Genomic DNA, 224745 nt, shown 5'->3' with positions numbered 1-224745 from the left:
TCCAAGGTGATTTCCAGCGCGTACTTCAGGTCAGCACCGCGATACACCTGCGGGCCGCCGCGACGGCCACCGCCACCGCCACCGCCGAAGATCTCGCCAAAAATGTCGCCGAAGGCGTCGGCAAAGCCTCCGCCCATCCCCGCCCCGCCCATGCCGGCGGAATTGGGGTCCACGCCCGCATGGCCGTAGCGGTCATACGCGGCGCGCTTTTGTTCATCGCCCAGGACCTCGTAGGCTTCCTTGGCTTCCTTGAACTTCTCTTCGGCTTCTTTGCTGTCCGGATTGCGGTCCGGGTGGTACTTCATGGCCAGCTTTCGATAGGCCTTCTTGAGTTCGTCGTCCGAGGCGTTTTTTGCTACGCCCAGAACTTCGTAATAGTCGCGTTTTGCCATGATCCGTGGGCTCGACAAAGAGCCATCTTTTCAGTGCTACAGAATGAGTTCGCCCGGTAGGCGGATTTCTCCGGCTACCGGGCGGCAGAGGCTGGTCAGCGCCCGGCCATTATTGGTCGCGCTTGACTTCCTTGAAGTCGGCGTCGACGACGTTGTCGTCCACCGGCTTCGCGTTATCGGCCGCTTGCTGCTGGCCGGCGGCTTGTTGCGCCTGCATGTCGGCGTACATCTTCTCGCCCAGCTTCTGCGATGCGGTCGACAGGGCTTCCACCTTGGCGTCGATCGCGGCCTTGTCGCCTTCCTTCAGCGTGTCTTCCAGGTCCTTGATGGCGGCTTCGATGCTTTCCTTTTCGGAAGCTTCGAGCTTGTCGCCGTACTCGGTCAACGACTTGCGGGTGGCGTGCACCAACGCGTCGGCCTGGTTACGCGACTGCGCCAGCTCGGCAACGCGGTGATCTTCCTCGGCGTTGGCCTCGGCATCCTTGACCATGCGCTGGATCTCGTCTTCCGACAGACCCGAGTTGGCCTTGATGGTGATCTTGTTTTCCTTGCCGGTGCCCTTGTCCTTGGCGGACACGTGCAGGATGCCGTTGGCGTCGATGTCGAACGTGACTTCGATCTGCGGCATGCCACGCGGCGACGGCGGGATCCCTTCAAGGTTGAACTCGCCCAGCGCCTTGTTGCCTGCGGCAATTTCGCGCTCGCCCTGGAACACCTTGATCGTCACGGCCGGCTGATTGTCGTCAGCGGTCGAGAAGGTCTGCGAGAACCGGGTCGGGATCGTCGTGTTCTTCTGGATCATCTTCGTCATCACGCCGCCCAGGGTTTCGATACCCAGCGACAGAGGCGTCACGTCCAGCAGCAGCACGTCCTTGCGGTCGCCCGACAGCACGGAACCTTGAATGGCGGCGCCAGCGGCGACGGCTTCATCAGGGTTCACGTCCTTGCGCGGATCCTTGCCGAAGAATTCCTTCACCTTTTCCTGAACCTTGGGCATGCGGGTCATGCCGCCGACCAGGATCACGTCATCGATGTCGGAAACCTTCACGCCGGCGTCCTTGATGGCGACGCGGCAGGGTTCGATCGTGCGTTCGATCAGTTCTTCGACCAGCGCTTCCAGCTTGGCGCGCGTGATCTTCAGGTTCAAGTGCTTCGGACCCGAGGCATCCGCCGTGATGTACGGCAGGTTGATTTCGGTCTGCTGGGCCGAGGACAGTTCGATCTTGGCCTTTTCAGCCGCTTCCTTCAGGCGTTGCAGCGCCAGCACATCCTTGGACAGATCAACGCCTTGTTCTTTCTTGAACTCGGAGATGATGTAGTCAATGATGCGTTGGTCGAAGTCTTCGCCGCCCAGGAAGGTGTCGCCGTTGGTCGACAGCACTTCAAACTGCTTTTCGCCGTCGACGTCTGCGATTTCGATGATGGACACGTCGAACGTGCCGCCACCCAAGTCATAGACGGCGATCTTGCGGTCGCCCTTTTCGGTCTTGTCCAGGCCGAACGCCAACGCCGCCGCGGTGGGCTCGTTGATGATGCGCTTGACTTCCAGACCGGCGATGCGGCCAGCGTCCTTGGTGGCCTGGCGCTGGCTGTCGTTGAAGTAGGCGGGCACCGTGATGACGGCCTCGGTCACTTCTTCGCCCAGATAGTCTTCGGCGGTCTTCTTCATCTTGCGCAGCACGTCGGCCGACACTTGGGGAGGCGCCATCTTCTTGCCGCGCACTTCAACCCAGGCGTCGCCGTTGTCGGCGCGGACGATGGAATAGGGCATCAGGTTGATGTCCTTTTGAACCGCCTTTTCTTCGAACTTGCGGCCGATCAGGCGCTTCACCGCGTACAGGGTGTTGCGCGGGTTGGTGACGGCCTGACGCTTGGCGGGGGCGCCAACCAGGGTCTCGCCGTCGTCCATGTAGGCGACGATCGAGGGAGTGGTACGAGCGCCTTCCGCGTTTTCAATGATTTTGACCTGCCCGCCGTCCATGACAGCTACGCAGCTGTTGGTCGTGCCCAGGTCAATGCCAATAATCTTGCTCATGGTGGGTTACCTTGAATTGATCTATGAAAATAGAGGGAAACTTCTTGTCCCCACATAACTGGGGCTACTCGCAGGGTTTTCAAGACGCCTTGCTGGAATTTTCCGCATTCGGGTCTTGCAACCGCAGGATTGCCGCCGTGAACTGGGGCAATCCGGGCCAACCGGTGATACGACCGAGCCGTTTGCCGGCCCGATACAGCACAAAAGTGGGGACACCATGCAGCGAAAAGCGCCGGCCCAGGGGTTCGTCGGCGTAAACGTCGGCCTCGAACCACGTCAGGCCCAGGTTCAGCAACGTTTCCTGGTGCAGCAGCGCTGCCTGCTTGAAAAGATTGCAGTTATAGCAATCCTGTCCCCACAAAAATACACAGCGCAGATCTTCGCCCGGCGCCTGGACCACGGCGGCGTCGAATCCCTCGGTGTCGACATGACGCATGCCAAACACCTGGAAGACGGCTGCCGGATCGAAGCGGGGGTCGGTCATGACGCCTGGCCGGCAGTTCAGCCTTGGCCAGCCGATACGACTACCAGCGCCGGACGCAACGTGCGATCGGCAATGGCATAGCCCTTTTGCAGCAGCTGCACGACCGTATTGGCGGGCTGCTCGTGGGGAATCGACGAAATTGCCTGATGCAGGTGCGGGTCGAACTTGTCGCCCTGAGCCGGTGCGATGTCCTTGAGCATGTTGCGCTCGAACGCGGCGGACAACTGCTTCAACGTGACTTCCACGCCTTCGCGCAGGGTCTGGACGGTCTGGTCGGGTTGCGCCAGGGCGGCCTCAAGGCTGTCCTTGACCGGAACCAGGCTTTCGGCGAACGACTCGATGCCGAACTTGCGCGCCTTGGACACTTCTTCCTGGGCGCGGCGGCGCACGTTTTCGGCTTCTGCGTGGACACGCAGAAGCTGGTCGTGCTGCTCATTGACGGTAGCTTGGGCGGCGTCCAACTGGGCGCGCAACTCGTTCAGCTCGGCCTGAGCGGCGTCCTGGGCAGCGGGTGCCGTGTCGGCGTTCTGGCCGGCTTCGGGCGTCTTATCTACAGGCTCGTGGGGTGCCGTCATGGGGAATCCTCCAAAAAGAATGGCTTTCGCAGACATGAATGGGGGCCAATACCCCTATTTCAAGCCCGGGAAAGCGAAATATTCCCTGACGGCGCCCGCCCGGGCCTGGACGGGACTGACCGCTACGTACGGCGGCCTGCCCGCGCTACTTTTTGTGCGGCTGCGCCGGGGCGACCGGGTCGCTGGCCGGAAAGCTTTCCTTGAGCGCATGGTCCACATGCGCGTCATCGTCTTCCGGCTCGGGCCGGATGGCGATGGGATCACTGGCCGGGAAGGTGTCTGCCAGCGCTTCGTCCAGATCGTGTTCGACCTGATCCTCGTCCACCGGGGTGACAACCGTCCCCTTTTTCACATTCTTGCCGCTCTTGGGATCATGGTGCATGCGCCTTCTCCTTCAAGTCCGTAGGGGGCTGGACCTGCAAGGGCCAGCCCTGCAAGTTGCGTTCCACCAGGGTGGCCAAACCGGCGATCCATGCGGGATCATCGTTCAGCGCCGGGATGTAACGAAACTGCTTGCCGCCCGCCTCGATAAAGGCGTCCCGGCATTCCAGGCTGATCTCTTCCAGGGTTTCTAGACAGTCTGCCACAAATCCCGGACACACCACATCCACCTCAGTGACGCCCGAGGCGGCAAGGGCCTTGAGCGTGGGCTCGGTATACGGCTCCAGCCAGCGGGCGGTGCCAAAACGGCTTTGGAAGGTGACTTCGATCTGCTCGCGCGGCAGGGACAGCCGCTGGGACAACAAGCGCGCTGACTCCATGCAATCGCGGTAGTACGGATCGCCCAGTTCGATGGAATAACGCGGCAGCCCGTGAAAGCTCATGACCAGCTTTTGCGGCTTGCCGTGCTCGCGCCAGAACGCCTCGATACGAGCGGCCAGGGGATCCAGCCAGGCCGGGTCTTCGTGAAACCGCTTGGTAAAGCGCAGTTCGGGCTGATCTCGCAGGCGGGCGGCATGGCGGGTCACTGCGTCGACGACGGTGGCCGTGGTGCTGGCCGCGTACTGCGGATACAGGGGTACGGTCAGGATGCGTTCGCAGCCGGCCGCCCGCAAGCGCGTGATGGCGTCCGGGATCGACGGGTTGCCATAGCGCATGCCCAGTTCCACCACGGCGTCGATGCCGGCAGCCTCCAGCGCGGCGCGCACGCCGTCGGCCTGGCGCTGGCTGTAGACCATCAGGGGCGATCCCTCTTTGAGCCAGACACCCGCGTAGCGCGGCGCAAGCTTCTTGGGCCGCAGTGTCAGCACCAGTCCATGCAGGATGGGCTTCCAGAGATAACGCGGAATTTCGATGACGCGCGGATCGGACAGGAATTCGCCCAGGTATTTGCGTATGCCCTGCTTGTCCGGCGTATCCGGCGTACCCAGGTTGACCAGCAACACGCCAACCTTGCCGGGCGTGCGGGCCGGCGGGTCTTCGTTGAAGGGGTCGTCCTGCTCGATTTCCGGCAGGTAGCGTTCAGGCCACAAATACTTGAACAGGCGAAGAAACACAAAAACTCCCCTTCCTCCGCGAGGAGGATGCAGCTTTGAATGGAACTACTGATTGTGGCTGAGTGCGTTGGACAGCAGGCGCGCCGTGATGTCCACGATGGGAATCACGCGTTCGTAGGCCATGCGGGTCGGGCCGATCACCCCGAGGGTGCCGACCACCTTGCCGTCCACGCCATAGGGCGCGGTGATGACGGAGACTTCTTCCATGGGCACCAATTGCGAATCGCCGCCGATGTAGATCTGGACGCCTTGCGCGCGGCTGGACACGTCCAACAGTTGCAGCAGGTCGGTCTTTTTCTCGAACAGGGAAAACATCTTGCGCAGGCGGTCCATGTCGGACGCGATATCGGTCACGTCCAGCAGCTTGCGTTCGCCCGAAATGACCATGGCGTCGCCATCTTCGGCGGCTTCGGCGCTGGCTTCGACCGCTGCCTGCATCAACCGCGAGATGTCTTCGCGCAGCTGGGCCAGTTCGGTGGACAGGGTTTGGCGCACCGCATTGAACGATTTGCCCGCGAAGTGCATGTTGAAGAAATTGCCGGCTTCCAGCAATTCGGCTTCGGCGTAATCGCGCTGCACGAAGAGGATACGGTTCTGCACATCGCCATCCGGCGTGACGATGATGAGCAGCACGCGCTTGTCGGACAGCCGGATGAATTCGATCTGCCGGAACACCTGCGCCCGCTTGGGCGTCAGCACCACGCCCGCAAATTGCGTCAGGTTCGACAGCAGCGCGGCGGCGGCGTTGACGGCGCGCGTGGGCTCGGCGGCCGACAGCATTTCGCCCATGTTGTGCGGCTGTAGCTGATAGGACTGCACGGCCAGCAGGGAATCGACGAACATGCGATAGCCCCGCGGCGTCGGAACGCGGCCGGCGGAGGTGTGCGGGCTATGGATCAGCCCCAGCTCTTCCAGATCCGCCATGACGTTGCGGATGGTGGCGGGGGACAAGTCGAAGACTTTCGATAGCGTCCGCGAGCCGACGGGCTGGCCATCAGCGATGTAGCGTTCTATCAACGCTTTCAGTAGTGCGCGTGCGCGGTCATCCATAGCGGGCATTTTAAGGAATCTTTTAGGATAAAGGCGATTTTTGTCCCGCAAGCAGATATGCGGCCCCATATAATCGGCTAATCGGCCCATTCCGGGCAGGTTTTGGCCATCGCCTTTGCCCTTTTGATACGCCCGCATCCATGCACTTTCCTACCGTCGCCCTGATCGGCAGATACCAGGACACCGGCCTGGACACACCGCTGAGAGCCCTTGCGCACGCGCTGACGCAAGCGGGCAGGCACGTGCTCATCGATGCAGACACCGCGCGCAACACCGGCCTGACCGAATACCCCATTGCGACCCTTGAAGAGATCGGCCAGAACGCGTCGCTGGCCGTCGTCATGGGCGGCGACGGCACCGTGCTGGGCGCGGGTCGGCATCTGGCGCCCTATGGCGTGCCGCTGGTCGGCATCAACCACGGGCGCCTGGGCTTCATCACCGACATTCCTCTGCAAGACGCGCACGGCGCGCTGGCGCGCGTGCTGGAAGGCAGCTTCCAGATCGAAGAACGCATGCTGCTCGAAGGCAGCGTGTGGCGCGGCGACCAGAAAATGTATTCCGCGTCGGCGCTCAACGACGTCGTGCTGAACCGCGCCGGGCGCGGCGGCATGATCGAAGTCCGCGTCGAGCTGGACGGCGCGTTCATGTACACGCAGCGCGCCGACGGCCTGATCATCGCCACGCCCACCGGCTCGACCGCGTATGCGCTGTCCGCCAACGGCCCCATCCTGCACCCGGGCATGAACGCCATGGTGCTGGTGCCCGTCGCGCCGCAGACGCTGTCGAATCGCCCGATCGTCATTCCCGATACCGGCGTGCTGAACATGACGCTTACCGCGATGGGCCGTGTGGAAGTGGGCGCCAGCGTGCATTTCGACATGCAGACATGGTCCGACCTGCAACCGGGCGACCGTATCGTCGTGCAGCGCGCGCCATACACCATCCGCTTCGTGCACCCCGAGGGCTACAGCTTCTTTTCCACCCTGCGCCGCAAGCTGCATTGGAATCTGATGCCCCAGGCCACCGACAACGTAGAGTAGTAAGCGCCCCGACATGCTGCGCACCCTGCATATCCGCGACTTCGTCATCGTCGAGCAGACCGAAATTCATTTCGGCCCCGGCTTCACTGTCTTCTCCGGCGAAACCGGTGCCGGCAAATCCATCCTGGTGGACGCCTTGGCGCTTGCGCTGGGCGAACGTGGCGACGCGTCCATGCTGCGCGAAGGCGCGCCGCGCGCCGATATCACCGCCGTGTTCGACACCCCCAAGTCGCTGCACGCCTGGCTGGCCGAGCGCGAGATCGACGCCGAAGACGAACTGTCACTGCGCCGCGTCATCGACGCCCAGGGCCGCAGCCGGGCCTACATCAACGGCACGCCGGCAACAGTAGGCCAATTGCGCGAGCTGGGCGACAGCCTGGTGGACATCCACGGCCAACACGCCCATCAAAGCCTGATGCGGCCCGACGCCCAACGCGATCTTCTTGACGCGCACGGCGGCCATGGCGATCTGCGCCAGACGGTGGGCCAGGCGTGGAAACAATGGCGCGCGCTGGCGCGTCAACTTGAAGCCGCCGAAAAAGACGCGGCCAGCCTGGCCAATGAACGCGACCGCCTGCAATGGCAGGTAGACGAACTGGACCAGTTGGCCCTGGGGCCCGACGAGTGGGAATCGCTGCAATCCGAGCACACGCGGCTGTCGCACTCGCAGTCGCTGCTGGACGGTGCCTCGCAGATTCTTGAAGCGCTGGACGGCGACGGCGATTCCGCGCACCACCGCATCACGGCCGCCAATCACCGACTGTCCCAGATGCTGCGGCACGACCCCGGCTTGAAAGGGGTGGTCGACGAGCTGGAATCGGCGCGTATCGCCATCAGCGAAGCCGTGTCCGACCTGAACAACTACGTCAGCCGCGTGGACCTCGATCCCAAACGGCTGGCCGACGTCGAAGCGCGTCTGGGCCTGGTGTTTGAAACCGCACGCAAATTCCGTGTCGAACCCGACGCGCTATGCGAACTGCGCGATTCGCTGCATGCCGAGCTGGCCGCCCTGCAAGCGGCGGGCGACATCGATGCGCTGCGCGCCCAATCGCTTGCCGCGCAATCGCAATACGACGCAGCCGCCGCCAAGCTGACTACGGCCCGCCGCAAGATCGCCAAGGATCTGGGCAAGCAGGTCACCCAAGCGATGCAGACGCTGGCCATGCAAGGCGGCAAGTTCGAACCGACGCTTGCCGCCGCAGCACCCTCCGCGCACGGCAACGAGCAGGTGGAATTCCTGGTGGCCGGCCACGCCGGCACCACGCCGCGCCCGCTGGCCAAGGTGGCCTCGGGTGGCGAGCTGTCGCGAATTTCGCTGGCCTTGTCCGTCATCGCCAGCCGCGCGGCTCGCGTGCCCACGCTGATTTTCGATGAAGTCGACAGCGGCGTCGGCGGTGCGGTGGCCGAAGCCGTGGGCAAGCTGCTGCGCGAATTGGGCGAACGCCACCAAGTGCTGTGCGTAACGCACTTGCCGCAGGTGGCCGCGTGCGCGAACAACCAGTTCCTGGTCAGCAAGACCGAGACTCGCGGCACCACGCGCTCCAGCATCGAAGAGCTGGACGCCCCGGCCCGCGTCGAGGAAATCGCCCGCATGCTGGGCGGCATCAAACTGACCGCCACCACGCGCGAACACGCTCGCGAAATGCTGGAAGGCTTCGGCCAACCCGCTGGCTGAATTACGCCCCCCCCTGCTGCCGCAAGACGAAAAAAAGCCCCTTCCAAAAGAAGGGGCTTTTGATCTCACTGGCCCGCAGTGAGCGCGGCCACGGACCGTGGGAGGGGGCGCTAACGGATCAGCGGCCCTTCATGCAGCTGCTGCACACGCCGTACAACACCATCGCGTGGCTTTCCAGCGCGAAACCGTTGTCCTTGGCGATCTTCTGCTGGCGCTTTTCGATTTCCGGATCCGAAAATTCGACGACGGTGCCGCAATTGGTGCAGATCAGGTGATCGTGGTGGTCGCCGTCGTTCAGCTCGAACACGGCCTTGCCGCTATCGAACTGGCTACGGGCCAGGATGCCGGCCTGCTCAAACTGCGTCAGTACGCGATAGACGGTCGCCAGGCCGATTTCGACGTTTTCACCGATAAGGGCACGGTAGACGTCTTCGGCGCTCAAGTGGCGCAAGTCGGATTTGCGGAAAATATCAAGAATTTTCAGGCGCGGAAACGTCGCCTTCAAACCCATGTTCTTCAGTTCGCTTTGGTCGCTCATGGTGTAATCGCTCTCCGTCCGCGTAGGCATGGGCAAGTTCAAGGGTATACCGCGATCCGGCTCACCTGATTTCATGCCGCCTCGCGGAACTATCCTTATGAAACCTTTATGATAACGGTTTTGTCTGCTTCCAAATAATAGGGGCGCGTAGTGTCCATGATTGCACGAATTCCCTCCCGCTCGCTCAAGACCGGACTGGCCGTCGCCGCCCTGGCCATCGCCCTTGCCGGCTGCTCGGGGGACAAGTGGGGCTTCCCCTACAAGGCCGGCGTCCAGCAGGGCAACTGGATCACCCAGGAACAGGTCGCACTGCTACAGCCCGGCATGACCCGCGAGCAAGTGCGCTTCGCGCTCGGCAGCCCCACGCTGACCAGCGTGCTGCACGCCAACCGCTGGGACTACCCCTACTATTACAAGCCCGGCTACGGCGAGGCCCGTGAACGCAAATTCACCGTCTGGTTCGAAAACGACCGCCTGACCCGCTGGGAAGGCGACAAGCAGCCCGACCTGCAACCCTACCAGCTGAACACGCCCAGCAGCGTGGCCGACGAAAAGGCCGATGCGCGCCTGGACCAGGACATGGAACGGATCAAGCAAGAGGACGAGCTGCAAAAGCGTGACGCCGCCGCTCCCGTCAGCCCGCTGAACCAGTACCCCGGCCAACCCGGCATCACGCCCGAGCCGCTTCGGTAACCCCAAGGATTTTTTTTCATGCGTATTGCTATTGCCGGCGCCAGCGGCCGTATGGGCCAGATGCTGATCGACGCCATCCTCAAGTCCACCGACCTGCAACTGGCCGTAGCGCTGGACCGCAAAGGCTCCACGGCCTTGGGCCAGGACGCGGGCGCGCCCTTGGGCCAGCAGACCGGCGTTCTCATCACCGACGACCTGGACGCACTGGCCAACGCCGACTGCCTCATCGACTTCACGCGGCCCGAAGGCACGCTTGAACACCTGCACGCCTGCGTCAAGCACGGCACGCGCGCCGTCATCGGCACGACCGGCTTTGACGACAATGGCCGCGCCGCCATCGAAGTGGCCGCGCAGAAAATCGGCATTGTGTTCGCCCCCAACATGAGCGTGGGCGTGAACGCCACGCTCAAGCTGCTGGACATGGCTGCCCGCATCCTGAATTCGGGCTACGACGTCGAAGTCTTCGAAGCCCACCATCGCAACAAGGTCGATGCGCCTTCGGGCACGGCCTTGAAGATGGGCGAGACCATCGCTTCCGCCTGGGACGTCGCCTTGCCTGACGTCGCCACCTGGAGCCGCCACGGCGACACCGGCGTGCGCAAGCCGGGCACCATCGGCTTTTCGGTCCTGCGCGGCGGCGACATCGTGGGCGACCACACCGTGTCGTTCTGCGGCATCGGCGAACGCATCGAGATCACGCACCGTTCCGGCAGCCGGGCCACCTACGCGGAAGGCGCACTGCGCGCCGCGCGTTTCCTGGAAGACAAGCACAACGGCCTGTACGACATGCAATCGGTGCTGGGGCTGTAAGCGCGGCGCGTCGCCCAACAAAAAAGGATCCCTCGGGATCCTTTTTTCATGCGTCGAACCGACGGCCTACACCACCACCGGCTCGGGCTCCAGCCGCACCCCATAGCGCGCCTGCACCGATGCTTGAATCGCGCCTGCCAGGGCCATGATGTCGGCCGCCGTGGCGCCGCCGCGATTGACCAGCACCAGCGCCTGCCGGTCGTGCACGCCAGCCGCGCCCAGGCCCTGCCCCTTCCAGCCGCATTGATCGATCAGCCAACCGGCCGCCAGCTTGTAGCTGCCGTCCGGCTGCGCATACGAAACCAGGCCCGGGAAGCGCGCGGCCAGGTCGTCACGCACGTCGGCCGACACGATGGGGTTCTTGAAAAAGCTGCCCGCATTGCCAGTCACGGCGGGGTCCGGCAGCTTCGCGCGGCGGATATCGCAGACCGCGTCGAAAATGTCCCGCGCGCTGGGTGCGCCGTGCGCAAGCCGCTCATGGCGTTGCAGGTCCGGGTAGCCCAGCACCGGCCGCCAGGGTCGCGGCAAGGCAAAGCGCACGGAAACGATGATCCACCGCCCCGGGGCATCGTGCTTGAACACGCTGTCGCGATACGAGAAGCGGCAATCGGACGGACCCATTTCCACATACCGGCCGGCCTGCACATCCCACGCCGTCAGGCTATGGAAGCGCGCATCGAACTCCACGCCGTAGGCGCCGATGTTCTGCACCGGCGCGGCCCCCACAGTGCCCGGGATCAACGCCAAGTTTTCCAACCCGTCCCATCCCTGGGCGACGCAGTGCTCGACAAAGCCGTGCCAGTTTTCTCCACCCGCCGCCTCGACCAGCCAGGCCTGCGGTGTGGCCTGCAACAGGCGTACGCCCTTGAACCCAACCTTGGCCACCAGGCCAGGAACCCGCTGGGGCAACACCAGATTGCTGCCGCCCCCCAACACCAGCAGACGCTGCGCGTCTTGGGCCAGCGCCGTCAACGCCGGCAACTGCGCGACGTCATCCAGCGACACGAAGGCTTCAGCGCAGGATGCCAATCGCAGCGTATTGAGCCGGCTCAGGTCCTGGACAACGGGAGTCAACGCGGCTGGCGCCGCATCGATAGCAGAAGGATTTGACATGGGTGCTACGGGTTATGCTATAGTTTCTGTCTTCGCTCATATTACTTGATTGAGTGTTTTGGTTTGAGTTCACCGCGCTTTCAACAGCCGCTCTTTACAGAGACAGGCCGAAAAGCCTTACGGCGAAAATGCAAAAAACTCAGGCTGATGACAAGCTCGAAAAAATCATGTAAGATGCGCGCCTTCTGATCGATAACCAAGTTGATCAGAGTGAATAAGAAACAGGTTCTGACCGGCAACGAACGGAACCCATGCGGGAGTAGCTCAGTTGGTAGAGCGCAACCTTGCCAAGGTTGAGGTCGCGAGTTCGAGACTCGTCTCCCGCTCCAAATTTTGATTTGCAGCGTCTGATGTGCACCGTCCCATCATGCTGCAATCACCCAAAAGGGCCCGACATCATTGTCCGGGCCCTTTTTGGTTTTGGCGTCTTGGCGTTTTGTGGCCATGCGCTGCCTATCACCGCCCTTCCCGCTCCAATACCAGACTCATCTGATTGCTTCCTGCCAGCACAAGTGCTTTGCTCTTGCGTTTGATCGCGGCCGCATGTCGCGGCTGCGCGTTGCGGAGAGAGCTGGCCATGGCATTCACGCGCGCGGTGTTCATCCACCGCCTGAAAACCGCTACCTACACACTCGGGTCGGTCGTGCTGATCAGTTGGGTCACCGACGCCCTGAATGAAGGGCTGATGTTCAAGCCCTTGCTGCGGTACCTGTACCCCCGCACGGTCCAAGACTATCAACACCCGTTCTCGGACCACCCCAGCCTGATGATCTGGCTGATCCCGCTCCTGGCCGGACTGGCCATGGCGTTCGCTTCGTCGGCGCTGGCCGTGCATCATTTCAAGCGCCGCCATCGCTATCGCCCTGTCGCCGCCTCGACGGCTCCGACTCAATTGATCGGACGCGTGACAAGCCATCATCCTTTCCTCTTGCCTGACGCGTCCACGGATCCAGGCATCACTCGAACCTTTCACGCACTCTGCCGGGACACCGCCGAACTCGCCGCGCTGCCCGCCTCGTCCGTGCCGGGACAAGTGCGCGTGCAAGGCCATCTGATGCCTGATTCGGAAGACGTCCATCAGTCCTATCGCCACCTCCAGCACATCCTGGCAAAAATCAGGCATGACGCCGACCAGGACGCCGCTCTGGGCCTGGATCTGGGCGGCATGAACGCCGCGTTGGCCAGCGCCGCGACGCTCGCCTGCCAAGACCATGACGTCATGTTGTGCCAGGTTGACCCTCACGGCCATTTGCGCGCGTACCGCGTCATCACCGACATGCGCGACTGAAAAGCTCGACTAAGGTGCGCGACGGAACTGCTCGACTGAGATGCGCGAATAACGCCGCCCGGCGCACGCCTCACAAAAAAAAGCGGCCCCCACCCAGATCGGGCGGGGGCCGCAGCACGTCATACGCTCAGGGCCTGATGCGCAAGCCCCGAACGCGCTTCAGTTAACGCGCAATCCACGCATCGCGCCAATGCGAACCGGTACCCGGCGCATAGTGCGCGGGGGACTGGCTGCACCAGCCGGCGTACGGGAAGTTCTTGCACTCGAACGTCTTGCCGCCGTTCATCACCTTGTCGCCTGCACGGTAGATCGTGCCAGCCTGGTACTGCGGATAGCCGCCGCCCGTTTGCTGCGCCGTCACGGTCACGGTGTGGCTGGCCTGCGCTTCGCCGCGCGAATTGCTGACCGTCAACGTGAATCGGTAGGGCTTGTCCGTGGCGCTGACGGGTGCGACAAAGCTGATGTCGGCCTGGTCCAGCGCGCCAGCGGAGATACCGCTCGGCACGGCCCAGCGATAGCGCAGGTCCGTTCCGGTGGACGCCTTGCCCGACAGGACAACGCGCTCGCCGCTCTTGACCGTCGCCGGTCCGCTCAGCTTGGCCTGCGGCGCAATCACCTCGACGGGCTGCTCCTTGGCCTTGACCTTCACAACGTGAGTCGCCGTCGCCGTGCGGCCGCGCTCGTCAGTGACCGTCAGCTTGAACGAGAAGTTGCGGTCCTGGGCCAGCGGCGGTCCGTAGAACGTCGCCGTCGAACCGTTGACTTGCAGCGCAACGCCATCATCGTTCGACCACGCGTACTTCAGCCCTTGGCCCGTCGAACCGGTAGCCGACAAGGTGGCCGCCTGCAAGGCCATCACTTCGGCAGGTCCGCTGATCCGCGCAACCGGAGGCGCAACCGGCGCCGGCTCTTGCGCGCATTCCTCGGGCAGCTTCCACGGCTTGCCGTATTGGGCCGAGTTCCTGTCTGGCGGAGCATCCACGTTCCAGTAGTTCTGGCGATACAGCTTGCCGTTGTACGACACGGCCTCGTTATGCACGTTGTAGGTCTTGCGGGCATCCCAGGCCGGGGCGTTGGCGCACACGCCAGCAGCCTTGGCCTTGACCAGCACGCCGTGATGCGCGGTGGCGCTGCGGCCCTGCGCGTCCTTGACGGTCAGCGTGATGCGGTAGGCAACGTCCTTCGCGCTTTCGGGCGCGACGAACGAGGCCTTGTCGCCCTGCTCGACGAACTTCAGCGTCGGCTGGCTGCTCCAGGCGTAGGACAGGTCCTTGCCCTTGGAATCGGCGGCCGACAACGCAACGGTCTCGCCTGCGTTCGCGGTCGCGGCGCCCGAGACGTGAGCCTGCGGGCCCTGCACGACCGACGCATCGCCGCCCAGCAGTTCGGCCGCGCGCACCAGATCCGGCTGCACGCCGATGGGGCGCGCCGGATCGACGACTGGCAAGGGGTTGCCGCTATCGACCAGGATCTGCCGCATAACCTTGGGCGGAATATTGCCCAGGCCGCGCTCGCGCGCCAGGCTTTGCAGCCAAGCCACGCTGCCCGCGATGATCGGGTTGGCTGCCGACGTAGCGTTGTACGTGGTGCTGTACAGGTTGTGACGTCCAGGCGCCCAGGTCGTGGTCGTCACGTTGCTGCCCCAGCTGAACGTATCGACGCGGCTGCCGAATTCCGATGAAGGGCGGCGCGCGCCCGAGTTGGCGTTGGCTGAACCCACATAGATGGCGCCCGAGTCCCGCTTTGTGCGGTCATAGCGGCCACCGTGATAGGGATCGTCCAGATTGACCCCGCCGTTGGCGGCCGCCAGCACCACGTGCACGCCCTTTTCCTGCGTCAGATACGAGATGGCGTCAAACACGACATCCGAATATTCCACCGGCAACAGGCAATCGGCGGTCCACCCGCCGCAGCTACCGCTGAGTCCGTACTGCACGCCAATTTGCACCACGTCGCCGGCATTGAGCACGTTGCGCAGGTCCACCATGCCGGAGGCGCTGAACTTGGTGTAGCCGGCTTGCGCCTCGGGCACGATGCCCGTCACGCCAAAGCCGTTGTTCTGCCCGAACATGATGCCCGCCGTCATCGTGTCATGCGCATCGGGCGCTTCTACATATTCGCCATGGTGCAAGAAGGGCTTGGGCAGATCGATGTGATCGAAATCCCAATGCCCGATCTCGTTGGACACAACCCTGACGTTCGCGCCATAGTGGCCCGTCAGACGCTGCGCTTCGAACGCATTGACGCCGCCCAGCTTCCAGTAGTTGGGCGTGGGCGAGGTCATGTAGTTCTGGCAGTCGACGGCCAGACCACCTGTGCAGTTGGTGTAGTCGCGTATGCCGGAGGAACGGGTAATCTCCAGCAACGGTTCGCTCTCCGCACCTTCCAGCAGGGACACGGGCTTGGGCTCAATCTGCACGCTTTCCACAAGCGGGTTCTCAAGCAGCTGCTTGACCAGCGCCTGCGCGTCGCGGCCGCGCATCATCTCGGCCGAGATCTTGTAGTAGCGGGTCAGGTTATGGCGTTCGAGCGCAGCGATGTCTTCCATGTTGCGCGCCATCGGCGATATCGTCACCAGGGGCCGCATGCCATTGGCCAGGCGCGTCAGCGCGTCCATCGACTTCGCCACTTCCGGCGACGGCGCCATGCGCTGCGTCGGACTTGGCGCTTCGGCCTTGAGCCGGATGAAGACAGGCCGAGGTTCCTCGGTCTGCGCCGCCAGGGCGGGCGAGGCCAAGGCCGCGCCGATCATCATCGCCAATATCGATAATTGTGTTTTGTTTTTCATGTCAACTCTGAGGTTGCCGTTGCGGCGTCTATCCGCAACGCAAAAAAGCAAACGCCCTCCTCCCGATACCGCAGAGGAGGGCTGCCTTGAAACGTGGACCTGGGCAAATGCGCCCCAGGCCCACGTCATCAGCGGCGCGTTACTTCACCAGCGTCCATGCCTGGTTCCAGTACATGCCCTTGCCGGGCTCGTAATGGAAGGGCGACTGACCGCACCAGTTGGTGTAGGGCCATGCCTTGCACTCGTAGACCTTGCCCAGGTTCGTCACGCGCTCCAGCTCCTTGTAGGCAGTGCCCGGCTTGTAGGCGGGCGGCGCATCGCCATTACCACCGTTGCCGCCGTTGCCGCCGTCTTCAACGCCGACATCCGGCTTGCCCTTGACGGTGACCACGTGGGTCGCGTCCGAGCTGCCCTTGTCGTTGCGCGTGGTCAGCGTGAACGAGTACTTCTGGTCCTTCGTCAGCGTGGGCGCCGCGAAATTCAGCGTCGGCTGATCCTTCACCGAGGCGCTGATGCCGGCCGGCACAGTCCACGAGAACTTCAGGTCGGTACCGGTCGAACCCGAGCCCGACAGCGTCACGTTCTGACCTGCTTGCGCGGCGATCGGACCAGAGACGATGGACTTCGGCGGAATGATCACGGGATCCGGCGTCACCACGGCGGCTTCCTTGGTGATCACGAAGTGGTACTTGCTGCCGTCCATCGAGTAGACGTGCGACTTGTCCACGCCCACCACCGGGGTCACGGTCTTGCCGTCAGCGCCCAGTTGGCCCACGCGTACGCGTTGCGACATGCCGTTGACGGCGTTGCCCAGAGCCTGGGTCCAACGCTCGCCCTGCGCAGCGTTCTCGTCCAGCGGCACGCGCAACTGCTCAAGGTATTCGCCGTTGCGCTTCGGATCGGCCAGACGCCAGATCAGCGAGTCGCCCGCATTCGTTTCACCGATGGAGTACAGCGCGCCGATGTCGGACGGCTGGATCACGTTGGTGGAGCCTTCGATGTTCACGTCGCCGCACGCGCGATACGATTCGCCCGAGGTGACGCCGTCGCCCACGTGGTTGGTGTTCCACACGCTCATGATGAGGTGACGGCCCGTCTTGCCAGCCGGCAGCGTGCAGCTGTATTCCTGCTCGCGGCCTTCGCCTGCCGAAGCCGGCGTGAAGTCACGCACTTCGCAGAACTTTTCGAAGTCGGAGAATTGCACCGGCTTGGTCGAGTCGTACGGCATCTTCGTGATGTAGAACTGCAGCGACTTCGTGCGATGGGCCACCGTGTGGTTCCACTTCAGCGTGACCTTGCCGTTAGCGTCGGGCTTGAGCGTCGTGACGGGCCACTGGGCCAGCGCGTTCAGGCCGCGATGCGAGGGCTTCGTGCCGCCGTCGCACAGGCGATCGCCCGGCGTGGTGGCCACGGTGTTTTCGCCGCCCGGCTTCTGCCAGACTTCGCGCCAGTCATAAACGCTGCCGCCTTGCGCGCTGAACGCCTTGCAGCCTTCGCTCTGGCTACCGGCGTGGCAGTGCAGAATACGCGCCTTGGGATGCGACATGGTGCCGTGCGCCAGCACCGAGCCGGACACGGCCGCCAGCACGAGACCGCCCAATAGAGTTACTTTGAATTTAGCCATTGATATAACCACTTCACAATTAGTTGAACAAACCACCCGCCATCGCAAACCGCAGCGCATGGTGAATTCATTCTCAGTGCTTGGCGCATAGCGATCAAAGTTGCTGAATGATTTCTTAAAGCAGTTTTCCCACACTGTTTATCGACAAAGAAAATAAAAAAAAACCCGCACTTTCGTGCGGGCAAAAAGGGAGACTGCTTGAGCCGCCACGCCAGGCGTGGCGGCGTTTCCTGCATCTGATCAACAGACTGTTTTTCTTACGATGGGATTTACTTCACGAGATCCCAAGCTTGTTGCCAAGCCATGCCCTTGCCAGGCGCGTAGTAGGCGGGCGAGTGGCTGCACCATGCCGTGAACGGCCAGATCTTGCACTCGTAGACTTTGCCGCCGTTGGTCACACGCTCACCAGCTGCGTAGGTCGAACCTTCCTTGTACGCCGGGTACTGGCCGGTGCTGCCACCGTTGTCGCCGCCGGTGTTGCCGCCGTTGTCGCCACCAGTGTTGCCACCGTTGTCGCCGCCAGTGTTGCCACCGTCAGAGCCGCCGCCGGTTTGTTCCTGCTTCTTCACCAGGACCGAGTGCGTAGCGTTGGACGAGCCCTTTTCGTTCGTGACCTTGACGGTGAACGAGTAGGACTTGTCTTGAGCCAGCGCCGGAGCCGTGAAGCTCAGGCTAGCCTGGTTCAGCGCCGAAGCGGTGATGCCAGCCGGAGCGGTCCACTGATACTTCAGCGTGCCGCCACCGTTGTTCGAACCCTGGGCCGACAGCGAGACGCGCTCGCCAGCCTTGGCCGACGCCGGGCCGGTCAGTTCGGCCTTGGGCGGGTTCACCACGACGGGCGGGGGATCCACCGGCACGGGAACCTTCTGGTCAATTGCGAAACCGACCTTCTTGTTCAGGCCATAGACCTGGTTGGCGGAGTCGCTTTGCTGCGGGGCCACCTGGCCGTTGGCTTCCAGCTTGCCAACGCGGATCACGGAAGACTTGTTGTTCACTTCCTTGGCCAGCGCGTAAATCCACTGAGCAGCCTGTTCCTGGCCAGCCTTCACAACGATCGAATGGCTTTCCAGGTCGCCATGCTTACGCTGGTCGAACACGCGCAGGGTCATCGTCGAACCCGTGCTGACCTGGCTGCCTTGCAACGCGCCGCTGGCTTGCCACTGCACGTTGGCGGGCATCACTTCCACGTTCGAGCACGCGTAGAAGCCTTCGGGGTTCTCGGCCGGATCACGCTGCCACACGCTGTAAATGACGCGCTTGCCGGTGAAGTGAGCCGGGATCTTGACGTCCAGCGGGGTGATGGTGTTGTCGCCCGGCGACGGCAGAGCGCCGGTCTCGCCGATCAGCTCCAGGTCGTCCCAACGCAGGCCGCGCTTGGGATCGTAGCTGTCCTTGGTGATGTAGGTCTTGAAGTACGAGCTCTTATGCGAGGCGGTCTGCAGGTACTTGAACTGCACATTGCCATTCGCGTCAGGCGTGACCACGGAGGAGGGCCACTGGTGGTTGGCGTCGAGTTCCTTCCAGCCTTCCTTGCCGCCTGCGCAAAGCAGACCGTCGCGGATGAATTCCTTGTGGTTGCTGCGCACGCCCAGGATGGCGTTCGATTGCCAGCTTCCGACGAAGTCCTTGATGATGCCGCAGCCGTCGTGCTTGGGGTCGGCCCAAGGCGAATCGAGGTTACGGCAAGCGTATTCGCGGCTCGGAGGATCGACCATCGAACCGTGAGCCGTTGCGGTAGAAGGCGCCATGGTCAGCAAGACAGCCTGGGTCAATGCCGCAAGAGGCAAAGCCATCTTTCCGGCCGCGCCGCGCAAGGGATTTTTAATCATCAAATATCCTTTTATCAGTGGATTGTTTTTTGCATTCGCATGAACCGAACCCGCGCCGGAACTCGTGAAGCGACGCCATTATTCCAAGCGGCTTGCAGCGGCAAAACCTTTATCAATACAGTATTAAAGGCAGGTGTTGCGTTGTCGCCGCTGTGAAAAATCCAGCGCTGAATAAGGCGGTTTCAACGAAAAAAAAGCGCCACGAGGGCGCTATTTCATGAGGCGGCTTTAAGGCCCGCCCGATAACCGGACCGGGGCTTCTTGCGTTTTTTATCCGTACCCGGAAGCGGCATCAAAGGAAATATGAGTGAAAACTCGCTTCCTTCACCCGGACGAGAACTTACCGCCAGTTTTCCGCCATGCGCCTGCGCTACCGTAGCCACCAGCGCCAGCCCCATACCGACCCCATCGCGTCCGCTCGCGCTGCCCGGATCGACCTGGAAAAACGCTTCGCAAAGCTTGGGCATCACGGCCTGGTCGATGCCGATACCCTGGTCGATCACGCTGATGCGGGCGCTATCGCCCTGGCGCTTCACACACACCGTGACCCGAGTGGACGAGGCCGAGTATTTGATGGCGTTGTCCAACAGGTTCATGACGGCGCGTTGCAACATGCAGTAGTCGCCCGCCACCCACATTCTTTCGCCGCATTCGCGCACATCGATCTCGATGCCCTTGCGCTCGGCCAGCAGCAGCGACTGGTCGGCGGCTTCCTCCGCGATGTCCACCAGCGAGATCGGCAGAAACTTCGATTTATCCAGGCGCTCGGCGCGCGACAGATGCAGAAAATCTTGCGCGACGGTCAAGCTGTACTGCGTCAGATCGCGGACCGATTGCACAAATGCGGCCTGCTGCGGGTCATTGCCTTGCACGCCCTGCTTTTCAACCAGGACCAGAATCGATGACAAGGGGCTGCGCAAGTCGTGCATCATTTGCAGCATCACTTCCTTGTCGCGGGCGCCATCCGTCTGCGCATCCGGCGCGGCGGGACGAGGCAGCACGCGTTCACGGCGCATGCCGCGCCCGGCAACCATGCGCCACCTGAGTACGCAGACATACGCCAGCGCCAGCCCGACCACCGGCGCCACCATGGGCGCCCAACGCCGCGCCGTCACCACGACGAACGCCGCCAGCAGCCAAAAGCCGATCAACCACGCCAACGCGCGAAACTGCACTTTCGTCTGGCCCGCGATCACGCTGACCAGCGCCATGCCGGCCAAGATTCCGAAATCGGCCAGCACGCCGGGCGCCGCGGCCGTCAATGGCTGTCCGTCGCTGGGCAGCGCGAAGCACAGCAACAGAATGCCCAGGTTGCAGAACAGCAGCGCATCGTTTTTTCTGGCGCCCAGACGCGCGTATGGCCAAAGCAGAAATTTCATTATCAGGTTCGGAAGTTGTCGACGGCGCGTGCAGCGCGGGATCGGACCGGTGGCGCCTGCGGGCGCTCACGGCGATAGGGGGAACGGGATGGCGCCGCGCAAGAACGGACCGCCAGGCAAGCCGGGGCGAATGCCGCCGGCGTCAGTACATGCGTTCGAGGCGGTAGCCGTAGTTGTAGACCGTGGCGATCACATAGCCATTGCGCGCGCGCAGGCCCAGCGACGAGCGCAGGTTGCTGACGTAGGTCGCCAGGCTGGCGTCGTATTTGCGGTCAACGGTGCCCCAGATATGCTGGCACAGCGCATCTTTGGTGATGATGCGGCCGGGGCTTCTGAACAGCATCGTGGCCACGTCGAACTCGCGGGTCGGCAGGCTGACCGGGCGGCCATCCACCGTAAGGGTCTTGGCATCCAGATTGAACGCGAAGTGTCCGACCTGGAACTGCCCAGGATTGACGTCGCCGCGCTGCGACTTGCGCAACTGAGCGCTCATGCGCGCCAACAGCTCGCGTTCACGCACGGGCTTTTGCAGATAGTCGTCAGCGCCCGTGTTCAGGGCCTGCACGATGCTTTCTTCGTCGTCGCGCTGCGTGAGCATCAAGATGGGCAGGGTTGCCGCAAGATTGCAGCGCGCCCACTTGAGCACGGCCAGGCCGGAGGCGCCAGGCACTTCCCAGTCCAGCAGCACGACGTCTACGGTTTGTTGTTGCAAGAGTGCGATGAAGCCGTCGCCATCGCGACGGGTAAAGACCTGGTGGCCGTGGCTTTGCAGTAGTTTGGTGACCCACTCGACCTGAGTGGGCGAGTCTTCGAGAATGGCGACAAGCATTGAGTTCGATCTTGGTTAGGCGCAATTCCCGAAGATTTTTATTATTACGGCAATCACATTTGATACCCCGGAAGAATGATTTCATGCCGCTAATGACACAACAATGAGAAATTTCTCAAAGGAAAATCGGGAAAGCTAAATGTCAGGAAGTGACAAGAACCCGCGAATTCGTGAATATCGACGCGTCAAGCAATCGCGCTCGATGTTGCGGCCCTCCTCCGCCCGCGCGCCTCACTGCCTTGGATTGACTCCCATGAAGACGAACTTCCAATCCTGGTAGCTGGACTTTCCCGCCATATCGCCCAGCTCGGCATCAAACCCGTCCTGCTTGATCGGACGACGTTCTGACAAGCTGTAGACCCCCATGATTCCCCCATCAGGCGATTTCACGATGCCCCATTCGGTGCCGCCCGTTATCGGGTCGGCATACAGGCGGCGCAGATGGCGGCGAGTGAACGACACGCGATCATCCTTGAGCAGCGCGTCCATCGTCTTGGGATAGGCCGGCGCGGTGCCGGACAGGTAGTAAGACGCAAGCGCCCGCTGGAACTGCGTGCCGATGAACAGCAGCTCGGCCTCGTCATCGCGCTGCTTCTGCATGGACCAGGGCTGCGCCACGGCGGACAGGCCGGTCGCCACCGCCAGGACCAGCATCAGCACACTCAGGTAGCCAAAGCCCGCTTGCCGCGACGGGCGCGCCTGCTTACCAGCGCGCATAGTCCAGCCCATCCAGGCCTTTGCCCGGCGCGCCGCTCACGACGTCGTTCACGCCCGGCGCTTCGCCCGTCTGCGGCAGCCAGCTGTCACGGCGGCCCGTGACAGGGTCCATCGGCAACTCGCGCAGGTACTTGGCGGTGACCAGCGCGTCGAGCGAATCCGGATTGCCGCCCTGGTCGGCACGGTAGTCGTCAAGCGCGTGCCGGATGGCCTGCAAGTTGTGGCGCAGCACCGTTTCGCGGGCGCGGTCATTGCTCTTGAAGAACGACGGCGCGACCAGCGCCATCAGCGCGCCGATGATGGCCATGACCGCCATCAGCTCGATCAGCGTAAAGCCGGCGCAACCGCGCCTACCAGTCTTTGTACGGAACGCCATTGAGACCCTTTCGTTGACTTTTTGAACGCACGTCGAAAACATCCCGTCCCGACGAGAACGATTCGGCCGAGCTGTCGTAGCTGCGCGTATCCCAGGTGTCGGCCGGCGAACGGTTTTCACAGTTCTCGCACATGGGATCGGACGGCAAACGGCGCAGGAAATACAGCATGCCGCCGTTCGGATCCGTCTTGTTCTGCACACCCTTGACCAGCGCTTCCAGGTTCGGCGGATAACCGCTGCGATCCAGCGGCTTGTCGACCTTGCCCTCGCGGCTGGCCTGGTAATAGGCGTCGATCGCGTTGCGGATGACGTGCAGGCTTTGCCGCAGCTCGCGTTCGGCCGCGCGCTGCTTGACCAGCGCCGAGAACGGCAGCGCTATGCTCAACAGCAGCGCCAGCAACGTCATCGCCGCCATCATCTCGATCAGCGTGAAGCCGGATTGCTTGTGCATGGCCGTCCTTAGAAGGGCGGCTTGGCCAGGCCCGCATCCAGGCCCGGAACCACGACCGGGATGTCAGCCTCGATGGTCGCGGCGGACGGCGGCTGCGTGGTCATCGGCGAGACCGTGACGCGCGATTCGGTGCCCGACGGGAAGTAGCTGTCGGCGGCCGACGGCAGCGCCATCGAGCGTTCGATATGCGGCGTCAGGAGCAGGACGATTTCGGTGTTCTGATCCGTCTTCTTCTGGCCACCGAACAGGCTGCCCAGCCACCCCATCACGCTCAAGCCAGGCACGCCGCTGCTGCTGCGCGTCTGCTGTTGATTGACCAGGCCAGCCAGCACCTGGGTTTCGCCGTCGCGCGCCGTCATCACGGTTTCCGCGTTGCGCGTGCTCATCGGATAGACCACGCCGCCGCCCGCCGTCTTGACTTCACCCTTAAGGTTGCTGACTTCCATGCTGACCTTGACGCTGACTTCGTTGCTCAGGCTGATGCGCGGCTCCACTTGCAGGATCAGACCCACATCCTGGTAGTTCACCGATTCCGTCACGACGCCATTGGCGTTGGTCGTCGTCACGACCGGCACCTTTTCACCGATCTTGATGCTGGCCTTCTCCATGTTGCGCACGCGGATCTTCGGGTTCGCCAGCACCTTGGTCTTGCCGCGCTTTTGCAGCAGGTTCAAGGCCGCCGACAAGTCGTTGCGGCTGGTCACGCCGATCTTGCCCTGGTTCAGCCCCAGCAGATCGCCCACCGTTATGCGGCCGTTTTCGCCCTGCGGCAGCACCGAGAAGCGCAGGTCGCTGGGGTAATCCACGCCGACTTCCAGCTCGTCATTGGCGTTGACCTCCAGCACCTGCACGTCCATCGTCACTTCGGATTGCGCGATGTCCAGTGCGGCCACCACCCGTTCCACCACCGCCATCACTTCCGGCGTATCGCGCACCAGCACGGCGTTGGCGCGTTCGTCCAGATGCACGTTCTTGGGTGCGCTGATCTGGCGCAGCGCGGCCAGCACGTGCGTGGCGTCGGCGTGGTTCAGATAGAAGACGCGCACCATCAGCTCGCGATACTCCTTGTCCTTGTCGGGACGCGACGGATAGATCAGCAGGGTGTGCGCATCCAGCACCTTCTTTTCCAGCTGGTTGGTGCGCAGCAGCAGGTTTATGGCGTCTTCGGCGGTGGTCTGGCGCGCCATGATGCTGGCCGGCATGCTCGTCTGCACGTCGGGATCCAGCACGAAGTCGACCCCGGCCGCCAGCGAGATCGTGTCCAGGATCTGCACGATAGGCTGGGCCTTGAAGTTCAGCGACACGGGCTTGCGCAGCGCGTCAGCCAGCCTGGGCTTGACCGACTGGCGGCCCACGTCGCGGCGCTGCAACTGCGTGCGCAACGCCTCGGCCGCCGCAAAGCCCGGCTGCTCCTGCAAGATGCGATTGACCTTGTACAACGCCTCGCGCGGATGGTCGTGCTGCAAGCGCTCGGCTTCGGCCAGTTCCGAGTTCAGATGCACGCGCTGTTCCAGCTGCGCCTTCAGTTGCTGGGCGCGCATGTTGACCGGGTTGATCGTCAATAGCTCCAGCACGTCGGCCAGCGCCGCTTCGTCGTCGCCCGCGTCCATTTTGACGCGCACCCGTTGCAGGATCTCGCGCGAGAGCGCCACGCTGTCGCGCGCCACATCCTTGTTGGCTTCGATGTCACCGGGGTTCTTGGCCAGCTTTGCCTGGCCCGCCGCCAGGCGGTCGGCGGCCGTCGGGGGCTCGCCGCCCAACGCGCGCTTCAGGGATTCCGGCGCCGCGCATCCACTCAGCACCAGGCAGAGGAATGTCGTCAATACGATAGGTTTTGCATTCATGATGTCTCGTTCTTTCCATTAGATGGGTTCGCGTACTTCAGCGAGCGTTGCGTTCATTGCGCCAGCGGGCTCAGGTCCACCAGGACTTGCCGCCCCTGGGCGTCCACCAGCACGACGCGCTTCGGTTCCAGCGCCCTGAAGCGGTACTGCGGCGTCACGGCGCCGCCGGGCCGTACCGCGCCGTCCAGGTCGCATCGCTGGCAAAGCAGATGCGCTTCGCCCTGATGCGACAGCACGACGATGCGGCGTCCGGCGTCGATCCATTCGCCGATCGGCTCGAACACCGGCGTGCTGTCAACGCGGTTGGCGAGCGGCGCGGCGGCCAAGGCGTCTTCCAGTGACGGCACATCCGCCGACGGAGTCTGCGCGTCGCTCGCCTCGGCCAGCGGCTGCGCCGGGGCGCGGTCCTTCAAAGAGTTCCAGCTTTGCGACGGGAACAGGTCCACGTCGGGCGTAGGGGCAGGCTCGGCCATCAAGGCGGCGGCCGGCGCCAGGGCGGCAATTGCCGCGGTTATCCAGCGCTTCATCACACCACCCCCAACATGCTCAAGCGCATCTTCACGTTCACCAGCATGTTCTCGGGCCGCTGCCTGTCCAGCGCCAGGGACTCCAGGCGCAGCAGGGGTTCGTCGATCAAGCGGCGTAACCCCGCGGAGAGGTCCTGGTAGGACCCCACTGCAGTGATATCTACGGACGTGCGCCGCAAGCGCCCCTGGATGGTGTCTTCGCCCTGATACTGGATTTCGATCAACAACAGGCCGGACTTCTGCAACTGTTCCATCACGGCCAGCTTGCGCTGGTCGGGGTCCAGGCGCAGCTGCACGCGCAGCTCGTCCATGTCGTTGCCAGGCGGCGCCATGTAAGGACTGCACGAATGCAATTCGGCATTCAGCTCGATCGAGCGCAACCGCAATTCGCCCTTTTCCGGCCAAAGCACAAAGGCGCAATGCAGCACCAGGACGATCAGGGCGACCAGCGCCAGCAACCCGCCTCGCCCCAGCCGCTCTGCCCAGCATTGCCAATGCCAGCGCAGCGGCGATCCCGCCCGCCCCTGGCGCAGCGCCACCAGGCGTTGGCGTAGTTCGATCAACGATTTCATCGCAGCTCCACGCGCACGGCGGCCATCGTGGCCAGGTTGGGATCGCCCGATCTGATGCCGTGACGCATCACCGTGGCGCGCACGCCTTGCTCGGCGTTCAAGCGCGCCACGAATGCGAACACTTCGGCCAATTCCGCCGTCATCAATTCAAGCTGGGCGGACTTGCCAGCGCTTTCGATCTTCAGGTTCATCACGGCCACGGTGGGCGCCCAGGCCCCTTCGATGGATCGAAGCAAAAGCGGGCGCAGCCTGTCCTCGGCGCTTTGCGCGGAAAGCAGCAGGTCCACCTTCTTTTCTTCTGGCGATTGCGCCAGGGCACGGCGCGCTTCGCGCTCATGCTGCATGCGCCGCTCGACCAACTGGCTTTCGAACCGGGTGACTTCCACCCGCAAGGCCCACAGGTCCCATTGGCGCCAGGCGCTCAACAGGCCGACGGCCAGCAGCAGAAACACAATGATCGCGGCCAGCGGCGGCGTGGCGCTGCGCTTGGTGAAGTCAAGCCGTCTCATCTTCAGGCCGGGCATGAGCGTCCTCCCAACGAAGCGTGGGGAAAGCCCAGCCAGCGCGCCTCGGCGGGCAGCGCCAGATCGGCGGCGGACAGCGTGGACGTCCACGCGCATTCCGGCACGACAGGCCGATTGCATAGCGCCTGCGCGCATGCCACGGCGTCGGCGTGGGATTGCCCCGCCGCCAGTTGCAGCGTGATCATGTCTTCCCACCCGTGCGCCGAGGGCCACAGGCAGGTCACCGCGCCCGCTTCCGCCAGCACCAGGCACGCGCCTTCGGTCCTCGCCAGGCGGTGATACCGTTGCAGGCTCGCCGACAGCAGGTCGCTGCACGTCGCCATCGTCCACTTGTGCTCGGCCAGCTTGTCTTCCAGGGCTTGCAGCAGCGCCGCGTCGGCCGCGACGCCCAGCCGGGCGTGACCGTGCCGGGCCGGCCCCAGCCGTACCCGCATCTGCATCGTCACGCCGCGTTCGCGCAGCAGCGCCATCGCATATCCGGCCCAATGCGAATCACCGCCGGGCAAGCCCGGCTGCCAAGGCAACAGCGCGCATTGCGCCCACGGATAACCGAGCCAGACATGCACCCGGTTGCGAGCGCGCGGGCGCACCACGGCGCAGGCGTTGAGCAAGGCGGCGACGGCCTCTGCCGGCGCGCCGCCGTGGCCATACCTGAGCCGGTCCTCGATGACGGCGGTGGGCGACAACAGGCTGACGTGATCCGCGTCGATCAGAACGGCTTGATCATTCCATAGCGACTGCACGGCAAACCTCCTGATAAGTGGTCAGTCCGTGCGCGATGGCCTCATGGGCGGCATCGCGCATCGATTGATAGTCGGCGCATTGCGCCAGGGCTTCCTGCCGCCGCTCCGGGGAACGGTCCAGCAGCGCGGTCTTCATGCGGTTATCCAGGCGCAACACTTCGGCCAGGGCGATACGCCCCAGAAAGCCGGTGTGCCGGCAGGCCTCGCAGCCGGGACCCGCGCGCGCCTCGCCAGGTGGCGCGCAATGCGGGCACAGCCGCCGCACCAGCCTTTGCGACACCACGCCGTTGAGCGACTCCAGAAACGTGGCCGGCTCGACGTCCATGTACAGGAACCGGTCGATCACGCTGAACGCGTCATTGGCGTGCACCGACGAGAGCACGCGGTGGCCCGTCAATGCGGATTGCACGGCAATCGCCGCCGTCTCGGCGTCCCGGATTTCGCCGACCAGGATGGTGTCCGGATCGTGGCGCAGGATCGAACGCAGGCCGCGCGCGAAGGTCAGGCCTTTCTTCTCGTTCACCGGAATCTGGAGGATCCCGGCCATCTCGTATTCCACCGGGTCTTCGATGGTGATGAGCTTTTCGTCGCCGCTGTTCAGTTCGGACAGCGCGCCATACAGCGTGGTGGACTTGCCGCTGCCGGTAGGGCCGGTGATCAGCGTCAGCCCGTAAGGCAATTGCGCCAGCACGCGGATGCGGCGCGCGGTCTCGGCCGGAAATCCCAGCGTGTCCAGGCTGAGTTTGTCGCCGCGTTGCGAACGGTCCAACAGCCGCAAGACCGCGTTCTCGCCGTGATTTCCCGGCATTATCGACACCCGGAAGTCCACCTCGCGGCCCTGCAACACCACCTTGAAGCGGCCGTCCTGCGGCACGCGCTTCTCGGCGATGTCCAGGCTGGACAGCACTTTCAGCCGCGACATCACCTGATTGGCGGTGACCTGCCCCGGCACCTTGCGGATGTGCAGCATCACGCCGTCGATGCGATAGCGGATCAACAGCCCTTCCTCGTCCGACTCCAGATGGATGTCGCTGGCGCGGCTTTGCAGGCCGTCGTACAGCGTCATGTTCACCAGGCGGATGACCGGGCTTTCGTCCTTGGCCAGCGAGGCCAGCGAGATCGACTCGACCGCTTTGGCCAGCGAATCATCCGCCATGTCCACGGCCACGCCATCGAGCACGCGCTCGGTGGCTTCGGCCTGCTTGAGCCACGCGTCCACCGCTCCCGTCGGGCAAAGCGCAAAGCGCAGCACACGGCCGCACAGCATCGCTTGCAGCTTCAGGCGCGCGTCGCGCGAGAAGGGCGAGGCCATGGCCAACAGGCATTCGCCATCGACCTGCAAGGGCGCCATGCGGTAAGCCATGGCGTCGGCCAGCGGCAGCACGTCGAAACGCGCGGCGGCCTGACGGCATTCCTGGGCGCTCAACGGTTCCATGCCCAGCGCCTGCGCCAGCACGGGCAGCAACTGCGGACGGCGCGCCAGCTCTTCGTCCAGGTAATCGGCCAGGGACAGGCTCAGTTCCGCGGCGCGCTCGCGCCACAACCACCATGCCTCGTCGGCGACGGTTTCGGTTTGCATTGCTCCCTTCTCCTGACTGATTTCGTTTTCGTTGATTGCGTTCATCCCAGACTCCCGGCCATCTCGAAGATGGGCATGTACAGCAGGATCACGATGGCGCCGACCAGGCCGCCCACCACCAGCATCAGCAGCGGCTCGAACACCTTTCCGAACACCTCGATGGCGTGATCCAGCGTGCCGTCATGAAACTGGGCGATGCGTTCGCACATGCCGCCCAGATCCCCGCTTTGCTCGCCGACGCGCAACAGCCGTTCGGCCACGGCCGTCGTCAAGCCGTGCCGCGCCAGCGTCTCCGACACGCTGCGTCCGGCGCGCAGTTCCTGCAACGCCAGGTCCAGGCGTTCCGCATAGGCGGGCGGCAGGATGCGATCGGCCAGTTCGAACGCCTGCAACGCAGGCGTGCCGCCTTCGATCAGCAGCCCGACGGTGCGATAAAAGCGCGCCAGCACGAACAGGTTGCCGACGTCGCGCAGCTTGGGCAGGCGCCAGAACAGGTTCATCAGCGCCGCCCTCACCCGCTGCGTGCGCAGCGCCAGGGCGGTGACCAGCAGGCTGCCGCCGATACCCGCGCCCAGCAGTTCGCCGTCGGACTTGACCAGACGCGCCCACCACAACATGGCCTCGGCGGTGGCCGGCAAGGAGCGCATGCTTTCGAAGACGACCGCAAAGCGCGGCACGACGAAAAACAGCATGAACAGCAAAATGCCGAAGCCCACCGCGATCACGACCAGCGGGTACACCAGCGCGCCCACCACTTTCTTGCGGATGTTTTCAATCCGCGTTTCGTAGTACTGGTAGCGCCGCAGCACCACGGGCAATTGGCCACTGCCCTCGGCCGAGGCGACCGTGGCGACCAGCAGCGCGGGATACACCAGCGGTTGCGCCTCCATCGCCTTGGACAAGGGCTGGCCCTGGTACAAGGAACGCAGCAATTGGCCGAGCGACGCTTGCAGCGCCTTGTTGCCCGTGCCGGCCTTGTCGCTCAACGCTTCCAGCGCCTCGATCAGGGCCAGGCCCGCGTCCAGCAAGGTGGACAGCTCTTGCAGCAGCAGCCCAAGGGAAAAAGCTTTCTTACCGCGCGCCTTGATGCCACGACGCACGGCCGAACGTTGGATGTCCAGAACCATGCCGTCGGCATCGCTCAATTGCGCGCGCGCCTCGCCTTCGCTGGCGGCGCGCACGGTCTGCACACGCAACGCCCCCTGCTTGAGCAGGCGTATCCTGAACTCGTTCATATCAACGCTCCGCGTGTTGCGACTGGCGATAGCGGGCGTCGCGCGCCTGCGACAGTTGCAGATAGTGTTGCCAGACCCGGTTCACGTAACGCTGGCGGGCCGCTTCTCGGTTGGCCGCGCCACCCGCGTTGTAGGCGCCCACCGCGCGCCAGGTGTAGCCGTAGCGCTTGATGAAGCCCGCCAGAATCTCTGCGCCGGCATCTATCGAAAGACAAGGCTCATCCATCAGCCGCTGCCGCGTGATGCCGCGCTTGGCCAAGCCCGGCAGATGGATGCTGTTGATCTGCATCAGGCCGATGTCCTGCGTGCCATTGGTGTTGTTGTTGACGGCGCGTGGGTTCAACGAAGATTCCACCTTCGCGATCGAATACAGCAGCAATGGGTCGACGCCGTGGCGGTCGCCTGACTGCTGCCAGCAATTGGCGGCGGCGGCCGCTGAGAACGTCATGCCGGCGAATGCGGCCGCCGCCGTCTTAGAGGCCATAAACCAGCTCACCGCTGCCTCCCGCCCGGCCTTCCTCGCCGAAAGAGACCACTTCCGCATCCGAGCTGCGGCCCGGCACGTTCAGCAGGTAGGGACGTCCCCACGCATCGGCCGGCACGTCCTTGGCCAGATAGGGCCCGTGCCAGTTGGCCGCGCCCTGCGGCGCTTTCACCAGCGCTTCCAGGCCCTGCTCGGTGGTGGGATAGTTGCCGACGTCCAGGCGGTACTGCGTCAGCGCATCACCCAGCGTCTTCATTTGCGCCTGGGTGGCCCGGACCTTGGCACGGTCGACCTGGGAGAACAGCTTGGGACCGACGTAGCCGGCCAACAACGCGATGATCAACAGCACGACCAGCAACTCCAGCAAGGTGAAGCCTTGCTGCAGGCCCAGACGGCGTCGGAAGGTAAGAGTCTTCATGAGTCCACTTTTTCTGTTTGAGCGATCGCCGCGTGGCGGTGATCCAGGGTGAAGTGCGGGGAGAGCCCGACATCGTGAGGAACGATGCGGTCCGAGCGCCGGCGCAGCCGGTCGCATTCAAAGCGGAAAATCCCAACGCAGGCCGGCATATTTCCATGGGGGGGATGGGCCGCCAACGTTTCTAAAGAGAGCCTAAAGCGCCTGCTGGCGCGGCCCGGACGGGTTTAGGAAGCGTTGAGGAAGGTGGCGCGACACGGGGTGGCGGCGCTTCAATTTCGCCTCTCAGATCAGGCTGCGCCGCACGTGCGGGCAGGCTGGCCCCCGCTACAAGGAAGACCATGAGTTCCGCCCCCGCCGCCCCGGCCCCGCCCGCCTATACCCAGGCGCAGATCGCCTTGCACTGGCTCAGTGTCGGCTTGATGAGCACACTGGTGCTTGCCGGCGAATTGCGCCATCTGCTCACGGCGCAGACAGGCTTGACCATGCGATCGGTGATGATCGTGCACATCGGCTGCGGCATGGCCTTGCTGGCGGTCACGATCGTTCGCACGATGGTGCGCGTGACGCGGCGCAGGGTGCAGCGCGATGGCTTCTGCATGCAGGACGCCTGCGCCCATGCGGTGCACCTGTGCATCTACGCGTTCATCTTCGCGTCGTGCCTGGTGGGATGGGTCATCGTCAACGCGAAGGGCTTGGCAGTGCCGGTACCGTTTACCGACCTGGAGTTTCCCCGCCTGGTGTCGGCCGACCCCGCGCTGGTCGTAACCGCGGTGTGGGCGCACGACCTGCTGGCCTGGGGGCTGTACGGATTGCTGGCGATGCACATCGTGGCGGCGCTTGCCCACCACGTTATTGCGCGCGACGACACCTTGGCGCGCATGGCCTGGCGCCGCGAGCCGCGCATGCCGGCCGGCGCGCGGCGTTCAAGCTCGTCGACACCTCGTTCGACAAGCCGCGTGCATTTTTCAAAAAATTAGGTATACTTCCGCCTCGCTTGCCAAAAACGACTTAAAAAACGGTTCGGCAAAGCGAGTCAGAAGTGCATTCAGGGCAGCGTAGTTGGCTGGAATGCACTTGGCAGAAATGCCGCTGACAGCAGTACATTGCGGGAGTAGCTCAGTTGGTAGAGCGCAACCTTGCCAAGGTTGAGGTCGCGAGTTCGAGACTCGTCTCCCGCTCCACATTTTGATGGACAGACTTGCACTTACGTCTGTACGTCGTTGAAAAAAGGGCCTCACGGCCCTTTTTTCATTCCCGCTCGATGCGTTGATTGGGCGACATGAATTCCTGCGCCGCGTCCAGCAGCATGCGGCCTGCGTAGTCCGCGAAGCTGCGCCGCACCACGACTTCCACGCCGCCTGCGTCCAGCGCGCGCAACATCACCCCCGCCTTGAAGTAGTGGCTTTGCGCGCATTGTCCGGCGCCAAAGACCCGGGGGTGCAGATCCAGCGGGCAGCCCTTTGCCAGCACCTCGCGCGCATGCTCGCCCAGCAATTGCAGCACCGTGTACCCGCTGCTGACGTCGACCACGCAGGCGGACTCTGCCTGCAAGACCGGGCGCAGCGTGCCCTCTAGCGATGGCAACGAAGGTGCGAGCGACTGCACCCACCATTCATCGGGCCCCATCCAGGCCAGCAGATGCCGATGGCCATGCGCGACGGTATTCGGCGCCACCGGCGGCGCCGTTCCCAATGAACGTTCCAGCGCGCTGGCAAAGCCTGGCGAGCGCGCATTGCCGCGCAGCACGGCCAGATCCAGGAACGGCCTTTCGACGATGCGCAGACGCCGGGCGTCGCCGGCATGGGCCGGGGACTGAACGGGCTTGAGCCCCTTCAAGGGTGACTCCTGATACGTTTCAGTCCACATGTTGACGCCCTCCCTCGGGATCGTAGAAAACCGTGCTGTGTATCGTCGCCGGCATGAAGCCGCCTTCGGGTAACGCGACTTCGACCAGCTCTCCCATTTTCTGGTGGCCGTCCTTCACCCAACCCAGGGCGATCGAACGATTCAACGTGGGGCTCATGTAGCTAGACGTGACGTGGCCGATCATCGGTGCGATCGGCGCCCGGCTTTGCCGATGCATGATCTGGCTGCCTTCGGGCAGCACGACCGCAGGGTCGCGCGCCAGCAGGCCGACGAATTGCTTGCGGTTCGGCCCCGCTGTGTGGGCGCGTGACAGCGAACGCTTGCCCAGGCAGTCCTTGGACTTGGTCACCATGCCGCCCATGCCCAGGTCCTGCGGCGTCATGGAACCGTCCGTGTCCTGGCCGACGATGATGTAGCCCTTTTCCGCGCGCAACACGTGCATGGTTTCCGTGCCATAGGGCGTGATGCCGTATTGCTGGCCCGCCGCCATCAATGCGTTCCAGACACGCTGGCCCAGGTTGGCGGGCACGTTGACTTCGTAAGACAGTTCACCGGAAAAGCTGATGCGCATGATGCGCGTTGGGCTGGACCAGCCCGAGCCGGCTATCGTGCCTTCCCGGAAGCTCATGAAGGGGAACGCGTGGTTAGAAAAATCAATGTCGGGGCAAACCGTGCGCAACACCTTGCGCGCCAGCGGCCCCGCCACGGCGAATGTGGCGAAGTGGTCGGTCACTGTGGTCAGATGCACGTCCAGGTGCGGCCATTCCGTTTGCAGCCATCGTTCCATCCAGGCCAGCACGCGCGCCGCCCCGCCTGTGGTGGTACTCATCAGATAGTGCTGTTCGCCCAGGCGCATGGTGACGCCGTCATCGAACACCATGCCGTTCTCGTCCAGCATCAGGCCGTAGCGGCCCTTGCCCACTTCCAGCTTGCTCCACGCATTGGTGTAGACCCAGTTCAGCAACGTCGCCGCGTCCGGTCCCTGGATATCGATCTTGCCCAGCGTGGATGCGTCCAGCATGCCCACGCCATTGCGCACGGCCAGGCATTCGCGTGCGACAGCGGCCTCCATGCTCTCCCCGGACAGCGGAAAGTACCAAGGGCGTTTCCAGTTGCCGACGTCTTCGAACGCCGCGCCGCGCGACACATGCCATTCGTGCACGCTGGTCTTGCGGACCGGGTCGAAGAAGTCGCCCAGCTCGCGGCCCGCCAACACGCCGAAGGCTACGGGCGTGTAGTTCGGCCGATAGGTGGTGGTGCCGGTTTGTGCGATGGTCTTGCCCAGCGCGTCGGCCAGGACCGCCGCGCCATTGATGTTGCCCAGCTTGCCCTGGTCGGTACCGAAGCCCATGGCGGTATAGCGCTTCACGTGCTCGACCGAGTGATAGCCTTCGCGCACCGCCAGATGAATGTCCGCCACGGTGACGTCGTTCTGAAAGTCCACGAACTGCTTGGCGCCCCGGCCCGGACGGGCCCGCCCCGCCACATGCCAGAGCGGCAACATCGGATCCTGCGCGATGTTCGCCGTGCGCCACGCGAGCGCGCCCGCCGGGTTCAAGCCTGCCAGCATCGCCGCCTGACTGCCCGCCAACGCGCCGCCTTGCAGCGCTTCTGACAGCAGGAACTCTCCGTTGGCTGCGCCCACGCTGGCCTGCGCCTGCTTGGATCCCATCGGCACGAAGCAGGCATGGGTGTCATCCCACCGCGTCTGCCCGCCCGATTGCGCGTGCAGATGCAGCGCCGGGTTCCAGCCACCCGACACCGCCACCAGGTCGCACGGCAGCTTGGCATTGGCGGCGCCGGCCCGGCCGTCGGTGTAGGACGCCAGCACGACGCCATTCACATGCCGCCCTCCCCGCGCGCGCAGCACCACCGATTCGTTGCGCACCTCGATGCCGGCGCTACGCACCGCATCGGGCAACGCTCCCCGGCCGGGCGGACGCGGGTCGACGACAGTGACGTTGGCGCCATGCTCGCGCAAATCGAGCGCCGTACGATAAGCGCCGTCGTTGTTCGCATACAGCACCACGCGCCGTCCCGGCAGCACCGCGTAGCGCCGCACGTAGGTCGATACCGCCGAGGCCAGCATGATGCCCGGCAGGTCGTTATTACCGAACAGCAACGGCCGTTCGTGCGCGCCGGTGGCCAGCACGACCTGCTTGGCCCGTACCTTCCAAAGCCGTTGCCGCGCCCCGCGCCGCCGCGGCACCGGAAGGTGGTCGCTGAGCTGTTCGCACACGGTCACGAGGTTCTGGTCGTGATAGCCGAACGCCGTGCTGCGCGTCAGTATCCGGACCTCGTTCATGCCCAGCAGCGCCGTGTGCATCTGCCGGATCCAATCGCCGTTGGCCGCACCGTCGATCAGCGCCGGGCTGGACAAGAGGCTGCCGCCCAGTTCGGATTGGTTGTCGACGAGGATCACGCGCGCGCCCGCCATGCCCGCCGACATCGCGGCGGCCAGTCCGGCCGGACCGCCGCCCACGACCAGCACGTCGCAATGCGCATAGCGCTTGTCGTAGTGGTCGGGATCGGGCTGCGCTGGCGCGTGGCCCAGGCCGCCCGCCTTGCGGATAAACCGTTCGTAGGGCGGCCACCAGCGCTTGGGCCACATGAATGTCTTGTAGTAGAAGCCGGCAGGAATGAAGCGACCCAGCCGTTGCAGGATGGCCATGCGATCGCGATGCAGATCGGGCGCGGCATTGACGCTGGACGCGCGCAGGCCTTCATAGAGTTCGATGGTCGTGGCGCAGGGGTTGGGAACCGTGTGCCCCCCGTCTTCCAGCTGCACGAGCGCGTTGGGTTCTTCGACGCCCGCCGACATGACGCCCCGAGGCCGGTGGTACTTGAAGCTGCGTCCCACGAAATGTTCGCCATTGGCCAGCAGCGCGGACGCCAGCGTGTCGCCCTGGCACCCGTAGAACGTCTGGCCGTTGAACGTGAATTCGATGGACGTCGCCGTGTCGACGCGTCCGCCGTGCGCCAAGCGGTGCGGTTGCGTCATTTGCGTTCTCCTGCCGCGTGTTCGAACGTATGGAAGCCGTGGAATTCGTGGCTGACCGTGTCGCGCTCGGCCAGGAACCAGCGGCGGCAGCCGTGCGCGTGCTGCCATTGCTCGCGGTTGCGGCCGCGCGCATTGCGGCGCATGAACGCGTAGTCGGCCCATTGGGCGTCCGACAAAGAATCGCAATCGATGGGTCGGACAATGTCGGCTTCGCCGCCGCAGATGAATTCGGTTTCGGCGCGGGGGCCGCAGTAGGGACAGGTGAGCATCAGCATTTTCAACCTCTGCATTCAGTGCGCGACGGCGGCGGCGCCGTGCTCGTCGATCAAATGGCCGGTGTGGAAGCGGTTCAGCGAGAAAGGCGCGTTGAGCCGATGCGGCGCGTTGTTGGCGACGGTATAGGCAAAGACCCACCCCGAGCCCGGCGTGGCCTTGAAGCCGCCCGTGCCCCAACCGCAATTGAAGTACAGCCCCTTGATGGGCGTCGTGGAGATGACGGGGCAGGCATCGGGCGACACGTCGACGATCCCGCCCCACTGCCGGTTCATGCGCACGCGGCTGAACGCGGGGAACATTTCGACAATGGCCTGCAAGGTGCTTTCGATCAGGTGGAAGCTGCCGCGCTGCCCGTAACCGACGTATTGGTCGATGCCGGCGCCGATGACCAGGTCGCCCTTGTCGGATTGGCTGATGTAGGCGTGCACCGCGTTGGACATCACGACGGTGTCCAGCACGGGCTTGAGCGGCTCGGACACCAGCGCCTGCAACGGATGGCTTTCGAGCGGCAGGCGCAACCCAGCCATGTCGGCGATCACGCTGGAATGGCCGGCCGCGACGACCGCGACCTTTGGCGCGAGGATGAATCCCCGTTCGGTCTCCACCCCGCGCACTTCGCCATCTTCGCGCCGGATACCCGTGACCGCGCAATTCTCGATGATGTCCACGCCCAGCCGATCGGCCGCGCGCGCGTATCCCCACGCCACCGCGTCGTGCCGGGCAACGCCGCCACGCCGCTGGAACGAGGCCCCCAGCACCGGATAGCGGCAGTCCAGGTTGATGGCGGGCACGATCTCCTTGATCTGCGCCGGCGTCAGCCATTCGCCGTCGATGCCGTTGTACCGGTTGGCGGTGATGCGGCGCTTGGTGTCGCGCACGTCCTGCAACGTGTGCGCCAGGTTCATCACGCCGCGCTGGCTGAACATGACGTTGTAGTTCAGCTCCTGCGACAGCCCTTCCCATAGCTGCATCGACTTTTCGTACAGCTGGGACGATTCATCCCACAGGTAGTTGGACCGCACGATCGTGGTGTTGCGCGCCGTGTTGCCGCCACCCACCCAGCCTTTTTCCAGCACGGCGATGTTCTTCAAGCCATGTTCTTTGGCCAGGTAATACGCCGTCGCCAGGCCATGGCCGCCGCCGCCCACCACCACGATGTCGTAGGCGCGCCGGGGCTCGGGGCTGCGCCAGGCGCGCGGCCAGCGTTCGTGGTTGGAAAAGCCATGGCGGATCAGGCTGAACAGGGAATAGCGGCTCATCGTGGCTCCTAGACAGGGTTCCCATTTTTCTCCGAAGGCGCGCGCCGCGACTGGCTGGACCGGCCGGGAACTTGCCTGATTCCGACAAGCGCGACGCGCGGCCGCCCACTGGCGCATACCGGCTGGATCCTGTCGCGCGCGGCTGCGTGGTCTGCAAGGGGGATTGCCAAAATCGGCCGGTGGCGGGCGCGGGCCCGCACCAATCCGGCCCGGCCGGCAGGGAGACGCAGACATGGCAGCGAACAGAGGCGTGGTGTACGTGGGCGACGGACGGGTCGAAGTGCAGTCGATCAGCTTTCCGAAGCTGGAGGACCCGCGCGGCCGCAAGGTCGAACATGGCGTGATCTTGAAAGTGGTGACCACCAACATCTGCGGATCGGACCAGCACATGGTGCGCGGCCGCACGACGGCGCAGAAAGGCCTGGTGCTGGGCCACGAGATCACCGGCGAAGTCATCGAAGTGGGCCGCGACGTGGAAACGCTGAAGGCCGGCGATCTGGTGTCGGTGCCATTCAACGTGGCCTGTGGACGCTGCCGCACCTGCAAGGAGCAGGACACCGGCGTCTGTCTGACTGTCAATCCGGCGCGCGCAGGCGGCGCCTACGGCTATGTCGACATGGGCGACTGGATCGGCGGGCAAGCGGAATACGTCATGGTGCCGTACGCCGACTTCAACCTGCTGCGCTTTCCCGACCGCGACCAGGCGATGGCCAAGATACGCGACCTGACCTGCCTGTCCGACATTCTTCCCACCGGCTTTCATGGCGCGGTGAGCGCGGGCGTCGGCCCGGGCAGCACCGTGTACGTGGCGGGCGCGGGCCCGGTCGGCATGGCCGCCGCCGCGTCCGCGCGCCTGCTGGGCGCGGCGGTGGTCATCGTGGGCGACCTGAACCCCTTGCGGCTGGAGCACGCGCGCAAAGTCGGCTTTGAAACGGCCAACCTGTCGCTGGACGCCCCGCTGGGCCACCAGATTGCCGCCCTGCTGGGCACGCCCGAAGTCGATTGCGCCATCGATGCCGTGGGCTTCGAGGCACGCGGGCACGGCGCTGCCGGGTCGCAGGCGGAAGCGCCCGCCGCCGTGTTGAACGCCTTGATGGACATCACACGCGTGGCGGGCCGTATCGGCATTCCGGGGCTGTACGTCACCGACGACCCCGGCGCCAGCGACCCCGCCGCGCGCCGGGGCAGCCTGTCGGTGCGCTTCGGGCTGGGCTGGGCAAAGGCGCACAGCTTTCACACGGGGCAGACGCCCGTCCTGAAATACAACCGCGCGCTGATGCAGGCCATTCTTTGGGACCGCATCAACATCGCCGAGGTGGTGGGCGTAGAGGTCATCGCGCTGGACGCGGCGCCGGACGGCTACGCCGCCTTCGATGCCGGCGCGCCCAGGAAATTCGTGATCGACCCCCACGCGATGCTGGCCGCCTGAACGACCGGCCTAGCCGTGCACCTGCCTGCGCTCGCTGCTGGGCGAACGCCCGAAGCGGGCGCGGTACGCCTTGCTGAAATGGCAAGGCGACTGAAAGCCGCACGCCACGGTCACTCCCATGATGGTCATGCGCGTCTGCAACAACAGTTCGCGGGCGCGCAAAAGGCGCAACCACAGGTAGTAGCGCATGGGCGACATACCCAGGTAATACTTGAACATGCGCTGCAACTGGCGCTGCGACAAACCGATCTGAAGGGCAATCTGCCTGAACGACAAGGGGTCTTCGATATGCGCTTCCATCAACTGCGCCACGTTAAGCAGTTCCTGCCGGTTGAACCCCACCCGGGCCACCATCGGAATATGCTGCCGTTCCGATGGCGAGCGGATGCGCTCAAGCAGAAATTGCTCGGACACGCCCTGCGCCAACTCATCGCCGAAGCGCTCGGCGGTGATGCCCAGCATCAGATCGATCGGCGCAGTGCCGCCTGAGCTGGTCATGCGGTCGCGGTCGATCACGAACAGTTCCTCGGTCAGTTCGACGGAGGGGAATTCCTCGCGCACGGCAAAGAGGTTTTCCCAGTGCATCGCGCAGCGATACCCCGTCATCAGGCCGGCCTTCACCAGCGCGTAGCTGCCCGTGCAGATACCGCCCAACGCCACGCCCTGGCGGGCGAGGCTTTGCAGCAACTTGACGACGGGCTCGGTCACCTGATCCTGGACCTGCATGCCGCCGCAGACGATCAGCGCGTCCCAATCATCCACCAGCCCCCTTGACGCCAGCGGTTCGATCGGCAGCCGGTTGCTGGCCTGGACCGCCTCGCCGTCCAGGGTCATGACCGACCAGCGGTAAAGTTCGCGGCGGCTGACGGTGTTGGCCATGCGCAGCACTTCCACCGCCCCGGAAAACGCGATCATCGAAAAATTCGGCAATAGCAGGAAGCCGAAGTGCAACTGCCGGGAAGCCGCGGCAGGGGCTGGGGATACGGACCACGATTCGTTGGCAACGTGAGCTAAGGCTTGGTGCATAGGCATGGATCTCGACTGTTCCGTCATTTATCGATGAGTAGATTGCTCAAGGGCCGGCTGCAACACAGCAACATGAAACCTTGATCGATTTCGCGTTGCCGGATGCCGCCTTGATGCCGCATGTCCACGTTGCCCGACAGCAAGCGGACCTTGCAGGTGCCGCACAGGCCCTGGGTGCAGGACGCGGGCATGCGCAGGCCAGCCGCGCGCGCGGCGTCAAGCACAGGCTGATCGCCCGCGCAGGAGATGGTGCGCTGGCTTTGCTGAAACTGGACGCTGTACGTGGCGACGTCGGCCGAATCCGGCGGCGCGGCCACGGGCGCGGGGATCGCGCCCGCCGCGTCCTGCTCGGACAGCGTTTCAAAAGAGAAGCTTTCCTGGTGATGCCGCGCCATGTCGAAGCCGGCCGCGCGCAGCATGTCGCTGACCGCCTGCATATAAGGAGCGGGCCCGCAGACGAACACCTCGCGCTCCAGAAAGTCAGGCGCGATCAGCTTGAGCGAGGCGAGGCTCAGACGGCCGGTCAGCCCATGCCAGCCGGTATCTACGCCCAGCGTCTCGCAGATGAAATGCGTCCGAAAATGGCGCTGGCTGGCGGCGAACAATGCAAGCTCGCGTCCAAAGATGATGTCGTCCGGCGTGCGGGCGCTATGCACGAAGATCGTGTCGCGGTCGTCGCACAGGTCACGATGGGTGCGCGCCATGGACATCAGGGGCGTGATGCCGGAACCCGCGGACAGGAACAGATAGCGCGCGGCCGGATGCAGCGCGGACGAGAACACGCCCGCCGGCCCCAGCACGCGCAACTTGTCCCCGACTTCAAGGCAGTCATGCAGCCAGTTGGACGCCTTGCCACCCGGCACGCGCTTGACGGTGATCGACAGGGTGTGCGGCCGAGTGGGCGGCGAGGAGATCGTGTAGCAGCGGTTCAAGCGTTCGCCGTCGATATCCAGCTCCAGCGTCAGGAACTGGCCGGGCGCGAACTGAAAGGCATGCCCGGCGCGGGACCGGAAATAGAAGCTCTTGACGTCGGCCGTCTCCTGGCGCACCTGGCAGCACAACAGGGTTTCCTCGGTCTCGCTATCCCACGGAGAGGGCAGCCGCTGCCAGAACTCGGGTTGATGGATACGTAAAAGCTTGTGCGGCATGGCGGCCTCTTAATCCGGATAGCAGGCCGCCAGCCGGCCGACATACCAATTACAGAACTTGTCCACCAGGCTTTCGGTGAAGGGCGAATAGGGGCCGGGCTGATACGCGGGACTGCGCACGCCCTGCTGCGACATCTCGACCAGCGCGCGGTCCTGCGCGTTGGTGGCCCGCCAGACGGCGGTCAGGTTCTGGACGTCGTAATCCACGTTTTCCACCGCGTCCTTGCGCACCAGCCAACGGGTACGGACCAGCGTCTTTTCGGGCCCCAGCGGCAGCGCCGAGAAGGCGACGACGTGGTCGCTCATGAAGTGAAACCACGCGTTGGGCTGCGTCCATAACGACAGCCCGCCCAGATCGCGGCGCGTCAGCGCACCCAACAGCTTGTTGGAGGCGGCCCGGCCGTCCATCGTCTGCGACTCGCCCGCCTGGTCCAGCGGCATGCGCCGCACGCGATACCCCGTGATGCGGCTGTCCAGCGTTTCACATTCGGCGCTGGGCAGGCCTGCGGCTTCCCATTCCTCGCAACGCGCGGCCGACATCTGCTCGAACCGCTGCAATTGGTCGACGTTGGATGGCGACGGCTCATAGCCGTAGCCGAATTCAAACAGGGAGGCGGTCAGTTCAGGATGGTTGACGGCGCAGTGATAGCACTCGCGGTTGTTCTCCATCGTGAGCTTCCAGTTGCCCTCCTCGATGATGTCGATCTGCGCGGCGACCTTGCAGTCTTGAAGTTGGTGGGGCCGCAAATAAGGTTCCACCTGTTCGCGCATCGCCGCGAAGTCTTCGGGTGCATCGGCGGCGAGGCAGACGAAGATCAGTCCGCTCAGGGTCTCGACGCGCACGGGCTTCAGGCTGTAGAGGCTTTTGTCGAACCCTTCGCCCATGTGTTCCGCATAGGCCAGCTTGCCGTTCAGCGTGTAGGTCCATTGATGATAGGAACAGACCAGATTGCCGACCGAGCCTTGCGGCGTCACGCAGAGCCGCGCGCCACGATGCCGGCAGACGTTGTGATAGGCCCGCACCTGGCCGTCGTCATCGCGGACCAGCACCACCGACTGCTTGCCGATCTCGACCGTCACGTAGTCGCCGGGTTCCGGGATGTCGGGTTCGACCGCGACGAATATCCAATGCCGGCCGAAGATTGCCTCCATGTCCATCTCGTACACGGCCGGACTCAGATAGAAGGCAGCTTCCAGGCTGTGGCCGGGCCGGCGATTGGCGATCATCGCGCGGATCGATTCGTCGATGGGGGAGCGAACGGCGCAAATCCGCTGGGTGATGGTCATGTTCCACCTCAGTAATCAATCAGGCTGTGGGCGCGCAGGTAGTCGATGACCGCCTGCGCCTTTTCGGCGGGGGATCCTTCGGTGATAACCGTCCCGCCACGACTTTCCATCGTGATCGCGGCCAGCAGTCGCGCGCGCCCTGAGCGCGATTCGCGGGCCGCCAACTTGCGCGGGCTGCCGATGGCCGGTTCGATTCGCATCGTGGCCAACGGCGCGCCCGGCACGGCCGGCGCATGCGACGCCACCTGCCCCGCCCGTTCGCGCGCATACACATGGCGTACCTCGAACGCGGCCAGGGGATGCACCGCCAGCACGGCCGGCAGCGTGGCGGCGATTTCTCGCCGCCGGCCTTTCGGCAAGCATTGCTGCGTGACCGCGCTACCGTCGCTCACGGTTGCCGACAGGACGGCGGGCAGTAGTGGCATGTGCAACTTTTGGGCTAGCAGATAAGGCAGCAGGCCGCTGCCGTCGCCGCTTTCCGCGCGCGCGCCGCACACCACCAGGTCGTACCCGCGCACGTGCTCGGCCAGCGCATCCAGGATGTCGTACCCGGTGGGCACGTCGATCGCCTGGACCGTTTGCGCGCCCAGCGCCAGATAGTCGCGCAGCGCCGGCTCGGCCGGGTTGCCCGCATGGACGACGTCAACCTTGCCAGCGCCGAGCGACCATGCCAGCGCCAGCGCCTGCGCGTCGTTGCGGCTCCAGCGCGCCACGCCGCTGACGGGATGCACGCCCACCGAGACCAGGACGGCAATACGCAGATCAGCCATCGGCGGCCTCGCGGTTTCGGTGGACGGCGCGGGCCTGCTTGACCTGGGCAAGCAGCGCCTGGGCGACGCGTTGCGTGTCGTCGATGATGCTGAGGTCTGCGCGCCGGACCAGCGGCGCGGCGGCGTCCAGGTTGATGGCGATGACGTGCCGGCAATCCTTGATACCTTGCAGATGTTGCACCGCCCCGGATATGCCGAACGCCAGATAGGCGCTGGCGCTGACCGTCTTGCCGGTTGCGCCGATCTGCTGGGCGCGTGCAAAGCGCCCGTCGTCGACCGCCACGCGGCTGGCCCCGACCGCCGCGCCCAGCTCGTCGGCCAGGGCATGAAAGCCATCCAGGTCGCGCACGCCATTGCCCGCCGACACGATCAGGTCGGCCTCTTCCAGATCGACTTCCTGGGCGGCAAGCGTGCGCGTGCCCTGATCGCGATAGGCGGAGGCCATGGGCAGCGCCGCGCCTCTTGTGCACTCGCCGTGCCCGACGAAAGGCAGCCGGTCATCGACGGCGTCCGGCGCCAGCAGCACGATGCGCGGCAAGGGACGGCGCGCGCGCCGGGGGCCTGCCGGTTGCCGAGACAGAGTCGTTGGGTCGTGGTTGACGGGTCGGTAGAGACACGCCACGCCATCGCGGTTGATCTCCACCACGTGGCTGGCCACCGTTTCGCGCGTGGCGGCGGCCAGACGCCGGCCCAGGTCGCCGTCCGGCAGGCCGTTGTCGGGAAGGAAGACATGCAGCGGGCGATCCCGGTTCATCACCACCAACAGCGCCGCCAGTTCGGTGTCTGGCGCGTAGGCCGGCGAGGCGGCGATGACCGTCAAGCGGTCGACGCCCAAGGCCCCGGCATCGCCGTTGAATTCTCCGAAGACCAGCAGGTGCACCCAGGTGTCATGTGCGGCAAGCAGAGCCGCCGCCGCCACGGCCTGGCGCGCATGCGCGTCCAGCTCCCCGCGATCGCTGTGCGCCACGGCCAGCACGCAGCGCAACGCCTCGGTGGCGCGCAAGGGCTTGGGTGCGACGGCCCGCCGTGGATCCCGGCCGCCATTCTCCGTATCCGCGCCAAGCTCGATGCGTCGAACGCCCGCGTCCGACAAGGTATATGGCCTGCGTGGGTTGACTCTGCGGATCGGGTTCATGATGTCTCCAGCGCGTCGGCAACCAGTTCAGCGATATCGCGCACGTCTGGCCGGGGGCCCACGACGCCTTCGAGCATGGCCGTGCAATTGGGACAAGCGACCACCACCAGATTCGCGCCGGTGTCGCGTGCGTCCTGGATGCGGATGTCGGGGATGCGTCGTTCGCCGGGAATATCCGTCAGCGCCGCGCCGCCGCCTGCCCCACAACAACGCGAGTTCAGCCCGTGGCGGGCCATTTCGTTAATGCCCAGGCCAAGCTGGCCCAGCAGTTTGCGCGGCGCCTCGGTTTCGCCGTTGTAGCGGCCCAGATAGCAGGGATCGTGGTAGGTCAGCACGGGCGCGTTGTCAGCAGGCTTGAACCGCAATCGGCCAGCGTCCGCCAGCTCGGCAAGCAGGCCGGTGTGATGCATTACCTGATAGTGCCCGCCCAGCGCGGGATATTCATTGCGCAGGCTATGCAGGACGTGCGGGTCGGCCGTGACGATGCGCTTGAAGGACAGTTCGGACAGCGTCTGGATGAGCCGGCCGGCCAGCATCTGAAAGGTGGCTTCGTCACCCAGCCGCCGCGCGATGTCGCCGGTATCGGTTTCGCGGTCGCCCAGCACCGCGAAATTGACACCGCCCGCGTGCATGGCCTTGACCAGCGCGCGCAAGCTGCGTTGATACCGCAGCCCGAAGGCGCCCTCGCCCACGATCAACAGCACATCCACCGGTTGGCCCGGCTGGATCCAAGCCACATCCAGGTCAACCGCCCAATGATGGCGCGCGGCCAGCGCATAGCCGCCTGCCGTACCGGTCTCGCGCAAGTTTGCCAGCACGGCGGGGGCCGTCCCCGGCGCGGCGCCGTGCTCAAGCGTCTGTTGGCGGCGCATGTCGATGACGGCGTCGACGTGTTCGATCAGCATCGGGCATTCGTGCACGCAGGCCCGGCAGGTCGTGCAGGCCCATAGCGTCTCGGCCTGCACCAAGCCGGGGACCAGCGTCTTGTCGGCCCCGCCCTCGCGCCCGCCGACGGACAGGCCGGGCATGGGGCTGCCCGTATAGGCGGCGTCCGTGCCGCCCGCCATGCCGACCACCATGTCCTGGATCAGCTTCTTCGGGTTCAGCGGTTGCCCCGCAGCGAAGGCGGGACAGGCGGCTTCACACTTTCCGCACTGCACGCACGCGTCAAAACTCAGCAGCTGGTTCCACGCGAAGGTGGCCGGCTTGCCCACGCCCAGGGTCTCGCTCTTGGGTAAGCCGCCAAGCGCCAACGGACGCAATGCCGCCTTCTGCCCCGGCGATGCACGGCTAAAGCGTTCACGACGAGGATGGAACGCCAGGTGCAGCAGCCCAGCCAGCGCGTGCTTCATCGGCCCTCCGCGCGCGATGCCGACTGTCAGTTCCCACGCGCCGATGGCCAGCAGAGCCACGGTGCCCAGGCCCGCCGCGCCGGCCAACCAGGAGGTGGACACGCCGCCAAGCAAGAGCAGGCCGAACGCCAGCGCGCCCAGCATCCAGGGCAGGCGGTCCCACAAGCCGCGCGACAGACGCGCTGGCGGCTTGCGACGCCGGTGCCAGACGAAGAACAAACCGCTCAACATCACCAGCGCGGCCACGGCGATGGCCAGGTCCAACGCGGGCAGGTAGAGCGCCAGACCGTAGTTGACCGCCACCAGCGCCATGGCGGCCACTGCGCCTCCCGCCGTCGCCACGTGGGTCCGTGCAATGTAGGGGTCGCGCGCCACCACGCGATGCAGGTCGACGAAATAGCGCTTGGGCACCGCCAGCAGGTCCAGCCAGCGCACCGGCGCCGGGCGGCCAACCCGCCACAACGCGGCCCGGCGCAGGCCTCCCACGCACACGCCCAGCAGCGACAGCCAGAACAATCCAGTAATGACAGTGGTGAACGGCGCCATGATCAGAAGTCCTTGCACAGCCGCAGCGCATCGTAGATGGCCGCGTGGATGTTGTGCATCGACACGCAATCCCCGACGCGAAACAACAGGAAGCGGCCATCGCCCAGATGCTGGCCCAGCACCGGTTGCGGGTCGCCTGCATACAGGGCGTGCACGTCGGTCTGCCCCACGTTGGCCGATTTGCGCTTGAGCATGCCGTACAGCGCATCGTTGGGCGTGATGCCGTTTTCGATGACTACCTGGTCCACCACGCGCTCTTCTCGATCTTCCGTGTATTCGTTGCGCAGCAAGGCGACCTTCTTGTCGCCTTCGGCGCTGACGCGCTCAAGCCAATGGTTGGGCGTCAGGACGACCTGCTGCGCATACAGGCGGCGGTAGAAGATCGGGAAGGTGGTGCCGCCTACGTCTTCGGCCACCTTGGTGTCGGGCGTGACGATTTCGACCTGCGCGCCCCGGCTGGCGAGAAAATCAGCAACGCCCGCACCCGCATGCGTGCTGACGCCGTCATACACCAGGACGTTGCGGCCGGGCTCGACCTGGCCGGACAAGACATCCCACGAACTGACGGCCAGCCCGCGCGCAACGCCCCAGGCCTGCTGCTCGTGCACGTGGCTCAAGCCGCCCGTGGCCAGCACGACGATATCGGGCTGCTGCGCCAACACCATTTCCTCGGTGGCCAACGTGCCCAGCTGGCAATCAACACCCAGGCGCTTGAGCTCCAGCGCGAACCACCGCACGATGCCGTCCATCTGTTCGCGCTGGGGCGCCTTGGCGGCCAGGAGGATCTGGCCGCCAATGGCGGTGGCGCGCTCGAACAGCACCACCCGATGCCCGCGCTCGGCGCAGACCCGCGCTGCTTCCATGCCGGCCGGGCCGGCCCCGACCACCACGACTTTGCGCTGCGGTCCGCGAGAACGCGCGATCACGTGCGGCATGGTTTCTTCGCGGGCGGTCGCCGCATTCTGGATGCACAGCACGTCCAGGCCGTCGTACTGCCTGTCGATACAGTAGTTGGCGCCCACGCACTGCTTGATCTCGTCTTCGCGATCGTCGCGAATCTTCACGACTAGATGCGGGTCCGCGATGTGGGCACGCGTCATGCCGACCAGATCGGCATGGCCGGCCGCCAGCAGGCGCTCGGCCTGCACGGCGTCGCGGATGCTCTGTGCGTGCATCACCGGAATGCGCACCACCGACTTGATGCCCGCCGCCAGATGTGCGAAGGGTTCGGGCGGCAGCGCCATCGGCGGCATGCAGTTGGCCAGGGAGTTGTGCGTATCCGCGCCGGAACCGATCACGCCCAGGTAATCGATCAGGCCCGTGTCGGCCATGGCCTGCGCAATTTCGCGCAGGGCTTCGTGGTCGAGCCCGTCGTCGTGGAACTCGTCGCCGCACATCCGCAGCCCCACGCAGAAATCCGCGCCCACGGCCTCGCGCACGGCGTGCAGCACATCCAGCCCGAAGCGCAGCCGGTTACGCAGGCTGCCGCCGTAGGCATCGGTGCGGAAGTTGGTGCGCGGGCTCCAGAATTGATCGATCAGATGCTGGTGCGCGGCGGATATCTCGATGCCGTCCATGCCCGCCCGCTGCACGCGTTTGGCCGCGGCGGCGAAGTCGCTGATGATGCGTCCGATCTCTTCGACCTCGATGGTCTTCGCGTTGCCCCGATGCACCGGCTCGCGTACGCCGGAGGGCGACAGCAGATGCGGCCAATGCTCGCCGTGCCAGGCCGAGCGCCTGCCCATGTGCGTCGCCTGGATCATGACCTTGGCGCCGTGGCGGTGCATGGCTTCGCTGAGTTTGGCCAAGGGCTCGATCACGCGGTCGGTCGTCAGGTTGACCGACCGCCACCAGCCTTGCGGGCTGTCCATCGACACCGGGCTGGAGCCGCCACAGATGGCCAGCCCCAGGCCGCCCTTCGCCTTCTCTTCGTAGTAGGCGATGTAGCGATCGCCGGGCAGTCCGCCCGGTTCCGCGTGCACTTCAGCGTGCGCGGTGCTGACGATGCGATTGCGCAGCACCAGGCGATTGACCGTCAGCGGCGCAAACAGATGGGGATAACGCATGTCGGCCTCAGGCGATCGGGCTAACGATGAATTCGCAATGCGCGTGCCCTTCCGAGGCGCATTGGGTTTCCTCGCATTGCGCGCGCGTGACGCAGCCATGCTGATCGGCCAACCAGTCCATCGCCCCCGCGAACCATCCGGCAAACATATAGCAACGCTTGCCTGCCCCCTGCGGCTGGCCCAGCACGAACGCCGAATGGCGCAGCACGATGCGCGCGGTCATCGCGTTGGGGTCCGCGTCCGTCAGGCGGAACAGCCCCCAACCTCTTTGCGACAAGCGCTTCAGATAGTGTTCGAAAACTGCAAGACCGCTGAGGCGATGCTCGCGCGCTTCTTCGTTGCACCAGTGGTAGGCGGATCGGTGGCCCGCGTCGTACAGGATGCGCGCATAGGCATCGCGGCCCAGCGCGGCTTCGACAGCCGCGTGGTTACCCAGGAAGAAATGGCGCGGCACGTACAGCATCGGCATGCCGTCGGTGCTCCACACGCCCGTCTGCTCGTTGACGTCGATCGGAAGCTGGGGATTCATATTGACTGCTCCTTAAGCCGCCGGCGCGTCGGAGCGCCAGACCTCGCCAAAAACGCGCAACCAGTTTTCACCCAGGATCTTGCGGATGTGGATTTCGCTCCAGCCGGCGCGCTGCATCGCGGCGGTCAGGTTGGGAAATTCACCGATGGTCTGGATGCCCTCGGGGTTGCGGATGGCACCGAAGTCGGTCAGCCGGCGATACCGGCCCTTGTCGTGCGTCAACCAGTCGAAGAACGGCTGGCCGTAGCCTTGGGTGAAGTCGGTGCCGATGCCCACTGCGTCTTCGCCCACCAGATTCACGACATAGCCGATGGCCTCGACATAGTCGTCCACGGTGGATTGCACGCCGCGCTTGAGGAAAGGCGGGAACATCGTCACGCCGACGAATCCGCCGCGCTCGGCGATGGCCCGGAGCTGCGCATCGCTCTTGTTGCGCGGGTGGGCTTTCAAGCCGGCCGGCAGGCAGTGGGAATAACAGACGGGCCGGGTCGAGGCCAGGATGGCTTCTTCGGATGTCTTGGCGCCCACGTGCGACAGGTCCACCATGATGCCGACGCGATTCATCTCGGCCACCACTTCGTGGCCGTAGCCGGACAGGCCGCCGTCGCGCTCGTAGCAACCGGTGCCGATCAGGTTCTGCGTGTTGTAGCAAAGCTGCACGACCCGCACGCCCATGTCGGCGAAGGCTTCGATCGCGCCCAGGTCGTCCTGGAATGCGTGGCCGTTCTGGAAGCCCAGGATGATGCCCGTCTTGCCGTCGCGCTTGGCCTGGCGGATATCTTCCGTGGTGCGCACCAGTGTGACCAGATCCTGATTGGCGCGGATCAGCGCCTTCATGGCGGCGATGTTCGAGACGGTCTGCTCGAATCCTTCCCAGACCGAGACCGTACAGTTGGCGGCCGTCAAGCCGCCTTTTCTCATTTCTTCAAAAACGGACCGATCCCATTTCGAGATGATCAGACCGTCGATAACCATGCTTTTCTCATGCAGCGTAGCCATGGGATTCCCCCCCGATGTGATGCCGCTTAGTAGATGGGATGGCGCTGGCACAGCGCGTGGACTTCAGCTCGAATGCGTCGTTCGGTGGCTTCGTGTTCGTCGGGGCTGGTGACCAGCATGTCGACGACGTGAACGATCATCTCGCCGACGGCGCGAAATTCCTCTACGCCAAACCCCCGCGAGGTGGCAGCCGGCGTTCCAAGGCGGATGCCGGAAGTCACCGAGGGCTTTTGCGTGTCGTAGGGAATGCCGTTCTTGTTGCAGGTGATGCCGGCGCGTTCCAGCGTGCGCTCGACGTGCGCCCCGGTCAGCCCTTTGGAGCGCAGATCGAGCAGCAGCAGATGGTTGTCGGTACCGCCGGACACCAGATCGATGCCGCCCTCTCGCAGCGCATCGCCCAGCGCATCTGCGTTGGTGAGCACGCGGTCGATGTAGCGCTTGAATTCCGACTGCAGGGCCTCGCCGAAGGCCACTGCCTTGGCCGCGACGACGTGCATCAGCGGGCCGCCCTGCAAGCCGGGAAACACGGCGGAATTGATCTTCTTGGCGATGGCGCCGTCGTTGGTCAGGATGAAGCCGCCGCGCGGACCGCGCAGGGTCTTGTGCGTGGTCGACGTCACCACGTGGGCGTGCGGCACCGGGCTGGGATGCCTGCCCGCCGCCACCAGCCCGGCGATGTGGGCCATGTCTACCATGAGCATGGCGCCGGCCTCGTCGGCGATCTGGCGAAAGCGGGCGAAGTCCGGCTGCCGGGGGTAAGCCGAAAAGCCCGCGATGATGAGTTTGGGCCGATGCTCCAGCGCCAGGCGACGGACTTCGTCGTAGTCGATCAGACAGTCTTCGCGGCGCACGCCGTACTGCACGGAGTTGAACCACCGGCCCGACATCGCCGGCCGCGCGCCGTGGGTCAAGTGACCACCGGCATCGAGCGACATGCCCAGCACGGTGTCGCCAGGCTCAAGCAAGGCCAGCATCACCGCGCCGTTCGCCTGCGCGCCGGAATGGGGCTGGACGTTGGCGTAATCGGCGTGGAACAGTTCGCGCACACGCAGCAGCGCCAGCGACTCGACTTCGTCCACGTGATCGCAACCCCCGTAGTAGCGCCGCCCTACATAGCCTTCTGCGTACTTGTTGGTCAGCACGGAACCCTGCGCCTGCATCACCGCCCGCGACACCAAATTTTCCGACGCGATCAATTCGATCTGCGTCTGTTGGCGGCGCAGCTCGCGGTCCTGCATGGCCATCACGACGGGGTCGCGCTTGTCCAGCGGTGCAGTGAAGAACGGAGACGAGGACTGGAACATGTCGACCTGCCTGAGTGAGCAATGACGTTCGGGAATCCGGCGTGAGCGGGGCTGTGAAGCATTCTTTCCCAAAGGTCTCAGGCGCTGTTAGCTGAACCGGACCAGATCTTGTCCGATTGCGACAGGCGCATCCTACTGGCCAGCATGCGGCCTGTATCGATGCTGGGCAATTTTCGTATTCTTCCTAAGGGCAGACGCGCGTGGCTGGCCTACGATGCAACGGTCAATTGCCGGAAGGTTCCCGCCGGCATTCAGTCCGTGTATCCCTACCAAGGAGCCTCGCCATGACTGCCCGTCTGCCCAGCCGTGATCAGCATCTGCGCCACTTCGGCTTTCTGCCCTTGCCGCAGTTCACGATGCTGTCGTTCACGACCGCGATTGAAGTGCTGCGCATGGCTAATCACCTGTTGGGCCGACCGTATTACCGCTGGTCGGTTGTCGCGCCCAAAGGTGGGCCGATCACCGCCAGCAACGGGCTGCAAGTGCAGGCCACCGAGCTTGACGAAGACGCGCCTCCCGACGCCGTGTTTGTATGTGGCGGCAAGCGCAGCAATATGGATTGCGACCCCGTCACCGTGGAATGGCTGCGGCGGCTGGCCGCGCGCGATCTGACGCTGGGCAGCCTGTGCACCGGCGCGTACATGCTCATGCAGGCCGGCCTGCTGGATGGCTATACCTGCGCGATGCATTGGGAAGATCTGGTGGCGTTGCAGCGGCAGTTTCCGCATAGCCGGCTGTCGCACGATCTGTTCGTGATCGATCGGGATCGCATCACGTGCACGGGTGGCACCGCGCCGCTGGACATGATGCTGAATCTGGTGGGCGCGTCCGTCGGCCCCGCCATCGTTGCCTTGATCGCCAACCAGTTCACGATTGGGCATGTGCGCGATCACAAGGACAAGCAACGCATGCCGACGTCGATCCGCATGCCTGCGTCGCATCCTGCGCTGGCCGAGGTGATTGCGCTGATGGAGGTCAACCTGAAAGAGCCGCTGTCGCTCGATGAGCTTGCGCAGTTGTCGGGCGCCTCGCAGCGGCAGTTGCAACGCCTGTTTCGCGAGCATCTGGGCACCACGCCCAAGCAGCATTATCTGAGCCTGCGTCTGCGCCATGCGCGGGCGCTGTTGCGGCAGACGCCGATGTCGATCACGCACATCACGGCTGCCTGCGGGTTTCAATCGGCTTGTCATTTCAGCAAGACCTATCGCGCGCTTTACGGCGCGGCGCCCAGTTCGGAACGCCGCAATCCCCGGGCCTTCGACCACGACGCCATCAGGCCGGCGTTTGCCGCAGGAATCGCCGCCGAATCGGGCACCGAGGCTTTTTTTCTACGCCCCGACCGCCGCGCTACACAAGCCTGAAATTCTGTGTATAATCGCTGTCTTTGGTGGACACGGCCTTCAAGAAAACTTCTTGAATCTCACCAAAACCGGCAGTTGTTCCAACAGGAATTTCGGCCGAAGAAAGTAGTGAATAGGTCTTCAAACACGAAGACTTAAACACGCAGCAGTACCCCGCGGGAGTAGCTCAGTTGGTAGAGCGCAACCTTGCCAAGGTTGAGGTCGCGAGTTCGAGACTCGTCTCCCGCTCCAATTTATGATCTACAGACTTCCACTGACGTCTGTAAGTCATTGAAAAGAGGAGCTTCGGCTCCTTTTTTCATTCCAGCGAAAGCCACGGAAGTCCACTGACAGCCACCATTTTTGAGGCCAAAAACAAGGCCAAAGAATGCGGGTCGTGCCGGTTCCGGGTTGTTGCTGGGGTTGGATCGGGATGACAAGCAGCATCGGGCCTAAGTCCAAGACTTAGGAGCTTGATGATGACACTCTCTGATCTGACCGTGCGGCAAGCCAAGGCCGCCGAGAGAACCTACAGCATCCCCGACACCGATGGCCTCGGCCTGGTGGTCGCCCGCACCGGCGGCAAGTCGTGGCATTTGCGCTATTACTGGCTCGGCAAGCAAAAGCGCATCTCCCTGGGGAACTACCCCGAGATCGGTTTGCGCGAAGCGCGCACCTTGCGCGACGAAGCCCGGGCGCTTCTGGCAAAGGGCGTCAACCCCCATACCGATCGGAAACAGAAGCGACACGCGGTCAAGCTTGCGGCCGACTACACCTTCAAGGCCGTCTTCGATGCGTGGGTCGAGCATCGCCGCAAGGAAATCAAGGAGGGCAGGAACAGCACGCTGTCGCAGATCCTGCGGATCTTCAACAAGGACGTGCTGCCTAGCCTCAAGCAGATGTCGATCTACGACATTCGCCGGCCCCAACTCCTGGGCGTCCTGGCGAGGATCGAGGAGCGCAAGGCGTTCACCACTGCCGAGAAGGTCCGCACCTGGCTGGGGCAGTTGTTCCGCTATGCCCTCGTCATCGTGGAGGGGCTGGAAGCCAATCCGGCCTCCGACCTGGACGTGGTGGCCGAACCCAAGCCCCCGGTGAACCACAACCCCTACCTGCATCTTCCGGAGCTCCCCGAGTTCCTGCACAAGCTCAGGCTCTACAACCCTCGTGGTTGGCAGACCCAACTCGGCATCCGGCTGCTGTTCCTGACCGGCGTGCGTACCGGCGAGCTGCGGCTGGCGACCCCGGACCAGTTCGATCTCGACCGTGGCCTGTGGATCATCCCGCCGCAGATCGTCAAGCAACTCCAGGACGAGATGCGCAAGGCCGGCAAGCGCCCGCAGGACGTTCCGCCCTACATCGTGCCGTTGTCCGTGCAGGCCATCGAGATCGTGCGCTACCTGTTGGGTGTGATGAGGCCGGCTCAGGTCCATCTGCTCACGCACCGCAGCGAACTCAAGAAGCGCATCAGCGAGAACACCCTCAACGCGGCCTTGAAACGAATGGGCTACGAGGATCAACTGACCGGTCACGGCATCCGCGGAACCATCTCGACGGCGCTCAACGAGATCGGCTATCCCAAGATTTGGGTGGACGCGCAGCTTTCGCACTCGGACCCGAACAAGGTGAGTTCGGCCTACAACCACGCCAAGTATGTTGAGCCGCGCCGCCGGATGATGCAGGACTGGGCGGATCGTCTCGATCTGCTCGAACAGGGCCAAGTGGAAGCGGCCAGCGCGCACCTCACGATCCATATCGAGGGCGTGCCGGCCATGGCAGAGGAGGACAAGCCCAACACCATCGTCGCTGCTGCTTCTGCGGCATCCGTTCCGCCTGTGGTGGCCGAACCCATCGTCGTGACGCCAAACGACGGGGGAATCACCTTCCAGCGACTGTCGCAGGTACCACCGCCCCCGACGCATGCGCCAGAGCCGGAGGTGTCAGTCATCCAGCGCGAGCGCGAGGAAATGCTGGCCATCTACGAATCGCCGAGCAGTCTGCCGGTCCCGCTGTTCGGCAAGTTGGCCGGGAAGTCCAAGGACCAGATCAACCGCGAGCTGAAGGCGGGCAAGCTGCTGTCTATCAGCTTGGGCAACCGCGGGCAACGCGTGCCCGACTGGCAGCTGGTACCCCTCAAGCACAAGCTGGCACAGGTGCTCATGAACCAGTGCCCGCATGCGGATCCGTGGGACCTGTACCGGATGCTGACCCGCCCACATCCGGACCTGGGTGATCGCGCAGCCATCGACATCGTGACACCAGGAAATTTGGGCATGGTCGTGCGGGTCATCGCGGGCACCCAGCAGCAGCCAAACAGGCCCGGCCTGACTCGTCTGTGCAAGGTATTCCAGAGGAGACTCGCCAGCGCATTCAACGGTTGCTAAATGATGCGGCAATGCTCGAAAGTGCCTGACGCTGGCCGACGGCCAAAGATGGATGCTTTGGCCGTCGGAATTGAGCTACAGGATGCGGGCCTTTGCAGTCCACAGCGCATACGGCGCGGCGCGATGAGGCGTGCGGCCATCCTGAAGGCCACAGACTTCTGAGCGGCTACAACCGGACTGAGTCAGCCCCTACGTCGTCCCAGAATGTAGTGGTCGTATTAGTGAGCGCGCCGCAGTAATTAGCGAGATGTAATGGGGTCGTCATCTCACTGAAATGTCTGAATTCCTAGGATTAAATCTCCTACTGAGGGAGATTTAAAAAATGAAGTTATTCAGACATTACATCATCGCACTAGCAATTATCGCTCCTGCTCCCGCCTTTGCTGACGGCTCGACGGATCGACTGTATGGTGAAACGCTGCAAGCAAATGAAGCTTCCACACGTGCATATGCCTTGAACGCAGGAAAGAATCCTGCCTCCCGTCGTCCATTATCGCTACGGAATGACGCTTGATATCGCTAAGGTCATCGGGCTCACGCCCACCTATGGAAAGTGCGGAATAATTCCGGCGCAGATGTCTTATGTGGAATCGAAAGGAGAAATCAACATACTCGAATATCGCGCTTCGGGGAGCGACTGTCGAAACGAGAACTGACTGTACGAGATGCGATTTACAGTATTCAACTTGCCCTAGCAGGCTGCTGAAGAACCATCTGATGTGCGGAGCGGTAAGGCCGTTATTCCGTTCCGAGTGATTGCAATGGCCACAGATTGGGCATGAAGGTGCCGATTCAGGGCCTTGAGCGCCGGTTTCAACACGATTCCCGCCCTTTTCATGCCCTTATCCCGCCCTGCAGGCACAACTGTCCCAAGGTGCGCATGCGCACCAGGTTGTAGGCGGTCATGTTCAACATGAACATCTGATCCACCTTGGCCAGGCCCCGCACCATCACCTGCCGGATGTTGCCGATCAGCTTGGCCCAGCCAAAGCCCTGCTCGATCAGCTTCCGCTTGGTCTGCGAGATCGCGTAACCGGCGCTCGTGGCGATGGCATCAGGCACCGCCGAGCGGCGGTTGCTGGTGTTCTGCGCAATGTGCGCAGCAACCCCGATCTCCTGCAAAGCCTCGACGAACTCGGCTGCGTCGTAGCCCTTGTCCGCACCCAGCGTCAGCGCACCGTCGGGGTTGGCCTGGCGTGCATCGCCGATCATCGCCTTGGCCGCTTCACGCTCGGCGTAGCCGTCGGCATGAGTCACCCGCGCATTAGCGATCAGGCCGTGCCGGTTGTCTGCCAGCGTGTGGCCCATGTAGCGCAGTTCGCTCGCCGTCTTGCCCTTGCGGTACAACCGTGCATCTGGATCGGTCGTGGAGGCATGCGTGTCGTTGCCCCGTGACTTGCCCCGGAAGTCCGTCCCGTCGCCATCCTCACCGCCGTCCTTGCGCACGAAGCTCTTGTGACCGGCCCAAGCCTGGATCAGCGTCCCGTCCACGCTGAAGTGCTCGCCCGACAGCCAGCCACGGGCGTCGGCCATCGCCACGATCTCGTTGAACAAGGCCACCACCACGTCATGCTCGATCAGCCGTTCGCGGTTCTTGGTGAACACTGTCGGCACCCACACCGCATCGTCCATCGACAGCCCGATGAACCAGCGAAACAGCAGGTTGTACTGCACCTGCTCCATCAGCTGCCGCTCCGATCGGATGCTGTAGAACACCTGCAGCAGCATCGCCCGCGCCAGCTTCTCCGGCGCGATGCTCGGGCGGCCTCCCTTGTAGCTCGGCTCGTACATCCGCTCGAACAGCCCGTCCAGGCGCCGCAGCGCCTCGTTGACCATCTCCCGCACCGGACGCAACGGATGGCTGGCTGGGATGAACTCCTCCAGCCGCTTGACCGTGAATAACTGCTCGCTGAAGACGTCTACACCGCGCATGGCATTGAATGAAGTGACTATCCCAATAGTCTACGGATAGAGAGGTTCTTCAGCAGCCTGCTAGGTGTGATGTTTCAATAGGTTATTCACTTGGGGTGCCGATAGGCCGCACCGGAGACGGCAGGGCCTCGGTTATGAGACCCTGCCGCGTTGCAACGTTAGCGCGGCTTACGCATCAGCAGATAGGCAGCCGGAATCACGAACAGCGACAGCAACGGTGCGGTCACCATCCCGCCGAGCATCGGAGCTGCTATGCGGCTCATGACTTCAGAGCCCGTGCCGCTGCTCCAAACAATGGGTACCAGGCCCGCCAGGATGACCGCAACGGTCATCGCTTTTGGGCGCACGCGCAGCACCGCCCCTTCCCGGATCGCATCTAGCAGTTCTTCTCGCGTTGGGTTGCGCCCATCGGGGCAACGTTCCGCCAAGGCCTGCTTCAAATAGATGAGCATCACCACGCCGAACTCCGCCGCCACACCTGCCAGCGCAATGAATCCCACGCCGGTGGCGATGGACAGGTTGTAATTCAGCAGGTACAGGAACCAGATGCCCCCCGTGAGCGCGAAGGGCAAGGTCGCCATGATCAAGCCCGCTTCGTCCACACGCGCGAAGGTCAGGTACAACAGAACGAAGATGATCAACAGGGTGGCAGGCACCACAACCTTCAGGCGTGCATTGGCCCGCTCCATGTATTCGAACTGCCCGGAGTAGGTGATGCTCACACCCGGCTCCAGCTTGACCTGCTGCCCGATGGCATCGCGCAGTTCGTTGGCCACCGAGGCTAGATCACGGCCGCGCACATCGACATAGACCCAACCGGAGGGCCGTGCGTTCTCGCTCTTGAGCATGGGCGGTCCATCGGTGATCGCGATGCGTGCCACGGTCCCCAACGTGATCTGCTGACCCATCGGCGTGAAGATGGGTAGTTCTGCCAGCCGTTGTGGTGAATCACGCCATTCTCGCGCGTAGCGCAGATTGATCGGAAAGCGGGCAAGCCCCTCGACCGTTTCCGAGACGTTTTCGCCACCCACCGCGCCGGCGATGACCGCCTGGACATCGGCGATGTTCAGGCCGTAGCGACCGGCGGCTACGCGGTCGATCTGAACATCCACGTAGCGCCCGCCCGTCAAGCGCTCCGCGAGTGACGACGTCACGCCGGGAATGCCCTTGGCGACCTGCTCGACCTCTGCAGCGATGCGATCGATCACGCCCAGGTCGTTGCCGGTCACCTTCACCCCGATCGGGCTCTTGATGCCGGTAGCCAGCATATCGATGCGATTGCGGATAGGGGGAATCCAGATATTGGACAGGCCCGGGATCTTCACGGCACGATCCAGCTCTTCCACGAGCTTCTCGGGCGTCATGCCTGGACGCCATTGTTCCCTGGGCTTGAGCTTAACCGTGGTCTCGAACATCTCCAGGGGCGCCGGATCGGTCGCAGTTTCGGCCCGTCCTGCCTTGCCGAACACCTTGTCCACTTCAGGTACGGTCTTGATCATGCGGTTGCTCAGCTGCAGCAACTCCGTGGCGCGCTGCGCCGAGAGTCCCGGCAGGGCCGAGGGCATGTAGAGCAGGTCCCCTTCGTCCAACCTCGGCAGAAACTCACCGCCGAGCCGCGCCAAGGGCCAGGCCGTGGTCGCCAAGGCCAGCACGGCGATCAGCAGCGTCGCCTTGGGCCGGCGCAGTACCCACTCCAGTGCTGGCCGGTAGGCTGCAATCAGGATGCGGGTGATGGGGTTCTTCTGCTCATCCGGGATACGCCCGCGAATCCAGTAGCCCATGAGTACGGGAATCAGCGTCACTGACAGCCCTGCGGCCGCGGCCATCGCGTAGGTCTTGGTGAACGCCAGCGGGCCGAACAGCCGGCCTTCCTGCGCTTCTAGGGTGAAGACCGGGATGAACGAGAGCGTGATGATGAGCAGCGAGAAGAAGAGCGCAGGACCGACTTCCTCCGCGGCCTGTGTGATCACGTCCCACCGTTCCTTGCCCTGCAGCCGTTGATCTGGGTGCGCGTGCTGCCAAGCCTCCAGCTTCTTGTGGGCGTTCTCGATCATCACCACCGCTGCATCCACCATCGCCCCCACGGCGATGGCAATCCCCCCCAGCGACATGATGTTGGCGTTGATGCCCTGGTAGCGCATGACCAAGAACGCCGTCATCACGCCCAGAGGTAGCGAGATGATGGCCACCAGCGCAGAACGAAGATGCCAAAGGAACAGTGCGCAGACCAGCGCCACCACCAGAAACTCTTCGCCTAGCTTGGTCGTGAGATTGCGAATGGCCCGCTCGATCAGCGCGCTGCGGTCGTAGGTGGTGACGATCTCGACGCCCGGCGGCAGGCTGCCCTGCAGCTCCGCGAGCTTGGCCTTGACGGCAGCGATCGTCTCCTGGGCATTCTTGCCGGAGCGCAGCACCACCACGCCGCCGGCGACCTCGCCTTCTCCGTCGAGTTCGGCAATGCCACGCCGCATCTCCGGGCCTATCTGGAGCGTCGCAACATCCCCCAGCCGCACCGGCACACCGCCGCGTGCCGTCAAGGGGATCTCCCGGAACTCGTCCAGGGTCTTGAGGTAGCCGCTCGCGCGGACCATGTACTCCGCGCCTGACAATTCCAGGACGGAGCCGCCGGTCTCCTGGTTGGCCCCCATCAGGGCATCGCGGACTTGAGCCTGACTGAGGCCATAGGACGCCAACTTGATCGGGTCGAGCACGACCTGGTACTGCTTGACCATGCCCCCCACCGATGCCACCTCGGCCACGTTGGGCAGGCTCTTGAGTTCGAACTTCAGGAACCAGTCCTGCAACGCACGCAGTTGCGCCAGATCGTTCTTGCCCGTGCGATCCACGAGCGCGTACTGGAAGATCCAGCCGACGCCTGTGGCGTCCGGACCCAGGGCCGGCTTCGCCGTGGCGGGCAATCGGCCCTGGACCTGGTTCAGGTATTCCAGTACCCGTGAGCGGGCCCAGTACAGGTCGGTTCCGTCCTCGAACAAGACATAGACGAACGAGTCGCCAAAGAACGAGAAGCCGCGCACGGTCTTGGCCCCTGGCACCGACAGCATGGTGGTGGCCAACGGGTAGGTGACCTGGTTCTCGACGATCTGCGGCGCCTGTCCTGGGTAGTTGGTGCGAATGATGACCTGCACGTCTGACAAGTCCGGCAGCGCATCCACGGGCGTGCTGCGAACGCCCCACACGCCCCATGCCGTGAGCATGGCGGTGGCCAGCAGCACCAGGAAGCGATTGGCCACCGACCATCGAATCAGCTTGGCGATCATGGCTGCACCTTTTCGATGGCGGTGATCACGTAGCCCTCACCTTGCTTGGAGAAGGTGAATCGCACCTGCTGCCGAACCGAAAGACCCGCGGCGAGCTGCGGGCTGCTCAGCTTGAAGCCCATGGTCATGGCCGGCCATTGGAGGGCTGGCACGGCCTCGTGCGCCAGCGTCAGCTCGGTGGGCGACATCTCCTCGATCACGCCGCGCACCACGAAAGCGTTGGTGGCCGCGGCCGTTGGCGACGAGGTGCCGTGCCCGTTGTGCGGCGATGCAGGCGCGGACGCCGCGGCACCTGCAGGCAGCACGCCCCGCAGGCTGGCTTCCGAATCGATCAGGAACTGCGCCGAGGCCACCACCTGCTGTCCCGCCGCGAGCCCGCCGTTGACCACCAGTTGATCGCCTACCTCCGCGCCCACCTGGACCTCCACGGGATGGAACTTGCCGGGTCCATCGACCACATAGGCCAGTGCGCGCTTGCCGGTGCGGATGACCGCTTCGCTGGGAACAAGCAGCGCGGGCTGTTCGTTGCCTTTGAGCGCGATCTGGCCGGACATGCCGGCCTTCAGGCGCTGGCCGGGATTGGCCATTTCAAGCCGCACTCGCACCGTACGGGTGTCGCGGTTGGCTTCGGGCAGGATGCTCACGATGCGCGCCTGGAGCACTTCACCGGGAAACGCCGCCAGCCGGACCTGCGCCGTTTGGCCGACCTGCAATGGTCCGCTTTGTGCTTCGGGGACGGCCGCTTCGATCCACACCGAGGCCAAGCCATTCACCCTGGCCAGGCTTTCCCCGGCGGAAACCGTCATGCCCTGGCGCACCATCAGTTCGGCCACCAAGCCGCCTTGAGGTGTTGTGACCGTGTACAGCCCCTTGGGCTCGCCTGTGCGCTCCACCTGGGCGATCAGGGCTTGCGGCATGCCGAGCAGCAGCAGCCGTTGGCGGGCAGCTGCGGTCAACGGTGCGTCGCCCATCGCGCGAACCGAGAGAAACTCGCGCTGTGCGGCGATCCACTCCGGCAGCAATAGGTCAGCCAGCGGTGCCCCTGCTGCGATCACGTCGCCCGCAGCCCGTGCGTAGACACGCTCGACGAAGCCGGCGGTCCGCGCCTGCACGATGCTGACGTCGCGGTCGTTGAGCAGCACGGTGCCCACGACGTTCACATCTGCGCCGATCTTGCCTTGCAGGACTTCGGCTGTACGCAGCCCTAGGGCTTGCACCGCTTGCGCCGACACGCTGAGGCCCGTGCTGTCTTGCGTGTCTTCATCCGCGTACTTCGGCATCAACGGCATGTCCATGTAGGGCGACTTGCCGGGCTTGTCGAACTTCTGGGTCGGCACCATCGGGTCGTACCAATACAGCACCTTCCGCTCGGTCGGAGCGCTTGCAACGGTGACGTTGGCAGCGGGGGAGCCGCTGAGGTGGCCGGCGCGCCATTGGGCGACGCCCCATCCAACGGCAATACCGGCAGCAACCAGCGTCAAGCCGGCAAGGATGTTTCTCGAAGAGGTATTCATGGCGAGGGTCTCCACTCAGTCCGCGATCAGGCTGTTCAGTCGGGCGACGAGGCTGTCGCGCTGCGCTCCAAGGTCGATCAGACGCATGCGCGTCTCCAGCACCTGGGCGCGTGCACTGAGCACAGCGCTCAGGTCCCCCTTGGCGGATCGGTAGTTGCTCAATGCAAGTGCCGCTCGGTTCCGTACCAGTTGCAAGCCGGCGGTCTGCAGGCGGTCGATCTGGCTGTTCAACGCTTGGAGTTCGGCGGCGCTGTCGTCCAGCTCCTGCAAATGCCGCCGCGCCACGTCTTCGCGTTCGGCGTCCAGACGTTCCAACTCGTGCCGTTTTGCCTCGATCATGGGCACTTGGCGTCGATCCTTCTGCCAAGGCAGATCGAATGTCACCTGAAATGACACCATGTCGCCCCATCGGCGATCACGCCGGCTATAGGCTATCTCCCAGGCCCAATCGCCGCGGGTCTCTGATTGGGCTTCGCGGGACTCGGCCCGGGCCATGCTTTGCATCGCCGGATAGAGTTCAAGCTCCGCGTGATTCGCCAGTTCTGTGCGCAGTTGCGCGACGGGGCGAGTGAGCGGGCCTGGATCGCCTTGCAGTGCTTCGTCGGCCCTGGAGCCCACCCAGCGCCGCAACGCGGCCCTGGCCTTGGCCCGGTCCCGCTGTAGATCGTCACGGCGGTCCGTGAGTGTCAGCGCCTCCTGTTGCGCGACCAACAGATCGCCAGCCTGGGCGGTGCCGCCGGCGACGCGAGCGGGGAGACTGTCTTGCAGGCGCTGGTTCTCCGCGAGCAGTTCCGTCAGCAGTATCTCCCGTTGCTCCACCGCCTGCGCGGCGATCCACGCCAGGCTGAGTTCCTGGCGGATCTGCAATCGCTGCAAAACCAGCGCCGCGCGTTCTCGATCCACACGCGCCTGCGCGCTGGCGACCTGGGCGTCGCGCTTGGCCCTGTTGGGCACTTCCTGCATGAGCGCCAAGCGCTGCATCGTCATGGATTCGCGCGTCATGCTCCAGCGATCCATGCCGCTGATGGGGTAGTTTTCGATGCCGAGCGAGAGCTTGGGGTCGGGCAGCGAGCCTGCTGCCTTCTGCACGGATTCGGCGACGTTAACCTGCAACTGCTGCGCGCTTATGCGTGGGCTCTGCTGCTCCGCGATAAGGCGTGCCTCAGCAAAATCGAGGGCGTAGGCTACAGGCGAGACAAGCGCACTGCCCGCCAACGCGATGCTGATAGCTTTCAGACGATGCACTCGCATCGAGGCCGGCGTTGTGCCTCGGCCGTACGCCGACGGGCGCCCCTCGGGGGCGCCAAAAAAGGGAGTAAACATGGTTGTCCTCGGAATTGGTATTCACGAAATCACGTGGTCTGCCGCATCGGTGCGCGGCGAGCACGGACACATAAATCAATTCCGCAGGACTTGGAACGTGAGGTAGATCGGCGGAAAGCCCGCGCGGGGATTGGGAGGAATGTAGGTAACGTGCCGCCTGAGGGCTACCCGGTCGAGAACCAACCCGGGCAGCGAGTTGGCGAGCCACATCACGTGCGCCGCGAGAAACTGAATGTCCAGCCCCTGCCATGAAAGCGCCGACTCCCGATCGCCACTGCAATGAGCGTGGCACAACTGTGGCGCTTCGCTGTCCATGGAATCAGGCATGCCGGTGCAATCCGACATTGGCAACTTGTCAGCCTGCTGCATCGAGATCGTGGCACGCATTTGCGTGGTTTCCACAGATGCCCTCGGGTCTGGCTTGGGACAGACGTACATCGCCATCGCAACCTGCGAGAAAAGCAAGGTTACGACTAGGCCGCTGGTAATCCAGCGGCTCCATCTTGCGAGAAGGCGCCTTAAGCCGATCATGCGGACATACTATTGGAAGTTGTAGGGAGTTGAATTGATCAAGGTCAGTTTCCAGGATGAATTGATGCGTCTGGACGGCGCCTTGGCCCGAACCGGCACCCGCTGCAAATCCACCGGCAAGGGCGGGCACCGCACGTGGTTGTCATGCTTTACGCGCCTCGGCAACTCGCAAGGCTCTAAGCTCAAATCGATCAGCTACAAGATTCGTCTGTCCCGAGAGTCGCTGCAGGTGCGTAATGACCTCGTAGGGGCCATCGGCTATTGGGCGCGTGCAGATTCCGCACTGGCTAGCGGTTTCGATGCGTGATCGCGAGGAAATCCCTACGCCATATCCAGCTGCGACCCAGAGCAATAACATCTCAAAAGAACTGACATGCTGGACATTCGGCCTTTCCGTTGATGACATGGAGGACAGGTACTGGTCCAGCGAAGGAGAATATTCGGCCTTCCATCGAAACACGGAGTGCTCCTTAAGTTCGTCTATTCTGATTGACTGCTGCCGGAGCAGTGGGTATCGCAGCGGCGTGGCAAGAGCTGTCGCCTCGAACCAAATAGAAAGACTCTTCAGCGAAGAATCGCTCACCTGCTTCAGAGAAAGGCCGACGTCGAAGCGCCGTTTGTAGAGGCCCGTAATGAGATCGCTCGCCGTAACCTCATTAAATTCCATAGAAACTTCGGGCTCCTCCGCGCGCTGCAGGGCAAGCAATGCAGCTAGGTACGAAGAGGCCACACCAGGCGCTATGGCGAGCCTGAGCTGTGGGCGTGGGCTGGTGGCGTCGTGCATGAGAGGCCCCAAGAAGCGATAAGACAAGGATGGAAAGTCTTCATGATAGCTAGTTTGAGTTAAACTTAACGTGGTTAAATTGTTTGGACTGTTCGACGCTTCCAAGGATGGAGAAGCGAACTGTCCGACGAGGCCGTCCCCCAGGAACTACCACTTTCGACGCCGAGCCAGCGTTGGCATTCGGAGCGGCCGTTCGTGTCGCCCGCCTGACGCAAGGTGTTGCTCAGGAAGAACTGGCTGCGAAAGCAGGGATCGAGCGATCGCACATGGGCAAAATAGAGCGTGGGGAGCACATGCCCACTCTCGCTCTGATCTTAAGAATCGCCGCCGGACTCAAGCTCAGTGCTGCGGAACTCGTCAGCGCAGCCGAACGCAATCTTCGTGCCGCGGCGCACGATTCAGATAGGCATTGACGCTTTAGTCATCCGGAGGTCCTCGCAGACGTTCGATGAAGCGATCCAGCGAAACCGATGAGTTGCTGCTTTCTGGCCGAAGCAGATAGGTTGTGATTACCGCCGTGTCCTGCGCCAGAGGGCGAATCACCACGTCCGGCCTCTGGCTGATGGGAATCTTGGTCGCCGTCATGAAACCAATCCCATAGCCTGCGCCGACGAGCGTTAGCATCATGTCCAGCGACGACACTTCTTCGACAACGTTGAGTCTGTGTTCCAGAACCTGTAGCAGCCGATTTAGTTCTCGGCAGTAGCCTTCGCAGGCCAGTTTGTCGCACAGAACCAGTGGGTGACCCTGAAGTTCGTTCAGCGGAACTTGCTTGTGCGCAAGAAGCGAGTGCCGCGCTGGCACGGCGATCACAATCGGGTCTCGCCAGATCGGTTCAGCCACGATGCCTTCGCCAACATCCGCCGCGTGTGCAAATCCGATCGTGAAGTCGCCAGACCGTAGGCCCCGTATCTGCTCGGTCAGCGGTACCTCGGAGAGACGTATCTCGACCTCGGGCTCTTCCGCGCGGCAACGAGCTAGGAACGCCGATAGTCGTGGGTCCATCGCACCATCGGAAATTGCAATGCGCAGGCTGCCCCTCAGGCCCGCGGCAATGGCTCTGGCATTCTCACGCGCTTGCTCCAGGACAGTGAAGAGTCGGCGGGTGTCCTGCAAGAATGCCGCCCCCGCCACGGTCAGCCGTGTGCCTCTGCGGTCGCGGTCAAACAGCGTGACCCCAAGCTCATCTTCCAATTCCTTGATCGCGCGAGACAAGGGGGGTTGCTCTATATGCAGCCTCTCGGCCGCCCGCGTGAAATGCAACTCCTCTGCCAAGACGACAAAGCATCGTAGATGACGCAACTCCATAAATCGGGCTCCTCGCAAGTTCTCATTCGCGCCAGATGTCCCGTGGACGAATCACGGTGGACGGGGAGGCTGGATCCATTTCAGGGAAGTTGATGCGCTTGACATCGCAAAAACTGGCACCTTGAGCGCTCGTGGTTGCTCGTGACGCGTCCCAAGCGCGCGCGCGCCCAATCGGGGCGCGCGTCTCTGTCACACTGTGCAGAAGCTTTGATAAGCACCGCACATCCGCGGCGTCATCCGCCGTGCTCTTTTTGTAGCAGCGACCCGAGGCGAGCGACTTCATTGCTGGTGATCGCGATGTTGCGCCCATCCTTCGTCGACACCGAAGCTCCGACATTGAGATAGACGGCGCGCCCGAAGCGGCTTTCCTGTGCCATCTTTCCGTCCTTGAAGATGTACAGCGTTCCCCCGTCAGCCAAGGGAACCATTTCCTTGGCTGCTTGGGCTGCTGCATGACCGGCGAAGGCTGGCACGGAGAGAGCGCTCAACAGGGCGGCAATGACAATTTGCGATTTCATGATCGACTCCTTTGTAAAAACGACGACAACTTGCGCCGCGTCGTTAAATGTAGAAGCAGGCGGTCTACAGAGCGCTTACCCGTGCATTACATTCAGTTCATGTGCTGTCATCTGCCGCCCATGAAGGACTAGGTTCCAGTGGGAGACAAGATGCCAAGCCATGCAACGCTCGCCAGAACCAAAACGGCCAAGGTCGCCTCCGTGAACAGACTCTGCCTAAGCTTGATGACTGCCTGTGCGCGATTGCCTGCCTTCAAAGCTGCCTCCAGGCTCGGGCTCAACCGATACCGATTGGCAGCAGCCAACGCCAGCATGCCTGCGAAAAGCAAGAGCTTTACCATCAGCAGCCGGCCATACAGCGTCGAGATGAGCGGATCAAACGATGGTCCGGCGATCAACAGGTAATTGAGAATTCCACTCACGACGAGTGCAGCCACGATCGCTGTACCTATGCGAGCAAAGCCATTCGACGTCCGACTGAGGACCGCTACCGGGTCTTGCGCGACATCCTGCTTGTGGGATGCCAGCATCAAGAACGCCACCAATGCGCCCACCCAAGCGCCCGCTGCCCAGAGGTGCGTGATATCCGACGCAAGATGGATGTAGCCGCGAACGCCGTCGTCCATCGCGCCGTGGCCTGCCCACGCAAGGGTCGCCAGCGCCACGCCGGTGGAGAGCGCCATCACTGCAAATCGCAAGGTAGCGTTCAATTTCAACATTGCGACGAGCACACACACCAACAGCGCGAGGATGCGAATGCACCAGGCGATGCCCATGTGCGTGCCCGTAATGAGCATGTCGAAGACGTGCGTTGACAGCTCCGCGTAGCTCTGGGCACCGGACATGGCCTTGGCCATGACCGTCATGCCCCACATCGACAGGGCAATGCCGATGGCAGCGGATGCGCCAATGAGGACGCGATAGCGGCGCGAGATCGTCGAGGATCGCTCGTCGTTGCCCAAAGCATAGAGACCGAACATGGCGACGCCAAACGCCGCCGCCAGGTCCAGATACAGCGCCAGGCGCAGGACGATGGTCAACCAATCCCCGGCCATGGGCTTACTTCACCTTGAAGGTGACGTTACCCGTGATCGGATGCGTGTCCGAGGAGACGGCACGCCATTCGACGCGATAGTCACCGGGCTGGAGCGCCTGTGCCGGCGTGATGACCATGGTCTTGCCGTCGCCGGCAGCCGCGACGCTGGCGTTGATCTTCATCGGGCCATGGCTCGCCATTCCCGGCATGCCAGTCATGACAAGGCTCGCGGCGGAGAACTGCGGCACCAGCGTCTCGGAGAACTTCAGTTCGATGGTGGCTGGCGCAGAAACCTGCGACTTGTCGGCCGGCGTTGAAGACACCAGCGAAGGATGCGCGAATGCGGCGGTGGCGAACAGACCAGCAGCGATCGGCGCGACGAGCTTGGCGATGAAATGTGAACGGGTCATAGAAGTTTCTACCTGGATGTGTGAGGTGGGGTTTAAGAACGAAATGCCGAGATAAGGCTTGCACCTTTGCAACGGCGTGGAACGAAAGAAACGGTTTGCTGGGCGATAGCAGGCTCCTGTAGTTTCAGAAAGAAAATCCGGTCACAGTCGGCTCGCTTTCAGGCGCAAGGCGTTGCCAACGACCGACGCCGAACTCAGGCTCATCGCCAATGCTGCGATCAGCGGCGACAGCAGCCAGCCCGTGAGGGGATAGAGAACCCCGGCGGCGATGGGGATGCCCAGCGCGTTGTAGAGGAAGGCGAACATGAGGTTCTGCTTCATGTTGCGCACGGTACTCACCGAGAGCGTGCGAGCGACAGCGATGCCACGCAGGTCACCCTTGACCAGCGTGACCTGGGCGCTGTTCATCGCCACGTCGGTTCCCGTTCCCATGGCGATGCCCACGTCTGCCTTCGCCAAGGCCGGCGCGTCGTTGATGCCGTCTCCGGCCATGGCGACGATGCGTCCTTCTTTCTGCAGTCGCTCGATCAACATGAGCTTGTCCGCCGGCTTGACCTCACCATGCACCTCGTCGATGCCTAGGCGTGCACCGACGGCTTTGGCGGTGGTCTGCCCGTCCCCGGTGGCCATGATGACCCGCAGGCCCGCAGCCTTCAACGCGGCCAGGGCCTCGGGGGTGCTGCCCTTGACCGGATCGGATACGGCGAGCAAGCCCGCGAGCTGCCCGTCCACCGCCAGGTACATGACGCTGGCCCCTTCGCCGCGCAGAGCTTCGGCCTGGGGTACGAGCGGTTCCGCCGATACGCCAGACTGTTCCATCAGCACTGTGTTGCCCAACGCCAGTTGCCGGTGCTCAACCTTTCCGCGCACGCCGATGCCGGTTCCCGATTCAAAGCTCTGAGGCTTCACGAGTTGGAGGCCCTGGGCACGCGCGGCCTGCACGATGGCGTCGGCCAGGGGGTGTTCACTGCCCTGGTCCAGGCTGGCGGCAAGACGCAGCACCTCATCGTTCGTAAAGCCGGGAGCTGCGACGACCTGATCGAAAGCAGGTCGGCCTTCGGTCAGGGTTCCTGTCTTGTCGATGACGAGGGTATCGACCTTGCGAAGATTCTCGATCGCCGCGGCATCGCGGAACAGCACGCCCTGCGTGGCGCCACGGCCCGTTGCGACCATGATCGACATCGGCGTGGCCAGACCCAGCGCGCACGGGCAGGCGATGATCAGGACGGCCACCGCATTGATCAGTCCATAGACCCAGGTGGGCTGCGGCCCGAAGAATCCCCATACAAGGAGCGTCGTTACCGCAATGGCGACGACGGCCATCACGAAGTAGCCGGCAACGACATCGGCCATGCGTTGCATCGGTGCCTTGGAACGCTGCGCCTGGGCGACCATCTGGACGATCTGCGATAGAACGGTGTCCGAGCCGATCCGCTCCGAACGCATGATCAGCGCGCCGCTGGTGTTGAGTGTGGCCCCGATGACCTTGTCGCCCACGCGCTTGCTGACGGGCAGCGGTTCGCCGGTCAGCATGGATTCGTCAATCGAGCTGCTGCCCTCGTGCACGATGCCATCCACCGGCACCTTCTCGCCGGGTCGGATGCGCAGCAGGTCGCCGACGTGCACATGGCTGAGTGGCACGTCTTCCTCGCTGCCGTCCGCATTGATGCGCCGCGCCGTCTTGGGTGCCAGCCCCAGCAGCGACTTGATGGCTGCCGAAGTCTGGGAGCGGGCCTTGAGTTCCAGCACCTGGCCGAGCAGTGTCAGCGAGATGATGACGGCGGCGGCCTCGAAATACACGCCGACCCGTCCCATGGACATGAAGGAAGCTGGAAACACTTCCGGCGCAACGGTTGCCACAACGCTGTAGATGAATGCCGCACCCGTTCCCAGGCCGATCAGTGTCCACATGTTCGGGCTGCGGTTGACCACGGACAGCCAGCCGCGGGAGAAGAAGGGCCAGCCGGCCCACAGCACGATCGGCAACGACAGCACCAACTCGACCCAGCTCTGTGTAGCCATGTCCATCAGGTGCAGCCGCTCGCCCAGCATCGCCAGCGCCAGGACCACGAGCGTCAGCGGCAAGGTCCACCAGAAGCGACGCGAGAAGTCACGCAACTCCGGGTTGTCGTCATCGAGGTCGGGCAGCAGAGGCTCCAGCGTCATCCCGCACTTGGGGCAGGTTCCCGGATGATCCTGGCGGATCTCCGGGTGCATCGGGCAGGTGTAGATGGTTCCGGGCGCGGTTGGCGATGCCGCCGGGGCCGGTGAAACTGCGGTGTTGGCATGGTGATGCGGTGCATGGCCGCTGCCTGTGCCTATGCCCGCGTCACCGCTGGCATATCGCGCCGGATCGGCGTCGAATTTGGCCTTGCATCCGGTGCTGCAAAACAAGTACGTGTTCCCCAAGTGCGTGGAGCGGTGCTCCGACGCCGCCGTGACCGCCATGCCACACACCGGATCTCGCGTCGCGGCATCGGGCTGCGTGTGGCTTGAGGACCCGCCCGCGTCGTCACTTCCAGCATGGCTGGCGTGATGGTGGTGGGTATGCGGGCCGGACGTTGTGGCACCCGCCGCCATGCCTGCGTGCTCATGTCCTGAAGACTTGCTGGGTGAATTCATAGTGACAAGTGCCCTCCGCCGTTAACTGTTGGTGTCTGGTGATCGCAGCAGGCCGCAGGCGCGCAAGGAGACAAGCGCGGCGTCGCGTGCTCGCACGGTGCGAGTGCCTCGACTTATTGCTTCTGCTCCTTGGAGGCTGCGGCACCTTCCTTACCCTGACGCGCGGCATGATCGTGTCCGCCGTGGCTGTGACCACGGTGCATGAACAGGTGCATCAGCGGACAAGCCGCCAGCAGCAGGAAGGGGAGATAGCCGGCAACATGTGCCGTGTGCTCCTTGAGCAGGAAATACGCGGCGACAGCGGCGATGATGAGGAACGCCACGCCGTAGCGCGATCGCCAGAACCGGGGGCGATCGCTGGGGGTCTGTGTGTGCTGATGCTGCATGGCATATCTCCACGGAGAAGGGTTGATGGATGGTCAGCGATGCGACTGATAGACCGTGCTGCTACCGTTTTTCCCAACCAGCAGCACGTCGTAGGCGTCCTTGCGTCCACCATAGGCCGGACCATCCATGCCGGGCGAACCGACCGGCATGCCGGGCGCCGCGAGGCCGATGGCCTGCGGGGCTTCGCGCAGCAAGCGTTGAATGTCCGAGGCAGGCACATGACCCTCGATGGCATAGCCGCCGATCTGCGCCGTGTGGCAAGAACCGTACTTCTGCGGGATGCCCAGCCGCGTGCGCGCTGCGGTGTTCCCGGTGTCGAGAACCTGCACATCGAAGCCTGCGCCTTGCAGGTGTGAGACCCAGTCCTTGCAGCATCCGCAGCTCGGGTCCTTCCAGACCTTGGCAATCGGTCGGCTCTGCGCCAGGCTCGGTCCTGCGAGTGCCATCACCAACAAGCCAGCGATCAATGCCTGGCGTCTCGGCACTTTGCCCTGGCTTCTGTCGTAGTGCATGTTCATGGATCGCCTCTCATCAGATGATCAAACCCGCTAGGTTCTAGAACCAGAATCGCACGCCAGCCACCCAGCGCGTCTGCTGCGCACGGCCGCCTTGGGCACGCACATAGTCCGCGGTGCGTCCGAAGCTGCCCGCCCGTTCCACGCCGATATAGGGGGCGAACTGGCGACTGAATTCATAGCGCAGGCGCAAGCCAGCAGACGCTTCGGCCAGGCCCTTGCCGATAACGCGTTCCGGGTCGTCCTTGCCATAGAACTGCAACTCGGCGCGAGGCTCCAGAATCAGTCGCTGGGTCAGCAGCAGCTCGTAGCTGCCTTCGACACGCAGCGCCGTACGTCCACCACTTCCCACGTAGCCCGTCGCCTCCAGCTCGAACCAGTAGGGGGCGAGGCCCTGGATGCCGAAAGCCAACCATTGACGGCTCGGGCCTTCCCCGTTATCCACCCGAACGCCGAGCTGGGTGTCCCAGTACGGTGCGACGGCGTGCCCCCAGAGAAGCTCGGTACGCGATTCTTCGAGCTTTCCTTTGGCGATATCGCCTTCGGCCTTCACGACTGCCTTGTTGTAGGTCGTCCCATACCACGCCTGGAGGTCGTAGGCCGTGGAATCGTCTCCTTTGCGCGTGAAGCGGCGTTCCAGAGTTTCGCCGCGCAACGAAAAGAACCTGTGTTCGTCGGCCAGCATCAGCCGCGGCACACCGGGTACGGCGTAGTCGCCCGATCCCAATGTCAGGCCATTGGAGTAGCCATGCGGATCGCGGGCGTCAGGAGGCGCCGACCCGCCCTGCATCTGCATGTTGCCGTGATCCATGGCCGGGGCCGCGGTCGAGCCGCTCGCCGACGTCGCGTGACCCGCGTGCGGGTCGGCGGCAGGAGCCACGGTCTGAGTGGATGGCGCGGCCGTTTGAGCGTCGGCCTGGCCGTGCGCTGCATGGTCGTTCTGTGCTTGTGCCTGGGCGGCGACGCTTACCAGGGCCAGAAGCGTCGTGGCCAGTGCGCGAGTGGGGAGTGCTTTGGACATTCTTGGTCTTCCTTGTGCGCTGGGTTCAAGACACCACGACTTCGCGGAACATGCCGGCATCCATGTGGAACATCAGGTGGCAGTGCCACGCCCAGCGGCCGAGCGCGTCGGCTGTCACCAGGAAGCTGATGCGTTGTGCCGGCTGCACCGGCAGGGTGTGGCGGCGCGCAAGGAAGCGACCGTCGGGGCTTTCCAGCTCGCTCCACATGCCGTGCAGGTGCATGGGATGGGTCATCATGGTGTCGTTGTGCAGAATGACCCGCAGCCGCTCGCCGTGTTTGAAGTGCACCGGCGTGGACTTTCCGAACTCCAGCCCGTCCAGGGACCATGCGTAGCGTTCCATGTTGCCCGTGAGGTGCAGTTCGACCTCCCGGCCGGGGCCTCTCTTGTCCAGCGGCCCCGACGGGGTATGCAGATCCGCGAGGGTCAACACGCGCCGACCGTTGTTGCGCAGTCCGATGCCGGGGTCATCGAGGTTGGTGCGCGCCATGTCAACGCGCATGTCCGTGCTGGCACCATACTCGGTGCGAGCGTGGCGAGCAGTAGTGCTGGGCACGGCCAGTCCCCCCGCCGCCGCGGCGTGTTGGCTGTGATCCATCGCCATGCCACCGTGGTTCATGGCGCCGTGATTCATGCCTGCCATCGCCCCATGATCCATCCCGGACATCGAACCCGAGCCCATCCCGGTCATCCCGGTCATGCCCGTCATGCCCGTCATCCCGGTCATCCCGGTCATCCCGGTCATCTCCATGGCCTGGCCGGACCCGCCATGGTCCATGCCCCCCATCATGCCGCCCATCATGTCGTTCATGGTCAGCCATTCGACCGGATCGAGGGCAGGCACGGGAGCTTGAAGACCTTCACGCACGGCCAGCGTGGCACGCGCGTAGCCTGTCCGGTCCATCGCCTGGGCGAAGATCGTGTAAGCGTCATCCCGTGGCTGGACGATCACGTCGACGGTTTCGCCAGGACCGAATCGGAACTCATCGACGGTCACCGGCTCCACGTCAACACCATCGACGTGCACCACCGTGAGTTTCAGTCCTGGAATGCGTACGTCGTAGAAGGTGTTGCCCGCACCGTTGACCATGCGCAGCCGCACGCGCTCACCCGGTCGGAACAGCGCCGTCCAATTGCCGGCGGGGGTGACGCCGTTGGCCAGATAGGTCAGCGTGGCGGCAGACAGATCTGCGAGATCCGTCGGATTCATCCGCATCTCGTTCCACATCTTGCGCTTGTCGATCGCAGCGGCCGTGCCTTCGCGCGAGGCGTCCCGGAAGAAGTCGAAGACGGTAGGTCGGTTGTAGTTGTAATAGTCGCTTTGGGACTTGAGCTTGGTGAACACCCGCATCGGGTCTTCGTCGGTCCAATCCGAGAACAGCAGCACGTGGTCACGGTCGGCGTGGATGGTCTCGGCGCCAGCGGGGTCGATGATGATCGCCCCGTACATGCCCGTGAGTTCCTGGAAGCCGGAGTGCGAGTGGTACCAGTAGGAGCCGCTCTGCTGAACCTTGAAGCGGTACGTGAAGGTCTCGCCGGGAGCGATGCCATTGAAGCTGATGCCCGGTACGCCATCCATCTGATACGGCAGGATGATCCCGTGCCAGTGAATGGATGTGGCTTCACGCAGCTTGTTGGTTACACGGATTGTGACGGTGTCACCCTCGCGCCAACGCAATGTCGGTGCCGGCAGCGAGCCGTTGATGGTCGTAGCCACGCCTGGCTTGCCCGTGAAGTTCACGGGCGATTCGGCGATCACCAAGTCGAACTCGGTGCCCTTCAGCACAGGGGCGGCACCGCGCGTCGCGGAGCCTTGCTGGGCAAATGCCTTGAACGCCGGCGTGGACAGCCCAGCGAGAACGCCGCCGGCGGCTAACCCTTGGACGAAACGCCGACGAGAAAGGCCCTGTGTGGGCACGATAAAAAAGGGTGAACGAGGCGGCATGGCCTGAAATCCTCCATAGATGACTCGGAAGTCGTTCTAAACGCCACCCCATCCTGAGCGGCACAGTTCGACGCAATGCAGGTCATGCTATGGGTTGGGCACTTTCCATCGAATGACCCCTGAATTACATTCATGTAATGTTCGTGTCATGTTCGTGGAAGCTGGCAACCAGTAAATTGCTGATTGAAGGTGGATGAATGCGTACATCGTGAGCGGCTATTTTTCCGCGCCGTAGCGATTTCATGGGACATGCGATGAAACTGCTGGTCGTTGAAGACGAGAACAAGACGGCGGATTACGTCCGCCAAGGTCTCATGGAGGCGGGATTCGTCGTGGATCTGGCGCGCAACGGATTGGACGGACACCACCTGGCCATGGGCGAGACATACGATCTGGTGGTCTTGGATGTCATGCTGCCGGATGTCGATGGCTGGCGCATCGTGCGTGCCCTTCGAGATGCCGGTAAACAGGTCCCTGTGCTCTTTCTGACGGCGCGTGGCGGTGTAGACGACCGTGTCAAGGGATTGGAACTGGGAGCGGACGACTACCTCGTCAAGCCATTCGCGTTCTCTGAGTTGCTGGCGCGGGTGCGGACGCTGCTGCGACGCGGAAGCGCTCCGAGCCAGCCTGATCGCATCCAGGTTGCCGATTTGGTACTGGACTTGGCGCGCCGGCGCGCAACGCGCGCTGGCCAACGCATCAATCTCACCAGCAAGGAGTTCGCGTTGCTTGAGCTTCTGGCCCGTCGCCAGGGGGAGGTCCTTCCACGTTCTCTGATCGCGTCGCAGGTGTGGGACATGAATTTCGACAGCGACAGCAACGTCATCGATGTAGCCATCCGCCGTCTACGCGCGAAGATAGACGATGCGTTCAATCCGAAGCTCATCCACACCGTGCGTGGAATGGGATACACGCTCGATGCGCCCGATGATGCCCCTGCGCCATAAGCCGCGGCAAAGCCGTCCAGCGTCGCTTGCATTGAGGGTCACGGCCCTCGTTGGTATCGCCACGACCTTGGTGTTTCTTGTGTTCAATTGGGTCATTCTCCGGTCGTTGGAGCACCACTTTGCTCAACAGGATGCCCACGAACTGGAGGCAGTGACAACCGCTTTGGCTCAGCCCGTGCACCAGCTTGCAAGTGACATCGCAAGCGACGAACTGAAGCAACACTTGGCCAACGCAGTCGCAGGACATCATGGGATGACGTACGGCGTCTACGATGGGGCTGGCAATAGCATCTATGCCACGCCCGGTCCTGACCTGTCTAAACTTGCCAGTAGCAAAAAGTTGGTCAACCGCATCACCGCTGACGATTTGATCGTGTGGCAGGAGGATCAGAGGTCATATCGAGGTGTGGTGATACAACTGCCTGCTGACGATTCAGCGGCGCCCGGCTACCGCATCGTCGCCGCCATGGACATCGGCTTTCATCTCGACTTCCTGGCGGAGTTCAAGCGCATGCTCTGGTGGGCAACCGGCTTGGTCATGTGTCTGGCGCTCGGTGTGGCTTGGCTGGCGGTGCAGTGGGGCCACCTGCCGATTCGCAAGGTCAATGAAGAGATTCGGGCGATTCGCTCTTCAAAGCTGGATGTGAGGCTGGATCCTCGGGATGTGCCGATCGAACTGGCGGAACTGGTATTCGCCTTCAACGATATGTTGGCGAGAATCGAGGAAGGCTTCACCCGGCTATCACACTTTTCCGCAGACATCGCGCACGAGTTGCGCACGCCCGTCACCAACCTGGTCACGCAGACTCACGTGGCGCTTGGCCAGCCGCGCAGCAACGAGGAATACAGAGAAATCCTCTATTCAAATTTGGAAGAGTTTGATCGGATGGGACGCATGATTGGTGACATGCTGTTTCTTGCCCAAACGGAAAATGATCCCCGCAACTTGCGTCTGTCTACCATTGATCTGTCCGAATTGGTGCGGAGTCTGTTCGACTATTTCGAGGCGCTGGCAGAAGATAGCGGCATTACGCTTGGTGTTAAAGGGGCGATCGGCAGCATAGCGGCGGATCGGGAAATGCTCACCCGGGCGCTGAACAATCTTCTCTCGAATGCAATTCGACACACGCCTCGCGGCAAGAGCATCACGGTCTTGCTTTCGCAGGATGAGCAGTGGACAACGATCAGTGTGGTCAATCCCGGTGAGAGAATTCCTGAGCGCGATCTACCAAAGCTCTTCAACCGCTTCTACCGAGTTGATCCGGCACGGCAACGAAATACGGCGGGCGCCGGTCTTGGCCTTGCCATCGTGAAATCGATTGCGGAGGCACATGGTGGCTCCGTTGCCGTGACCTCCAGTGAGCTTGTCACCAGGTTTGACTTGGTATTGCCCCATCTGCGGCAGTAGTCCGAGGGCGCTGCGGTCCGTCCAGCCGACTGGCGTATCTCTTTGCCTGATTCTGGGATCTACCCGGCCGGCCACGTTGCTACGCGAGCGGGACATTTTTTCTCCGTGACTGCCACGTGCCCAGTCCTAGCGGCAGGCGCCGACATCATGCGCTTGTGTATCCCATCGCTACGTCCACACCGCACGCGAGGGCCTTTGCTCGGCCGCGATCCGGTCACAGTTCCGGACACCGTTCGTAGATAGCCTCCGATCGGTGCCGAACGTCTGCCTGCTCGGCACATCTGTCGCGCGCTCACTTGGCGGTGTGCGCTGAGCCCCTGAGGTGAGCTGGTCTGCTGGTTCGCTGCGCGGGGTATGTACCCCGTAGCTGGGTACAGAGAGTCTTTTTGATCAAGATCAAGGTACTGCCTTCACCTCAGCTCTATGCTGAGCTTAACAAGCCACATTTGGCACGGGTCGATCATGCTCAGAAACTATCGAGGACTTTTTAGCGGGGCCATGGAAATCTCCGGTGTTCAGCCCCATTCTTCTGGCATACCTGTTTTATGGATGGGCCTGATCAGCGCCCTGCACGGCACTCGAATGCGGGAATCTCGCCAATCGACAAGGGTCAACTTCACGAAGGAGCATCGCCATGAATATTCCGCCCGATCGAAGTAAGAGCACAGGAAACGGCCCGAACTGGTCTCGCATCAACCAGTGGCTGCTGTGGCTCGGCCTCGCCGCCGCCGTTGCCTGGATGTTCTACCGCCACAACGCCCATCTTCTGCAACTGCTTCCCTTCCTCTTCATCCTCGCCTGTCCGTTGATGCACATCTTCGGCCATGGCAGTCACGGCGCACATGGCGGTCATGACCATCAAGATCAGCCGCCTCGGGGCGATGAAGGGGGTTCGCCTGCGCGCCAATCAGACGACCGGAGCCGCCCGAAATCCGTCGACCAGTCCGGGCACCACCACTGAAACCACCGGAGCATCATCATGGAAACCATCGAACTCAAGGTTGCCGGCATGACCTGCGCCTCCTGCGCGAACTCGGTCAGCAAGGCGCTCAAGCGCGTAGCTGGTGTGCAAGACGTGCATGTCGATCTCGCTCGCGGCGCAGCGAGTGTCACCGGCGACCAGACGGCCCAGAAGACGCCTGAGCTGATCGCGGCCTTAGCTGCCGCGGGCTACGAGGCATCCGCTGATTCCTCGCCGGGCATTGCGGCGGGTGCCGGTGCCTCCCATGCGCCGGCCGCTGCCCGTTCAAAGGGGCATGGCGGCTGCTGCTGCCGCTGATCGACGCCATGGACGCACGCACGAACTCCCAGGGTATCGCCGCCGCACCGCTTGGACTCTTTGCTGCCTACTGGGGCGACATGCTGTGGCGGACCGTCGCGTCCGGCGAAGCGCTGAGACAGCGCGCCAACAACATGACCGAACACGAAGCGGCGGGTATGCCGCCGCTGCTCCACTTCGAGTCAGAGCAGGTGGCTGACGGCCACGACTTGCAACCGGCGAGCAACTACCGGCTCCTGCGTGTCACTCGCTGTGGCACCGACGCCTTGGAGAAGCATGTGCGCAAAGGCGCCGCGCCGGTGCTGGTGGTCGATCCACGCGCCGGCCACGGCCCTGGCATTGGCGGCTTCAAACGCGATTCTGAAGTTGGCATGGCACTGCTCGAAGGCCATTCCGTGTACTTCGTAGTGTTCGATCCGGAGCCCGTCGAGGGCCAGACCATGGGCGCAGTCGTCCAGACCCTGGCCACATTCATCGACATGGTGGCCAAGCGCCACCGAGGCAAGGCCCCGATCGTCTACGGCAACTGCCAAGGCGGTTGGGCGATCACGCTGGCGCTGTCGCACTGCGAGCACCGTGCCGCCTTGGCAGTGCTCAATGGCTCGCCGCTGTCGTACTGGGCAGGCGAGAGAGGCATCAACCCCATGCGGCTGCTCGGTGGGTTCACGGGCGGCATCTGGCCGGCGCACTGGGCGTCGGACCTCGGCGCCGGGCGATTCGACGGTGCCTGGCTGGTCCAGAACTTCGAGGCGTTGCGGCCCGAGGGCGTGTTCAAGAAATACGACACGCTCTTCGCGCAGCCGGAGACTGAGCGCGATCGCTTCCTGGAGTTCGAGCGTTGGTGGAATGGCTTCTACCAGCTTGCCCGCGAGGAAATGTTGTCGATCGCAGGCGATCTTTTCGTAGGTAATCACCTGGAGAGCGGCGAGGTCGTGGTCGATGGCCACTGCCGCGCGGATCTCAGCCGCATTGGCGCACCGCTGGTGGTCTTTTGCTCCAACGGCGACAACATCACACCGCCCCACCAGGCGCTCGGCTGGCTCAAAGCGGTATATCCGACGACCGCAGACCTGGTGGCGGCGGGCCAGCGCGTGGTGTACCTGCTGCACCAACATGTTGGCCACCTTGGCATCTTCGTCTCCGCGGGGGTGGCGCGACGCGAGCACCGCGCCATCTTGCATCATGCCGAATCGATCCAGGCACTCAAGCCTGGACTCTACGAGATGGTTCTGGAGGACAGCGCCTCTTCGGAGTCGGCCGCCGCTGCGCAGTTCCAGCCGCGGCGGCTGGAAGACCTGCCTTACGACGCCAACCCGGCGGGGTTCGACAAGGTCGAAGCACTCTCGGAGATCACCGAGCGCTTCTATTCGCAGTGGGTGTCGCCGTGGGTCCGCTTCGCCGTCACCCCCGACTCGGCTCGTGAACTTCGCGCGCTGCACCCCATGCGCGTCAGTCGCAAGGTCTGGTCCGAGCAGGTGACCCCGGCCCTGGCGCTGCTGCCATGGGTGCAACGATGGCTTGAGCAGTGGAGTGCGCAGGATCCCCATCGGGTCGAAAATCCTTGGTATCAGCTTGAGCGAACTGGTGCAGACGCGATTGGGCAGGCCATGGAATCATGGCGCAAGAGCCGGGACCTGTGGGCTGAGCTTGTGTTCGAGCAGGCCTATGCCAACTGAACGACCCTCCACTGTGGCTGCAAAAAGAGACGCTCACGGGTCGCAAGCAGCACGCTCCTTGTCGGAGGCGATGCGCCTGCCACGGCCGATTTCGCTTTTCAGCGTCGTCCAGGCACGGATCAAAGTTGGATTCTCCCGTATCACCACGCCAGCAACGGCGCTACAGCATCGGAAGCATGGGCCTGATCGGCGGCCTCGCGTGCTGCTAGCGCCGAGCGAAACTTGGCAATTCGATCTGATGAACGTTGCCAATGGCGGCGACGTCGGCACTGACCGGCGCTGACGGAGCTCCGACATGCGCGTCCTCGCCATCAATGCCGGCAGTGCGACCCTGAAGTTCGGAGTTTTCGAGTCGGCTCGTACCTTGCCATTGATCGACTCGGCGATTGATCATCCTGCGGTGGATGCTGCGACCTTCGAGGAGATCGAGCGGCACTTGCACAGGGCGGGTGTCACAACGCTCGATGGCATTGGTCACCGCGTCGCACACGGTGGCCCACTGTTGAGCAACGCGGTGCTCGTGGATGAAGAAGTCGAACGCGAGATCGGCAAGGCTTCGGCTCTGGCGCCGCATCACAATCCTGCCGCATTGGCCGGCATACGCCTGACCCGTGAGCGTTGGCCCGGCGTGCGCCACGTCGCGGTCTTCGACACCGCTTTCCATGACGACATGCCCGAATACGCCCATTCCTATGCTGTTCCGCCATCGTGGCGCGCGGCAGGGGTACGGAGATACGGCTTCCATGGCCTGTCCCACCAGGGTGTACTGGCCGCCGTCAGCACCGAGCTGAAACGGCCGCCGTCAGAACTTCGTATCGCGAGCTGCCACATTGGAAGCGGCGCCAGCGTCTGCGCGATCGATCGCGGAAGGTCGGTCGATACATCTATGGGAATGACCGCGCTTGAAGGTCTTGTGATGGGCACGCGCTGTGGAGACCTCGACCCTGGCGTACCCGGCTTCGTCGCACGCGCACTGGGTTTGACGTTGGCGCAGATCGAGGCGGCGCTTTACAGCGACAGTGGACTCAAAGGATTGTCGGGTGAGAGTTCGGACCTGCGGATTGTGGAGAAGCGCGCGGGAGAAGGAGTCGGAGCCGCCCAACTGGCAATGCAGGTTCACGCGTACCGCGTGCGCAAATACATCGGCGCCTACGCCGCCGCGATGGGCGGTTGCGATGCTGTGGCCTTCACTGGCGGAGCTGGAGAAAATTCGGCCGCGTTGCGTCGGCGCATCGTTGATGGCCTGGAGTTCATCGGCCTGGAACTAGACGAAGAGCGCAATCGCGCCTACTCGCCCAACACTGAAGTCGCCCAGTTGCAGTCATCCCGATCCGCCGTCGCCGTGCTGGTGGTTCAAGCACGCGAGCAGTTAGCGATCGCGCGTGAGACGTTCCGAGCGCTGAATGACCAGGCAAGTGGTTTGGTATAGGCAATGAACTGGGACAAGACCACGATAAGTCTTCCTCCGGGCCGGGAGCCACGCCCGTTGATGCTCGCGCCGATGATGGTCCAGTTGCCCATCCAACCGCACGTTGAAGGAAGAAACGGAGCGGTTCAGACACCGGGCCCTTGACCCATGTGCAGCACCTGGGTTCAAACTCGCTCGAAAGTGAAGGGATTCAAGACAACCTTGCTGGAGGATGGTGATGCAACTCATTGAATGCGCCAAGGCGGCAGGCGTCACACCGGACACGTTGCGTCACTACCTTCGGGTGGGGCTTGTGGTGCCCGATGGCCGGGGCACGAACGGCTACCGCGCATTCTCGGATCGAAGCGTCACCCGGGTTCGTTTCATACGCAATGCATTGGCCCTCGGCTTCACGCTCAAGGACGCTGCAGAGTTTGTCGAGATGAGCCAGCGCGGTGCATCGCCTTGTCCGCGCGCGCGGGCGCTGCTGAGCGAACGGCTTGACGAGCAGGCCCGGCGGCTGAAGGAGGCGACAGATTTGCATCGCCGCATGCAGCAGGCAGAGCGCGACTGGAAGCGGCTGCCGGACGGCGTCCCGGATGGCCATTCCGTCTGCGGTTTGATCGAAGGAGCGGATGCGGACGTTCAGCGCAATTCGGTGCGCGCGAAGTCCCGTCGTGTACGCGCATGAATCGCTCTGATCATCGTCGACATTCCCCGGCATCACGACGCTCTACGTACATGCGGTGCAGCGGTTGTGGTCGTGCCGATCACGCCAGCGCCAAGTATGAGTCGTCTATCCACTTCGCAGCATCCGCTGCACACGAGCGAGCGAGGCGCCCCCAATGAGCCACCTCACGACACGGGATCGAACCGTATCGCCCGACGGATATGCCGCCGCGCTACGGATCTTGCGCCGGCTGCTGGCCGGCATCGAGCGCCCGCCGGCGTTGCGTCTGGGCGATATGCTCTTGCACGAGCTCGAATCGCACCCGGAATACACCCTGATCATCCGTGACCCGGGTCTGCTGCGTCGCTTGGTCCTGCGCCCGGATCCGCTGCTGCTGGCGGAAGCCTATTTCCGCGGCACCATCGACATTGAGGGAGACCTGTACACCGCGCTCGGGCTCAAGGCGCATTTCGAGAGGTTTTCGCTCTCTTGGCGCGACAAACTGGCCCTGTTGCGCGACGCACTGCTGCTGCGCGTGTCCGACCAGGACGGGTTGAAGCCCTCGCGGAGTCTGGCCTCGCGCGTCGCACGTCGCTTCTCCCATCGCCATTCGCGTCAAACCGATCAGGCCGCGATCTCCTTTCACTACGATGTGTCCAACGCGTTCTATGGACTCTGGCTCGATGCCGAGAGGGTCTACTCATGTGGCTATTTCAAGGCGACGGATGACACGCTGGACCAGGCTCAGCGCAACAAGCTGGAGCACATCTGCCGCAAGCTGCGCCTGCAGCGAGGCGAACGCCTGCTCGACATCGGCTGCGGCTGGGGCGCGCTCGTGTGCTGGGCGGCAAGAGAACATGGCGTCCGTGCGCACGGCATCACGCTCAGCCAACAGCAACTCGAGTACGCGCGCGAGCGCATCCGCTCGGAGGGCCTGCAGGATCTCGTCACCGTTGAACTGCGCGACTACCGTGACCTCGAAGGCACGGCCGTTTTCGACAAGGTGTCAAGCATTGGCATGTTCGAGCACGTGGGACTCGCGAACCTACCGGCCTACTACGCGGTGGTCCAGCGGGTTTTGCGGCCAGGAGGACTCTTCCTCAACCACGGGATCACCCATGACGAGGAGGGCTGGAGCCGAACCGTCGCGACTGAGTTCATCAACCGCTACGTCTTCCCCGACGGCGAATTGGACTGCGTCAGCAATATCCAGCTAGGGATGGAGCGCTCCGGCTTCGAGATCCATGACGTCGAAGGTCTTCGACCCCACTACGCGCTGACCTTGCGTCATTGGGTCCAGCGACTCGAAGCGCGCCGGGAGGAGGCCTTGCGGGAGGTCGATGAGGTGACCTTCCGCATCTGGCGCTTGTACATGGCGGCGTGTGCACTGGAATTCGAGGCCGGGGGGACTGGGATCTACCAGATCGTCGCGTCCAAACGCGACGGCGGAAGCTGGCCCGTGCCCTTGACCCGCTCTGATCTTTATGGATAACACAGCCATGAACGCTAGATGGCCGTGCCGCTGGCGCGCGAAAGACGATCACAGACGCCAGCCTTCCCAATCTCGCCGTCGCGCTTACCTGCGTGCCGGCTCTCAAGGACTTTCCACATGAACCACGAGCTTCCCTGGGTCGCCGAGCGCGTCCGCGTGTTCCGCGAGTCTGATCCCGAGTTCGCCCGCTGGGCGCGCGGCCACGGCCCCATCACCCACAACGATCTCACGCAACTGCGAGTCCACGATCTCGCACAGGTGCTGGTTGCCGAAGGCAAGGCGAGCGACACAACCGCGGTGTATCGCACGCTCTGGTCGGCGGACCGCCTGGCCGTGGCAGGCATGTGGTTGACGGTTCACATGACCTATGCCGACCGGGTCTATCCCGATGGCCGGGAGATGAGAGCCGAGGATTTCAAGGAGACGCCGGAGGGGCATACCGGTGGGGCGCTGAACATCGTGCCGGCCTATGTCGGCTACCTGGCCGCGAACGCGCTCAGTGGGTTGACGCGTGGCTGGTTGATGGGCCAGGGCCATTGCGTCGCGGGCATCGATGCCTGCAACCTTCTGGTGGGCAACATGACGCCGCGCCACGCCGAGAGATACGACCGCAGCGAAAGCGGCCTCACGCGCTTTGCCCGGGATTTCTATAGCTACGCGATCGACGCACAGGGGCGTCCCGCCTCGCCGCTGGGCAGCCACGTCGGCCCGAATACGGCAGGCGGTCTGTCCGAGGGCGGCTATCTCGGCTTTGCCGAACTGCAGTACGTGCACATGCCCTTGCCCGGCGAGCGGCTGGTGGTGTTCCTCAGCGACGGCGCTTTCGAGGAGCAGCGTGGCAGTGACTGGGCGCCGCGCTGGTGGCGGGCAGAAGACAGCGGCTTCGTGGCACCGTTCATGATCCTCAACGGTCGCCGCATCGAACAGCGCAGCACCATGCAGCAGCAGGGGGGCCGAGAATGGTTCCACCAGCATCTGCGGCTGAACGGCTTCGACCCGATGGAGATCGACGGCACCGACCCCGCCGCGTTCGCCTGGGCCGTTCACGCGATGGAGGAGCGGTTGTCGGCCTGCGCGGCTGGAGTTTCGCAGGGCACCGTTCAGTACCCGGTACCCCTCCACTACACCATCGCCGAAGCGCCCAAGGGATTCGGCTTCCCCGGTGCTGGAACCAATGCCGCGCACAACCTGCCGCTGGAGGGGAACCCCCGGGTCGACCAGATAGCGCTTCAGCAGTTCAACGAGGGTGCTCGCGCTCTCTTCGTGCCGTCGCACGAACTCGACGAAGCGGTCGCACTACTGCGCCGGCACGAAGTGCAGCATCGTCCCCTGGAGCGGGACCATGCCCTGGCGCACCGCCAGGTGGCGGCCCCCAGACTTCCGGTTCCGCAGTGGCATGTTGCGGGCCAGGGCGAGGTCTCGCCAATGGCGGCACTCGACGGAGCCTTCGCGGCCCTCGTCCAAGCCAACCCACAGCTGCGTCCGCGGGTAGGCAATCCGGACGAGCTGCGCAGCAACCGCATGGGCCAGACATTGGACCTGCTCAAACACCGCGTCTTCACGCCCGAACCGGGCCTGGCGGAGGCCGTCGATGGCGCCGTGATCACGGCGCTCAACGAAGAAGCGGTGGTCAGCGCGGCGCTGGGCAACAAGGGCGGCATCAACTTGGTCGTCTCTTACGAGGCATTTGCCGTCAAGATGCTGGGCGCGCTGCGCCAGGAAATGCTGTTCGCGCGACATCAGGCGCAGGCAGGCACACCACCCGGATGGCTGTCGGTGGTCACGGTTGCGACGTCCCACACCTGGGAGAACGGCAAGAACGAGCAGTCGCACCAGGATCCGACGCTGGCCGAAGCGCTGTTGGGCGAAATGTCCGACACCTCGCGCGTGTTGTTCCCGGTCGATGCCAACAGTGCCGTTGCGGCGCTGCGCGCGGCCTACGCCTCGCATGGCCAGTTCTGGACGCTGGTCGTTCCCAAGCGGGCCGTCGCCAGCCAGTTGAGTGCCGAGCAGGCCGAACGCTTGGTCGATCAGGGTGGTTGGGTGGTGAAGCCCTGCGACGCCCCCGACGTGTTGCTGGTTGCCATCGGCGCATACCAGCTACAGCAGGCCCTGCTTGCGGCGCGGCGCCTCGAAGCCGCTGGACATCGGACCGCAGTGACCTGCGTCATCGAGCCGGGCCGCTTCAGAGCACCCCGCGACGAACGCGAGCAGGACTTTGTGGCCGGCGACCAGGCCTTGCGCGCCCTGTTCCCGGAGACTGCCGCCGTGCGCGTCATCGTCTCGCACATGCGACCCGAGCCGACGCTGGGCCTGATGCGTCGGATCGATACAGGGGCGCGGCAGACCCGTGCCTTGGGCTACCAGGCGCGCGGCGGGACACTCGATGTGGCCGGCATGCTGTTCGCGAACCGTTGCACGTGGGCGCACGTCGCGGCGGAGGCCGCTCAAGGGCTCGGTGTCGATCCGCAGAGCTTGCTGAGCGCCGAGGAGTGGGCCGCCGTGCAGGGGCGTGGCGACCCGCGCGTCATCACGGTCTCGGCTTAACCCCCTTCCAGCACGACCCACGACCGGACGCTGATTGCGCCAACGCACTCTGCTTCTTCATGTGCGTTGCCAGGTCGCACTGGGTTCGGATGTCTGACGAATGGCTGTGGGACCGATGGCCACGTCGCGCCTGAATGTCGTCCTCCCGTGCCAAGTAGCACTTCCTTGTCCGGGCGTTCAGCGCGAGGCGTCAACTATTTTCCCGCGCTGGAGAGGGGATTTGCCAGGCGAAAGCATCCGCGCAATCGCCAACTGAATCGCCCGTCTGCGCGCCTCGTGCTCCTGCGAATCCCTCGCCGCCGGTGCCATGCACCACGTTTGCACGATCGTCGCTACCAGTCGCACGATCTCATCAGGCGTGAAATCCGCGGTGATGCGTCCTTCCGCCTGGGCAGCGGTGATGGCCGCATGTTTGGCTTCCAGTACGCTGTGACCGGCGGGGAGCAGGAGCACTTCTTGGCCTCGCTCCAGGTGGAACCAGGTCATGAGCCGCCATAGGTGCGGCCGCTCGGTGAGCAAATCGTAGGTGCGCCCCGCATAGCCGGGAAGATCGTCCGCATCGAAGCGCTCGTCCTGCGCCGCGGCGAGGATTTCCCGGCTGAGCACGGCGTCGAAGAGAGCCTCCTTGTCCCCGAAATGGACATAAAGCATCGGCTTGCTGATGCCTGCAGCCGCCGCGATCCGGTCAATTCGTGCCCCCGCCAGCCCGTTCTCGGCAAATTCCCCCAGCGCAGCATCCAGCAGCATTTGCTGGGTCTCGGCGGGACGTCTCTTGGCCATGGGCCGTTACTCCTCAACAACATTTCACCCGAGCGCCCATCATCGCTTGACACGGGTGCCATCAACTTACAAACTAGTTGGTAAGTAAATCACAGGAGTGCATTTATGTCCAGACATTGGTTCCTCACCGGCGCATCCAGCGGCATCGGTCGCCATCTTGCCGAAATCATCCTGGCTTCGGGGGATGACCTCACGGCCACCGTCAGGCGTCCCGAGACGCTCAACGACCTGGCAGCACGCTACGGTGACCAGCTCGTTGTCGAACGGCTCGACGTGACCGTGAAGGGGGACATCGCACCCGTGGTCCAGCGCGCCGAGGCCCGCCGCCCGGTCGATGTCCTGGTCAACAACGCCGGCGGCGGCATCATCGGCGCCACCGAAGAGTTTTCCGACGCGGACATCGAAGGGCAGATCAGCCTCAACCTGCTGGCGCCGGTGCACGTCACGCGGGCCTTCATTCCCGCCATGCGCACACGGCGAGCCGGTCGGATCATCCAAATCTCCAGCGCCAGTGGCCAAGGCTCCCTGCCGACCAGCAGTCTTTACCACGCCGCGAAATGGGGTCTGGAAGGCTTCAGCGAATGCCTTCGCCAGGAACTGGAGGGGTTTGGGGTCTTCGTCACACTCATTGAACCGGGCGGCGCACGCACGAGCTTCAGCCGCAATTTGCAGTACGCGCTGGCGAACCCCGCCTATCAGGACACGCCTGCTGGACAGATTCGCGCGATGTTCGAGAACGCGGGTGACGAGTTGTACACGCTCGATCCGCAGAAGATCGCGCACCGGATCTTCGACACGGCCACGAGCGAGAAGCCACCGCTTCGGGTGGCGCTGGGCGGTGACGCCTTCGGCGTCATCCAGGCGGCGCTCAAGGGCAGGCTGTCTGCTCTTGAAGCGCAGGAGAGTCTGGCGCGATCGGTGGCCTTCGATAGCTGATCGCTGTTTCAGGTCAAGCCCAGGGCGACGGCAAAGCCAGCAGCAGCCATGGCCGCGTACGACGGCAGCACTCTCCATGCGAGCGCCCTACCGGCCAGCGACATCAACAGGACAAGTTTGGTGACCTGATTGACGGATGCGGCGATGAACAAGGCCAGGGTGGCCGAAGCGGCGGTGACGGCGCCCTCGGTCACCAGGCGGCCAATCGAGAGCGTGATCGCATCGACGTCCACCAGACCCGAGGCAGCGGCGGTCAGCATGACGCCAGCATCCCCGAAGCGATCGGCAAGAAAGCGGCCTGCCAGCATCACCGCGGCCAGGAAGGCTGCGAACTGGAGCGCGGAGCGCAGCTGCAATGGGTTGCCAAGCTGAAGTTCGGGCAAGTCGTCGGCGGGCGACCGCGCCGCCAGGAACGTCCCCAGAACACCGCCAGCCACGGCCATGGCCACGAAGATGACCACCGGGTCCCAGCCGATGCCGGGGGCTGCGATGGCGACGAGAGCCGCCATGCGCGCAAACATGGCTGCGCAGGCGAGCGCCGCCCCCGCCGCTGCCAGTGGACGCCAGCCTGGCGTCTGCCCGGCCCAGCGCGCCAACGTGGCCGTGGTGGCGGTGCTCGACACGATCCCGCCGAGCAGCGCTGTGAATACCAGCCCTCGTTTCCTGCCGAGCGAGCGCATCAGGACGAACCCAGCGAACGACAGCACTGCCAGCAGGACAACGGCCCACCAAAGGCGATAGGGATTCAACGCCTCATAGGGGCCAAAGCCACGATCAGGGAGTACGGGCAGTACGACCACGCTGATCAACAGCAACTGCGTGCCGCTGCTGATCTCCGCCTCGGACAGCTTGCCGACGCCGGCGTGCAAGAGCTGCTTGAAACGCAGCAGCGCCAGCACGACCACGGCGGCGACCGCCGAAACGTGCCAAGCGCCACTGGTCGCCAGCGCCCCGATGGCGAAAGTCGCAAGGGCGGCGACGGACGTGGTCAGTCCCATCACGGCATGCATATGCGCCGTCACCAGGTAGCCCACCACCAGATACACCCCGACGAGTACGAGCAGCGCGATGAGCATGCCGGCTCCCCAGCGCTGGGCCAGCAGCCCGCCAAGGCCGCCGAGCAGGCCGATCAGCGCAAAGGTGCGAACGCCCGCGACGCGATGTCCCTCGGGCCGCTCGCGTTGCTGCCATCCCCGTTCCAGGCCGATCAGAAGTCCCGAAGCGAGTGCCAGCCCGAGCCCGACCAGCGCGGGATCATCGAATTCACTCATCGTCTAACCTGGACGCGGTCACGGATGAAATCACGCTGCAGTCCCAGCGAAGCATCGGTGCGCGCCATCGACACCTGGAGATCGGTCTCGATGCCGCTCAAGGCGCGAATGGCATCGATGGTCTCGGGGATTACGATCGCCTGGTTGAAGACCTGGTAGGTGTAGTACGCCTGATCGCCATCGACCGAAAGCACGTCCTCCCACAACGCGACCTCCCACAGGTCGCCGCGCGGGCGGCCGAGATCGGCCATCAGTTCCACCGTGCTGTTGAGGGCCACGAGACCATCCGAGGATCGCACGAACGCGATCCGTGGCGCAGCGCGAAAGGCAGCCAGCACCTCGTCGCGCGTGGCCGGCCTCGTCAGTTCGACCCACCAGGTGTGCAGGTGGCTGCTGTTGTGCGGCGCCTTGACCGCGATCGTGACGACGTCCAGGTCCGGGATCACAGTGCGCGCGTCCGGTCCCTGATGGCTGGGGATCGTCTTCTCCGGCACGAGCGTGTTGATGATGCCCTCCGCATGCGCCTCCCACGGGTCGGAAGCCCGGCGGATCAGCGTCCCGCGGGCTCGCTTGAGCAGGCCCGCTGTCCGAAGCGCCCCCAGGGTGCGCACGATCGACGTCGTGTTGCAGGACACCACCCGGGTGGAGGTGCGGCCGATCGCGGTTGCGTAGTTCTCCTGCGCGACGAACGAATGACCGGTCAACGCGTGGGACTCGCCGCCATGGAAGATGGACTTCACACCGGCAGCGTCGTACGCCCTCTTGTTGACCGCGGCGACTTTCTTGGGTGTGCAATCGACCACGACGTCCGCGTTGGCGAGCAGGTCGGCCAGATCGCCCGCGACAGGAAGCCCCGCAGCACGCATCGATTGTGCGGCTTCAGCGGTCGCCGCGTAAATCGGGAAAGCGCGCTGCGCGGCCACCTGCAGGCGATAGTCGTGCACCACATCCGCGACGCCGGCTAGCGCCATGTCCTCCTGGAGTGCGACCGCATCCGCCACCCGCTTGCCGATCACACCGTATCCGTTCACCGCCACTCTGACCTTGTTCATGCCTGACTCCTTGCTTGATGAGGCGCCTCAGCCGCGGCTGCGCGCGATGGAAAACGTGAACCGGATCGCCAGCGCATAGCCCAGCAGCGCGAGTACCGGCATGTCGCCCCAGCGCGGGCCCACGCCGTGCTGCATCAACAAGCTCGATGCGATGTACAGGCCGAGCGTCACGAGCGCCAGCGCGACGCGACGGCCGAGGCGGTCGATCCCGCTCAGCATCCTGGCATCCGGCTTGATCGACAGTTGCAGCAGGTCACCCTGCCGCAAGACGCTGTGCAGACGCCGCGCCATCAGGGAGGGCAGGGCGTGGGCCGCGTTCCCCAGTTCATATGGCAGACGCTGCGATGCCGCAGACTTGGGCTCGTCGAAGACGCCCGTGGTCGTGTGGCGAGAGATGGCTTCGATGATGGAAAACTCGGGTGCCAGCAGGCGCACCGTCCCTTCGAGCAACAACAGGGTACGCGTGAGCACGAGGAGGTCCCTGGGCAGCCGGACTTCCTGGGTCCGGCCCGCCGCCACGAGCTGCGCGAGAGCACCTGAGAGCGACCAGTCCTTCAGCGGCCTCTGTGCGCAGTCTGCGACCAGGGCACGCACGACAGGCACGAACACGGCCCGATCGGTGCCGTCGCCGAGCAGGCCCAGGTCGAGCCAGGCATCGACCACCCATTCGGCATCCTGCTCGACGAAGGCCAGGGCGAACGCCACCAGCGCCCGCCGCATGTTGCCGTCGACCCGGCCCACGATGCCGAAGTCGTGCAGGCAGATGCGGCCATCGTCCATCACGAAGACGTTGCCGGGATGGGGGTCGCCGTGGAAGAAGCCATCGCGGAAGATCTGGGCGACGTAGCTGTCCACGAGTTTGCCCGCGGCCGCCACCGCGGTGGGCGAAGGCAGACCGTGCAGGTGAGCTCCGTGGCTGAACTGCTGGACCATGACGGTCGGCGTGCACAGGCCGTCCACCACGTCGGGGATCACGATGTCGGCAGAGCCGCGCCAGGCGTCGGCGAAACGTCGCACGGAAGCTGCCTCGCGCGACAAATCCATCTCGTAGCGGAAGTTGGCCGCAACCTCGTCCACGATGGCTGCCAGCCCCCAGCGACGCAGCGAGGGCACGAGCCCCTGCATGACCAGGACGATGCGGCGCAGGATGCGCATGTCGGTCTCGGCCTGCTCGGCCGCGCCAGGGCGGCGGATCTTCACCACCACTTCCGTCCCGTCCGGCAGGGCTGCACGATGAATCTGGGCGATCGAGGCCGCGGCGAGCGCGTGCATGTCGAAGCGTGCGAAGACCTGCTGCCATGGGCGGCCGAGCGCCGCCTCGACCTCCTGGACCGCCTGCTCGGGAGGAAACGGCGCCACATTGGCCTGCAGGCTGGCCAGAGCCTCTTGCGCATCGGGCGCCAGAATGTCGGCCCGCAGGCTGAGATGCTGGCCCAGCTTCACGAAGGTCGTGCCCAATCGCTGCAGCACTTCGGCGAAGCGGTCGGCCGCCCGGTGGGTATCGCAGCGCATCAGGCCCCGGTGCCAGGCCACCCAGAGCAGGAACCCGCTCAGGGCCATAGCGATCTGCGTGGCCCGGCGCAGCGCCGAGCGTTGCGTTGGGCGGCCCGCAAGACGCACGGTGGAAACGGGGCGGTTCGGTCGCGTCATGGCTCATCCAACCTGTTGCGCAGGCGGCCCGCATGCCAGGCTGCGATGTTCGAGATGGTCTCGTCGAGGATGCGCGCGATCGCCTCCGACGTATTGAACCCGACATGCGGTGTCACGAGCACACGCGGATGCGTCAGCAGTGGGCTGGATGCCGACCAGCCGGTATCGCAACCCAGTCCGCCGCAGCCCGTGGGCACTTCGGGAGACAGATCCCCTTCCTGTTCCAGCACGTCCAGACCTGCTGCGGCGACGGTACCTGCCTCCAGTGCGTGCAGCAGGGCGGCCTCGTCGATGAGCGCACCCCGTGCCGTGTTGATCAGTACCATGCCCGGTTTCACGCGCGCGAAGGCCTGGCCATCGAGAAGGTGGTGCGTGGCCTGCGTGGCCGGAACATGAAGGCTCAGAACATCGCTGCTTTGCAGGATCTGCTCCCACGTCACCACGCGGACGCCGGCGATGGGTGCTGCCGTGATGTCGAGCGATTGGGCGAGGGCCGGGTCGTAAGCGAGAACTTCCATGCCGAACCCCAGGGCGATACGGGCCACGTGGCGCCCGATCCGGCCCAGCCCGACGATGCCCAGCGTCTTTCCTTCCAGCTCGAAGCCGGTGAGGCCGCGGTAAGCGAAAGAACCTTGGCGCGCCCGCTCGTGGGCTTGTGTCAGATGGCGAGCCACGCCCAGCAGCAGCGCGAAGGCATGTTCGGCGACGCTGGCAGACCCATAGTCCGGCACGTGGCACACGGCAATGCCGCGTCGGCGGCAAGCCTGCAGGTCGATGTGATCGAAGCCCGCGGAGCGCGTTGCCACGAGCCGCACGCGCGGCAGCAACCGGAGCACCGATTCGTCAACGCGCGTGCGCACGAAGACGCACAGCACCTCGGTGTCTTCATCGCCGACATCGGATACCACCAGGCGTTCGTTCTGGACGAAGTGCGCGTGCCAGTGGGTCGGAAGCCGTTGCTGCAGCGCGGCCTGGTCCGCCGGTGCGATGTCGGAGAACAGAACGGACAGACGGTTTTGTGCGGTCATGAGCCCTCCTCGATTACCCGGTGCAGGGACAGGATGCAGAACGCGGCGATGAAATGCCCGGTCTTGGTGCCTTGCGCGAGTTCCGCTTGCGCGAACACCGTCGGCAGCCGGCCGGCGACCGCATCGCGCATGGTCTCGAATCCGTCGAGCAACTGAACCGTGAAGAACGCCGCGCAGCGCATCGGGCCCTGCGTGCGGCCGCAGTCCGCGTAGGCCAGTGCGGGCTTGAATCTGGCCGGAGGATTCGTCATGGCACGGCCAGCCTCGCTCGGGGCTCACGGAACTGCCACAGCACGATGAAGCTGAGCCCAGCGGCAAAGAAGCACCACACCGAGATGAACCAGGTTGCATAGAACATGTAGGCGGCGATTGCGGAGACAAAGGCGGCCACCCCAAAAGCCGCCACGCGCCGGTGGCTAGAAACCATCAGGCTTGCGCAGGTGCCGATCAGATACAGGGCCATCGTGGTCATCACGTAGAAGTGCGGAGAGTCGTAGAGGATGTGCTGGCCGACCACGCGGGCCGTGATGGGCAGCTTCACCAGCATCGCCAGCAGGTACAGACCGACGAGCGCGCCCGCGACTGCAATGGCCACCAGAACCCGACGGCGCCAACGGACGCTCTCCAGCGCCAGCGCAGCCAGCGGGACGTAGATCGGCCACAGGACGTGCGAGAAGAACGAGTAGAGATGCGTCAGCGCCACGTTCAGCAAGGGCGCGCGGTCGGGGAACGTCAGCCACAGCATGCCTTCGAGCAGTTGCTGGACGCCGAACAGCAGCGGGATGGCGGCATACGGCAGTTCGCGCCGTGAGCGGGCCCGGCGCATGGTGACGGTCCCCAGGCCCAGCAGAACCGCTGCGGCCGTGAAACTGGCGGGTGCGGAAAAGCACATGGGCAGTCATCTCCCCTCGATCGTGAGCGTCATGACGAGCGTGGCGCAGCGGCTCATGGCGCGCCGGCTTCCATCAGTTCCTGCACCGCTGTCGCCAGCGGTGCCACCACGCTGATGCCGTTGGAGACATGCGGCACGGTGTCGCAGGTCACCACCCGCTGGGGCCCTGCCGCAAGAAGTGTGTGGTACGCGTCGGCGGCGAACAGGGCGTGCACCCCGATGCACACCGGTGGCGGCAATCCCACGCTGCGCACACTGGCGATTGCCTGGATCATCGTGCGCGCGCTGGACACGATGTCATCGATGAGCACGGGCTGGCGGTCTGCCAGGGCCGCGGTGTCGGGAAGGCTGACCTCCACGTCCTTGTCGCCCCGGCGGATCTTCTGCAACACCGTGAACGGCGCGCCAGCCAAGCGCGCGACTTCCTGGACCCATTGCTCGCTTTCCGCATCGGGTCCGATCAACACGGGACGGTCCACATGGGCTGCGACCCAGGCCGCGATGGCGGGCGCGGACTGGACCACACGGGTCGGCACCCGGTAGACCTCGCCGAGCGAGCGGTAGCGGTGCAGATGGGGATCGACGGTGACGATACCGTCGAACACCGTCGACACCAGCGCAGCAAACGTGCGGGACGTGATGGCTTCGCCCGTGTTGAAGCGCCGGTCCTGACGCAGGTACGCCAGGTACGGGGCAGCCAGCAACACGCGGGTGGCGCCGAGGTCGCGCGCTGCGTCCGCGGCGAACAACAAGGGCAGCGCCTTGGCGTCCGGCTGTGCCAGGCTGGCCACGATCACGACGGTGCGGCCGGTGACGTCGGCGTCCAGCCGCACCAGCGACTCGCCGTCCGGGAACCGGTGCAGTTGCAGGGCAGCCCGCTGCGCGCCCAACGCCCGGATCAGTCCATCGGCGAAGTCTTCGTCGCCCGGCAGGTGAAAAACGAGAGGTTTCATAGGTTCTCCGAAATCTGGAAGATCGGTGGGCGCGAGCGGACGAACTGCAGCGCATAGGCCAGCTCGCCCGGCGCCTGGGCGTGCAGCGTGAAGAGCGGCTGTCCCGCTTCGACCTGGTCGCCCAGGCGCGCATGCACGTCGATGCCGGCGGCAGCGGCGGTCGGTGCTCCGGCGAGCTTGGCCGCCCGCGCGAGCAGCCGGTTGTCGATTCGGGAGACCCGTCCCGTGGACGGCGATGCGACGGTGTGCCGATGCGTTGCCACCGGGATGCTGCGCAGGCCGCCCTGCTCAGCGCAGATCGCCTGGAACGTGGCCCAGGCGCGGCCGTCGGCCAGCACCTGCGTGGCGAGCGTCAGGCCGCCGCCGGCGGGCGCTGCACCGCCCATTTCGAGGATGTCCGCCGCCAGCCGCAACGCTCGCTCCCGCAGGTCGGCCGGGGCCTCGGGCGTCCCTTGTAGGACGGCCAGCACGTCGCGGGCCTCCAGTGCCGGGCCGATCCCGCGGCCGACCGGCTGCTCACCATCGGTGACGCGCAAGGCCACGTGCAGGCCGATGGCGCTGCCCACCTCCTGCAGGCGCCGACCGAGCGCCGCCGCGGCCTGCGCGCTGCGCACTTTGGCGGTGGCACCCACGGGCAGGTCGATCAGCACATGGGTCGAGCCCGCAGCGGCCTTCTTGGACAGGACCGAGGCGACGAGCTGGCCCTCGCTGTCCAGGTCCAGCGGCCGCTCGACGCGGATGAGGATGTCGTCGGCGGGGCTGAGCCGTACCGAGCCGCCCCAGACGATGCAGCCGCCCGTGCGTTCGACCACGCGCCGCATGCTCCGCACATCCAGGTTCACCGGCGCCAGCACCTCCATTGTGTCGGCCGTCCCGGCCGGCGAGGTGATGGCGCGCGAGGAGGTCTTGGGCATCGTGAGGCCGCAGGCGGCCACGATGGGCACCACGAGCAGGGTCGTGCGGTTGCCGGGCAGGCCGCCGACGCAATGCTTGTCCACCACCAGCGGGCGCCCCCAATCGATGCGGTCACCGACGCCAATCATGGCTTTCGTGAGCGAGACGGTCTCCGCGAGGTCCAGGCGATCGCCGGCGCAGGCGGTGATGAAGGTGGCCAGATGCAGGTCAGAGTAATGGCCCGCCGCGACGTCGGAGATGATGGCGCTGAACTCGGCATCGCCCAGGGCATTGCCGTAGACCTTGGCTCGGACATGGCTGAGCGAATCCAGCGGCGGTGCATGGGTCACCGTGACCAGCTGGCCCGGCTGCGCCCCCAGCGACGCCCATGCCGATTCGGACAGGCCAGCGACGTTCTCGGCCAGCCAATCCCCATCGACGACGCTGAGCGTCGCCACGATGCTGCGGCGGCCGGCCGTCAGCTGCACGCGCGCCTGGGTCGTGAAACCCTCCGACTGGCAGACAGGGCAGTCGCGCCGCATGTAGACCACCGGCTCCTGATGGGTGTCGATGCCGGTGCGCCACGCCTGCAGCGTGTTCACGCCATCCTCTCCGGTGCCGGTGCCGGTGCCGGTCTCGTGCAGGTGCGCCGTCATACCAGATCCACCGTCTGCAGGTACTCGGGCACGGCAACCGACCAGCCCAGTTCATGGTCGATCCGCGCGCGCAGCGCATCGGCCGCCTCCGGCTCGCCGTGGGTCACGAAGGTTCGGCGCGGTGTTTGCGTGAAGCCGCGCATCCACGCGAGGATCTCGTCGGCATCGGCGTGGGCGGAAAGGTTGTCGAGCGAGGCCACCTCGGCGCGGATCGGCACGTCCTGGCCATGGATGCGGACGGTGGACGCGCCGTGCACGATCGCGGCGCCACGGGTGCCGCCCGCCTGGTAGCCGGCGAACAGGATGGTGTTGCGATGGTCGGGCGCGAATGACTTGAGGTGGTGCACCACGCGTCCTCCCGTGGCCATGCCACTGGCGGAGATGATGACCATCGGTCCACGACCGGCGCTGAGCGCCTTGGACTCCTCGACCTTGTTGACGATCTTCGCGGCATGGCACATGCCCTCGCATTCCTCGGGCGAGAGCCGGTGCTCGTCGCGATGGGCGTGGTACAGCCGTGTGGCATCGATGGCCATCGGGCTGTCCAGGTACACGGGCAGGTGCTGGTGGATGCGCCCTTGCTTCTTGAGCTGGTAGATGCCGTACATCAGGCTCTGCGCTCGGCCGACAGCGAACGCTGGGATGACCACGACCCCTCCACGGGCGGCCGTCTTGTTGATGACAGTCTCCAGCTGCGCCAGTGCGTCGGACGCTTCATGCTTGCGGTTGCCGTAGGTGGATTCCACCAGCAGGTAGTCGGCGCCGGGGACCTGCACCGGCGGGCGCAGCACCGGGTCGTTGGGCCGGCCGATGTCGCCGGAGAAGAGCACGGATCGCCGGCCGTCGTTGAGGTGCACGAAGGCCGAGCCGAGCATGTGCCCGGAAGGCGTCAACCGCGCGGTGAGTCCGGGCAGCGCCTCGAAGTCCTGAGAGAACGGACGTGGCGCGAACAGCTTCAGGCAGCGCTCGGCGTCCTCACGGGTGTACAGCGGCAGCGCGGGCTGGTGTTTGGAGAAACCGTGCCGGTTGGCGAACTTCGCCTCTTCCTCCTGCAGATGGCCGCTGTCGGTGAGCAGGATCTTGCACAGCTCGTGCGTCGCGGACGTGCAGTAAACCCGGCCGCGAAAGCCTTGTCGCGCCAGCAGTGGCAGGTAGCCGCTGTGGTCGATGTGGGCGTGGGTGAGCACGACCGCGTCGACGGTCTTGGGCGCGACCGGCAGCGGCTCCCAGTTGCGCAGGCGCAGCTGCTTGAATCCCTGGAACAGGCCGCAGTCCACCAGAATGGTCGCGTCGCCATGGCGCAGCAGGTATTTGGAACCGGTCACGGTGCCGGTGGCACCCAGAAATTGAAGTTGCATGGTAGGTCTCCAAGGATGTTGTCGTTCAAAGAAGGACCGGCCGATCCGGCAACTCGTTGCCGTGGTCCGCGCCCCGCGGAAAGTGCTGCACCAGCAGGTGGCTGACGGCCACGATGCCTTCCAGGGCTCCGGCCTCGAAGCGTCCCTGCGCAAACTGGGCTTCCATGCGCTGGCACACAGCCGACCACCTTTCGGCACCGCAACAGGCATGGATGCCGCGATCGGCCACGATCTCCACGGCCCGGTCGGCCAGCAGCACGTAGATCAGGACGCCGCTGTTGTGCGCCGTATCCCACACACCCAGGCGTGCGAACAGGTCCAGCGCCCGCTCGCCCGGCGATTGGTTGCGCCACAGTGGCGATCCGTCCAGCGCACCCTCGACCACGAAGCGCAGCTGGCCCCCATGCTGGAACTCTCCCGTGCGGATGGCCTGCTCGATCGCATCCAGCGCGCACGGGGGGAAGGCGCGGCGGACTGCGCGATCCGTGGTCGCAAGGTGGCGAAGAAGTCGTTGCATGTTCATCTCACCACCGTCCTGACGCGCCGCCGCCACCGAAGCCGCCGCCGCCGCCGCGGAATCCACCGCCACCACCGCCCAATCCTCCGCCCGGCCAGCCGCCTCCCCGGTGGCGCCCGTGCATGCCGCCGTGGCCACCCATGCCGATGCCCAGCAGCGTGACGAGGAATCCCGCCAGTCCAGCCACCGCGGCCACCGCGAAGGTGCCCACCAACTGCCACGCAGCGGCACCCAGCACGCCAGCCGTGACCAGGGAGCCTGGAAGGCGGCCGAGGGCGTTGCGTAGCACTCCGCCCAGCATCAGGGCCGCGACGAACAGGAAGGGCCAGGCCTGCCCGATGTCGTTGGTCTGCCCCTGCCGCCGTGGGTCCGCCGCAGGCAGGGCCTCGCCATCGATCACCCGCATGATCTGTTCGGCGCCTGCGGCGATGCCGCCGTCGAAATCGCCCTGGCGCAGGCGCGGCGTGATCACCTCGTCGATGATGCGCCGCGATACCACGTCGCTCAGCGCACCCTCGATGCCGTATCCGACTTCGATGCGCACGGTGCGGTCGTCCTTGGCCACCAGGAGCAACGCGCCGTCGTCCACCTTGCGACGGCCGAGCTTCCATTGCTCTACCACCCGCAGGGCGTACTGCTCGACGGGTTCGGGCCGCGTCGAGCGGACCATCAGCACGGCGATCTGCACGCCCTTGCGTTGCTCGAAGGCCCGAAGCTGCGCATCCAGCGCGGCGACACGATCGGCGGCGAGCGTTCCCGTGAGATCGGTGACGCGCGCCTGCAGCGGAGGAACGGCGACCAACTCCTGCGCGGACGCGACCGAAAGGAACAGGCTCAGCAGCAGCCAGGCCAGAGCGTGGGCCAGCCGAAGAGGGGCCGCCGGAGAGAGCACCACTGTTCTGGGCGTTCTCATGTCAGGGGCGCGCCGCCGGCGCCGAGGCGCCGAAATCGACCTGTGGCGGCGCCGCCATGGCCTTCTCGTCGGCGACCGAGAAATTGGGCTTGACGACGTAGCTGAACAGCTTGGCCGTGATGTTGGTCGGGAAGCTGCGCGTGAGCACGTTGTAATCCTGCACCGCCTTCACGTAGCGCCCACGCGCCACGGTGATGCGGTTCTCCGTGCCCTCAAGTTGGGCACGCAGGTCTTGAAAAGCCTGGTTCGCCTTGAGTTGCGGGTAGTTCTCGCTCACCACCAGCAGCCGGCTCAGCGCGCCGGACAGTTCGCTCTGTGCCGCCTGGAACTTCTGGAACGCCTCGGGGTTGTTGACGAGTTCCGGCGTGGCCTGGATCGAGGTCGCCTTCGCGCGGGCCTCGACCACCCGGGTCAGCGTCTCCTGCTCGAAGTTGGTCTCGCCCTTGACGGTCGCGACGATGTTGGGGATCAGGTCGGCGCGCCGCTGGTACTGGTTCAGCACCTCGGACCAGGCGGACTTGGTCTGCTCGTCCAGCCGCTGGAAGTCGTTGTAGCCGCATCCGCTCAGCGACAGGGCAAGCGCTGCGAGCAGGGACATCAGGATCAGTCTCATGGTTCGGTTTCCGTGGAAGTGAGAAAAGTGCGGGACGGTGAAGCGCTCACCAGGACGGGGTTGGCTGGCCACCAATGCCGCGGAATGAGCAGCAGCGCGAGGGTGGCGGCCAGTGGAATCGACAGCCACGCAAAGGTGCTCTGCATCACAGCGCCGAATAGCCATCCGGTGGCGGCCGATCCCAGTGTTTGTCCGAGGCCGGCTGCCGCGGCGAGCCCTCCCATCGCGATACCGAGCCGCCGCGCCGAGGTGCCGGCAGCGAGGTAGGCCAGGGTGGGGAGCACGAGACCCGTGCCCGCAGCCGTGAAACTCACGCCGACGTACAGCCACATCTCGCTGCCATGGCGGGCCAGCATCAGGAGCCCGGCGATGCCCAGGACCATGCCGCAGGCCAGTACGCGGCGTGGGTCGGCGCGCTCCAGCAGGCCGGTGAAGAACAGCACCGCGTTGACGCCCAGCATCACCAGACTGCACTCGGCGAACATCAACGACACCTCTCGGGAGGAGAGATCGGGGTGGCGCTGGCCCTGCAGCACGATGCCGAGTTCAAAGCCGGCAAGCACGAACATGATCACACCGTTGAGAATCCAGAGCGCCAGGGAGCGGCTCCGGGGTGCTCCGTCGTGATCGGCTGCGTCCGCCTCTCCAAGGGAGGAAGGTGCGGGAAGCGTTGCGGCCAGGCCCAGCATCATCAGCGCGCCGAGCGCGGCCGAGAGTGCGATCACGAGCGTGGTCGATGAGCCCTGTACCAGCACGCTCAAGAAGCCCAGGCCGACAAGCCGTTCTGCAGCGGCGTTCAGGCCGGGGCCGAACAGGAACCCGAGCAGCGACATCGCACCCAGCCATGCAAAGCGCCTGGCGCGAATCGATTCTGGGGTGTACTGCGCGACGAGCGCCGGCACCACCGGCACGACCGCGGCCACAAAAAAGCCCGTCGCGCCGCGCAGCGCATAGATGCCGACCACGCCCAGGGACTCGGGGCGCAGCAGCGGGAGCAGGCTGGCCACGTAGCCGATCAGGCCCACCAGCAACACGCGGGCACGCCCCAGCCTGTCCGCCAGCATGCCCCACAGGGGCGCACCCAGCAGGATGCCCGCCGTGTAGATGCCGCTGAGGTAGCCGACATGGCGCGCAAGCGCCGCAGGATCCGCGTCGCCCATCAAGGGCCGCAGCCAGTCGGGGATCAAGGGCATCAGTGCCCCATATCCGGCCGAGACGACGAATACGGCCGCAGCGAGCCAACCCAGCTGCGCGACGCCGAGGTCTTGCTGGCGGGTGGGCCCGGATTCGCGCGGTGATCGCATGGCGCGGCTCTCTACCATGGTGGCCCGCCGCTCAGGCTGACGCGGCCGCTGGGACACTGGCACGCGACGTCACGCGCTTGATCCCCGGCAGGCGCGTGCGCTTGAGCATCAGCGCATTGATCGCGACGATCGCGGAACTGCCCGACATGGACAATGCAGCGACCTCGGGCGACAAGGTGAACGGATACAGCACCCCGGCCGCCAGCGGGAAGGCGATCACGTTGTAGGCCACGGCCCACCAGAGGTTCTGGTGCATCTTGCGCAGCGTCGCCCGGGACAGTTCGATGGCCCCGACCACGTCGTAGGGGTCACTCTTCATCAACACCACCTGGGCGCTTTCCATCGCAACGTCCGTCCCCGCGCCAATCGCAAAGCCCACGTCGGCCTGCGTCAGCGCCGGAGCGTCGTTGATGCCGTCGCCGACCATGCCGACCTTGTGACCCTGCTGCTGCAGTTCCTTGATCTTGGAGGCCTTCTGCCCGGGCAACACATCCGCAAGCACGATGTCGATGCCCAGTTCCTTGCCGATGCGCTCGGCGGTCGCCTGGTTGTCGCCGGTCAGCATCGCGACCTTCACGCCGCGTGCCTGCAGCTTGGCGATCGTCTCGCGCGAGGTCGGCCGCACGGCATCGGCGATCGCGATGAGGCCGATCAGCCGGCCACCGCGCGCGACGTGGACCACAGTGCGCCCCCCGCCTTGCAGCCGCGCCGCCTCGCTGGCAAGGGGAGCCAGATCCACCTGTTCCGACTGCATCAGCAGCCGGTTGCCCAGGAGCACCGTCTCGCCCCCGATAGTGGCCCGTGCGCCTTGCCCATCGATGTTGGTGAAGTTCTCGGTGACCTCCGTCGGCATGTCTCCCGCACGCTTGAGCACTGCGAGCGCGAGGGGGTGCTCGGAGAACTTCTCCACCGCGGCGGCCGTCGCCAGAAGCCGCGTCTCCTCGACACCGGGCGCGGCCACCATCTCGACGACATCGGGCTGCCCCAGTGTCAAGGTGCCGGTCTTGTCGAACACCACGACCGTCAACTTGGTGGCGTTCTCCAATGCGGCCGCATTCTTGAAGAGAATGCCGTTCATTGCGCCCAGCCCGGTCCCGACCATGATGGCCATCGGGGTGGCCAGCCCCAGCGCATCAGGGCATGCGATCACGAACACGGTGATGGTCAAGGTGAGTGCGAACAGTAATGTCTGTCCCATCACCCAGTACCAGACGCTGAAGGTCAGCAGGCCAATCACGATCGCCGCCAGCACCAGCCACTGGGATGCGTGGTCGGCCAGCAGCTGGCCGGGGGCCTTCGAGTTCTGGGCCTCCTGGACCAGCTTGACAATCTGCGCCAAGGCCGTGTCCGCGCCGACCTTCGTGGCCTTGTAGCGAAAGCTCCCGCTCTTGTTGATGCTGGCGCCTACGACGGTGCTGCCCACGCCCTTCTTGACCGGCATGGACTCGCCCGTCAGCATCGACTCGTCCACTTGCGACGCGCCCTCGACGATCTCGCCATCCACCGGGATCTTGTCGCCGGGCTTGATCACGACCAGTTCCCCGGCTGCAACCTCGGCGGTCGGTACCTTGGTCTCCACCCCGTTGCGCACGACCGTGGCCATGGGTGGGGCGAGATCCATCAACGCGCGAATCGCGTCGGATGCGCCCGCGCGGGCGCGCATCTCCAGCCAGTGCCCCAGCAGGATGAAGACCAGCAGCACCGATGCCGCTTCATAGAACACCTCACCCTCGTAGAAGAAGGTCGCGCCGATGCTGAACAGGTAGCCGGTGCCCACCGACAGCACGACCAACGTGGCCATGTTGGCGACGCCGTTGCGCAGCGCGCGCCACGCCGCCACGTAGAAAGGCCAACCTGGATAGATGATCGCGGCACTTGCGAGGAAGAAAAGAAAGAGCTTGTCGTCCAGCCCGAACGGCGTCTGGAAGTCGCCGAACATCTTCCCCATCGGGGAATAGAAGAACACGGGAATGGCGAAGACCAGGGCCACGAAGAAGCGATTGCGCATGTCCCGAGCCATGTCCTGCATCGAGCCCGACCCGTGGCCCATGTCGTGCATCATGTCGTCCATCGCAGGGTCGCCTGCGTGGGCCTGGTGCGCAGCATGGGCGGCGGGCGTCGTGGCCGCAGCCTTCGCGCGTGCGGCCGTGGCGGGGGCATGCGCGTGGTGCCCCTCATGCCCCATCTCTTGCGCCTGACGTGCGGGTGCGCCGTGATGGCCGTGCACCGCATGGCTGGGGTCGGCAGAGACGCCAGCGGCGGGCGCGCACACGTGCTTGGGCGTCTGCTCGCCACGGCAGTGATAGCCGCATTCGGCGATGCGCTGGCGCAGATCCTCGACACTGAGTTGTCCCTCATCGAGATGGACCGTTGCGCTTCCCGCAACATAGTTGACATCTGCATGATGGACGCCGGGAAGCTGCAGCAGCTTGCGGCGTACTCCCTCCGCGCTCAGGCTCGATACGAGCCCTCCGACTTCAACGTTGATCGACTTCATGGCTGTTCTTCCTGTTCGCTGTGTTCGTGGTCTCAACGAGCGAGTCGGCCCGAGTCCAGGCAGTCCTGCGAGAACTCGAAGACGATCTCCCGGTCGGGAGCGATGACCTTGTGCTTCTTGCCGGCGTAATGCAGCCGGGAGAGGATGTCTCTGATCAGGTTGAGCCTCGCCAACCGTTTGTTGTCGGCGTGCACGACAGACCAGGGCGCCGCGGCCGTATGGGTGCGCATGAACATCTCGTCGCGCGCCCGTGTATAGCCGTCCCAGTGCTTCAGCGCGACGGCATCCACCGGGCTCGACTTCCACTGTTTGAGGGGATCACGGCGGCGTTCCCCGAGCCGGCGGCTCTGCTCCTTCTTGCCGATGTCGAGGTAATACTTCAGCAGCTTGATACCGGAGTTGACCAGCATCTCCTCGAACTTGGGCACTGAGTTCATGAATTCCTCGTGCTCCTCGGCGGTACAGAAGCCCATCACCGGTTCCACGCCCGCACGGTTGTACCAACTGCGGTTGAACACCACGAGCTCTTCGCCAACTGGCAGGTGCGGGACGTAGCGCTGGAAGTACCAGCCCGTGCGATCCCGGTCGGAGGGCTTTCCTAGCGCGACGACCCGTGTTTCCCGAGGACTCAGGTGTTCGACCAGCCGCTTGATGCTGCCGTCCTTGCCTGCGCCGTCCCTTCCCTCCAAGAGGATCAGGATACGGTCGTTGCATTTGATGAAATGCCGCTGCAGTTTCACCAGTTCGATCTGCAGCATGTGCAACTGTGCTTCGTAGTCCTCGCGGCCGATCGAGCGTGTCGCTGTCTCGTCGCGCGCTGAGCCGTGGGCAGTGCCGGTGCCGTCCACATCGGCCTTGTGCTTGGCGCCTTTGGCGCCCTTCTTGTTCTTTGCCATGGGTTCTCCGTTAGGTCTGGTCGCAGGCGATCAGCATTGCGTGTGTCGACGCCCGGCGGGGCGCGGCGCTCATGTCCGCATCCGAGCGGGAGCCGCAGCCATCGCCTTGTCCGTAGGCTGCAGCCAGGTACGGTCGATTGATGCGCTGACGCCAGCGGGTCTTCTTCATGTCAGCCTCGCTGGCGCGTGTCCGAGAGGGAGGGAAGGAAGCGCGGCGTGCGCGCGGCATAGGCGTCGAACTCGGCGCCGAACTGCTTGCGCATGTCCTTCTCCTCGTTGACAGCCAGCCTCGAATACATCACGACGAGGAAGGGGAACATCAGCAGCGTCAACAGCGTCGGCCACTGCAGCAGAAAGCCGAAAAGGATCGCCACGAAGGCCACATACTGCGGGTGCCGAATCCTGGCGTATGGGCCGCTCACGGCAAGTTGGGCGTGCCGTTGCGCGTGGTAGAGCACCGTCCAGGCGCTCGACAGAAGCCAGAAGCCGCCCCCGATGAAGATGTAGCTCGCGATATGAAGCGGGCTGAAGTGAGGGTCGCCGCTCTCGCCCAGCAGGGTCGACCAGAGATGGCCGCTGTTGTGCGACAGCAAGTCCAGACTGGGATACTTGGTCTGAAGCCAGCCGGACAGCACGTACAGCGTCAGCGGAAAGCCGTACATCTCGACGAACAAGGCAACAATGAACGCTGCGAATGTCCCGAAGGTTCTCCAGTCGCGCGAGGTCTGCGGTTTGAAGAAGCTGAAGGCGAACATGATGAAGACCGCCGAGTTCACGAGGACGAGCAGCCAAAGCCCATAAGCGGGCGCATCGTGGTTCATTTGCGCTCTCCCGGGTACGGTGGATTCGCCTTGCTACCGTCGCCTGGTACGGCATGGCGATGCATCAGCACATGAGCGATGACGCAAGTCGCCAGGAGGACCAGTGGCAGCGCGGCCAGGTAGTGCCCGCGGTGTTCCGTCAGCAGCATGTAGATGCTCACGGCCAGGAAGACCAGAAAGCCCAGGAACCATCGCGAGCGCGAAAACCTTGGACCGGTGCGGTGAGAAGTTGTCATGGTCGTCCTCCTCACTTCGCCGGCTCAGGCATCCGGTCCATCATCATCTGCATCATGGACTGGCACATGTCCATGCGCATTTCGAGCATTTGCTGCCGCTCAGCTGTCGGCGCCGACTCGGCTCCATCCTTCATTGCGCCCATCATCGCCATGCCAGCCCGCATGGCCTGCATGTGTTCGGCCATGAGCGCCTTGCGCTGCGCAGGCGTCTTCGCAGCCACCATCCGTTCGTGCATGGCCTGCATCGACTTCAGTTGCGCATCCATGCCCTCGGTGGTCGGCGCCCTTGGCGTCTCGGCCGCGGTCGGACTCGCACCTGCGGGGTGATGGGCCTGATGGTTGTCCTGCGCGAACGCAGACAAGGTGACCAGTGCGGCGCCAACGATGGCCGCGATCGAATGCGTGAATTTCATTTCTCTCTCCTTTAGCCGCGGGTGCCTGCCATTGGGGCGAAACCGATGTCGCCGCAAGCGGACAAAGCCCTATGAAAACTCCGTAGTCGGGTACAGAGTCAAGGCTTATGAGTTGTGCGCCGGGTGTGACCGACACGGCAACTCAAAGGAGGCGCTACAGCGCGAGACGCTCGAACAGCAGCCACGACGGCCGCTTGGGAGGTGGTCGCTGGTGACCCCTCGATGGGATGGCTCGCAGAGCCAACGTCGGAGCCAGCAGCTGGTCTCCATAGGCGGGAGGCGCCAAACCGACGAGGTCGAACGCGAAGGTTGGTGCTTTCTGAATGGCGGACTGGTTGACGTCGCCGCAGAGCTTCAGGCACGGGGCCTTCGACGGGTCGTGGGAACCTTCTTCGTGCTCACCATGGAGGCCTTCATGATTTCCATGCCCGGACGATGGGACATGCTCATACCCGACAGCATGCCGATGTTGCTGCGGAGACTCCAGAAGGCAGGCATTGGCCACCCCGGCCCCGAGCGCAAACAGCCATACCCCGAGCACCATCCACGCGATGGCGCGAATCCTGCGGTGGTTGAGAAGTGTGCGCATGTGCGGCCTATTGACCCATTGACACCTGTGATCCTATTCCCAACTGAGCTGCGGGAAATTGACTTGGATCAAATGGAGGCAAGGGTCAACTACGCGGTACTGCGTTATTCTGTGTTGCTTGTGAATAGACAGTGGATCGCTCGATGAACGAAGGTTTGGGTGATTGGATGACGGTTGGCAGGCTGGCGAAGGTCGCTGGCGTCGGCGTGGAGACAATCCGCTACTACCAGGGACGCGGCCTGTTGCCGATCCCGAAGAACGCCGGCAGCTTCCGGCGCTACCCCGCTTCGATGATCCAGCGGATCGGCTTCATCAAGCGCGCTCAGAGCCTTGGGTTCTCGCTGGACGAGGTGAAGTCGCTCTTGGATCTGGAGGATGGGCGGAATCGCCGGGCTATTCAGACGGTGACACGGCGGCGCCTTGACCAGATCGATGAGAAGGTTGGCGACCTTCAGCGCATGCGAGGCGCTCTGAGAGACATGCTGGAGAGGTGCGAAGACACGGGAGAGGCGCTTCCTTGCCCTATCATTGCTGCGCTCATGGGGCCTTTGAATACGTCCGAATGATTGCGCGCTGTGAGGAACAGACGAGACCCAAGGAAAGCGAACGAGGCCTGTCGCACTTCGTTGGTAATGGTCGTGCGGACTGTTCGCTGCACAAAAATGCCGAATGAATTTTCAGCAATCTCACGGCCGACTTAGACGACGTGAACTGCGGCGGTCGGCGTAGCGGATACATCGCCCTACGTCGACCCTGCCGGCGCGATCCACTCAGTCGACTGTCAATCTCACAAGTCCCGCCTATTCTCGCTCAAGGATACGCGCACCGGGCCCCTGGCCTGCGAGTATGTCGCCCGGATTACGCAACGGGCACTCTTTGAGAGAGAGACAACCGCACCCGATACATCCCCCGAGTTCGTCCCGCAGCCGCATCAACTGCGTAATGCGGTCGTCAAGGTCTTCACGCCACCTAGACGCCACACGGCGCCAATGCGCAGCAGTCAGATGAACGCCCGGCTGATACTGCCCGAGAGCGTCGAGCACTTCGTCCAGCGATAGTCCGGCCCGCTGCGCGACTTTGACGATGGCCAGATACCTCAAGATAGCGGGCGAGTATCTCCGCTGATTTCCGGACGTGCGTTCGCTCTGGATCAGGCCCTTGGACTCGTAGAAGTGGATCGTGGATACGGGCAGGCCGCTGCGCTGTGACACCTCTCCAACCGTCATGCGAGGCTCGCAACCTAGCCTTGTCAGTCTTGCGGGTGAGTTGGCCTATGGAGCGATTGTTTCCGCGGATCATCCTGGCGCTTCGGTGCGGGAAATGGTTTTGCTCAGCGCCGCAAGGCAGACTGCCTTACGTGGCGGGCGAGGACGTGGCGCGCACCGCTGCGGCGGTACTGCGGGCGGACCCTGTTCCGCCCGGAGAGCTGGCGATCACCGGCCCGCAGGCTCTCACCGCCGAGGCGCTGGTGAACAGCATCAATATCATCTTCGGAGCCAGCATCGACCTGGTGCCCGTCAGTGAGGAAGCCCTGGCGCTGCATCTGCAGGTCTCGGGCTTTCCGAAATCCACGGTGCGAGAGGCGCTGATCATCGAAGAGGTGTCCAAACGCGGGCTGGCGCCGTTCTCCGACGGTGTCATCGAGCAGATGACCGGTCAGCCGCCGCGCAGCATCGAGGCGGTGCTGGTCGAACACCGCCTCGATTTGCTGTTGTCCACCAGCACCCCCCGGCTTTGAGAGGCTCTATGCCGTTTTGTGTGGAACCGCCCGGCTTCATTTTGCTGAGGCTGGGGTGAATGGGTGATCAGGCAGATGGGCCAGCTTGGACATGCGAAGGTATGCGACGGCGATGAAGTTGCCTGCCGTTCGGAAGCCTCGTGCGGCGCGTTTGGCCTGCTGCAACAGGCCGTTCATGGCTTCGACGAAGGCATTGGATCGGTTGTCCAGCATGCCGCTGATCACGCCAGCGAAGTGGGTCTTCAAGGTCTTGGCCAGTTTCTTGAAGGGCTCCAGCCGCGAGCGTGTGGCCCAGCTCAACCAGGCGCTCAGATCTGCCTGAGCCTGCCTGGGGTCGTTGTGCTTGAGCGCTGCGCCATAGACCTCGCGCAGGGCCATCTTCAGGCGCCACGCCCGCGCAGATTTCAGCGTGGAGTGCTGCAGCCAGTGCATGGCGCTGATCTGTTGGCCGCTCCAGGCAGGTGGGTTCTTGCGCATGCCCCACATCAGGCCCTTGAGCACTTTGCGGTCCGTGCCGCCCAAGGCCGCGTGCACGGCATGGGGCTGATCGGGCCATTCGGTTCGTCGCACTTCGTCCATGGCCTCGATGGCCATCTTGACGACATGGAAGCGGTCGTAGCTGATGGCAGCTGCCGGCAGCGCCAAGCCCACCCCCTTGGTGTAGGCAGTACTCATGTCCTGACAGACGTGATGCACGACAGCCGGATCGCCGCCATGGGCCTTGAGGTCTTGGGCAAAGTCCAACACGGAGTGGTGGCTGCGCCCTTCGGTGGCAAACAGCAGGCGCTTGGCAGCCAGATCGTGCACGACAGTGATGTAGTGCTGCCCACGCCGCAGGCTTGTCTCGTCGATGCCCACGGTACGTACCTCGCTCATGTCGTCGATTGCGCGGGCCTGTTGAACATAGTACTCAATGCGCCGCCACAGGGGCTTGTCGGCACAACGCAGCAGTGCAGCGGCTTGCCGCACCGGCAGCTCACGGCACAGCGACAACGCCAAGGCTTCAAACAGCGCCGTAAAGCCAGAGCCTTCGCGAGCCCAGGGCACACCCACCTGCGTGGTCTTGCCGCAGCCAGTGCAGGCCACCCGCGGCACATCGGCGTGCAGCCAGGCTTCGAACTGGAAAAAATCAAGGTGTCGCCACGAGCGGCGAAGGCGGTCATGGATGCCTTGCGCCGGGGTGTTGCAGTGCGGGCAACTGAGCAACTTGGCGTTGCAGCGCACCTCAAAGTCTATGCGCCGCTTGGCTGTGTCCAGATCCACCTTGGCCACCTCCCACGGCGCAACCAAACCCAACGCGCTGGCAAACAGCGTTTCAACTCCAACGCTCACGAGACAGCCTCCAGTTCATGCACTACAAGGCCGCATGGGCATGTGGACAAGCCGCTCTGCGACTTGCCCACATGCCCACACGGCGCTACGACCACCACCGATTGTCGCCGTTGGTTTCCACACGAAACGACGAGGGGCCCTTTGAGACGAGTCGACTTCTTCGACTCTAGAGGCTGCAGGCGTGCTTGCTGCAGTACATGATCCACGCCGAGACGATGATGAAACAACGATCTGTACGAACAGCCACCCCGACGACGGTGGTCGCCAAGCCTTTTGCCACGGAACGTGTGCCAATTGTTGGCGACGTCGCCAGCCTCGGCGGCGTAACCGTGTCCAACGTTCGTTTCTATGAAGCAGAGAGGTTGATCCATGCTACGCGCACGGCAGGCAACCAGTGCCTCTATGGGCCCGTATCTAGCACCTATGCCAGTTTCAAGTAGGGATTGTTCGGTGGCCGCTCATCGAACAGTTGGCCAGGGTCATCGAGTAAGTAGCCATGCAGCTTGCGCGACTTGCGCGGGCCGGTGACCTCGCAGGTCCAGATGTTTAAGCTGCTGGGCTGCTTGCGATGGACCTGCAGCTTCTCGAAGCGCTTCTGGACCCATTGCCAGTCGACAACGGCATCCTGCTTGGCGAGTGCTGGAACTTGAGGATGCTCCTGGACATAGCGCTGAAACACCCCAGGGCTTACCAGGAACACCGTGTCGTCCACGGTATGCACCAGTGCCTTGGCATCGTTGAGAATCAGCTTTCGGCTCTGCAAGCCATGCCTAAGCCAGCCCATGAAGTGCTCGCCCGAAGGCTGCTGTGTCGATGCCGAAGATTTAGACGCTGGCACAGGCAGTACCAGCGAACTCGTTGCGAAGGCCGGGACGGGCTCTGCATCCTGTCGCGTCGCAAGGAGGTGTCCGGAGCCCACCATCGCCAGCATGTCTTCCATGACGTCAGGCAGGGGCTGAACTGCGGGCGGTGAAGCCAAGTTAGCGGGGCTGCTGCCTTCCCAAGGTGGCGTCGTCTGTTCTTCCAAGACAGGCTTCGCGGCAGTCATAGGCGGGGCAGCCTCCGAGCCAGCATCCTTCTCGATTGCCGCAGCGTCGATTGCCACCGTGCCGGTAAACGATGCTGGCCGTTCGCCAGCTTCCCAGATCAGCGCGGGAGCTAGACGCAGCAGGGTAAATGAGTGGGACCAGCCGGTCGCACTGGTCACGGTCGCGCGCCAGACCGCCTTCCCGTCCGACGTCGGCTGCAATATGCCGTGGTCCTGAAGCACGTTGAACACCGCAGTGTTGTTCGTAGGGATGCCATCGATGCCCTCTGACAGCAGGTGCGCACGTAGCTTGTCCGAAACCGTCTTGCTCACCAGCCACAAGGCGTCCTCGGTGAGCCAGCCATCGGAGGCTTCGGGCTGGTTCAGCTTCAACTCTTCCTTGAGCAGGTAGCGCAACCCGTCCAGCAGCTTGCGTTGCAGCGCGTGCTTGGGGGCGGCCATAGCGCGCGCGGGATCGCCTCCCAACTCTTGGGCCACGGAAGCGCGGTCGGCCTGTACGACAAGTTCGCCCAGCACGCCGGCGTGCTCGTACTGGCCGGCCAGGACGTAGAGCAGCGGTCCCCACAGGTCGGGATAGCCACTGAGCCAGTCCAGGGCATCACGGTCGAGGAGTTGGCGGTAGAGCAAACCTGTCGCAGCGCTGTGGAGCCGATATTCTCGATCGTCGCGGTAGCGGAAGCGGTATGGCTGGTGCAGCGGGCCGTGCCAGGGGTGCCACAGCGAGCCGTCGGCCAGTTCGACGTGCAGATCGACGGCGATCTTGCCGATGTCGTGCAGCAGCGCGGCATAAGCGACTGCGGCAGTCCAGGCTTCAGACTGCGCCGCCTGGTCTTCGGGACTGGCGCCAATGGGCAGCAGATGGGACTGCCGCAGCTTGAGCGCATAGGCGACGATCTCCAACCCGTGATCCAGCATGCCGCCGGGGTAAGCGTGGTGATGGCTTTCCGATGCGGGGAATTGTTGGACCAACTCGGCGTAGTGCTCCAGCGGCGTGCGGTATAGGGTGGCGAACTGCCGCCGCGACAGCGACGTGCGCTGCCAGATGTGTTCCAGCAGCTTCTGCCGGCGCGGTGTTGCCAGCAGCGATGCGGCCGATTCGGGCCGCAGCAACCCTTTCGGGAGGTCGGTGGCGGGCGCTGGCGACGGGGCAGCGACCGGGGGCCGTTTTCGCTGGAACAGGGAGAGCATGCGGGTGTCCTCTGGGGGGCCGGCCGGGAGGCCTTTTCGCCTTTTCGAGGTAGGGCCTTTCCCCTTGCACCCCATTCCCTTGCCGTTTCGGCCCTTTGGCCTTTAACCGTTTCGGTATAGCGGGGCATGGGGTGCGGCTCCAGCGTCAATGGGGAACCCGCTGGAATGGATTGGACAGCGAGCCGGTGCCGGTCGCGGCTCTATGCTGCCTGGACGCCACTTCCGCCAGGCAGGTGCGTAAGGCGACAAAGTTGACAAACGCGACAAGGGAGACTAGAGTGAATCCTGTCTCAAACCTGCCTGGGAGATCACCATGCCCAATGCCATTGAATTCATTGCCGACCATCTGCCGCGCGTCACGGTGGAGGATGTGCGCCGCTTCGCGGATACCGTCGAAATCCGGGATGCCACGGCTTTCGCGGCCGAGTTGCAGGCGTTCGTCCACGAGCGTGTGGAGGCGGTGAAGCTGCCCGCCAGCCTGGAAGCGGAGACGGTGCAAGAGGCCCTGGCACGCAAAGCGGGCGCGCTGCGCGCCGAGACGCGCTGGGCGCCGAGTGAAACCGACGTCCAGCGTGGCCGCGCTGCGCTGCTGGAAACCTTCAACCAGCCGCACAACCTGGCGATCCCCGAGTACGCCAAGCTGGCGGACAAGTCGCGCCAGCAGATCTACAAGGACATCCTCGCGCGCCGGCTGCTGGCGCTGAATGTGGGGCCGCGCGGCCAGAAGCTGCCCGACTGGCAGCTCGACCCGGTGAAGCAGCAGTTGACCCAAACCGTGCTTCAGGAGGTCGAGGGCATCGACCACTGGACGATCTACCGCGCGCTGTCCGAACCGCTCGAAGGCTTGGGCGGACGCTCGCCGGTGGATACGGTGACGCATGGCACGATCGATGACGTGGCCGAAGCGGTGTTCAACGTGCTGGGCGTCCAGGTGCATTGAGGCAAGACTGCCATGAGCCGCGAACTGCCTTTGTTCCTGATCGATGCGGGTGAACTGCTCCAGCATGTGAGCCGCGTCGTCTATCGGGGCAGCCCGCTGTACTATGGCCGCAGCGGCACCAATCGCTACGACGACCCGGCGCGGACCTACGGCGTGCTCTACCTGGGCCGCGACCTGCCCACGGCGCTGATGGAGTCGGTGTTTCACAAGCACCAGTGGCTGGCGGATGAAAAGCGCTCGATCGCGCTGAAGGAAGTCGAGAGCCGGCTCTTGCGCGCCGTGGGCGTCCTGGACGACGTGCGGCTGGCCGATCTCACGGCCGAGGGTGTCATGGCGGGTTACTTCGGCCTGAACCTGGAACAGTTGGCCAGCCGCGACTACACGCACACGCAGCAGGTGTCCGCGCAGGTGCATGCGATGCTCGGAGACGACGGCCAGCCGCTGTTCGACGGGGTGCTCTATCCGTCGCGCAACAACTATCCCGCCAAGAGCATCGCCCTGTTCGAGCGTGCGGCAGCAAAGGTTGGCGTTGTCGATGACATCGACCTGGTGGACCATGTGGACTGGCCGCGCTTCGTTGCCACGTATCGCGTCGGCGTGGAACCCGACCCCGGCCCGGTGGAACCGGATGACGAAGCGTCCTGAAGCAGCAAGAGAGCACATTGAAGCCCCAAACAGAATGAAATGGACCAAACTGGAATAGGCCTCTGTAGCAGGAGACGACCATGAACACCACGACCCGCATCAGCACTGCAGAACGCCTCGGCCGCACCTTTGGCCGCGGATGGCGCGCCTACGCGCGCGGCGAACGTCGGGCGTCGAACTGGTTGGTGTCCAAGGGGGTGCCGGCGGCCGTTGCCACCGCGCTCGTGTGGGTGGTCAAGCTGTCTGTGGTGGGATTGCTGCTCTACGTTGCTTTTTGGTTCGCACTCGTGTTGTTGGGCGTCGTGGCGGCGGCGTGGGCTGCTGCTGCCAATACCTCTGACGAGGACGAGTGGCCTTTCACCGATCTCACAGAACTGCGCAAGACACCGGGCTACGATCCCAATCTGTACAACGATACGTCGCACGAGTTGTACACCGACGACTGACGGACTCCGGGCTACTTCAGCTTGCCTCCGTGAGTGCCCCAGCCCCCTTGCCCCCGGCTTGGCCGGCGCTCTTGCTGCCGTCCGACAACCCCTGAATGGCATGTCCCGCCCGAATTCCAACCCAGGTCAGGCTTGCCAGCCAGAATCCTGGCAGCACCAGGAACATCGTGCCCGCGACGAACATCAAGAGCATGTCGCCGAACGCATTGTTCAGCCCCACCAGCGGGTCGAAGTTCGTGTGTGGCCGGTTCCAGCCAAAGCCCCAGCCATAGAGCGCATCGAGGATAGTGCTGTCGATCCAGCGAGCGAGCTGGAACCAGAAATCCACGAAGAACAGCGCGAATTGCACGACGCTGACCGTGACGACCGTCTTCAGGTCATAGGTGCCCACGACCAGCACGAGCGGGATGCAGATGACCAGCGCCATCTTGAGCAAGGCGAGGACCATGGGTAGAGACTGTCTCACGACGTCCATGGCGGGAAACGCGGCAATCGCGCCGACGGCCATCCCAACGTCTCCCGTGGCCCGTGTCACGATGTTCGGCAAGGTCTTGTCGATCTGGCCTCCGTAGTCCGTATAGACGCTGCCCTGGTTCAACTTCTGCTGCCGCGGTGACGCGATGGCTCGGATCACCGAGTCGTCCACCTCGGCCCGGCTCAGGAACCCGGCCCAGCCCGCCAGGCGACTCAACAGGCTCGGGTCCACCTGACCCAGCAGGCGTGCCCGCAGGCCGTTACTTCCATCGCTCCACCACTGGCGGCAGGTCGGGTAGCCGCCACCGCTGGCCACCTGCGCAAGCCCTGCGTCGCGGGTGCTGTCATAGGGCCAGTCCTCGCGTGGGGTGCTGGAACGGTATGTGTCGTAGTAGCCGTTCGTGTCGGTGAAGAACCGCGATCCGATCCAGGTCACGTCGTGCATCTGCTGCTCATCGAGCTGAGGGCGCTGCATGAACAATTTGGCCCGTGCAGGCCCATAGCAATCCCGCGAGAAATCCGCTACTTCCTGAGCCAGCACCGGGTCATCGATGCGCGTAGCGTCGATCTCCATGCGCATCTGCCGCAGGTCCGTGCCGCACGGGATCGCTGCCACCGAAGCGCCCGTGACGGCGCGCGAGAGCGCGTGCATGAACGCCCACCACACCGGCACCTTCGCCGACTGGTTGTTGATGGTGCTGAAGGACTGCGACCAGCCGGTATCCCCGGGCTGCGCCACGCTGACCTGGCACTGGGCCGAGCGCGAGCTGTCGTACTGGATGGTGTTCAGGTCCACGTCGATGAACGGAATGCCGGCGAACATCACCACCACGATGGCGACGAAGACCCGGTTCTCGATGCGGGCGGCGCTCAGCACGCCTTTGTTGCCCTCGTCGGCGCCTTCCGCACGGGCCTTCAACCACTCCTGCACGATGATGGCGACGAAAGGCAGCGCGAATACCCCGCTGGATACGAGGACCGCCCAGATGCCGTTGTTGACGATCCAGGACACGAGGGTTAGGTAGTACTCCAGGTAGTCGGTCGTGAAAAGCGTCATGGCCTCGATCCCCTCAAGCGGCCTGCATCAACAGGCTGGCTTCCAGCGCCACGATGGCAACAATGCCGGCGACCTCAGCGCGAATCAGCCGGCGTCGGGCCAGCGTGCTGTCCTCGCGCGCCAGCAGCCGCCGCCGCATCCAGACCCAGCCGCAGGCCGTCGCCCCGTACAGGAACAACCGCCACACGAAGAAGTAGCCCGATGCGGCCGCGAGCCACCGCTCCCAGCCGGCCACGCTGCCAACGAGATAGATGCCGGCGATGTTGGCGCCCACCGCAGCGGCGACGATCACGGCCGCCCACAGCAGTGCTTTCGCCGCACGCCGGCTGATGAGCCAGCGCAAGGGGCGCCAGGCCATGCGCTCCGCGCTCATGGCCGGCCTCCCGGATTGCCCTTCTGCAACTGGTCGAGGCGGTCGGGCACCGGATCGCCCTCATAGATGCCGCGCGAGCCTGCCGCGCGCGTGCCATGGCGCTGGATGATGGCCATCGGCGAGTTGTTCGCCAGCTCGCGCCGCAGTTCAAGTTCGGTCTTGAGGTTGCGGATCTCCCGGTCGAGCGTGTCGCTCTCGTGGTTCACGGCCTCGACTGCCAACTCGTTGGCTGCCACGTTGGGCTCTTTCTTGCCGGTGAGCAGCGTGCGCTGGAGCAGCAGTGCCTTCTCCAGCACCGACGAAAGCGCCACCTCGGACGCGAGGCGCCGCGCCAGCAGGTCCTGGTCCGGCTCGTCGCGCAGCGCCTCGATGACGCCGCGCGTGATCGGCAGCGACGTGCTGCCGGCCTCGCGCAAGTTCTCGAAGGTGGTGTTGCGCACGCCGGAAACCAGTTCCTGCAAGACTTCCAGCTTGGCTTCGTACTCCTCCTGGATCAGCGGCATCAGCCCGACGCCGGGCACCGTCTCGGTCTTGGTGCAGGAATCGCACGTGCGCTGCACCTGTTCCCCGAGGACCCGGGTGGCCCATTCGGTCGCCTGCTGCGGCGACGTCCAGGTCTGGCAGGACAGGCTCGCGCAACTGGTGGACGCGATGGAGGATGTGTCCGTCACGCCGCGCCCGTTGACCAGGTTGTAGCCCGCGCGGGTGACGTCGCCGACCACGCGGATGGCGGACTGGCCTGCGCCACCGGCATTGCTGCCGCCCACCCAGGGAACGCCGTCGTTGCCGCGGCGCGTCTCGGCCTGCTCGACGGCCGACACGGCATCGTTGCTGCCAACCGCGTCACGCAAGGCCATGCCTTCGGCCATCTGGCTCCAGCCAAGCTGGCCACCCGCAGTCTCGGCCATCTTCTCCGCCATGGCGCGGCACGTCAGCTTGGAGCGGTCGAAGTCCAGCCGCGCCTGCAGCACGCCGTTGGTCAGCAGGTTGTACAGGCCCGGATCGGCGCGCTGAATGATCAGCGCCGGCAGCGATGCAACCGCGCTGGTCGCGCTCTGGATCACGTTGCTCATGATCTGCTGAAAGCCGTTCGTGATGCCGTTGAGCTGATTGCGCAGCGTGGTCTGGATGCTCATGTCGCCGCAGATCAGGTTGCTGTTCCACCCCACGCCGACCCCGATGGAGCGCATGCCGGCCGCGCGGCCCATGGACACCGCACTGCCACCGCCGATCGAGTACATGACGTCATCGCCGAGGAAGGGGCCGCTGTTCTGGTATCCGACCTGCGCCCACGCCAGGCCGCAGACCAGAGCGAGCGGGCCGGCCAGCGCCTTCGGGCGCAGCAGGCGGCACGCCTTGGCGGAAAGGTTCATCGATTCAGGACGCTTCATCGTGGCACCTCAGAGGAAATCGACGCTGCCCAGGAACACCTGCCCGCGGCGTTCGCAGCACGCATAGGGACGCCACAGCGCCCAGGCGTAGTCGCCTTGTTGGGCCTGGGTCAGCGTGCCGCTGTGCGGGAACACCACGCAGGTGTTGGACAGGCGCGGCGTCAGCTCCTGCCACTTGCCCGTAGAGGCATCACCCTCCATCAGCGCGCCGGCCGGCCAGTAGCCGTCGCGGGCGTTGGCAAGCAGCGGCTGGTACACGTGGATCTGCCCGCGGCGCGTGACGACATCACCGGCGCGCTGGGCCACGACGGCCCCGGATTTGTAGTCATCGGTCTGATGCAGGAAGCCGCCGCGCGGATAGACATTGCCCCAGAGGTTCATCGTGGTGCGCGCACCGACCTCGCGCATGCCCGGAATCAACGCCTCCGGGTAGGTCATTTCAGGCACGTTGTAGCGCCAAGCCAGCGTGTCCAGGGTGCTGAGTAGATACGGCATGAAGGCCGTGCCCGCGCCTTGGCAGAAATAGCCCGACGACGATGCGAACTGGTTGAATACCTCGCCGCCAGGATGGCCGATGACATCGCTGTTCTTGAATTTGGCGAGGTTGTTTTCGTGGTCTTCGTTCGTGGTCCCATCCCCACCTGCCTGTGCGGATGGGTTGGGCGTGCTCATCGCCTGCACCTCGACCCAGGGGTTCTCTCCGGTGTTGCTGTAGCTGGAGACGACCGCATCGGGCACGTAGTGCCGGACCTTGGTGGATGTGCGCACCGTGCAGCCCGTCCAGGTGCAGTAGAGCCAGTAGCAGATGCCCACCACCCGGTACTCCAGGCAGTCCGGCGACATGACGGAGGACACGATGGTGGCGGTGTTCAAGGCGTAGCTGCCCGTGGCGCTGATCAGCAGCAGCGAGGCCACGGCGACGCGCAGGCGGCGCAGCAGGTCGAATGGGCGATGGGTCACGGCTGCGTCCTCCGGTGTTGCTCGATGCGCGCGACGGCCCGGGCCACGTCCGGCTCGCCATAGACCACAAAGCGTTGATCCACCACGACGGCCGGGATGGTCGTGACATCCAAACTCCATGCGTCGGTGACGCCCTGGTAGGCGGTGCCGATGCGGCGCTGAAGATCGGTGCCGCCTTGCTTCAGGCGTTGCCGGACGATGGCTGCTGCCCGCTCAGGGTCGGCTGGAAGATTCGCGGAAAGCTCGGCCTCGATCCGGGGCGTTTCGCCCAACTCGATCAGTCGCTCGCCGCCCATGGTCTTGACCGGGTGGCGGCTGTCGGTGACGACCACCACGTCGGCGGCGAAGGTGGCCGGGCTGAACACCGCCAGAGACGTCGGCAGCGCCACGGCCATGCCAAGGGTTCGCCAGCCTGGTGCGAACCGGGTAAAAGCTGCTGGCATGTCATGTGCCCCGGAAGTTGATCAGGGCCATAGTCAAACGCCGAACCCCAGGCGGCCCCAACAAACAATGCGCATCGCGGCCACCCCGCATACCTGCTTGCGTCGCCGCAAAGAAAAAAGCGGAGGCCGAAGCCTCCGCGCTGATCAACGAAGCAGTGCAACCCTTACAGCAGGCCGGACTCCGCAAAGGAGAACGGGGCACCCTGGCCGACGATGATGTGGTCCAGTACCCGCACATCGATGAGCGCCAGCGCGGCCTGCAGTTGCTGGGTCAGCATGCGATCCGCGCTCGACGGCTCGGAAATGCCCGAGGGGTGCTGGTGCGCGAAGACCACCGCGGCGGCCTTCAACTCCAGCACACGCTGCACGACGACACGCGGATAGACCGAAGTCGAGTTGATCGTGCCCCTGAACAACGGCTCGTAGGCCAGCACCTGGTGCATGCTGTCCAGGAACACAGCGGCGAATATCTCATTGGGCTCGGCGACCAGCTTCACGCGCAGGTAGTCGCGCACGGCCGTGGGGTCGAGGAGTTTCGCACCCGCTTTGAAAACCCGCTTCTCCAGCAGTGCAATGGCTTGCTGGATGATCCAGTCCTCGTGTTGGGCAGCGATGGCGGAAAGCGACTCCAGGCAGGAGTCATTGACGACGAAAGACATGGCGAACCTCCAGACGGTGAGATCGGAGGGCGCGCGCCCTGGGAGGGCAAGCCCTCCTGGGGAACGAACAAGGTGCATCCATCACCGCGGCAGCGGTGATCGTTCGCGGCCAGGATGCGAGGCGAACGGGTTTCGGTCAGCGCAGTGGACTGCGCCGTAGCCTTGAAGACCGGGGCTACCTGGGCATGTCGCCGACGACGTCGGCAGGCATTTCCGATGTAGTAGGTGTGGCGGCGGGATCGCCGGCCGCGAGCATGTCCATGGCCGACAGCAAGGCATCGCCCTCGATCGGACCCTGCAGTAGGATCGCCTTGCCGGTTTCGCGATCGTGCAGCCGCAGCGACGGCGTGGCGGTCACGCCGCTGCTCGTGGCTTCCGCCGTCTGGGTGCGGATCGGCGCCTCGGGCCGTTCGCTCGCCAGACACTGCTCGATGGCTGGCGTAAGGTCGGGGTACCGCAGGTCCTCGGGCAAGCCCTGGCCGTCGCTGCGCGTGTGGGCATAGACCCACTCGACAGCCTGCCAGAAGGCGGCATGGCCGCCAGATTCGCCGGCGCACTCCGCCAGGCTCGCTTCGGCAGACGCGGCCGGCTCATGCGCGGCCAACGGGAGGTGGTGCCATTGCAAGGCCACGTCCGCGTTGCCGGCCACCCAACGCTTGAGCACTGGGAAATAGGATCGGCAGAACGGGCATTCGAGGTCCGCGTAGAGCGTCAGCGTGAAACGCCCTTCCGGATTTCCCATCTGCCACGGAGGCCCGGCCACCTGCGTCACGCTGACCGGCGTTGAAGTCTGGGGAGTGGACTTGCCAGAATAGCGGGACACGAGCCAGATCAGCAGCAGCGCTACCAGCACGGCGGCCAACACCCAGGGCCAGCTGAGCCTCCAGCGCCGACGGCGGAACGCCTGTACCTGCATCGGAATGGATGGGCGTTTCTGTTCCATGGCGTTCTCCGGTGTACGGCAGATTCAGGGCAGGTCCAGGGTCGGCGACTCGATGCCACGTGCCCGGTCGATCTTCTCAGCCACCTTGAAGGCGGCATCCAGCTCGCTGACGCCGTGCTGCTGCATGAGCTGGTAGCGTTCTGCCTTCTCCTCGGGCTCGGTTTGCGCGAGCGCGAGGTAGAGACTTGGCGGCACGGCGCGGAACAGCACTTCCATGCTCTTGGAGAGGATGACGCCCTCGGTGAACTTGCCCGCTTCCTTGCGTGCGGAGAGCATCAGCGCCTTCTGCGCCGGCGAGAGTTCGCGGAACCTGGCGATCTTCTCCACTTCGTCCGGCGGCATCGACAGGCACACCCACCACTCGATCATGTTGAGCATGGGCTCTGCGGCGCGCGGCAGATCGTCGATGTTTTGCGTCGCCAGCCAGAACCAGGCGCCCAACTTGCGCCACATTTTTGTAATTTTCACGACATAGGGCGCGAGCAGCGGGTTCTTGGTGATGATGTGACCTTCGTCGGTCACGTTGACGATCGGCCGGCCCAGGTACTGGTCGCGCTCGGCGATGTTGTTCACCGTGCTGATCAGGCTGATGTAGGCGATGGAGAGCTGCGCGTTGTAGCCCTCGCGGGCATAGGTCGCCAGATCGACCAGCGTGATGTCGGCCTCGGGCCACGGCGTGCCGTCACGGTCGAACATCTCGCCGTCCGTGCCTTGGCAGAACATGTCCATCGCGTCCGCCATCTCCAGCAGCCGCACGCGCCGCATCTCGGGCAGCGTCGGGTCCTGGCCACGGGCGCGCAGCGCGTTGCGCACGTCGCGCGTGAGCACGGTGCGCTTTTCGGCCACGCAATGTTCGGCGGCGTCGAGGATGCACTGGCGGATCAGCGAGCGGTCGGCCCGCGTCATCCGCGCTTCTTCCTTGTCTTCGCCGCCCGTGATCATCAGCCGCGCTGTGATCTCCAGTTCGCCCAGCACGTCGCGCTGCTCGTCCGCTTCCATGGCCGAGGCATCGGGGGGCAGGTCTTCGTCCAGCGCGTCGGCATCGAGCGTCTGTACGTCGCTGGGCGTTTCGATCAGCCGGCGTGCGTCGGCGAACGGCGCCAGGCTGATGCCCGATCCGGGGGCCAGCTTGACCCGGTTCACGGTCAGGCCCAGGCGCCTGGCGAAGTCGCTGAACAGGCCGAAGCTGTTGCCGGCTTCCACGATGAAAAGCCGCGGCCGGTAGATGGCCGTCACCTGGTTCAGCAGGTTGTTGAGCGTGGCGGACTTCCCCGAGCCGGTGGGGCCAAATAGAAACAGATGGGCATTCATCTGCCGATCCAACCTGTTCAAGGGGTCGAACGTAATCGGGCCGCCGCCGCGATTGAACATCGTGATGCCGGGATGCCCCGTGCCCTGGGCGCGGCCCCATACTGGCGACAGGTTCGCCGCGTGCTGGGCGAACATCAGTTGCGTGTACCACCGGCGCCGGTCCTTGCCGGGGTTGTAGCAGCACGGCAGCCAGCGCAGGTAGCTGTTGAGCGGCGCCACCTCGTCGTCCTCGCGCACCGGCTGCAGGCCGGCGTTGAGCATCACGTTCGCGAGGTCCAGGCCGCGCCGATCCAGTTCCGCCTCGTCGCGCCCGCGTAGGTAGAACGCCAGAGTGCCCCGGTAGAGCTTGTGCGCGCTGCCGATCAGGGAGCGGGCTTCATGCACGTCCTTGAGCGTCTGCTCCGACGCCAGCGTCTCGCCCACAGCTTTCTTCGCCAGATGGTTGAGGTCCGATTCGAGGACGTCCTGCGGCGTGGCCACCATGGTGAGACACATCAAGGTGTCCTCGGGCATCTGGTCGAACAGCGTGTTGATCGCGTCCCCCTTGCGGGTCTCGCCGGTCAGGTGCCCGGTGCCGGGCGGCATGCGCAGCCGGTCGGTGATCAGCACGCGGTGCGGCATGCCGTCGAAGTACCAGGCCCCTTGCGCCACGTCCGAGCGCGGCTGCCCAAAGAACAGCCGCTGGCTGAAATCCCGCCCGCTCGCCAGCTCGATCTCGCCGGCCTCGCTTTCCTCGGTACTGTCCGGATAGCGCGCCAACGCGTAGAAGCGCTCCCGGTCCTCCACCCCAGGCCCGAGCAGCGTGGGGCGCGGGTTGAACCACCGCAGCAGCCAGTCGTGGACGTCGGCCGCGACCATGCGCCGGGCCTGGATGCCGGCGTTCGCCAGGCCGCCGCACAGGCGGTCGCAGACGATGCCCAGCATCTGCTCGGGTGTCTGGCCGCGGCGGTTTGCCTGTCCCTGTCCGCTCGCGCGGCGGTACACCACCATGCGCACGCGCCGCGTCTGGCCGCGCCAGCGCAGCCGCGTGACCACCGTGTCCTCGAACAGGCCGCCGGGCTTGGCCACAGCGCGCAGGTGGTGGCCGAAGAAGCGCAGGTAGAACTCGGTGAACGCCGAGCCGCGCGCACGTGGCTGCACGTAATCGCGCAAGGTCTGCATGTACTGGTCGAAGCTCGGTTCGTCCTGGGCATAGAGCTGGAGCACCCACGGGTTCTCGTCCAGTTCATCGAAGCTGTCCTGAAGCGCGTTTTCCAGGGCGTCGCGGGCATGCGCGAGCCAGCCGGGTTCCCGGCCTTCGGTGCCCAGCGGCACCAGCTCGTAGAAGGCGGCCACCGATTGGCCGTCCTCCAGGAGCATCGATTTCGACTCGGGCAAGAACTCCACCCAGGGCAGCAGTTCCACGAAGGACGGTGCGACGTCGTACAGCGCCTGCTCGTCGGCCACGGTCGCCGGCTTGCGGCCCTGGACCGCGGCGCCGGGTTCGGGGATGCCGGCTTGCTGCAAGGCCTCGACGTGGCGCTGCCAGCCGTCCGGCTGCTCGTCGGCGGCGGTGTCTTCGGCGCTGACGGCAGCCAGCTTCGGCCATGGAAGTTTCCACCGCATCAGTAGTCCTCCGTCCTCTCGCCAGGCATCGCGTACTGCACGCGCTGGTACAAGGGGAAAACCGTCGTGTAGCCCGGCACGGGAACGGGGTCGGTGCCGGCCAGGTGCGGGTACACGTACATCACGAGATCGGGATTGGGCAGACGCTGGAACTGGCGGTGGACCTCATTGCGCGCGGTGCGCGTGTAGCGCATCTGCTCAACAGGTGCGGCCTGCACGTCGGCGTCGGTCAGGGGCCGACGCAGGCTCTGGCGCGCATCGAGCAGCTGGCGGCCGGCGTTCCGCCCGGCTGCGCCACCGCCACCGCCGTCGCCGGCTTCCTGCTGCCAGATGTCCATCATCGTGCGGTCACCGTGGGTCAGCAGCTTTTCCTTGCTGGTGGCGCAGCCGCCAAGCACCGCGACGGCGAGGGCCAGTGCCAGGCCACGGGCCAGGTTAGTCAAGTTCGAGTGCATGGCTTTCTCCTGCGCGGTGATCGACCTTGCGGCCTTCGGGATCGAAGTCGATGGCGAGCGGCTTTTCGAGGTGGACGGCAACCTTGGCGCCGGGTTGGACATAGACGGCGGCGAAGGCTTGGCCGTAGAGCTTGTTGACCCAGGCCGACATGTCCCGGACACCGCCCGCGAGAATCTGGCCGACCGCTTCCTGGCCGGTGATGCCCACGGTGCCGATGGAGCCGTCCGAGCCGACATAGGACATGCGGCCGCTGTCACTCTCGATGAGCGAGGCCACACCGGCACCGGCCGCGGTGATCAGGGCCTGCGAGCCGAGGTATTGCTGGGCGTTGCTGCGCCGCTCGCCGCTGACGCAAGGAATGCCGTGGGGATCGCTGATCCAGCCCAAGCCGTCGCGCTGTTGGTTGTTCTGCTGGTTGCCCTCGCGGTCTTCGGGGATTGTGCGAATCGTGCCGTCGTTGAAGACGAACGTGATGCTGCGCACCTGACCGCGCACGCACGAGAGCGTCCAGTCGCCCGAGGCGGTGCCGCTGAACACGGCGCCGGCCACGTCGGGAATGTCGATGCCATTGGCGGTCAGGTTGTCCGGCCCGACCAGAACTTTGAACGGATAGGGATCGTTGACCGTGCCGTCGATCGGCACGCGGCCGATCAGCGCGGTCATGGCGACCGAACCCATGAGCGTGGAGTTGGTCGGCACGGTATAGACCGGCTTGGCACTCTTGCCCCCGGCGGCGCGGGCGCCCGCGTTGGCCACGGTTTCCGCGGTGGTTTCGAGCGTGCTCTGCGCCGGGCCGAAGCTCGTGGGGAAGCTCATGCCGCCGCTCGCGCCACGCCCCCCGTTGCGCCCCTCGGCGGGCTTTGCGTCGTCCGGCTCGACCCACCGCACGCCGCCCTCCATGCCTGCCTCGTCGCCGCCCTGCAGCCCCAGGCCCACGGGCAGGTCCGCATGGCCGCCGCCGCGCCCGCCGATGCTGTCCAGACGCCGCTGCAGGTCGGCGAGCAGCCCTTCGGTTTGCTGGCGCGCGCTGGCCGCCTGCTCTTGGTCGCGGCGCAGGTTGGACCGCTCGGATTCGAGCGCCGAGTTGATGCGCTGGTCGATGGAGTTCTCGCGCTGGCGCAGTCGCTGGTTCTCTTCACGCTGCGACTTGTTGTCCGAGAGCGCGGTCTGAAGTTCGGTGCGCAACTGCTTGACCTGCGCAACCAGCGTTGCCACGGTGTCGCGCGGGGTATCGCCCTCGATGCCCAGCGCCTTCATTTCATCGGGCGTGAGCTGGGCGCCGTTGTCCGCCGCGGGTGGCGCCGTGCTGCCTCCACCCGAGAACAGCCGGATACCGACGAACAGCACCAGGATGGCGACAGGGATCATCAGCCACTTGAGTAGGCCGTTACTGCGCATGGCGGGCCTTCTTGGCGTTCTCGTCGCCGTCCGGCTGCGGCAGATGCACGGCAGGGTCGAAGCGGTGAATCGCCGGCAGCAGCGACTGCGCGAGGCCGCGGCCGCGCGTGACCAGGTACAGGACGGTCGTGTCCTCGGGCGTGCCGCGCGGGCCCAGCGCCTCGTGCTGGAAGGTGGCGGTGAGGAAATCGCCTTGCAGCACGCGCGGGTCGAGCGTGATCCAGCCGCCGCTGCCGTTGGTCAGGCGCACGGCAGTGACCCACTGGTCCTCCAGCCGCCACGACGCGAGCGCGACCGCGCGCACGGGCAGCGTTGGCATCAGTGTGTCCAGGTCGAGGTCGCGGGGCAGGTTGACCCGCATGACGCCCGGCAGCGGCTCCACGGTGCGCAACGGCGCGTAGAGGTGCTGCGCGGCGAAGCGCGTCAGGACGACAGGGACCGGGGTTTCGCGCCGCGCGGTCCGCGCACCTGCCTGGCCCTGGGCGCGTGCCGGGGCCTCGGCACTGTCGGCCTGCTCGCCATAGCGTCCCGGTGCGCTGTCACCCTCGACGATGCGCACCGGCTCCAGCTCGGCTTCCCCGTCCTTGGGTGGTTCGGCTGCGATGTCCAGCAGGATCAGCGCGCCCGTGTCGGCGTCCTGCAGTTGCAACCGCGTGGGCTCGATCGGCTCGCTGGCGCGCAGGTACACCGCGCCGCCCGCACTCTGCACGCGCAGGCGTTCGCCCACGCCCGCGGGCACGCCCACGCGCACGTTCCGGTCAATGAACACGATGCGTTCCTGACCGACCTTCAGCGGCACTGCCAGTGGCATGCGTTCCCAGCGCAGGATCTCCACTGCATGGGCGATGGGTGCCGCGGCCACGGCCAGTAGCCCCAGCAGCGCGAATACAGGATGCTTCATGGGGTGTTTCCTCCTTGAGGCGCTTGCGGAGACAGGCCACTCGGCGCCGGGCGCGTCGGCTCCGGTGCACTGATGCGCTGGGGCGCGCCGTCGTAGCAGTCCAGCGCCAGGCCGAACGGGTTGCGGGCGGGATCGACGTCCACCCGCGTGACCTTGATCGGATAGCGCACCAGGGCGCGCTTGACCTGCTCGGCGCCGTAGTACTCGTCCGCCGTGATGTCCAGCGTCACCACCCAGTCGCGATCGGACACGGTGCGCACGCGCGCCGTGGGGTCGTCGCCATAGCCGCGGCCGGGAATCTCGTAGATGCCGCGCACGCGCTGACGCAGCTCGCCCGTGGAGCGGCGGTAGTCATAGTCCGCCCGCAGGAAGGCCTGGCAGGACGGGGTGAGGTACGGCGAGAGCGTGTGGAGGTTGCGCGAGTAGTCTTCTTCGCCATTGGTTGGCCAGCGGTTGAGGGTCTGGAACACGTAGAACGTGAACGCATAGACCGATTCGGGCGGCACTTCCCACCACTTGCGGGTACTGCCGGAGCGCAGGTCGGGCGGGACGTGGATGGTCAGGTCGCGCGGCGCGCTCCACCAGCCGCCGCCCATGACCAGGGCGACGACGACCAGCGCGCCCGCGCCCAGGCGCAAGGTCTTGATGTGCGCCTGCAGATGGGTAATCTCGTTTTTGAAGCGGCTCATCGCATGCTCCTGCGGGTGGACCAGAAGCCCGAGCGCGAGATCAGCACATGGCCACCGACCCAGCCTGCCATCAGCGGATGGCGCGTGGCGATGCGCCATTGCAGTTGCCGATACAGCCAGGTGTCGGGACGCCCACGCTTGAGGCGGCGCAGGATGCCGCCGCCGATGAAGACGCCGAGCGCCACGCCCAGGACGACGAACGTCGGCGCCAGCGCGATCGTGCGGAACACCCAGGACAGCGGCGCGCCGACCAGCAGGCCGGCGGCGCCGGACAGGCCGCAGCAAATCCAGAGTTCGTCAGCGGTGAGGCCGCGCACCACAACGGGATGGCGGTTGAGCCGGTGCGGAAGGAAGGTGACCGTTCCGTCCGCACGGACGTGCTGCTGCTCGGACATACCGGCCTCGCTTACAGGATGCCGGTGGCTTCGGTGAGCAGCCAGATGCCGATCACGAGCAGCACGGCGCCGATGGCGACCGTGAGGCCGAACTGGCCCCACGTCTTGCGGCCGGTGTGGATCTCCGCGTAGGTCCCGTAGGCGTGGTAGCAGACGCCGATGAACATCGACGCCACCACCAGCAGGGCCACGAGCATGATGATGTCGTAGCCGTAGTTGCGGATGGTCTCCATGATGCCGTTGCCGGTGCCGCGCGTGGGGTTCTCCAATTGCGGCAGACCTTGCGCGAACGACAGCGCGGGCAGCGCGGCGGCGCCCAGGGCCACGGCGGCGCGCTGGGCAAAACGGGAAGTGAGGTTGCGGTTGTGCATGGTCGGGCCTTTCAGGTCAGGACAGAAGGAAGAAACTCAGAACGAGGTACATCGCGACGAAGCGAATGCAGACGCCGAGGAACTGGCGCTGGTTGAGGCGGCTCTCGGACCACCCCACGTAGGCCGTTCGGATGGCCCAGACGCCCCACACGAGCAGGACCGCGAGCACGACGCCGACCAGGACGGTCGCCATCGCGGAAGGCGCGATACCGCTGTTGGCTTGAAATGCCGAGACCTGGGCGCCGTTCATTGCTTGCCCCCCGCAGTCGTCGCCGGCAGCGGCTCGGCCGCCCGCTCGGTGCGGTAGTCGCCGGCCAGTTCGGAGGGGTCGCGCGGCTGAGCGCGCGATGGCGTCAGGTGAAACTGGATGCCGGCGCGAACGCGCGCCAGGTCAGCCAGCAGCCGCGGGTAGTCGAAGTGGTAGCGCTCGCCCGGCTGGATGGGGGCATGCGCGGCGCTGTCCGCGACGGTGCGCTCCAGCGCGTCGAGCTGGCGCAGTGCGGCGACCAGCTCCTGGCGCTGTGCCGGGGACTCGGCCAAGGCCATCTGGGACTGACCCAGCAGGAGGGCCGTCACGAGAAAAGTGGGCACGCCGCGATGCGCGGCGCGCAGCCAGATCGAAGCCACCATCGCGCCATTCCTGTGTGATCAGCAATGGGGTGATCGTGGAGATCAGGGCTGTTTTAGGCCGCAAACAATAGGAACTGGCGGACGACCGGATTGGGCATACCGCGAGCGAACCTACAAAAGCCCGGGTTGAGTTTCGATTATTGCGTTTTTCGAGTGTTTCGAATATGATCGGCTCTGCAACCGTTTTCGCTTAGGAGCTACCCATGACCACCGCCACTGCCCAATCCAAGATGACCCTTCCCGCCGCGGGAGAGGTTAAGGCAGCCGTCCAGGGTCAACGTGCCTTGGCGGCTTACCTCGCAACCCAGTTCGAGACGCAGCACATCCAGATCTTTGATGACCACAAACAGGCTCATCAGGTGGAACTGCCTACCTCGGCTTTACGCCTGCTGGTCGACATCCTGGCCGAGTTGGCCGATGGCAATGCAGTAAAGGTGGTGCCCGTCCATGCAGAGCTGACGACCCAAGAGGCGGCGGACTTGCTCAACGTGTCCCGTCCCCATTTCGTCAAGCTGCTAGAAGATGGGGTGTTGGCATTTCATCGCACCGGCAAGCACCGCAGGGTGAGGTTCGCCGATCTGATGCAGTACAAGGAAGCGCGCGAGCGCGCCAGTGAGCAGGCGATGGCCGAACTCGCTCAGCAGTCGCAAGAGTTGGGAATGGGATACGAATGAGGCATTCCCCATTCACCGCCGTCTACGACGCGTGCGTTCTATATCCCGCGCCACTGCGGGATTTCCTGATGTGGCTCGGCCTGTCTGGCCGCTTCCGGGCGCGGTGGAGCCAAGCCATTCATGAGGAGTGGAAACGCAACCTGTTGATCAACCGCCCCGATCTCACCCGGGTTCAGGTCGACAGGACGTCGGATCTCATGGACAGGGCCATTCCGGACGGCTTGGTGGAGGGCTACGAAGCGCTCGTGGCAGGCCTGACATTACCCGATCCGAATGATCGGCACGTCCTGGCTGCGGCGATTCGCTGCGGTGCGAGCGTGATTGTGACGTTCAACGAACGTGATTTCCCGAACGATCTGCTGGCTCCGTACGGCATCGAATCGCAGCACCCCGATGAGTTTGTGGACAACCTGCTGGATCTGGATGCGGCCGCCGTAGTGTCGGCTGCGCAGCGCCAGCGTGCCCAACTCAAGCATCCGCCGATCGATGTGGACCGCTATCTCGAAATCCTGCTGCGCCAAGGCCTTGTGCAAACGACCAAGGTGCTGGCGACCTATCGCACCATTCTCTGACCCGCCGAGAGCCACGGATGACCAAGAATCCTTCATCAGACGCCACTTTGCCGAAAGGCATCCATCGAAGCTGGAAGCTGCCGGATAAGTCGCTGGGTGACTTGTGGGATTCGATCGTGATGGACGAAGCCATCAAAAAACAGTTGCTGTCACAAGCGATCGTCAACTTCACGGTGCGCCCCAAGGTGGAGCGCACGGTACTCCCCCTGCACGGCGTGATCTTGTTGGTCGGCCCGCCGGGGACTGGGAAGACCTCCTTGGCACGGGGCTTGGCGCATCGTGTGGCCGAATCTTTTTCTTCTGCGAAGTTTCGATTGCTGGAAGTGGAGCCTCACACGCTGACGAGCTCTGCAATGGGAAAGACTCAACGCGCCGTGGCAGACCTGTTCTCGCAATCGATCGCAGAATCCGCAGCGGCGGGCCCGACGATCGTCCTTCTGGACGAGGTCGAAACGCTTGCGGCTGATCGAGCGAAGCTCAGCCTGGAAGCCAACCCGGTTGATGTGCACCGGGCCACCGACGCGGTGTTGGTGCAGTTGGACATGTTGGCCGAACGCAACCCGCATCTGCTGTTCGTGGCCACCAGCAACTTCCCACAGGCCGTCGACAGTGCCTTCCTATCTCGTTGCGACATGGTGATGGAGGTGCCACTGCCCGGCAAGGATGCCTGCAAGCAGATCCTAGTGGACTGCCTGAATGGCCTGGCAAAGACATTTCCGGGGATTGGCAAGCTTTCCTCGGCTCACCAGTTCGACGTGTGCGCTGGCGAGTGCGTCGGATTGGATGGTCGGGCCATTCGCAAGGTCGTAGCCAACGCCCTCGCGGCCGACCCGCAAGTGGCTATCGATCCGAACAAGCTTTCCGTAGAGCACCTGCGCAGTGCGATACGACAGGCAAAGCAAATGCGCCTTCAAGGAGGGAAGCAAAAATGACCACCGTTGTCAGCCGGACGTTTCGCAGCTCGCCGCACCGCGATGCGTTGCAGACATGGGATGCCATTGTCGAACTGCTCACTCAGGGCAAGGACGGCACGGCTCGCTCTGAACTCAGGGCCGTGACGGGCGTGGCCGCCAGCTTGATCGCCGACCAGGCACCCAAGAGCGCGCCCATCGTTGCGACATGCGATGGACCACGGACCAGGATCTACTGCCTCTTCGACGAAGACGCGATCGATGGTGATGATGCCAACGAAGAAGTCTTGGGGTTCGAGCCGTTGAAGGGAGACTGGGGAGTCTCGCTGCCGTGTCCGAAGGAGCAGCTCGGCTGGGTGCAAAGCGCGCTCAAAAAGCACAGTTCTCGCATCATTGCACGGGACTTGAGCCAAGGAATTGCCACGCAGGCGCAGGCCGATGCTGGGCAAGCGCTGTCGCTCGACCTCGGAGGTTTCCTCAAGTCATGAGCACCGTCGCCACCTACTCGTACACGCACTCGGTTACCTATGTGACCGACAACATCCTCAAGAGCTTGAAAGACATCATCCTGCTCAGTGGGCTGGACCCTGAGCACTTTGCGGATCGCTGGGAGAGCAATACCCGAGCCATCAAGACGTGGCTCGGGACCGGTGATCTGCGCAAGGTGATTCTGGAGATCTACAACCCGGCAACCGACAAGCTCGTGACCCGATGGGATATCGACATCGTGTATGGGTGGTCCGATGGCGACGGCAGCTTCTGGACAGATACCGAGCAGTTGAAGTACGCGATCAAGAAAGCTGGGCTGCTGCCATCGCAGGCCAAGTACAAGTTAATGCTCGATACAAAGCCAGGGCGACCTGATGTGGAGGGATGGAGCAAAGGAAGTTATCGCTCGACGGATGGAATGGTCAAGCAGAGCCTAGGCTCGACTGTCGAACACAGCGGCCTGGCGGGTCAGGCCGGATATTGGAGGCAACGCTGATGCTGTCGATCGATGAAGCTTTTCGCAAGTTCAAGTCGCGTCTGGAACTCAACGAACGCGAACAGAAGAATGCCTCGCAACGCCAGAACGAAGTGCGGGACTACCTGCAGACCAAGTTCGGCATTGCGCGCAGCTTCCTGACCGGTTCCTATGCTCGATACACGAAGACGAAGCCGCTCAAGGATATCGACATCTTCTTCGTGCTGAAGGACTCGGAGAAGCATTACCACGGCAAGGCCGCATCGGTAGTGCTGGATGATTTCCACTCTGCATTGGTGGAGAAATACGGTTCGGCGGCCGTGCGCAAACAGGCGCGCTCGATCAACGTGGATTTCGGTGTTCACATCGACGCGGAGGACAACACGGACTACCGGGTGGTCAGCGTGGATGCGGTGCCCGCATTCGACACCGGCGACCAGTATGAGATCCCCGATACGGCGTCCGGAAAGTGGATCAAGACGGACCCGGAGATCCATAAGGACAAGGCGACCGCAGCGCACCAAGCCTATGCCAATGAGTGGAAAGGTCTCGTGCGCATGGTGAAGTACTGGAACAACAATCCCAAGCACGGCGATCTGAAGCCGGTGAAGCCCTCGTTCCTGATCGAGGTAATGGCCCTTGAGTGTCTTTACGGCGGCTGGGGAGGATCGTTCGATCGCGAGATCCAGTCGTTCTTTGCCACGCTTGCCGATCGAGTTCATGACGAGTGGCCGGATCCCGCCGGACTTGGCCCGGCGATCAGCAACGATATGGATGCCGCGCGCAAGCAGCGCGCGCAGCAGCTGCTGTTCCAGGCGAGCCAGGACGCAAGCATCGCCATCGACCACGCGCGTCGTGGTCGCAATATCGAAGCGCTTCGCGCCTGGCGCGCACTGTTTGGCCCCAAGTTCCCACTGTCCTGATTCCATCGGCTTCCATACACGTCCCATCGAGGTACAGCATGTCCCAGTGGTCGCTTTCCCAGCTCCTGTCGTCCCTGCATGAGGACATCCAGCAGCGCTTGTCCGTAGTACGCAAGACCTTCGGTCACCCGGGTACGAAGGGGGATGCGAGCGAGAACGTCTGGATCGACATGCTGGATACCTATCTGCCCAAACGGTACCAGGCGGCCAAGGCGCATGTGGTGGACAGCCTGGGGAACTTCAGCCAGCAGATCGATGTGGTGGTGTTTGATCGGCAATATTCGCCTTTTATCTTCACCTACGAGAACGAGACGATCATTCCAGCCGAAAGCGTGTACGCCGTTTTCGAGGCCAAGCAGACGGCTGACGCGGGGCTTGTGGCCTATGCCCAGGAGAAGGTCGCCAGTGTGCGCAGGCTGCACCGCACGAGCCTGCCGATCCCGCACGCTGGCGGGACCTACCCAGCGAAGCCGTTGATTCCGATTCTGGGTGGCTTGCTCACCTTCGAGAGCGAATGGAGTCCTGCATTGGGTCCATCCATGGACAAGGCGCTGAACGCAAACCTCACCGAGGGGCGTCTGGACATCGGATGCGTTGCCGCCCACGGGCACTTTTTCTATGACCAAGCCAGCGGCGCGTACAGCTACACCAACGAAAACAAGCCGGCGACCGCGTTTCTTTTCAAGCTGATCGCGCAGCTTCAGTTCAGTGGAACGGTCCCCATGATCGATGTGGAGGCTTACGGTCAGTGGTTGACCAAGTGAGGGGGCGCTGTGGCAAGCATACGTTCGGAGTACCACCGGTTCCTGGCGCACTTGGCGCAGCGGCACGTGCACGACGACGTGCGCCGGCTGGCGCACCTGGTGCTCGATCACCTGCAGCCACTGGCCGAGGTCGGTGCTGCACGCCGGGGGCGCTCCACGCGCTTGGCGCCGCTGGCCATCGCGCATCTGGCGCAAATGCCTGTCGCCTACGACGGGGACGCGCGCGGCCCCGAAAACGGGCCGGCGTTCGGGCGACTGCACCAGCTCGAAGTCGGGCCGTTTCGAGGATTCATGCGGCAGGAGACGTTCGACCTCAGCCATGACATCACCTTGGTCTACGGTGCCAACGGCACCGGCAAGAGCAGCTTCTGCGAAGCCTTGGAAGTGGCGATGCTCGGTTCGATCAGCGAAGCGCAGGCCAAGCGGGTCGACCAGCGGACGTACTGCAACAACGCTCGCCTGCGCCGCCACGTCGCGCCAGTCCTGTCGTCTACGGCGGCGGGCGAAGCGCAGGCCGTCCAGCCCGACGAAGCTGAGTATCGCTTCTGCTTCATCGAGAAGAACCGCCTCGACGATTTCGCCCGAATCGCCGCGCGGACCCCGAGCGATCAGCGCCAGCTCATCGCCACCCTGTTCGGCGTGGACCAGTTCAGCGAGTTCGTGCGCGGCTTCAACCCCTCGCTCGATCAGGACCTGATGCTTGCCGGCGTGCAGGCGGCGCAGCTGGCGCAGCGTCGCCTGCGGTTGGCGAGCTCCGAACAGACCATCGCCGCCTACCCGCAGAAGATCGCAGCGGTCGAGGGCCTGGAACAAGCTTTGGCGCAGCGCATGTCACCTGGCGCGACCTATCAAGCCTGCGTGGACTGGCTGCTGGGTACGCCGCAGCAGCAAGGACGGCTACCGTATGTCCAGGCTCAGCTGGACGCCAACCCGCCTGCCATTCACGAGGTGACCCAGGCCCGCCTGCAAGCGTTGCTGGCAGAGGCCTACCGCGTCCAGGGACTGTGGCAAGCGTCTTCCGCGCAACTCGCGGCCCGCGCGGGCGAGGTGTCGTACGCGAAGCTCTACGAGGCCGTGCAAGCGTTGGCGGACGGGGCGACCGCGTGTCCGGCATGTGGAACCGGACTGGCCGCTGTGGCACAGGACCCGTTCGCCAGGGCGCGAATGGGCCTGGAGCAGCTCGCGCAACTGGCCGTCCTGCAGCAGCAAGAGGCCGGGCATCGGACGCAGTTGAGCGAGGCGGTCCGAGCGCTGTGGGACGAAATGCGCCGCGTGGTGGCGGCGGCTGGGGTCGCTTGTCCTGCCGAATCGCAGGCCGCGGGCCTGCCACTGCTGCCTCCCACGTCGGCGGGCAATTGGCTCGGCGGCTGGGTGAATGGGGACCAGCGCGCCTGGCAAGCCCTCTTACGGATCGCACAGATCATCGAAGGCTTCGACGCGCAGGCGCGCGACGTGCATGCCCAGCGCGGCGCGATGGCCCAGGAGCGCGACCGCCTGCAACAGCATCAGCTGGAGATCGAACGGCTGCGGACCATGCGCACGACTGCGGATCAGGAGCTGGCGGCCGCCCGCCAAACCGTGGCCCAATTCGACGACGCGAACCGCGGCCTGATCCAGGCGGCCACGGACGAAATGCCGGTGGTGGTGCACCATCAGCGGGTCAAGGCCGCCTACGACGGCTTCCTACCCGAGATTCAGGCATACCTGACCGCTCTGCCGGGGGTTCTGCTACAGGGGCTGGGAGACCAAGCCCGCCATCTCTACAACGCATTCAACCGGGCCGATCCGCCCGGCGATCTGCTGCACGCGCTGTGGTTGCCCGTGGCCGAGAACGGCAAGATCGAGGTGGAGTTCGCCGGCGAGCCGGGCGTGCGCTACGACGCGTTGATCGTCTTCAGCGAAGGGCACATCAAATGCTTGGGTCTGGCGATTCTGCTTGCCAAGAACCTCGCGCAGGGCTGCCCCGTGGTCATCTTCGATGACGTCGTCAATGCGATAGACGACGACCATCGCGATGGCATCTGGCGTACCTTCTTCGAGGACGGTTTGCTCCACGGCAAGCAGGTTATCCTCACCTCGCACGCAGAGGAGTTCCTGCACCGCATCCAGCAGGAGTTGGGCGTGCGCCGCGCCGCGGCCATCAAGCGCTACAAGTTTCTCCCGCATCAGGGAGAGCACGAACTGCGGGTCGACAGCGACCCGCCAGCGAAGAACTATGTTCTTCTGGCCCAGCAGGCGTTGGCGGCTGACGAGAAACGCGAGGCACTGCGCCAGGCCCGGCCGGCGCTGGAGAGTCTGACGGACCGCCTGTGGACGTGGCTGGGTCGGCGGGCGGACGGCCGGATCGACATCAAGCTGAGCGGGCCCCGCGCGCCTTGGGAGCTGAACAATAAATGCACCAAGTTGCGGTCGGCCGTCGAGCGTATCGCGGCGCAACATGCGGGTGCGCCGGATGCCGTAGGGGCGTTGGTCAGGCTGCTCAATGTCAGCGGTACGAGTATTGAATGGGGTTACCTCAATAGCGGTGTGCACGACGCTCAGCGCGATCATGAGTTCGATCGGGCGACGGTAAGAACGGTCGTCGAGGCGGTTACGGCGTTGGATGCTGCTCTTGATACCCTGCAGAACCGATGAACGGCACACGGCTTTGCAGAGCAGTGCCGCCCGTGTCACCTCATAAGTACTTCTTGAAGCTGCCTGCGGTCAGGCTGACTGCCATCCCCAGCATCGCCGCGCTGGGCAGCAGGATGACCAGAGGATGCACCGATATGGGCAGAGCGAGATAGGTGACCCAAGGCAGCACGGCCAACGGCATCAGGCTGGCCTTCGCGCGGTGGTAGATGAAGCCGGATTCGCGGCCCGCGCCGAACCGGCGCACATCCCGTCGCACCAGGCCGTCAATCAGGCCGACGAATGCCGCCGTGAGGATCAGCGGCAGCGTGAGCACCAGGACCAGCAGGCGCACCAGGAAGGTGAGCGTCGTGAAGGCCGCAGCGATCAGGTAGCTTTCGGCCCAGACATAGACCTGGCTGATGTAGTAGCGGAAGTTGCGGCTCTGCCCGTGGCTGGGCGCGCGGACGCGCTCGGCGGTCTGGCTCATGCGCTCCAGCAACCCCGAGCGCACGAACACCCACTCGTACCCGGTATCCACCAGCTCGTGCGCCGTGCGCCCGGGCTCCTGCACCACCACGCTGCGCGTGAAGTGGTTGGACAGGTGCCCGAGTTCGTACTGCAGCATCTGCTGGGAGTGGCGCCAGCCCTGGTCCTTCCAGAACAGGTGCATGCCGACGCACTCCACCACGATCGAGAACAGCAGCGAGCCAATGAGCACCCCGAGCAGCCGGAACGGTAAGGTGATGGTGCCGACGATCAAGCCTTGGCGTTGGTTCTGCTCCCGCTGCGCGGTCGAGGTGGCATCCTTCATGGCACGGCCTCGTTGCCCGAGCCATCGTCGGCGCCAGTGGCCACCGCGCCGGGCTCGGCCGCAGCGGCATCGTCCAGCAGGTCGTCGGGCAAGGCCGCATCCTGCAAGGCCGGCGAGCTGGTGAACTCCCACCACTGCGTGGCCTCGCTGTAGCTCTGGCGCATGTACCCGGCCAGTTGCTGCAGGTCCGCCGGCATCACTTCATCCGGGTCCGGCGCCGGCAGCGGCATGCGTACCTTCCAAAGCTGGCCGCCCTGCAGCAGCGCGAAGCACTGGCCCTTGGGCAGACCGACGACGTGTGACGGCTCGATCATCGGCACGCTGGACATGCTGATGCGGTCCTGGGTGTTCGACGTGAAGTCCGTCGCGCCGCGGATGTCTGAGCTGTCCGTCGCGCCCGAGACGATGGTGGTCGTATAGACCTCGACCTTCGGCAACTGCCTCGTCAGCAGTTCCGCGGTGGCCGTCTCGCGCACGCGCAACATGAATAAATTGTTGAAATTCCCGATCACTTGGCCGGCCTTCGCGCGATTTCCGATGCGGGCCTCGATGTCCGAAAGCGTTTGCGTGTAGGCGGTGACTTGTAGGCCCGCGCCACCGCCCTTGTTGATGAGCGGAATGAACTCGTCACCCATCAATTCATTGAACTCGTCCGCATGCACGTTGATCGGCACGCGCGCACCAGCCGATGCGCCCGGCAGGCCATCGTCGATTCCGTGCTTGTAGATGTGTCCGGCCACCGAAACCAGGTCAGAGAACATCGAATTGCCGACCGCTGCGGCGACCTCGGCGTCAGACAACGCATCCAGACCCACATAGACGATGGCCCGCTTTCGGATGACCTGCATCCAGTCGAAGATCGGGCGCGGGTCGGCCAGGTCGGAGTAGTTCGGCGCCAGGAGATGGGCGATCTTGCCGCTCGTGAGCTTTTCCAGCAGCGGCAGCAGCGATGCAACGATCTTGTCGAAGTAGGTCTTGTCGTAGCGCACCGCCGAGCGCAGGCCATCGAGCACAGGGTCGTAGTTGCGCGCCTGGGAGAGGTATTGCTCCAGCGCCACCACACGCTTCTCGCGCCCGATCATGTTCCTTGGGATGTTCTTCTCGTTGAGCTTGGCCTCGATCTGGACGATCACCTCCCAGGCCTTGGGCTCCGTCTTGGCAAAGTAGTGCTGGGCGTACTCAATGAACAGCGCGTCGATGTTGATGACGTGGCGCTGGATCAGCATGTAGTCCGGGCGCTGCCCCAGTTCCACCAGGGCGCGGGCGATGATGTTCACGAAGCGCCATGCGAACTCGCGGAACGCCGCGCTGTTGCCTTCGCCGGAGAGCTGCCCCGCGATGCGTGTCGCCACTTCCGAGATCCGACCGAAGCGGCCCACGGCGTTGTAGCGGGCGCTGATTTCCGGCCAGCCCAAGTGGAAGATGTAGAACTCGCCTTCGCGGCCAGCGCGCTGGGCTTCGACGTACATCCGTTTCAAGAGATCGGCATCCCCCTTGGGGTCGATGACGATGACGACCTCATGCTCGCCGGCAGCATTCCTGCGGCGGATGTCCTGCGTGACGAACAATTCGGCCAGGCGCGTCTTGCCCACCCGCGTGGTGCCCAGCACCAGCGAGTGCCCGACGCGCTCGCCCAGCGGCAGGCTGACGTCCACTTCGTCGGGCTCGATGCCGTGCAGCCTTGGCAGGCCGCCGACAGGCGGCAACGGGCGCACGGGGTTGAAAGGCACGTCCCAGCCGGTGAGCTTCGGCAGGCGAGAGAGCGGCAATGGCGCGAACTCCAGCCGTTCCTCCAGGCGCCTGGCCAGCCGGTAGGCCGGCGTCGGCTCGACGTAGCGGCGGAACTCGGGCCGGTACGTCTGCATCAGCCGATGCGTGTGCTTCTGCTCCCAGAGAAAGCCGCGCCCCACGAATAGGCGCTGCTGGCTGACCGGCACGTCCTTGCTGGTCATCACGTAACGCGGCAGACGGCGGATGTTGCGCCGGTAGCGCAGGATGATGCGGGCATCGCGGTAGCGGATCGCGCCGTAGGCGCCGAACGCCAAGGCGCTGCCGATGCCCATGGCCGGGCTCAGCGCGAGCGACCATGGGGCCACCAGGCACAGAAACGCGGCGCCTGCACACGCCGCGACGGTGTATAGCTCCACCGCTGGGCGTAGCAGAACCTCGACCGGCTGTTTGCCTGACATGGCTTCATTGCTCGATGCCGGTGGCCGTGATCAGCGCCGGGTAGTGCCGCAGGCCCAGGCGATCGGCCAGGTCGTCGCCGGCCACGGGCGCGAGCGGTACGCCAGGCACCAGAGCGCGCAGCCGTGCCAGGCTCTGCGCGGTCTCGACGTTGACCACCAGGCCGACCGCGCCGCGTTCACGCAAAGCGGCGGCGCGGCGCTGCAACCAGACCCGGGAAGCCTCGTCGTCGCCGATGACCGCGAACGGCCGCAGGCCGGGCGCTTCGATCACGCGCCGCGCGACGGTACCGGGCGTGAGCTTGCTGCTGCGCACCGGCAGCATCGCGGCTTCGTCCGCTGGCGTGGCGGGAACCCGGGGCGTCGGGATGGGGGGGCGGGCCGGCGCGTTGGCGCGCGGCTGGAGGTTCAGGGCTTCGTAGTACGGCAATGCCGACGTGCCGCCACGGTCCTCGACCACGATCAGCGGCTCGCCAGCACGCGAGGCCAGCGGCAGGCCTGACAGCAGCATGAGCAGGCCCGTGAGCGCGAGTTGGACCGGATGGGGTTTCGTCATGGGGAGGTCTCCTGGCGCGCGGCGAAGACCGCGGCGGTTGGGCGCGTGCCCTGCACGCGGGCAAGGTGGCGGGACACGCTGCGCCGATAGCGGACGGCGGGCTCGCCGCCAGCGGGGCGGTGGTAGCGGCCGATCGCCAGCAGCCAGTCCTCGCCGGGGGTGTGCTGCTCCTTCAGGATCTCGGCGGCAACGGCGAGGTTGCGGTACGGGTCCAGCAGATCGCACGCGCCGGTGAAGCGGTGCTTGTGGTAGCCAAGGTTGATCTGGCCCAGGCCCGCGTCGATGCGCGTGTGCGGCGTGGCGCGCATCGCCTGCTGCAGGCCAGCGCAGGCGTCGGCGCGCGTGGCGAAGCGGCGCGATTGGCCGGCGACGTTGAGGGACCACGGCCATGGGACGATGCGCCCGTTGCGCCGGATGCCGCTCTCCTGCAAGGCCACGGCGTAGAGCACCGTCGAAGGGATGCCCGCGCGCTGGGCGGCAAGCTGGTAGGCCGGTGGCGGCACCTCCTGGGCATGGGGGGTGCTGGCATACACGCCTGCAGAGAGCACCAGTGCGCGCAAGAACTGCGATACGGGGGCAGCTACGGCTGGCGCTGCCATTGGCCGTTCACCTCGCGCACGGCTGCGGGCAAATCACCGGGCAGGCCCAGCGACAGCCAGCGGCCGCCATCGTGGTTGAGCGTGATGCTGCCGGCGCGCACGCGCGCCGGGTCGATCTGCGCGCGCTTGGCCCAGTCGCGGATGCGCGCGTCGTCCTGGCGGCTTCCGACCATGTACAGGTCGAAATCGGCGCCTGAGGATTGCAGACGCTGTACGAGCTGCCCGCAGGCAGCGCAGCCATCCTTGACGAACACCGCGGTGCGGCCTCTACCACGCACGGGACCGGCGCCGGGCTTGTCGTCGGGCAGGTTCACGCGCTGCATGCCGGGGTTCAGGCGCTGCCAGGCTTCGTCGTAGGCGCGCTGGTAGGCGAGCAGCTTCTCGACGCGGCGCGCTTCGACCTGCACCTGCAGCTCTGCGTAGCGCCGCCGCTCTTCGTCAGTGCGTGCCTCGATGCCCAGGGCGGACAGCGGGTCCAGGTTGGGCGAGTAGATGCCCAGCGGCCCGTCCATCAGCTCGCGATAGCGAGTCCACTCCTGCGGTTGCAGGCCCCATTCACTGGCCGCCCGATCGTCCAGCACGCGGGCGGCCAGCGGGCGCTCCTGGCTTTGCGCATTGCGCGCCGGGGCCGTTGCGGGCTGCTGCGCCCAGATGGGCCACTGCACCGACGCCAACACGAGCGCGGAAAGGAGGATCGACGGCTTCATGGGGTGCTCCGGTCAGGGAATCGCCACACGGCGGGTCTGGTTGCCGGCCTGGAACACTGCGGTGTTGCCCTCGATCGCCTGCAGGCGCCACGGGCCGACCGCATCCCCGGGCAGCAGCACCTGAAGTTGGGCGGGCATGAAGTCCCCGGTGCTCGGCGCGACGGACACGCTGCGCTGGCCAGCGCGCAGTTCGGCGCCGACGACGCGGAACGGCAGCGGCGGCGGTTCGGCCTTGGAGGCGGCGGCCGGGCGTGATGCGCGCGGCTGGGCGGGGGCTGCGGCACGCGCGGCGGTCTGGCGCGTCTTGATCTGCTCGATTTCGGCGCGTAGCGCCTGAAGGTCATCAGCGGCGGCATAGCCGCTCAGCGACTTCTCGACCTGGGCAGCGCGTGCTTCCAGGACTTGGCGGGTGTCCTTGAGGTCAGCGGCCGTTGCGACGGCTGGGCGCTGCTGGATGGCCTCGATGGTCTCGGCCAGGCCAGTCGCCTGCGCTTCCAGGCGCTGCAGGCGGGAATCCAGCCGATCCTGGTCGGTTTGATCGCGCATCGCCAGGTAGCCCAGCGCCACGATGACACTGAGGCCGATCAGCCAAAGCCAGAACAGGCTCTGTATGACAACCGCCGCGGTTGAGCGTTGGGCGGGATGCGAGGCATTCATGGCTGGCCTCCCGAAACCGCAGGCGCCAGCGGGAACGTCTGCACCGTCTCGGTGGCGAGTGGCCCGGATGGGGACTCGGCGACTGCACGGTCGCCGGGCCGATCGAAGCAGATTTGCCGTGCGCGGTCATCCGCGTGCAGTTCCCAGGACGGCCCAGCCAGCGTGAGCAGCGCATGGCGCAAGGTCATGGGGCCGAGATGCAGATGTGCCGCCGGCAGCGGCAGCGCGTACAGTTCGATCACGGCATGCGCGGTCTCGCAAAGGCCGTAGCCGCTGCGCTTGAGCACATGCCGCATCCCGTCGCCGACCGTGGCGCGGGCATCCTCGGGCATGGACACGTCGATGGTCTGCAACAGCAGGTCGCGCTGCGCTGCCGTGGGTGCCAACTCGACCAGCGTGTAGCGGCCGTAGCGCACGACCGGGATGTACTCGGGCGCCTCGGGTTCGGGCGCGGCCGAGACTTCCTCGATGGCATCGGGTGCGAGCGGCGCCGTGGTGGTCGCGCAGCCACTGGGCAGGGCTGCGGCCAGGAGGCCGGCGCCGACCAAGTGCCGGGATACATGGATTGCGGGCATGGCATCGGCTCTTCTGTTGCGATGCCGATACCTTGGCCGCGCGCGGCGGCGCGGTCAGTCAGGAATGCGAACTGGGAGCTACCCGCTTTTGCAGTCCAACACATAGCGCAACCCGCAAACCCAACTGTGGTTTGCACATTGATTCAATAATTGTTGTATTATCGAACCATGCAAGAAGATCAAGCCATTTCCGCCTTAAACGCCCTGGCTCACACCCAGCGCCTGCGCGTGTTCCGCGCCTTGGTCGTTGCTGGCCCGGGCGGACTGACGCCAAGCACGCTAGCCGACCAGCTCGACGTGGCCCGCAACACCTTGTCCTTCCACTTGAAGGAGCTGGCCCATGCCGGCCTCGTCACCATCGAGCAGCAGGGTCGCAACCTGATCTATCGGGCCGAGTACGGCCACATGAACGGCCTCATCGGCTACCTGACCGAGCATTGCTGCCAAGGTGGCGTATGCGAGGTTTCTCCATCCAAGACCTGCTGCTGACCATGACCGATACCACTTACAACGCCTTGTTCATCTGTACGGGCAATTCGGCCCGCTCCATCCTCGCCGAAGGCATCCTCAACGACATGGGCCAGGGGCGGTTTCACGCCTGGTCGGCAGGTAGCCATCCGAAAGGCGAAGTTCACCCGCTGGCGCTCGCCACGCTGGAGCGGCTGCACCTTCCGACAACGGGCTACCGCAGCAAGAGCTGGGACGAGTTCGTGAAGCCCGATGCGCCGGTGTTCGATTTCATCTTCACCGTCTGCGACAACGCAGCCGGCGAGGCTTGTCCTCTATGGCCGGGCAAGCCGGTGTCGGCGCATTGGGGCGTGCCTGACCCGGCTGCCGTGGAAGGCTCCTTGGAACGACAAAGCAAGGCGTTCTTCGATACCGCCATGACGCTGCGCCGACGCATCGAGTTGTTCCTGTCGCTGCCGATCAAGAGTCTAGATGCCATGTCGTTGCAGCGCGAACTGCGCGACATCGGCCGCCAGTGAGGCCTGAACCGATGAGCGCAACCGATACCGCCGGCCCCGCGCCAGCAAACTCCGCCATGAGCGGCTTTGAGCGTTACCTGACGCTATGGGTGGCGGTGTGCATCATCGCGGGTATCGCTCTGGGCCAGTTCGCGCCCGCCGCATTCCAGGCCATCGGCCGCATGGAGATCGCTCAAGTCAACCTGCCGGTGGGCTTGCTGATCTGGGTGATGATCATCCCTATGCTGCTGAAGGTGGACTTCGCCGCGCTCGGCCAGGTGCGCCAGCATTGGCGAGGCATGGGGATCACGCTGTTCATCAATTGGGCCGTCAAGCCGTTCTCAATGGCACTTCTGGCGTGGATCTTCATCCGCCACGCTTTTGCTGATTGGCTGCCCGCCGACCAACTCGACAGCTACATCGCCGGCCTGATCCTGCTGGCTGCCGCACCGTGCACCGCAATGGTTTTCGTTTGGAGCCGACTGACTGGCGGCGATCCGGCATTTACGCTGTCGCAAGTGGCCTTGAACGACACCATCATGGTGCTCGCCTTCGCACCCATCGTCGGCCTGCTGCTGGGCCTGTCCTCGATCACGGTGCCTTGGGACACCTTGCTGGTGTCGGTGGGTTTGTACATCGTCATTCCGGTCATCCTGGCCCAGCTTTGGCGCCGGGCGCTGCTGCGCAAGGGACAGGCCGCGTTCGACAGGGCACTGGAACGCATCGGCCCGTTGTCCATCGCCGCGCTGTTGCTGACGCTGGTGCTGCTGTTCGCCTTCCAAGGCGAGGCCATCATCCGGCAGCCGCTGGTGATCGCCATGCTCGCGGTGCCGATCCTGATCCAGGTGTTCTTCAATTCCGGGCTGGCGTACTGGCTCAACCGCCAGGCGGGCGAAAAGCACTGCGTCGCTGGGCCATCCGCGTTGATTGGTGCCAGCAACTTCTTCGAGCTGGCCGTGGCCGCCGCCATCAGCCTATTCGGCTTCCATTCCGGTGCGGCACTCGCAACAGTGGTCGGCGTGCTCATCGAGGTGCCGGTCATGCTGCTGGTGGTGCGGGTGGTCAACCGCTCACGCGGCTGGTACGAACGCCGCGCGACCACTTCGTAATCTCCAAGAGGCATCCATGAGCACCATCACGATCTACCACAACCCAGCCTGCGGCACATCGCGCAACGTGCTGGGCCTGATCCGCAACAGCGGCGAGGAACCGACCATCATCGAGTACCTGAAGACGCCGCCCGGCCGCGACACGCTCCAGGCGCTGATCGCGGCGATGGGCGTGCCGGTGCGGGACATACTGCGCGAGAAAGGTACGCCCTATGCCGAACTCGACCTGGGCAACCCGAAGTGGAGCGACGACGACCTGATCGGTTTCATGCTCCAGCATCCCATTCTCATCAACCGGCCGATCGTGGTCACGCCGCTGGGTGTGCGCCTGTGCCGGCCATCGGAAGCCGTGCTCGACCTTCTGCCGCAACCGCAGCGCGGCGCGTTCAACAAGGAAGACGGCGAGCCGCTGGTTGATGAGAAAGGCCGTCGTGTCTGAAGCCCGCCTCGACCTGCCAAACATCGACGCGGCGCTGTTCCAGCAACCAGACGCCGAACACCTGTTCGCGCCGGCACGGACCACCCACGCGCCGCGCTTCCTGCTGCTCTACGGCTCGCTGCGCGAACGCTCGTTCAGCCGCCTCGCAGCCGAAGAAGCCGCCCGCATCCTGCGGGCGCTGGGCGGTGAAACCCGATTGTTCAATCCGTCCGGCCTGCCGCTGGTGGACGATGCACCCGCTGATCACCCCAAGGTCAAGGAACTGCACGAACTGGTGCAATGGGCCGAAGGCATGGTGTGGAGTTCGCCGGAGCGCCACGGCGCGATGACCGGCCTGATGAAGACGCAGATCGACTGGATTCCGCTGTCGGTCGGCGCGGTGCGCCCGACCCAGGGCAAGACGCTGGCGGTGATGCAGGTGTCGGGCGGCTCGCAGTCCTTCAACGCGGTCAACCAGATGCGCGTGCTCGGCCGCTGGATGCGGATGCTGACCATCCCGAACCAGTCCTCGGTCGCCAAGGCATACCAGGAGTTCGACGAGGTCGGGCGCATGAAGCCCTCGGCCTATTACGACCGCATCGTGGACGTGATGGAAGAACTGATGAAGTTCACGCTGCTCACGCGCGACGCGGTCCCGTATCTGGTGGATCGGTACAGCGAGCGCAAAGAGGGCGCTGAATCACTGTCCAAGCGTGTACGGCAAGGTGCAATTTGACGATGCAAGGCACTGAAAAAAAGCCGACGACCTCTCGGTCGTCGGCATTGTGTGAAGTTCAGGCGGCGACCAATTGCCGGGCCAGTGCGACCTCGACGGAATCACCATCCTGGTTCAGAACATCGAGCCCGGATTCAGGCACGTCGCCCGAGGTGGACTGCGAGACCATGATCTTCTTGGCCATCAGCTCCAGGCAGGTCATCTGCGAAGAACCGGCATAGCCAAGGTAGATCACGCGCACGGGCTGCTTTTGCCCGATGCGCCAGGAGCGGCGTGCCGCCTGCTGGAGCGAGTACACGTTGTAGCCCGACTGCATGAACACGATCGTCGGGAACTCCAACAGGTCCAGCCCCGTCTTGACCAGCTCGGGGTTAGTGATGAGCACGTCGATGCCACGGTCCAGTTGCTCGGCGATCCAGTCTTCGCGGCGGCTGGCGTCCACGCTCGCGCGCAGCACCGCCACTTTGAAGCCCTCCTGCTCCAGCAGCACCTTCAGGCGCGACGTGGTGTCGCGCGTGCCGGTATAGACCGTGTAGGCCAGGACCTTGCGACCCTGTGCCTTCTCCTCTTTGCAGATGTCGATCAGCTCGCGCTCTTTCGGTGTCACCTCGAACTCGTTGAACTGAGCCGGGACGAACGCCAAGGTGTTGCGCGTGCGCGGATGCACCACGGTCTCCGACCGGAAGCAGCAATCCGGCCAGGCCAGCAGCACGTTGAGAACCACGCCCAGCAAGGTCGTATCGCGTCGCGCCAGAGCCTGTTTCAGCTCGGCGGTCAGCCGACCCGCCAGATCGCGGTAGGCCGCGGCTTGTGCCGTGTCCATCGCGACTTCACGGAACTCCTCGTCATAAGGCGGCAGGACGTTGCCGCCGATGTCCTTGAGCTTGAGGAAGATCGTGAACGGCAGGATGCAGCGCAAGACGCCCTTGGGGCCGAAGCCCGGGGCCTTGACCGTGCGCACCGATACCTTGGTGCCCTTGGCCGTCTTGTGCGCCGTGCCGGTGCTCTCGGAGTAGATGTCTTTCAAGACCCCGTGATCGCGCATGAACGCCATCGCAGCCGAGGTCATGCTGCCGCTCGTGGTCGGGCGGTAGCCGTCTTCGATCATCCGCCCAGGCAGGGCTCGGAACAGCAGATAGAACAGGTCGTCCCCATAGCCGCCCATCAGCGTGCCAGTCAGCAGCAAGGTCTTGCGAGCCTTCGCCGCCAGCACGCCCATGGCCTGGCCTTGGGCACTGCCGCCGTTCTTGTACTCATGGGCCTCGTCGGCGATCAGCAGGTCGAACGTGCCTTGCGGCAGGTACCTCTTGATGAACTCGGACGGTTGGTAGCCGCCCTCGCCGAAGCCGAACTCCATGTTGGCCATCGCACGTTCCATGCGCGTGGCCTGACGGTCAGAAAACACCAGCTCGCCGTTGCCGTCCATCAAGTTGATGAACTCGTGGATGTTGTCGCCGAGCATCGATGCCAGGAACCCGTCCCCGAACTTCTGCATCAGCTTCTGCGCGGTGACTTCCCCGATCGTCGGAATGCGCTTCAAGGCTTTGAGCACGGCCGAGGATTGATCGCTGCCGGACAGGCTGCGCGGGCGGATCAGCGTCCACAGGGGCGCGGCGCAATGGCTGCACTTCCTGCGGTACTCATCGGCTTGGAGAGCGACCGGGTTGACCGGCTCGCCGTCGAGGTCGGTGATAACCGTGCCGCAGTCCGGGCAAGCCGCCACGTCGCCGTGGCGGGTGCGTCGCGTGGTGAAGACAGGCTTCCAGTGGAAACCCATCCGCATCCTGACGCGCCCCAGGACGAAGAACTCCTGGCCCGTGGGCTGCACACCCAACTGCTCACGCAGCTTGATGAGTTTGACGAGCGTATCCGGCCCATTGAGCACCCATACCTTGGCGCCGGCCACCGTCTCCTGGATCTCCCGCCGCCACTTGTAAACCAGGTGCGGTGGCGACAGGACCAGAGTGCGGCGGTAGCCTTCGGCGTTGAGCACGGCGGCCGCGGCGATGCCGACGGTCGTCTTACCGCAGCCCATCTCGCCATTGACGATCGCGGCGCGTTCGCCACGGTCGATCAGCAGCTCGGCGGCGGCGTGGACGACTTCGGCCTGTGCTGGGAACAGCTTGCGCTTGAGGCTGGCGACGACGAGTTGCCGGTGCGCCTGCGGTTGGCCGGTATAGACCGGCGGGTTGGCGCTGTTGAGGGCGTCGAGCAGTTCGTCGCCGAACTCGCCGACGAAATCCTGAAGGCTCAGGGTCAGAGGGTTGGATTCCGCGTCCAGCAGTTCGCCCTGCACGGGCGTGGCTTCAGCGGCAGTGGTTTCGAGATCGAGGGACATGGTGATGCTCCAAAGAAAAATGGGGCATGCACCACCCCCAGCGGGGCAATGGCATGCCCCGTGGTGGGAGGAGAATCGGCGCGTGGCCGAAGGTGGTTGAAGATGCTGGCCTGGGTGGCCCGCGGGTGAACCGTGCTCAGTCCTCGGACGGCAGCACGATGGCGGTGATGCTGCGCCCCGTATCGGTGATGATGCGAATGGCGAGTCCCGGGTGGATCACGTAGTGCGATTCCAGCGGCGCGCCTGATTGAAGCGCAGAGCTGTTGGCCTCCCCCATTGCTGGGCGGTGACGTCGCCCCAGTCGCCGCGGGCGTGCCGTCTGAAGTACGGAATCGGGTCCAGGCGACCCGCGTTGAACAGGCGGTTGATACCTCTGCTGAAGATGAGCGCCCCAATGGGGAACGTCAGCCTGTGGCAGTAGGTTTCGATACGATGCGATGCCATGGGCTCCTCCTTGATGGTTCATTGGGCCACGACACCCCTGCCGGAGTGAAGTGGCTCCGTCAGGTGGATGAAGATGACGATGTGGGGCCTCAGATCAGGTCCCGCTCTTCGGGAAGCTGGACCACCGTGGTCTGGTGGTCTTCGCTGGTCTTGACGATCAGCGCCAGGTCCGGCGTGATCCTGAACTGCGAAATCATCAGGTTGTCCTGTTGGATCGCCACGTCGTTCGCTTGGCGGGTGGCCTCATCGATCTCGCCCCAGTCCCCGCGCACATGGCGCTGGACATAGGCCAAGGGGTCAATCAGGCCTCGCCGGGCCAGCCAATGCACCTTCTCGCTCAACTTCAACGTACTCGGTGTGAACAACGGTTGCTTGTGCGGCGCAGGCCGCTTGAACGGATTGGGGATCATGGTGTTTCTCCTTCGAGTTGGTACAGCAGGACGGCAGCGCGTCCGGTGGATCAGCGAATGGTCAACACCTCGCCCCGTGTCGGGGAGCCAGGCGTCATGTCCCACGCGCGGATGACAGGCACGAACTTGTCGGTGAGGATGCGTGTCTCGGCGATGGAGCCGTCTTCGCGTTCGGTGAATTCCCGCTGGAGCGTCTTGTCCTTGTGGGTGTCACCTTTGACGACGAGCACGCGCCCCGTCTGGGAGCGCACGACGCCGGAGATCGCGCCCGCGGCCAGAGCCAGGGCGAGATGCCAGTGGGACAAGGCCCGCGCCGGTGGACGCAGCGACTGCTGCGCGGTCCCCAAGTGCGTGTCCAGCGACGGCCAAAGGCCTTGCAGCCGGCCAACCTCGTCGGCGAACTGTTCGGGCTCCATCGTCACGCGGAAGAAATGCTCCGGCTCGGCCGGACTGGCGGGGACGATGTACGGCAGGAACGGCCATTCGCTCGGCAGTTCCTCGGCTTCGACTTCGCCAAGCCCAACCTGCAGCAGCAGATTGCGCACGGCCTTGACGCCATCGGGTGCCAGCTCCCGCTGACGGACCCGGCGGCCGAAGATCACCACCTGCTTGAACTGCGTTTCCACCGCTCGGTAGATACGCAGATCGGTGTAGTGGCGCGTCAACCAGCCGACCAGCTCCGCGTCGAGCACGTAGCCGGGGACGATGAAGACCAGCACGCCGCCGTATTGCAACAGCGACAGCGAACGCTGATAGAACAGCTTTTCGAGGCGGGCACGGCCCTGGCCCTGATAGCCGATGTTGCCGTTGACGTCCTTGGACAGGTCGCCATACGGTGGATTCAGCCACAGTAGTCCGAAGGACTGCTTGGAGATCATCGTGTCCATCAGGTCCGCGTGCAGGCAGTGATCGACCAGGCCGCGGGCATGGCGCGCCCGCTCGGCGTCGAATTCGACGGCGAACGCCTTGGCCTGTTCGCGCCCGAGGGCATGAGAGGCTTCGGCGATTGCCACGCCTTCACCGGCGCAGGGATCGAGGATGCACATCGGCCCGTCGCTGGGCATCAGTGCGTTGAGGGCTCTTTCGAGCGTGGGTTCGTCGGTCGGGTAGTACCCATTTTTGGCGAAATTGCGGGCGAGCCGCGGGAACATGAGAGCCATGGAAGTCTCCTGGTTGGCGGGGATGAATGACGGAAGCACGCCAAGGCGTGCCTCCGAGGGTGGGTCAAGCCGCTACCGCTTCCGGCGTCCAAATCTTGGCCGGATAGGGATAGGCGGTGAGCGCGTCACTGCGGATCAGGGAGCCCAGCGCCAAGCTCAGCGCCGGCACGTCGATGGCGAGCCGATGGCCTTCCAGCGGCCCGAGGGCGAACGGAAGGCGGGCCAGCATCTCGCGGCTTTGCAGCAGTTCCAGCACGGTCTCGCGCCAGTGGTCGAGTAGCGGTAACGGGCAGGTATCCCGCACCAACGTCCACAAGCGGTCGAGCCGGTGGGCGCTGTCGCGTGGCAGCAGTGCCAATGCGCTGGCGTTGGCCCTATCGGGCTTGACGCAGCGCCGGTCGAACAGCCACACGTTGGACAGCGAACCGAACAGCGTGCGTCGGTAAGCGCGCGTGATGCGCTTCTCCAGACGATCGACGTTGCCGATGAACACCGGGACGCTGCCGCCCTCGTCGGTGATGATGTGGAACTGGTCCAGTCCCTGCTCGTCGCGCCCGAGGGTCAGGCGGGCAAGGAACTGCTGGACGGCGGTGTCGCGCGCCCAGATGGACAGGAAGATCAGGTTGCCCTGGTCATCGCCGACGCAAGCGTCGGCCATAACGTCCGGGCATTCGTCGATGTGGAACAGCGTGGTGGATGAAGTGTGTGCGTGCATGGTGGTGTCCTCGATGAAATGAGGGGCAGCACCGCCCGCAGGGGCAGCGAATGCCCCGTTAGGGATGAAGGAATGCGGATAAGGTGTTCGATCCGCTTGGGCGTTCAGAACGTCTGTTCGGTGAACGAGCCGTCGGCCTGATGCTTGACTACACGGTTGCCAATGTTGCCCTCGCAGTCCTGTTGGACTTCGGTGAACATGCTTTCGGGCACGTCGATGTGGAAATGGCGCAGGACCACTCGGTAGTAGTCCAGGTAGTGGTTGAACGGGTCGCTCTCGTGCAGGTTGCTGTACAAGAAGTCGTCGCTCTCGACCTTCGCGGTATCGTCGATCAGCTCGGCCGGCTTTTCGATGAATAGGAAGAAGTAATTTGCCGGCCGGTCCCAGCCCAGTACGACGGTGATGGGAAAGCCCTTGTGAACGGTGTCGAAGTAGTGCCGACTCATGGTGATGTCCTCGGTGAATCGGAAACAGCACCGCCCCTGAGGCAGGTGCTGCCCCAAGGGGTGGAGAAAAGCCGCGCAAGCGGCGATGACGTGTGCCGGACCTCAATAGTCCGAATCGCAACCGGACGGGCAATAACCCAGTTCGATTCCGTGCGAGCAGTAGCCGTTTTCGGCGTTCCAGTCCTGGGTTTCCTGCCTTTCGGCCGGTGTGGCGTAGCCCCATTCCTGTGCGATCTGCAGCGCCTGTGCGCGTTGCTCTTCCGGCAATCGACTGGCTTGCGCGTCGATCTCCGAACTGAAAAGCGTGACCCAGTGGTCCCAGGACAGGCCACAACCACGCTGGGCGTGCTCGGCGGCTGTCTTGCAAACAGCTCGCCACGCGGGTTCACCCAGCGAAGAACGGGGTGTATCGCAATCGATGGTGGACATGATGGAGACCTCCAGAAGAAAGCCGGGGGCCTCCCCGCATAGGGAAAGAGCCCCGGCGGGTGGATGAAGAACACCGCGCATGCGGTGTCTGCGATCACGCAGGTTGCAGTTCGGCCTGGCGGCTCCACTCCTGCGTTTTGAAGTCCAGCGCGTAGCCCAGATCGCCCAGGCGGGCGATCTGCGCGCGCAGGGCGCGGCGGTCGATGGTCGAATCCAATTTCACGGAATCGCCCAGCGGCCAGAGCAAGCCGAACAAAGCAACGTCGCCCTCTTCGGTGCTGCCAGGGGCAGCCGCCGCAGCGGGCGTCGGTGCATCCACACCGAAGGGCGTGGTATCGACCAGCGGGTCCGCCGAGGCCTGCACGGGTGCGGGCTTGGCGGGTCTGGAGGCCTTGGCGGGCTTGGCCGGCGTTTCCGCAGGCTGCGTCCCCAGCTCTTCATCGAGTGGATCGACTTCCTGGGTGGCGAAGCTGCGGGCCTCATCACGACTCAGTTTGTCGATGCCGTTGAGCGTCATGCCGTCGAGGTTTGCGCGCACTTCAAACCGCGCGCCGCCCGCGACCGGATAGGACTTCGCGAAGATGTAGCGAATGACGAAATCCCCGTCGTACTTTCCTTCGGGGTACTGCTCCAACTCCGCGTCTTTAACCGCGAACTCGCCGATGGGGGTAGAAAGGCGCCCAACCGTGAACGGGCCGTTCTTGCCCCGGATGGTCCGCAACGTGAGCTGGCCCGGGACGACGATGGGTAGGGCTGATCTCGTAGGTGCCGATGTGGCTGCCATGATGGTTCTCCTTGGACGAATAGGAAAAAGGCAAGGCCCCGTGAGGGGCCGTGCCGGATCAGAACGAAGCAGCCAATGCCGGCTCCTGCTCCTCGACTGCACATTCGGGCTCGCGCTCGGCGGGCTCGGCAGATTGGTAGGAAACGGCGTCGGCGGCAGTGTCGATGGCGTTGGCGGCTTCGGACGCGGGTGCGTCCTCCGCTGGCGCTGCCTCGGCATGCGCCTGGCTCGTCGGATAGACCTGGGTGCCGTCGATCTTGATCAGACCGATGTGGACCAGCGTCGATTCCAGGCTTGCGGCCGGTTCCCCAGCGTGCTCGCCCTTGGTGCGGATGTACGGATCGATCTTCATGTCGTTCAGACGAAAGGCGATCAGCACCTTGCGATCCCCCTCGATGGCCTGCACGCATCGGCGAACCAGATGCTCGGCTTCAGGGGTGGCGACGATCGTGTCGAAGTACCGATATTCCGGTTCATCGACAGGTCCGGCCAGCGCGGCGATGGAGCACGACAGGAACGGGTCACCATCCTTGGGGGTGACGTCCTTCGGACGGTTGAGGTAGCCGATGCCACGGGTGATCAACTCGTGCTGCTCGATCGAAGCCAGTTCGGCCCGCTCGATCAGCTCGGCCTTGAGCAGTCGCGCCTTGAGGGATGCGGCGGCCTGGCCTTTCTGTTCGCCCTTGTCGCGGATGTAGGCATCGCCCCAGAGGTCGCCGAGGCGAAAGCGCACCAGCGGTCGCTGCTTGGAATCGTCAACGCCGATGTAGCGCTGAACGAGCTTCTTGGCCTCGGCACCCGAGACCTTGACGTCGAAGTAGCGGTAGCTCGGGTCCCTGGCGGGGCCGACCAGCGCGGCGATGGTGCAGGCCAGGAAGGGCTGCGCACGGCGGCCGCCCCTGACGGGCACCTCACGGACACGCTGGAGGTAGCCGATGCCCGAGGTGTGGAGGTCGAAATACGATTTCTCGTTGGAAGTGGTGTTCATGGTGAATCTCCATAGGGAAAAGCGGAGACACACCGAGCCCACGCATGCGGGGAAAGGTGCGTAACCCCGCGGTGGGTTGATAAGGCGAAAGCATCCGCCACCAGGGACTGGTGGCCGCTCGCGGATGGATGCGGTGCGAGCTGGCTCGGTCACGCAGTGGAAACTGCGCCGCAACCTCGAAGACCGATGGTTGCCTGGCATGTCGCTGACAGCGTCAGCAGGCATGGGGTCAGCATGGCCGGGCCTCGCGCGCGCGACAGCAATCAATTGGCATCCGCGCGTTTCCCTTTGTCCACGCAGCCCGGCTCAGCGCAAAAGAAAGCCCCCGGTGTGGGGGGCTGCGAGAGTCGAGTGGCGGTTGCCGCGCTATGCGGGAGGCACCACCTCCAGCGACAGATGTGTGGCGGTGGCCGACAGCATCAGGTCGTCTTCGGTGTGCAGGATGCGCGTGAATACGCCGTCCTTCGGGTCGAAGTACTCCCCGAAGTCGTCGCCGCCCAGTTCGGCGCGCGCCAGTTCCCACCAGTCGTCGAACGGGTCGGTATCCGGGTTGCAGCCGACGGCATAGGCCAGCAGCTTCACACGCCCATCCGGGCGGCGCTCTCCCTGCTCGGCGAGGAAGTACACGCCCTGGTCCTTGACCAGGATGACGCGGCATTGGCTGGCGATGGCCTCGGTCAGCACGGGGCGCAGGTCGGAGCCTTTGAATCGCAGTGACATGGTTGAAATCTCCTATGTGGAATAGAGAAAAGGCCCTCCATCCGCATGGATGGAGGGCCTGTGGGCACATGGCCCATGGGCGAAACTTCGTGGCGGGACCCACGGGTCAGCCGTAGAACCGGCAGGATTCAGTTTCCGGCGTCATGCCGGCACCGCCTGGCGCTGCCGGGTAGCCTTGGCGTCGATCACGCTCACATCGATCAGGCGCCAACGTCCGTCGTCGATGAGTCGCTCCAGCACTTCGCCGAGCATGTCGAAATACACCTCGTCATGCCGATCGACCAATTCGCCGTCGCGATGCAGCTCCACCACGTAGGTGTCGCCGCCTCGGTCGTACAGCACCGTCACCCGGCCCTCGAACTTCGCGGTCGAGACCGTGAAGCTGATCGCCGGAGGCGTCTCGATGATCTTGGACGGCGTCGGATCGACCCAGGTGAAATCCCGGGCACCCGCATCGACCAGCATGTGGGTGATGCGCCGGAAGCCATCGGGCGCCGGCATTTCCTCCAACTGCTGGATGAGCTGACCCAGCTCCATGCACTGCGGCTCGGGAATGGGCAGCTTGGCCGGCGCGGAGCCGAGGATGTGCGTCTTGACGGTGTAGGGAATGCCGTCGGACGTCATCTCGGTGCGCTCTTCCGGCGTGTCCGCCCGCAGCCCATCGAAACGGCGCCGTGCGTAGGGTTGGACATGCACCTTGGCGCCTTCGTCGGGGACGGTGGTCACCAGCTTGGAATCGAGCACAGCGAACTCGCTCGGCTTGAGCTTGACGACGATGGCATCGTCGGTGATGGCGACTACCTTCCCGTCGAAGGGCTGGGGGTCGACGGCGAAGCCCAATGTCGAAGATTGCGGCTGATCGTCGAACACGCGGTACTTGAACGACCGCACGTTGCGGGGCACGTGGCCTGCGACTAGCGAAGGCATCATGGATTTGATGAGGGAACGGTCCATGGGAATCTCCTTGAGGAAGAAACAAGGGATTCCCCGCCCGCAAGGGAGAGGTCCCTTGTGGGTGGTGTGGATGGACGCGGTACGTCCGTGGAAAACATCGACCAGCACGGCTTCCCGTGCTTGCAGCCTTGAAGGTCTTGGCTGCCTGGGCATGTGTCGGCAACGCCGACGAACATGGGGCAAGAATGGCCCGGGAGTAAGCGGCCCGCTTGCAGGAAACGGCACCCCATCGCACCCGCTTTCCAGCGCTGCGGGCGAGAAAAAGCCCCTCGAAAGGGGCTTGGGGGTCAGGCTTCGTACACGAAGTAGTGTTCTCGCTGACGCGGGAAGAACACGTGCTTCCACGTGTCGCCGCTTGTGTTGCCACCGTCGAATACGACCATTTCGTAGTCGTCAATGTCGGTGTCCACCAGATCGGCGCTGTCGATATGGCGCATGTGCAGCGTACCGCTCATGCGCTCGAACACCAGGATCTGGCCGATGGCGTCGTCCTGGCTCATGGCGTTGACGCAGGCTCCAAGCTGATTCTCGAAGTCGGGCGTGGGCAAGATGAGATCGGGGAACATGAGATTGCTCCTATGGAATTGAACCAGCCCGGCTCCTGGTGGGAGGCGGGCTGGCATATGGGGGATAAAGGGGAAGGCTTGCGCGTCGCGTGTCTGCTAGGTCTCGGCCAGTGGCAAGCCCAGTAGCGCGGGTGCGTCGGCATCGAGGATGAGGATGCGCACATCTGCCTGGCCGGCCAGTTCAAGGATGTTCGCCAGGTCGTCAGGCATGCCCTTGTCGCGGTGCTCCTGTCGAAGCTGCTCAGCACTGATGCCCTCGGCATATTCCAGGTTCTTGTCTGTCCAGGGCGTGGAGATCAGCTTGACGCCAATCGCCGGGCTGTACGGAACCCGAAAGGCGATGAACAGAAAAGCCTCCGGCGTGGCGAGGTCTGCCAGGTTGGCGAGGTACTGGCCGGTTTCCTGGCAGATGTGCGCGCTGCTGACTTCCCAGCACCGGCTGTAATAGCCGGTCTCGAAACTCAACCGCTGCACCACGTCTCGCGCGGCTTCGGCCGAATAGGTATCACCGACATGGACCGGGCGGCCGTCGAGGTCGTCGCCATGGATGGCATAGACCACGGCGCCCACCACGCCTTCGCCGTTGATGCCTTCAACAGCATCACATTCAGCAATCAGCTCGTCGCTGATGGCGTCAGTGCCGCTTTTGATCAACGCGAAGTCGCTGGTGACGATGCAAGGCGATGAGATCAGGTCGTTGTCGGAAAGATGCGCTTGGCTCGTGTGGATGGATCGCCAGACATGCGGGCTTCCGTCCCCGTAGCAGATGCACAGCGTTCGGACGACTCTCAGATTCCAGTAGCCGCGTACAAAGGGATTGGGATTCTGGGTCATGGAATTTCTCCAGATTGAATAATGGAGCCAATTCCCGCCACCGGGAATTGAACCCCGGTGGGTTGAAAGTGGAAAAAGCGTCAGGCGGCACTGATCGAGGGCTTTGGGCCAATCGGCGCAGGCTGACGGAAGAAAAATCGAGGGACATGGCCGCGTGGACGCATGTCCCTCATGGGCAGTGAACAAAAAGACGGTGGTATGCCGCAGACCGGCTCACCAACCGCTGTAGTTCACCAACAGATCGGCGATGACCTTGCGGCGTTGCAGATCGAGACCATCGAAGTCCGACAGTCCTTGGAAGTGGCAGCGCTTGAGCATGGCACCGCCCTCGCGCGCGTTGTAGAAGCTGAACATGGCGGACAGGAACATGCGTTCCCCGCTGCTCAGGACGCCGAGTGCGTCGTTGGCACGCAGCATGTCGGGACGCAGATCCCACTTGCTCTTTGCCTGGTTCAGGCCTTCGCGCGTGCCGTCGCCAAACCATTGCGGGCCTGCGATCTCGACGCCGCGCTTCCAGACCTCGAAGAAGGCTTGGGGCGCGGCGGCGAAATGCTGCTCTTCCCGCATGATCTGATCGACGACTTCCTGGGGCAAAAGCTGGTTCATGACGTGGTTCCTCCAGTTGGATCAGGGTGTGGCGAGCTGGGACCAGCCGCCTCTTTCGAGGGCACGTTGAGCCGCGGCATAGCTGCGGAAGTACTGGCAGGATTCCCGCGAAACGGGACCTTCTGTATCGCGCGTGCCGATGTAGTGGCCGGCGGCGCTATGCAGGATTTCGAGCGGCAGGAACTTGCCGCAATGGATCAAGGCCAACTGGCCGAAAGAGGCTTGCTGGGACATGGACGGGCTCCTTGGAAAAAGCGGGGCCTCGTCCCTCACGGGATGGCAGCTCCCGCACGCGGTTGAGAAAAAAGCATCGGCGTCACGGGTGACGCGCGTCCGCAGACTCGATGCGATGGCGGACTGGCGGGTAGCGCGGAAAGAATCCGCGGCAGCCTGGAAACTCTGGCTGCTGGCATGGTGCTGACGAATCAGCGACACATGCGGGCAGCTTCATGCGCGAGGCGAGCCGCGTCAGCCGGAAATCGGCATTTGCAACAGCCCCGATTGGCGAACGCGGAAAAAAGAAAGCCCCGCAATAAGTGCGGGGCTGTCAGGAGGATGAGGCGAAACTGGGTCAGCGAGGCCTGTCGCCCAGTACATGCTGCTTCCACAGGGCGAATGCCTCGTCCGGTCCCAGCTCTGCGAGGATGACGATGGGCTGGCCCCGACGGGCACGCAGCGATGCGAAATACGCTGGCCGGTCGGCGATGGCGTTGAGCTTGATGCCCTTTAGGAACAGCAACTGGCGGGGGCGAACTTTGGTGGTAACGCAGGCATGATTGCGCTTGTTTGGGGCAAAAGGGCCAGCGAAGCGGGCGGACACGGCCAGAAAACCGCGACGAACTACTTGTACTTGCCAGGCGAGGCGAACGGGTGACATCAGCATATCGCTATGCGGTAAAGAAGACCGTCCTAAAGCTTGCAGGATCCCGGCATAGCTTCATCATCACCTCTCCGTGACGGCTCATTGGAACGAAAAAGGCCAGCATCGCCGTGATGGACTTTCATAATTGCCAGGTCAACTGGCTTGCGTGCTGTTTATTCACAGCAAGGCATTGCGACGTCGTTGCAGCAATCGCCGCCATCGCAACAGGGCGTTGCAGCAAAAGCGGCGGTGGGCGCTAGCATGAGGGCCAAGCCGCGGCCGCTCATGCTGGGGGCCGTTCTCTTCAGATTGGTGTCCTGCACCGTGTGCATTGCGAATTTCCGGATCGTCCCAATGTCACTGGGACTCCTTTGTGGCGGCCGGGTTCTCCACGCTCATGAACGACTGGGCCACCAGCGCGATCGCCCCGCCCACGATGGCCATGTCAGCGATGTTGAAGGCGGGCCAGTGCCAGCCGTGCAGGTGAAAGTCGATGTAGTCGATAACGTGCCCGCGCGTGGCGCGGTCGAACGCGTTGCCCAATGCGCCGCCCAGAATGAGGCTGTACGAAAGGCCTTCCGTTTTGCGCAGCGGCCGGGAGAGCAGCCATGCGAGCCATGCCGATATTGCGAACGCGATCGCCAGAAAAAACCACCGCTGCCAGCCGCCCGCGCCAGCAAGGAAGCTGAACGCCGCGCCGGGATTGAGAGCGTGAACTAGGTTGAAGAATGACGCCACCTCGTGCGACCAACCCAAGGGAGTTGTCGCGTCAATGTAGCTCTTAGCTGCCTGATCGCCGGCGAATATAACGATCGCGAGTGAGTACCACTGCGTCTTGCGAAGAGATGGTTCATCCATTGTTCATGCCGCCTTGAACTTCAGGAGGCGCAGCCCATTGACGACAACCAAAAGACTTGCCCCCATGTCAGCGAACACAGCCATCCACATGGTGGCATGCCCTGTGAACGTCAACGCAAGGAACACCGCCTTGATGCCAAGGGCCAGAACGATGTTCTGCGTGAGGATCGCCGCAGTGCTACGCGACAGCCGGATGAAGGCGGGGATCTTGCGCAGGTCGTCGTCCATCAGGGCGACGTCGGCTGTTTCGATCGCGGTGTCGGTGCCGGCCGCGCCCATGGCGAAGCCGATGTCGGCACGGGCGAGCGCGGGCGAATCGTTGATGCCGTCGCCCACCATGCCCACCTGGCCCTCGCCGCCGACCAGGCTTTCGATGGTCTTGAGCTTGTCTTCGGGCAGTTGGTCACCACGGGCTTCAGAGATTCCGACCTGGGCAGCGATGGCCGCGGCCGTGTGCTGGTTGTCCCCCGTCAGCATCAGCGTGCGCACACCCAGCGCCTGCAGGTCGGCCACCGCCTCACGGCTGGTTTCCTTCACGGTGTCGGCCACTGCAAAAATGCCGAGCACGGTCGCATCGTCCATCAGCAGGATCGCTGTCTTGCCTTGGCGCTCCAGGGTCTCCAGCCGAGCCTGGAGCGTCGCTTCGCTCAGGCCCAGCTCCTGGGCGAGCCTGTGGTTGCCCATGTGCAACATGCGCCCGGCGACGCGGCCGCGCACGCCGCGGCCAGGCAGCGCCGCGAAGTCGTCGACCTCGTGCAGCGCGATGCCGTCACGGTTCGCCTTGCGGGCGATGGCCTGAGACACAGGATGGTCCGAGCGTGCCGCGAGGCTTGCGGCCCAGGCGGCAACTTCCTGCGCCTCGCCGATCAGCGGCACGAAGTCGGTCTGCTCGGGCTTGCCATGTGTGAGTGTGCCGGTCTTGTCCAGGGCCAACGCCTTGAGCTTGCGCCCGCCCTCCAGGTAGACGCCACCCTTGATCAGGATGCCGCGTCGGGCGGCAGCGGCCAAGCCGCTGACGATGGTGACCGGCGTGGAGATGACCAGAGCGCAGGGGCAGGCGATCACCAGCAGTACCAGGGCCTTGTAGACCCAGTCAAACCATGCGCCGCCGAAGGCGAGCGGCGGCACGACGGCAACCAGCACGGACACCGCGAACACCGCCGGCGTGTAGACGCGGGCGAACTGGTCGACGAAGCGCTGCGTGGGCGCACGGCTGCCCTGCGCGGACTCCACGGCATGGATGATGCGCGCGAGCGTCGAGTCGCTGGCGCCTGCGGTCACCTTGTATTCGAAAGAGCCGGTCTCATTGATGGTTCCGGCGAAGACCTGGTCACCTTCGGCCTTCTCGACGGGCAGGCTCTCGCCGGTGATGGGCGCCTGGTTGATGGCCGATCGACCCGAGGTGATCAGGCCGTCCAGTGCGATGCGCTCGCCAGGACGCACGCGGACCACCGCGCCCTTTGCGACCTCCTTGGCCGGCAGCTCTGTCCATGAGCCATCGGCCTGCCGCACGGTCGCGGTCTCGGGCGCCAAGTCCATCAGCCCCCGAATGGCGTTGCGGGCGCGGTCCAGCGACTTCGCCTCGATCACTTCCGCCAACGCGAACAGGAACATGACCATGGCGGCCTCCGGCCAGTGGCCGATCGCCATGCCGCCGGTGACCGCGATGGCCATCAGGGCGTTCATGTTCAGGTTGAGGTTCTTCAGCGCGATCCAGCCCTTCTTGTAGGTGCTGAGGCCGCCGGTGAAGATCGAAACCAGTGCCAGCACGATCACGGCCCAATGATTGCCGTCGTTGACCCAGTACACGCCTTCGGCGGCCACCGCCGCAACGCCCGAAACCGCCATCGGCCACCAATTGGTCTTGTGCGCGGCCACCGGGGCATCGCGCGGCTCATCAGTCCTCTGGACCTCGGCTTCCATGCCCAGCGATTCGATGGCTTCGACTGCCGGCTTGATCGCGTCGGGTGTGTGCCGAACCGTGAGCGTGCGCTGCATCAGGTTGAAATCCATTCCCTGCACGCCCGGCATGCCTTGCAGCTTGCCGCGGATCAGACTTTCCTCGGTCGGACAGTCCATCTTCGCGATGCGAAGTACCGTGGTGGCTGTCTGCATGTCCTGCCGCGCAGCCTGCATTCCAATGGAAGCAAGCGCCTTCTCGATCGGCGCTGAGGTCGCCAGCGTGTGCTGGACTCCCAGCACACGCTGCATCAGATTGAAGTCGAGCGCGGTCACACCCGGCAGCTTGCCCAGCCGGTCGCGGATCAGCGCTTCTTCCGTCGGGCAATCCATGTTCTCGATCCGGTACGTCACCCGCTCGCCGATCGGCGGCGCGGAAACGGCAGCGGTTGGTTGCTGCTGCAGGGCCGAGGATGGGATCACAGCCGCGGCTTCGATCGGCCCCGTGTGGCCGAAGGTCTGCTCCTTGGCGCGCATGCCGATCGAGGCCAGGACCTGCTCCATCTGCGCGCGTGCCTGAGCGAGGTGTTTCACCGACAGGGTGCGCTCAGCGAGGTCGAAGTCGAGGTCCTGAATTCCCTCGACTGCCCCGAGGTGCGAGCGGATGAGTTTCTCCTCGCTCGGGCAGTCCATGTTCTCGATGCGGTAGGTGGTCGACACGGCGGCGTCTCGGACAGCCTGAGCCTTCATGCCCACCGAATTCAGCGCTTGCTCCAAGGCATCGGCCGAGACTTCGCGGTGCGAAATGGTCAACAAACGCTGCGGAAGATCGAACAGGAGCCGCTCGACACCGGGCATGCCCTCCAGCGTTCGCCGCACCAGTGCTTCCTCATTGCGGCAATCCATGTTGCTCACGTGGAAAACGGTGGTTTCAGTGCTGGCCTGCTCACTGGCGCACGCCGTCTGTTGGCCATTGCCGCCGGAGCAGGCGCATGGGCTGGAAGGTTCTTTGTTCATAGATCGCTCTTCATTGACAAGGTTTTCCCCGGATGCCATCATTAGAAAACCTCTAGTAGATATAGAGTCAAGTTTTTTATAGGAAGCAACCATGATGCGGATCGGTGAACTGGGCAAGAAGGCAGATTGCTTGGTGCAGACCGTGCGCTTTTACGAGTCAGAAGGCTTGCTGCCCGAGCCTGCACGTAGCGAGGGCAACTTCAGGCTCTATGACGAAGTCCATTTGCAGCGCTTGCTGTTCATCCGCCGCTGCCGGGCGAAGGACATGACGCTGGATGAGATCCGTCAACTGCTGAACTTACGGGATCGGCCAGAGTTGGGCTGCGGCGAGGTGAACGCGCTGGTCGACGCTCATATCGCGCAAGTGCGGACCAAGATGAAGGAATTGCGCGCCTTGGAGCGCGAGTTAATGGATCTGCGACGCTCCTGCGATAGCGCCCGAACCTCGCGCGAGTGCGGCATTCTCAACAGCTTGGCCGAGCCCGCCTGAAGCTCGAGCGTGTCATCGGTGCTGGAAGTGATCGGGTCCAGTTCTGAGAGCCACGTGCCGCGCTCCATCATGCGAAAGCGCGCGGTTCTGACGTTTTGAGACGGCGTGCGACCGAGGGCGTGGCCCACAGGAGCCAGCGCGAGCCGGACGACCTGCGCGCCGCAATCTCCGCCACCTTACGGGTTCTCCAGGCCAGACCGAGCATCGCGGCGTGGCTGCGCAGGTGCAGGTGCAGGCCAAGGTAGCAGTGCGCCACGACGCGGCCCGACTCATGGGCACGCCACGCAACTCGCGATCGCTTCGCAAGAAGCCGCAAGGCCCGACTCGCGCAAGAATGCGACGTGGGCAAGATCGTATAGCCAGCAGCGCAAGCGTTTGCCGCTGCTGGCCGGCTCCGGAAGGGATAGACAAGCTGCGGGCCGTAGTCCATTGGAAAGTCCATCTTTCTTGAGTGTCACTCTTTGGCGCCCAGCGTGTGCTTTTGCGACCGGAAAGCGCTGAACAAGTGGCCCCCGGGCATCCAGAAATCGCCGTAGTTGACTTGGGCGTCTTCGTGCTCACGCTTGTGATGCCAGCGATGGGCTTCAGCCACCCCGATCAACAATCCCAACGGCCCGACCCGGTATCCCAGATTGGAGTGCTGGAAGGCCAGATGCACGACCAAGAAGCCGAGCCATGCGCCGACGGCCAACCACAGCTTGGAACGCCGCTACTGGCTCAACGGGGAGTGGAAAGGCCGCCCGCCCTCTAGCAAGGCGGCACAAGCGAGCGCGACGATCACTGTGAGTAGCTCCGTCGGAAAAGACGGCCGGCCGGTCGCGAGCTCGCCGAAGAGCACAACCGCAGTGGCGCCACGGATCAGTGGATAGCAGCCATACCGGATGACAGTCGCAATGAAGGGGGCGCATTGGTGCTCATCTGTTCTGTCCTAAAGCTCTGACTGGATTGGAAAACCTTCTAGCTACGGTAGAGTCAAGGGCGTCCGGGAAGACCCTGTGGCAAGTTCGTTGCATCTGCGCCTTGACTCTCCAGCCGCTACAGGCTTCAGCATCCATCGATTTGGAAGGAACAATGCATGGCTGAAAACCACAGAAATCACGAAAACGACGAGTTGGGCCGCCTAGATGCGAGCGATGCGAAGGACCGAAAGATTCTTCTGACTGTGTTGCTGATCAACCTGACGCAGTCCGCCGCCGGCATTGCCCTTGGCATCTGGGCTGGCTCTACGGCGCTGATGGGCGCCGGGTTGGACAACCTCGCCGATGCGTCGGTCTATGCGGTTAGCCTGTATGCCGTCGGTCGTGCGGCAACGGTCAAGGTGGGCGCGGCCCGCTTGTCGGGTTTCTTGCTAATCGGCCTGGCCGCGCTGCTGCTGTTGGAAGTCCTACGCCGCTTCGCTGGAGGGGAAGAGCCTGTCGGCCCAGCCATGATGGCCATGGCCGCGCTGAACGCGGCTTTGAACCTAGTGTGCCTCAGACTACTGCGCCGCCATCGCGGGGAAGATGTGAACTTCAAGGCGTCAGCGATCTTTACCAGCAACGACTCCATCGTCAATGGTGCGATTGTGCTGTCCGGGGTGCTGGTGATGGGGTTCGGGTCGAACATCCCGGATCTGGTGCTGGGCGTCATCGTGGCCGCAATCGCAGCGAATGGGGGGCGGGAAATCCTGCGCGAAGCATCGGAAACAGCTCGCCGTAAGGCGGGCACATAAGGCATGTTTTCGCCCAGTTCATCCCGAGGTTTACCTCTGCAAAAGAGGTAGTCCAGCCTTTGGGCTACGGCCTCGGCTGCAGCCGAGCGTACCATTGGCGATGGCCGCGCGATAGGCGGGCATGCCGTTCTCGACCTCCGTCTGCCGTACAGCAGCGGTGCGCAAGGTTGAGGGTGCATGTCGTCTCTCCTGTTCGTGTGGCCCAGGCCAATGGCCGGGCCGGGACGTTGATGGGCAGGAGAATGGCGCCGAAGGCCCAACGGCCTTCGGCTCGGGAGAAAAGAGGAACCACCCGTGGGCTGATTGGCAGGCCCGGTCGTCGCTAGAACCGTCTGCTCATCAAGCAATCACACCCGGCCCATGTCGTGGCTGGGGCCGGCATCGTCTGGCGCACATCCGCGCACAAAGGGAGCCCGTTTTTGCACCGGCGGGCACCGGCACCGATTACCGCTGACCACGAAGGGTCTCCCGGTGGCTCGTGCAGCCTGGCAAGCCACCGGGAGACCCTTCGCAGAGGGCGGAAGAAACGCAGATCAACAGAACGCGCGTGGTGCGGCTCGCAGAGAAGCTACCTTCAGGTCCCGCGGCCGGGGACGGCTGGGCGGGACGCGCACACGGATCAAGAAGGCGTTGCGCGCTGGGCGTCCCGCAGGGCATGCGGCGGAGTGCGGGACAGGGGCCACGCCGCCGAAGGCGGGCACGGCTCACGGGGAACGGGGGCGGTCAGGAGCCTTTGCGGCCGCTACGGCGCGGGCGCGAGGCGCCGCGCTTGGAGCTGCCGGATTCGACTGGCAGCGTGCCTTTGCAGTCCGGGTAGCGGCTGCACGACCAGAACGGGCCGCTCTTGCCGCTGCGCTGGCGCGTGGGTGCGCCGCACTGCGGGCATGCCGGCCCTTGGGGAACCTTGATGGACAGGGAGGCGCTGCCGTACTGCGCAATCAACTGCGAAATCCACGCGGCCTGCTTGCCGATGAACACGTCCAGGGTGAGCTGTCCGGCCTCGATCATGTCGAGCGCCTGTTCCCAGACGGCGGTGGTGCCAGGGTCGGCAATCGCCGCAGGCACGGCATCGATCAAAGTGAAAGCCGCATCCGAGGCGCGGATGGCGCGCCCCTTCTTCACGAGGTAGCCGCGAGCGATCAGGCCGCCGATGATGTTGGCCCGCGTCGCTTCGGTGCCGATGCCAACCGTATCCTTGAGCTTCTGCTTCAGGCGGGGATCGGACACCAGCTTGGCGACGCCTTTCATGGACTTGACCAACTCGCCTTGCGTGTACGGTTTGGGCGGCAGCGTCTTGAGTGCCTTGAGATCGACGTCGGCCACCTGGCATGCCAGGCCCTCATACAGTTTCGGCAGCGCGGGCAGCACCTGGGCGCGGACCGCAGTATCGCCCTCGCCATCACCGTCTTCGGCCTGCGGCTCGGCGAGCACCTGGCGCCAACCCGGGATGACAACCTGCTTGCCCGTGGCCGCCAGGTTCTGCCCCCCGCACGAAAACTTGGCCACAGTGCGGTCGAACTCGTGGTGAGGGAGGAACTGCGCCAGGTAATGCGACCGGATGAGCCTGTACACGGCCAGTTCCTTCTCGCTCATGGCGGAGAGCTTCGCCGGTTCGAGCGTCGGGATGATGCCGTGGTGCGCCGTGACCTTGCCATCGTTCCAGGCGCGCGAGCGCTGCGAGCGGTCGAGCTGGCCCATGATCGAGCGCAGCGAGGGATCGGTCTTGAGCAGGCTGTCGAGAACGGTGGGCACTTCGGCAAACATGCTCTCGGGCAGGTAGCCGGAGTCCGAGCGGGGGTACGTCGTGGCCTTGTGCGTCTCGTACAGGGCTTGGGCAATCTCCAAGGTTTCCTGCACGTCCAGCCCAAGCTGCTTGGAACACACTTCCTGCAAGGTGCCCAGGTCGAACGGCAGCGGCGGGCCTTCGCGGACACGCTCAGTCTCCACCGACACGACGTGGGCACTGCCCGCAGCGCGGATCTGCTGCATGGTCTGCTGTGCGACCGGCTGCCGCAGGCAGCGGCCTGCGTCGTCGGTGCACGCATCGGGTGGAACCCATTGCGCGGCGAAAGTCGAACCGCCTGCGAACAGGGACACGGCGATGGCCCAGTATGGTACGGACACGAAGCGCGCGATCTCGCGGTCGCGGTCCACAACGAGCTTGAGCGTCGGGGTCTGTACGCGGCCGACCGACAGCACGCCGTCGTAACCCGCCTGTCGCCCCAGCACCGTGAACAGCCGGCTCAGGTTCATGCCCACGAGCCAATCCGCACGGGAGCGCGCCAGCGCCGAGTGGTACATCGAAAGCGTCTCGGCCGAAGGCCGCAGCTTGCCCAGTGCCGCCCGAATGGACGCATCGTTGAGCGCCGACAGCCACAGGCGTTCGATGGGGCCGCGGTAGCCGCAAAGCTCCACGATCTCGCGGGCGATCAATTCGCCCTCGCGGTCGGCATCGGTGGCGATAACCAGGTGAGTCGCCTTCGCCAAGAGCGCCTTGACGACCTTGAATTGCGTGGCGGTCTTCGGTTTGACCTCGACCCGCCAGTGCTGGGGAATGATGGGCAACTGCTCAACGGACCATCGTTTGAGCTGCTCGTCGTAGGCCTCGGGCGGCGCCGCCTCCACGAGATGGCCGATGCACCAGGTGACCGTGACGCCGGAACCGTTGAGGCAGCCTTCACCGCGCTGCGTGGCGCCGAGAATCCGGCCAATGTCTTTGCCCTGGGAGGGCTTCTCGCACAAGAACAGCCGCATATCCGTCCATCCCGATTCCTGTTGTTCATGGAGTTGCTGGGATCGAGGATGCCGAGCGCAGCCCCTGGCAGCAGCAAACAAGCCGCATGCGGCAGCGACCGCTTTCACGCCGATGAAATGGCGAGTGCGGGGAAGGTGCGTGGCCGGAAGTGTGCGGGCCGAGAGCCGCGATTTCCGGGAGCGCGCGTGGAACTCGGTGGACGTTGGTGGAGCTATCCCCTGGGGATAATTCGCAGCGCATGGAGGGCGGCGAAGCACTGCGGCAGCCGCCCTCCATGCCCGATCACTTCCTGCGCTTGGTCTCTTTCGGCGCCGTCGATTCCTGGGTGGCCTGGGGCTTCGGCTCTGCCTCCTGTGGCTTCGGGCTGAGGGCCACAGACTCGATGCGGTACGGCAGGATGCCGACACTGCGCGCGTTGACCTGCCAAGTCTCACGCGGCTGATCTTCGTTGTCCGTCCAGGGGTCGCGCTCCATGCGGCCGACGACCAGCACCCGCATGCCCTTCTGGTAGAGCTGCTGCCAGCGGTCGGCGTCGTGGTGCCAGAGTTCCACCGGCGCCCAGAAGCCGCCGCGGTCCTCGAACTCGCCGCCCTTGGTGGGGACGGGGTTGTCGAAGTACACGTTCAGCCGGAGCAACCGGCGAGGATCGTCGTTGCCATTGGGGAATTCGCGGTACTCGGGAGGCGATCCGATGTTGCCCTCGCCGATGAATTGTGTGCTCATGTTGGAATCTCCGTGGTGGTTGAAATACCCGTGCCTCGTTGGGCTCGGGCGCGTGCTCGGATGGCAGGCGCAATCACCGATCGCGCACTGCGGCAGGAACGGACGCGAGCCGGCGCAGGTAGGTGTTGTCCGCCTGCGCGGCCTTGCTGGCGCATTCCTGTGCTTGCCTGCCCAGGGTGTGCAGCAGGCTGATCTGCATGTTCAGCATGACGCGCTGCAGTTCGATCTCGTGCAGGTCGTGCAGCAGGTTGACCGGCGTGCTGGGGCTCGCCATCAGCTCCTGCCACAACGCCACGCCCATGGCCGATCGATCGTGCTTGCGCCAGCGAAGAAAGGTCGTGCCTGCGCCAGTGGTCTGCTGGGCCAGCTCGACGGGAAGCAGGTGGAAGGGATGCCCGCACGCCTGTGGCAGCACCTGTCGCTGCGCCAGGGCAATCAACTCGTCGCGCATGGCGAAGCACTGGCTGGCCCAGGCCTCGAAGTCCCCTTTACCTTTAAAAGGCTTTAAAAGGCCTTTTAGAGAGGCCGCGTGTTCCAGCCGCATGAAGGCTGGCTGTTCCAGACGACGGAAGTAGCGCGGTTCGCGGTTCGGGTCGCTCATGCCGGTTCGTCCTCGCCGGCGGCTGTGGACTTGGCCTCGGCCGAATCGGCGGCAGCGCCTTCGTCGGTGGGAGATGCGGCTGCGGCAGCGCTATCACCACGCTGTTGCAGACCACGGCGCACGACGGGCGGCGCAAACTTCGAGCGGCGCATGCCTTCGAGCACGTCCTGCGGCAGTTCGCCGAACTTCTCCAATGCTGCCCGAGCTGCGGCGTTCTTGGCCGCGAAGTCGTCGCGGGTGCAGCCCGAGTAGCGGTATTGCTGGGCCAGGCTGAACAGGCTGCGCAGCGCGTGGGCACCTTCGTTGAGCCAGCGCTCCAACGTCGAGCGATCGATCAGCGCGGTGTGGTGGGCGAGGATCAGCTTGCGCGCGATGTCGTCGTAGTCGGCCAGGAGATAGACGGCGGCAAAGCCCAACTGCGCATTGACGAACAGCGGAAGCTTGACGGGCTGCACGTTGAGGTTCTCGCCCAGGGTCAACGCGGCGGGCACGCCGGCCAGGGCCTGGTCCACCTGGTCGCGCAGCGTCTGCAGCGTGGTCCTGGTCTGGTCGAGCTTGTCTTCGATGCGAAGCATCCACCAGTCGCTGTATGGGTCGTCCTGCTCCGAGCCGCGCTTCATCTTGTTCATGACGGCGATGTAGCCGTTCAGGCCGACGATGCCCGGTCGCCCCTCGGCGGCGGCGCGGCCATGCCAGATGCGCGAGGCGTGGTGGGTGTGCAGCGTCAGCGACATCGCGCTGCGCAGGGAGCCGAGGTTGAGTTGCAATGGTTCGTTGCTGGTTGCCATGGTGATCGCTCGCTGGTGGACAGGGAGCCGCCAGCATCCGCATGCAGCGGAAGGCAGTCAGTCAACAAACCGAAATGAGCCGACCCCCGGTTCTGTGCGCGCTGGCGGCGCAGCGCGCAACGGTCCCCTGGGGACCGCTCCGCAGATGGGCACTCACATCGGCGTTCCCGTCCTCGGTTGTTGACGGTATGCGTGCTGCACCGCACGTCGCGCTGCCGTTCGACACGATCCTTCGCCGCGCAGCCGTCCCCAGGGGACCGTTCCGTTGAGCGCCATGGAGGTCTGCTTCATGGTCTTGCATGCGCTCTACTCAGGTTTTGCGCAGCATGTCGCGCCGTCGCCCGGCGCTTCACCGCACAGCCGTCCCCAGGGGACCGTTTCTGCCGACCGCCATGGAGATCTACTTCACGGCTTTGACAAGCCCTGTGCTCAGGATTTGCGCAGCAGATCGCGCAGGCGCTCGATGTGCTGCCGGGCCACCTCGGGCGGCACGACGTTGCGCGGCGGCTCGGTTGGTGGCGCTCGCGCCGCCGATGGTGTTGGCGGTGCCGGGCCGGTCTGCTTGGCCCAGGCATTGAACTCGCCGCGCATGGCGCGCTGGATGATGCCGAACAGATAACCGGCGGGGTTGCGGATGCCATGCTTGCCGCACCGTGCGGCCCATTCGTCCAGCACGGCCTGCCGCAGGGCAGCGTCCACCTGCTGCAACGCCATCTTGGCTCCGGCCTGCTGTTCCGCCTTCAGTTCCGCGAAGCGCTTGGGCCATTGCAGGTCGCCCAGCGCACGCGCCTGCGCGGTAGTACGTACTTCATCAATACGACTACTACGTACTGTACGGTCCTGCTTCGGATTCCGAAGAGCGCCGTCTGGCGCGGGTTTCGGCCCTGCTTCGGATTCCGAAGATGGGCGATCGCCATTCCGAAGAAGGCTCGCGGGCCCTTCTTCGGAATCGTGGACCGCATCCTCCTGTGGATAACTTTCGGAGGCGGTGATGCCCTGGTCGGCCAGGCGCTCGGCGAGCACTTGCAGCCGCGACGGCAAGGTGCGTCCGGACAGCATCGGGTCGTCCGCGATCTCCTGGAGGGTGTTGAGTCCCACCACCTGGACGGCCTTGGCCGAATGCCCCAGCGACTGGCTGACCAGGGCCAGGTAGTCGGCGTCGAGTTGCATCGCCTCGAACGGCGTCAGCGGTTCGTCGTGCAGGACGTAGAGGTTGCCGAGGATGCGACCGGTCTTGGGGTCGCGCCGTCGTCGCACGAGGCTCAGCCAGCGCGTCAGGCGCAGCAGCGTCAGCGCCCGCGCCACGGTCTCATGGGAGGCCTGGCCTGCGCAGGGCATCGACGCCAGCCAGGGGCGCAACTGCTCATAGGTGGGAAATGCCGTGACGCCATCGTCGTTGAGCATCAATCGGAACACCTGCCAGGCGTTGCGCTCCAGCGGTGTCAGGCGGCGGTCGAGGAACAGCCGCCGCGGCACGCTCTCGTGCCGATTGCCACTGAACAGGAAGGCGTCGCCGGACGTAGGAGGCGTGGGCGTTGGAGCAGGCAGGGACGCGGGAGCGCCAGAGCTGGACTTGGGCGCGAGGTCCTTCAGCGCAGCGTCGAACAGGTCGGCGAGTGCGATGGGGCCAGGGCGCTGGGCTCGTGGGGCGGTGTCGTCCACGGCCATGGCCTAGCCCAATCCCTGATCGACCCAGTTCCTGATCGCGGCCCAGACCACCGAGAGCGGCAGCGACATGCCCTCGGCCAGGTCCATGGCCGCATCGAGAATCGAGGTCTCGTCCTCCAGATCGACGTTCCTGCTGCTGGTCACGGCTTTCCATTGCCGCCACAGTTCGGTGTCCTGGGTCTCGTCCAGGACGGGGTGGCGCCCCTTGCGCTTGGGCAGGCCGAGGATCTCCCGCCGCAGGGCGACTTCCTGATGGGTCAGGCCATAGAAGCGGCTGACCATCTCCGTGCTGGCCCCCAGCCGCAGCATGCGATCGACCGTGGCGATTTCCTTCTCCACGTCCTGTGCCTGGTTGAGCAGGCGCTGCAGCACTTCGCGGTTGACCGTGACCGAGCACCACGAGACGCTGGCGTTGGCCAGCACGCTGATCAGCGCGGGGTGCTTGAGCGCATCCAGCTCGGCCTCGCCGAAGCCCATGGCCTTGCAGCGGCGCAGTTGGCCGTTGCGAAGGTCATACAGCGCCTGGGCAATCACGGCCTGGTTGAGCGGATGCGATGTGGACATGCGGCCTCCCTCGCTCACGTCCCGGGCGCCGTGGTGCCGGCTTCCAGGTCCAGCAGACGCCGGGCGAGGCGCAGCAGCCGAAAGAGCTTGACCAACGCCGTGTCGCTCAAGCGCCTTGCGCCGCTGCCATGGCCTTGGCTCTGGCCGTGCAACAGGGTCGGCAGGTCGGCGGCGAGCTGCGCGCCGTCCAGGCCCGCTTCGGCGACGGGCTGACCCGTCAGGGAAGTGAGCAGCGTCAGCACCGCGCGGCCGAGCGGCGACGGGGCTTGGCCGCGGGCGCGGCACGCAAACCCGATGCCATCGGCGCGATCCTCGATGCACTCGTCCAGGTCTGCCTCCCCGGCGATCTCGCGCGCGAACTGCGCGATGTGGATGCGCAGCCGATCGGGCGTGTCCAGGCCGGCGTCGATGTACCAGACGTCGGAGATCGGATAGAGTCCGCCGGCTTGCACCGGGATGGACTGCAGCACGCTCGCCGAGAAGTCGGGCGGCAGCGCATCGCCCAACTGGTCGGCGACCATGCGCTGGATCGATTGGAGCCGTTCTGTCGTCGGTGCTGGCGAGACGATGTGCTCGCGAAGCAGATCGCCCGGTGCGGCCGGCTGGCTTCCCGTGGCCGCTTCGCCAACCGCCGTGTCGTCGTGGCGCAAGGTGGGCTCGGACGCCGGAGGGCTGGCGGGTGGAGGACCGGCCGCCGCTGCAGGCGTGGCGATGGACGATGCTGCGCCCGGCGGAGTCGGCGTGCCGGCGGTGGGCGAAGGCAACGCCGGCTGCGCCGCAGGTGGCGTCGGGTCACTGACCAGCGCCCGGTGGCGGCTTTCCGATTCGGTCAGGTCCAGCGCCAGCACGTCGTAGCCGATGCCCAGCAGCTCGGACATCTGGCCGATCAGCTCGTCTTGCACGCGCTGCGGCGCGAACTCGTCGCCCTGCGTGTCGAACTGCGCCAGCACCTCCTGAAAGAAACTGTCGAAGTCCAGCGGCAGCGAACGGTCCTTGGCGTAGTGCTCCCAGGTGCGTTTGCAGGCCGTGCGCATGACCGACAGCCGCTCGACCTGGTGGCGCCCCAGGCCGCCATAGAGCACAGTGGGAATGGCGGGCAGCAGGTAGCGCACCGCGTCGGCCATGCGGGTGATGTGCGACCGCTGGACGGGGAAGCCATCGGCCGCCAGGCGGCGGGCCAGTTCCGACTGGCTCAGGGCGGCGCCGCTCTCCTGCTCGTAGAACTCCCGTGCTTTCTCGACGCCGAGCGCGCGCTCGATGAACGTGAGGCCGCCGCGCAGTTCGTTCTCGGCAAGATGCCCGGTCAGCGCGACGATTTCACCGCGCTCCGGCCATGGTCGGAACAGGCACGATATGCGGAAGAAGCGTTCTTCCTTGGTCTCCGACCAGAGTTCGCGCAGGATCGCCAGTCGCGTGTTGCCGCCGTTGCGGATGATGTAGTGGTCCTCGCCGGGCCTGCGCGTGATGGCCGGCGCCGCGTCCAGGCCGCGCTCGCGGATGGATGCCTTGATTTCCTCGTAAGCCGGGTTGCGCTTCATGCGCGGGTCATGGTCGTAGGGCCGCAACTGGTCCAGCGTCACGACCATGGGCGTGTCCGCGATCGGGTCGCTCAAGGCCGTAGCCGCTGGGCCGCTGCGCTCGAAGCCGGCCGCGAGCAGCTTGCCTGCCATGTCCTGCGAGGTCATGTCAGCCATGGCCGCACCCCTCGCAGTCCCCACGACCGCCGGCCGGCGCCATGCGGGCCTCTCGCTCGGCGCGGCGGATCTGCGCACGGGCGTTCAATTCGGCCCGGTGGTCACTCGCTGTCGAACTCGTGTAGATCGCCGCGCAGCCGGCCTTGGTGAACTTGAGGTGCCCGCCCGGCGTGCGCTTGACGTGCCAGCCCTCACCGACCGCGAACTCGATCAGGGCGCGCAGCCGCTTGTGGCCGCGGGCCAGCTCATGTGCGTTCGCCATGGGGCCTCCCAGGATCAAGAGGTCGCTGCGGGCGGCCGGATACTTGAGCCAGTCGGTCCTGCCATTGCGGGAACAACTCGCTGGCGAGCGCGCGCATCGTGTCGAGCGCGGCAGGGGCGACTCTGCCGGGCGGCTGGCGGTGCTCGACCCGATGCACCGGCAGGCCGCGCGTTGCGGCACGTGGATACGCTTCTATGGCCGGCACGTCGGTGGCGAGCACGCGGATGCCGGCGCTGTCCTGGAACAGGTCGCGCAAGGCCTGCTGGATCAGCCGTGCGTTGGCGGACACCGGGTGGACGCGGTTGATGAGCAAGTGCAGCGGCGGCGGTTCGATGCCCAGGTGCCGGTACGGCGCAATGTCTTCGAGCAACTGCATGGTGCCGCGCCGCAGCTCGCGTGCCGCGAGGATCTCCGGCGTGACGGGCGACAGCGCGAGATCGGAGGCGAGCACCGCCATCTCCAGCAGCACGGAACGCGCGCCCTGGGTGTCGATCAGCACCAGGTCGTAGAGGGGAGCAAGTGCTGGCAGCAGATGCCGCAACCGCAGGCGGCCATCCGGCGCATGCAGCAACAACGTGTTCAGCTCGCCCCGGTGGTCGTCGGACAGCACCAGGTCCAGGCCCGCGATGATCGTGCGGGACACGAGCTGGCCAAGGTCGCGCTCGTTGAAGGCCAACAGCTCATAGATGCCGCCCGGCGCGCGCTGGGTCAGTTCGTAGTAGGAGGACAAGGTGGGCTGCACGTCGAGATCGAGCAGCAGCACGCGCAGGCCCGCGTCCGCGGCGAGCCCGCCCAGGTTGGCGGCCGTCGTGGTCTTGCCGACGCCGCCCTTCGTTGAAATGATGGACACGACCTGCATGGCGCTCTCCGGCTGGGAATGGGAAGTCCGCGGGAGAGCGGGTCAGGTCCGGTGGTTGAGGCGCTCGGCGATCCACTGGTCGATTTCGATCGAATCCCAGCCGACAGCGCGCACGCCCAGGCGCAGCGCCTGAGGGAACTGGCGCTTCTTCATCAGGTTGTAGATGTGGGCGCGTTTGAAGCCGGACTTCGCTTCGACTTCATCGAGCCGCAGGATGCGGCGCTCGTTCGGCGGGAGTACAGGGGTCTGCGACATGGCGGTCACTCCTGAACGCTCGGCGGCGTTTGTTGGCGTGACCTCTATTCAATAGACCTGGCTGCGGAAAGACATTGCAAATGCAATCTCCGCGATTGCACATACAAGCTGGATAACCTCATGCGCTTGCGCTACGAACGTACCTCTTAGCGTTGGCGAACTTTCCGTTTAAGGTGCGCTCAGTGATGCCCATGGTGCCGCCGTAGTGGGCGACCAATGCAGAGACAAGGGCCTCCTGCGTTTTGAAGCTGGAATAGGGCACGCCTGAAGGCGACTGGCTCAGCATCAGCGTCAACATCCCTCCAATGATGTTGAGATAGGTCGTTTCCGCCCGTTCGCTGATCTCGCATTGCTTGGATGCCAACAGCACCGAGGATTGCTTGAGTAGCGTGTCGTGCTGCTCCTGCAGTTCTCGCATCTCACGTCGGGCTTGTTCAAGCGCGGCCTGAAGGGCCAGCCGCTCCACGAGGATCGCCTGTCCTGTTTCCATGGTGATGAAAGGATGCGCCATGCGTTCGCCACGGCTGAACAGAAATCCTGGCCGGTGCTCGGGATAGTGGGTGCGCATCCAGCGTTTTAGATCGACATGGCGAACAGTCAGATCCAGAGAATTGAGCAGGTTCGGATCATTGAGCGTGATCCCGTTCTTGCCGTAGGGCAGCTCTCCGTTGAGGATGCCGTCATAGATACGTTCCGAGTGCAGCCGGCACTCATTCCATCGAGGGCAGTTCAGCGACCGAGGCAGGACACGCGGTGACGCGATCGTGGCCAGGATCATCGGGAGATACCGCAGCAACCCAGCCCATCGGATGGCCGCCTCGATGGGACGATAGAACACCTTTGATGTTGAAATGTCCTTGTGCATGTCTTCGTCTCCTTTCGGGTGCGCTACATCACCGGCTCCTTTCTTGCCCAAGGGCTGTTGTGTCGTTATGGCCTGCGACGGACGCTTGAGGCGATGCCCTAAGCGAAGGCGGAGGAGGCCATTGGCGTCCGCCGCAGGTGGCCTTGTCTTGCTTGATATGCAAGAATCGATCAGTTGCCGGCCCATCGAGCGATGAGGACGCAAGCTCGATATTGGCGCTCACGGTACCAGCGTCATAGGTGGCGCAAAGCCCATCAAGACCGATTTGGTATGGTCTGATATCCAGACGGTTCAAGACCAGCGAGTTGAAGCGTTCGACGCCCCTACGTCCAGTTGGGGACTGGAAATCAGCGGTTAGTGATGCATCGCTCCACATGCTGATATATCGACAAAGTATCTGCCGCAGTACCAGTGACCCTGCCAGGTTGCCCCAGCACATAGGAGACGGAGATGGCTGAACATTCCCATGAACATCAACATCACACATCCGGTCAGATGGGTAAGCACGGCCGACCATACGCCAAGTTCTGGGTGAACATGGTGTTGGGCCTCGTCGTCATGTACTTCGTAATGTTCAGCATGATCGACGGCGCCAGGGACTTCAGAAACAATCTCAACATGCTCTACATGGCGGTCACTATGTGGGCGCCAATGGGCATCTTCATGCTAGCGACAATGCCCGGCATGTTTCCAAACCGGCGGCTCAATCTCGTGCTGTACGGCTTGTTTGCCGTTCTCACACTCGGTTCTTTTGCCGCTACCCGTGCTCAAACCGGAATCGGCGATCGACAGTTCATCGCGTCTATGGTCCCGCACCATTCGGGAGCGATCCTCATGTGCCGCGAGGCGCAGCTCTCAGATCCGGAACTCGTCAACCTATGCCAAGCGATTTCCGATGGCCAGCGCGCGGAGATCGAGCAGATGAACCGGATTGCTGCACGCCTTCGTTGAGGCTGGCTGCCACTACACTGGCGCCGCGTTGCGCTCCGGCGAAGTTAGCCGCAGCGATGTAAAGATGAGTACTTGCGGTGTTCCGATGCCGGCGGTTGTGTCCTACAGCCGTCCAGGTGCCAGGTAGTCCACGCGACACCACCCCGCGCTGCCTGCGGAGCGAGCGCAAGTCATGATCGTCGCAAGTTGGAGTTCGATAGCGAACCCGCTCAGCAGCTGGACGCATCAGGCGTAACGACGGGTGGATGGATCATCCTTGGACGCTGGTGGAAGTGGTTGGATGAACTTTGTTGCCGAGGGCGAAAAACAAGGCTATAATTGAGTTCTTCGCTGATCACCACAGTGGAGAAAGTGATTGGGAAACAGAGACTTAGCGCTCTAGTGCATGACTCGTCTCCCGCTCCAAATTCAAAAGGGAAGCAACGGCCAACACCGCGCTTCCTTTTTTCTTGCAAGTGCTGGCGCAATGGCAGAGTGGTTATGCAGCGGATTGCAAATCCGTGTACGTCGGTTCGATTCCGGCTTGCGCCTCCAGCATCTTTCCCCCCCCTCCCCCAGCATCTCGTTACGCATCCCTACGCGCTGACAATCGAATGATTGCTATGGTGACGCCGTTTCCACTGACGTCGATACTATGCAAAGCATTCTGAATTCTCGTACCCGCTCGCCCATGCTTGCCCTGTCTACCGCCGCGATGCTGGCGTTGGCGCCGATGGCGGCCGAGGCCGACTCCGATCGTCATCATCATCGGCATGGCCGCGAATACAAGGAAAAGTATTGGGATGGCGCGTGCAAGGTCGAGCGCAAATGGAAGCGCAACGGCGAATACCAGGAAAAGCGCAAGTGCCGCGATGACTATCGCCAGGGCTACTACGCGCAGCCGCAGGTTGTTGTGCCGATGGCCGCGCCCGCCATCGTCATCACGCCGCCTTCCATCATCATCCGGCCCTGACCATGGATCAATCGGTGAAGGACGCCATCGCGCGCTGGCCCAATGTGCCGGCGGTCTACGGCTGGCTATCGCTGGACGGGCGCGGGCGCTGGCGCCTGCATCCGCAAGGTCAGGCCGCGCAAGGCGGTGCCGGCGAGTCCATCACCAATGCCCAGATCCTGGAATTCATCAATCGCAATTATGAACACGACGAAGCGGGCCGCTGGTTTTTCCAGAACGGACCGCAGCGGGTGTTCGTGCGGCTGGACGGTGCGCCGTTCGTGCTGCGATTGAGCGACGACAACAGCGGCCTGCGCACGCATACCGATGCGCCGGTGGCCGCCGTCCGCGGCTGGTGGCTGGACGACGCGGGCCAACTGTATGCGTCCACGCCGGCCGGCGCCGGCCTGGTGCTGGACCGCGACCTGCCCGCCCTGCTGGAAAAACTGTCGACGGCGGACGGCGCGCCGGCCCTGGATGCCCTGGCCGACCTGGCGCCAGATGCCGAGATACCGCTGTCATGGCCGGGCGTCTACGCCGCCGCGCCGCTACGCGCGATAGCGCGGCAGGATGTGGCGCGGCGCCTGGGCTTTGACCCGAGCCCTGCGGGTTAGCGGATACGTCGCTGCCTTAGCCGCGACCGCTCTTGACCAGGGCGAACTTGCCATCGCCCAGCAGCATCAGCACGGCGGCCGCCACGGTCAGGAAGATGGGATATTCCCAACCGCCACCGGCGTTGCCGAAACCCCAGCCATTACCAAAGTGCACCGTCGAAGCCACGAACAGCTGGACCACGGCGATGGCCGCCACCCAGCGCGGCACGACGCCCAGGATCAGCAACACGCCCGCGCCGACTTCAAAGAACGTGACGGGATAGGCCAGCCAGCCGGCGAAGCCGATCTTGGCGAAAAACTGTGCGGTGCCGGGCAGCGTGAAGACCAGCAGCTTGGTCAGACCATGGGCCAGAAACATCACGCCCAGCGCCACGCGCAGCAACAGGGCGGCGTAGGGCGCGGTACGGTTATCGATCATTGCAATTCCTTTTGGGGTAGCGCGAATCGCCCAAGACGGGACGACGCTTCAAGGCCGCTATTCTTGCGATTCCAAAAACAAAGATAAATAGGCAGAATTGCAAATTATTGTTCCCCGATAGGAAACAATCTTTGGACACTCACACCGCCATGCAGACCTACGCCAAGGTCGTCGAACTGGGATCTTTCGCGGCCGCCGCCGACAAGATGGGCCAGGCGCGTTCCGTGGTGACGCGGCAGATCGCCTACCTGGAACAGAAGTACGGCGTGCGTCTGCTGAATCGCACCACGCGCAAACTCAGCATGACCGACGCCGGGCGAGCCTTCTATGAGCGCGTCCGTCCCATCCTGGCCGAAGTGGCCGACCTGGAACTGTCGCTACAGGCGGAAGGCCAGCGCCCCAGCGGCCGGCTGCGGGTCAGCGCGCCGGTGTCGTTCGGCATCCTGCACCTGGGCCCGGCCATCGCCGAATACCTGCAACGCTATCCGGACGTCATCATCGACCTGGACCTGAACGACCGCGTGGTGGACTTGGTGGAAGACGGGTACGACGTGGCGGTGCGCATCGGCCCGCTACAGGATTCGTCGCTGGTGGCGCGACCGCTGGCGCCCCAGCAGTTGCTGGTGTGCGCCGCGCCGGCTTATCTCCAGCAGCATGGAACGCCAGCCACGCCCGAAGACCTGAAACAGCACCGGTGCCTGCACTATTCCTATGCCAGCACGGGCAACGAATGGCATTTCGAGAAGGACGGCGTGACGCATCTGGTGCGCGTGAACGCCGCGCTGCGAGCCAATAACGGCGACGTGCTGCGCACGGCGGCCCTGGCCGGCCACGGCGTCATCCTGCAACCCGAATTCCTGGTCGGCGACGACATCCGGGCGGGGCGGCTGGTGGCCCTGCTGGCCGACTACGCGCACACGCCCATCTCCATGTACGCCATCTATCCGCATCGCCGCTTCCTGTCGCCCAAGGTGCGGTCCTTCGTCGAGCACCTTGAGGAACGGTTCGGCGGTGCGTCTGCCGGACGCGCCAGGGCCCGCGACAGCCGTTAGAATCCTACCCATGACCGCGAAACCGTCCATCGAATACTTCCCCGCCCCCCGCCGTTCGCTTTTCTGCAGCCAATGCGGCACCCCCATCACCCGCCGGGTGCCGGAAGGCGACAACCGTGAACGCGACATCTGCGATCACTGCGGCGCGATCCACTATCAGAATCCGCGTTTGGTGGTGGGCACGGTGCCCGTCTGGGAAAACCGCATCCTGCTGTGCCGCCGCGCCATCGAGCCGCGTTACAACACCTGGACGCTGCCGGCCGGTTTCATGGAACTCGGTGAAAGCACCGCGCAGGGCGCAGCCCGAGAAACGCTGGAGGAATCCGGCGCGCGCATTGAGCTGGGCGAGCTCTACACCATGATCGACCTGCCGCAGATCGATCAGGTGCACGTGTTCTATCTGGCCCGGGCGCTGGGTCCCGAACTGGATCCCGGCCCGGAAAGCCTGGAGGCCCGCTGGTACGACGAAGCCGACATTCCGTGGGACGACCTGGCGTTTCGCACGGTGGCCACGACGTTGCGCCACTACTTCGACGACCGCCGCCAAGGCGCTTTCGTCCCCCATCACTACACCCTAGAATCGCACCGTTGAAGCTTCCCTGGCTTGCCGTCGACACTCCGTTTCCGCCCGCGGAATTCGCGCTGACGGAACCCGACGGCCTGCTCGCGGCTGGCGCCGACCTGTCGATGGAACGGTTGATCCAGGCTTATTCCAACGGCATCTTCCCCTGGTATTCGGAAGGCGAGCCCGTGCTGTGGTGGAGCCCGGATCCTCGCATGGTGCTGGCCATCGACGACTTTTCCCCGTCGCATTCGCTGCGCAAGCTGCTTCGGCAGATCGCCAGCCAGGAACAGGACGAGCAACCGAGCGTGCAAGTGCGCGTGGATACCGTGTTTTCGCGCGTCATGGGGCAATGCGCCGCGCCGCGTGACGGACAGCCCGGCACGTGGATCACCGGCGCCATGCAGCAGGCTTATGCCGAATGGCACCGGGCCGGTTACGTGCACAGCATCGAGACCTGGATCGACGGCGAGCTGGCGGGCGGCCTGTACGGCATCAGCCTGGGCCGCATGTTCTTCGGTGAATCCATGTTCACGCGCGTGCCCAACGCCTCGAAGATCGCGCTGGCGTATCTGGTCAGGTACCTGGCCGCCAATGGCGTGCAGCGTATCGATTGCCAGCAGCAGACCCAGCATCTGGCCAGCCTGGGGGCACGCCCGATTCCACGCGGACAGTTTCTGCAACACGTGCGCCAGGCCACGGCGCAGCCTCCTGTTTTCTGGGCCCCGGGCACCCTGGACAGCACGGGAAAATTGTTGCCCCTGCCCGATCCGACCCCTGCATAGCAGCGCCTGCTTAAGCGTTAATATGTACCCATCCCATCGCGGACGTACCACGCGATGCGCACCCTTTCATGAGCCAGCTCAAAGAACTCCCCTTCTCCACGCTGCAGTTCTACGCAACCGCGCCCTACCCGTGCAGCTACCTGCCCGGCCGGCAGGCGCGGTCGCAGGTCGCCGCGCCCGGTCACCTGATCAACGCGGGCACCTATTCCCAATTGGTCGAACAGGGGTTCCGCCGGAGCGGCCTGTTCACGTACCGTCCCCATTGCGATAACTGCCACGCCTGCGTGCCCGTGCGCGTGGGCACGGCGGGCTTTGCGCCCAACCGCAGCCAGCGGCGCGCGTGGCGCGACCATCAATCGTTGCAGTCGTTCGTGGCCGAATTGGCGTGGTCCCCGGAGCACTACCGCCTGTACACGCGCTACCAGCAGGGTCGGCACCCCGGCGGCGGCATGGATGAAGACAGCCGCACGCAATATGCGCAGTTCCTGCTGACCAGCCGGGTAAATACGCGGCTGGTGGAATTTCGCGACGCCGAAGGCGTGCTGATGATGGTGTCGATCATCGACGTGCTCGATGACGGCTTGTCGTCGGTCTATACCTTTTACGACCCCGATATCGAAGGAAGCCTGGGCACCTACAGCATCCTGTGGCAGATCGAGCAATGCCGCACGCTGAACCTGCCGTGGCTATACCTGGGTTACTGGATCGCCGAAAGCCGCAAGATGTCGTACAAATCCGGCTTCCAGCCCGCGCAGTTCCTGGTCGACGGAGAATGGCGGAGCCAGGGCACTCTGTCCCTTTGACCGTCACGCGCGGCGCCCTGCTCGCGGGCGGCAAGCGCGGCGAAATTGGCTCTACAATTCCGCCCCATGTCTATCCTCTTCCACGCCTACCCCCTGGCCCGCCCGGCGCTGTTCGCCATGGACGCGGAAACCGCCCACGAAGTCACGCTTTCGAGCCTGCAACGCGCCTATGAATGCGGCGCCACGCGCAAGCTGATGCACGCGCAGCCCAAGGCCCCCTGCACGCTGATGGGCATGCAACTGGCCAATCCCATCGGACTGGCGGCGGGGCTGGACAAGAACGGCGCCTATATCGACGCGCTGGGCAATCTGGGTTTTGGTTTCATTGAAGTCGGCACCGTGACGCCGCGTGCGCAGCCGGGCAACCCCAAGCCGCGCATGTTCCGCCTGCCGCGCGCCAATGCGCTGATCAACCGGCTCGGCTTCAACAATCAGGGCCTGCCTGCTTTCCTGGCGAATGTGCAGCGCAGCCAGTGGCGCAAGCAAGGCGGCATCCTGGGCCTGAATATCGGCAAGAACGCGGACACGCCAATCGAGCGCGCCGCCGACGACTACCTGATCGGTCTGGAAGGGGTGTATCCGCACGCCGACTACGTGACGGTGAATATTTCTTCGCCCAACACCAAGAACCTGCGCGCGCTGCAAAGCGGCGATGAGCTATCCGCGCTGCTGGCGCAATTGGCCGACAAGCGCCGGGCGCTGGAAGATCAGCATCAGCGCCGCGTGCCAATGGCGGTGAAGATCGCCCCGGATCTCACCGAAGATCAGATCGACGCCATCGCCGACACCTTGCCGCGCCACGGCATCGACGGCGTCATCGCCACCAACACCACGCTGTCGCGCGACGCGGTGGCCGGCCAGGCGCATGCCGAAGAAGCCGGCGGCCTGTCGGGCGCGCCGGTGCATGAACTGTCATTGAAAGTGATCCGGCGCCTGAAAGCGCAACTGGGCAACAGCCTGGCGATCATCGGCGTGGGCGGCGTGTTGTCGGGCGAGCAGGCCCGCGAAAAAATGGCGGCCGGGGCCGACGCGGTGCAGCTGTATACGGGCCTGATCTACCGGGGCCCTGCCCTGGTGGGCGAATGCGTGCGCGCCACCGCGAAACGCTGAACGGCACACGCAAGAGACGGAATACGCGGGCAAAAAAAAGGGGCCACCCAGTGGGTGGCCCTAATTCCAGCTCTGCTCTGTCACTCAACAGTACTACATTACTGCGATTTGCGCAGCTTCGCGCGCCAAGACTCAGGCGGTGCGACGGCTACGGCTGGCAACCTTGTTGGCGGCGTCGGCGGCATCCGTTGCAGCCTTGAAGGTCGCGTTGGCGGCGGCATTCAGGTTCGACTCGGCGACTTCAGCAGCCTGCTTGGCAGCCTTGGTCACGGAATCGTAGGCGCTGGTCGCGGTGGCCAGCGAGGACTTGATCAGGGCAACGGCGCTTTCGGAACCAGCCGGAGCGTTCTTCGACAGTTGGTCGACGGCTTCGCTCAGTTGCTGCTGGCTTTCAGCGATTTGTTCTTCGGTCAGCTTGACCAGGCTGCCCTGCACGCCGGCGACGATGTCGTACACGTGCTTGGTGTAGGCCATGGCCTTTTCAGCGCCCGGCTGCAGCAGGCCCGAGGCGAACGCCGCGGCTTCCTGGGGATCCTTGACTTCAGAGGCTTGCTGCGACTTCTGGGCGACTTCGTCCAGCGTGGCGCGCACAACCTTCATATTCAGTTCGACCAGCTTTTCAAAGCCGGCGAAAACGGCGGACTGGGCTGCCACGAAAGTGTTGATGCTGGCCTTTTGGCGGTCCAGGACTTGTTGCGGAATTGCGCTCATAGAATGCTCCTTTAGGGGTAGCCGGAAGCTTTCCGGCAAGAAGGATTGGTGTCTGCGACGAAAGATAGGAACGTGCGCGGAAACTGGTACTACAAGCTACCGCCGGCCCGTTTGATGCACTGCACAATTCACATTCTAGACTGGCAGAAAATGTTGTCAAGCGCTTTTTGTGCAACGCAACAAGTGTTTGCACTTTAACGGTGCACTCACTTGCACGTCTTTGATCCAGAACAAGGTTTTCCCATGGTTCGGGAAAAACCCGACATGACGGCGTATCAATTCTTTTCTACACTGCTTTCACGCTGATGACAGAAAAAACAAACCATAAGTCAGCGGTCAAAAAAACCAAATCGCAGCAAGCAAAACCCTGCAATCGGAGACTTCATGACCTTTATTCCCCGCACGCTTACGGCCCTGCTCGCGGCCAGCGCCATGTTCGCGGCCGGCGCCGCCCAAGCGGAATACCCGGACCGCCCCATCAATATGGTGGTTCCGTTCGCCGCAGGCGGCCCGACCGACAACGTCGCCCGTTCGCTGGCCGAAGCCATGCGCCAGAGCCTGGGACAGACGGTCGTGGTTGAAAACAAGGGCGGCGCTGGCGGCACCATCGGCACGACCCAGGTTGCTCGCGCCCAGCCCGACGGCTATTCCGTCCTGCTGATGCACGCAGGCTTCTCCACCGCGCCGTCGCTCTACAAGAACCCGGGCTATGACCCGTACAAGAGCTTCGAGCCCATCGGCCTGGTGGTCGACGTGCCCATGACGATCATCGCGCGTTCGGACTTTCCGCCCAACAACATCAAGGAACTGGCCGAATACGTCAAACAGAACAAGGACAAGGTCTCGCTGGCCAACGCCGGCATCGGCGCCGCCAGCCATCTGTGCGGCACCATGCTGGTGGAAGCGCTGGGCGTTCAACTCCTGACGATTCCGTACAAGGGCACGGCACCGGCCATGAACGACCTGCTGGGCAAGCAGGTCGACCTGCTGTGCGACCAAACCACCAACACCACGCAGCAGATCGAAAGCGGCAAGGTCAAGGCTTACGCAGTGACCAGCCTGAAGCGCGTGCCGACGCTGTCCAAGCTGCCGACCATGGATGAATCCGGCTACAAGGGGTTTGAAGTCGGCATCTGGCACGGGATGTGGGTGCCGAAGGGCACGCCCAAGCCGGTCGTGGACAAGCTGATCAAGAGCTTGCAGGCCGGTCTGGCGGATCCGAAGTTCCAGGATCGTATGAAGCAGCTGGGCGCCACGGTGCTGACCGCCGAAGCCAATCCGCAATCGCTGGACGCCAAGGTCAAGCAGCAGGTTCCCCAGTGGGCCGAGCTGTTCAAGAAGGCAGGCGTCGAGCAGCAGTAACCGACGCCCGCTGAATGAAAAAAGCCCCATAAAGGGGCTTTTTTCATGGGCAAGCCATTCAGGGCCGCAGCGCTTCGGCCGCCATTCCCAGGCCGTTGAAGCCCGTGGACACCGAGGGCTCGTAGCCCAGCGCTTCGGAAATACTGGCGGCGGTATCGACCAGCGCCTTGATCCAGTCGTCCTGCAAGCGTTCGGCCGGGGCCGAGATGGACAGCCCCGCCACCAGTTTGCCCGTGTCATCGAAGATGCCGGCGGCGATGCAGCGCACGCCCAATTCCAGTTCTTCGTTGTCGCGCGCATAACCGTGGCGCCGAACCAGCGCCAATTCACGTTCCAGGCGATCCAGGTCGGTCAGGCTGTTGCGCGTATGGCCGGCCAGGCCGGTGCGCAGCGCATAGGCACGCACCTGGCGCGCATCACCGGTGGACAGAAAGAGTTTGCCCGTCGAGGTCAGATGCAGCGGCGCGCGGCCGCCGATGGCTCGCACCACCTGCATGCCCGAGCGCTCGCTCCAGGCGCGGTCGATATAGACGATTTCATCGCCCTGCTGCACCGACAGGTTGATCGTCTGCCCGGTCAGCTTGTGCAACGAGCGCATCGCGGAAATGGCAGCTTCCCGCACGTTCAGGCGCCCCTTCACCAGTGAGCCCAGTTCCAGCAGGCGCATGCCCAGCTGATACAGGCCGTTATCGACGCGTTCGACGTAGCGGCCCACGACCAGGTCGTTCAGGATGCGGTGGGCGGTCGAGGCGTGCAGGCCGGTCGTGGCGGACAATTCCTTGAGCGTCACCGGATCCTGCTGCGCGGCAAGCGCATCCAGCAGGCGCATGGCGCGCTCGATGACCTGGATGGCGATGGGATGCCCGGATGCGCCTTCGGTTTCGGCGTCCAGGGGAGTGCGGGGTGTCGTCAGACGGGGCATGGGGGAGATAGGCTCGCGCCGCAACGCCGAAAAAAACCGGCCTTGCGGCAACGCAGCAAACAGTTCTTTCCCGTATTGTGAAATTTACGACGCCATTTTGCAATGGCTTTTTTAGATGAATTTCACGCTGCGGCCGGCGGCGCCAGCTTTCCGCCCAGCCTCAATACCTCGGCGCGCAGGAACTCCAAGGCCTCGGCGGCAGCGGCCGGTTCGCCCTTGACGCCCAGCTCGATGTGCGGCGTTCCCCCCGCTTCGCCCACGCTGGGCAGGCTGAACGCGCGCACGTCAGGCCACCGCGTTTCAACGCTGACCATGGCGGGCGTGATGCGCGACTCCGGCATGCTGAATACCAGGAAAGAGTGCTCGACATGGGCGCGCACATGTTGCAGTGCACGATAGCGCGTGTCCAGCGTCCATTCCAGCATCGGCCAGGCCATCACGGGAAAGCCGGGTACGAAGGTGTGATCCTGGATGAAGAAGCCGGGGATACGGTTGTACGGGTTGGGCACGATCTCGCAGCCTTCGGGAAATACGCCCATTTGCAGGCGCTGCTGGTTTTCCGGCGCGCTCATGTCGGCGGTGCCCTGCCCCTTGGCCGCCATTTCGGCAGTGCGCAAGGCAATGGCCTGCTCGGCTTCGGGGTGCAGCGCCATCGGCAGACCCAGCGCGGCGGCGGCCGCCTGGCGGGTGTGGTCATCCGGCGTGCCGCCAATGCCGCCGCAGGAAAACACGACGTCTCCCGTAGCGAAGCTGCGTTTGTAGGCGGCGACCAGCGTGTCGCGGTCGTCGGGCAGGAATTCGGCCCAACTCAGCTGCATGCCCCGGGCACTGAGCAGCTCGACGACTTTGGAAAAATGCTTGTCCTGACGGCGGCCCGAGAGGATTTCATCGCCAACGATGATGAGACCGATGCGACGGGCGGCGGATTCTGCGGCCATGTCCAATTCCAGAAGGGTAAGAAGTAAGCCGGTCAGGCTTCGATGACTCGGTCCTGGCGCAAGCGCCGCAGCGCTTCCAGGCCGTAGTGCGCGTAGACCAGCGCCGAAAACACCGGCAGGATAATCCAGGCAGGTGGCAACAGGTTCAGCAGCGAACAAATAAGCCCGATGCTCCAGAAGCCGCCATTGTTGCGTTCAAGGATCAGCTTGCGCTCTTCGGGGCTGGCGTGTTCGACGATGGCGTCCACGCGCATCATGCGCGAGAACGCGAAGGCCCACCAGAAAATCGACAGCACGATCGCCATGGGCGGCACGAGCCACAAGGGCAGCGTCAGCACCCAGCCGGCCGCGAACGCTGCCGACACCCAGACAGCGTTCCATACGCTTACCGCTGTTGAAAACTTGCCCTGCCGCGTGACGCTGGCGTATTCACGCTGGCCCACGTGGCGCAGCACCAAAGGCATCACGAAGACGGCGGCGATGGCCAGCCCAAGAATGCCGGACACGGGCAGCAAGATGGCGGCGGCGATGACGGGAATGAGATAGATCTTGAGCGAAAACAGCCCCATCGCGATCATCCATTCATCGGCGCGGTTGACCATGTCCCAGTGCGAGACCTCGGCGCGCAGCCAGTCGGTCAGCGGCGTCCAGAACAGGTACAGCAGCAGGAAGGCGCCAACCAGCGCAATCAGGAATGGCAGCAGCACCGCGAACAGCATCGTCGGATGGCATTGCGACACGAGGGCGCGCTTGAACGCCTGGCCCACGCTGACGGCGCCGGTGCCAGCGCCGGCGAATCGTCCATTGCCGGGCGTGGCGGCATCAGTGCGTAAAGCGGTCATAAGGTCTTGAAAAAGGGGGTGGACATCCCGGGTATGATAGTCAAACACGCCCTGATCTGCTCACATGTCTCTACTCGTACCCGGCACCGACCTGGCCGCATTGCGCGCGCGGCTTGGCGCAACCCCCGACACCTGGCTCATCGCCTGCTTCTGCGCGGCATGGTGCGACACCTGCGAACAATACAAGCCCAAGCTTCAAGCCTTGGCCGACGCGTTGCCGCAACATGCGTTCGCCTGGGTCGACATCGAAGACCACGCCGAGCTGCTGGGTGATGTCGATGTCGAGAACTTCCCCACCCTGCTGGTGCAAATCGGATCGCGCGTGGTGTTTTACGGCCCCATGCTGCCGCACATCGGACATCTGGAACGCTTGCTGGACAGCTTGAATGCGAACAGCCCGGCGGTCACCGCCGACCTGCCCGATCTGACCCGGATGCTGGCCGCCTGAATCAATCCTCGGCCCCCGCCACGGGCGCATGAAAAAACCCGCAAGGCCCAAACGGCGTTGCGGGTTTTTTTGTGCTGCCGGGGATCAGTTCTTGCGCGATCCGCCCAGCAACACCGCGACCTGACGCTTGCGCGGGGACGTGCTCGCGTTGTCGTCCTTGGGCGCCTGATCCTGCTCGGGCGCGGCCGACGCCGACGGCTCGTAGGGCTTCAGGAAGAAATCGTCCACGGGCTGGCGCGACGGGCCGGAGGTATAGCCCGAACGGCGATCCGACGATCGGCCACCGCGTTCGCCACGGCTTTCACGGCCACCCTCGCGGCCTTCGCGCGAAGAGGACGAGGGGCGATCTTCGCTGCGGCGATGGCTGCGCGCCACGGCGTCGGCGGGCAGATCGAGCGTGCCCCGGGGCACTTCGCGCTTGATCAGCTTTTCGATGTCGAGCAGGAAGCGTTCTTCGTCGGGCGTGAACAGCGCAATGGCTTCGCCGGATGCGCCCGCGCGGCCGGTACGGCCGATGCGGTGCACGTAGTCTTCGGCGTTGTACGGCAGGTCATAGTTGATGACGCAAGGCACGCCGGCCACGTCCAGGCCGCGCGCGGCCACGTCGGTGGCGACCAGCACTTCCAGGTCGCCGGCCTTGAACGCTTCCAGCGCCTTCATGCGGTCGGCCTGGGTCTTGTCGCCGTGAATGGACTCGGCCTTGACGCCATCGCGTTCAAGTTCGCGGGCCAGGCGCGCCGTGCCGATCTTGGTGTTCGAAAACACGATCACCTGTTTCAGGCCGCGCGACTTCACCAGATGCACGACCGCGGCGCGCTTGGCGTCGCTGGACATCTTGTAGGCGATCTGCGTGATGGTCGTGGCAGTAGCGTTGCGCGCCGCGACTTCAATTTCAACCGGCTGGTTCAGGTACGAGCGGCCGAGCTTGCGAATTTCGTTGCTGAAAGTGGCCGAGAACAGCAGGCCCTGACGCTGCGCGGGCAACAGGCGGATGATGCGTTCCAGATCGGGCAAAAAGCCCATGTCCAGCATGCGATCCGCTTCGTCCAGCACCAGGATGCCGACCTGGCTCAGGTTGACGTTCTTCTGTTCGACGTGGTCCAGCAGGCGGCCCGGTGTGGCCACCAGGATTTCGCAGCCGCGACGCAGGGCTTCTTTTTGCGGACCGATATCCACGCCCCCGAACACCACAGCCGAACGCAACGGCGTCTGCTTGCTGTAGCGCTTGACGCTTTCGAACACCTGGTCGGCCAGCTCGCGCGTCGGCGTAAGGATCAGCGCGCGCACCGGATGCCGCGCGGGCGATGCGCTGGCGTTGGCCAGCGGCATCAGGCGATGCAGGATCGGCACGGTGAACGCGGCCGTCTTGCCGGTGCCGGTCTGGGCGGCGCCCATGACATCACGCCCTTCCACCACGACAGGGATGGCTTGCGCCTGAATGGGCGTCGGAACGGTGTAGCCGGTTTCGGCGATGGACTGGAGCAACAGCGGGTGCAGTCCAAAATCGGCAAACGTCGGCGCGGGCGCGTCGGCGGTGGGTGCTACGGATTGAGTGGATTCAGTCATCAGGGTTTGGCAGATACCGGGACCAGTGAAAAAGAACAAAACGAGAGTGCTACATGCACTGCACTACATACGCATCGGAGCAATCTGAATACGCGTTGTCGCATCGCGACGGCACGCAAATTGCCGCGAAGCGGATCTCGTTTCGCGGGCAATCGGCACCCTGCCTTGCAGGCCAGTGGGCGCATTCTGGATTCGATACTTATGAGGGCAGTACCAGGCCCGGATTGCTGTGGATAAGCGGGATTTTAGCGCAGGCGTCCTACCACAACATCAAAGAGTGGTTTCAGGCGGGTACCGCAACGCCGCCAGACAACGGGCACGCCCGCTTCCAGCCAGTTTGTACTGTCCACCAGGTGGACTAATCATGATCGAAAGTCGGACATCAGCCGGCCAGCCAGCGCAGCCCCCACAACACGAGCATGCCCATGACAATGACCAGCACCGCACTGCGCGTGCGCAGGAAAACCAGGATGGCGACCAGCCCAGCCACCAGCTTGTAATCGAATATGGGGCCTAAACCCGCCTTCCAGGGCAGGAGGTCCGGCACGACGATCGCGGTCAGCGCGGCCGCCGGTGCGTAGCGCAACGCGCGCCGCACGCCATCGGGCAAAGGGATGTAATCGCCAAAAAGCATGAAGCCGGCGCGCGTCAGCACGCTGCACAGGGCCAGCAACAGGATGGCTGAATAGACGTAGATCTCGGAAGGCCAGAGGGTCATGCGCGCGCCTTGAAGAATCGTTCGGCCCACATGCCGGCCACCACGCCGGCCACGACGGCCGCGGCCAGGCCGAGCCGCAACGGCAGCACCTGCCCCGTCCACGCGACCACGCCGGCAGCCAGCATGGACACCAGCATCGGCTTGGAGTTGGCCAACGGCACCGTGATCGCCAACAGCGCCAGCACCGCCGCGAAATCAAGTGACCAGCCGGTGGGCACCATGGTGCCCAGGTAGATGCCGACGATCGAAGATGATTGCCAGACCAGCCAGCCGGGCACGATCGTGCCCAGGAAGAACCAGAGTTGGTCGCGCGTGCCGCGTTCGGCCGAATCGCCGTAGCGCGGCATGAACAGCACGAAGCCCATGTCGGTGGTGAAGTAGCCCAGCCCCAGGCGTTTCGGCCAGGACAGATGCCGGAAATACGGTTGCAGCGCCGCGCCGAAGATCAGAAAGCGCAGGTTCACGACAAACCCGGCGGCGAAGATCAGCCAAAGCGGCGCGCCCGTGGCGATCAGCGGCAGCGAGGTCAGCTGGGCCGACCCTGCGTACAGCAGCAAGGTCATGGCCAGCGCCATGGATTCGGTCAGCCCCGACTTGACCATCGCCACGCCGGTCACCAAACCCCAGGTCGCCGTAGCGATCAGGGCAGGCACGATGGCGTGGACGCCGGCGCGAAAGGCCTTCAGGCGCTGCTGACGCACCGCGCGGGGATCTTCGGATTCAGAAAGCGCGGGTTCAGAGGACAACGGCTGGCCCCTGGCGATTCGGACAGGACGACATGGGAACTCTTACGGGTTGCGTGGGCCGAATGGCACCACGCCGGTGCGCGAACAGGCCGGTATTGTAACCTCGTCGCTTGATACAATACGCGCCTGAAAATTCTTGGCGGGTGGGACCTGGCGCGGCGCGAAATCGGCCATGGTGAATGGCCGCGTCCCGAAGTACCATCACTGGCTAAGTCAGTTGTGATTCGCGCGGTGGGTCCAACACCCGTCGCACATTGCTCCAACCTGCCGTTTATCGGTTTTTTTATTCAGGAATATCCATGACCGCTGCCCCGGCCGCCGTCCCCAACGCTCACGAAGTCATTGAAGTCGGCGCTGAAGACCTGCCCGTGTTCTGTCCCGGCCCGAAGGCGCCGCTCTGGAGCATGCACCCGCGCGTCTTCCTCGACGTCGCGCGCACCGGCTCCGCAAGCTGCGCCTACTGTGGCGCGCAATACCGTCTGAAGGCCGGCACGGTACTGCACGGCCACCACTGATCCAGACGCCTACGCCGCCCCAACGCCACCGTTACAGCAGCCATGTTTGCCACACCTGAAGAAGCCGAACACGCGTTCTACGAAGCCCTTGAGCAAGGGGATTGCGTCCGTCTGATGCAGGTGTGGGCCGACGACGAAGAAGTCGTCTGCATCCACCCGGGAGGCTTGCGCATCGTCGGCCACTCGGCGGTGCACGATTCCTGGCAACAAGTGCTGTCCAACGGCCCGCTGCATGTGCGCCCGCTGCGCCCGCTGGTCATGTTGAGCATGATGTGCGCGGTACACGTGCTGGTCGAACAGGTTGCGGTGCGCACGCGCGAAGGCACGCAGTTCGCGAACTGCTACGCCACGAACATCTACCACAAGGGCCCTACCGGCTGGCGCATGGTCATGCACCATTCGTCGTCGGCGCCCACGGAAGCCGGCGTGCTCGACTTGCACGACGTGCCCGACATGCTGCATTGAATCGGGTGGATTTTTAGTTGGCCGCTGCTCGTCTTGATTCGTCCCCCTGCCCCGTTCCCTCCTGGTTGCCCGGAGGCGACAGCCAGACGATCTATGCGTCCGTGTTCGCGCAATACCACCGCATCGCCTTCGTGCGAGACCGGGTGGAAACGCCTGACACCGACTTCGTAGACTTCGACTGGACCGGCCCCGGACTCTTTCCGCACAAGGCGGCCGATGGCGCGCCCGTCAGCGGACAGGGCCCGGTCGCCAACGGCAAGACGGCCGCGGCGCGCTGGATGACGGATGCGGATTGGCGTTCGTTGCCGCAGACGCCGGACACGCCCGCGCTGATCCTGTTTCACGGCCTGGAAGGCGGCAGCAACAGCCGCTACGCCCAGTCCGTCGCCCATTACTTCCGGGCGCGCGGCTGGATCGTCGTGATCGCGCATTTCCGTGGCTGTTCCGGCGTGCCCAACCGCTTGGCCCGCGCGTATTACTCGGGCGATTCCGCCGAAGTCGGCTTTCTGCTCAAGACCGTGCGCGACCGCATTCCGCACGCCCGCTGGCATGCGGTCGGCGTATCGCTGGGCGGCAATGCGCTGCTCAAATACCTGGGTGAACACCAGGAAGACACGACCTGGCTGACCGCCGCGGCTGGCGTATCCGTGCCGCTGGACCTGGTCGCCTGCGGCAAGACGCTGTCAACGGGCGTATTCAATCGCCGGGTGTACAGCGCGCATTTCCTGAAAACGCTCAAGCACAAGGTGCTGGAAAAGGCGCATCGTTTTCCTGGCGCCATTGACGTGATGCGTATCGCCCACGCGCACGATCTGCGCGAATTCGACGACACCTACACCGCGCCGATGCACGGCTTTCGCAACGCGCTGGATTACTGGACTCGCGCGTCCAGCAAGCCGTGGCTGCCCAAGATTTCGGTGCCCACGCTGGTGCTCAACGCCCGCAACGACCCGTTCATTCCAGCGGGCTCGCTGCCCAAGCCGGAAGACTGCTCGCCCGTCATCTTGCTGCACCAACCCAGCGATGGCGGACATGCCGGATTTCCTACAGGCGCGTTTCCGGCGCATCTGAACTGGCTGCCGCAGCGGCTGGGCCGCTTCTTCGAAACCGGTCTGTAGCACGGCACGGCCGGAGCAACCCGGCCGGAGCAACCCGGCCGGCGCGACGCGCCATCAACCGGATTTGAAGCGCTCCAGCAGTTGCCGTTCTTCGGCCAGCTTGTCTTTCACTTCCTTGATCTGCACGTCGATCTGCGATTGCTCGTAGAAATCGGTGGACAGGCCGCGCGCCTGCTGCAACTGCGATTCCGCAGCCGCGAACGCGCCGGTCATCACATAGAAGCGCGCCAAATCGCGGCGCGCCTGCACCGGCTTGCCATTGCGTTCTTCGCTTTGCGCCAGCATCTGGTACAGGCTGGGCTCGTCGCTGCCCCACTGCTTGATCTTGGCGCGCAGATAGTCCTGCGCATCGGCATGGCGGCCATTGCTTTGCAGCGCCTGCGCGTAGGCAATGCCCAGCGCCCGCTGCTCGGGCCAGCGTTTGGTGGCGGCCTGCGCCAGCTCCAGCGCGCGCGCATTTTCCTTGCGAGCCAGGGCGATGTCGACGCTGAGTTTGGCCAATTGGGCGGAATTGCGGCCGCCAGCGGTGGCCAGATTCCAGTATCGGTCCGCTTCCGCCAGGTTGTTGCGCTGGAAGGCCTGCAGGGCCAGACCGTAATAAGCCGCTGATTGGCGCACACCGGACAGGGCCTGCGCCTCGTCCTGCAATTGCTGTCCGGCCGAGCGCAAGCTGACGGCATCGCGGCCCTGCACCACGCGCATCTTGGCGCGCACGTACCAGAAGTCATCGCTATCGATATGGCGCGAGGCCGGCAGCGAACGCACCCGGTTCTGTACATCGGACATCCGCTCGATGGACAAGGGGTGGGTGCTGGCCCAGGACCCACCGCCCGCCCCCTCGTTCAAGCGCGATGCGTTCATCAGCCGCGAGAACATCTGGGACATGCCCTCGGCGTCATAGCCCGCCTTGGTCAACATCTGGAAGCCGGCACGGTCGGCCTCGCGTTCGGCATCGCGGGAAAAGCCCAGTTGGCGGTTGATGGCGGCGGCCTGTCCGAAGGCGGCCACGCCCATCGCCAGGTTTCCGCCACCGCCAGCCAGCGCGGCCAACAGCGCGCCAGCCAGGCTGGCCAGCATCACCATGCCGTTCTGATTCTGCTGCGTCATGCCGCGCGCGATGTGTCGCTGCACGACGTGGCCGATTTCGTGCGCCAGCACGGCGGCCAGTTCGGACTCACTGCCAGAGGAAACGATCAGCCCGGTATTGACGCCGATATATCCACCCGGCATGGCGAAGGCGTTGATTTCCGGATCGCGTACGCCGAACATTTCCACGTCGGGCACGGCCCCTGGCGCAAAGGCGGCCAGTTTGCGGCCCATGGTCGTCAGGTACTGACTGAGTTCGGGGTCGTCTACATAAGTGGGGTCACGCCGACCTTGCGACATGATGGCCTGCCCCAGGCTGCGTTCAAGCATCGGGGACAGTTCGGCTGCGGATGCCGCGCCCATGGATGGAAGGCCGACCGGCTGCGCCCAGGCGGCGACCGGTATGGAGGGAGCGATCAACGCGACGCTCAGGCCCAGAATCGCGCTGCGTTTCGCAATCGCGCAAATGGATGGCATTTTCCTGCGGTTCATAAGCCTATGATAGCGATGAGCTTAAAATGTTTCATCGATACTCTAAACGAGGTCTCAATGCGTCCCGTCCGTAAAGCTGTTTTCCCTGTCGCCGGCATGGGCACACGCTTCCTGCCCGCCACCAAGGCGATGCCCAAGGAAATGCTGCCCGTGGTCGATAAGCCATTGATTCAATACGCCGTCGAAGAGGCCGTTGCCGCAGGCATCACCGACCTGATATTCGTGACCGGACGCAATAAGCGCGCCATCGAAGACCACTTCGACTCCGCGCCGGAACTTGAATCCGACCTGGAAAGCAAAGCCAAGCACGAACTGCTTGCCATGGTGCGGGGCATTCTACCCGCGCATGTGAACTGTCTCTACATTCGCCAATCCGCGCCGCTGGGCCTGGGCCACGCCGTCCTGTCGGCCGCCCCCGCCGTGGGCGACGAACCCTTTGCCGTCTTGCTGGCCGACGACTTGATCGACGCCGACACGCCCGCCATGAAGCAGCTGGTGGACGTGGCCGTGGCCCAGAACGCCAGCGTGCTGGGCGTGCAGGACGTGCCCCGCGCCGACACCCGCAAGTACGGCATCGTGGCCACCCGCGCCGGCGAATCGCATCTGGATCCGCGCACCGAACGCGTCACGCATATCGTCGAAAAGCCCGATCCCGAAGACGCCCCCTCGACACTCGCCGTCGTGGGCCGATACGTGCTGGAAGCCGCCATTTTCGACCACCTGCGTTCGACCAAGATGGGCGCCGGCAATGAAATCCAGTTGACCGACGGCATTGCTTCGCTGATGCGCGAGCGCGCCGTATACGCGCACCGCTTTGAAGGCGTGCGCTACGACTGCGGCAACAAGGCAGGCATGTTCCAGGCCACGGTGGCGCTGGGCAAGAAGTATCATGGCCTGGTGCCGGAATAACCCAATCGCTGCCCGGCCCCCGGGCTCAGGCGGATAACGCCGCTCGGGCCTTGGCCCGGGCGCGCGCATCGCGGTCCACCTTGCGCAGTCTTCCCTTGGCCGACAGGCGCATCAACGTGCCCAAGGCCACCATCAAGCCGATCACTTCGACCAGCGCGGCCGGAATCCACATCGTCAGGCCGCCAATGGTCTGGTCGGTCTGGGCTGACATGGCGATGGCGCGTCCGCACAACTCGAACAACGGATAGATATCGCTTTCAGTGAAGGCGATGACCGCGCCCGCCACCATCTGCGGCAGCATGGTCAGCACGGGGGAAATGACGCGTCCACCCGGCGTCATGGCGGCGGGCGGCGCGGGGCGGCGGTCCAGGATCAGGTTCCAGTACATGAACCCGCTGATGACGACGGACCAGTTCATCAGACGGTACAGCCGCCAGTCCAGCATCGAATAGAACTGCACGGACGGGATCAGCCAGACCAGCACCAGGAAGACGAACAGCGTCGGCACGAAAATCTTGTTGGTCAGCACCGCGACGGTGACGCGCCCGCTGCGGGTGCGCAGAAAATCGCGCAGGCGAATGCGCCAGGACATCGGCAGCCCCGCGCGCATGACCTGCCCCGGAAACGCCGCCATCACCAGCAATGGACCCAGATGGTGCAGCACCAGATGCTGGATACGGTGAATGAAGAACATGCGTTCGGCGTAGTAATCGACCCGGGTGTGCATCGACAGATACAGCAGCACCAGACCCGCCCAGAAGAAAAAGCGGCGCGCGCGGGTGACGTGGTGAACGCGTTGGCCGCGCACGAACAGCACGATCGCCACCACGAAGGAGGCGACCAGCGTGGGAGAAACCTCCCAGGGTATGAGCCATTCAAGACTATCCATACGGGCCATCCGAAAGACATCGGGAAAGACAGAGCCGGCGACGCACCCCGACCGGTGGGCTGATTGTAGTAGACCGCGCCGGCCCCTGGTCCGATACGCCGGCCGGATCAGAAGCGATGCGACACGCCCGCTCCGACGCGAGTGGTGTGGGAATTGGCAGGGTCGAACTGATTATCCAGCGTGTAGTTGGAGGCGTAGCCGGCAAAGCTGTAAAGCGTGGTGCGAGGCGACAAGGCATAGGTATAACCCACGGTCGCCACCTGCGCCTTGCGCGCCGTCATGCCGTTATCCCATTGCCAGTCGGGCCGCGCCAGCGACCATTGCAGCAGCAACGTACCCGGGCCGATAGGCACGCTGGCGCCCAACAGCCAGGCGTTGATCGTGCCCCCCTGCACAAACGGGGCCGGACCCAGCCCCTGGCCCAGACCGTCCGGATCGCCTCCGTCCAGGCCCACATAGCCGTTTTGCTGGCGCGACCAGGCCAGCGACACCTTGACGACCTCGAAGTCGTAGGCCGCCCCCAGTTGCACGGCGCGGGGCCGCTTGCCGCTGGCCGCTGGCGAGTCGCCCAGCTGCAGTTGGTCCCAGGTGGCCACGGCCAGCAGCGGGCCGCTTTCGTACTTCAGGCCGACGCTGGTGGCCCGCGGGTTCTGGTTGGTTCGGAAACGATTCTGGTCGTCGGCGTCGAAGGAATAGCCGGCGCCAAGTTGAAAGCCGTTCCAGTCCGCCGACGTGACGTTCACCATGTTGCTGAACTGGTAGTTGTCCGACGCCTTGAACGTGGCGCCCATTCCCATTTCCTTCCAGGACGCGATCTCCAACGCATTGCCGTACATCTGGCCGATCGTGTGTTGGCGCCCGAGGCGCACCTCGCCATAGCGCTCGTTGCCCACGCCCACCCAGGTGGCGTAGTTGAACAAGCGGCCATCTTCGGCAGACTGGCCGCTGGACGGGTCGAAGCCGCTTTCCAGTTGGACCCGCGTGCGCCAGCCGCCGCCAAGATCCTCGACGCCCGACAGGCCCCACAACGAATCCGTCAGCCCGCCGTTCAGCACGCCCGCGTGGCTGCCCTGGCCGGACACGCTGGTCACGGCCACGCCGGCGTCGACCACGCCGTACAGTTGCAGGCCGAAGTCCTCGACCGCAGCGGCGGCGGCCAGCCCGGGCGGCAGGGCCAGACCCGTGATGAGGGCCGCAAAAAATGCCTTTTTCATGCTTTGCTCCAAAGGGGGCGAGCGCCCGCGCCCGCCCCACCCTATGTGGCCCGTTGCGGCCTTACTGCCAGCCGTAACGGCGTACCCAAATGCCCTTGAGGAATTGCGTCAGCACGCAATAGCTCAACAGCACCCCCACCAACCACGGGAAATAACCCCACGGCAAAGCTTGCAGCTGGAAGTACTCGGCCAGCGGCGAGAACGGCAGCCACAGGCCCGCCAGCACCACCATTGCCGTCATGCCCATCAACGGCCACGCCGCGCGGCTTTGCAGGAAAGGAATGCGGCGCGTGCGGATCATGTGCACGATCAGCGTTTGCGACAGCAAGCCTTCCACGAACCAGCCAGACTGGAACAACGTCTGATGCTCGGGCGCATTGGCGTGGAACACGAACCACATGATGGCGAACATGGCGATATCGAACAATGAGCTGATGGGGCCAAAGAACACCATGAACCGGCCCAAGCCGTCCGCATCCCATTGCTGCGGCTTCTTGAGCAGTTCTTCGTCGACATTGTCGAAGGGAATTGCCGTCTGCGACACGTCATACATCAAATTTTGCAGCAGCAGGTGGATGGGCAGCATCGGCAGGAACGGCAGGAAGGCGCTGGCGACCAGCACCGAAAAGACGTTGCCGAAATTCGAGCTGGCCGTCATCTTCAGGTACTTGAGCATGTTGCAGAAGGTCTTGCGGCCTTCGATCACGCCATCCTCCAGCACCATCAGGCTTTTTTCCAGCAGGATGATGTCGGCAGCCTCCTTCGAGATATCCACCGCCGAATCCACGGAAATGCCGACGTCAGCGGCGCGCAGGGCCGGTGCGTCATTGATGCCATCGCCCATGAACCCCACGGTGTCGCCCTGGGCGCGCAAGCTGCGCACGATGCGTTCCTTGTGCGCGGGCGTCAGCCGGGCAAACACGTTCGCCTCGCGCACCGCCACCGCCAGTTGCGCGTCGTCCATCGCTTCGATCTGCGCGCCGAGATAGACGCCGCGCACTTCGAAATCGACCTCGCGGCAGACCTTCTGCGTGACCAGCTCGACGTCACCGGTCAGCACCTTGACCTCGATGCCCGAGGCTTTCAGCGCCGCCAGCGCGGGGCCGGTCGATTCCTTGGGGGGGTCCAGGAACGCGATGTATCCCACCAGCACCAGATCGGACTCGTCCGCCACGCCGTAGGCCAGCTGCGTGGGCGGCATCTCCTTGACGCCCACGGCAATCACCCGCAGTCCGTCGCGGTTCAGCTCCGCCGTCACGCGCCGGATGTCCTCGCGCCGCGCGTCGGTCAGGGGGAAAACCGAATCCCCCACGCGCAGCCGGGTGCACGCCGTCAACATTTCTTCCAGCGCGCCCTTGCAGATCAATTCGTGGTGGTCGCGCCCGTTTTCCGTTTCATTGACCACGACAGACATCCGGCGGCGCGAGAAATCAAAAGGAATCTCATCGACCTTGCGGTATTTGGCGGCCAGGTTCAGGCTGCGCTTGACCTCGGCATGCTGCAACACCGCCACGTCCAGCAGGTTCTTCAGACCCGTCTGGTAGTAGCTGTTCAGGTAGGCATAGGCCAGCACATCATCGCTGCTGGAACCGTATACGTCCGTGTGGCGTTCCAGCACGATCCTGTCCTGCGTCAGCGTGCCCGTCTTGTCGGTGCACAGCACGTTCATCGCGCCCAGGTTCTGGATCGCGTCCAGCCGCTTCACGACGACCTTGCGGCGCGACATGCGCAACGCCCCCTTGGCCAGCGTGGCGGTGACGATCATCGGCAGCATCTCGGGCGTCAGGCCCACGGCGATCGCCAGCGCGAACAGCAGCGCCTCCAGCCAGTCGCCCTTGGTGACGCCGTTGATCACGAACACGATGGGCGCCATCACCAGCATGAAGCGGATCAGCACCCAGCTGACGCGGTTGATGCCCTGTTGAAACTGCGTGGGCGCACGGCTTTCCTGAGTCACGCGCCCGGCCAGCTGACCGAAATAGGTCTGCGAGCCGGTGGCGATGACCATCGCGCTGCCCGAGCCGCTGACCACGTTGGTGCCCATGAAAGCCATGTTCTCCAGTTCCAGCGAGTTGTCGGTGTGCTCGCGCTGGACGGCGTGCTTTTCCACCGGCAGCGACTCGCCGGTCAAGGCGGCCTGGGCGATGAACAGGTCCTTGGCGTTCAGGATGCGGCAATCGGCGGGAATCATGTCGCCAGCCGATAGCAGCACCACATCGCCGGGCACCAGCTCGGCCAGCGGCACTTCCATCTGGTACGAACCGGAGTCGTGCAGCGGCGCGCCGAAGACGCGCCTGCCATTTGCCGCTTCCGGCGTCAGCACGTCGGCGCGCAACACCGTGGCGGTGTTCTGCACCATGGCTTTCAGCGCTTCGGCGGCACGGTTCGACCGCAGTTCCTGGGCAAAGCGCAGCACGGTCGAGATGACCACCATGGACCCGATGATGCCCACCGCCGTCCACGACTTGTCGTCGGCCTGGGCCATACGCACGTCGGTCAGCCACGACAGCCCGGCCAACGCGGTCAGCAGCAGATTGAAGGGATTGCGGTAAGACAGCCACAGGTGCGTGTACCAGGCCAGTGGCTTTTCATGGTCGACCTCGTTGGCGCCGTGGCGTTCACGGGCGGCCAGCGCCTGTTCTTGCGTCAGGCCGCCACGACCGCTGGCCAGTAGCGAGAACAAGGCGTCCAGCCCCATGCGCGACTGCTCCAGCATGCGGCGGTTGGCGCCGCGCGAGGCGTCGGAAGGCGTCGAGGCGACAGCCGTTTGCGCGCCCTGCTCAAGAATGGGGGTGCGGCGGAAGTGGCGGCCTGCCCGCCGACGGCCAGCGGCGGACGAAAAAAAGGATTTCAGGAAGGTAAACATCGGAGTGCTCCGGTTTTTCTTTGATTTCTTGTCGGAGACACAGGCTCGCCCGCTCCCTGGCCAGGCACGCGGGCAGCAGCGAACCGCGGCAATCACAAGAAAGCCGTCGATCCGCCCGCTACGGGCGTGCTCAGGCACCGGGGCAAAGTTGCCGGTGTCCGGATCGCGTGGGATCGCGCCGGAGTGCGGAAAACGGAAAGGGAGCTAGCTAGGAATCGAGACCGGCGTCAGGGGCACGTTCGTCAGCGGCGACGAGGGCCAGGCCGGGATTCAATGCTGCGGAGTCCGTCGGAACCGGAATGTCTGTCCGGCCGGTCGGCTCGCAGTGGAGAAGACAGGTCAGACAGGCATGCCGGCGCCATGCACTTGGCGCAATCGAGGGTCGGGGTCTAAGGCACTAGGCATGATCTCTCCAGAAGACAGGGCGTTTTACGCGGCCATTGCGGCGGCTTGCGCGCCGAAATGCACGTGACGAACGGCGGGATTGGCGCTGAGGCGGCGCGCTTGCGACATCAATTCAGCGCGCAGTTCGGGCGGGCAATTGACGGTGATGCAAGCCGACGCCAGATTGGGATCGCGGCCTTGGTCGACCTGCACTTGCGAGACGTCCAGGCCAGCGGCGCTGAAGTCCAGGCAGATCTGCTTGCGCAAGGCGCCCAGTTCGTCGCGCGGGCAAATGACCGTCAAGCGCGAAGTGCCGCGACGGCGGCCCAGGGCGGTGGCACGGTCTACGCCGGCGCGGCGTAGGAACAAGTCGAAGAAACGCATAACGACCTCCATTGCGAAATGGGGAGCGTGATCGCGAGTACGCGTGCAGCCGGACGCGGCGCTTGGCGGGCGCGCACGAAAAACGTGCACGAACGCTGACGCTGCGACTAGCGGCGGTTCTGGCGGTTTACGTTGGGGAATGTCCCGGCAAGCCGAAGGCTTGCGCTATTGCCCGGGTAGGAACCCCGGGCTTGGGATACGCCGCAACCTGTATGACAGGATGCGGCAGATGGAGCTCTGCGTGTTTCCTGTCAGACAGCGATGTCGATGCAAGATCGACTACTTTCGCCGGAATCGGTATTCACGAAGACTGCTCCTGAGATGGATAACAGACGGATTTTACGCGGGTTTTTACTGATGGACAAGGTTTTTGCGGCTCGCGGGCGCAAAGGCCGCAAAAAAATAAAAAGCGGCGCAAACCCCTCAGGGTTTTGCGCCGCTTCTGTCTGCTGCCCGTCTCGCGTCAGGCGTAGAAATGCCAGCCCAGGTACGCGGCAAACAACGCGTAAAAGCCCCCTACGGCGGACAGCGCCGGCACGCTCATGACCGAGCGGCGGAAGCGCAGCCACAACAGGCCGATCGACAACATGGTGAACAGGCCGGCGGCCAGCAAGGGCGCATCCAGCAGCCACGGGGTCATGAAGATGCCCAATGCGCTGGGGATGGTGGCCTGGATCATCATGGCGCCCGAGATATTGGCCAGCGCCAGGCGTTCCTTACCCTGCCGCACCCAGATCAGCGCGTTCATGATTTCGGGCAGTTCAGTGGCCACCGGGGCCAGCAGCAAGGCCGCCACGTGCGGCGACGCGCCCATGGCCACGCCCAGCACTTCGATCTGATTCACGAAGACGTGCGATGCCCCGGCAATCACCACCAACGCCAGAATCGTTTGCGAGGCCGCCCAGAACATCGAAGGGTCCGTGTCGCGCGGACGCAGCTTGAGCGGTTCCAGATCTTCGCTATCGGCGCGCTCCTCGTCGTGGCTCAGTTCGCGTTTGACGTACAGGCCGTAAGTAGCCAGGAACAGGATGCCCAGCCAGGGCTTCCAGGCGAAGGCCAGCAGGCCCAGACCCACCTTGAACACAAAGATGCCCATGAACCAGGCCTGGTCGCGGGCCAGACGGCGCTGGTCCGCGTTGATACAGTTGGCCTTGGCCGGCTGGCCGCCCCGGCGCGCGCGCCACAGCGCTATACCCACCACCGCGTAGGCCAAGGTCGCCAATACCAGCGGGCCGCCCATGGCCGCGCCAACGCCGATGTCTTTTTGTTCAGGGGTTTCGCCGAACACGACGGCCATGAAGGTGACCGCGCTTTCGGGCAGGGCTGTACCGAAGGCCGCCAGCACGGTGCCGGTGGCGGTAGCGCCCAGGTGAAAGCGGTGTCCGACCCATTCAACGCCATTGACGAAGAATTCGCAGGCGAAATAAATCACTGCCGCGGACAGGAAAAACAGGAACAGGGTGAGCAACATATGAGTGCAGCCGGACGAGCAGAAACCAATTGGCGCGACGCAACGGCTCGCCCGGCTAGGGTGAACGCTACGCGGCCAAAGGTCTCGCCTGGCTGATCCATGCGGCGGGCGGGGCCGCGTGCATGGAAACCGTTAGCGCCATGGGGTTCTAGCAACCGCTACGCGGCACTGAACCACCAAGTCTGTTGACGCTAACTCCTTTGGGGACAAAGGATGGCTACTCCCCAATGACAGAGACGCGATTGTAGCAGCGCAAACCGCGCCGTCCAGTCTCATGTAGCCGTCGTCGTGCGATACCCGGTTCTGCTGTTGTTTGCGCGCGATAGCGGGGTAAAGTAAGCCGCATCCACATTCTTCGCGGGGTTCGCGCCCCTGCCCGCCATGAGCCTGCCTCCCGCCGACATCGCCCCCTTTGCCGCCCGTCGCCAACGCCTGATGCAACGGATGCGGGCCGAAGGCGGCGGGATCGCCATCCTGGCGACCTCCCCCGAGGCCATCCGCAACCGCGACGCCGAATTCCCCTACCGCCACGACAGTGACTTTTTCTACCTGACCGGCTTTACCGAGCCCGCCGCCTGGCTGGTGCTGATCGCAGGGGCCACGGACCGCGCGCTGCTGTTCTGCCGGCCGCGCCATGTAGAGCATGAAATCTGGGAAGGCAAGCGGTTCGGTCCCGAGGCGGCGGCAGAATACTTCGGCTTTGACGACGCCCACCCGATCGATGCGCTGGACGAGCTTGTCCCCAAGCTGATGCTGGACCATCCCACGCTCTACGCCCCGCTGGCGGGTGACAAGCGCCACGACGGACGCCTGCATCGCTGGCTGGCCAGCGCCCGCGAGGCGGCCCGCGCCGGGCATGCGCCGCCCAGCCGCCAGCAGGACCTGCGCCCCCTGCTGGCCGAAATGCGGCTGATCAAGGATGCGGCCGAAATTGCCACCATGCGGCGCGCCGCCAAGATCTCGGCCGGCGCCCACGCCCGCGCCATGCGAGTCGCCCGCGCCGGCATGCACGAGTACGAGCTCGAAGCCGAACTGCTGTATGAATTCCGCCGCCATGGCGCGCAGGCCGTGGCCTACAACAGCATCGTCGCTGCCGGCGCCAACGCGTGCGTGCTGCACTACCCCGCTGGCGAGGCCGTGCTGCGCGACGGCGATCTGGTGCTGATCGACGCGGGTTGCGAGGTGGACAGCTACGCAAGCGACATCACCCGCACCTTTCCCGTCAATGGCCGTTTCAGCGGTCCGCAGCGCGCGCTGTACGACCTGACCGTGGCGGCGCAAGAGGCCGCGGCGGCGGCCACCGCGCCGGGGCGCACCTTCAACGACGGCCACGAAGCCGCGCTGCGTGTGCTGGCGCAGGGCATGATCGACCTGAAACTGTTGAAGGGCTCGCTGGACGGCGTGCTGGAATCGGGCGATTACAGCCGCTTCTACATGCACCGCACCGGCCACTGGCTGGGCCTGGACGTGCATGACGTCGGCGATTACCGTGAGCCCGGTCCCGTGCAAGGTGGCGACCGCCCATGGCGCAAGCTGGAACGCGGGATGATGCTGACGATCGAACCCGGCATCTACGTGCGCCCCGCCGACGACGTGCCGGAAATCTACTGGAACATTGGCATCCGCACCGAGGACGACGCGCTGGTCACGGACGAAGGCTGCGAATTGATTACGCGTGGGGTGCCGGTCAAGGCATCGGAGATCGAAGCGCTGATGCGGGAATAGGCGCAGGCCGCGCAGGGGCGGCGGGGGCGACAGCTGCGCGTAGGCGTCGGGCGGCGGCCGCCCGATTACCGCAGCGGCGGCTTCGCGCCATACCCGCTGATCGAGGAAATCGGCCGCCGAGCCGGCCTACAGCACCAGCCCGTCCAGCCAACCCATCGCCACCCAGACATACACCACCACCATTGCGATGGCGAACATCGACACCACAGACCCCACCAGGCACGCCATGAGCGCCACCAGCACCGGCCCCCAACCCGTGGACGTGGGCCGGCCCAGATCGGGGTTGTAGCGGCGGTCGAATTTCTCGTCGGACATCAGCGAGAACACGGCGCTTTCGATGAACCCGTCGATCATGGGGATGAAGACGACGAAGAAGGCGGGGTTGTCGTACCAGACGGGGTAGAAGCGAAACGCGCAGAACAGGCACACGACGGTCAGCAGCGTGACCGCCCAGGCGTGCCGGCGGCCCAGATACCACCAGTGCGCGCCCAGCCAGCCGAACAGGCAGGCGAGCAGCCCCAAGGTGACCTTGCCGCGCGGGCGGCGGGCGGGGGCAGCGGACAGCGAAGTAGAAGCCTGGACCTGCGTCATGTCGATCAACCGAAAGGGTTACGCGCGGCCCGCCGCGCTCGCTGTGCCGGATTGTAGTGGACGGTTAAAATCCCGGCATGACTGCATCCGCCTTCGACATAGCGATTCTTGGCGCCGGCCCCGTGGGCCGCGTCCTGGCCCTGATGCTGGCGCGCGTGGCGCCGGACCCGGCGCGCATCGCGCTGCTGGCGGGCAGCACGCCCACGCCGGTCACGCCCGCCGCCGCCGTTCCGGCCGCCGACCCCCGCGTGCTGGCGATGAACCACGGTAGCCGCGTGTTGCTGGAGTCGTTGCAGGCGTGGCCCGATCGCTCGGCCGACATCCGCAACATCCACGTGTCGCAGCGTGGCCGATTGGGCCGCACCGTCATCCAGAACACCGATTTCAACGTGCCGCAGTTGGGCAGCGTGGTGGCGTATTCCGGCCTGCATGCCAAGCTGGACGAACGCGTGGCTGCCTCTGGCGTCACGGTGCTGTCCGGCCCTGCCGCCCAGGTCGAGCGCCAGGACGCGGACGGCGTGCGCATCATCCAGGGCGACAACACCTTGCTGTGCCAGGTCGCCGTGCAGTCGGACGGCGCCGGCGCCACGGACGTGCGCCGCGACTACGGCCAACACGCCGTCCTGACCACCGCCCACGCCACCTTGCCGCGCCGGGGCTGGGCCTGGGAACGATTCACCTCCGAGGGCCCGCTGGCCCTGTTGCCCCACCCCCAGACGCCCGACGCCTATTCGGTGGTGTGGTGCAGCGCGCCCGAACGCGCGGCCGAACTTGCCGCGATGGACAACGCCGCCTTTTCCACGGCATTGACGCAGGCATTCGGCGATCGGCTGGGCCGCTTGTCCAGCCACGCCCCGCGCCACGTCTTCCCGCTGGCGCTGGCCGCGCGGCGCGCGCAGGTGCAGGGCCGCGTGGTCGCCATCGGAAACGCCGCGCAGACGCTGCATCCCGTCGCGGGCCAGGGCCTGAACCTGGGGCTGCGCGATGCCGCCCGGCTGGCGCAGACATTGGCCGGTTGGCTGACGCGGCCGGCGGCAAGCCCGAGCCTGCTGCTGGCGGAATTCGCACAGGCGCGGCACGTCGACCGCGCCATCACGGCGGGCCTGACGGACCTGATGCCCCGCGTCTTCGCCACGGGCCTGGCGCCCGTCGAACATGCTTGCGGCCTGGCGCTGCTGGGCATGGATCTGGCCTCGCCGCTGCGCGCGCCGTTGGCCAAGCATCTGTTGCAGGGCTTTCGCGCCTGAGCCGTCCCGGCCGGGCCGGCTTGCGCCCTCTTTCTCGACCCTTCAGGCCGCCCGGGCAGCTTCGGTGATCCGCCCCTACGATCCGCGCCGCGCCGTGGGTTTTCTTCCCCGCTTGTTACCAAGCTGTCGCCCCCCAAAAACGGGGGTTCGATCGAGCCGGTTAAAATGTGACCATGCGCATAGGCCAATGGACCCTTCCCAACAACGTTCTTGTCGCGCCCATGGCGGGCGTGACGGACCGTCCGTTCCGACAACTTTGCAAGAAGTTGGGGGCCGGCTACGCGGTGTCCGAAATGGCCGCCAGCAACCCCAAGCTATGGGATAGCGTGAAGACATCGCGCCGTCTGAACCATGACGGCGAGATCGCCCCCATTTCGGTCCAGATTGCCGGGGCCGACCCCGCAATGATGGCCGAGGCGGCGGTGTTCAACGCCAACAAGGGCGCGCGCATCATCGACATCAACATGGGATGCCCGGTCAAGAAAGTGTGCAACGTGGCGTCCGGCTCGGCGTTGCTGCGCCACGAAGACCTGATCGCCCGCATCCTGGACGCCGTGGTGTCGGCCTGCGCGCCGCTGGGCGTGCCGGTCACGCTGAAGACTCGCACGGGCTGGGACCGCGAAAGCCGCAATGCGCTGCGCGTGGCCAAGCTGGCCGAAAATGCCGGCATCGCGGCGCTGACGCTGCACGGCCGTACGCGCGCCGACCTCTATACGGGCGAGGCGGAATATGACACTATCCGCGCCGTCAAGGCCGAGCTGACCATCCCCGTGATCGCAAACGGAGATATCGACTCGCCTGAAAAAGCCAAGCACGTCCTGGATTACACTGGCGCCGACGCGGTCATGATTGGCCGGGCGGCTCAAGGCCGTCCCTGGATCTTCCGCGAAATCGATCACTATTTGCGCACGGGCGAGTCACTGGCCCCTCCCTCCCATGGGGAAATGCGCGAGCTGTTGCTTGAACATCTCGACGACCATTACCGGTTCTATGGCGAACACACCGGCGTACGCACGGCGCGCAAGCATATTGGCTGGTATCTGGACGGCCTGCCGGGCGCGGATTCGTTCTGCGCCCGCATGAACCTGATCGACAATACCCGCGACCAGTGGCGGGCGGTGTCGGATTGGTTCGATACCCTCTCGCGCGACGCAATGCCCCACCGGGCGCCGGTCGCAGAAGCCCTGATGGCGGCATAACCGCCACAACACCAACATAAAAATATCTGTACTCAAATGAGCAAGAAAGATGTCCTGGAAGAATGCGTGCGCGCCAGCCTGGAGCGCTATTTCGAAGACTTGGGTGAATCCGAGCCCCACGATATGTGGGACATGGTGATGCGCTGCGTGGAACGCCCGGTGCTTGAAGTAGCGCTGGAGCGTTCGGGCGGCAACCAGTCGCGCGCTTCCGAAATGCTGGGCATCACCCGCAACACACTGCGCAAGAAGTTGCTGGCGCACAATATCCAGGTATAGCTTTTCCGAGAAGGCCGCCCCCCCCGGCGGGCGCCGACCTTTCCCACCCCGATTTCCCATCCCGACCTGAACGAGAAAGGCTCACCGCCCGACTCCCGTCCCCCACCATGAAAATCGAAACCGCCCTGCTTTCGGTGTCCGACAAGACCGGCATCGTTGAATTTGCCCGCGCCCTGGCTGCGCGTGGCGTGCGCCTCTTGTCGACTGGCGGCACCGCCAAGTTGCTCGCCGACTCCGGCCTGACCGTCACCGAAGTGGCTGCCCACACGGGTTCGCCGGAGATCCTGGATGGCCGCGTCAAGACGCTGCACCCCAAGATTCACGGCGGCCTGCTGGCCCGTCGCGACAGCGCCGAGCACATGGACACCATCAAGGCGGCGGGCATCGATCGCATCGACATGCTGGTGGTGAACCTGTATCCGTTCCGTGAAACGGTCGCCAAGCCGGACTGCACGTTCGCCGACGCGGTCGAGAACATCGACATCGGCGGCCCCGCCATGCTGCGCGCCGCCGCCAAGAACCACGGCACCGAAGCCGGTGGCGTGACGGTCGTGATCGACCCGGTCGACTACTCGCGCGTGCTGGCCGAAATGGACAAGGGCGGCAGCACGTCCTATGGCCTGCGCCTGGCGCTGGCCGCGAAGGTCTACGCCCACACCGCCGCCTATGACGGCGCCATCGCCGCCTACCTGACCAGCCTGGCCGACGCCGAGCCGGCCCAGGAAGCCGTGCCGGCCCGCAACGAATGGCCGGGCACGCTGACCCTCCAGGTCAAGCAGCAACAAGCGCTGCGCTACGGCGAAAACCCGCACCAGACCGCCGCGTTCTACGTCGACGCGCAGCGTCCGGCCGGGCTGTTGGGCAATTACCGCCAGTTGCAGGGCAAGGAACTGTCCTACAACAACATCGCCGACGCCGACGCCGCATGGGAATGCGCGCGCAGCTTCGACGCGCCGGCCTGCGTCATCGTCAAGCATGCCAACCCCTGCGGCGTGGCCGTCGCGGCCGATACGCTGGGCGCCTACCAGCAGGCATTCAAGACCGACCCGACCTCCGCGTTCGGCGGCATCATCGCCTTTAACCGCCCGGTGGACGCCGCCACGGCCGAAGCCGTCAGCGCGCAGTTCCTGGAAGTGCTGCTGGCGCCCGCCTACGACGGCGCCGCGCTGGCCATCCTGGCCGCCAAGAAGAACGTGCGCGTGCTGGAAGTGCCGATGGGCGTGGGCCAGAACGCCTTCGACATCAAGCGCGTGGGCGGCGGCTGGCTGGTGCAGAGCCCGGACGCCTACAACGTGCCGCGCGATGCGCTCAAGGTGGTCAGCAAGCGCCAGCCCACCGAGCAGGAAATGAATGACCTGGCTTTCGCCTGGAAGGTCGCCAAGTACGTCAAGTCCAACGCCATCGTGTTCGTGGGCGGCGGCATGACCCTGGGCGTGGGCGCCGGCCAGATGAGCCGCATCGACTCGGCGCGCATCGCGTCGATCAAGGCGGAAAACGCCGGCCTGACGCTGAAGGGCTCGGCCGTGGCGTCGGATGCGTTCTTCCCCTTCCGCGACGGCCTGGACGTCGTGGTGGCGGCAGGCGCGACCTGCGTGATCCAGCCCGGTGGCAGCATGCGTGACGACGAAGTCATCGCCGCAGCCGACGAGCATGGCATCGCCATGGTGCTGACCGGCACCCGCCACTTCCGCCACTGATGCGCGTCCTGGGCATCGATCCCGGCTTGCGCCGCACCGGCTTCGGTGTGATCGATGCCGAGGGTTCGCGGCTGCGCTATGTCGCCAGCGGGACCATCGTGGTCCCGCCGGCGCTGACGCTGGCCGAGCGCCTGAAAGTCATCCTGGACAATCTGCGCGAGGTCGCGCGCGACACGCAACCCGATGTCGCGGCGCTGGAAATCGTTTTTCTGAACACCAACCCGGCCTCGACCCTGCTGCTGGGCCAGGCCCGCGGCGCGGCGCTATGCGCGCTGGCGGACAGTTCGCTGGCGGTGCATGAATACACCGCCTTGCAAATCAAGAAAGCCGTCGTGGGCACCGGACGCGCCGCCAAAGAGCAGGTGCAGATGATGGTGCAGCACCTGCTGTCCCTGGACGGCGTGCCCGCCCCCGACTCCGCCGACGCCCTGGCCTGCGCCATCTGCCACGCGCACGTGGGCCCCATGCAGGACAAGCTGGAACGGCTGGGCACGGCGCTGCGCATGGGCGGCAAGACGCGCATCCGCAATGGCCGCCTGATCGGCTGATCCCGCTGCGCGCAAGCCGCGCAGGCCATCCGCTAAATCCCCCACTGCGTCACCCCCGCCCCCCGCGCGTATAGAATGCCCGCATTCGCCGCGCATCCCGCGCGCGCCACCGCTACCAGGCCTTCATCACCATGATCGGACGCATTACCGGAACCCTGATCGAAAAGCTGCCTCCCACCATCTGCGTGGACGTGGGCGGCTTGGGGTATGACATCGACGTGTCCATGACGACGCTGTATTCGCTGCCCGAGACCGGCGCGCGCGTCACGCTTTATACGCACCTGACGGTGCGCGAAGACGCGCACATCCTGTATGGCTTTGGCACGGCGGGCGAACGCAGCGCGTTTCGAGAGCTGATCAAGGTCAGCGGCATCGGCGCACGCACGGCGCTGTCGGTGTTGTCCGGCATGTCGGTCGCCGATCTGGCGCAGGCCATCACCTTGCAGGAATCGGGCCGACTGACCCGCGTGCCGGGCATCGGCAAGAAGACGGCCGAAAGATTGCTGCTGGAAATGCGCGGCAAGCTGGGGGCCGATATCGGCGCCGCGTCGCACGCCACGCCGGATCATCAGTCGGACATCCTGAATGCGCTGCTGGCCTTGGGGTACTCGGAAAAGGAATCGCTGTCGGCGCTCAAGGGCCTGCCCGAAGGCGTGGGCGTGTCCGACGGCATCAAGCAGGCATTGAAGGCGCTGGCGCGCTAAGACGCGCGCTGCAGATAGCGCGGCGCCACGGCCTCAAGGCCCGTCGGCACCACGCGCAATTCCGGCGCGATCGGCCCCACGCAGATGTTGTCGCGGCGCAGGGAATCCAGATTGTCGCGCGACATCAAGGGTTCGCCGGGCATGCATTCGAAGAGGCGGGCCTGGATGCGCCCCACGCCCATCGGCACGGGCACCACCGGGCGCGGATGCCCGCTCCAGGCCGCGCACAAGCGCGCGATCTCACCCAGCGTGTAGACCTGCGGCCCACCCAATTCATAGGTCTTGCCACAAGTGTGGTTGTCGGCCAGCGCGGTGGCCATGGCCGCCACCACGTCTCCGACATAGACGGGCTGCATGCGCGCGTGCGCACCCGCCAGCGGCAGCACCGGCAGCCAGCGGGCCAGCGATGCAAACATATTGGTGAAATTGTCGTCCGGGCCAAAAATGACCGAGGGCCGGAAGATGGTCCATCCGCTGTCGATGCCGGACGGAAATTCAGCTTTGATGGCGGCCTCGCCGTCGCCCTTGGAACGCTGGTACATGCTGTCGCCCTGGGAATCGGCCCCCAGCGCGCTGATGTGCAGCAGGCGTCGAACTCCATGACGCTGGCACGCTCGCGCGATGCGCTGCGGCAGATGCACGTGCGCCCGCGCAAACGCGGAGCCATAAGGTTTGCCGACATTGCCGTGCAGGATACCCACCAGGTTCACCACCGCGTCGCAGCCGCTGACCAGACGGTCCAGCACGGCATCGTCGTGGATGTCGGTCTGGATCAGCGTGGTCGTGGGCAGGACTTGCAGCTCGCTGCCGCGCGCCAACAGGCGGGTGGGCACGATGATCTGGTGCAGGTCGCCGGAAAGCCGGGCAATCAGATGACGGCCGATGAAACCGGTGCCGCCGATGACAAGGATACGCATGCAGCTGGCCCCTGTTCGTCAGGATCGAGACCCGATTCTGCCCTGCACAGGCGACAACCGCAAGCACGCATCGACGGCCCGGACCCGGGCCGCCGCGCGTGCATCAGGAAGCCAGCAGGCGCGAGTAGACCGGAAGGTCGACGTTGCCACCGCTGATGATGACGCCGACCCGCGCGCCACGCACCGGCACCACGTTCTGCATGACCGCGGCGGCAGCCAGGCAGCCCGTAGGTTCGACGACCATCTTCATCCGTTCGGCGAAGAACTTCATGGTGGTCACCAACTGTTCGTCGGCGACGGTGACGATATCGCGCACATACTTTTGAATGAGCGGGAACGTCAGGTTGCCCAGGTGCGTGGTGGCCGCGCCGTCGGCAAGCGTCTTGGGGGCGGGTATGCGGACGATTTCACCCTTGCGCAGCGACTGCTGGCCGTCATTGCCGGCTTCCGGCTCCACGCCGTACACCAGGCAGCGCGGGCTCAGTGCGAAGGCCGACAGGGCCGATCCCGACAACAGCCCGCCGCCGCCCAGGCAGACGAACAGATAGTCCAGTTCGCCGACTTCCTCGAACAGTTCCTTGGCGGCCGTCCCCTGCCCGGCGATCACGTCTTCGTGGTCATAGGGCGGGATCAGCGTGGCCCCGGTTTCGGCCTGGATGCGGTGGGCGATCTGTTCGCGGTCTTCGGTGTAGCGATCGTAGGTGACGATCTTGCCGCCGTAGCCTTCCGTGGCGGCGCGCTTGGCCGCCGGGGCGTCCAGCGGCATGATGATCGTGGCCGACACGCCTTGCAGCTTGGATGCCAAGGCGATGGCCTGCGCATGGTTGCCGGACGAAAACGTCACCACGCCCGCGGCGCGCTGTTCGGGGCTCAGGCGCGCGATGGCGTTGTAGCCGCCGCGAAACTTGAAGGCGCCCATGCGCTGGAAGTTTTCGCACTTGAAGAAGATCGACGCGCCGCTGATGGCGTCGGCCGTGGCCGAAGTCAGGACGGGCGTACGGTGTGCGTTGCCGGCCAGGCGCTCGCTGGCGCGTACGACGTCATCATAAGTGGGCAGTTCGGGCAGCATGGAAATCTGGTCCTTTGATCGCGGGATGTCGAAACCCCAGGATCATAAACCTGTCACGCCGATTGCGCCGCCCCCTTATGGAGGCTGCCTTGATCCATGCGCGTACGGCAAGGATGAGCTGCCGTTGATCCCCGTGCGCCCGGTAGTGACGGGCTGGCATTGATCCGAGTGCGCCCCGTCGGGGCGGGCTGCCGCTGATTCGCGCGCGCCCGGCAGCAGCGGGCTGCCGGTGATCCGCCGAGCCCGACAGCTACTTGTTGAACAGGTCGCCGCTGCCGGTGGCCGCGCCAGCCGGGGGCGCCAGGCCCAGATGGCGCCAGGTCGACAGCGTGGCGGTGCGGCCGCGCGGAGTGCGTTGCAGGTAGCCGTGCTGGATCAGGTAGGGCTCGATCACGTCTTCAATGGTGTCGCGCTCTTCGCCGATCGCGGCGGCCAGGCTGTCCACGCCAACCGGCCCGCCATCGAACTTGTGGATGATGGCTTCAAGCAGCTTGCGGTCCATCAGATCCAGGCCCTGCGGGTCCACTTCCAGCATGGCCAGCGCGCGGCCGGCGACGTCGGCGTCGATGGTGCCGCTGGCCTTGACCTCGGCGTAGTCGCGCACGCGGCGCAGCAGGCGGTTGGCGATGCGGGGCGTGCCGCGCGCGCGGCGCGCCACTTCCGCCGCGCCGTCCGGCGTGATGGTGGCGTTGAGCAGCCCGGCGCTGCGGGTCACGATATGGCCCAGGTCGGTAGCGTTGTAGAACTCAAGCCGCGACACAATGCCGAAGCGGTCGCGCAGCGGGTTGGTCAGCATGCCGGCCCGCGTCGTGGCGCCCACCAGCGTAAAGGGTTGCAGGTCCAGCTTGACGCTGCGCGCGGCGGGGCCTTCGCCGATCAGGATGTCGATCTGGAAATCTTCCAGCGCCGGGTAGAGGATTTCCTCGACCACGGGCGACAGGCGGTGGATTTCGTCGATGAACAGCACATCGTTCTTTTCCAGATTGGTCAGCAAGGCCGCCAGATCACCGGGACGCTCCAGCACGGGGCCGGATGTCTGGCGCAACTGCACGCCCATTTCATGCGCAATGATGTGGGCCAGCGTGGTCTTGCCCAGGCCCGGAGGGCCGAACAGCAGCACGTGGTCCAGCGCTTCGCCGCGCTTGCGGGCGGCGGCAATAAAAATTTCCAGCTGTTCGCGCGCGCGCTGCTGACCCACGTATTCCTGTAGCGCCTTGGGCCGCAAGGCGCGCTCGATCGATTCCTCGTTGGGCGATACCGGCTGCGGCGCCACGATGCGGGGGGCGTCGGGACGAGAGGAAAGAGAATCGGACTGGATGGCCATGGTGCGGAAAACGACAAGGGACGAAGCAGGATGCATCGTACCGTATGGTGAGCCTCCCGCCGCGTCAGGCGTGTTCCGATAGCGGCAGCGTCACCCGCACGCACAAGCCGCCCGACTCCGCCTCGCGCAATTCCAGCGATCCGCCATGCGCCCGCGCGATGGCTTCGGCCAGCGCCAGGCCCAGGCCCACGCTGCCCGTGCGGGTGCGCGCGTCGTCCAGCCGGCTGAAGGGACGCAGCGCCTCCAGGCGACGTTCGGGGACGATGCCGGGGCCATGGTCCGCCACGTCCAGCACCGCAACGCGATCCTCCCGGCGCAGGCTGACGTCAACGGGCGGCGCGCCATGGTTCAGCGCATTGCCGATCAGGTTGTCCAACAGCCGGCCCAGCGCCACCGCGTCGGCCTGCACGACCAGCGGCGCGTCCTCATCCACCGACTTCAAGTGGATATCGGTGCCCGCGCCCTGCCACGCGCCCACGCGTTCGACCAGCCAGTCGGTCAGCACGATGGGCGCATAGCGGTAGGCGGCCGGGTCCGTGCCCCGCACAAAGCCGATGAACTGGTCGACCATGTGCTGCATGTCTTGAAGGTCGGCGCGCAGGCCCTCCTTGAGCTTGGGATCGTCGGCCAATTCGATGCGCAGCCACATTCGGGACAGCGGCCCCTTCAGATCGTGCGGCAGGCCCGACAACAGGGTGCGACGCACCGAGTCGGACTCGGCCAGCGCGTCCAGCATCGCGTTGAAGCGTTCGCCCAGCGCGCGGGTTTCATGCGGGCCGGACGGCTCCACGCGCTGCGGCTGCCCGGCAGCCAGGCGGTCGGCGGCGTCCGCCAGCCGGGTGATCGGGCGCGTGATGTGCCACGAAAAACCCACGGCCAGCAGCAACAGCAGGCCCAGCCCGCCCAGCCAGGCTGCGATGAACGGCGTGGCGACGGGCGGATCCAGCCGTTCCAGCGGAATCACCAGCCATTCGCGCAGGCGCGGCACGTCTTCGCTGGCGGAATTGGGCGCCAACGAAATGAAGATCTCGGGCGTGGGACCGCGCGACAAGGCCACGCGGGTGCCGTCGTTGAGCCGCTCGTTCAGCAACTGCACCAGCACGCGCAGGTCGCGCCGGATGTCGTCGGGTTCGGGTTGATAGCGCCTAATGCGCTCTTCGTGCGCGGCGCGATCCGCCTCGCGCTGCTGGGCGGCGCGCGGATCGGTCCGGTCGTCGTCGCGCCCATCGGGCGGCGGAGGCGGCGGCTCTGCGGAGCGCGCGTCGGAGGGCGGCGGAGGGGGCGGTCGGGCCGCGCTGCGCGGCGGCGGAGCCGGACGACGCCCGTTGAAGCGCTGAAGCTTGGCTTCGGCGGGCAACACGCGCGACCACAGCCGCCATTGGTTCTGCGAGGCCGTGCGCACGAAGTCGGCGCGGTCCTCGGCAGGCACCTCGGACAGGGCCGCGCGCAGGGTGCGGATCGTGGTGACGATATAGCCGATGGCCACGTCTTCCATGAACTTGTGCCGGAAGTACGACACCGTCACGAGCGTGGCCGCTTGCGTCAACAGGACGGCGCCCAGGATCAGCAGGATCAGGCGCGCACGCAGCGAACGCGGCACCAGGAAGCGGGCGGAGAAACGCATCAGGGGGAAAACCGGTAGCCGATGCCCCAGACGGTCTGGATCCAGCGCGGCTGCTTCGGGTCGTCTTCGATGACGCGGCGCAGGCGCAGGATGGCGATGTCGATGGCGCGGTCGTTGCGTTCGCCCGCGTCATCGTCGCGCGCAAGCGCCAGCAGGCGTTCGCGCGACAAGGGCTTGCCCGCGTTGCGCACCAGCGCTTCCAGCAGATTGATTTCGCCGCCGGTCAGCTTGACGACGGTGCCGTCGCGCGACAACTGGCGGGTGGAGGGGTCGAACAGGAAGGGGCCGAAAGTGACCGGTGCGTCCTTGGTCAGGGCGGACGGACCACGCTTGCGGCGCAGCACCGCTTCGATGCGGGCCAGCAGCTCGCGCGGGTCGAACGGTTTGCCGACGTAGTCGTCCGCGCCGGCTTCCAGGCCGATGATGCGGTCCACGGCTTCGTCGCGCGCGGTCAGCAGGATGACGGGAATGTCTTCGCCCTGCTCGCGCAGGCGGCGGCAGGCGTCAGCGCCGTCGCCGCCAGGCAACATGCGATCCAGCACCAATAGATCAGGGGCGTACCGGGTAATGCGCGATGACAGGTCGGTGGCGTCCGGCGCCAGCAAGGTGTCGTAGCCGTGCCGATTCAGGTAATCGGCCAGCAATTGTCTGAGGGCCGGGTCGTCGTCTACGACCAACAGCTTGGTATGAGGATTGTCCATGGCTGCCATAGTGCGTCCCGGCGCGCCAGGCCGCAAGAGGCAGGAAATCAACTGAAATACACCTGTTGCACGATGTTGGTGGCGCAAACTGACCCGTTCCCGTCGTAATCGACTCGCCGTAAAATGGGGCCCTCGATCTTGCCGCTGGTCCGGTTTACTAAAAATCGTTTACAGCTACAGCGGCTGCCCCTCTCTACACTGGTTTTTATGGTCGCCCCTGCAAACTGGCGCAGACGGCTGTTGCACGTGGCGCTGACGACGGGATTCTGCTGCCCGCTGGCTACCGCGCTTGCCGACACGCTGGCTGCGTCCCCCCATTCAAACGCGACGCCCTCCCCGGGCGCGCCGGTGCTGGTCGCACGCGGCATCGGCGTACTGTCCCCCGTACAGCCCATGCCCGTGCGTCCCGCGCCGTCGATGGAATCGCGCGCGGTGCCCCTGGGCCCGCCGCCTTGCGGCTTGCGCGCCACCGAACCGGCCATGGACACCAGCGTGCAGGGGGGCGCGGACAGCCCTCCCGTCCCCATTCCCGGTCTGAACACCGGGCTGTCGGAAGGCATGGAAGGCGGCCCGCTGGCTTGCGAGGACCAGGTCGCCGGCGCCACGGAAGGCGCCGTTCCGGATGCCAGCTCCCCAGACGACATCTTCCCCAACTACTCCTTTGCCCTGGAAGACAGCGACATTCCCCGCGTGCCGGTGGTGGTGATTTCGGGCGTTTCGCGTCCGACCCGGCCCTGGTTTGCGTCGGTCAGCGGGCAAGACGGCCTGCGCTACGGCGGCGACCGCAACTGGGTCTACCGCAACACCGCCGGCCCCTCGCTCACCGTAGGCAATATCAACGCCAACGCACCCGCCTGGGGCAGCACCGCGCCGGTCGGCGGCTTGCAGATCGCCAACTGGGCCGGCTCGGCCGCGACCGTGCCGGAAGGCAGCTTTGGGTATTCGTCGTCGGTGGGCAAACTCAATCGCATGGACCCGGCCGCCAGTTCCGGCGCGGTCGACTACGGCGCCTCGGTCGGCATGGGCAGCGTGCGTTACGGCTTGACGCCGGCGCTGACCGTGGAAGGCCAGATGCAAAGCGCCCCCTCGCTGACCACGCGCGGCATGGGCACGACCTACGCGGCGGGGGAATACGGCACCTTCCAGGCAGGCGCCACGCAAAGCTCGTTTGACGCATCCAACGCCTGGCGCTACCGCTTCGGCTACAGCGTCGAAGTCGCGGACACCGTCAACCTGGGCTACACGAACGAGCAGATCGGGGCGGGCTTTGGCGACCTGTCCACGTATTCCGGCGGCGTGGCCTCGGCCCCGCAGTCGCGCAATACCTTGTCGGCGGGCGTGCCGATCACGGGCTGGGGCACATTCAGCGGCACGTATTCCGGCCTGCATGAGGGTTCGGCGCTTGCCGAGCAGCGCGTGGGGCTGTCGCACAGCATGTTCGTGGCGCCCAAGGTGAAGCTGGCCGTGGGGGCCGACCGCGACATCGTGTCGGGCAACTACGAATGGCGCGCCAACCTGAGCATGCCAGTGGACACCTTCATGCGCGGCACGTGGCTGAGCTGGTAGCGGGCCGCAAGACGGACGGAAATATCCCTCTGAAACAGCCGCCTGGAATTTGCGGCTTAAAATCCCTGCCATGATGCTTCCGGCCTACCCCCATGTCTGACGCGCGCGCCCTGGGCGTACTACAGCGCGTTTTCGGTTACGAATCCTTCCGCGGCGACCAGCAAGCCATTGTCGAACAAGTGATCGACGGCGGCGACGCGCTCGTCCTGATGCCCACGGGCGGAGGGAAATCGCTCTGTTACCAGATCCCGTCCTTGGTGCGCGAAGGCACCGGCATCGTCGTGTCGCCGCTGATCGCGCTGATGCAGGATCAGGTCGACGCCCTGACCGAACTGGGCGTGCGCGCCGCGTTCCTGAACTCCACGCAGGAATGGCGCGTGGCCCGCGACGTCGAACAGGCATTTCTGGCGGGCGAACTCGACCTGCTTTACGTCGCTCCCGAACGGCTGCTGACCGACCGCTGCCTGCAACTGCTGGAACGCGGCCGCATCGCGCTGTTCGCCATCGACGAAGCGCACTGCGTATCCCAATGGGGCCACGATTTCCGGCCGGAATACCTGGGCCTGTCCATGCTGCACGAGCGCTGGCCCGACGTGCCGCGCATCGCGCTTACCGCCACGGCCACGGCGGACACGCGCACTGAAATCGCCCAGCGCCTGTCGCTGGACGACGCGCGGCATTTCGTGTCCAGCTTCGACCGCCCGAACATCCGCTATCGCATCGTTGAAAAGAACGAAGTGCGCAAGCAGCTGCTGGAAATGATCCGCACCGAACATGAAGGCGAGTCGGGCGTGGTGTATGGGCTGTCGCGCGCGCGCGTCGAAGAGACCGCCGAATTCCTGTGCAACCAGGGCATCGACGCCATGCCGTATCACGCCGGCCTCAGCCCCCAGGTGCGCGCGGCCAACCAGGCCCGGTTCCTGCGCGAAGACGGCGTGGTCATGGTGGCCACCATCGCCTTCGGCATGGGCATCGACAAGCCCGACGTGCGTTTCGTGGCCCACATCGACCTGCCCAAATCCGTCGAGGGCTACTACCAGGAAACCGGCCGCGCCGGCCGCGACGGCCTGCCCGCCACGGCCTGGCTGGCCTATGGCCTGCAAGACGTGGTGCAGCAGCGCCGCATGATCGACGAATCCCCGGGCGACGAATCCTATCGCCGCCGGCTGGGGCAGCAGCTGGACGCGATGCTGGGCCTGTGCGAGACGGTCGAGTGCCGGCGTGTGCGGCTGCTGGCGTACTTTGGCCAGCAGATCACCGCCTGCGGCAACTGCGACGTCTGCCTGGAACCGCCGCAAGCCTGGGACGGCACGGTGGCCGCGCAGAAAGTGCTGTCGGCCGTCTACCGCCTGTGGAAGGAACGCGGGCAGCGCTATGGCGCGGGCCATATCATCGACATCCTGCGCGGCAAGGTCACCGATCGCACCAAGCAGCACGGTCATGAAACCCTGAGTGTGTTTGGCGTGGGCGAAGACCTGAGCGACACGGCCTGGCGCGGCGTGCTGCGCCAGTTGCTGGCGCAAGGCCTGTTGACGGTGGACAACGAAGGCTTCGGCACGCTGGCCCTGACCGAAGGCAGCCGCGCGGTGCTCAAGGGCGAACGCCAGCTGATGCTGCGGCGCGAATCCGAAAAGAAAACGCGCTCGGGCAAGACCAGCAGCGGCCGTCCCAAGGCTGCCGCCATCGACCTGCCGCCCGAACTGCAACCCGTGTTCGAGGCCCTGCGCGCCTGGCGCGGCGAGGTCGCCAAGAGCCACGGCGTGCCGGCCTACGTGATTTTCCACGACGCCACGCTGCGTGAAATTGCGTTGGCGCAGCCCGAGTCCATGGATGCCCTGAGCCACATCAGCGGCGTGGGCGCGCGCAAGCTGGAAGCCTACGGCGAAGAGATCCTGCAACGCGTGGCCAAGCCCGTCCTGTAAGGGGCGGCGGCCTGGTCCTGTAAATGCCAGCGGCTTGGTCAGTAAAGGCCAGCGGCCTGCTGGAATCGCCCGTGCGCGTGCAAATCCGTGGCGGCGTGCTCACCGTCGCCTGAATCGGTGATCAAAAGATTCGGCCCCCAAGCGGGGGCCGATAGCATTCGAAAACACAGGGACGCCGCGGCCTAGTACGAAGGTGGCGGCAAGAGCGGCACCGGCGGGCGTTCCTTGCCGAAGACCGAGCGGTACGCCAGGATGTTGAACACCAGCACCACCGGAATGCCGACCACCGCGCCGGCCAACACCAGGCGCATCGACCCCAGCGCACCCGCGCCATCCCACAGCGTCATGTCATCCAGGATCAGGTACGGGAACAGGCTGTAGGCCAGGCCGCTCAACATGAGCAGGAACAGCGCCACACACAGCACGAAGGGCAGCCAGCTGAAGCGTTCCGCCTTGCCCGGCAGGCGCGCCAGAAGCATTTCGGCCGCAACATACCCGGCCAGCATCAGCACCCACACCGTGGCCGCCAGGCTCAGGTGCGCGATGTTGCTCCATTTGTAGAAGATGCCCGCATTGGCCAGTCCCAGCGTCACGGCGATGGCGACCATGCCCACCGCCGTCCAGCGGATGGCGTGGCGCGCCCAGTAGGCCGCGCGCCGTTGCAGGTCGCCGTCCACGCGCATGACCAACCACGATGCGCCCAGCAGCACATAGGCCGCCACCGCGCACAGGCCCACGAACATGGCGAACCAGCCATAGCCGGCATCGGACTGATAGCCCGTGGCGATCCGGCCCAGCAACATCCCCTGACCGAAGGCCGTGATGATGGAGCCGGCCCAGAAACCGAAGATCCAGCGCGGCTTCATTTCGTTGCGTGCGCGGATGCGGAATTCGAACGAGACGCTGCGCAGCACCACGCCCAGCACCATGAATGTCAGGGGCCCGTAGAGCTTGCCCAGCACCGCGCCCCACGCGAAGGGGAACGCCGAGGCGAACAGGCCCATGCCCAGCAGCAGCCAGAATTCGTTGGCGTCGCGCCAGGGGCTCAACAAGGACATCATGCGGCCGCGCTCGTGTTCGGGCGCCAGTTGCAGCAGGATGCCGACGCCCAGATCGAAGCCATCCAGCACCATGCCCGCGGCGATCACCACGAACAACAGCGCCATGAAGGCCAGCGGCATCCAGAATGAAGGGTCTTCGGGACTGAGCCCCTGCGATGCGGCCAACATGGCGATCATGGCGCTCCCCCGCTCAATTTACGTACCGGCACGACCCCGTAGCGGGCGGCGTGGAACAACATGCCCGTGAACGCCGCCAACAGCAGCGCGTACAACAGGCCATAGCCCAACAGCCCGTACAGCACCGTGCTGGAAGGGATCTGCCCCAGCACCTCGGATTGCGTGATGGTGCCGTTCACCACGAAGGGTTGAAGGCCGATGATCGACACCCACCAACTGGCCACCACGGCGATACCGCCCGAAAACATCATGCCGCACAGCACTCGCTGCCACCACACGGGCAAGGTCGAGGGATCCAGCCCGCGCCGGAAGGTCCACAGGAACGTCACGCACGCCACCGCCAGCATCAACAGCCCCAGCGCCACGGCCACGCGCAGCGACCAGAACGTCAGCGCCACCGGCGGCAACATGCCGGAATACTTGTCCAGGCCCATATAGCTGCCGTCCGCATTGCGGTGCAGCCAGCGGCCACCGGCATTGTGGATGGTCACATCGGAGACATTGGTGTGCGCGCGTGCGTCGGGCCAGCCGAACAGCACCAGTTGCGGCTCGGAACCGCTTTCCCAGAAGCCGGCAGCCGCGGCGGCCTTGGCCGGTTGCAGCTTGGCCATCAATTGCCCCGCGCCGGTGGCGACGGGAATTTGCAGGATCGCGGCCAGCAGCGCGATGACCAGCGCGGTCTTGAAGGCGTTGCGCTCGCCATCGCCAAGCGGGCGGCGCAGGGCCTGCAATGCCGTCACGCCCATCATCAGGAACGAAGCGGCCAGCGCCGCGCCCACGGCCACCACGGCCATGCGCCAGCCCACCGAGGGATTGAGCACCACGGCCATCCAGTCATAGACCTGATAGCGGCCATCGACCAGCACCGCGCCATCGGGCGTCTGCATCCAGGATTGCAAGGCCAGCACCCAGAACACCGCTACCAGTTGGCCCACGGCCACCATCAGCACCGCGAGCGTGTGCGCGCCATCGGAAACCCGGCGCTGGCCAAACAGCATGACGCCCAGGAAGCAGGATTTCAGGATGAAGACCGACAAAATGCCGTAGCCCAGCAGCGGGCCGGCCACATTGCCGATCTTGTCCATCAGGCCCGCCCACAGGCTGCCGATCTGAATCAGCACGGGCACACTGGCCGCCAGCGTCAACACGAAAGCCAGCGCGAAGATGCGGACCCAGAAGCGGTAGGCGGCGGTCCAGCCCGCGCGGCCGGACCAGCGGGCGCGGACCTTGAAAAACAGAAGCACCCAGGCAAGCGCCAGGGAAACCGCCAGGAAAAGCGCCAGAAAGCTCAGGCTGGCCACGAACTGCGCACGGGCCAGGGAAAGGGTGGATATATCCATGATGGCCCGTAGTGTAGAGCCAGTTACAAGCGCGTGGGGCCAGTTTGAAACCGGTTGCAGGAGGTTCAAAAAGGCCCCTGCTGCGGAACGTGGCAAAATTGACGCTTTGTCGCCGCTTTTTCCTATTCTTTCAAGAATGACCTCCGCCACGACGCCGACCCCTGCTGCATCCAATTTCCTGCTCAACATCGTCCAGGACGACCTCGAAGCCAACCGCTTCCAGGGCAAACGCTGGGCGGGCAAGCCTGGCCCGGCCGCCGTGCAGGAACAGGGCGACCCGGATCCGGCCCGCATCCGCACGCGCTTTCCGCCGGAGCCCAACGGCTACCTGCACATCGGCCACGCCAAGAGCATCTGCGTGAACTTCGGCCTGGCGCGCGACTTCGGCGGTGTTTGTCACCTGCGCTTTGACGACACCAACCCCGAGAAAGAAGACCAGGAATACGTCGACGCCATCATCGAAGCCGTGCGCTGGCTGGGCTTTGACTGGAAGGCCGCCGATGGCAAGGAAAACCTGTACTTCGCCAGCGACTACTTCGGCTACATGTACGAATTCGCCGAAGCCCTGGTCGAAGCCGGCCACGCCTACGTCGATGAGCAAAGCCCCGAAGAAATCCGCGCCAACCGTGGCACGCTGACCGAGCCGGGCACCGATTCGCCCTGGCGCAACCGCCCCGCCGCCGAGTCCATCGCGCTGCTGCGCGAGATGCGCGACGGCAAGCACCCGGACGGCAGCCTGGTGCTGCGCGCGAAGATCAACATGGCTTCGCCCAACATCAACCTGCGCGACCCGGTCATGTACCGCGTGCGTCACGCGACCCATCACCGCACGGGCAATCAGTGGTGCATCTACCCGATGTACAGCTGGGCGCACCCGGTCGAAGACGCATTGGAAGGCATCACGCACAGCGTGTGCACGCTGGAATTCGAAGATCAGCGTCCGTTCTACGACTGGATCCTCACGCGCCTGGCCGAGCTGGGCAAGCTGGCCACGCCCTTGCCGCACCAGTACGAATTTGCCCGCCTGAACCTGAGCTACGTCGTCACCAGCAAGCGCAAGCTGTTGCAACTGGTGCGCGAAGGCCACGTGGACGGCTGGGACGATCCGCGCATGCCGACCATCTTCGGCCTGCGCCGCCGTGGCTACACCCCGGCCTCGATCCGCCTGTTCTGCGACCGCACCGCCGTGTCCAAGTCCGACTCGCGCATCGACTACAGCCTGCTTGAACAAGCCGTGCGCGACGATCTGGACCCCATCGCCGCCCGCTCCGTGGCCGTGCTGGACCCGATCAAGCTGGTCATCACGAACTACCCCGAAGGCCAGTCCGAACCGTGCACCGCGCCGCGCAATCCGCACGATCCGGAAGCCGGCGTGCGTGAATTCCCGCTGACGCGCGAACTCTGGATCGAGCGCGACGATTTCCGCGAAGAAGCGCCCAAGAAATACTTCCGGCTGTTCCCGGGCAACACGGTGCGCCTGAAGTACGGCTACGTCGTGCGCTGCACCGGCTTCACCAAGAACGAGGCGGGCGAAGTGGTCGAAGTGCAGGCCGAATACCTGCCCGACACCAAGAGCGGCACGCCGGGCGCGGACAGCGTCAAGGTCAAGGGCAACATCACCTGGGTCAGCGCGGCCCACGCGGTGCCCGCCCAGATCCACCTGTACGACCGTCTCTTCGCCGATGCGCGTCCCGACGGCGGCGACAAGGACTTCCTGGCCTGCCTGAACCCGAACTCCAAGCAGACCGTCACGGCCTGGCTGGAACCCGGCACGGTCGCCACGCCGGGCGCCACCTGGCAGTTCGAGCGCCTGGGTTATTTCACGGCCGACCTGAAGGAATCCACGCCCGACGCCCCGGTGCTCAACCGCATCGTGACGCTGCGCGATTCCTGGGCACAAGGTTGAGCCTCGCCGCGCGTGCATAACACGGAAAAAATGCGCCTTCGGGCGCTTTTTTCTTTCGTCTTTCCCCCTGCGCAGCCCACCCCGGCGCGGGTTATCATGCCCGACATCCCGCAGCCGGTTGCGGGCGCCGTTTTCCTGGCGCCCGGGCCGCCAGCCACAATCAAGATGAATACTGAATCCCTAGCCCTGGACTTCAAAAGCGCCACCCTTTATGCCATTCGCGTGGTCCTGCACAGCGCGGACCCCGAACGCCTCGCCGCCGCGCTGGCCAAGCGCATGGCGGATGCCGGCAGCTTCTTTGAAAACGAACCCGTGGTCATCGACGCCAGCCGCGTCGAAGAAGCGATCGACTGGAAGGCGCTGGTCGACGCGCTGCGCGCGCATAACCTGCCCCCGATCGGCGTGGTGGCCGAAGGCGCCAACCTGAAGGCCGCGCGCGACGCGGGCCTGACGCCAGTCGAGCTGTCCACCCCGCCCGCCCGGCCCGCGCCCGTGGTCGATACCGCGCCTCCCAACGATGTGTCCACGCCCGTGCCATCGGTGCCCGCCGCCGCCGTGGAAATCGCGGCAACGCCCGCCGATATCCCGGACGCGCCTGCCGCCGACGCCGCAAATAAATCGGCCAACGACAAGCCGGCCAAGGCTGGCGGCGAGCCGCTGCCCGCGCGCGAGGCCAGCGGCGCCACGTCCGCCCCCGCGCCCACGCAGGCAGCGCCGCATTCGGCCTCGGCGCTGGTCATCACCAAGCCGCTGCGTTCGGGTCAGCGCGTGTACGCGCGCCACACCGACCTGGTCGTGATCGGCATGGTGAGCCAGGGCGCCGAAGTCATCGCCGATGGCAATGTGCACGTCTACGGGCCCTTGCGCGGCAAGGCCATGGCCGGCGCGCGCGGCGACACGTCGGCGCGCATTTTCACCACGCATCTGGATGCCGAGCTGCTGGCCGTGGCCGGCGTGTATCGGGTCGTGGAAGACAAGCTTGACCGCACGTTGCAGAACCAGCCGGCGCTGGTTCGCCTGGATGGCGACACGTTGCGGATCGAAGCCTTGAAAGGCTGAACTGGCGGCGACGACGCGGCGTGCAAGCACGCTGGCCCCAGCAGCAGGAACATCAAGTCTCAACACATTCTGTAAGAAGCCTTACATGGGCTTTTTGCTTTACGATAACGCGATTTATTCGAACATAAGGGTTTGATCGTCATGACACGCATTGTTGTGGTGACTTCCGGCAAAGGCGGCGTGGGTAAAACCACGACGAGCGCCAGTTTTTCCGCGGGCCTCGCGATGCGGGGCCACAAGACCGCTGTCATCGACTTCGATGTCGGCCTGCGCAATCTCGACCTCATCATGGGCTGCGAGCGTCGCGTGGTGTACGACTTCGTCAACGTGATCCAGGGCGAAGCCACCCTCAACCAGGCGCTGATCAAGGACAAGCAGCTTGAAAACCTGTTCATCCTGCCCGCCTCGCAAACGCGCGACAAAGACGCGCTGACGCAGGAAGGCGTGGAAAAGGTCATCAATGACCTGAAGGAAATGGGTTTCGAATACATCGTCTGCGACTCGCCGGCCGGTATCGAAACGGGCGCGCTGATGGCGGCCTATTTCGCCGACGACGCGCTGGTCGTGACCAACCCGGAAGTCTCCTCGGTGCGCGACTCGGACCGCATCCTGGGCATCCTGGCGGCCAAGTCCAAGCGGGCGGTGGACGGCGGTGAACCCGTCAAGGAATTCCTGCTGCTCACGCGCTACAACCCGAAGCGCGTGGTCGACGGCGAAATGCTGTCGTTGGGCGATATCGAAGACATCCTGCGCATCAAGCTGATCGGTGTCATCCCCGAATCGGAAGCGGTGCTGCAAGCGTCCAACCAAGGCTTGCCGGCAATCCATCTGAAAGAGACCGACGTTTCCGAAGCGTACAAGGACGTCGTGGCCCGTTACCTTGGCGAAGACAAGGCCCTGCGCTTTACCGATTACGAAAAGCCCGGATTCCTGAAACGCCTGTTCGGAGGCAAGTAAGCAATGTCCTTCCTGTCGTTTCTGCTTGGTCAAAAGAAAACTTCCGCTTCCGTCGCCAAGGAACGGTTGCAGATCATCCTGGCCCACGAGCGGGGCCGCGGCGACTCGCCCGACTACCTGCCGCAGCTGCAGCAGGAACTTATCGCGGTGATTTCCAAGTACGTGAAGATCAACCCTGAAGACATCAAGGTGCACCTGGAACGCCAGGACACGCTGGAAGTGTTGGAAGTGAAGATCGAGATGCCGCAGAACGAAACCTGATGCGGCAGCCGCGCCGGCTTGCCGGCGCGCATTTCATACTGGATCACGGCCATAAAAAAACGCCCGGCATTGCCGGGCGTTTTGCATGCTGCGCAGGCGCTTAATGCTTGCCGACCTGATCGCCGATCACGCCGCCGATCGCCGCTCCGCCAACCGTACCGAGGACGCCGCCGTTGGTGATCACGGCGCCCGCGACACCGCCCAATGCGGCGCCGCCAACGGTGCTCTTTTGACGATGGCTCATGCCATCCCACGACGAGCAGCCCGCCATGGCGGCAGTCATGGCCAGTGCGACACAGATTTTGGAGAGAGATGCGATTTTCATGATGAGGCTCCTATTCTTATACCCAGGGGCCGCACCATGGACCTGACGCGAGCGCGCGGTCCCCATAAGGGTTTAGAGGCTTCAGGATCTCAAACTATCTTCGCCAGGGGTGTTAGGTTTGCCCAGGAATTGTGTCAAAGGGCGAGAGAATAATTGCGTGCCCCAGGGACGATGTTGCAAGCCGCGTCCGCTATTTGACGAGACGTAACACATCACGAAAACGTGGATGCTCGC

General features: G+C 64.6%; 224 protein-coding genes, 4 tRNA genes, 2 pseudogenes and 1 riboswitch (2 of these 231 cut by a window edge). Of the genes and pseudogenes, 73 read left to right on the top strand and 157 right to left on the bottom strand.

From position 1 onward, the window contains the following. The 7 genes from dnaJ to hrcA all read right to left on the bottom strand — a co-directional run. A protein-coding gene (gene dnaJ, locus API01S_RS08805; RefSeq protein WP_006217796.1) for a molecular chaperone DnaJ crosses the window boundary here: on the bottom strand, positions 1 to 392 show its 5' portion. Its footprint begins 739 nt before the window's first position; 392 of the gene's 1131 nt are visible here — the first part of the coding sequence; the start codon lies at positions 390 to 392; the stop codon falls past the left edge of the window. Between the two features lie 109 nt (positions 393 to 501). Continuing rightward, a complete protein-coding gene (gene dnaK / locus API01S_RS08800) occupies positions 502 to 2427 on the bottom strand; it encodes a molecular chaperone DnaK (protein ID WP_006217795.1) in 1926 nt (641 codons plus the stop codon). Between the two features lie 79 nt (positions 2428 to 2506). Then, positions 2507 to 2911: a thioredoxin family protein gene (locus tag API01S_RS08795; protein WP_050727971.1), complete on the bottom strand. Its 405-nt coding sequence runs from the start codon at positions 2909 to 2911 to the stop codon at positions 2507 to 2509. A 17-nt stretch (positions 2912 to 2928) separates the two neighbouring features. Next, on the bottom strand, positions 2929 to 3486 hold the full coding sequence (grpE, locus tag API01S_RS08790) for a nucleotide exchange factor GrpE (RefSeq protein ID WP_006217793.1): 558 nt from the start codon (positions 3484 to 3486) through the stop codon (positions 2929 to 2931). Between the two features lie 145 nt (positions 3487 to 3631). Beyond that, on the bottom strand, positions 3632 to 3868 hold the full coding sequence (locus tag API01S_RS08785; protein ID WP_050727973.1) for a hypothetical protein: 237 nt from the start codon (positions 3866 to 3868) through the stop codon (positions 3632 to 3634). Then, the gene (gene hemH, locus API01S_RS08780) at positions 3858 to 4982 is read right to left on the bottom strand and encodes a ferrochelatase (RefSeq protein ID WP_006217791.1); all 1125 of its coding nucleotides are present in this window, start codon (positions 4980 to 4982) and stop codon (positions 3858 to 3860) included. The genes API01S_RS08785 and hemH overlap by 11 nt, the downstream gene beginning before the upstream one ends. A 45-nt stretch (positions 4983 to 5027) precedes the next feature. Next, positions 5028 to 6032 carry a heat-inducible transcriptional repressor HrcA gene (gene hrcA / locus API01S_RS08775; RefSeq protein WP_039882837.1) on the bottom strand — a complete coding sequence of 335 codons (1005 nt, stop codon included), beginning with the start codon at positions 6030 to 6032 and terminating at the stop codon, positions 5028 to 5030. A 140-nt stretch (positions 6033 to 6172) separates the two neighbouring features. On the opposite strand from hrcA, the gene API01S_RS08770 reads away from it, so the two are divergent. Further along, on the top strand, positions 6173 to 7072 hold the full coding sequence (locus tag API01S_RS08770; protein WP_050727974.1) for an NAD kinase: 900 nt from the start codon (positions 6173 to 6175) through the stop codon (positions 7070 to 7072). Positions 7073 to 7085: 13 nt separating this feature from the next. After that, entirely contained in the window at positions 7086 to 8747 is a 1662-nt protein-coding gene (gene recN, locus API01S_RS08765; RefSeq protein ID WP_061304158.1) for a DNA repair protein RecN, read from the top strand. Between the two features lie 118 nt (positions 8748 to 8865). Here the strand turns inward: recN and fur are convergent, their stop codons facing one another. Next, positions 8866 to 9285: a ferric iron uptake transcriptional regulator gene (gene fur / locus API01S_RS08760; RefSeq protein ID WP_039883903.1), complete on the bottom strand. Its 420-nt coding sequence runs from the start codon at positions 9283 to 9285 to the stop codon at positions 8866 to 8868. 156 nt (positions 9286 to 9441) lie between these two features. Here fur and API01S_RS08755 point away from each other — a divergent pair, with 156 nt between their 5' ends. Together API01S_RS08755 and dapB are read left to right on the top strand one after the other, a co-directional pair. Next, positions 9442 to 9978, top strand: a complete 537-nt coding sequence (locus API01S_RS08755; RefSeq protein ID WP_006217783.1) for an outer membrane protein assembly factor BamE — start codon at positions 9442 to 9444, stop codon at positions 9976 to 9978. An 18-nt stretch (positions 9979 to 9996) separates the two neighbouring features. Continuing rightward, complete coding sequence (dapB, locus tag API01S_RS08750; protein WP_006217781.1) at positions 9997 to 10788, top strand: 4-hydroxy-tetrahydrodipicolinate reductase; 792 nt, start codon at positions 9997 to 9999, stop codon at positions 10786 to 10788. Positions 10789 to 10854: 66 nt separating this feature from the next. Here dapB and murB read toward each other — a convergent pair whose 3' ends face one another. Then, positions 10855 to 11901, bottom strand: coding sequence for a UDP-N-acetylmuramate dehydrogenase (gene murB, locus API01S_RS08745; RefSeq protein ID WP_061304156.1), 1047 nt, complete (start codon positions 11899 to 11901; stop codon positions 10855 to 10857). 253 nt (positions 11902 to 12154) lie between these two features. On the opposite strand from murB, the gene API01S_RS08740 reads away from it, so the two are divergent. Together API01S_RS08740 and API01S_RS08735 are read left to right on the top strand one after the other, a co-directional pair. Then, positions 12155 to 12230 (top strand) — tRNA-Gly (locus API01S_RS08740). Between the two features lie 248 nt (positions 12231 to 12478). Next, on the top strand, positions 12479 to 13189 hold the full coding sequence (locus API01S_RS08735; RefSeq protein ID WP_061304154.1) for a hypothetical protein: 711 nt from the start codon (positions 12479 to 12481) through the stop codon (positions 13187 to 13189). A 163-nt stretch (positions 13190 to 13352) separates the two neighbouring features. On the opposite strand, the gene API01S_RS08730 is transcribed toward API01S_RS08735, so the two are convergent. The 17 genes from API01S_RS08730 to gspG all read right to left on the bottom strand — a co-directional run bounded on the left by API01S_RS08730 (position 13353) and on the right by gspG (position 31108). Further along, entirely contained in the window at positions 13353 to 15977 is a 2625-nt protein-coding gene (locus API01S_RS08730) for a PKD domain-containing protein (protein WP_167351701.1), read from the bottom strand. Positions 15978 to 16116: 139 nt separating this feature from the next. Next, entirely contained in the window at positions 16117 to 17601 is a 1485-nt protein-coding gene (locus API01S_RS08725; RefSeq protein WP_167351700.1) for a lytic polysaccharide monooxygenase, read from the bottom strand. A gap of 269 nt (positions 17602 to 17870) precedes the next feature. Beyond that, positions 17871 to 19394, bottom strand: a complete 1524-nt coding sequence (locus API01S_RS08720; RefSeq protein ID WP_167351699.1) for a lytic polysaccharide monooxygenase — start codon at positions 19392 to 19394, stop codon at positions 17871 to 17873. Positions 19395 to 19645: 251 nt separating this feature from the next. After that, entirely contained in the window at positions 19646 to 20809 is a 1164-nt protein-coding gene (locus API01S_RS08715; RefSeq protein ID WP_061304145.1) for a sensor histidine kinase, read from the bottom strand. A 142-nt stretch (positions 20810 to 20951) separates the two neighbouring features. Then, positions 20952 to 21638 (bottom strand): response regulator transcription factor, encoded by a 687-nt coding sequence (locus API01S_RS08710; protein WP_006217772.1) that lies wholly within the window; start codon positions 21636 to 21638, stop codon positions 20952 to 20954. Between the two features lie 231 nt (positions 21639 to 21869). Further along, entirely contained in the window at positions 21870 to 22355 is a 486-nt protein-coding gene (locus API01S_RS08705; RefSeq protein WP_050727983.1) for a type II secretion system protein, read from the bottom strand. Next, entirely contained in the window at positions 22342 to 22731 is a 390-nt protein-coding gene (locus tag API01S_RS08700) for a type II secretion system protein (protein WP_006217770.1), read from the bottom strand. The genes API01S_RS08705 and API01S_RS08700 overlap by 14 nt, the downstream gene beginning before the upstream one ends. Beyond that, positions 22706 to 23182 (bottom strand): type II secretion system protein, encoded by a 477-nt coding sequence (locus API01S_RS08695; protein ID WP_006217768.1) that lies wholly within the window; start codon positions 23180 to 23182, stop codon positions 22706 to 22708. The genes API01S_RS08700 and API01S_RS08695 overlap by 26 nt, the downstream gene beginning before the upstream one ends. Before the next feature lie 8 nt (positions 23183 to 23190). Then, complete coding sequence (locus API01S_RS08690) at positions 23191 to 25026, bottom strand: secretin N-terminal domain-containing protein (RefSeq protein ID WP_084802391.1); 1836 nt, start codon at positions 25024 to 25026, stop codon at positions 23191 to 23193. A gap of 53 nt (positions 25027 to 25079) precedes the next feature. Beyond that, a complete protein-coding gene (locus tag API01S_RS08685) occupies positions 25080 to 25553 on the bottom strand; it encodes a hypothetical protein (protein ID WP_061304140.1) in 474 nt (157 codons plus the stop codon). Further along, positions 25553 to 26125, bottom strand: a complete 573-nt coding sequence (locus API01S_RS08680) for a hypothetical protein (protein WP_061304138.1) — start codon at positions 26123 to 26125, stop codon at positions 25553 to 25555. The genes API01S_RS08685 and API01S_RS08680 overlap by 1 nt, the downstream gene beginning before the upstream one ends. Next, complete coding sequence (locus API01S_RS08675) at positions 26122 to 26649, bottom strand: hypothetical protein (protein WP_006217763.1); 528 nt, start codon at positions 26647 to 26649, stop codon at positions 26122 to 26124. Before API01S_RS08675 ends, API01S_RS08680 begins: the two co-directional genes overlap by 4 nt. Beyond that, a complete protein-coding gene (locus API01S_RS08670) occupies positions 26637 to 27392 on the bottom strand; it encodes a hypothetical protein (RefSeq protein ID WP_061304136.1) in 756 nt (251 codons plus the stop codon). The genes API01S_RS08675 and API01S_RS08670 overlap by 13 nt, the downstream gene beginning before the upstream one ends. Further along, complete coding sequence (locus API01S_RS08665) at positions 27373 to 28971, bottom strand: GspE/PulE family protein (protein WP_061304622.1); 1599 nt, start codon at positions 28969 to 28971, stop codon at positions 27373 to 27375. Before API01S_RS08665 ends, API01S_RS08670 begins: the two co-directional genes overlap by 20 nt. A 41-nt stretch (positions 28972 to 29012) precedes the next feature. Beyond that, positions 29013 to 30206, bottom strand: coding sequence for a type II secretion system F family protein (locus tag API01S_RS08660; protein ID WP_050727988.1), 1194 nt, complete (start codon positions 30204 to 30206; stop codon positions 29013 to 29015). Position 30207: 1 nt separating this feature from the next. Further along, positions 30208 to 30690, bottom strand: coding sequence for a lytic transglycosylase domain-containing protein (locus tag API01S_RS08655; RefSeq protein WP_006217757.1), 483 nt, complete (start codon positions 30688 to 30690; stop codon positions 30208 to 30210). Further along, the gene (gene gspG / locus API01S_RS08650) at positions 30680 to 31108 is read right to left on the bottom strand and encodes a type II secretion system major pseudopilin GspG (RefSeq protein ID WP_006217756.1); all 429 of its coding nucleotides are present in this window, start codon (positions 31106 to 31108) and stop codon (positions 30680 to 30682) included. The genes API01S_RS08655 and gspG overlap by 11 nt, the downstream gene beginning before the upstream one ends. A gap of 338 nt (positions 31109 to 31446) precedes the next feature. On the opposite strand from gspG, the gene API01S_RS08645 reads away from it, so the two are divergent. Both API01S_RS08645 and API01S_RS08640 read left to right on the top strand, forming a co-directional pair. Beyond that, the gene (locus API01S_RS08645; RefSeq protein WP_061304134.1) at positions 31447 to 32085 is read left to right on the top strand and encodes a cytochrome b; all 639 of its coding nucleotides are present in this window, start codon (positions 31447 to 31449) and stop codon (positions 32083 to 32085) included. A 128-nt stretch (positions 32086 to 32213) separates the two neighbouring features. Next, positions 32214 to 32289: transfer RNA gene (locus API01S_RS08640), tRNA-Gly, on the top strand. A 67-nt stretch (positions 32290 to 32356) separates the two neighbouring features. Here API01S_RS08640 and API01S_RS08635 read toward each other — a convergent pair. The 4 genes from API01S_RS08635 to API01S_RS08620 are packed head-to-tail and all read right to left on the bottom strand — an operon-like array spanning position 32357 to position 37510. Further along, positions 32357 to 32974, bottom strand: coding sequence for a sarcosine oxidase subunit gamma (locus API01S_RS08635; protein ID WP_061304133.1), 618 nt, complete (start codon positions 32972 to 32974; stop codon positions 32357 to 32359). Continuing rightward, positions 32964 to 35975, bottom strand: coding sequence for a sarcosine oxidase subunit alpha family protein (locus tag API01S_RS08630; RefSeq protein WP_061304131.1), 3012 nt, complete (start codon positions 35973 to 35975; stop codon positions 32964 to 32966). The genes API01S_RS08635 and API01S_RS08630 overlap by 11 nt, the downstream gene beginning before the upstream one ends. Continuing rightward, positions 35972 to 36250, bottom strand: coding sequence for a sarcosine oxidase subunit delta (locus API01S_RS08625; protein ID WP_050727992.1), 279 nt, complete (start codon positions 36248 to 36250; stop codon positions 35972 to 35974). The genes API01S_RS08630 and API01S_RS08625 overlap by 4 nt, the downstream gene beginning before the upstream one ends. A 15-nt stretch (positions 36251 to 36265) precedes the next feature. After that, complete coding sequence (locus API01S_RS08620; protein WP_061304129.1) at positions 36266 to 37510, bottom strand: sarcosine oxidase subunit beta family protein; 1245 nt, start codon at positions 37508 to 37510, stop codon at positions 36266 to 36268. Between the two features lie 232 nt (positions 37511 to 37742). On the opposite strand from API01S_RS08620, the gene fdhA reads away from it, so the two are divergent. Next, the gene (gene fdhA, locus API01S_RS08615) at positions 37743 to 38939 is read left to right on the top strand and encodes a formaldehyde dehydrogenase, glutathione-independent (protein WP_061304127.1); all 1197 of its coding nucleotides are present in this window, start codon (positions 37743 to 37745) and stop codon (positions 38937 to 38939) included. A 9-nt stretch (positions 38940 to 38948) separates the two neighbouring features. On the opposite strand, the gene API01S_RS08610 is transcribed toward fdhA, so the two are convergent. The 10 genes from API01S_RS08610 to glyA are packed head-to-tail and all read right to left on the bottom strand — an operon-like array spanning position 38949 to position 51101. Further along, positions 38949 to 39971 carry a GlxA family transcriptional regulator gene (locus API01S_RS08610; protein WP_084802390.1) on the bottom strand — a complete coding sequence of 341 codons (1023 nt, stop codon included), beginning with the start codon at positions 39969 to 39971 and terminating at the stop codon, positions 38949 to 38951. 17 nt (positions 39972 to 39988) lie between these two features. After that, a complete protein-coding gene (locus API01S_RS08605) occupies positions 39989 to 41113 on the bottom strand; it encodes an FAD-binding oxidoreductase (RefSeq protein WP_061304123.1) in 1125 nt (374 codons plus the stop codon). 9 nt (positions 41114 to 41122) lie between these two features. Further along, on the bottom strand, positions 41123 to 42400 hold the full coding sequence (locus API01S_RS08600; RefSeq protein WP_061304121.1) for an aromatic ring-hydroxylating oxygenase subunit alpha: 1278 nt from the start codon (positions 42398 to 42400) through the stop codon (positions 41123 to 41125). Positions 42401 to 42408: 8 nt separating this feature from the next. Continuing rightward, positions 42409 to 43170 carry a hypothetical protein gene (locus API01S_RS08595; RefSeq protein ID WP_084802389.1) on the bottom strand — a complete coding sequence of 254 codons (762 nt, stop codon included), beginning with the start codon at positions 43168 to 43170 and terminating at the stop codon, positions 42409 to 42411. Next, a complete protein-coding gene (locus tag API01S_RS08590; protein WP_061304118.1) occupies positions 43163 to 44305 on the bottom strand; it encodes an electron transfer flavoprotein subunit alpha/FixB family protein in 1143 nt (380 codons plus the stop codon). The genes API01S_RS08595 and API01S_RS08590 overlap by 8 nt, the downstream gene beginning before the upstream one ends. After that, positions 44302 to 46203, bottom strand: a complete 1902-nt coding sequence (locus API01S_RS08585; protein WP_061304116.1) for a (Fe-S)-binding protein — start codon at positions 46201 to 46203, stop codon at positions 44302 to 44304. The genes API01S_RS08590 and API01S_RS08585 overlap by 4 nt, the downstream gene beginning before the upstream one ends. Before the next feature lie 2 nt (positions 46204 to 46205). Next, positions 46206 to 48269, bottom strand: coding sequence for an NADH:flavin oxidoreductase (locus API01S_RS08580; RefSeq protein WP_061304113.1), 2064 nt, complete (start codon positions 48267 to 48269; stop codon positions 46206 to 46208). 7 nt (positions 48270 to 48276) lie between these two features. Beyond that, positions 48277 to 48798, bottom strand: coding sequence for a 4-vinyl reductase (locus tag API01S_RS08575; protein ID WP_061304110.1), 522 nt, complete (start codon positions 48796 to 48798; stop codon positions 48277 to 48279). A gap of 12 nt (positions 48799 to 48810) precedes the next feature. Further along, complete coding sequence (locus tag API01S_RS08570) at positions 48811 to 49797, bottom strand: dipeptidase (protein WP_061304107.1); 987 nt, start codon at positions 49795 to 49797, stop codon at positions 48811 to 48813. 26 nt (positions 49798 to 49823) lie between these two features. Beyond that, on the bottom strand, positions 49824 to 51101 hold the full coding sequence (glyA, locus tag API01S_RS08565) for a serine hydroxymethyltransferase (RefSeq protein ID WP_061304105.1): 1278 nt from the start codon (positions 51099 to 51101) through the stop codon (positions 49824 to 49826). A 284-nt stretch (positions 51102 to 51385) separates the two neighbouring features. Here glyA and API01S_RS08560 point away from each other — a divergent pair, with 284 nt between their 5' ends. The 4 genes and pseudogenes from API01S_RS08560 to API01S_RS29635 all read left to right on the top strand — a co-directional run bounded on the left by API01S_RS08560 (position 51386) and on the right by API01S_RS29635 (position 55481). Next, on the top strand, positions 51386 to 52462 hold the full coding sequence (locus API01S_RS08560; protein WP_006217748.1) for a GlxA family transcriptional regulator: 1077 nt from the start codon (positions 51386 to 51388) through the stop codon (positions 52460 to 52462). A 155-nt stretch (positions 52463 to 52617) separates the two neighbouring features. Next, positions 52618 to 52693, top strand: a tRNA-Gly gene (locus tag API01S_RS08555). A 227-nt stretch (positions 52694 to 52920) separates the two neighbouring features. Next, positions 52921 to 54854, top strand: a pseudogene (locus tag API01S_RS08550) (tyrosine-type recombinase/integrase). Positions 54855 to 55295: 441 nt separating this feature from the next. Beyond that, entirely contained in the window at positions 55296 to 55481 is a 186-nt protein-coding gene (locus API01S_RS29635; protein ID WP_367648578.1) for a DUF2790 domain-containing protein, read from the top strand. 178 nt (positions 55482 to 55659) lie between these two features. Here API01S_RS29635 and API01S_RS08545 read toward each other — a convergent pair whose 3' ends face one another. The 6 genes from API01S_RS08545 to API01S_RS08520 all read right to left on the bottom strand — a co-directional run bounded on the left by API01S_RS08545 (position 55660) and on the right by API01S_RS08520 (position 64187). Further along, entirely contained in the window at positions 55660 to 56757 is a 1098-nt protein-coding gene (locus tag API01S_RS08545) for an IS5 family transposase (RefSeq protein WP_006226249.1), read from the bottom strand. A gap of 158 nt (positions 56758 to 56915) precedes the next feature. Beyond that, the gene (locus tag API01S_RS08540; RefSeq protein WP_006226248.1) at positions 56916 to 60035 is read right to left on the bottom strand and encodes an efflux RND transporter permease subunit; all 3120 of its coding nucleotides are present in this window, start codon (positions 60033 to 60035) and stop codon (positions 56916 to 56918) included. After that, positions 60032 to 61549 (bottom strand): efflux RND transporter periplasmic adaptor subunit, encoded by a 1518-nt coding sequence (locus API01S_RS08535; protein ID WP_006226247.1) that lies wholly within the window; start codon positions 61547 to 61549, stop codon positions 60032 to 60034. Before API01S_RS08535 ends, API01S_RS08540 begins: the two co-directional genes overlap by 4 nt. 15 nt (positions 61550 to 61564) lie before the next feature. Beyond that, a complete protein-coding gene (locus API01S_RS08530) occupies positions 61565 to 62800 on the bottom strand; it encodes a TolC family protein (protein ID WP_003121558.1) in 1236 nt (411 codons plus the stop codon). A gap of 147 nt (positions 62801 to 62947) precedes the next feature. Next, positions 62948 to 63259, bottom strand: coding sequence for a hypothetical protein (locus API01S_RS08525; protein WP_006226245.1), 312 nt, complete (start codon positions 63257 to 63259; stop codon positions 62948 to 62950). Positions 63260 to 63545: 286 nt separating this feature from the next. Then, positions 63546 to 64187: a LysR substrate-binding domain-containing protein gene (locus API01S_RS08520; protein WP_023657317.1), complete on the bottom strand. Its 642-nt coding sequence runs from the start codon at positions 64185 to 64187 to the stop codon at positions 63546 to 63548. A gap of 107 nt (positions 64188 to 64294) precedes the next feature. On the opposite strand from API01S_RS08520, the gene API01S_RS28765 reads away from it, so the two are divergent. Further along, positions 64295 to 64600 carry a helix-turn-helix domain-containing protein gene (locus tag API01S_RS28765; RefSeq protein ID WP_003097526.1) on the top strand — a complete coding sequence of 102 codons (306 nt, stop codon included), beginning with the start codon at positions 64295 to 64297 and terminating at the stop codon, positions 64598 to 64600. A 4-nt stretch (positions 64601 to 64604) separates the two neighbouring features. Here API01S_RS28765 and API01S_RS08515 read toward each other — a convergent pair whose 3' ends face one another. The 9 genes from API01S_RS08515 to API01S_RS08470 all read right to left on the bottom strand — a co-directional run bounded on the left by API01S_RS08515 (position 64605) and on the right by API01S_RS08470 (position 73949). Further along, entirely contained in the window at positions 64605 to 65495 is an 891-nt protein-coding gene (locus API01S_RS08515; protein WP_003097524.1) for a LysR family transcriptional regulator, read from the bottom strand. A gap of 233 nt (positions 65496 to 65728) precedes the next feature. Then, positions 65729 to 66013: a CopK family periplasmic copper-binding protein gene (locus tag API01S_RS08510; protein ID WP_003090336.1), complete on the bottom strand. Its 285-nt coding sequence runs from the start codon at positions 66011 to 66013 to the stop codon at positions 65729 to 65731. A 128-nt stretch (positions 66014 to 66141) separates the two neighbouring features. Next, positions 66142 to 67068, bottom strand: a complete 927-nt coding sequence (copD, locus tag API01S_RS08505; RefSeq protein WP_003097522.1) for a copper homeostasis membrane protein CopD — start codon at positions 67066 to 67068, stop codon at positions 66142 to 66144. A gap of 4 nt (positions 67069 to 67072) precedes the next feature. Next, positions 67073 to 67459 carry a copper homeostasis periplasmic binding protein CopC gene (gene copC, locus API01S_RS08500; protein ID WP_003090319.1) on the bottom strand — a complete coding sequence of 129 codons (387 nt, stop codon included), beginning with the start codon at positions 67457 to 67459 and terminating at the stop codon, positions 67073 to 67075. Positions 67460 to 67600: 141 nt separating this feature from the next. Beyond that, positions 67601 to 70039, bottom strand: coding sequence for a heavy metal translocating P-type ATPase (locus API01S_RS08495; protein WP_197715024.1), 2439 nt, complete (start codon positions 70037 to 70039; stop codon positions 67601 to 67603). 155 nt (positions 70040 to 70194) lie between these two features. Beyond that, positions 70195 to 70467, bottom strand: coding sequence for a DUF2933 domain-containing protein (locus tag API01S_RS08485; RefSeq protein ID WP_016852798.1), 273 nt, complete (start codon positions 70465 to 70467; stop codon positions 70195 to 70197). A gap of 33 nt (positions 70468 to 70500) precedes the next feature. Continuing rightward, positions 70501 to 70986, bottom strand: coding sequence for a DUF411 domain-containing protein (locus API01S_RS08480; protein WP_019485643.1), 486 nt, complete (start codon positions 70984 to 70986; stop codon positions 70501 to 70503). Positions 70987 to 71023: 37 nt separating this feature from the next. Next, positions 71024 to 72004, bottom strand: coding sequence for a copper resistance protein B (locus API01S_RS08475; protein ID WP_006226240.1), 981 nt, complete (start codon positions 72002 to 72004; stop codon positions 71024 to 71026). A gap of 25 nt (positions 72005 to 72029) precedes the next feature. Then, positions 72030 to 73949, bottom strand: a complete 1920-nt coding sequence (locus API01S_RS08470; RefSeq protein ID WP_023085365.1) for a copper resistance system multicopper oxidase — start codon at positions 73947 to 73949, stop codon at positions 72030 to 72032. Positions 73950 to 74203: 254 nt separating this feature from the next. Between API01S_RS08470 and API01S_RS08465 the strand changes: the two genes are divergently transcribed. From API01S_RS08465 to API01S_RS08425, 9 genes are all read left to right on the top strand, one after another. Then, positions 74204 to 74896: a heavy metal response regulator transcription factor gene (locus API01S_RS08465; protein ID WP_003097513.1), complete on the top strand. Its 693-nt coding sequence runs from the start codon at positions 74204 to 74206 to the stop codon at positions 74894 to 74896. After that, positions 74880 to 76304 carry a Cu(+)/Ag(+) sensor histidine kinase gene (locus API01S_RS08460; RefSeq protein ID WP_301769942.1) on the top strand — a complete coding sequence of 475 codons (1425 nt, stop codon included), beginning with the start codon at positions 74880 to 74882 and terminating at the stop codon, positions 76302 to 76304. The genes API01S_RS08465 and API01S_RS08460 overlap by 17 nt, the downstream gene beginning before the upstream one ends. 634 nt (positions 76305 to 76938) lie before the next feature. Then, positions 76939 to 77265: a DUF2933 domain-containing protein gene (locus API01S_RS08455; RefSeq protein WP_003090285.1), complete on the top strand. Its 327-nt coding sequence runs from the start codon at positions 76939 to 76941 to the stop codon at positions 77263 to 77265. An 18-nt stretch (positions 77266 to 77283) separates the two neighbouring features. Then, the gene (locus API01S_RS08450) at positions 77284 to 77583 is read left to right on the top strand and encodes a heavy-metal-associated domain-containing protein (RefSeq protein ID WP_003090284.1); all 300 of its coding nucleotides are present in this window, start codon (positions 77284 to 77286) and stop codon (positions 77581 to 77583) included. An 8-nt stretch (positions 77584 to 77591) separates the two neighbouring features. Next, the gene (locus tag API01S_RS08445) at positions 77592 to 79259 is read left to right on the top strand and encodes a DUF3141 domain-containing protein (protein ID WP_023085363.1); all 1668 of its coding nucleotides are present in this window, start codon (positions 77592 to 77594) and stop codon (positions 79257 to 79259) included. A 295-nt stretch (positions 79260 to 79554) separates the two neighbouring features. After that, positions 79555 to 80688, top strand: coding sequence for an acetate/propionate family kinase (locus API01S_RS08440; protein WP_016852802.1), 1134 nt, complete (start codon positions 79555 to 79557; stop codon positions 80686 to 80688). Between the two features lie 217 nt (positions 80689 to 80905). Continuing rightward, entirely contained in the window at positions 80906 to 81358 is a 453-nt protein-coding gene (locus API01S_RS08435; protein ID WP_016852803.1) for a MerR family transcriptional regulator, read from the top strand. A 154-nt stretch (positions 81359 to 81512) separates the two neighbouring features. Further along, complete coding sequence (locus API01S_RS08430; RefSeq protein WP_006226050.1) at positions 81513 to 82829, top strand: SAM-dependent methyltransferase; 1317 nt, start codon at positions 81513 to 81515, stop codon at positions 82827 to 82829. A gap of 117 nt (positions 82830 to 82946) precedes the next feature. Further along, the gene (locus tag API01S_RS08425) at positions 82947 to 85376 is read left to right on the top strand and encodes a phosphoketolase family protein (RefSeq protein WP_006226049.1); all 2430 of its coding nucleotides are present in this window, start codon (positions 82947 to 82949) and stop codon (positions 85374 to 85376) included. 177 nt (positions 85377 to 85553) lie between these two features. Here the strand turns inward: API01S_RS08425 and API01S_RS08420 are convergent, their stop codons facing one another. Beyond that, entirely contained in the window at positions 85554 to 86156 is a 603-nt protein-coding gene (locus API01S_RS08420) for a TetR family transcriptional regulator (RefSeq protein WP_006226048.1), read from the bottom strand. 105 nt (positions 86157 to 86261) lie between these two features. On the opposite strand from API01S_RS08420, the gene API01S_RS08415 reads away from it, so the two are divergent. Next, positions 86262 to 87092: an SDR family oxidoreductase gene (locus API01S_RS08415; RefSeq protein WP_023085362.1), complete on the top strand. Its 831-nt coding sequence runs from the start codon at positions 86262 to 86264 to the stop codon at positions 87090 to 87092. 8 nt (positions 87093 to 87100) lie between these two features. Here API01S_RS08415 and API01S_RS08410 read toward each other — a convergent pair whose 3' ends face one another. The 20 genes from API01S_RS08410 to API01S_RS29165 form a co-directional block, all read right to left on the bottom strand. Next, the gene (locus API01S_RS08410) at positions 87101 to 88363 is read right to left on the bottom strand and encodes an MgtC/SapB family protein (protein WP_003090275.1); all 1263 of its coding nucleotides are present in this window, start codon (positions 88361 to 88363) and stop codon (positions 87101 to 87103) included. Beyond that, on the bottom strand, positions 88360 to 89415 hold the full coding sequence (locus API01S_RS08405) for a type II glyceraldehyde-3-phosphate dehydrogenase (protein WP_003090274.1): 1056 nt from the start codon (positions 89413 to 89415) through the stop codon (positions 88360 to 88362). The genes API01S_RS08410 and API01S_RS08405 overlap by 4 nt, the downstream gene beginning before the upstream one ends. 27 nt (positions 89416 to 89442) lie before the next feature. After that, a complete protein-coding gene (locus API01S_RS08400; RefSeq protein ID WP_006226047.1) occupies positions 89443 to 90975 on the bottom strand; it encodes an ABC1 kinase family protein in 1533 nt (510 codons plus the stop codon). 86 nt (positions 90976 to 91061) lie between these two features. Continuing rightward, on the bottom strand, positions 91062 to 92093 hold the full coding sequence (locus tag API01S_RS08395) for a hydroxyacid dehydrogenase (RefSeq protein WP_006226046.1): 1032 nt from the start codon (positions 92091 to 92093) through the stop codon (positions 91062 to 91064). Then, complete coding sequence (locus tag API01S_RS08390) at positions 92090 to 92344, bottom strand: hypothetical protein (protein ID WP_006226045.1); 255 nt, start codon at positions 92342 to 92344, stop codon at positions 92090 to 92092. Before API01S_RS08390 ends, API01S_RS08395 begins: the two co-directional genes overlap by 4 nt. After that, complete coding sequence (locus API01S_RS08385; RefSeq protein ID WP_006226044.1) at positions 92341 to 92985, bottom strand: DUF6629 family protein; 645 nt, start codon at positions 92983 to 92985, stop codon at positions 92341 to 92343. The genes API01S_RS08390 and API01S_RS08385 overlap by 4 nt, the downstream gene beginning before the upstream one ends. 53 nt (positions 92986 to 93038) lie before the next feature. Next, complete coding sequence (locus API01S_RS08380; protein ID WP_006226043.1) at positions 93039 to 93938, bottom strand: ribose-phosphate pyrophosphokinase; 900 nt, start codon at positions 93936 to 93938, stop codon at positions 93039 to 93041. Further along, complete coding sequence (locus API01S_RS08375; RefSeq protein WP_006226042.1) at positions 93935 to 95488, bottom strand: thymidine phosphorylase family protein; 1554 nt, start codon at positions 95486 to 95488, stop codon at positions 93935 to 93937. The genes API01S_RS08380 and API01S_RS08375 overlap by 4 nt, the downstream gene beginning before the upstream one ends. Next, positions 95485 to 96846, bottom strand: coding sequence for an MBL fold metallo-hydrolase (locus API01S_RS08370; RefSeq protein ID WP_003090261.1), 1362 nt, complete (start codon positions 96844 to 96846; stop codon positions 95485 to 95487). Before API01S_RS08370 ends, API01S_RS08375 begins: the two co-directional genes overlap by 4 nt. Positions 96847 to 96871: 25 nt before the next feature. Beyond that, entirely contained in the window at positions 96872 to 97369 is a 498-nt protein-coding gene (locus API01S_RS08365; protein WP_023083478.1) for a TPM domain-containing protein, read from the bottom strand. Position 97370: 1 nt separating this feature from the next. After that, positions 97371 to 98276 carry a TPM domain-containing protein gene (locus API01S_RS08360; RefSeq protein WP_023083479.1) on the bottom strand — a complete coding sequence of 302 codons (906 nt, stop codon included), beginning with the start codon at positions 98274 to 98276 and terminating at the stop codon, positions 97371 to 97373. A 1-nt stretch (position 98277) separates the two neighbouring features. Then, positions 98278 to 98889, bottom strand: a complete 612-nt coding sequence (locus API01S_RS08355) for a LemA family protein (RefSeq protein WP_003090252.1) — start codon at positions 98887 to 98889, stop codon at positions 98278 to 98280. Beyond that, positions 98886 to 100211 (bottom strand): MFS transporter, encoded by a 1326-nt coding sequence (locus tag API01S_RS08350; RefSeq protein WP_023083480.1) that lies wholly within the window; start codon positions 100209 to 100211, stop codon positions 98886 to 98888. Before API01S_RS08350 ends, API01S_RS08355 begins: the two co-directional genes overlap by 4 nt. A 13-nt stretch (positions 100212 to 100224) precedes the next feature. Then, positions 100225 to 102690, bottom strand: a complete 2466-nt coding sequence (locus API01S_RS08345; RefSeq protein ID WP_006226038.1) for a heavy metal translocating P-type ATPase — start codon at positions 102688 to 102690, stop codon at positions 100225 to 100227. Between the two features lie 32 nt (positions 102691 to 102722). Then, positions 102723 to 103586 carry a polyphosphate kinase 2 gene (gene ppk2 / locus API01S_RS08340; protein ID WP_003090242.1) on the bottom strand — a complete coding sequence of 288 codons (864 nt, stop codon included), beginning with the start codon at positions 103584 to 103586 and terminating at the stop codon, positions 102723 to 102725. A 10-nt stretch (positions 103587 to 103596) separates the two neighbouring features. Next, the gene (locus API01S_RS29315) at positions 103597 to 103755 is read right to left on the bottom strand and encodes a hypothetical protein (protein ID WP_010791738.1); all 159 of its coding nucleotides are present in this window, start codon (positions 103753 to 103755) and stop codon (positions 103597 to 103599) included. A 1-nt stretch (position 103756) separates the two neighbouring features. Next, positions 103757 to 104407 (bottom strand): methyltransferase family protein, encoded by a 651-nt coding sequence (locus API01S_RS08335; protein ID WP_003090238.1) that lies wholly within the window; start codon positions 104405 to 104407, stop codon positions 103757 to 103759. Beyond that, positions 104404 to 104643, bottom strand: coding sequence for a DUF2933 domain-containing protein (locus API01S_RS08330; protein ID WP_003090237.1), 240 nt, complete (start codon positions 104641 to 104643; stop codon positions 104404 to 104406). The genes API01S_RS08335 and API01S_RS08330 overlap by 4 nt, the downstream gene beginning before the upstream one ends. A gap of 11 nt (positions 104644 to 104654) precedes the next feature. Next, a complete protein-coding gene (locus API01S_RS08325) occupies positions 104655 to 105056 on the bottom strand; it encodes a hypothetical protein (RefSeq protein ID WP_003090236.1) in 402 nt (133 codons plus the stop codon). Positions 105057 to 105210: 154 nt separating this feature from the next. After that, positions 105211 to 105645 (bottom strand): hypothetical protein, encoded by a 435-nt coding sequence (locus API01S_RS29165; RefSeq protein WP_079279895.1) that lies wholly within the window; start codon positions 105643 to 105645, stop codon positions 105211 to 105213. A gap of 143 nt (positions 105646 to 105788) precedes the next feature. On the opposite strand from API01S_RS29165, the gene API01S_RS08315 reads away from it, so the two are divergent. Further along, positions 105789 to 106211 carry a MerR family transcriptional regulator gene (locus API01S_RS08315; protein WP_003090234.1) on the top strand — a complete coding sequence of 141 codons (423 nt, stop codon included), beginning with the start codon at positions 105789 to 105791 and terminating at the stop codon, positions 106209 to 106211. Between the two features lie 234 nt (positions 106212 to 106445). Here API01S_RS08315 and soxR read toward each other — a convergent pair whose 3' ends face one another. Beyond that, positions 106446 to 106871, bottom strand: a complete 426-nt coding sequence (soxR, locus tag API01S_RS08310) for a redox-sensitive transcriptional activator SoxR (RefSeq protein WP_006226036.1) — start codon at positions 106869 to 106871, stop codon at positions 106446 to 106448. Between the two features lie 47 nt (positions 106872 to 106918). On the opposite strand from soxR, the gene API01S_RS08305 reads away from it, so the two are divergent. Next, positions 106919 to 107383: a Rossmann-fold NAD(P)-binding domain-containing protein gene (locus API01S_RS08305; RefSeq protein ID WP_010791737.1), complete on the top strand. Its 465-nt coding sequence runs from the start codon at positions 106919 to 106921 to the stop codon at positions 107381 to 107383. A 36-nt stretch (positions 107384 to 107419) separates the two neighbouring features. Here API01S_RS08305 and API01S_RS08300 read toward each other — a convergent pair whose 3' ends face one another. Then, positions 107420 to 108715, bottom strand: a complete 1296-nt coding sequence (locus tag API01S_RS08300) for an ISL3 family transposase (protein WP_023085361.1) — start codon at positions 108713 to 108715, stop codon at positions 107420 to 107422. A gap of 197 nt (positions 108716 to 108912) precedes the next feature. On the opposite strand from API01S_RS08300, the gene API01S_RS28760 reads away from it, so the two are divergent. After that, complete coding sequence (locus API01S_RS28760; protein WP_073674113.1) at positions 108913 to 109155, top strand: MerR family DNA-binding transcriptional regulator; 243 nt, start codon at positions 108913 to 108915, stop codon at positions 109153 to 109155. Here API01S_RS28760 and mobH read toward each other — a convergent pair. After that, positions 109137 to 110951 (bottom strand): MobH family relaxase, encoded by a 1815-nt coding sequence (mobH, locus tag API01S_RS08295; protein ID WP_010791736.1) that lies wholly within the window; start codon positions 110949 to 110951, stop codon positions 109137 to 109139. The genes API01S_RS28760 and mobH overlap by 19 nt on opposite strands. A 313-nt stretch (positions 110952 to 111264) precedes the next feature. On the opposite strand from mobH, the gene API01S_RS08290 reads away from it, so the two are divergent. From API01S_RS08290 to API01S_RS08280, 3 genes are all read left to right on the top strand, one after another. Next, positions 111265 to 111891, top strand: coding sequence for a hypothetical protein (locus API01S_RS08290; RefSeq protein WP_003124463.1), 627 nt, complete (start codon positions 111265 to 111267; stop codon positions 111889 to 111891). Positions 111892 to 111903: 12 nt separating this feature from the next. After that, entirely contained in the window at positions 111904 to 112536 is a 633-nt protein-coding gene (locus tag API01S_RS08285) for an RES family NAD+ phosphorylase (RefSeq protein ID WP_003121528.1), read from the top strand. Positions 112537 to 112616: 80 nt separating this feature from the next. Then, entirely contained in the window at positions 112617 to 112982 is a 366-nt protein-coding gene (locus API01S_RS08280) for a DUF3742 family protein (protein ID WP_003090216.1), read from the top strand. Positions 112983 to 112998: 16 nt separating this feature from the next. On the opposite strand, the gene API01S_RS08275 is transcribed toward API01S_RS08280, so the two are convergent. From API01S_RS08275 to API01S_RS08200, 16 genes are all read right to left on the bottom strand, one after another. Beyond that, positions 112999 to 114513, bottom strand: a complete 1515-nt coding sequence (locus tag API01S_RS08275; protein WP_061304103.1) for a conjugal transfer protein TraG N-terminal domain-containing protein — start codon at positions 114511 to 114513, stop codon at positions 112999 to 113001. Between the two features lie 13 nt (positions 114514 to 114526). Further along, on the bottom strand, positions 114527 to 114886 hold the full coding sequence (locus API01S_RS08270; protein ID WP_003090212.1) for a hypothetical protein: 360 nt from the start codon (positions 114884 to 114886) through the stop codon (positions 114527 to 114529). Continuing rightward, on the bottom strand, positions 114883 to 116277 hold the full coding sequence (locus API01S_RS08265; RefSeq protein WP_023113760.1) for an integrating conjugative element protein: 1395 nt from the start codon (positions 116275 to 116277) through the stop codon (positions 114883 to 114885). The genes API01S_RS08270 and API01S_RS08265 overlap by 4 nt, the downstream gene beginning before the upstream one ends. A 9-nt stretch (positions 116278 to 116286) precedes the next feature. Then, positions 116287 to 117150, bottom strand: a complete 864-nt coding sequence (locus API01S_RS08260; protein WP_425536172.1) for a TIGR03756 family integrating conjugative element protein — start codon at positions 117148 to 117150, stop codon at positions 116287 to 116289. A gap of 83 nt (positions 117151 to 117233) precedes the next feature. After that, on the bottom strand, positions 117234 to 117632 hold the full coding sequence (locus API01S_RS08255; protein WP_016852808.1) for a TIGR03757 family integrating conjugative element protein: 399 nt from the start codon (positions 117630 to 117632) through the stop codon (positions 117234 to 117236). A 212-nt stretch (positions 117633 to 117844) separates the two neighbouring features. Then, positions 117845 to 118339 (bottom strand): JAB domain-containing protein, encoded by a 495-nt coding sequence (locus API01S_RS08250; protein ID WP_003090203.1) that lies wholly within the window; start codon positions 118337 to 118339, stop codon positions 117845 to 117847. A 175-nt stretch (positions 118340 to 118514) separates the two neighbouring features. After that, the gene (locus API01S_RS08245; RefSeq protein ID WP_003090202.1) at positions 118515 to 119282 is read right to left on the bottom strand and encodes a DsbA family protein; all 768 of its coding nucleotides are present in this window, start codon (positions 119280 to 119282) and stop codon (positions 118515 to 118517) included. Between the two features lie 24 nt (positions 119283 to 119306). Continuing rightward, on the bottom strand, positions 119307 to 122198 hold the full coding sequence (locus API01S_RS08240; RefSeq protein ID WP_003105079.1) for a conjugative transfer ATPase: 2892 nt from the start codon (positions 122196 to 122198) through the stop codon (positions 119307 to 119309). Further along, positions 122198 to 122653, bottom strand: a complete 456-nt coding sequence (locus API01S_RS08235) for a TIGR03751 family conjugal transfer lipoprotein (protein WP_003090198.1) — start codon at positions 122651 to 122653, stop codon at positions 122198 to 122200. Before API01S_RS08235 ends, API01S_RS08240 begins: the two co-directional genes overlap by 1 nt. Then, complete coding sequence (locus API01S_RS08230; protein WP_006226029.1) at positions 122634 to 124052, bottom strand: TIGR03752 family integrating conjugative element protein; 1419 nt, start codon at positions 124050 to 124052, stop codon at positions 122634 to 122636. Before API01S_RS08230 ends, API01S_RS08235 begins: the two co-directional genes overlap by 20 nt. Continuing rightward, a complete protein-coding gene (locus tag API01S_RS08225) occupies positions 124042 to 124953 on the bottom strand; it encodes a TIGR03749 family integrating conjugative element protein (RefSeq protein WP_006226028.1) in 912 nt (303 codons plus the stop codon). Before API01S_RS08225 ends, API01S_RS08230 begins: the two co-directional genes overlap by 11 nt. Continuing rightward, a complete protein-coding gene (locus API01S_RS08220) occupies positions 124950 to 125642 on the bottom strand; it encodes a PFL_4703 family integrating conjugative element protein (protein ID WP_003090182.1) in 693 nt (230 codons plus the stop codon). The genes API01S_RS08225 and API01S_RS08220 overlap by 4 nt, the downstream gene beginning before the upstream one ends. After that, positions 125639 to 126037 (bottom strand): TIGR03750 family conjugal transfer protein, encoded by a 399-nt coding sequence (locus API01S_RS08215; protein WP_003050133.1) that lies wholly within the window; start codon positions 126035 to 126037, stop codon positions 125639 to 125641. The genes API01S_RS08220 and API01S_RS08215 overlap by 4 nt, the downstream gene beginning before the upstream one ends. Before the next feature lie 11 nt (positions 126038 to 126048). Further along, positions 126049 to 126408, bottom strand: a complete 360-nt coding sequence (locus API01S_RS08210) for a TIGR03745 family integrating conjugative element membrane protein (protein ID WP_003090173.1) — start codon at positions 126406 to 126408, stop codon at positions 126049 to 126051. 16 nt (positions 126409 to 126424) lie between these two features. Beyond that, positions 126425 to 126658 carry a TIGR03758 family integrating conjugative element protein gene (locus tag API01S_RS08205; protein WP_003090170.1) on the bottom strand — a complete coding sequence of 78 codons (234 nt, stop codon included), beginning with the start codon at positions 126656 to 126658 and terminating at the stop codon, positions 126425 to 126427. Continuing rightward, complete coding sequence (locus API01S_RS08200) at positions 126655 to 127038, bottom strand: integrative conjugative element protein, RAQPRD family (RefSeq protein ID WP_003090167.1); 384 nt, start codon at positions 127036 to 127038, stop codon at positions 126655 to 126657. Before API01S_RS08200 ends, API01S_RS08205 begins: the two co-directional genes overlap by 4 nt. A 203-nt stretch (positions 127039 to 127241) precedes the next feature. Between API01S_RS08200 and API01S_RS08195 the strand changes: the two genes are divergently transcribed. The 8 genes from API01S_RS08195 to API01S_RS08160 are packed head-to-tail and all read left to right on the top strand — an operon-like array spanning position 127242 to position 134480. Beyond that, entirely contained in the window at positions 127242 to 127712 is a 471-nt protein-coding gene (locus tag API01S_RS08195) for a helix-turn-helix domain-containing protein (protein ID WP_003050245.1), read from the top strand. Continuing rightward, complete coding sequence (locus API01S_RS08190) at positions 127709 to 128284, top strand: PIN domain-containing protein (RefSeq protein ID WP_003153636.1); 576 nt, start codon at positions 127709 to 127711, stop codon at positions 128282 to 128284. Before API01S_RS08195 ends, API01S_RS08190 begins: the two co-directional genes overlap by 4 nt. Positions 128285 to 128301: 17 nt before the next feature. Next, positions 128302 to 129216 carry a CBASS system CD-NTase-associated protein Cap6 gene (cap6, locus tag API01S_RS08185; protein ID WP_016852809.1) on the top strand — a complete coding sequence of 305 codons (915 nt, stop codon included), beginning with the start codon at positions 128302 to 128304 and terminating at the stop codon, positions 129214 to 129216. Beyond that, positions 129213 to 129683: a type III CBASS phage resistance system CD-NTase-associated protein Cap8 gene (gene cap8 / locus API01S_RS08180; protein ID WP_003090160.1), complete on the top strand. Its 471-nt coding sequence runs from the start codon at positions 129213 to 129215 to the stop codon at positions 129681 to 129683. The genes cap6 and cap8 overlap by 4 nt, the downstream gene beginning before the upstream one ends. Further along, positions 129680 to 130180 carry a type III CBASS phage resistance system CD-NTase-associated protein Cap7 gene (gene cap7, locus API01S_RS08175; RefSeq protein WP_003090159.1) on the top strand — a complete coding sequence of 167 codons (501 nt, stop codon included), beginning with the start codon at positions 129680 to 129682 and terminating at the stop codon, positions 130178 to 130180. The genes cap8 and cap7 overlap by 4 nt, the downstream gene beginning before the upstream one ends. Continuing rightward, on the top strand, positions 130180 to 131082 hold the full coding sequence (locus API01S_RS08170; protein ID WP_003090158.1) for a CBASS oligonucleotide cyclase: 903 nt from the start codon (positions 130180 to 130182) through the stop codon (positions 131080 to 131082). Before cap7 ends, API01S_RS08170 begins: the two co-directional genes overlap by 1 nt. Before the next feature lie 38 nt (positions 131083 to 131120). Beyond that, a complete protein-coding gene (nucC, locus tag API01S_RS08165; RefSeq protein WP_003050273.1) occupies positions 131121 to 131846 on the top strand; it encodes a CBASS effector endonuclease NucC in 726 nt (241 codons plus the stop codon). A gap of 9 nt (positions 131847 to 131855) precedes the next feature. Continuing rightward, positions 131856 to 134480, top strand: a complete 2625-nt coding sequence (locus API01S_RS08160; RefSeq protein WP_023085359.1) for an AAA family ATPase — start codon at positions 131856 to 131858, stop codon at positions 134478 to 134480. 40 nt (positions 134481 to 134520) lie between these two features. On the opposite strand, the gene API01S_RS08155 is transcribed toward API01S_RS08160, so the two are convergent. The 7 genes from API01S_RS08155 to pilL2 are packed head-to-tail and all read right to left on the bottom strand — an operon-like array spanning position 134521 to position 140550. Beyond that, positions 134521 to 135270 carry a TIGR03747 family integrating conjugative element membrane protein gene (locus API01S_RS08155; protein WP_006226024.1) on the bottom strand — a complete coding sequence of 250 codons (750 nt, stop codon included), beginning with the start codon at positions 135268 to 135270 and terminating at the stop codon, positions 134521 to 134523. Continuing rightward, complete coding sequence (gene traD / locus API01S_RS08150) at positions 135267 to 137459, bottom strand: type IV conjugative transfer system coupling protein TraD (protein ID WP_006226023.1); 2193 nt, start codon at positions 137457 to 137459, stop codon at positions 135267 to 135269. The genes API01S_RS08155 and traD overlap by 4 nt, the downstream gene beginning before the upstream one ends. Before the next feature lie 4 nt (positions 137460 to 137463). After that, complete coding sequence (locus API01S_RS08145; RefSeq protein ID WP_006226022.1) at positions 137464 to 138012, bottom strand: integrating conjugative element protein; 549 nt, start codon at positions 138010 to 138012, stop codon at positions 137464 to 137466. After that, a complete protein-coding gene (locus tag API01S_RS08140; RefSeq protein WP_006226021.1) occupies positions 138009 to 138611 on the bottom strand; it encodes a transglycosylase SLT domain-containing protein in 603 nt (200 codons plus the stop codon). Before API01S_RS08140 ends, API01S_RS08145 begins: the two co-directional genes overlap by 4 nt. Then, positions 138593 to 139318, bottom strand: coding sequence for a TIGR03759 family integrating conjugative element protein (locus API01S_RS08135; RefSeq protein WP_003120008.1), 726 nt, complete (start codon positions 139316 to 139318; stop codon positions 138593 to 138595). The genes API01S_RS08140 and API01S_RS08135 overlap by 19 nt, the downstream gene beginning before the upstream one ends. Before the next feature lie 12 nt (positions 139319 to 139330). Then, positions 139331 to 139975: a hypothetical protein gene (locus tag API01S_RS08130; RefSeq protein ID WP_003120009.1), complete on the bottom strand. Its 645-nt coding sequence runs from the start codon at positions 139973 to 139975 to the stop codon at positions 139331 to 139333. Continuing rightward, the gene (gene pilL2, locus API01S_RS08125; protein ID WP_016852812.1) at positions 139972 to 140550 is read right to left on the bottom strand and encodes a PFGI-1 class ICE element type IV pilus protein PilL2; all 579 of its coding nucleotides are present in this window, start codon (positions 140548 to 140550) and stop codon (positions 139972 to 139974) included. The genes API01S_RS08130 and pilL2 overlap by 4 nt, the downstream gene beginning before the upstream one ends. A gap of 168 nt (positions 140551 to 140718) precedes the next feature. Here pilL2 and API01S_RS08120 point away from each other — a divergent pair, with 168 nt between their 5' ends. The 5 genes from API01S_RS08120 to arsH are packed head-to-tail and all read left to right on the top strand — an operon-like array spanning position 140719 to position 143778. Then, positions 140719 to 141039, top strand: coding sequence for an ArsR/SmtB family transcription factor (locus tag API01S_RS08120; RefSeq protein WP_003120011.1), 321 nt, complete (start codon positions 140719 to 140721; stop codon positions 141037 to 141039). Positions 141040 to 141041: 2 nt separating this feature from the next. Beyond that, positions 141042 to 141536, top strand: coding sequence for an arsenate reductase ArsC (locus API01S_RS08115; protein WP_006226020.1), 495 nt, complete (start codon positions 141042 to 141044; stop codon positions 141534 to 141536). A gap of 11 nt (positions 141537 to 141547) precedes the next feature. Then, positions 141548 to 142624, top strand: coding sequence for an ACR3 family arsenite efflux transporter (gene arsB, locus API01S_RS08110; protein ID WP_006226019.1), 1077 nt, complete (start codon positions 141548 to 141550; stop codon positions 142622 to 142624). A gap of 16 nt (positions 142625 to 142640) precedes the next feature. After that, positions 142641 to 143063, top strand: coding sequence for an arsenate reductase (glutaredoxin) (arsC, locus tag API01S_RS08105; RefSeq protein WP_006217715.1), 423 nt, complete (start codon positions 142641 to 142643; stop codon positions 143061 to 143063). Continuing rightward, positions 143056 to 143778 carry an arsenical resistance protein ArsH gene (arsH, locus tag API01S_RS08100; RefSeq protein ID WP_003120015.1) on the top strand — a complete coding sequence of 241 codons (723 nt, stop codon included), beginning with the start codon at positions 143056 to 143058 and terminating at the stop codon, positions 143776 to 143778. Before arsC ends, arsH begins: the two co-directional genes overlap by 8 nt. 58 nt (positions 143779 to 143836) lie before the next feature. On the opposite strand, the gene API01S_RS08095 is transcribed toward arsH, so the two are convergent. From API01S_RS08095 to API01S_RS08010, 18 genes and pseudogenes are all read right to left on the bottom strand, one after another. Further along, positions 143837 to 146116, bottom strand: a complete 2280-nt coding sequence (locus tag API01S_RS08095; protein WP_006226018.1) for a helicase-related protein — start codon at positions 146114 to 146116, stop codon at positions 143837 to 143839. A 136-nt stretch (positions 146117 to 146252) separates the two neighbouring features. Continuing rightward, a pseudogene (locus API01S_RS08090) lies at positions 146253 to 146560 on the bottom strand (hypothetical protein). Positions 146561 to 146649: 89 nt separating this feature from the next. Beyond that, positions 146650 to 146970, bottom strand: a complete 321-nt coding sequence (locus API01S_RS08085; protein WP_003120017.1) for a hypothetical protein — start codon at positions 146968 to 146970, stop codon at positions 146650 to 146652. 50 nt (positions 146971 to 147020) lie between these two features. Further along, complete coding sequence (locus API01S_RS08080; RefSeq protein ID WP_254919932.1) at positions 147021 to 148154, bottom strand: DUF6094 domain-containing protein; 1134 nt, start codon at positions 148152 to 148154, stop codon at positions 147021 to 147023. A 40-nt stretch (positions 148155 to 148194) separates the two neighbouring features. Further along, positions 148195 to 148845, bottom strand: a complete 651-nt coding sequence (locus tag API01S_RS08075; RefSeq protein WP_006226015.1) for a hypothetical protein — start codon at positions 148843 to 148845, stop codon at positions 148195 to 148197. A 104-nt stretch (positions 148846 to 148949) separates the two neighbouring features. Then, on the bottom strand, positions 148950 to 149291 hold the full coding sequence (locus tag API01S_RS08070; RefSeq protein ID WP_016852814.1) for a hypothetical protein: 342 nt from the start codon (positions 149289 to 149291) through the stop codon (positions 148950 to 148952). A 102-nt stretch (positions 149292 to 149393) separates the two neighbouring features. Continuing rightward, entirely contained in the window at positions 149394 to 149720 is a 327-nt protein-coding gene (locus API01S_RS08065) for a hypothetical protein (protein ID WP_006226013.1), read from the bottom strand. A gap of 94 nt (positions 149721 to 149814) precedes the next feature. After that, a complete protein-coding gene (locus API01S_RS08060; RefSeq protein WP_006226012.1) occupies positions 149815 to 150504 on the bottom strand; it encodes a DUF3275 family protein in 690 nt (229 codons plus the stop codon). Positions 150505 to 150562: 58 nt separating this feature from the next. Further along, positions 150563 to 151492: a DUF3577 domain-containing protein gene (locus API01S_RS08055; protein WP_006226011.1), complete on the bottom strand. Its 930-nt coding sequence runs from the start codon at positions 151490 to 151492 to the stop codon at positions 150563 to 150565. A 366-nt stretch (positions 151493 to 151858) separates the two neighbouring features. Next, positions 151859 to 152212, bottom strand: a complete 354-nt coding sequence (locus API01S_RS08050; protein WP_006226010.1) for a DUF3085 domain-containing protein — start codon at positions 152210 to 152212, stop codon at positions 151859 to 151861. A 141-nt stretch (positions 152213 to 152353) separates the two neighbouring features. Continuing rightward, a complete protein-coding gene (locus API01S_RS08045) occupies positions 152354 to 153166 on the bottom strand; it encodes a hypothetical protein (protein WP_006226009.1) in 813 nt (270 codons plus the stop codon). A 287-nt stretch (positions 153167 to 153453) separates the two neighbouring features. Continuing rightward, entirely contained in the window at positions 153454 to 153732 is a 279-nt protein-coding gene (locus tag API01S_RS08040) for a hypothetical protein (protein WP_003108989.1), read from the bottom strand. 96 nt (positions 153733 to 153828) lie between these two features. Next, a complete protein-coding gene (locus API01S_RS08035) occupies positions 153829 to 154566 on the bottom strand; it encodes a DUF5983 family protein (protein WP_003098947.1) in 738 nt (245 codons plus the stop codon). 213 nt (positions 154567 to 154779) lie between these two features. Further along, positions 154780 to 155172 carry a hypothetical protein gene (locus tag API01S_RS08030; RefSeq protein WP_003098949.1) on the bottom strand — a complete coding sequence of 131 codons (393 nt, stop codon included), beginning with the start codon at positions 155170 to 155172 and terminating at the stop codon, positions 154780 to 154782. 21 nt (positions 155173 to 155193) lie between these two features. Further along, positions 155194 to 155406 carry a hypothetical protein gene (locus API01S_RS08025; protein ID WP_003116833.1) on the bottom strand — a complete coding sequence of 71 codons (213 nt, stop codon included), beginning with the start codon at positions 155404 to 155406 and terminating at the stop codon, positions 155194 to 155196. A gap of 337 nt (positions 155407 to 155743) precedes the next feature. Next, a complete protein-coding gene (locus API01S_RS29630; protein WP_003108988.1) occupies positions 155744 to 156055 on the bottom strand; it encodes a hypothetical protein in 312 nt (103 codons plus the stop codon). Positions 156056 to 156391: 336 nt separating this feature from the next. Continuing rightward, a complete protein-coding gene (gene lspA, locus API01S_RS08015; protein ID WP_003098955.1) occupies positions 156392 to 156892 on the bottom strand; it encodes a signal peptidase II in 501 nt (166 codons plus the stop codon). A 3-nt stretch (positions 156893 to 156895) separates the two neighbouring features. Continuing rightward, positions 156896 to 159808, bottom strand: a complete 2913-nt coding sequence (locus API01S_RS08010; RefSeq protein WP_003098961.1) for a heavy metal translocating P-type ATPase — start codon at positions 159806 to 159808, stop codon at positions 156896 to 156898. A gap of 91 nt (positions 159809 to 159899) precedes the next feature. Here API01S_RS08010 and cadR point away from each other — a divergent pair, with 91 nt between their 5' ends. Beyond that, positions 159900 to 160298: a Cd(II)/Pb(II)-responsive transcriptional regulator gene (gene cadR, locus API01S_RS08005; protein WP_003098965.1), complete on the top strand. Its 399-nt coding sequence runs from the start codon at positions 159900 to 159902 to the stop codon at positions 160296 to 160298. Between the two features lie 67 nt (positions 160299 to 160365). Here the strand turns inward: cadR and API01S_RS29505 are convergent, their stop codons facing one another. Together API01S_RS29505 and API01S_RS29500 are read right to left on the bottom strand one after the other, a co-directional pair. Next, a complete protein-coding gene (locus tag API01S_RS29505) occupies positions 160366 to 160728 on the bottom strand; it encodes a DUF3703 domain-containing protein (RefSeq protein ID WP_196588568.1) in 363 nt (120 codons plus the stop codon). Positions 160729 to 160752: 24 nt separating this feature from the next. Further along, the gene (locus tag API01S_RS29500) at positions 160753 to 160989 is read right to left on the bottom strand and encodes a hypothetical protein (protein WP_003098970.1); all 237 of its coding nucleotides are present in this window, start codon (positions 160987 to 160989) and stop codon (positions 160753 to 160755) included. Positions 160990 to 161373: 384 nt separating this feature from the next. Between API01S_RS29500 and API01S_RS07995 the strand changes: the two genes are divergently transcribed. Next, positions 161374 to 162009 carry a cation transporter gene (locus tag API01S_RS07995; RefSeq protein WP_003098972.1) on the top strand — a complete coding sequence of 212 codons (636 nt, stop codon included), beginning with the start codon at positions 161374 to 161376 and terminating at the stop codon, positions 162007 to 162009. A 723-nt stretch (positions 162010 to 162732) separates the two neighbouring features. Here the strand turns inward: API01S_RS07995 and API01S_RS07990 are convergent. The 11 genes from API01S_RS07990 to API01S_RS07940 all read right to left on the bottom strand — a co-directional run bounded on the left by API01S_RS07990 (position 162733) and on the right by API01S_RS07940 (position 173043). After that, the gene (locus tag API01S_RS07990) at positions 162733 to 164763 is read right to left on the bottom strand and encodes a DNA topoisomerase III (RefSeq protein WP_003116834.1); all 2031 of its coding nucleotides are present in this window, start codon (positions 164761 to 164763) and stop codon (positions 162733 to 162735) included. A 283-nt stretch (positions 164764 to 165046) separates the two neighbouring features. Beyond that, positions 165047 to 165487, bottom strand: coding sequence for a single-stranded DNA-binding protein (locus tag API01S_RS07985; RefSeq protein WP_003098976.1), 441 nt, complete (start codon positions 165485 to 165487; stop codon positions 165047 to 165049). A 73-nt stretch (positions 165488 to 165560) separates the two neighbouring features. Continuing rightward, a complete protein-coding gene (locus tag API01S_RS07980; protein WP_003098978.1) occupies positions 165561 to 166088 on the bottom strand; it encodes a DUF3158 family protein in 528 nt (175 codons plus the stop codon). Further along, positions 166085 to 166876, bottom strand: a complete 792-nt coding sequence (locus API01S_RS07975) for a PFL_4669 family integrating conjugative element protein (RefSeq protein ID WP_003098981.1) — start codon at positions 166874 to 166876, stop codon at positions 166085 to 166087. The genes API01S_RS07980 and API01S_RS07975 overlap by 4 nt, the downstream gene beginning before the upstream one ends. A gap of 429 nt (positions 166877 to 167305) precedes the next feature. Continuing rightward, positions 167306 to 168544 (bottom strand): STY4528 family pathogenicity island replication protein, encoded by a 1239-nt coding sequence (locus API01S_RS07970; RefSeq protein ID WP_006226008.1) that lies wholly within the window; start codon positions 168542 to 168544, stop codon positions 167306 to 167308. A 3-nt stretch (positions 168545 to 168547) separates the two neighbouring features. Continuing rightward, on the bottom strand, positions 168548 to 169108 hold the full coding sequence (locus tag API01S_RS07965) for a DUF2857 domain-containing protein (protein ID WP_003090097.1): 561 nt from the start codon (positions 169106 to 169108) through the stop codon (positions 168548 to 168550). Positions 169109 to 169122: 14 nt separating this feature from the next. Beyond that, positions 169123 to 170802 (bottom strand): ParB family protein, encoded by a 1680-nt coding sequence (locus API01S_RS07960; protein ID WP_006226007.1) that lies wholly within the window; start codon positions 170800 to 170802, stop codon positions 169123 to 169125. Further along, positions 170795 to 171064: a hypothetical protein gene (locus API01S_RS07955; protein WP_003050422.1), complete on the bottom strand. Its 270-nt coding sequence runs from the start codon at positions 171062 to 171064 to the stop codon at positions 170795 to 170797. The genes API01S_RS07960 and API01S_RS07955 overlap by 8 nt, the downstream gene beginning before the upstream one ends. Then, on the bottom strand, positions 171048 to 171923 hold the full coding sequence (locus tag API01S_RS07950; RefSeq protein WP_003098988.1) for a ParA family protein: 876 nt from the start codon (positions 171921 to 171923) through the stop codon (positions 171048 to 171050). Before API01S_RS07950 ends, API01S_RS07955 begins: the two co-directional genes overlap by 17 nt. Positions 171924 to 171965: 42 nt before the next feature. Then, positions 171966 to 172178, bottom strand: a complete 213-nt coding sequence (locus API01S_RS07945) for an AlpA family transcriptional regulator (protein ID WP_003090093.1) — start codon at positions 172176 to 172178, stop codon at positions 171966 to 171968. Between the two features lie 118 nt (positions 172179 to 172296). Next, complete coding sequence (locus tag API01S_RS07940) at positions 172297 to 173043, bottom strand: hypothetical protein (RefSeq protein WP_003098991.1); 747 nt, start codon at positions 173041 to 173043, stop codon at positions 172297 to 172299. Between the two features lie 450 nt (positions 173044 to 173493). Between API01S_RS07940 and API01S_RS07935 the strand changes: the two genes are divergently transcribed. The 4 genes from API01S_RS07935 (at position 173494) to API01S_RS07920 (ending at position 175539) form a co-directional block, all read left to right on the top strand. Further along, positions 173494 to 173994, top strand: a complete 501-nt coding sequence (locus tag API01S_RS07935) for a DUF305 domain-containing protein (protein ID WP_003098996.1) — start codon at positions 173494 to 173496, stop codon at positions 173992 to 173994. Between the two features lie 460 nt (positions 173995 to 174454). Then, positions 174455 to 174528: transfer RNA gene (locus API01S_RS07930), tRNA-Cys, on the top strand. A gap of 100 nt (positions 174529 to 174628) precedes the next feature. After that, positions 174629 to 174946, top strand: coding sequence for a hypothetical protein (locus API01S_RS07925; RefSeq protein ID WP_050728005.1), 318 nt, complete (start codon positions 174629 to 174631; stop codon positions 174944 to 174946). Positions 174947 to 174948: 2 nt separating this feature from the next. Beyond that, entirely contained in the window at positions 174949 to 175539 is a 591-nt protein-coding gene (locus tag API01S_RS07920) for a DUF2946 family protein (protein ID WP_061304100.1), read from the top strand. A gap of 16 nt (positions 175540 to 175555) precedes the next feature. Here the strand turns inward: API01S_RS07920 and API01S_RS07915 are convergent, their stop codons facing one another. Next, complete coding sequence (locus tag API01S_RS07915; RefSeq protein WP_006217703.1) at positions 175556 to 175957, bottom strand: DoxX family protein; 402 nt, start codon at positions 175955 to 175957, stop codon at positions 175556 to 175558. A gap of 131 nt (positions 175958 to 176088) precedes the next feature. On the opposite strand from API01S_RS07915, the gene API01S_RS07910 reads away from it, so the two are divergent. The 5 genes from API01S_RS07910 (at position 176089) to API01S_RS07890 (ending at position 180269) form a co-directional block, all read left to right on the top strand. After that, a complete protein-coding gene (locus API01S_RS07910) occupies positions 176089 to 177009 on the top strand; it encodes a LysR family transcriptional regulator (protein ID WP_006217702.1) in 921 nt (306 codons plus the stop codon). Positions 177010 to 177019: 10 nt separating this feature from the next. After that, positions 177020 to 177601: an NUDIX hydrolase gene (locus API01S_RS07905; RefSeq protein ID WP_061304098.1), complete on the top strand. Its 582-nt coding sequence runs from the start codon at positions 177020 to 177022 to the stop codon at positions 177599 to 177601. Beyond that, entirely contained in the window at positions 177598 to 178356 is a 759-nt protein-coding gene (aat, locus tag API01S_RS07900) for a leucyl/phenylalanyl-tRNA--protein transferase (protein ID WP_061304095.1), read from the top strand. Before API01S_RS07905 ends, aat begins: the two co-directional genes overlap by 4 nt. A 68-nt stretch (positions 178357 to 178424) precedes the next feature. Next, the gene (locus API01S_RS07895) at positions 178425 to 179159 is read left to right on the top strand and encodes an arginyltransferase (protein WP_061304093.1); all 735 of its coding nucleotides are present in this window, start codon (positions 178425 to 178427) and stop codon (positions 179157 to 179159) included. A gap of 66 nt (positions 179160 to 179225) precedes the next feature. Further along, the gene (locus API01S_RS07890) at positions 179226 to 180269 is read left to right on the top strand and encodes a quinone-dependent dihydroorotate dehydrogenase (protein ID WP_006217698.1); all 1044 of its coding nucleotides are present in this window, start codon (positions 179226 to 179228) and stop codon (positions 180267 to 180269) included. 132 nt (positions 180270 to 180401) lie between these two features. Here API01S_RS07890 and API01S_RS07885 read toward each other — a convergent pair whose 3' ends face one another. Then, entirely contained in the window at positions 180402 to 180980 is a 579-nt protein-coding gene (locus tag API01S_RS07885) for a phasin family protein (RefSeq protein ID WP_006217697.1), read from the bottom strand. Between the two features lie 384 nt (positions 180981 to 181364). On the opposite strand from API01S_RS07885, the gene API01S_RS07880 reads away from it, so the two are divergent. Next, positions 181365 to 182342 (top strand): tripartite tricarboxylate transporter substrate binding protein BugD, encoded by a 978-nt coding sequence (locus API01S_RS07880; RefSeq protein ID WP_006217696.1) that lies wholly within the window; start codon positions 181365 to 181367, stop codon positions 182340 to 182342. 58 nt (positions 182343 to 182400) lie between these two features. Here the strand turns inward: API01S_RS07880 and API01S_RS07875 are convergent, their stop codons facing one another. The 3 genes from API01S_RS07875 to API01S_RS07865 form a co-directional block, all read right to left on the bottom strand. Next, entirely contained in the window at positions 182401 to 183264 is an 864-nt protein-coding gene (locus API01S_RS07875) for an IclR family transcriptional regulator (protein WP_050728009.1), read from the bottom strand. 122 nt (positions 183265 to 183386) lie between these two features. Continuing rightward, a complete protein-coding gene (locus API01S_RS07870; protein ID WP_061304091.1) occupies positions 183387 to 184202 on the bottom strand; it encodes a competence/damage-inducible protein A in 816 nt (271 codons plus the stop codon). A gap of 32 nt (positions 184203 to 184234) precedes the next feature. Further along, on the bottom strand, positions 184235 to 185044 hold the full coding sequence (locus API01S_RS07865) for an EI24 domain-containing protein (protein ID WP_006217693.1): 810 nt from the start codon (positions 185042 to 185044) through the stop codon (positions 184235 to 184237). Positions 185045 to 185108: 64 nt separating this feature from the next. Here API01S_RS07865 and API01S_RS07860 point away from each other — a divergent pair, with 64 nt between their 5' ends. Then, on the top strand, positions 185109 to 185492 hold the full coding sequence (locus tag API01S_RS07860) for a thioredoxin family protein (protein ID WP_061304089.1): 384 nt from the start codon (positions 185109 to 185111) through the stop codon (positions 185490 to 185492). A gap of 84 nt (positions 185493 to 185576) precedes the next feature. On the opposite strand, the gene API01S_RS07855 is transcribed toward API01S_RS07860, so the two are convergent. The 3 genes from API01S_RS07855 to API01S_RS07845 form a co-directional block, all read right to left on the bottom strand. Then, positions 185577 to 187058, bottom strand: coding sequence for a DEAD/DEAH box helicase (locus tag API01S_RS07855; protein WP_156329814.1), 1482 nt, complete (start codon positions 187056 to 187058; stop codon positions 185577 to 185579). 382 nt (positions 187059 to 187440) lie between these two features. After that, positions 187441 to 187776 carry an AzlD domain-containing protein gene (locus API01S_RS07850; RefSeq protein ID WP_006217689.1) on the bottom strand — a complete coding sequence of 112 codons (336 nt, stop codon included), beginning with the start codon at positions 187774 to 187776 and terminating at the stop codon, positions 187441 to 187443. Then, positions 187773 to 188522, bottom strand: coding sequence for an AzlC family ABC transporter permease (locus tag API01S_RS07845; RefSeq protein ID WP_039882818.1), 750 nt, complete (start codon positions 188520 to 188522; stop codon positions 187773 to 187775). Before API01S_RS07845 ends, API01S_RS07850 begins: the two co-directional genes overlap by 4 nt. 299 nt (positions 188523 to 188821) lie before the next feature. Here API01S_RS07845 and API01S_RS07840 point away from each other — a divergent pair, with 299 nt between their 5' ends. The 3 genes from API01S_RS07840 to API01S_RS07830 are packed head-to-tail and all read left to right on the top strand — an operon-like array spanning position 188822 to position 190620. Continuing rightward, a complete protein-coding gene (locus API01S_RS07840; protein WP_006217686.1) occupies positions 188822 to 189037 on the top strand; it encodes a zinc-finger domain-containing protein in 216 nt (71 codons plus the stop codon). 42 nt (positions 189038 to 189079) lie between these two features. Continuing rightward, complete coding sequence (locus tag API01S_RS07835) at positions 189080 to 189502, top strand: YybH family protein (RefSeq protein WP_006217685.1); 423 nt, start codon at positions 189080 to 189082, stop codon at positions 189500 to 189502. A 17-nt stretch (positions 189503 to 189519) separates the two neighbouring features. Beyond that, positions 189520 to 190620 (top strand): YheT family hydrolase, encoded by a 1101-nt coding sequence (locus API01S_RS07830; RefSeq protein WP_039882816.1) that lies wholly within the window; start codon positions 189520 to 189522, stop codon positions 190618 to 190620. Positions 190621 to 190674: 54 nt separating this feature from the next. On the opposite strand, the gene API01S_RS07825 is transcribed toward API01S_RS07830, so the two are convergent. Next, the gene (locus tag API01S_RS07825; protein ID WP_006217683.1) at positions 190675 to 192183 is read right to left on the bottom strand and encodes a M48 family metalloprotease; all 1509 of its coding nucleotides are present in this window, start codon (positions 192181 to 192183) and stop codon (positions 190675 to 190677) included. Positions 192184 to 192255: 72 nt separating this feature from the next. Here API01S_RS07825 and galU point away from each other — a divergent pair, with 72 nt between their 5' ends. Then, on the top strand, positions 192256 to 193107 hold the full coding sequence (galU, locus tag API01S_RS07820; protein ID WP_039882814.1) for a UTP--glucose-1-phosphate uridylyltransferase GalU: 852 nt from the start codon (positions 192256 to 192258) through the stop codon (positions 193105 to 193107). Positions 193108 to 193132: 25 nt separating this feature from the next. Here galU and API01S_RS07815 read toward each other — a convergent pair whose 3' ends face one another. From API01S_RS07815 to API01S_RS07795, 5 genes are all read right to left on the bottom strand, one after another. After that, positions 193133 to 194005, bottom strand: coding sequence for a cytochrome c oxidase assembly protein (locus API01S_RS07815; RefSeq protein WP_006217681.1), 873 nt, complete (start codon positions 194003 to 194005; stop codon positions 193133 to 193135). A 98-nt stretch (positions 194006 to 194103) separates the two neighbouring features. Then, a complete protein-coding gene (locus API01S_RS07810) occupies positions 194104 to 195210 on the bottom strand; it encodes a porin (RefSeq protein ID WP_061304087.1) in 1107 nt (368 codons plus the stop codon). A gap of 61 nt (positions 195211 to 195271) precedes the next feature. Beyond that, positions 195272 to 198076 carry a magnesium-translocating P-type ATPase gene (mgtA, locus tag API01S_RS07805; RefSeq protein ID WP_061304086.1) on the bottom strand — a complete coding sequence of 935 codons (2805 nt, stop codon included), beginning with the start codon at positions 198074 to 198076 and terminating at the stop codon, positions 195272 to 195274. A gap of 429 nt (positions 198077 to 198505) precedes the next feature. After that, the gene (locus API01S_RS07800) at positions 198506 to 198844 is read right to left on the bottom strand and encodes a hypothetical protein (RefSeq protein WP_039882806.1); all 339 of its coding nucleotides are present in this window, start codon (positions 198842 to 198844) and stop codon (positions 198506 to 198508) included. A 463-nt stretch (positions 198845 to 199307) separates the two neighbouring features. Continuing rightward, the gene (locus tag API01S_RS07795; RefSeq protein ID WP_006217676.1) at positions 199308 to 200315 is read right to left on the bottom strand and encodes a sodium:calcium antiporter; all 1008 of its coding nucleotides are present in this window, start codon (positions 200313 to 200315) and stop codon (positions 199308 to 199310) included. Between the two features lie 79 nt (positions 200316 to 200394). Beyond that, positions 200395 to 200560: riboswitch (yybP-ykoY riboswitch) on the bottom strand. A gap of 136 nt (positions 200561 to 200696) precedes the next feature. Between API01S_RS07795 and API01S_RS07790 the strand changes: the two genes are divergently transcribed. After that, a complete protein-coding gene (locus API01S_RS07790) occupies positions 200697 to 202040 on the top strand; it encodes an aminopeptidase P N-terminal domain-containing protein (RefSeq protein ID WP_006217674.1) in 1344 nt (447 codons plus the stop codon). Between the two features lie 126 nt (positions 202041 to 202166). Here API01S_RS07790 and API01S_RS07785 read toward each other — a convergent pair whose 3' ends face one another. Further along, entirely contained in the window at positions 202167 to 202631 is a 465-nt protein-coding gene (locus API01S_RS07785) for a TM2 domain-containing protein (protein ID WP_061304620.1), read from the bottom strand. A 77-nt stretch (positions 202632 to 202708) separates the two neighbouring features. Here API01S_RS07785 and API01S_RS07780 point away from each other — a divergent pair, with 77 nt between their 5' ends. The 6 genes from API01S_RS07780 (at position 202709) to ruvA (ending at position 208302) form a co-directional block, all read left to right on the top strand. Next, positions 202709 to 203878, top strand: a complete 1170-nt coding sequence (locus API01S_RS07780; RefSeq protein WP_061304084.1) for a UbiH/UbiF/VisC/COQ6 family ubiquinone biosynthesis hydroxylase — start codon at positions 202709 to 202711, stop codon at positions 203876 to 203878. Between the two features lie 173 nt (positions 203879 to 204051). Further along, entirely contained in the window at positions 204052 to 205077 is a 1026-nt protein-coding gene (gene dusB / locus API01S_RS07775; protein ID WP_061304082.1) for a tRNA dihydrouridine synthase DusB, read from the top strand. Between the two features lie 36 nt (positions 205078 to 205113). Continuing rightward, positions 205114 to 205353, top strand: coding sequence for a helix-turn-helix domain-containing protein (locus API01S_RS07770; RefSeq protein WP_006217670.1), 240 nt, complete (start codon positions 205114 to 205116; stop codon positions 205351 to 205353). Positions 205354 to 205460: 107 nt separating this feature from the next. Continuing rightward, the gene (gene purH, locus API01S_RS07765; RefSeq protein ID WP_006217669.1) at positions 205461 to 207050 is read left to right on the top strand and encodes a bifunctional phosphoribosylaminoimidazolecarboxamide formyltransferase/IMP cyclohydrolase; all 1590 of its coding nucleotides are present in this window, start codon (positions 205461 to 205463) and stop codon (positions 207048 to 207050) included. Further along, entirely contained in the window at positions 207050 to 207598 is a 549-nt protein-coding gene (gene ruvC / locus API01S_RS07760) for a crossover junction endodeoxyribonuclease RuvC (RefSeq protein ID WP_006217668.1), read from the top strand. The genes purH and ruvC overlap by 1 nt, the downstream gene beginning before the upstream one ends. Positions 207599 to 207729: 131 nt before the next feature. After that, positions 207730 to 208302 (top strand): Holliday junction branch migration protein RuvA, encoded by a 573-nt coding sequence (gene ruvA, locus API01S_RS07755; RefSeq protein WP_006217667.1) that lies wholly within the window; start codon positions 207730 to 207732, stop codon positions 208300 to 208302. Here ruvA and API01S_RS07750 read toward each other — a convergent pair. From API01S_RS07750 to API01S_RS07730, 5 genes are all read right to left on the bottom strand, one after another. After that, positions 208299 to 209219 (bottom strand): complex I NDUFA9 subunit family protein, encoded by a 921-nt coding sequence (locus API01S_RS07750; protein ID WP_050728018.1) that lies wholly within the window; start codon positions 209217 to 209219, stop codon positions 208299 to 208301. The genes ruvA and API01S_RS07750 overlap by 4 nt on opposite strands. A gap of 103 nt (positions 209220 to 209322) precedes the next feature. Continuing rightward, positions 209323 to 210288: a threo-3-hydroxy-L-aspartate ammonia-lyase gene (locus API01S_RS07745; protein ID WP_050728019.1), complete on the bottom strand. Its 966-nt coding sequence runs from the start codon at positions 210286 to 210288 to the stop codon at positions 209323 to 209325. A gap of 250 nt (positions 210289 to 210538) precedes the next feature. Continuing rightward, positions 210539 to 211612 (bottom strand): Holliday junction branch migration DNA helicase RuvB, encoded by a 1074-nt coding sequence (gene ruvB, locus API01S_RS07740; RefSeq protein ID WP_039882803.1) that lies wholly within the window; start codon positions 211610 to 211612, stop codon positions 210539 to 210541. Positions 211613 to 211676: 64 nt separating this feature from the next. Beyond that, the gene (gene risK / locus API01S_RS07735; protein ID WP_061304081.1) at positions 211677 to 213236 is read right to left on the bottom strand and encodes a sensor histidine kinase RisK; all 1560 of its coding nucleotides are present in this window, start codon (positions 213234 to 213236) and stop codon (positions 211677 to 211679) included. Continuing rightward, positions 213236 to 213937, bottom strand: coding sequence for a response regulator (locus tag API01S_RS07730; RefSeq protein WP_039882801.1), 702 nt, complete (start codon positions 213935 to 213937; stop codon positions 213236 to 213238). Before API01S_RS07730 ends, risK begins: the two co-directional genes overlap by 1 nt. A gap of 207 nt (positions 213938 to 214144) precedes the next feature. On the opposite strand from API01S_RS07730, the gene API01S_RS07725 reads away from it, so the two are divergent. Both API01S_RS07725 and recQ read left to right on the top strand, forming a co-directional pair. Continuing rightward, on the top strand, positions 214145 to 215503 hold the full coding sequence (locus tag API01S_RS07725; protein ID WP_254598553.1) for a fimbrial protein: 1359 nt from the start codon (positions 214145 to 214147) through the stop codon (positions 215501 to 215503). 92 nt (positions 215504 to 215595) lie between these two features. Beyond that, positions 215596 to 217425 carry a DNA helicase RecQ gene (recQ, locus tag API01S_RS07720; protein ID WP_061304077.1) on the top strand — a complete coding sequence of 610 codons (1830 nt, stop codon included), beginning with the start codon at positions 215596 to 215598 and terminating at the stop codon, positions 217423 to 217425. Positions 217426 to 217607: 182 nt separating this feature from the next. Here the strand turns inward: recQ and API01S_RS07715 are convergent, their stop codons facing one another. After that, the gene (locus tag API01S_RS07715) at positions 217608 to 218663 is read right to left on the bottom strand and encodes a cytochrome d ubiquinol oxidase subunit II (RefSeq protein WP_006217659.1); all 1056 of its coding nucleotides are present in this window, start codon (positions 218661 to 218663) and stop codon (positions 217608 to 217610) included. Then, positions 218660 to 220003 carry a cytochrome ubiquinol oxidase subunit I gene (locus tag API01S_RS07710; protein ID WP_006217658.1) on the bottom strand — a complete coding sequence of 448 codons (1344 nt, stop codon included), beginning with the start codon at positions 220001 to 220003 and terminating at the stop codon, positions 218660 to 218662. Before API01S_RS07710 ends, API01S_RS07715 begins: the two co-directional genes overlap by 4 nt. A gap of 136 nt (positions 220004 to 220139) precedes the next feature. Here API01S_RS07710 and API01S_RS07705 point away from each other — a divergent pair, with 136 nt between their 5' ends. From API01S_RS07705 to minE, 4 genes are all read left to right on the top strand, one after another. Continuing rightward, positions 220140 to 221909: a glutamine--tRNA ligase/YqeY domain fusion protein gene (locus API01S_RS07705; protein WP_039882798.1), complete on the top strand. Its 1770-nt coding sequence runs from the start codon at positions 220140 to 220142 to the stop codon at positions 221907 to 221909. Between the two features lie 165 nt (positions 221910 to 222074). After that, positions 222075 to 222968, top strand: a complete 894-nt coding sequence (minC, locus tag API01S_RS07700) for a septum site-determining protein MinC (RefSeq protein WP_039883872.1) — start codon at positions 222075 to 222077, stop codon at positions 222966 to 222968. Between the two features lie 141 nt (positions 222969 to 223109). Continuing rightward, on the top strand, positions 223110 to 223925 hold the full coding sequence (gene minD, locus API01S_RS07695) for a septum site-determining protein MinD (RefSeq protein ID WP_006217655.1): 816 nt from the start codon (positions 223110 to 223112) through the stop codon (positions 223923 to 223925). Between the two features lie 3 nt (positions 223926 to 223928). Then, the gene (minE, locus tag API01S_RS07690) at positions 223929 to 224186 is read left to right on the top strand and encodes a cell division topological specificity factor MinE (RefSeq protein WP_006217654.1); all 258 of its coding nucleotides are present in this window, start codon (positions 223929 to 223931) and stop codon (positions 224184 to 224186) included. Between the two features lie 100 nt (positions 224187 to 224286). Here minE and API01S_RS07685 read toward each other — a convergent pair whose 3' ends face one another. After that, positions 224287 to 224511, bottom strand: a complete 225-nt coding sequence (locus API01S_RS07685; RefSeq protein ID WP_039882797.1) for a glycine zipper 2TM domain-containing protein — start codon at positions 224509 to 224511, stop codon at positions 224287 to 224289. Positions 224512 to 224701: 190 nt separating this feature from the next. Then, on the bottom strand, positions 224702 to 224745 hold the end of the coding sequence (locus API01S_RS07680; RefSeq protein ID WP_006217652.1) for an isochorismatase family protein. The gene runs 490 nt beyond the window's last position; only the last 44 of its 534 coding nucleotides appear in the window; its start codon lies off the right edge, out of view; it ends in the stop codon at positions 224702 to 224704.

Source organism: Achromobacter piechaudii NBRC 102461 (assembly GCF_001571245.1).
GTDB classification, from domain to species: Bacteria; Pseudomonadota; Gammaproteobacteria; order Burkholderiales; family Burkholderiaceae_B; genus Achromobacter; species Achromobacter piechaudii.
The sequence above is the reverse complement of the archived record's forward strand: the minus strand, read 5'-3'. Positions and strand labels throughout refer to the sequence as shown.

Bases quoted from the DNA above. Each gene is read 5' to 3' on its own strand.
- API01S_RS07685 (WP_039882797.1), bottom strand. From the start codon at position 224,511: ATGAAAATCGCATCTCTCTCCAAAATCTGTGTCGCACTGGCCATGACT.
- API01S_RS08445 (WP_023085363.1), top strand. From the start codon at position 77,592: ATGGACGCACGCACGAACTCCCAGGGTATCGCCGCCGCACCGCTTGGA.
- API01S_RS08595 (WP_084802389.1), bottom strand. From the start codon at position 43,170: ATGGCTGATCTGCGTATTGCCGTCCTGGTCTCGGTGGGCGTGCATCCC.
- API01S_RS07815 (WP_006217681.1), bottom strand. From the start codon at position 194,005: ATGGCCCGTATGGATAGTCTTGAATGGCTCATACCCTGGGAGGTTTCT.
- API01S_RS08330 (WP_003090237.1), bottom strand. From the start codon at position 104,643: ATGACAACTTCTCACCGCACCGGTCCAAGGTTTTCGCGCTCGCGATGG.
- API01S_RS08590 (WP_061304118.1), bottom strand. From the start codon at position 44,305: ATGAACCCGATCCGCAGAGTCAACCCACGCAGGCCATATACCTTGTCG.
- purH (WP_006217669.1), top strand. From the start codon at position 205,461: ATGAAAATCGAAACCGCCCTGCTTTCGGTGTCCGACAAGACCGGCATC.
- API01S_RS08365 (WP_023083478.1), bottom strand. From the start codon at position 97,369: ATGAACATGCAACGACTTCTTCGCCACCTTGCGACCACGGATCGCGCA.
- API01S_RS08065 (WP_006226013.1), bottom strand. From the start codon at position 149,720: ATGTCCACCATCGATTGCGATACACCCCGTTCTTCGCTGGGTGAACCC.
- API01S_RS07980 (WP_003098978.1), bottom strand. From the start codon at position 166,088: ATGAGCGACCCGAACCGCGAACCGCGCTACTTCCGTCGTCTGGAACAG.
- glyA (WP_061304105.1), bottom strand. From the start codon at position 51,101: ATGTTCCAGTCCTCGTCTCCGTTCTTCACTGCACCGCTGGACAAGCGC.
- API01S_RS08535 (WP_006226247.1), bottom strand. From the start codon at position 61,549: ATGAATACCTCTTCGAGAAACATCCTTGCCGGCTTGACGCTGGTTGCT.
- arsB (WP_006226019.1), top strand. From the start codon at position 141,548: ATGAGCGCAACCGATACCGCCGGCCCCGCGCCAGCAAACTCCGCCATG.
- API01S_RS08070 (WP_016852814.1), bottom strand. From the start codon at position 149,291: ATGAGTCGGCACTACTTCGACACCGTTCACAAGGGCTTTCCCATCACC.
- risK (WP_061304081.1), bottom strand. From the start codon at position 213,236: ATGCGTTTCTCCGCCCGCTTCCTGGTGCCGCGTTCGCTGCGTGCGCGC.
- API01S_RS08035 (WP_003098947.1), bottom strand. From the start codon at position 154,566: ATGACCCAGAATCCCAATCCCTTTGTACGCGGCTACTGGAATCTGAGA.
- API01S_RS07925 (WP_050728005.1), top strand. From the start codon at position 174,629: ATGCAAAGCATTCTGAATTCTCGTACCCGCTCGCCCATGCTTGCCCTG.
- API01S_RS08355 (WP_003090252.1), bottom strand. From the start codon at position 98,889: ATGAGACTGATCCTGATGTCCCTGCTCGCAGCGCTTGCCCTGTCGCTG.
- soxR (WP_006226036.1), bottom strand. From the start codon at position 106,871: ATGACGGTTGGAGAGGTGTCACAGCGCAGCGGCCTGCCCGTATCCACG.
- API01S_RS08140 (WP_006226021.1), bottom strand. From the start codon at position 138,611: ATGGCAGCGCCAGCCGTAGCTGCCCCCGTATCGCAGTTCTTGCGCGCA.
- API01S_RS07810 (WP_061304087.1), bottom strand. From the start codon at position 195,210: ATGAAAAAGGCATTTTTTGCGGCCCTCATCACGGGTCTGGCCCTGCCG.
- minC (WP_039883872.1), top strand. From the start codon at position 222,075: ATGAATACTGAATCCCTAGCCCTGGACTTCAAAAGCGCCACCCTTTAT.
- API01S_RS08095 (WP_006226018.1), bottom strand. From the start codon at position 146,116: ATGTCCCTCGATCTCGAAACCACTGCCGCTGAAGCCACGCCCGTGCAG.
- API01S_RS08630 (WP_061304131.1), bottom strand. From the start codon at position 35,975: ATGACGCAACCGCACCGCTTGGCGCACGGCGGACGCGTCGACACGGCG.
- API01S_RS07790 (WP_006217674.1), top strand. From the start codon at position 200,697: ATGAGCCTGCCTCCCGCCGACATCGCCCCCTTTGCCGCCCGTCGCCAA.
- minD (WP_006217655.1), top strand. From the start codon at position 223,110: ATGACACGCATTGTTGTGGTGACTTCCGGCAAAGGCGGCGTGGGTAAA.
- API01S_RS08130 (WP_003120009.1), bottom strand. From the start codon at position 139,975: ATGAATGCCTCGCATCCCGCCCAACGCTCAACCGCGGCGGTTGTCATA.
- API01S_RS07770 (WP_006217670.1), top strand. From the start codon at position 205,114: ATGAGCAAGAAAGATGTCCTGGAAGAATGCGTGCGCGCCAGCCTGGAG.
- API01S_RS08580 (WP_061304113.1), bottom strand. From the start codon at position 48,269: ATGCGTTATCCCCATCTGTTTGCGCCGCTGACGGTCAATCGCCTGGTG.
- API01S_RS08010 (WP_003098961.1), bottom strand. From the start codon at position 159,808: ATGAACAAAGAACCTTCCAGCCCATGCGCCTGCTCCGGCGGCAATGGC.
- API01S_RS08290 (WP_003124463.1), top strand. From the start codon at position 111,265: ATGCCCAATGCCATTGAATTCATTGCCGACCATCTGCCGCGCGTCACG.
- cap6 (WP_016852809.1), top strand. From the start codon at position 128,302: ATGACCAAGAATCCTTCATCAGACGCCACTTTGCCGAAAGGCATCCAT.
- API01S_RS08620 (WP_061304129.1), bottom strand. From the start codon at position 37,510: ATGAGCCGCTATTCCCTGTTCAGCCTGATCCGCCATGGCTTTTCCAAC.
- API01S_RS28760 (WP_073674113.1), top strand. From the start codon at position 108,913: ATGATCCACGCCGAGACGATGATGAAACAACGATCTGTACGAACAGCC.
- API01S_RS07855 (WP_156329814.1), bottom strand. From the start codon at position 187,058: ATGACTGAATCCACTCAATCCGTAGCACCCACCGCCGACGCGCCCGCG.
- API01S_RS07975 (WP_003098981.1), bottom strand. From the start codon at position 166,876: ATGGCAACCAGCAACGAACCATTGCAACTCAACCTCGGCTCCCTGCGC.
- API01S_RS07940 (WP_003098991.1), bottom strand. From the start codon at position 173,043: ATGCACAAGGACATTTCAACATCAAAGGTGTTCTATCGTCCCATCGAG.
- API01S_RS08495 (WP_197715024.1), bottom strand. From the start codon at position 70,039: ATGGCGGCGGGTGCCACAACGTCCGGCCCGCATACCCACCACCATCAC.
- API01S_RS08470 (WP_023085365.1), bottom strand. From the start codon at position 73,949: ATGCCGCCTCGTTCACCCTTTTTTATCGTGCCCACACAGGGCCTTTCT.
- API01S_RS07920 (WP_061304100.1), top strand. From the start codon at position 174,949: ATGGATCAATCGGTGAAGGACGCCATCGCGCGCTGGCCCAATGTGCCG.
- API01S_RS07955 (WP_003050422.1), bottom strand. From the start codon at position 171,064: ATGGCGAACGCACATGAGCTGGCCCGCGGCCACAAGCGGCTGCGCGCC.
- API01S_RS08485 (WP_016852798.1), bottom strand. From the start codon at position 70,467: ATGCAGCATCAGCACACACAGACCCCCAGCGATCGCCCCCGGTTCTGG.
- API01S_RS08530 (WP_003121558.1), bottom strand. From the start codon at position 62,800: ATGCGAGTGCATCGTCTGAAAGCTATCAGCATCGCGTTGGCGGGCAGT.
- API01S_RS08390 (WP_006226045.1), bottom strand. From the start codon at position 92,344: ATGACGAATCCTCCGGCCAGATTCAAGCCCGCACTGGCCTACGCGGAC.
- API01S_RS07715 (WP_006217659.1), bottom strand. From the start codon at position 218,663: ATGATCGCCATGTTGGCCGCATCGCAGGGGCTCAGTCCCGAAGACCCT.
- API01S_RS07835 (WP_006217685.1), top strand. From the start codon at position 189,080: ATGTTTGCCACACCTGAAGAAGCCGAACACGCGTTCTACGAAGCCCTT.
- API01S_RS08525 (WP_006226245.1), bottom strand. From the start codon at position 63,259: ATGCGTGCCACGATCTCGATGCAGCAGGCTGACAAGTTGCCAATGTCG.
- API01S_RS08255 (WP_016852808.1), bottom strand. From the start codon at position 117,632: ATGGCCGTGGCGCTGCCGACGTCTCTGGCGGTGTTCAGCCCGGCCACC.
- API01S_RS08085 (WP_003120017.1), bottom strand. From the start codon at position 146,970: ATGATCCCCAATCCGTTCAAGCGGCCTGCGCCGCACAAGCAACCGTTG.
- API01S_RS08735 (WP_061304154.1), top strand. From the start codon at position 12,479: ATGGCATTCACGCGCGCGGTGTTCATCCACCGCCTGAAAACCGCTACC.
- cadR (WP_003098965.1), top strand. From the start codon at position 159,900: ATGATGCGGATCGGTGAACTGGGCAAGAAGGCAGATTGCTTGGTGCAG.
- API01S_RS08440 (WP_016852802.1), top strand. From the start codon at position 79,555: ATGCGCGTCCTCGCCATCAATGCCGGCAGTGCGACCCTGAAGTTCGGA.
- API01S_RS08370 (WP_003090261.1), bottom strand. From the start codon at position 96,846: ATGCAACTTCAATTTCTGGGTGCCACCGGCACCGTGACCGGTTCCAAA.
- API01S_RS08195 (WP_003050245.1), top strand. From the start codon at position 127,242: ATGACCACCGCCACTGCCCAATCCAAGATGACCCTTCCCGCCGCGGGA.
- API01S_RS08770 (WP_050727974.1), top strand. From the start codon at position 6,173: ATGCACTTTCCTACCGTCGCCCTGATCGGCAGATACCAGGACACCGGC.
- API01S_RS08280 (WP_003090216.1), top strand. From the start codon at position 112,617: ATGAACACCACGACCCGCATCAGCACTGCAGAACGCCTCGGCCGCACC.
- API01S_RS08720 (WP_167351699.1), bottom strand. From the start codon at position 19,394: ATGGCTTTGCCTCTTGCGGCATTGACCCAGGCTGTCTTGCTGACCATG.
- API01S_RS08395 (WP_006226046.1), bottom strand. From the start codon at position 92,093: ATGACCGCACAAAACCGTCTGTCCGTTCTGTTCTCCGACATCGCACCG.
- API01S_RS08515 (WP_003097524.1), bottom strand. From the start codon at position 65,495: ATGGAGTTGCGTCATCTACGATGCTTTGTCGTCTTGGCAGAGGAGTTG.
- API01S_RS08785 (WP_050727973.1), bottom strand. From the start codon at position 3,868: ATGCACCATGATCCCAAGAGCGGCAAGAATGTGAAAAAGGGGACGGTT.
- API01S_RS08610 (WP_084802390.1), bottom strand. From the start codon at position 39,971: ATGCCTATGCACCAAGCCTTAGCTCACGTTGCCAACGAATCGTGGTCC.
- API01S_RS08230 (WP_006226029.1), bottom strand. From the start codon at position 124,052: ATGCGCAGTAACGGCCTACTCAAGTGGCTGATGATCCCTGTCGCCATC.
- API01S_RS08335 (WP_003090238.1), bottom strand. From the start codon at position 104,407: ATGAACCACGATGCGCCCGCTTATGGGCTTTGGCTGCTCGTCCTCGTG.
- API01S_RS08430 (WP_006226050.1), top strand. From the start codon at position 81,513: ATGAGCCACCTCACGACACGGGATCGAACCGTATCGCCCGACGGATAT.
- API01S_RS08235 (WP_003090198.1), bottom strand. From the start codon at position 122,653: ATGCACTCGAACTTGACTAACCTGGCCCGTGGCCTGGCACTGGCCCTC.
- API01S_RS08685 (WP_061304140.1), bottom strand. From the start codon at position 25,553: ATGAAGCGCTGGATAACCGCGGCAATTGCCGCCCTGGCGCCGGCCGCC.
- API01S_RS08200 (WP_003090167.1), bottom strand. From the start codon at position 127,038: ATGGTGGCTTCGATCTGGCTGCGCGCCGCGCATCGCGGCGTGCCCACT.
- API01S_RS08715 (WP_061304145.1), bottom strand. From the start codon at position 20,809: ATGAAATTTCTGCTTTGGCCATACGCGCGTCTGGGCGCCAGAAAAAAC.
- API01S_RS07800 (WP_039882806.1), bottom strand. From the start codon at position 198,844: ATGCGTTTCTTCGACTTGTTCCTACGCCGCGCCGGCGTAGACCGTGCC.
- API01S_RS08480 (WP_019485643.1), bottom strand. From the start codon at position 70,986: ATGAACATGCACTACGACAGAAGCCAGGGCAAAGTGCCGAGACGCCAG.
- API01S_RS08560 (WP_006217748.1), top strand. From the start codon at position 51,386: ATGACTGCCCGTCTGCCCAGCCGTGATCAGCATCTGCGCCACTTCGGC.
- API01S_RS07750 (WP_050728018.1), bottom strand. From the start codon at position 209,219: ATGCGTATCCTTGTCATCGGCGGCACCGGTTTCATCGGCCGTCATCTG.
- API01S_RS08145 (WP_006226022.1), bottom strand. From the start codon at position 138,012: ATGACGAAACCCCATCCGGTCCAACTCGCGCTCACGGGCCTGCTCATG.
- API01S_RS08220 (WP_003090182.1), bottom strand. From the start codon at position 125,642: ATGAGCCGCTTCAAAAACGAGATTACCCATCTGCAGGCGCACATCAAG.
- murB (WP_061304156.1), bottom strand. From the start codon at position 11,901: ATGTCAAATCCTTCTGCTATCGATGCGGCGCCAGCCGCGTTGACTCCC.
- API01S_RS07890 (WP_006217698.1), top strand. From the start codon at position 179,226: ATGTCTATCCTCTTCCACGCCTACCCCCTGGCCCGCCCGGCGCTGTTC.
- API01S_RS08240 (WP_003105079.1), bottom strand. From the start codon at position 122,198: ATGCGGTGGAAACTTCCATGGCCGAAGCTGGCTGCCGTCAGCGCCGAA.
- API01S_RS07895 (WP_061304093.1), top strand. From the start codon at position 178,425: ATGAGCCAGCTCAAAGAACTCCCCTTCTCCACGCTGCAGTTCTACGCA.
- API01S_RS08605 (WP_061304123.1), bottom strand. From the start codon at position 41,113: ATGCCGCACAAGCTTTTACGTATCCATCAACCCGAGTTCTGGCAGCGG.
- API01S_RS08205 (WP_003090170.1), bottom strand. From the start codon at position 126,658: ATGAACGGCGCCCAGGTCTCGGCATTTCAAGCCAACAGCGGTATCGCG.
- recN (WP_061304158.1), top strand. From the start codon at position 7,086: ATGCTGCGCACCCTGCATATCCGCGACTTCGTCATCGTCGAGCAGACC.
- API01S_RS07880 (WP_006217696.1), top strand. From the start codon at position 181,365: ATGACCTTTATTCCCCGCACGCTTACGGCCCTGCTCGCGGCCAGCGCC.
- API01S_RS08410 (WP_003090275.1), bottom strand. From the start codon at position 88,363: ATGAGTGAATTCGATGATCCCGCGCTGGTCGGGCTCGGGCTGGCACTC.
- API01S_RS29630 (WP_003108988.1), bottom strand. From the start codon at position 156,055: ATGCTGATGTCACCCGTTCGCCTCGCCTGGCAAGTACAAGTAGTTCGT.
- API01S_RS29315 (WP_010791738.1), bottom strand. From the start codon at position 103,755: ATGAAGAAGACCCGCTGGCGTCAGCGCATCAATCGACCGTACCTGGCT.
- API01S_RS08350 (WP_023083480.1), bottom strand. From the start codon at position 100,211: ATGGTAGAGAGCCGCGCCATGCGATCACCGCGCGAATCCGGGCCCACC.
- ruvC (WP_006217668.1), top strand. From the start codon at position 207,050: ATGCGCGTCCTGGGCATCGATCCCGGCTTGCGCCGCACCGGCTTCGGT.
- cap8 (WP_003090160.1), top strand. From the start codon at position 129,213: ATGACCACCGTTGTCAGCCGGACGTTTCGCAGCTCGCCGCACCGCGAT.
- API01S_RS08475 (WP_006226240.1), bottom strand. From the start codon at position 72,004: ATGTCCAAAGCACTCCCCACTCGCGCACTGGCCACGACGCTTCTGGCC.
- API01S_RS07985 (WP_003098976.1), bottom strand. From the start codon at position 165,487: ATGAGCACACAATTCATCGGCGAGGGCAACATCGGATCGCCTCCCGAG.
- API01S_RS08115 (WP_006226020.1), top strand. From the start codon at position 141,042: ATGACCGATACCACTTACAACGCCTTGTTCATCTGTACGGGCAATTCG.
- API01S_RS07850 (WP_006217689.1), bottom strand. From the start codon at position 187,776: ATGACCCTCTGGCCTTCCGAGATCTACGTCTATTCAGCCATCCTGTTG.
- API01S_RS08375 (WP_006226042.1), bottom strand. From the start codon at position 95,488: ATGACGGCGCACCTGCACGAGACCGGCACCGGCACCGGCACCGGAGAG.
- API01S_RS08575 (WP_061304110.1), bottom strand. From the start codon at position 48,798: ATGAATCCCCAGCTTCCGATCGACGTCAACGAGCAGACGGGCGTGTGG.
- API01S_RS07875 (WP_050728009.1), bottom strand. From the start codon at position 183,264: ATGCCCCGTCTGACGACACCCCGCACTCCCCTGGACGCCGAAACCGAA.
- ruvA (WP_006217667.1), top strand. From the start codon at position 207,730: ATGATCGGACGCATTACCGGAACCCTGATCGAAAAGCTGCCTCCCACC.
- API01S_RS08045 (WP_006226009.1), bottom strand. From the start codon at position 153,166: ATGGACCGTTCCCTCATCAAATCCATGATGCCTTCGCTAGTCGCAGGC.
- API01S_RS08170 (WP_003090158.1), top strand. From the start codon at position 130,180: ATGCTGTCGATCGATGAAGCTTTTCGCAAGTTCAAGTCGCGTCTGGAA.
- API01S_RS08460 (WP_301769942.1), top strand. From the start codon at position 74,880: ATGCCCCTGCGCCATAAGCCGCGGCAAAGCCGTCCAGCGTCGCTTGCA.
- API01S_RS07870 (WP_061304091.1), bottom strand. From the start codon at position 184,202: ATGGCCGCAGAATCCGCCGCCCGTCGCATCGGTCTCATCATCGTTGGC.
- API01S_RS08600 (WP_061304121.1), bottom strand. From the start codon at position 42,400: ATGACCATCACCCAGCGGATTTGCGCCGTTCGCTCCCCCATCGACGAA.
- API01S_RS08625 (WP_050727992.1), bottom strand. From the start codon at position 36,250: ATGCTGATGCTCACCTGTCCCTACTGCGGCCCCCGCGCCGAAACCGAA.
- API01S_RS07945 (WP_003090093.1), bottom strand. From the start codon at position 172,178: ATGTCGCAGACCCCTGTACTCCCGCCGAACGAGCGCCGCATCCTGCGG.
- API01S_RS08155 (WP_006226024.1), bottom strand. From the start codon at position 135,270: ATGAAGGATGCCACCTCGACCGCGCAGCGGGAGCAGAACCAACGCCAA.
- ppk2 (WP_003090242.1), bottom strand. From the start codon at position 103,586: ATGGCAAAGAACAAGAAGGGCGCCAAAGGCGCCAAGCACAAGGCCGAT.
- API01S_RS08415 (WP_023085362.1), top strand. From the start codon at position 86,262: ATGTCCAGACATTGGTTCCTCACCGGCGCATCCAGCGGCATCGGTCGC.
- API01S_RS08665 (WP_061304622.1), bottom strand. From the start codon at position 28,971: ATGCAAACCGAAACCGTCGCCGACGAGGCATGGTGGTTGTGGCGCGAG.
- API01S_RS08755 (WP_006217783.1), top strand. From the start codon at position 9,442: ATGATTGCACGAATTCCCTCCCGCTCGCTCAAGACCGGACTGGCCGTC.
- API01S_RS08450 (WP_003090284.1), top strand. From the start codon at position 77,284: ATGGAAACCATCGAACTCAAGGTTGCCGGCATGACCTGCGCCTCCTGC.
- hrcA (WP_039882837.1), bottom strand. From the start codon at position 6,032: ATGGATGACCGCGCACGCGCACTACTGAAAGCGTTGATAGAACGCTAC.
- API01S_RS08540 (WP_006226248.1), bottom strand. From the start codon at position 60,035: ATGATCGCCAAGCTGATTCGATGGTCGGTGGCCAATCGCTTCCTGGTG.
- API01S_RS29505 (WP_196588568.1), bottom strand. From the start codon at position 160,728: ATGGACTACGGCCCGCAGCTTGTCTATCCCTTCCGGAGCCGGCCAGCA.
- API01S_RS08705 (WP_050727983.1), bottom strand. From the start codon at position 22,355: ATGCGCGCTGGTAAGCAGGCGCGCCCGTCGCGGCAAGCGGGCTTTGGC.
- API01S_RS08315 (WP_003090234.1), top strand. From the start codon at position 105,789: ATGAACGAAGGTTTGGGTGATTGGATGACGGTTGGCAGGCTGGCGAAG.
- API01S_RS08400 (WP_006226047.1), bottom strand. From the start codon at position 90,975: ATGGCCCTGAGCGGGTTCCTGCTCTGGGTGGCCTGGCACCGGGGCCTG.
- API01S_RS08325 (WP_003090236.1), bottom strand. From the start codon at position 105,056: ATGAAATTCACGCATTCGATCGCGGCCATCGTTGGCGCCGCACTGGTC.
- API01S_RS08385 (WP_006226044.1), bottom strand. From the start codon at position 92,985: ATGTGCTTTTCCGCACCCGCCAGTTTCACGGCCGCAGCGGTTCTGCTG.
- API01S_RS07915 (WP_006217703.1), bottom strand. From the start codon at position 175,957: ATGATCGATAACCGTACCGCGCCCTACGCCGCCCTGTTGCTGCGCGTG.
- API01S_RS08655 (WP_006217757.1), bottom strand. From the start codon at position 30,690: ATGGCCTCTAAGACGGCGGCGGCCGCATTCGCCGGCATGACGTTCTCA.
- cap7 (WP_003090159.1), top strand. From the start codon at position 129,680: ATGAGCACCGTCGCCACCTACTCGTACACGCACTCGGTTACCTATGTG.
- API01S_RS07725 (WP_254598553.1), top strand. From the start codon at position 214,145: ATGGTCGCCCCTGCAAACTGGCGCAGACGGCTGTTGCACGTGGCGCTG.
- API01S_RS08690 (WP_084802391.1), bottom strand. From the start codon at position 25,026: ATGAATGCAAAACCTATCGTATTGACGACATTCCTCTGCCTGGTGCTG.
- arsC (WP_006217715.1), top strand. From the start codon at position 142,641: ATGAGCACCATCACGATCTACCACAACCCAGCCTGCGGCACATCGCGC.
- API01S_RS08465 (WP_003097513.1), top strand. From the start codon at position 74,204: ATGAAACTGCTGGTCGTTGAAGACGAGAACAAGACGGCGGATTACGTC.
- API01S_RS29165 (WP_079279895.1), bottom strand. From the start codon at position 105,645: ATGCGCACACTTCTCAACCACCGCAGGATTCGCGCCATCGCGTGGATG.
- mobH (WP_010791736.1), bottom strand. From the start codon at position 110,951: ATGCTCTCCCTGTTCCAGCGAAAACGGCCCCCGGTCGCTGCCCCGTCG.
- API01S_RS07730 (WP_039882801.1), bottom strand. From the start codon at position 213,937: ATGGACAATCCTCATACCAAGCTGTTGGTCGTAGACGACGACCCGGCC.
- lspA (WP_003098955.1), bottom strand. From the start codon at position 156,892: ATGGATGAACCATCTCTTCGCAAGACGCAGTGGTACTCACTCGCGATC.
- ruvB (WP_039882803.1), bottom strand. From the start codon at position 211,612: ATGGCCATCCAGTCCGATTCTCTTTCCTCTCGTCCCGACGCCCCCCGC.
- API01S_RS07795 (WP_006217676.1), bottom strand. From the start codon at position 200,315: ATGTTGCTCACCCTGTTCCTGTTTTTCCTGTCCGCGGCAGTGATTTAT.
- API01S_RS08710 (WP_006217772.1), bottom strand. From the start codon at position 21,638: ATGCTTGTCGCCATTCTCGAAGACTCGCCCACTCAGGTCGAGTGGGTC.
- API01S_RS08725 (WP_167351700.1), bottom strand. From the start codon at position 17,601: ATGGCTAAATTCAAAGTAACTCTATTGGGCGGTCTCGTGCTGGCGGCC.
- recQ (WP_061304077.1), top strand. From the start codon at position 215,596: ATGTCTGACGCGCGCGCCCTGGGCGTACTACAGCGCGTTTTCGGTTAC.
- API01S_RS08285 (WP_003121528.1), top strand. From the start codon at position 111,904: ATGAGCCGCGAACTGCCTTTGTTCCTGATCGATGCGGGTGAACTGCTC.
- API01S_RS08075 (WP_006226015.1), bottom strand. From the start codon at position 148,845: ATGCACGCACACACTTCATCCACCACGCTGTTCCACATCGACGAATGC.
- API01S_RS07840 (WP_006217686.1), top strand. From the start codon at position 188,822: ATGACCGCTGCCCCGGCCGCCGTCCCCAACGCTCACGAAGTCATTGAA.
- API01S_RS08585 (WP_061304116.1), bottom strand. From the start codon at position 46,203: ATGGCGCCGTTCACCACTGTCATTACTGGATTGTTCTGGCTGTCGCTG.
- API01S_RS08360 (WP_023083479.1), bottom strand. From the start codon at position 98,276: ATGAGAACGCCCAGAACAGTGGTGCTCTCTCCGGCGGCCCCTCTTCGG.
- API01S_RS08645 (WP_061304134.1), top strand. From the start codon at position 31,447: ATGAGTTCCGCCCCCGCCGCCCCGGCCCCGCCCGCCTATACCCAGGCG.
- API01S_RS08025 (WP_003116833.1), bottom strand. From the start codon at position 155,406: ATGTCCCAGCAAGCCTCTTTCGGCCAGTTGGCCTTGATCCATTGCGGC.
- gspG (WP_006217756.1), bottom strand. From the start codon at position 31,108: ATGAAGACTCTTACCTTCCGACGCCGTCTGGGCCTGCAGCAAGGCTTC.
- API01S_RS07935 (WP_003098996.1), top strand. From the start codon at position 173,494: ATGGCTGAACATTCCCATGAACATCAACATCACACATCCGGTCAGATG.
- API01S_RS08245 (WP_003090202.1), bottom strand. From the start codon at position 119,282: ATGGAACAGAAACGCCCATCCATTCCGATGCAGGTACAGGCGTTCCGC.
- API01S_RS08570 (WP_061304107.1), bottom strand. From the start codon at position 49,797: ATGGCTACGCTGCATGAGAAAAGCATGGTTATCGACGGTCTGATCATC.
- API01S_RS08210 (WP_003090173.1), bottom strand. From the start codon at position 126,408: ATGCACAACCGCAACCTCACTTCCCGTTTTGCCCAGCGCGCCGCCGTG.
- API01S_RS07780 (WP_061304084.1), top strand. From the start codon at position 202,709: ATGACTGCATCCGCCTTCGACATAGCGATTCTTGGCGCCGGCCCCGTG.
- traD (WP_006226023.1), bottom strand. From the start codon at position 137,459: ATGTCAGGCAAACAGCCGGTCGAGGTTCTGCTACGCCCAGCGGTGGAG.
- API01S_RS08425 (WP_006226049.1), top strand. From the start codon at position 82,947: ATGAACCACGAGCTTCCCTGGGTCGCCGAGCGCGTCCGCGTGTTCCGC.
- mgtA (WP_061304086.1), bottom strand. From the start codon at position 198,076: ATGTTTACCTTCCTGAAATCCTTTTTTTCGTCCGCCGCTGGCCGTCGG.
- API01S_RS08660 (WP_050727988.1), bottom strand. From the start codon at position 30,206: ATGAACGAGTTCAGGATACGCCTGCTCAAGCAGGGGGCGTTGCGTGTG.
- fur (WP_039883903.1), bottom strand. From the start codon at position 9,285: ATGAGCGACCAAAGCGAACTGAAGAACATGGGTTTGAAGGCGACGTTT.
- API01S_RS08225 (WP_006226028.1), bottom strand. From the start codon at position 124,953: ATGAAGCATCCTGTATTCGCGCTGCTGGGGCTACTGGCCGTGGCCGCG.
- API01S_RS08305 (WP_010791737.1), top strand. From the start codon at position 106,919: ATGGAGCGATTGTTTCCGCGGATCATCCTGGCGCTTCGGTGCGGGAAA.
- API01S_RS08190 (WP_003153636.1), top strand. From the start codon at position 127,709: ATGAGGCATTCCCCATTCACCGCCGTCTACGACGCGTGCGTTCTATAT.
- API01S_RS08635 (WP_061304133.1), bottom strand. From the start codon at position 32,974: ATGTGGACTGAAACGTATCAGGAGTCACCCTTGAAGGGGCTCAAGCCC.
- API01S_RS07705 (WP_039882798.1), top strand. From the start codon at position 220,140: ATGACCTCCGCCACGACGCCGACCCCTGCTGCATCCAATTTCCTGCTC.
- API01S_RS07710 (WP_006217658.1), bottom strand. From the start codon at position 220,003: ATGGATATATCCACCCTTTCCCTGGCCCGTGCGCAGTTCGTGGCCAGC.
- API01S_RS07865 (WP_006217693.1), bottom strand. From the start codon at position 185,044: ATGACCGCTTTACGCACTGATGCCGCCACGCCCGGCAATGGACGATTC.
- copD (WP_003097522.1), bottom strand. From the start codon at position 67,068: ATGGCCGGGGATTGGTTGACCATCGTCCTGCGCCTGGCGCTGTATCTG.
- API01S_RS08275 (WP_061304103.1), bottom strand. From the start codon at position 114,513: ATGACGCTTTTCACGACCGACTACCTGGAGTACTACCTAACCCTCGTG.
- API01S_RS07860 (WP_061304089.1), top strand. From the start codon at position 185,109: ATGTCTCTACTCGTACCCGGCACCGACCTGGCCGCATTGCGCGCGCGG.
- API01S_RS07785 (WP_061304620.1), bottom strand. From the start codon at position 202,631: ATGACGCAGGTCCAGGCTTCTACTTCGCTGTCCGCTGCCCCCGCCCGC.
- API01S_RS08030 (WP_003098949.1), bottom strand. From the start codon at position 155,172: ATGAACCAGCTTTTGCCCCAGGAAGTCGTCGATCAGATCATGCGGGAA.
- grpE (WP_006217793.1), bottom strand. From the start codon at position 3,486: ATGACGGCACCCCACGAGCCTGTAGATAAGACGCCCGAAGCCGGCCAG.
- API01S_RS07905 (WP_061304098.1), top strand. From the start codon at position 177,020: ATGACCGCGAAACCGTCCATCGAATACTTCCCCGCCCCCCGCCGTTCG.
- pilL2 (WP_016852812.1), bottom strand. From the start codon at position 140,550: ATGCCCGCAATCCATGTATCCCGGCACTTGGTCGGCGCCGGCCTCCTG.
- API01S_RS08040 (WP_003108989.1), bottom strand. From the start codon at position 153,732: ATGTTCCCCGATCTCATCTTGCCCACGCCCGACTTCGAGAATCAGCTT.
- API01S_RS08345 (WP_006226038.1), bottom strand. From the start codon at position 102,690: ATGAAGTCGATCAACGTTGAAGTCGGAGGGCTCGTATCGAGCCTGAGC.
- API01S_RS08545 (WP_006226249.1), bottom strand. From the start codon at position 56,757: ATGCGCGGTGTAGACGTCTTCAGCGAGCAGTTATTCACGGTCAAGCGG.
- API01S_RS07745 (WP_050728019.1), bottom strand. From the start codon at position 210,288: ATGCTGCCCGAACTGCCCACTTATGATGACGTCGTACGCGCCAGCGAG.
- copC (WP_003090319.1), bottom strand. From the start codon at position 67,459: ATGACCCGTTCACATTTCATCGCCAAGCTCGTCGCGCCGATCGCTGCT.
- nucC (WP_003050273.1), top strand. From the start codon at position 131,121: ATGTCCCAGTGGTCGCTTTCCCAGCTCCTGTCGTCCCTGCATGAGGAC.
- API01S_RS08055 (WP_006226011.1), bottom strand. From the start codon at position 151,492: ATGAACACCACTTCCAACGAGAAATCGTATTTCGACCTCCACACCTCG.
- API01S_RS07950 (WP_003098988.1), bottom strand. From the start codon at position 171,923: ATGCAGGTCGTGTCCATCATTTCAACGAAGGGCGGCGTCGGCAAGACC.
- API01S_RS08700 (WP_006217770.1), bottom strand. From the start codon at position 22,731: ATGGCGTTCCGTACAAAGACTGGTAGGCGCGGTTGCGCCGGCTTTACG.
- API01S_RS08730 (WP_167351701.1), bottom strand. From the start codon at position 15,977: ATGAAAAACAAAACACAATTATCGATATTGGCGATGATGATCGGCGCG.
- API01S_RS07995 (WP_003098972.1), top strand. From the start codon at position 161,374: ATGGCTGAAAACCACAGAAATCACGAAAACGACGAGTTGGGCCGCCTA.
- API01S_RS08420 (WP_006226048.1), bottom strand. From the start codon at position 86,156: ATGGCCAAGAGACGTCCCGCCGAGACCCAGCAAATGCTGCTGGATGCT.
- API01S_RS08795 (WP_050727971.1), bottom strand. From the start codon at position 2,911: ATGACCGACCCCCGCTTCGATCCGGCAGCCGTCTTCCAGGTGTTTGGC.
- API01S_RS07825 (WP_006217683.1), bottom strand. From the start codon at position 192,183: ATGCCATCCATTTGCGCGATTGCGAAACGCAGCGCGATTCTGGGCCTG.
- API01S_RS08520 (WP_023657317.1), bottom strand. From the start codon at position 64,187: ATGCACGACGCCACCAGCCCACGCCCACAGCTCAGGCTCGCCATAGCG.
- API01S_RS28765 (WP_003097526.1), top strand. From the start codon at position 64,295: ATGGAGAAGCGAACTGTCCGACGAGGCCGTCCCCCAGGAACTACCACT.
- API01S_RS07885 (WP_006217697.1), bottom strand. From the start codon at position 180,980: ATGAGCGCAATTCCGCAACAAGTCCTGGACCGCCAAAAGGCCAGCATC.
- API01S_RS07965 (WP_003090097.1), bottom strand. From the start codon at position 169,108: ATGTCCACATCGCATCCGCTCAACCAGGCCGTGATTGCCCAGGCGCTG.
- minE (WP_006217654.1), top strand. From the start codon at position 223,929: ATGTCCTTCCTGTCGTTTCTGCTTGGTCAAAAGAAAACTTCCGCTTCC.
- API01S_RS07960 (WP_006226007.1), bottom strand. From the start codon at position 170,802: ATGGCTGACATGACCTCGCAGGACATGGCAGGCAAGCTGCTCGCGGCC.
- API01S_RS08435 (WP_016852803.1), top strand. From the start codon at position 80,906: ATGCAACTCATTGAATGCGCCAAGGCGGCAGGCGTCACACCGGACACG.
- dapB (WP_006217781.1), top strand. From the start codon at position 9,997: ATGCGTATTGCTATTGCCGGCGCCAGCGGCCGTATGGGCCAGATGCTG.
- API01S_RS08695 (WP_006217768.1), bottom strand. From the start codon at position 23,182: ATGCACAAGCAATCCGGCTTCACGCTGATCGAGATGATGGCGGCGATG.
- API01S_RS08250 (WP_003090203.1), bottom strand. From the start codon at position 118,339: ATGTCTTTCGTCGTCAATGACTCCTGCCTGGAGTCGCTTTCCGCCATC.
- API01S_RS08510 (WP_003090336.1), bottom strand. From the start codon at position 66,013: ATGAAATCGCAAATTGTCATTGCCGCCCTGTTGAGCGCTCTCTCCGTG.
- API01S_RS08050 (WP_006226010.1), bottom strand. From the start codon at position 152,212: ATGTCACTGCGATTCAAAGGCTCCGACCTGCGCCCCGTGCTGACCGAG.
- API01S_RS08215 (WP_003050133.1), bottom strand. From the start codon at position 126,037: ATGTCCGAGCAGCAGCACGTCCGTGCGGACGGAACGGTCACCTTCCTT.
- API01S_RS08675 (WP_006217763.1), bottom strand. From the start codon at position 26,649: ATGCCCGGCCTGAAGATGAGACGGCTTGACTTCACCAAGCGCAGCGCC.
- dnaK (WP_006217795.1), bottom strand. From the start codon at position 2,427: ATGAGCAAGATTATTGGCATTGACCTGGGCACGACCAACAGCTGCGTA.
- API01S_RS08405 (WP_003090274.1), bottom strand. From the start codon at position 89,415: ATGAACAAGGTCAGAGTGGCGGTGAACGGATACGGTGTGATCGGCAAG.
- API01S_RS07990 (WP_003116834.1), bottom strand. From the start codon at position 164,763: ATGCGGCTGTTCTTGTGCGAGAAGCCCTCCCAGGGCAAAGACATTGGC.
- galU (WP_039882814.1), top strand. From the start codon at position 192,256: ATGCGTCCCGTCCGTAAAGCTGTTTTCCCTGTCGCCGGCATGGGCACA.
- API01S_RS08680 (WP_061304138.1), bottom strand. From the start codon at position 26,125: ATGAAATCGTTGATCGAACTACGCCAACGCCTGGTGGCGCTGCGCCAG.
- API01S_RS08060 (WP_006226012.1), bottom strand. From the start codon at position 150,504: ATGGCAGCCACATCGGCACCTACGAGATCAGCCCTACCCATCGTCGTC.
- fdhA (WP_061304127.1), top strand. From the start codon at position 37,743: ATGGCAGCGAACAGAGGCGTGGTGTACGTGGGCGACGGACGGGTCGAA.
- API01S_RS08120 (WP_003120011.1), top strand. From the start codon at position 140,719: ATGCAAGAAGATCAAGCCATTTCCGCCTTAAACGCCCTGGCTCACACC.
- API01S_RS08380 (WP_006226043.1), bottom strand. From the start codon at position 93,938: ATGAAACCTCTCGTTTTTCACCTGCCGGGCGACGAAGACTTCGCCGAT.
- API01S_RS08270 (WP_003090212.1), bottom strand. From the start codon at position 114,886: ATGAGCGCGGAGCGCATGGCCTGGCGCCCCTTGCGCTGGCTCATCAGC.
- API01S_RS08265 (WP_023113760.1), bottom strand. From the start codon at position 116,277: ATGAAGCGTCCTGAATCGATGAACCTTTCCGCCAAGGCGTGCCGCCTG.
- API01S_RS07970 (WP_006226008.1), bottom strand. From the start codon at position 168,544: ATGGCCGTGGACGACACCGCCCCACGAGCCCAGCGCCCTGGCCCCATC.
- dusB (WP_061304082.1), top strand. From the start codon at position 204,052: ATGCGCATAGGCCAATGGACCCTTCCCAACAACGTTCTTGTCGCGCCC.
- API01S_RS08455 (WP_003090285.1), top strand. From the start codon at position 76,939: ATGAATATTCCGCCCGATCGAAGTAAGAGCACAGGAAACGGCCCGAAC.
- API01S_RS08135 (WP_003120008.1), bottom strand. From the start codon at position 139,318: ATGAAGCCGTCGATCCTCCTTTCCGCGCTCGTGTTGGCGTCGGTGCAG.